Here is a 230,686-nt window from a genome sequence, read left to right on the forward strand (position 1 = left end):
TATAGAAAAAATCAGCAGCGTAAATTAACAAATTTTAGCGTTCAGAATGCGATTTTTTACTAAAGTTTACCCATAACGCTTTTTTTTCTAATAGATGGCTATAATATAAAGTACTGACTAAATATTTTTTAAATAACAGCGTATTAATGCGCTGGATTTCCTATTTTACTTATCGGTAAAACCCGCTTGAACCGAGGATCGCAATGGGAGACAAATTGCATCCTGAACCATAAAGCTGGATAATATTTCATCAAAGACAGCTCCGGAGGTCGCCATCCGTTCCCGTAAGAACGCATGTGAAGCAGGGAAGAGAAGTGGCGGTGGAGGTTTAAAGTGTTAACGCGTGATTTCTTAATGAAGGCGGATTGTACAACGGCGTTTGGCGCCATTGAGGAATCTCTGCTTTGGTCCGCTGAGCAGCGCGCAGCGTCGCTGGCGGCGACGCTGGCCTGTCGGCCCGATAACGGCCCGGTGTGGATTTTTGGCTACGGCTCCCTGATGTGGAACCCGGCGCTGAATTTTAGCGAGTCGGTCACCGGTACCCTGGTGGGCTGGCATCGTGCTTTCTGTTTGCGTCTGACGGCGGGGAGAGGTAGCGCCTGTCAGCCGGGTCGTATGCTGGCGCTGAAAGAGGGCGGTCGCACCACCGGTGTGGCCTACCGTCTGCCGGATGATGAAATTGAAAACGAGCTGTCGCTGCTGTGGAAGCGCGAGATGATCACCGGCTGCTATCTGCCCACCTGGTGCAAGCTGGCGCTGGACGATGGCCGGACGGTCAACGCGCTGGTGTTTATCATGGACCCGCGCCATCCGCTGTATGAGTCAGATACCAGCGTGCAGCTGATTGCCCCGCTGATTGCCCGCGCCAGCGGCCCATTAGGTACCAATGCGCAGTATCTCTTCTCATTGGAGCAGGAGCTACAAAAGCTGGGGATGCAGGATGACGGCCTGAATGAGTTGATTAACAACGTGCGGCATCTGGTGGGTGGGAATTAATCCGCCGGGCGTGGCATAAAGAAAAGCCCCGCAAGTGCGTGCTTTCGGGGCTGAATGCCGGATGACGCTTCGCTTATCCGGCCTACATGCTCTATATCAGGCGGCAACGTAGCTGATGGAGTGTTCAAGAGACTGGCTGTGGCTGTCGATCAGCACATTCCAGGTCCCGCTGTAAGGCACGGTCAGGTACGCTTTCTCTTCGTTTTGCACGCTTAAAATATCAGAACCGCAGCTGCTGGTGTTTTTCTGCGTGCTCATCAAATGAATATGGCAACGCTCAGAACAACGCACCACGACTGTATCCCCACCAAATAACGTCAAACTTGCTTTTACCATCGCCAAAATACCCCGCTGCAAATGAGTCTACGCACTCCCTACGCGTTAATCCTGCCTGTGATGTTGTTCACAAATCACTCATCGCATAACACCAAACCCTGACCACACCGATGCTGATTTTGATCAAAAAATGCCGTAACACTTCAACAAAAATGACAATATCCCTGAATGCATTCAGCTATCGTGACAAATCGGTGAGGAACGTCACAAAGGTGAAATAATATCCTTTAAATGGCCATGGTTTTAGCGGGCTGCGCTGATTGGGGCTTTGACGATGCTAAATCAGAAGGTCAGCACTTTGTCGGCCGCCAGCGTCCACTGGGCCAGCTCGACCAGCGTACCAATCTCCACGCCGTCAATCAGCGGCAGGGCGGTGATGCCGCGCCCGTCGGTGCAGGTCTTACACAATTTCACGGGAACACCCTGAGCGGTGAGAATTTCCAGCATCTGCTGAATGTTGTAGCCCTCGGCGGGTTTCTGCCCGCGCAGGCCCGCCGTCACGGCGTCAGACATCAGAAAAAGCTGAAGCTGCAGGTCATCCTGCTGTTCGCGCAGGGCAATAGCTAAACGCAGGCTGTTGAACAGCGACTCACTGCCGTAGGCAGCCCCATTGGCGATAATGACAATACGTTGCATCTGAACTCCTTTAAGGCACGGTTATTGCTAGACATCAGGATGGTAAGCAAATCCTCTAACGGGAGAGCGCATGATAAACCGTGAAGATGATACACCCGGCGCTATCGAGTGGTTTCGTTACGCGCGTCAGGTGCAGAAAACACAGCTCCAACAGCTGGCGCAGCAGGGGAAACTGGTCAGCCAGTTAAGCCACGTGGTGCACATGTTACAGTGTGAACGCGGGGCGTCCAACATCTGGTTATGTTCGCAGGGGCGATTATACGCCGCCGAGCGTCGTGCCAGCGCGGCACTGGTGGATGAACAGATTCGCCAACTGCTGGCCCATCTCCAGCCGCAGTATTTACCCTCTGCCAGCGGTTTATGCCAGCGCATCGCCCGCGCGGTCTGGTCGCTGGAGCAGGTGCCTTCGTTAAGAGAGAGCGTTGCCAGCCAGCAGGTCTCTGCCGAAACCGCATCCAGCCAGTTCAACCGCACTATCCGCCATTTGCTGAATATCATCCCACAGCTTAACGACAGTATTGATGACCCGACGCTCGCCGGGCGTCTGGTGGCGCTGTACAGCTTTATGCAGGGTAAAGAGTTGGTGGGACAGGAGCGCGCGCTAGGAGCGCAGGGTTTTGCGCAGGGCAGCTTTAGCAGCGAACTGCGCCAGCGGCTCGTGGATCGCATCGACGGTCAACAACCCTGTTTTGACAGTTTTTTATCGCTGGCGACCAGCCCGCTTAAGATGCTGTTTTATACCGAATGTCAGGCGAGCATCGCCATTGAACAGTTGCGACGCATTGCCTGCACTCGCCAGCCTCCGGCGGACGATGGTGCCAGCGCGCTGCGCTGGTTCCAGTTGCAAACCCAGCGTCTGGAGCAAATGCGCGGGCTTGAAGAAGCCTTGATTAGCGAACTGATGACGGCGGTGGATGACCTGCTGCTGGATGATGAAGAGCAACAGGCGCTGGACCCGGTGGGTGACGATCCGGCCAGCGATAACATGGTGCTGCATCTCGACCGCCAGCTTTTGCCGCTGGTACGCCAGCAGGCGCGGGAGCTGGAGCAACTCTCCAGTCAGTTAGCCTCGCTCAAGGATACGCTGGAGGAGCGTCGGCTGATTGATAAAGCCAAAAGCGTGCTGATGACCCACCGTCATATGAACGAAGAACAGGCCTGGCACTGTCTGCGCAAAATGGCGATGGATAAGAATCAGCGCATGGTGGAAATTGCCCGTGCGCTGCTGGCGGTAAAGGCGCTGTGGCAGAACGAACCGGCATCGCTGTTGCACAATGAACGGGCATGAATGCTTTGCGTCGGTGCAAAAATAGCGATTGAGTGCACATTTTTCCGCGGATTTAGCGCTGTAAAAGCTGGCATCTGAATTGCATTAGTTAAGTAAATAGTCGGTGGCGGGCCAATGGCGGCCTGCACACCGCGAGGATAAAGGCGTCCTGCAATGCGTAAGCATTGCCGGGCGCTTTTTTTTTTGCATTCGGGAGCGAGTATGGACGAAACGGTTTCACTATCACGGCGACGTTTGTTACAGGCGGGCGCGGTACTCGGCGGCGCTATGCTGCTGCCTGGCATGAGTCAGGCGGTCTGGGCGGCGGGCTCCGATAAACCGGAGCTACAGACGGTTAAGGTGGGCTTTATTCCGCTGACCGACTGCGCGCCGCTGGCGATTGCCTCACTGAAAGGCTTCGACAAAAAGTACGGCATTACGCTGGTACCGAGCAAAGAAGCGAGTTGGGCCGCGGTGCGCGACAAGCTGGTCAACGGCGAACTTGATGCGGCGCATGTGCTTTACGGCCTGCTGTACGGGCTTGAACTGGGCGTGGCGGCGAAACCACAGCCGATGGCTAACCTGATGACCCTTAACCGCAACGGTCAGGGGATCACGCTGTCGAGCGATTTGCAGGAAAAGGGCATCACCCACCTCGGCGCGCTGAAAAACCTGGTCGGTCAAAGCGCGCCGGGCACCTACACCTTCGCCCATACCTTCCCGACCGGCACCCATGCCATGTGGCTCTATTACTGGCTGGCGAGCGGCGGGATCAACCCGTTTGACGATGTACGCACGGTGGTGGTGCCGCCACCGCAGATGGTGATGAACATGCGCATCGGCAACATGGTGGGGTTCTGCGTTGGCGAGCCGTGGAACGCTCGCGCCATTAACGACCGTATCGGTTTCACCGCTGCCACCAGCCAGGATATCTGGCCGGAGCACCCGGAAAAAGTCCTCGGCACGCGCCGCGATTGGGTAGAGCAAAACCCGAATACCGCGCGCGCGCTGGTGGCCGCGCTGATGGATGCCGCCCGCTGGATTGACGCCTCTGACGATAACAAACGCGAAACCGCGCAGATCCTCTCTCACCGCGGTTGGCTCAACACCAAAGAACAGTACCTCACCGGGCGGATGCTCGGTGCTTATGACAACGGCATCGGCCGCCGCTGGCAGGATGCGCACCCGATGCGCTTCTTTGAGCAGGGGGAGGTGAGCTACCCGTGGCTTTCCGACGGCATGTGGTTCTTAACCCAGTTCCGCCGCTGGGGTCTGCTGAAGAGTGACCCGGACTATCTGGCGGTCGCTCAGCGTATTAACCGCATTGATGTCTGGAAAGAGGCGGCGCAGGCGGTTGGTGGCATTGCCATTCCGACCCAGACCCTGCGCAGCAGCACGTTAATCGACGGTTCTGTCTGGAACGGGGCTGACCCCGCTGCATACGCCCGCAGTTTTGCCATTCAACGTATAGGGGCATGAGATGAATACCAAAACGAAACCTATTGACGCGCCGACTCCGGCAGGAGAAGTGATTGCCATGCCGCCGGTGCAGGTTCGCCGTAGACCGCCTGCGCTGCGGCGCCATCTTCGTGAACTCGCAGAGCGCACTATTCCGGCGGCGCTGGGGCTGGGCCTGTTGGTGCTGCTCTGGCAGCTGGCTGCGGTGAACAGCAAAGGTTTTCCAACGCCGCTCAGTACCCTGGATTCGGCGATAACCCTCTTTTCTGACCCGTTCTACAACAACGGCCCCAATGACGTCGGCGTGGGCTGGAACGTGCTGGCCTCTTTACAGCGCGTGGCGGTGGGCTTTGGTCTCGCGGCGCTGGCGGGCATACCGCTTGGTTTCCTGATTGGTCGCTTTACCTTTGCTTCGCGGATGTTCACTCCGCTGATTGCGCTGCTGCGTCCGGTCAGCCCACTGGCCTGGCTGCCGATTGGCCTGCTGCTGTTCCAGAAAGCGGAACCGGCATCGAGTTGGACGATTTTCATCTGCTCCATCTGGCCGATGGTGATTAACACCGCCGAAGGGGTGCGTCGCATTCCGCAGGACTACCTCAACGTGGCGCGAGTGCTGAACCTCTCCGAGTGGACGGTGATGCGCAAAATCCTCTTCCCGGCGGTGTTGCCGTCGGTGCTTACCGGGGTTCGTTTATCGATTGGTATCGCCTGGCTGGTCATTGTGGCGGCCGAAATGCTCACCGGCGGGCTGGGTATCGGTTTTTGGATCTGGAACGAGTGGAACAACCTCAACGTCGAAAACATCCTTATCGCTATCGTCATTATCGGCGTAGTGGGGCTGCTGCTGGAGCAAGGGCTGATGCTGATTGCACGCCGTTTTAGCTGGCAAGAGAAATAGGAGCACATCATGAAACCATTAATTCAGGTGCAGGCCGTGAGCCAGCGTTTTCATACCGCCAGCGGCGAGTTTCTGGCCTTACAGAACGTCTCTTTTGATATTCACGAAGGGGAGACCGTCAGCCTGATTGGCCATTCGGGCTGCGGTAAATCGACGCTGCTCAACCTGATTGCCGGTATTACCCTGCCGACCGAAGGCGGGCTGCTGTGCGATAACCGCGAAATTGCCGGACCGGGGCCGGAGCGGGCGGTGGTGTTCCAGAACCACTCGCTGCTGCCGTGGCTCACCTGCTTTGACAACGTGGCGCTGGCGGTGGAACAGGTGTTTCGCCACACCATGAACAAAGCGGAGCGCCGGGAGTGGATTGCGCACAACCTCGAACGCGTCCAGATGGGCCACGCGATGCAAAAACGCCCCGGTGAAATTTCGGGCGGCATGAAGCAACGCGTCGGCATTGCGCGTGCGCTGGCGATGAAGCCAAAGGTTCTGCTGATGGATGAGCCGTTTGGCGCGCTGGATGCGTTGACCCGCGCCCATCTTCAGGACTCCGTAATGCAAATCCAGCAGTCGCTGAACACTACCATCGTGCTGATTACCCACGACGTTGATGAAGCGGTGCTGCTCTCTGATCGGGTCATGATGATGACCAACGGCCCGGCGGCTACGGTGGGCGAAGTGCTGGAGGTGAATCTACCGCGTCCGCGTAACCGCGTGCAGCTGGCGGATGACGGCCGTTATCACCACCTGCGCCAGCAGATCCTCCACTTCCTTTACGAAAAACAGCCGAAAGCGGCGTAAGGGGCTTCTATGCGGCGACTAGTGATGATTGGCAACGGGATGGCGGCGACCCGGCTGGCGGAAAAGCTGGTCACGAGCGCGCCGGGGGAATTTGCCATCACCCTTATCGGCGACGAGCCGCATCCGGCCTATAGCCGCATTCAGCTTTCTCCGGTGCTGGGTGGCGAAAAGGATTTTAACCAGACGCTGCTACAACCGGCGCAGTGGTATCTCGACCATCACATCACGCTGTGCCTCGGTGAAACGGTGCTGGCGGTTGACGTACAGGCGCGGCGTGTCACCACTACCCAGCGCGAGCTGGAATGGGATGAGCTGGTGTTTACCTGCGGCTCGCAGGCTTTTCTGCCGCCGCTGCCGGGTATTGACCTGCCGCACGTTTTTGCCTTCCGCACTCTCGCCGACGTGGAGGCGATTCTGGCCACGCCGGGCGATGCGGTGGTGATTGGCGGCGGAGTGCTCGGCGTGGAAGCTGCCGCCGCGTTGCGCTTAAGAGGTGACAATGTCACTTTGGTGCATCGCAGCGAACGACTGATGGAGCAGCAGTTAGACGAGATGGCGGGTGAACTGTTGGCCCTGCGATTAGCGGAGCGTGGCATCGGATGTGAACTGGGTGCGGGTATCGCACAGATTACCCCTGACGCGGTGGTGTTAAACAACGGACGTGCCATTGCAGCAACTCGCGTGGTGATGGCAACCGGTGTCCGTCCCAACATTGCGCTGGCGCAGCGGGCCGGTATTCCTTGCCAGCGCGGGATAGTTGTCAACCGCCAGCTTGAGACGGGCATTCCCGGCGTCAGCGCTATTGGGGAATGCTGTGAGATTGACGGACAAACCTTCGGCCTGGTGGCTCCCTGCATACAGCAGGCGGACATCCTGGCAGCAAGGCTCTGCGGCAGCCCGCAAGCAGATTTCCACTGGCAGGATCGCGGTACCCGTCTGAAGGTGACGGGGATTGACCTGTTCAGCGCCGGGCGGGTTCAGGCCATCGATGGAGATAGCCAGTGGTCCTCCTATGACCCGCAGACCGGGCACTATCGGCAGTTGTTGGTGGCAAACGGTCAGCTGGCCGGAGTCCTGCTGCTTGGCGACTGCACCAGCGCCGCCGCCTTTACCGATTTATTGCATACCGTCCAGCCCGCGCAGGCGAGCTGGATATTCGACCCCTTTACCACGCAGCCATCGGCTGCAGGAACGCAAACCATGACAAAACCAACATTAGCGGTCGTCGGGCACGGGATGGTCGGCCACCATTTTCTTGAGCAGTGTGTCAGCCACCAGTTGCATGAACAGTACCAGATTGTCGTGCTGGGCGAAGAGCGCTATGCCGCCTACGACCGGGTGCATTTATCCGAGTATTTTGCTGGCCGCAGCGCCGAGTCGCTTTCGATGGTAGAGGGCGATTTCTTTGCCGATTACGGCATCGAACTGCGGTTGTCGCAGGTGGTTACGGCCATTGATCGTGAGGTGAGAGTCGTTCGCAATGCCGAGGGCCATGAGCTGCATTGGGATAAGCTGGTGCTGGCTACCGGCTCGTATCCGTTCGTGCCGCCCATTCCCGGTAATTCGCTGCCGGGGTGTTTTGTCTACCGTACCCTGGACGGTCTTGATGCCATTGCCGCCAGCGCCAAAACGGCCAGCCGTGGCGTGGTGATCGGTGGTGGTCTGTTGGGGCTTGAGGCCGCTAACGCCCTGCGTCAGCTGGGGCTGGACACCCACGTGGTGGAGTTCGCGCCGAATCTGATGGCGGTGCAGTTGGATAACGGCGGTGCCGCTATGCTGCGGGAAAAAATCACCGAACTTGGCGTGAGCGTACACACCAGCAAAGCCACCACCGAGATTCGCCAGACGGAAGCAGGGCTTACGCTACAGTTTGCCGACGGTGAAAGTCTGACGACCGACATGGTGGTGTTCTCGGCGGGGATTCGCCCGCAGGACGCGCTGGCGCGCAGTAGCGGTATTGTCCTGGGCGAGCGCGGCGGTATTGCCATTGATAACCAGTGTCGTACCTCCGACGATGATATTTTCGCCATCGGCGAATGCGCGCTGTGGGATAACAAAATTTATGGTCTGGTGGCCCCTGGCTACCAGATGGCAAGAGTCGCCGCAGCGACGCTTGCGGGTGAAACGAGTGAATTCAGCGGGGCGGATATGAGCACCAAGCTCAAGCTGCTCGGCGTTGACGTTGCCTCGTTTGGCGATGCCCACGGGCGCACGCCGGGTAGCCAGAGCTATCAGTGGATCCACGGCCCGGAGCAAATCTATAAGAAGATTGTGGTCAGCGCTGACGGCAAAACGCTGCTCGGCGGCGTGCTGGTAGGCGATGCCAGCGACTACGCCACGCTGCTGCAAATGATGCTCAACGATATAGCGCTGCCGCCTCGCCCGGAATCCTTGATTTTACCGGCGCTGGAAGGCAGTACGCCGAAAGCGCTCGGCGTCGCGGCGCTGCCGGATAGCGCGCAAATCTGTTCCTGTCACAACGTCAGCAAAGGCGATATTTGCCAGGCGGTGAGCAATGGCGCCAGCGAAATGGGGGCGATAAAAAGCTGCACCAAAGCGGCGACCGGCTGCGGCGGCTGTAGCGCGCTGGTTAAACAGGTGATGGAGTATCAGCTGGCACAGCAGGGCGTGGAGGTGAAAAAGGACATCTGCGAACATTTCCCGTACTCACGCCAGGAGATTTATCACCTGGTGCGGGTCAACCGCATTCACACCTTTGAGCAACTGATTGCCCGCTATGGTCACGGCGACGGCTGCGAAATCTGTAAACCGCTGGTGGGGTCGGTGCTGGCATCCTGCTGGAATGAATATCTGCTTAAACCGGCGCATCTGCCGCTACAGGACACCAACGACCGCTATTTCGCCAATATCCAGAAAGACGGCACCTACTCCGTGGTGCCACGGATGCCTGCCGGAGAGGTGACGCCGGACGGGCTGATAGCCATCGGGCAGATAGCCAAACGCTACGCGCTGTATAGTAAAATCACCGGCGGCCAGCGTATTGACCTGTTTGGCGCGCGATTAGAGCAGCTGCCTGCTATCTGGCATGAGCTGGTGGAGGCCGGGTTTGAGACCGGTCATGCCTACGGCAAGTCGCTGCGCACGGTGAAATCCTGCGTCGGCTCGACCTGGTGTCGCTACGGAGTGCAGGATTCCACCGGGCTCGCGGTGATGCTGGAGCATCGTTACAAAGGGCTACGCGCGCCGCATAAAATTAAAATGGCGGTCTCCGGCTGTACCCGCGAGTGCGCTGAAGCGCAGGGCAAAGATGTAGGGGTGATTGCCACCGACAAGGGCTGGAACCTTTATTTATGCGGCAACGGCGGCATGAAACCGCGCCATGCGGATCTGTTTGCCAGCGACCTTGATGACGCGACGCTGCTGCGCACCATTGACCGATTCCTGATGTTTTACATCCGCACCGCCGACCGATTGCAGCGTACCAGCACCTGGATGGATAACCTGGAGGGCGGGCTGGACTATCTGCGTCGCGTGATCCTCGACGATGCTCTGGGTATCGGCGAAGAGCTGGAGCAGGAGATGGCCCGCGTTATCGACAGCTATCAGTGCGAATGGCAAACCACCCTGAACGACCCGCAGCGGTTGATGCTGTTCCGCTCCTTCGTCAACAGCGATACGCCGGATGAAGCGGTACAACGTGAATCCGTTCGCGGTCAGCCGCAGCGGGTTCCGGTCTCAACGAAGCCGGCAGCGGTAGGCCATGCTAAGCCGTGGCAGGCGATTTGCCTGCTGGAAGATATTCCCGCGCAGGCCGGGATTGGCGCTCGCCTGGGCGACATGCAGATAGCGCTGTTTCGTCTTAATGGTCACGTTTACGCGCTGGATAATCTGGAGCCCGGCAGTCAGGCCAACGTGTTGTCGCGAGGGCTGCTGGGGGATGCCAGCGGCGAGCCTATCGTTATCTCACCGCTTTATAAGCAGCGCATTCGTCTGCGTGACGGTCGCCATTCCGAGAGCGGTGAGCCGGTGGTACGCGCCTGGCCGGTGAAAATTGAAGGTGGCACCGTGTGGGTAAGCAACCAGGAACTGGTGATGCGCGCGGAGGCCTCATGACAGAGACCCGGACAACCTGTCCTTACTGCGGCGTTGGCTGCGGGGTAGTAGCAAGCGTGGTTGATGGCGCGGTGAGCGTTCGGGGTGATAGCGAGCATCCGGCAAACGTTGGCCGCCTGTGCGTGAAAGGGGCTGCATTGGGCGAAACGACCGGTCTGGAGGGGCGTCTGCTGCATCCGTTCGTTGACGGACAACAGGTGAACTGGGAGCGGGCGCTGGATGTTGCCGGTGAGCGGTTACGGGCGATTATCAACGAACACGGCCCGCAGGCGGTGGCGTTTTATGCCTCCGGGCAGTTGCTGACCGAGGATTATTACGCGGCCAATAAGCTGATGAAAGGATTTATCGGCGCGGCGAATATCGATACCAACTCGCGTCTCTGTATGTCGTCGGCGGTGACCGGCTATAAACGCGCGTGGGGTGCCGACGTGGTGCCGTGCAGCTATGAGGACGTAGAGCGCAGCGACCTGGTGGTGCTGGTGGGATCCAACGCCGCCTGGGCCCACCCGGTGCTCTATCAACGTCTGGTGCAGGCGAAGCAGCAAAACCCGCAGATGAAGGTGGTGGTTATTGATCCTCGACGCACCGCGACCTGCGATATTGCCGACCGCCATCTGGCGATTGCTCCCGGCACGGATGCCGGGTTATTTGTTGGGCTGCTGCGCGCCATCGCCGAGTGCGGCGCAAAGCTGGACGATTTTACCGATGCGCCCGCCGCGCTGGAGGCGGCACAGCCCTGGAACGTTGCGCGCGTGGCGGCGTTTTGCGGGCTGCCATTAGCTGAGGTTGCCGCGTTTTATCAGGACTTTATTGCCGCGCCCAGGGCCATCACGCTCTACACCATGGGAATTAACCAATCCTCCAGCGGCAGCGATAAATGCAATGCCATTATTAACGTCCACCTTGCCAGCGGTAAGTTCGGCCGCGAAGGCTGTGGCCCGTTTTCGCTGACCGGGCAGCCAAATGCCATGGGCGGCCGTGAAGTGGGCGGGTTGGCAACCATGCTGGCGGCGCATATGAATTTTGAGCCTGCCGACCTCGCCCGGGTAGCGCGATTCTGGGGTACCGAACGGCTGGCGCAAACGCCGGGGCTGATGGCGGTGGATCTCTTTGCCGCTATCGGGCGAGGTGAGGTGAAAGCGGTATGGATTATGGGGACTAACCCGGCGGTATCGCTGCCGGACAGCCATGCGGTGAGCCAGGCTCTGAAGCGCTGCGAGTTGGTGATCGTCTCTGAAATTTCGGCCCATACGGAAACTTCGCGTTATGCGCACATCCGTTTTCCGGCGCTGGGGTGGGGGGAGAAAAACGGTACCGTGACCAATTCAGAGCGCCGAATCTCGCGTCAGCGGGCTTTTTTGCCTGCTCCCGGTGAGGCTCGCGCGGACTGGTGGATTATCGCCCGCGTCGCCCAGCATCTGGGATATGGTGAGGCTTTTGCCTGGCAGCATCCGCACGAGGTCTTTAGTGAACATGCCGCGCTCTCTGGGTTTGAAAATGAAGGTCAGCGAGCGTTTGATATCAGCGGGCTTGCCGAATTAAGCCGTGAAGCGTGGGATAATCTTGCGCCGGTACGCTGGCCGGTTAGCCGCCACGTCCACACGTTGGATCTCAAGCGAGGCTGGCGTGCCGACGCACGTGTACGCATGGTACCCGTCTCGCCACGCGGGATGCAGGCTCAGACCCAGGCACTTTATCCACTTATTCTTAACAGCGGGCGTATCCGCGACCAGTGGCACACCATGACGCGCACCGGTAGTGTGCCAAAACTGATGCAGCATATTTCGCAGCCCATTGTCGAAGTGGCGCCGCAAGATGCCCAGCATTTCGGTCTACAACACGGTGGTCTCTCACGGATAAGCTCGCTGCACGGTGTGATGGTGGCAAAAGTCGTGGTGACCGATAGCCAGCGTCGCGGTTCGCTGTTTACGCCGATGCACTGGAACGACTGCTTTGCCCGCCAGGGGAAAGTCAACGGCCTGGTGGCACCGGTGGTGGACCCGCACTCCGGGCAGCCGGAAAGTAAACAAACGGCGGTGCGCATCGCCCCCTGGCAACCTGCATGGCAGGGCGAGCTCTATTCCCGTGATGAAGTACCGTTAGCGGGGCATGTGACCTGGTGGCGAAAAGCCGCAACCGGGCTGCACCATCTCACGCTCTGCAGCGATCGTCTTATTGAACAGGATATTCTGGCCTGGTGTCAGCAGCACGGCTGGCAGGTACAGGTGGCGAATGCTGGGGATCTCTGGCATTTGTTGGCGTGGCAGGGCGAGCAGTTGATGCTGGGGTTCTGGAGTAGCCATCGGCTGCCGGAAGTGGACGACTCGCTGGTGTGCAGGGCGTTTAGCGAAGCGCCGCAGACGCTTGTGGACCGTCATGCGCTGCTGAGCGGTCAGGATTTGGCACGACCGGCGGCAGGGAAAATTGTTTGCAGCTGTTTCAGCATTGGTGAAAAAAACATCCTTGACGCGATTGAAAAACAGGGTTGCCGCACGGCGGGCGAACTGGGTGAACGGCTGAAATGCGGCACCAACTGCGGCTCCTGCGTGCCAGAGCTTAAAGCATTGCTGGCAAGTACGACGATAAAAGTGACGGTTTTATAACCTTCAGGCAATTCCTGGAATAAGGGGCAAAGGCTGAACCCTCCCGGTAAAGGGGTTAAACTGATGAGCCTGGGGCTGGTTTTTTCCAGTCTGCTTTGAAGCTGGCTATGGGGTTGTGGTTTTGTCTTTGCGTTTTTACTCGTCATTTTTGGTGTTGCTGGTGTTGACCGTGGGCAGCGCGCGTGCGCGAACGTCGTTCGTCGAAGAGGCGGAGCACCCCTTCGATAATCCGGCTGATAGCCTGCCGGACCTCGCCATCACTCCGGATAATCACGATGCAGAGAAACATTTTGCCGAGATGGTGAAAGCCTTTGGCGAAGCCAGCATGACCGATAACGGCCTGGATACCGGCGAGCAGGCGCGGCTGTTTGCGCTGACGCAGTTGCAGGATAAGGTCAACGGTCAGATGAACCAGCAGTTGGAAAGCTGGCTATCTCCCTGGGGGAATACCAATATTCAGCTGCTGGTGGACGGCCAGGGGAAGATGACCGGCAGCCACGGCAGTTGGTTTGTGCCGCTGCAGGATAATATGCATTATCTCACCTGGAGCCAGTTTGGTCTGACCCAGCAGGACGATGGGCTGGTGGGGAATCTGGGGTTAGGGCAGCGTTGGGTCGCCGGGCAGTGGCTGCTTGGCTATAACACCTTTTATGACAGCCTGCTGGATGCCAACCTTAACCGCGGCGGGCTGGGCGCGGAGGCCTGGGGCGAAAACCTGCGCTTTTCTGCCAACTACTATTACCCACTGCACGATTGGCAGAATACGGGCACGACGCTGCAACAGCGTATGGCGCGCGGCTACGATCTGACGGCGCAGGCCTGGATACCCGCTTATAACCATATCAACACCAGCCTGAGCGTCGAGCAATACTTTGGCGACAGCGTTGACCTGTTCCGCAGCGGCACGGGCTACCGTAACCCGGTCGCGGTCTCCCTTGGCCTTAACTATACCCCGGTGCCGTTATTCACCTTCAGCGCCCAGCATAAGCAGGGAGAGAGTGGGGTAAACCAGAACAATCTCGGCATGAAGGTTAACTATCGTTTCGGCGTACCGTTGAAGAAGCAGCTTGCCGCCGACGAAGTGGCACAAACCCGTACGCTGCGTGGCAGCCGCTACGATGCGCCGGAGCGCAACAATTTGCCAGTGATGGAATTCCGCCAGCGTAAAAGCCTGAGCGTCTATCTGGCAACGCCGCCGTGGGATCTGACCGGGTACGAGACGGTTGAGCTTAAACTCCAGGTGCGGGATGAATACGGCGTGAAATCATTAAGCTGGCAAGGGGACACGGCGGCACTAAGCCTGACGCCGCCGGCATCCAATGCCAGCACCGATGGCTGGAGTATTATTATGCCGGCCTGGGATCCGACGGAGGGTGCCAGCAATACCTGGCATCTGTCGGTCATTGTGGAAGATAACAAAGGGCAGCGCGTCACCTCGAATGAGATAACGCTGGCGCTGACCGAACCTGTCGTCAGCTTTGCCCCGCAGGGCAATAGCTGGTTGGACATGGCGCCATAGCGGCAACGGTCAGAAAATACGTTCCTGGTGTACCCATACGGCGGCTTCGACGCGGGATTTCAGCTTCATTTTCTTCAGCATGTGCTTCACGTGAACCTTCACGGTGCTTTCCGTGATGTCCAGACGGCGGGCAATCATCTTGTTCGGCAGGCCCTGGGCGATCAGTTTGAGAATATCGCGCTCACGCGGGGTCAACTGGTTGATGTCGCGATCGGAAGTCGCGCGGTTGGCGCGCAGGCTGGCGGCCAGCACGGGCGTTAATGCTTCACTTAATACCATTTCACCGGCGGCAGCTTGTTGCAGGGCTTTCAGCAGATCTTCCGGTTCCATATCTTTCAGCAGATAGCCATCAGCACCGCGTTTGAGGGCCGTGACCACGTCTTCTTCATGGTTGGACACGCTGAACACCACCACGCGGCCAGACAGTGATTTCTCACGCAGCTTGTCGAGGGTTTCCAGACCGTTCATGCCAGGCATGTTGAGATCGAGCAGAATCAGATCGGGATCGAGGGTTTCTGCCAGTTCAATTCCTTGTTCACCATTGCTGGCTTCGCCTACAACCTGAATATCTGATGCCATACTGACCAGTTGTTTCACGCCGGTACGCAGCATAGGATGATCGTCAATTAACAGGATAGTAGCCCGTTCCTGATTACTCATGAGTATCTCCTTGGGGAGTAGAAAGCGATTGTTCGGGGACAAACGTAACCACGACTTCAGTGCCGCCGCTTTCACGACGACGAACCTGGCAATCGCCACGCAGGCTTTGTGCGCGGTCACGCATAATAATGAGGCCATAATGGTTGCTGCGTTCAGCGTGCAGCGGGACGCCGCAGCCGTTGTCGGCCACCACCAGTTTGACCTGGTTGTTTTGTTGGGTAACGCTGACTTTGACTTCTGTCGCCTGCGAGTGCTTAAGCGCGTTGCTTAAGGCTTCGCGGGCAATCTGCAGCAGGTGAATCGCCTGGTGCGATGGCACGCAGCGTGGCGGCAGTTGATAGTCGAGCTGCACCGGGAAGCCGAAATGGCTGCTGTACTCCTGGCAGCTGTCCTCCAGCGCCGGACGCAGGCCAGACTCGGTCAGCTTCAGACGGAAGGTGGTCAGCAGTTCGCGCAGCTGCGCCCACGAGGTGTTTAGCTCATTGCGCACCTGGCTTAGCAGTTCGCGACTTTCCGCAGACGACTGCTCTTTTTGCATCATTTGCAAACAACTGACCTGCATCTTCATGCAGGAGAGGGACTGGGCGATGGAATCGTGAAGTTCGCGGGCAATCGTTGAGCGCTCTTCCATCACGATCAATTGCTGCTGGCGCTCGAGCTGTTTATCCAGCGCCAGCGTTGAGGTGATTTGCTCGAGTAGGGTATCAACCAGCTGTTGCTGATCGTGGCTTAGCTCGCGGCCGTGCGGCAGGGTCGCCAGCAGGATGCCGTACTGGTTGCGCGGGTCGGTCAGCCGCCATTTCAGCGTGATGCCGTCATGCGGTGCGGTATCGACGTCGCGCGGGCAAAGATAACAGCCTCTGTCGTCGCACTCCCAGCCGGAGTGGCAGCTGAATTCCTGATGGTTATCTTCGTCTTCGGTATCGTAAACCCGGACTTCAATTTCCCGCAGCGGGGTCAGTTCCTGGAGGCCGTTCAGCACCGGAGAGATGCGTTCACACAGCGGCACGCTGGAATGCAGTCGGCGGTTAGCCTGCCACAGGAAAGAGAGGATCGCATTTTTCTGCTCCAGCCCGGCGGTTTTCTCCTGTACACGACGCTCCAGCGAGGCATAGCTCTCCGCTAGCTCGGCGGACATATTGTTCAGCGCCATGCCAAGGGTGGCCATTTCGTTGCGGCCACTGATTTGCGCGCGATGGGTAAAATCGCGATGGCTGATGGCTTCGGCCATGCGTAGCAACTGTCGCCACGGGTGCAGCAGCCGGGTGCGTAGCCAGAAGACGGTGAAGATAAGCAATACCGCCATGAAAAAGGCCATCAGTCGGTGCATCCATACCACGTGAGAGATGCGCTGTTCGGTGGTGTGATCGAAGACGGTGACCAGTTGGTCTATACGGTTCACAAAGCCGGTAAGATCGCTGGCGACTTCATCCGGATTGCTCGCCTGACTAATATCCGGTGCCAGATGCTTCAGCCAGTATTGCTGGAGTTCTTGAAGCTGCTTCACCTGGCCATCGCGTTCAGCGGCCAGCTGTAATTGCGGGCTGAAGACGGTTTTCTGCATCTCGTCAAACAGCACATCGTCGTCCTTATCCACCGGAATAGCGGCCAGCAGGCGATAGCTCTGCATACGCAGCGAACCGGCCTGGTTGATGGCATGGGCGCTACCCTGCACGCCGTTCACCAGGCGTGCGGAAATCATCATACTTGCCACGCCAATAAGGGTAGACAGCAGTACGATGAGGGCCAGTTGATTCACCAGCGTGAGTGGTGTAAAAAAACGTCTAAACATGGTGCGATAAGGCTCCTGACGGAAAACTCTCCGGCGAGTGGCGTTATTTTCGACTATCGCCTGGAGTATACCCATACCCCTAAAGAGTTACCCCTTTATTTCCATCATAGTTGAGGTGCTGAGGGTAGAGGAGTATGAGCGTAACAGCCACGTGAAATAACAGGTTTTTTTAACCATAAAAATCTACCCATAAAGGGTGATGATTTATTTTTAAGCAATATAATGCCAACTTTTCCTTTGATTTATATCAACTTACCGCGCGGTGTAAACCCTAATGTGGCAGGGGTTGATATTAATAATCAGAGGTGTCTATGAGTCACTCCACTGCCCCGGAAAGGGCAACCGGCGCTGTCATTACCGACTGGCGTCCGGAAGATCCGGCATTCTGGCAGGAACGCGGTCATCGCGTCGCTAGCCGGAACCTGTGGATTTCAGTTCCGTGCTTGCTGCTCGCATTCTGCGTCTGGATGTTGTTCAGTGCCGTTGCGGTCAATTTACCAAAAGTGGGCTTCCAGTTTACAACCGACCAGCTGTTCATGCTGACCGCGTTGCCTTCCGTTTCCGGCGCACTGCTGCGCGTACCGTATTCTTTCATGGTACCGCTGGTGGGTGGCCGTCGCTGGACCGCGTTCAGCACCGGGATCCTTATCATTCCTTGCTTATGGCTGGGCTTTGCCGTTCAGGACACCTCCACGCCGTTTAGCACCTTCATCATTATCTCTCTGCTGTGCGGCTTTGCGGGTGCAAACTTCGCGTCCAGTATGGCGAACATTAGCTTCTTCTTCCCGAAAGCGAAGCAGGGCGGTGCGCTCGGCCTCAACGGCGGCCTCGGCAATATGGGCGTGAGCGTTATGCAGCTGGTGGCTCCACTGGCGGTTTCTCTCTCTATCTTCGCGGTATTTGGTAGCCATGGCGTGACGCAGCCGGACGGCAGCGAGCTGTTTCTGGCAAACGCGGCGTGGATCTGGGTACCGTTCCTGGCCATCTTCACCGTAGCTGCCTGGTTTGGCATGAACGAACTGGCGACGTCGAAAGCGTCTTTGAAAGAGCAGTTGCCGGTGCTGAAACGTGGTCATCTGTGGATCATGAGCTTGCTGTATCTGGCCACCTTCGGTTCGTTTATCGGCTTCTCAGCCGGTTTTGCGATGCTGTCAAAAACCCAGTTCCCGGAAATTCAGATCCTGCATTACGCCTTCTTCGGTCCGTTTATCGGTGCGCTGGCGCGTTCTGCCGGTGGGGCGATTTCCGACCGTCTGGGCGGGACCCGCGTGACGCTGATTAACTTTATCCTGATGGCGGTATTCAGTGCGCTGCTGTTCATGACCCTGCCAGATAACGGCGTAGGCGGTAACTTCATCGCCTTCTACGGTGTCTTCCTGGCGCTGTTCCTGACCGCCGGTCTGGGGAGTGGTTCCACCTTCCAGATGATTTCCGTTATCTTCCGTAAGCTGACTATGGATCGCGTGAAAGCCGAAGGCGGTTCTGACGAGAAAGCGATGCGCGAAGCGGCAACCGATACGGCGGCAGCGTTGGGCTTTATCTCGGCGATCGGTGCTATCGGCGGCTTCTTTATTCCGAAAGCGTTCGGTACCTCTCTGGAATTAACCGGCTCACCGGCTGGCGCGATGAAAGTATTCCTCGTGTTTTATATTGTTTGCGTCGTGGTGACCTGGGCGGTATACGGCCGTAAAGCGAGAAAATAACGGATTACGTTATTTCTGAATAAGGGCGCGAGGTTTCGCGCCTTTATTTTTATCCCCACTTAGTTACAACATACTATTGGTGTTTTTCATTAGTCTGGCATCGTGCCCGGCAAGGATGAGGCCTCGCAAGAAAGGCTCTACCCCTTAATACCGCCGGGGCTTATTTTTACATCTTGAAATATGCGGTTTTCGTAAAAACCCCTTAATTTACAGATGGTTGAAAAATAAGAATGCGTACCACCTTGGTGGTATGTGCTATTTCTGTGGCATTTGTTAAGCAAAGCCACCTTGATCGTTATCAATTCCCTACACCTTTCAGCGCGTTAACTTCGCTGCAAATTCAGCAATGTCGATTTATCAGAGAGCCGACAGGCTCCAAACAGGAGAGACCCGATGAGTAAATTCCTGGACCGGTTTCGCTACTTTAAACAGAAGGGCGAAACATTTGCCGATGGGCACGGACAGATTCTAGATACCAACCGGGATTGGGAAGATGGATACCGCCAGCGCTGGCAGCATGACAAGGTTGTGCGTTCAACGCACGGCGTAAACTGCACCGGTTCCTGTAGCTGGAAAATTTATGTCAAAAACGGTCTGGTTACCTGGGAAACCCAGCAGACTGACTATCCGCGCACCCGTCCGGATCTGCCTAACCATGAACCTCGCGGCTGTCCGCGTGGGGCGAGCTATTCCTGGTACCTCTATAGCGCCAACCGTCTGAAATACCCGCTGATGCGTAAACGCCTGATGAAAATGTGGCGTGAAGCGAAAAAACTGCACAGCGATCCGGTTGATGCCTGGGCATCCATTATTGAAGATGCCGACAAAGCGAAAAGCTTCAAACAAGCACGTGGCCGCGGTGGCTTCGTTCGTTCCTCCTGGCAGGAAGTGAACGAACTGATTGCCGCGTCCAACGTTTACACCGTGAAAACCTACGGCCCAGACCGCGTGGCAGGCTTCTCACCAATTCCGGCGATGTCGATGGTCTCCTACGCCTCTGGTGCACGTTACCTTTCCCTGATTGGCGGTACCTGTCTGAGCTTCTACGATTGGTACTGTGACCTGCCGCCTGCTTCTCCGCAGACCTGGGGTGAGCAGACTGACGTTCCAGAATCCGCTGACTGGTATAACTCAAGCTACATTATCGCCTGGGGTTCAAACGTTCCGCAGACGCGTACCCCGGATGCTCACTTCTTCACCGAAGTCCGCTATAAAGGTACCAAAACCGTTGCTATCACGCCGGACTACGCTGAAATCGCTAAACTCTGCGACCTGTGGTTAGCACCGAAACAGGGTACCGATGCGGCCATGGCGCTTGCCATGGGTCACGTGATGCTGCGTGAATTCCACCTCGATAAGCCGAGCCAGTACTTCACCGATTACGTTCGCCGCTATACCGACATGCCAATGCTGGTAATGCTGGAAGAGCGTGACGGCTTCTACGCCGCGGGTCGTATGCTGCGCGCAGCGGATCTGGTTGATGGTCTGGGTCAGGAAGAGCATCCAGAATGGAAAACCGTCGCCTTTGATGAAAAAGGCGAGATGATCGCGCCAAACGGTTCTATCGGTTACCGCTGGGGCGATAAAGGTAAGTGGAACCTCGAACAGCGCGACGGCAAGACCGGCGAAGAGGTTGAGCTGCGCCTCAGCTTGCTGGGCAGCCATGACGATGTTGCACAGGTTGGCTTCCCGTACTTTGGCGGCGACGGCACCGAACACTTCGCCAGCGTAGAACTGGAAAATATTCTGCTGTACAAACTGCCGGTGAAACGCCTGCAGCTGGCAGACGGCAGCACCGCGCTGGTGACCACCGTTTATGACCTGACCATGGCTAACTACGGTCTGGAACGCGGTCTGAACGATGAAAACTGCGCAACCAGCTACGAAGATATTAAAGCGTACACCCCGGCGTGGGCTGAGAAAATCACCGGTGTATCCAGCGCGCAGATCGTCCGTATCGCGCGTGAGTTCGCCGATAACGCCGATAAGACGCATGGTCGTTCGATGATCATCGTCGGTGCCGGTCTGAACCACTGGTACCACCTCGATATGAACTATCGTGGTCTGATTAACATGCTGGTGTTCTGCGGCTGTGTCGGTCAGAGCGGCGGCGGCTGGGCGCACTACGTGGGCCAGGAAAAACTGCGTCCGCAGACCGGCTGGCAGCCGCTGGCGTTTGCCCTTGACTGGCAGCGTCCGGCTCGTCACATGAACAGTACGTCCTACTTCTATAACCACTCCAGCCAATGGCGCTATGAGTCGGTTACCGCGCAGGAACTGCTGTCACCGCTGGCGGATAAATCTCGCTATACCGGTCACCTGCTGGACTTCAACGTGCGTGCTGAACGCATGGGCTGGCTGCCGTCTGCTCCGCAGTTAGGCACTAACCCGCTGCGCATCGCCGATGAAGCGAAGAAAGCGGGCATGACGCCAGTGGACTACACCGTTAAAGCGTTGAAAGAAGGTTCTATCCGCTTTGCTGCGGAACAGCCGGAAAACGGTAAAAACCACCCGCGTAACCTGTTCATCTGGCGTTCGAACCTGCTGGGCTCTTCCGGTAAAGGTCACGAATACATGCTGAAGTACCTGTTGGGTACCGAGCACGGTATTCAGGGGATGGATCTCGGCAAGCAGGGCGGTGTGAAGCCGGAAGAAGTGGAATGGCAGGATAACGGCCTCGACGGCAAGCTGGATCTGGTGGTGACGCTGGACTTCCGTCTGTCGAGCACCTGTCTGTATTCCGACATCGTGCTGCCTACCGCGACCTGGTATGAAAAAGACGATATGAATACTTCGGATATGCATCCGTTTATTCACCCGCTGTCAGCCGCCGTTGATCCAGCCTGGGAATCAAAAAGCGACTGGGAAATCTACAAAGGCATCGCGAAGAAATTCTCCGAAGTCTGCGTGGGGCACCTTGGTAAAGAAACCGACGTGGTGACCCTGCCAATCCAGCACGACTCCGCTGCCGAACTGGCACAGCCTTTAGACGTGAAGGACTGGAAAAAAGGTGAATGCGACCTGATTCCTGGCAAAACCGCACCGCACATTATTCCAGTTGAGCGTGACTACCCGGCAACCTATGAACGCTTTACCTCCATCGGCCCATTGATGGAAAAAATCGGTAACGGCGGTAAAGGGATTGCCTGGAACACCCAGAGCGAAATGGACTTGCTGCGTAAGCTTAATTACACCAAGGCAGAGGGCCCGGCGAAAGGCCAGCCAATGCTGGATACGGCGATTGATGCTGCAGAGATGATCCTCACCCTGGCGCCGGAAACCAACGGTCAGGTCGCGGTGAAAGCCTGGGCGGCGCTCAGCGAGTTTACCGGTCGTGACCATACGCACCTGGCGCTCAACAAAGAAGACGAAAAAATTCGCTTCCGTGATATTCAGGCGCAGCCGCGCAAGATTATCTCCAGCCCAACCTGGTCCGGTCTGGAAGACGAACACGTCTCTTACAACGCTGGCTATACCAACGTTCACGAGCTGATTCCATGGCGTACGCTGTCTGGTCGTCAGTCGCTGTATCAGGATCACCAATGGATGCGTGACTTCGGTGAAAGCCTGCTGGTTTACCGTCCGCCTATCGACACCCGCTCGGTGAAAGAGGTGATGGGTAAGAAATCCAACGGTTACCCAGAGAAGGCGCTGAACTTCCTGACGCCGCACCAGAAATGGGGCATTCACTCTACCTACAGCGACAACCTGCTGATGCTGACCTTAGGTCGTGGCGGCCCGGTCGTGTGGATGAGTGAAGAAGATGCCAAAGAGATCGGTATTGAAGACAACGACTGGATTGAAGTCTTCAACAACAACGGTGCGCTGACCGCGCGTGCGGTAGTCAGCCAGCGTGTACCGGCCGGGATGACCATGATGTACCACGCGCAGGAACGTATCGTAAACCTGCCGGGTTCAGAAATTACCGGTCAGCGCGGCGGTATCCATAACTCGGTGACCCGCATTACGCCGAAACCGACCCATATGATCGGTGGCTATGCGCACCTGGCCTACGGCTTTAACTACTACGGTACCGTCGGTTCAAACCGTGATGAGTTCGTTGTGGTACGTAAGATGAAGAACATTAACTGGTTGGATGGCGAAGGCAATGACCAGGTACAGGAGAGCGTAAAATGAAAATTCGTTCACAAGTCGGCATGGTGCTGAATCTCGATAAATGCATCGGCTGTCATACCTGCTCAGTCACCTGTAAAAACGTCTGGACCAGCCGTGAAGGGACCGAGTACGCATGGTTCAACAACGTTGAAACCAAGCCGGGCACCGGTTTCCCGACCGACTGGGAAGATCAGGAGAAATACAAAGGCGGTTGGATCCGTAAAATCAACGGCAAGCTGGTGCCGCGCATGGGTAACAAAGCGCTGCTGTTGGGTAAAATCTTCGCTAACCCGCATCTTCCGGGTCTGGATGATTACTACGAACCGTTTGATTTTGACTACCAGACGCTGCACAACGCGCCGGCTGATAGCAAGGCGCAGCCGATTGCACGTCCACGCTCGCTGATTACCGGCAAGCGCATGGACAAAATCACCAAGGGTCCGAACTGGGAAGACGACCTCGGCGGTGAGTTCGAGAAGCTGTCGAAAGACAAAAACTTCGAGAACATGCAGAAGGCAATGTACGGCCAGTTCGAAAACACCTTCATGATGTATCTGCCGCGTCTGTGCGAGCACTGCCTGAATCCGGCGTGTGTCGCCACTTGCCCGAGCGGTGCAATTTACAAGCGTGAAGAAGATGGCATCGTACTGATCGATCAGGATAAGTGCCGCGGCTGGCGTATGTGCATCACCGGTTGCCCGTACAAAAAAATCTACTTCAACTGGAAGAGCGGCAAGTCTGAAAAATGCATCTTCTGCTATCCGCGTATTGAAGCGGGTCAGCCGACCGTGTGTTCAGAAACCTGCGTGGGCCGTATTCGTTACCTCGGCGTGCTGCTGTATGACGCGGATGCCATTGAAACGGCTGCAAGCACCGAGAACGAGAAAGACCTGTATCAGCGTCAGCTGGACGTGTTCCTCGATCCAAACGATCCGAAAGTGATCGAGCAGGCGCAGAAAGACGGTATCCCGCTGAGCGTGATTGATGCAGCACAGAAATCGCCGGTTTATAAAATGGCGATGGACTGGAAGCTGGCGCTGCCGCTGCACCCGGAATACCGCACGCTGCCAATGGTCTGGTACGTGCCACCGCTGTCACCAATTCAGTCCGCAGCCGATGCGGGTGAACTGGGCAGCAACGGCATCCTGCCGGACGTGGAAAGCCTGCGTATCCCGGTTCAGTACCTGGCAAACCTGCTGACCGCAGGTGACACCCAACCGGTACTGCTGGCGCTGAAACGTATGCTGGCGATGCGCCACTTCAAGCGTACCGAGACCGTTGACGGTGTGATTGATACCCGCGCGCTGGAAGAGGTCGGTCTGACCGAAGCGCAGGCGCAGGAAATGTACCGTTACCTGGCGATTGCCAACTACGAAGATCGTTTCGTGGTTCCAAGCAGTCACCGTGAACAAGCGCGCGACGCGTTCCCAGAGAAAAACGGTTGTGGCTTTAGCTTCGGCGATGGCTGCCACGGTTCGGACAGCAAGTTCAACCTGTTCAACAGCCGTCGTATTGATTCTGTGGATGTGAGCAGCAAAACGGAGCCACACGCATGATTGAACTCGTGGTGATTTCACGTCTCCTTGAGTACCCGGATGCTGCCTTATGGCAGCATCAAGGCGAACTCTTTGACGTTCTGTCTGAATCAGAAAAACTGGAAAAAGCGGATGCCCAGGCTCTGGGCGTTTTCCTGCGCGATTTAACCGCGCAGGATCTGCTGGATGCTCAGGCTGCCTACAGCGAGCTGTTTGACCGCGGTCGTGCGACGTCGCTGCTGCTGTTCGAACACGTGCATGGTGAATCCCGCGACCGCGGGCAGGCGATGGTCGATCTGCTGAATCAGTACGAGCAGCATGGCCTGGTTCTCGACAGCCGCGAGCTGCCGGACCACCTGCCGCTGTATCTGGAGTACCTGGCGCAGCTGCCAGAGAGCGAAGCGATTGGCGGCTTGCAGGACATCGCGCCGATTCTGGCGCTGCTCTGCGCGCGTCTGCAACAGCGTGAGAGTCGTTATGCGGTGCTGTTTGAGCAGTTGCTGAAGCTCGCGAACAACGCGGTTGATGAAGCCAAAGTGGCGGAAAAAATTGCCGACGAAGCCCGCGATGATACGCCTCAGGCGCTGGATGCGGTGTGGGAAGAAGAGCAGGTGAAATTCTTTGCCGACCAGGGCTGTGGTGACTCGGAAATTACTAACCACCAGCGTCGTTTTGCCGGTGCCGTGGCCCCGCAATATCTGAATATCTCTAACGGAGGACAGCAATAATGCACTTCCTGAATATGTTCTTCTTCGACATTTATCCGTACATTGCGGGTTCTGTCTTCCTGATTGGCAGCTGGCTACGTTACGACTACGGCCAGTACACCTGGCGCGCCGCGTCCAGCCAGATGCTGGATCGCAAAGGGATGAACCTCGCATCTAACCTGTTCCACCTTGGGATCCTGGGCGTGTTCGCCGGCCACTTCCTGGGCATGCTGACGCCACACTGGATGTATGAAGCATGGCTGCCGTTGGAAGTAAAACAGAAGATGGCGATGTTTGGCGGTGGCGCGGCTGGCTTGATGTGTCTGGTCGGCGGTGTTCTGTTACTTAAGCGCCGTCTGTTCAGCCCACGCGTACGTGCCACGACGACCGGTGCTGACATCCTGGTGCTGTCCGTTCTGGTTATCCAATGTGCGCTGGGTCTGCTGACGATTCCGTTCTCTGCGCAGCATATGGACGGTAGCGAGATGATGAAACTGGTTGGTTGGGCACAGTCCGTGGTGACCTTCCACGGCGGCGCTTCCGCACACTTGGACGGCGTGGCGTTTATCTACCGTATGCACCTGGTGCTGGGTATGACGCTGTTCCTGCTGTTCCCATTCTCGCGCCTGGTGCACATCTGGAGCGTGCCGGTCGAGTATTTGACCCGCAAGTATCAGATTGTTCGTGCGCGCCATTAATAGGGCGTAGTGATGTGCTAAACCCCGCTTAGGCGGGGTTTTTTGTTTGTGCGGCCTATTCCCCGGCGGCGTTGCGCTTGGCCGGGCTACACGAATATCGAAGCATTTGTAGCCCGGCCAAGCGCAGCGCCGCCGGGATGTATATGGCAGAGAGGCAAGATAGAGTCAGAGGAATAACAGAAATAACTAAGAGAGATTTGAATATTTAATCGAATGAGGTACTACCGAGAAGAGATGGTGGTGGGGGAAGGATTCGAACCTTCGAAGTCGATGACGGCAGATTTACAGTCTGCTCCCTTTGGCCGCTCGGGAACCCCACCACTGGGGTAATTCAAATTGTAGGTAAAGCTGAGAGATGGTGGTGGGGGAAGGATTCGAACCTTCGAAGTCGATGACGGCAGATTTACAGTCTGCTCCCTTTGGCCGCTCGGGAACCCCACCACGGGGTAATGCTTGGTTTTACTGGCCTGCTTCCTTCTTGGGAAGCGGGGCGCATCATATCAAATGACGCGCCGCTGTAAAGCATTCGTTTACCGAAAATGAACTGTTTGCGTACTTTTCATCCGTAACGGATTAAAGCTAATCAATTCATTTCTCAAGTGATTAAAGAATGATCGTCCGATTACCGTACACGAAGACGCGCTGAGCTAATACCTGATATAGCGCACGGCTCAGTACGTTTTTCTCTACGTCTCGACCGGCACGCATCATATCTTCCGCGGTATAGGTATGATCGACGTGAATCACGTCCTGCATGATGATTGGACCTTCGTCCAGATTATCGTTCACGTAGTGCGCCGTCGCACCCACAATCTTCACGCCGCGTTCATAGGCCTGGTGGTAAGGGCGCGCGCCGATAAATGCTGGCAGGAACGAATGGTGGATGTTGATAATCTTGTTCGGGAAACGAGAGACGAACTCAGGCGTCAGCACGCGCATATATTTCGCCAGCACCACGTAGTCCGGCTCGTGCGCTTCGATAGCGTCGGCCATTAACTTATCATGCTCCTCGCGCGCCAGCCCTTCGTGGCTAACCAGTTGGAAAGGAATGTCAAAACGTTCAACAAGGGTGCGCAACGTTTCATGGTTGCCGATGACGGCCGCGATTTCGACATCCAGTCCGCCATAGTTGGCCTTCATCAACAGATCGCCAAGGCAGTGGGCTTCTTTCGTTACCAGAATCACGATACGGCGACGGCCCGCAGGGTTTAATTCACGAACAGAACCTTCCGGCAGCGCGCTGTCTAAGTCTGCGAGCAGGGTAGAGTCGTTAAAGATCCCTTCCAGCTCCGTACGCATAAAGAAGCGTCCGGTGCGGTGATCGACGAACTCGTTGTTCTGCACGATGTTTAATTCGTGCTTGTAGCAGATGTTGGTGATGCGCGCGATAAGCCCTTTTTGGTCAGGGCAGATGGTGCGAAGAACTTTACGTTGTATGGAATGCATTGCCGGGTAAATCCTGTTGATGATGTTTGCGAAGCTGTTATTGGGTTTATTGCCCACAGCATTTTTTAAATTTTTTGCCAGAGCCGCATGGGCAGGGATCGTTTCTGCCAATGACCGGACGTGTGCCATCAATATAGTACCACTGACCGTTTTCTTTTAAGAATCGTGAACGCTCAATGATGGCACCATTCTTGTTATTTTCATGAAAACGGGCAACGAAGCTGACAAAACCTTCATCAGGCGTACGACCTGCTTCGGTGGCAAATACGGTAAGCCCAAGCCATTCGGTTCGGGAGAATCCGCTCTGGATATCGTCGCGGAAAGCCGCCGCCTGACACGAAGGGTGCCAGGTCTTTACTAGATAGTCGGCGTCTTGTTTAACGAAGGCGCTGTAACGTGAGCGCATAAGCAACGCTGGCTCAGGGGCGCATTCGCTACCGGACAGATAACGCTGGCAACATAAGCTATACTCGAGAGCGCTGCCGCAAGGACAAAGTTCAGACAAAGACAACTCCTGAATCGATAATTAACGGCGAATTAACGCCTGATAGCACTATGTTAACCGAGCGCTGGCTATGATGCCACGCTATCAGTAAGAGGATGTTCATCGGTCGCAATGAGAAAACTTAAAATTGGCCTGGCATTAGGCTCAGGAGCTGCGCGGGGCTGGTCGCATATTGGTGTCATTAAGGCGCTACAGGAAATGGGTATCGAGGTTGATATCGTTGCAGGATGCTCAATCGGCTCGTTGGTTGGTGCGGCGTATGCCAGCAACCGTCTGCCTGAACTGGAAAAGTGGGTCTGCTCATTCAGCTACTGGGATGTGCTTCGCCTGATGGATCTTTCGTGGCGGCGGGGTGGACTACTGCGTGGGGAACGCGTCTTTAATCATTATCGACAGATTATGCCTAATGAGGTGATTGAGCAGTGCGAGCGACGCTTTGCTGCCGTTGCTACGAACCTCAGTACCGGACGCGAAATTTGGTTTACCGAAGGCGATCTCCATATGGCGGTACGTGCGTCATGCAGCATTCCTGGGCTGATGGCGCCGGTATTACACAATGGCTATTGGCTTGTCGATGGTGCGGTAGTCAACCCGGTACCGGTATCGCTCACACGTGCGCTTGGTGCTGATATTGTTATTGCGGTTGATTTGCAGCATGACGCACATCTTATGCAGCAGGATCTTCTGTCTGTCAATCTTCAGCCTGATACGGAGATGAATGAATCGCCAGATGAGCTATCATGGCATGAGCGTCTTCGCGCCCGTTTAGGGCGAGTGGCCGCGCGTCGGTCGGTTGTTGCTCCGACGGCGATGGAGATCATGACAACCTCAATACAAGTCCTGGAAAACAGGCTGAAGCGAAACCGCATGGCCGGCGACCCGCCGGATATTATATTGCAGCCGTTCTGCCCCCAGATCTCAACTCTGGATTTCCATCGAGCCTCATCTGCGATAGCCGCGGGTCAACAAGCGGTTGAAAAAAAGACAGATGAGCTTTTGCCTTTAGTGCAGAGTTCAACTTAAGGCATTTTTTTCGACTACTTCAGCAAAATCTGAAAGGCGATTATCACAATAGCATGCCACTATTTACTTATCGTCGGGCAGGGGAGACATCATGACGCAGCCGTTGGCGGGAAAACAGATTTTAATAGTCGAAGACGAACCCGTTTTCCGCTCACTTATGGATTCATGGCTTTCGTCATTAGGCGCGAATACGCTGTTGGCGCAAGATGGCGTCGACGCCTTAGCGCAATTGGCGAACCAGAAACCCGACCTGATGATTTGCGACCTTGCCATGCCGCGCATGAACGGTCTCCAGTTGGTTGAGCACGTCCGTAATGCAGGACAGCAGATACCTATTCTGATTATCTCTGCCACTGAGAATATGGCTGATATCGCCAGGGCATTACGTCTTGGAGTACAGGATGTCTTATTAAAACCGGTTAAGGATCTTAATCGCTTGCGAGAGACTGTGCTCGCTTGCCTCTATCCCAATATGTTTAATTCGCGGGTTGAGGAAGAAGAGCGTCTGTTTGAAGATTGGGATGCCCTGGTTAACAATCCTGCCGCCGCTGCTAAACTCTTGCAGGAGTTACAGCCGCCGGTACAGCAAAATATTTCACACTGCCGTATAAATTATCGCCAATTAATGGCGGTGGATGCCCCTGGTTTGGTTCTGGATATTGCGCCATTGTCAGAACAGGACCTGGCGTTTTATTGTCTTGATGTTACTCGCGCCGGAGATAATGGCGTTTTGGCCGCGCTATTACTTCGCGTGCTTTTTAATGGCTTGTTGCAGGAACAGCTCTCGCATCAAGGGCAACGCCTACCTGAATTGGGGAGTTTGTTGAAACAGGTCAATCAGCTTTTGCGCCAGGCAAATCTTCCTGGGCAGTTCCCTCTATTGGTCGGTTATTACCATAGCGGATTAAAAAATCTGATCCTTGTGTCGGCTGGTTTGAATGGAACGTTAAATACCGGCGAGCATCAAATACAAATAAGCAATGGCGTCCCGTTAGGGACGTTAGGAACGGCTTATCTCAATCAAATAAGTCAACGTTGCACCTCATGGCAGTGCCAGATTTGGGGTGCCGGTGGCCGTTTGCGCTTAATGTTGTCTGCGGAATGAGCAAACGCATTTTTTTACAGGGATAGCTTTAACAGCTTATCTGCCATAGTGATACTATCTGCCAAATTGATGTGGATATACTCGTCATGTTTCAGCGTGCTGGTGCGTTAGCCAGGCTCATTATCTTTCGTTACAGCGATTAATCTGTACTTGAGTTTATGAGTGGCGTTCCCTCCTGTAGCTCTACGTCTTCGAGTATTTATCTTAATTCGAGGTCAACGCATCCTTTTCGGACCAGCCTCAGGTGGCTGTGATGATATACTCAATGCGTTATTAATTAACGAGCAAGTTCAAAGTTTGAACAGTTCAGGAGATTTGAATGGCTGCCCTAAATTCGAAAGTAAGAAAGGCTGTTATCCCGGTGGCGGGATTAGGTACAAGGATGCTGCCGGCTACCAAAGCAATTCCTAAAGAAATGCTGCCTTTGGTGGATAAGCCTTTAATTCAGTATGTTGTGAACGAGTGTATTGCAGCTGGTATCACTGAAATTGTACTGGTGACCCATTCTTCTAAGAATTCCATTGAAAACCACTTTGACACCAGTTTTGAGCTTGAAGCCATGCTGGAGAAGCGCGTAAAACGTCAACTTCTGGAAGAAGTGCAGTCTATCTGCCCTCCACATGTAACCATCATGCAGGTCCGTCAAGGGCTGGCAAAAGGTCTTGGGCATGCGGTTCTGTGCGCGCATCCGGTTGTAGGGGATGAACCTGTTGCTGTGATCCTGCCGGACGTTATTCTTGATGAATACGAGTCTGACTTAAGCCGCGAAAACCTCGCTGACATGATTGCACGTTTCGATGAAACGGGCGCAAGCCAGATCATGGTTGAACCGGTTGCAGACGTGACGGCATACGGTGTCGTGGACTGTAAGGGCGCCACCCTGAATCCTGGCGACAGCGTGCCGATGGTTGGGGTTGTCGAGAAACCAAAAGCGGACGTTGCGCCTTCTAACCTCGCTGTTGTGGGTCGTTATGTGCTGAGTTCTGAAATCTGGGCTCTGCTTGCCAAAACCCCTCCGGGTGCTGGCGACGAAATTCAGTTAACCGATGCCATTGATATGCTGATCGAGAAAGAAACCGTTGAAGCGTATCACATGAAAGGCAAAAGCCACGACTGCGGTAATAAACTCGGTTATATGCAGGCATTTGTCGAATACGGTATTCGTCACAATACGCTAGGTGAGGATTTTAAAACCTGGCTGCAAGAGACACTTGGCGTCGCGAAGTAATTTAACGAATGTTGCTAAAGTCGGGGAGACCCGGCTTTTTTTTATTTCTAAATAACACAAATGGATAAAAAATGAGCGTCAATGTGCCTGCTGGTTATCAGTTGTCACATTTTTCAGATATAAAAAATCCCGCCGAAGCGGGATTTTTTACGAAGCAGATGGATTAACCTTACAGCAGGAAATCATCCAGGGTTTTACCCTGCTCATCCATTGCTTTTTTGATAACAGCTGGAGTACGACCCTGGCCAGTCCAGGTTTTGGTTTCGCCGTTCTCATCAACATAGCTATATTTAGCAGGACGTGCAGCGCGTTTAGCTTTAGTGCCAACTTTAGCAGCAGCCATGCTATTCAGCAGTTCGTTCGGATCAATTCCGTCTGCAATCAGCATTTCACGGTATTGTTGCAGTTTACGAGTGCGTTCTTCGATCTCAGCGGCTGCTGCGTTTTCTTCTTCACGGCGCTCGTTAACAACAACTTCTAATTTTTCCAGCATTTCTTCAAGCGTTTCAAGGGTGCATTCTCTTGCCTGCGCACGAAGAGTACGGATGTTGTTCAAAATTTTAAGTGCTTCGCTCATTGTAGTAATCTCAAACTTATATTGTGGGGTGGTTTGTTGAGGTAATAATAGAGCGATAAAATCAGTTGTGCAATAGGGAAGAATGTAAGGAATTCAAAATAACGTGTTATTTGGTGCGATATTTAATATGTATAAGTTAAATTGCTGACGAGCTTCGACATCTTCACGGTGCTTATTGCTGGGGCGAAATCGCGATAACACGCGGGGTGTAGGTGTGTTTTTACACGCAAATATACTCCGTATGGATAAATATCAACCTTATGTATTAGCCTGCATGCATCGACCCAACGCACGACTTTATAAAATGATGCATGGCGGTATCCTTCCGTCCTCACGACCTCTCCGGGCTTTCTGCAGCTGATTGTCCTCATGGATATTCATCTATTTGACTGATAGCGACCGGTGATAAATTGTATACTTCCGGTTAGTAAGTTCATTGCAGCACAGTGACAATAACCGTGTGATGCTCAAGGGTGTACTGGTTTATGCCCATAGTTATGACGATGTTATTTTGCTGATGGTTACGTTTAATTTACAGATAACAATGGTGAGTACTTCGCTACACAAATTGTGGTCGATCACATTTTCAATGATGGACTCATTAATCTTTTCAACTATTAACCTTGCTAGCTATTTTTACTGCCGGGTTGGAGTACAGCAGCAGAGTAGGTGTCTGAAAAAAAACACTAACTAATTGAGTCTAATGATGATGTTACCGATGCATGTCACATAATTATGCAAGACGGTCGTTGAGGTATTGTTTAATATTGGACGCAGCGTGGTGTCCAGCTGTACGGTGTGTGCTTTCTTTATGTGTACGTATACATAGCGGTGGGATGACACAGGAAGCCTGGGGGTAAATATGTTACACTGCGCCCCGTTTAAAAAACGTATCGATTAGGACTCCTCAGCCAATGGCACAACTTTATTTCTACTACTCAGCAATGAATGCGGGGAAGTCGACGGCGCTTTTACAGTCGTCATACAATTACCAGGAACGGGGTATGCGAACCGTGGTTTATACCGCCGAAATAGACGACCGTTTCGGGGCAGGCAAAGTCAGCTCACGAATTGGTCTCTCTTCTCCAGCGAAGCTTTTTAATCAGGCGAGTAACCTGTTTGCTGAAATAAGCGCTGAGAACGCACGTGAACCGGTTAATTGCGTGCTAGTGGATGAATGCCAATTCCTGACGCGTGAGCAGGTCTACGCGCTGTCTGACGTGGTAGATAACCTCGATATTCCCGTATTATGCTACGGACTGAGAACGGATTTCCGGGGCGAACTGTTCGGGGGGAGCCAGTATCTGCTTGCGCTCTCCGATAAGCTGGTTGAGCTAAAAACGATTTGCTTCTGCGGCCGTAAGGCCAGCATGGTACTACGTCTCGATCAGGAGGGTAGACCTTATAACGAGGGCGAGCAGGTGGTGATTGGCGGTAACGAGAGATACGTCTCCGTGTGCCGTAAGCACTACAAAGAAGCGCTGGAAGAAGGCTCACTGGCCGTCATTCAGGATAAGCATCGTAAGACCTGTCGTTCTTGTTAATCCTCTCCTGATGCGTTTGCTGCCGTTTTAGTGACGGTGAGGGAACGCAGAACCTATTAATTTCAGCCAGCCAGGCATAAAAAAAGCCCCATCATGGATGGGGCTTGTTTTTTTATGCTTTCAGCAAGAAATCAGCGGATTATTTCTTCGCTTTTTTCTCAGCTTTAGCGGGTGCAGCTTCTTTCTTCTCTTCAACTGAACCTTCTACGAATTCACGACCGTAGTAAGTATCCAGCAGAATCTGTTTCAGTTCAGCAATCAGCGGGTAGCGTGGGTTAGCACCGGTACACTGGTCATCAAACGCATCTTCAGAGAGTTTGTCAACGTGTGCCAGGAAGTCGGCTTCCTGTACGCCTGCTTCACGGATTGATTTAGGAATACCCAGTTCAGCTTTGATCTCTTCCAGCCAGCCCAGCAGTTTTTCGATTTTCGCTGCGGTACGGTCGCCCGGTGCAGACAGACCCAGATGGTCAGCGATTTCAGCGTAACGACGACGCGCTTGTGGGCGGTCATACTGGCTGAAAGCAGTCTGTTTAGTTGGGTTGTCGTTCGCGTTATAACGAATAACGTTGCTGATCAGCAGGGCGTTCGCCAGACCGTGAGGAATGTGGAACTGAGAGCCCAGTTTGTGCGCCATTGAGTGACATACACCCAGGAAGGCGTTCGCAAACGCGATACCCGCGATGGTTGCTGCACTGTGTACGCGTTCACGTGCTACCGGGTTCTTAGAACCTTCATGGTAAGACGCTGGCAGGTTTTCTTTCAGCAGTTTCAGCGCCTGCAGAGCCTGACCGTCGGAGAACTCAGAAGCCAGTACGGAAACATAAGCTTCCAGGGCGTGAGTAACTGCATCCAGACCACCGAAAGCACACAGGGACTTCGGCATATCCATGACCAGGTTGGCGTCAACAATTGCCATGTCAGGAGTCAGCGCGTAGTCAGCCAGTGGGTATTTCTGGCCAGTTGCGTCGTCGGTTACAACCGCAAACGGAGTCACTTCAGAACCAGTACCGGAAGTGGTGGTGATCGCAACCATTTTTGCTTTCACGCCCATTTTCGGGAACTTGTAGATACGTTTACGGATATCCATAAAGCGCAGCGCCAGTTCTTCGAAGTGCGTTTCTGGGTGTTCGTACATGACCCACATGATTTTTGCTGCGTCCATCGGGGAACCGCCGCCCAGCGCGATGATCACGTCTGGTTTGAAGGAGTTAGCCAGCTCTGCACCTTTACGAACGATGGTCAGAGTCGGGTCAGCTTCAACTTCGAAGAACACGTCAGTTTCAACGCCAGCAGCTTTCAGTACAGAAGTGATCTGGTCTGCATAGCCGTTGTTGAACAGGAAGCGGTCGGTCACGATCAGCGCGCGTTTGTGGCCATCAGTAATCAGCTCATCTAACGCGATTGGCAGTGAGCCACGACGGAAGTAGATAGACTTCGGAAGTTTGTGCCACAACATGTTTTCAGCTCGCTTAGCAACGGTTTTCTTGTTGATCAGGTGCTTAGGACCAACGTTTTCAGAGATGGAGTTACCACCCCATGAACCACAACCCAGGGTCAGGGAAGGTGCGAGTTTGAAGTTGTAGAGGTCACCGATACCACCCTGGGAAGCAGGGGTGTTGATCAGGATACGCGCGGTTTTCATCATCTGACCGAAGTGAGCAACGCGTTCTGGCTGGTTGTCCTGGTCGGTGTACAGGCAAGAGGTATGACCGATACCGCCCATCGCAACCAGTTTTTCAGCTTTCTCAACGGCATCGTTGAAGTCTTTTGCACGATACATCGCCAGGGTTGGAGACAGTTTTTCGTGTGCAAACGGCTCGCTTTCGTCAACAACTTTCACTTCACCAATCAGGATCTTAGTGGTTGTTGGAACGGTGAAGCCTGCCAGTTCAGCAATTTTGTATGCTGGCTGACCAACGATAGCGGCGTTCAGCGCGCCATTTTTCAGGATAATGTCCTGAACGGCTTTCAGCTCTTTGCCCTGCAGCATGTAGCCGCCGTGGCTGGCAAAACGTTCGCGAACGGCATCGTAAACGGAGTCAACAACAACAACGGACTGCTCAGAAGCACAGATAACGCCGTTATCGAAGGTTTTAGACATCAGCACGGATGCAACAGCACGTTTGATATCAGCGGTTTCGTCGATAACAACAGGGGTGTTACCTGCGCCAACGCCGATTGCTGGTTTACCGGAGCTGTATGCTGCTTTAACCATGCCTGGACCACCGGTCGCGAGGATCAGGTTAATTTCAGGGTGATGCATCAGTGCGTTAGACAGTTCGACAGACGGTTGGTCAATCCAGCCGATCAGATCTTTTGGCGCGCCAGCAGCGATTGCCGCTTGCAGAACGATGTCTGCTGCTTTGTTGGTCGCATCTTTCGCACGTGGGTGTGGAGAGAAGATGATGGCGTTACGCGTCTTCAGGCTGATCAGCGATTTGAAGATAGCGGTAGAAGTTGGGTTAGTGGTTGGTACGATACCGCAGATGATGCCGATTGGTTCAGCGATGGTGATGGTACCGAAAGTGTCGTCTTCAGACAGAACACCACAGGTTTTTTCATCTTTATAGGCGTTGTAGATATATTCAGACGCGAAGTGGTTTTTGATCACTTTGTCTTCAACAATACCCATGCCAGATTCGGCAACGGCCATTTTTGCGAGAGGGATTCGAGCATCTGCAGCGGCCAGAGCGGCGGCGCGGAAGATTTTGTCAACTTGCTCTTGAGTGAAACTGGCATATTCACGCTGGGCTTTTTTTACGCGCTCTACAAGTGCGTTAAGTTCAGCGACATTAGTAACAGCCATAATGCTCTCCTGATAATGTTAAACTTTTTTAGTGAATCATCTGCTCGACAAGTCAGTATAGACAAATCGCCTGCAGCTGGCGAAAAAGTTAAGAAAACAAGGTGTTATCCACAACTGATTCACTGATTTACTAAAAGAGCTTTAATTTAGCCAAGGAGCTCACCGAGCTGGATACGCCGTTTTTTATCAGAGCGTCTCCCTTTCGGTGTAAGCAGATTACTCACTTCTGAGTACGATTTGCATGATCTAAATCAAGTTTAAGCCAAGCTGACACCTTTCAGCATGACCCTTTTAGCAAATTATTAATGCTGTTAATCAATCGTGAGTAGAGGTGGGTTTAACATTAGCATATTTTATACAACTCAGTAACACTCTGTTTTGTACCCGGTTTTATGGATAATTCAGATGAACCTAAGGCTTAAACAGGGTATTGTCAGCGCAAATTATGGTTTGCCGTTCGTCAAATACTAACTTTTAATGATGCTCTGGGGTTAACGTGATTCAAACGCTGTTTGATTTTCCTATCTTCTTTAAGTTCTTTATCGGCCTGTTTGCGCTGGTCAACCCGGTAGGGTTGATTCCCGTGTTCATCAGCCTGACAAGTAATCAGACGGCGATGGTACGCAACAAGACCAACCTGACGGCGAGTCTCTCTGTTGCCATTATCCTGCTAACTTCGCTTTTCCTTGGCGACGTTATTCTGCAACTGTTTGGAATTTCCATCGATTCTTTCCGTATAGCCGGTGGGATTCTGGTCGTCAGCATTGCGATGTCGATGATCAGCGGGAAACTGGGGGAGGATAAGCAGAATAAACAGGAGAAAACGGAAACCTCGGTACGAGAAAGCCTGGGCGTTGTGCCGCTGGCTCTGCCGCTGATGGCTGGCCCTGGGGCGATTAGCTCAACCATTGTGTGGGGGACGCGCTACCATTCCCTTCCTTATTTGTTAGGCTTCTCACTTTCTATTGTGCTTTTTGCTTATTGCTGTTGGGGCATTTTCCGTATTTCACCCGGGCTTGTGCGTATGCTGGGGCAGACGGGCATCAACGTTGTGACACGTATCATGGGGCTGCTACTGATGGCTCTGGGTATTGAGTTTATTGTGACGGGTATCAAATCTATCTTCCCAGGCTTGGTCGGTTAATTATTCTACGGCGGTAGTGACGCGCTAGCCGTCATTACCGCCGTGACTATCGGAAAAACATATTCTTCAACTTTTGTTACATGCCATACATAATTAATTTGAATGTTATGAAAAAATATTAAATATCAATAGGCTATAACTTCATTTTCTGCCTGCCATCTCGAACCATCATGTTATTTCTCTCACACCATACTCTGATACTTGCTGTTAGATAATTGAAATGATATTAGTAATTTCAGTTTCAATGCAGAGTTATGTGCTAAAAAATAAGCAACTGTTAATTTTTTGTACAAAAAACACGCAAGCGTTCAACGCGCGCAGTTCCAGGACTGTTTTTTTTATCTATCTATTTGAAAAATATTGAGTTCAGATAGATTGGTTTTGCGATTACGCTAACGACCATCGCGCAAAATGTTGAACAAAAGAGAATTGGTTAACAAATTTGCAAATTATATTGGCGGCAGTGGTAGGCATTTGGTACTTTCCGGCCAGGGTAATTTTCAAGATAAAGTTTTGTAAACGATAACTGTTTCTAGTTGTAAATAGTTATGAACAGAATAAGAAAGGCTTCCCGACAGGGGGGAGGCTTTTAATGAATCGACGTCAGGTTGCCAATAAGAGCAGCCGTAATAAAAAAGTCGGTGATAGCAGCAGTAAACGACCCGGCAGACGCAAAAATCTCCTGCGCTGTACGGGAACCCGAAAGGGGACTAAACAGGCTGGCGTGAGTCAGTAATAATAATGAACGGAGTATCAACACAATGTCCATCATCACAAAAAAAAGCCTGGTTGCGGCAGGCATTCTATCCGCACTGATCGCGGGAAGTGCTATGGCTGCAGATGTTCCTGCAGGCGTGCAGTTGGCAAGCAAGCAAACGCTCGTGCGTAACAGTGGCGCAGAACCACAGTCTCTCGACCCGAATAAAATTGAAGGGGTACCTGAGGCGAATATTAGTCGCGACCTGTTCGAAGGGTTGCTGAATACCTCTCCTAAAGACGGTCACCCGATTCCGGGCGTTGCAGAAAGCTGGGATAATAAAGACTTTAAAGTCTGGACATTCCACCTGCGTAAAGACGCTAAATGGTCTAACGGCCAACCGGTTACCGCACAAGATTTCGTATATAGCTGGCAGCGCCTGGTGGATCCGCAAACTGCTTCCCCCTATGCGAGCTATCCGCAGTACGGCCATATCGTGAACGTTGATGAGATCATCGACGGTAAAAAAGCGCCGAGTGAACTGGGCGTGAAAGCGCTGGATGACCACACGCTGGAAGTCACCTTGAGTGAACCAGTGCCTTACTTCTATAAATTGCTGGTTAACCCGGCCATGTCTCCGGTCTACAAGCCAGCCATTGAAAAATTCGGCGAAAAATGGACTCAGCCTGGTAATATCGTGACCAACGGTGCTTACACCCTGAAAGATTGGGTTGTTAACGAACGTATCGTGATGGCACGTAACCCGCAGTATTGGGACAACGCCAAAACCGTCGTTGACGAAGTTACCTGGCTGCCAACGTCTTCTGAAGTGACCTATGTGAACCGCTACCGTAGCGGTGAGCTGGATATGACCTATAACCAGCTGCCAATTGAACTGTTCCAGAAGCTGAAAAAAGAGATCCCGAACGAAGTTCACGTCGATCCGTATCTGTGTACTTATTACTACGAAATTAACAACCAGAAAGCACCATTTACCGACGCACGTGTTCGTACCGCGCTGAAGCTGGGTCTGGATCGCGATATTATCGCCAACAAAGTGAAAGGCCAGGGCGACCTGCCTGCATATGGCTACACTCCGCCGTATACCGATGGCGCGAAGCTGACCGAGCCAGAATGGTTCAAGTGGTCACAGGAAAAACGTAACGAAGAAGGTAAGAAACTGCTGGCTGAAGCAGGCTATACCGCTGACAAGCCGCTGACCTTCAACCTGTTGTACAACACCTCCGATCTGCACAAGAAACTGGCTATCGCAGCGGCTTCTCTGTGGCGTAAAAACCTCGGCGTAGAAGTGAAGCTGGTGAACCAGGAATGGAAAACCTTCCTTGATACCCGTCACCAGGGTACCTACGACGTTGCGCGTGCGGGCTGGTGTGCGGACTATAACGAACCCACTTCCTTCCTGAACACCATGCTGTCCGGCAGCTCCATGAACACGGCGCACTATAAGAGCGAAGCGTTCGATAAGATCATGGCTGAGTCCGTGAAAGCGTCTAATGAAGAACAGCGTACCGCCGCGTATGCGAAAGCTGAACAACAGCTGGATAAAGATACCGCGATCGTACCGGTCTATTACTATGTGAACGCCCGTCTGGTGAAACCATGGGTTGGCGGCTACACCGGTAAAGACCCGATGGATAACGTTTATACTAAAGATCTCTACGTTATCAAGCATTAATGGCAATACGTGGGGCGGGTGCTGGCTCGCCCCATCGTGTCTTATTTGAGAGCAGTGCAAAGGCACATGCCAGAAGGTACGGGCAATGTTAAAATTTATATTACGTCGCTGTCTGGAAGCGATTCCGACGCTATTTATTCTTATTACTATTTCCTTCTTTATGATGCGTCTCGCCCCGGGAAGTCCGTTTACGGGTGAACGTACGCTGCCGCCAGAAGTGATGGCGAATATCGAAGCGAAATACCATTTAAACGATCCAATTCTGGTTCAGTACGGTAATTACCTGAAGCAGCTTGCTCATGGTGATTTCGGTCCTTCCTTTAAATATAAAGATTATACGGTTAACGATCTGGTGGCGGTGAGCTTCCCGGTATCCGCGAAGTTGGGCGCCGCGGCGTTCCTGCTGGCCGTTATATTCGGTGTCACTGCCGGGGTTATTGCGGCCTTAAAACAGAACACCAAATGGGATTACGCGGTCATGGGGGTGGCAATGACCGGGGTGGTCATACCGAGCTTCGTTGTCGCGCCGCTGCTGGTGATGATATTTGCGATCACGCTGCATTGGCTGCCCGGTGGTGGCTGGAACGGCGGGGCGATTCAATTCATGATCCTGCCGATGGTGGCGCTCTCTCTGGCTTATATTGCCAGCATTGCGCGTATTACCCGCGGCTCGATGATTGAAGTTTTACACTCCAACTTCATCCGTACCGCACGGGCGAAAGGGTTGCCGATGCGTCGGATTATTTTCCGTCACGCGTTAAAACCTGCGCTGTTGCCGGTGCTTTCTTATATGGGGCCTGCCTTCGTCGGTATCATTACCGGTTCGATGGTCATTGAGACAATCTACGGTTTGCCGGGGATTGGACAGCTGTTCGTTAACGGGGCGCTTAACCGCGATTACTCCCTGGTGCTGAGTCTGACCATTCTGGTTGGAGCACTGACGATCCTGTTTAACGCGGTAGTAGACGTGCTCTACGCCGTAATTGACCCGAAAATCCGTTACTAAGGCTGGAGTTCGCCATGATGTTAAGTAAAAAAAGCAGCGAGGCGCTGGAAAACTTCAGTGAAAAGCTGGAAGTCGAAGGGCGTAGCCTGTGGCAGGATGCGCGTCGACGTTTCATGCATAACCGCGCCGCGGTAGCCAGCCTGGTTGTATTGGTTCTTATTGCGCTGTTCGTGACGCTGGCCCCGATGTTGTCGCAGTTCTCCTACTTCGACACCGACTGGGGCATGATGTCTAACGCACCGGAAATGGCCTCCGGGCACTACTTCGGTACCGACTCCTCCGGGCGTGACCTGCTGGTGCGCGTGGCCATCGGTGGACGTATTTCCCTAATGGTTGGGATCGCCGCCGCGCTGGTGGCTGTGATTGTGGGTACGCTCTATGGCTCACTGTCCGGCTATCTGGGCGGTAAAGTTGACTCAGTGATGATGCGCTTGCTGGAAATCCTCAACTCCTTCCCGTTCATGTTCTTCGTGATACTGCTGGTCACTTTCTTTGGGCAAAACATCCTGCTTATCTTCGTGGCTATCGGGATGGTGTCCTGGCTGGATATGGCGCGTATCGTGCGTGGTCAGACCCTAAGTCTGAAGCGTAAAGAGTTTATTGAAGCGGCGCAGGTTGGTGGTGTTTCTACGGTGAGCATTGTGGTTCGTCATATCGTGCCAAACGTACTGGGCGTGGTGGTGGTGTACGCCTCACTGCTGGTACCGAGCATGATTCTGTTTGAATCCTTCCTGAGCTTCCTCGGCCTGGGTACCCAGGAGCCGCTAAGTAGCTGGGGCGCACTGTTAAGCGATGGGGCGAACTCAATGGAAGTTTCGCCGTGGCTGCTGCTGTTCCCGGCTGGATTCCTGGTTGTGACCCTGTTCTGTTTTAACTTTATCGGCGATGGCCTGCGTGATGCCCTCGACCCGAAAGACCGTTAAGGAGAGTTGCCATGAGCACAATTGAAACGGCAACGGCATCTGAGCGGTTGCTTAACGTAAAAGATTTACGCGTGACTTTTAAAACGCCGGACGGTGACGTAACGGCCGTGAACGACCTCAACTTTAGCCTGCGTGCGGGCGAAACGCTGGGTATCGTTGGTGAGTCCGGTTCTGGTAAGTCGCAGACCGCGTTTGCGCTGATGGGGCTGTTAGCCAGTAACGGGCGTATTGGGGGGTCGGCGCTGTTTAACGGTAAAGAGATCCTTAACCTGCCTGAGCATCAGCTAAACAAGCTGCGTGCCGAGCAGATCTCGATGATTTTCCAGGACCCGATGACCTCGTTGAACCCGTATATGCGCGTCGACGAGCAGCTCATGGAAGTCCTGATGTTGCATAAAGGCATGGGCAAGGCTGAAGCGTTTGAAGAGTCGGTCAGAATGCTCGATGCGGTCAAAATGCCGGAAGCGCGTAAGCGCATGAAGATGTATCCGCACGAATTCTCCGGCGGGATGCGTCAGCGCGTGATGATCGCCATGGCGCTGCTGTGCCGGCCAAAACTGCTGATTGCTGATGAACCAACTACCGCGCTGGACGTGACCGTTCAGGCGCAAATTATGACCCTGTTGAATGAACTGAAGCGCGAGTTCAATACGGCGATTATCATGATCACCCACGATCTGGGCGTTGTGGCTGGGATCTGCGATAAGGTGCTGGTGATGTACGCCGGGCGAACCATGGAATATGGTAAAGCGCGCGATGTCTTCTATCATCCTGCACATCCTTATTCTATTGGTCTTCTGAATGCCGTACCACGTCTTGATGCTGAGGGTGAATCACTGTTAACCATCCCTGGTAACCCACCTAACTTACTGCGTTTGCCGACTGGTTGTCCATTCCAGCCTCGTTGTCCACATGCGATGGAAGCATGCAATAGCGCGCCACCGCTGGAAGAGTTTGCGCCGGGCCGTTTGCGTGCCTGCTTTAGAAACGTGGGGGAGCTGGTATGAGCGCCGTAACTGATGAAAGAAAAGTCCTGCTCGAAATTGCAGACTTAAAGGTTCACTTCGAGATTAAAGACGGGAAACAGTGGTTCTGGCAGCCACCAAAAACGCTGAAAGCGGTTGATGGCGTCACCCTGCGTTTGTACGAAGGTGAGACGCTGGGCGTGGTGGGGGAATCAGGTTGCGGTAAGTCGACGTTTGCTCGTGCCATTATTGGGCTGGTGAAGGCGACAGAAGGCAAAGTGGCCTGGCTTGGCAAAGATCTTCTGGGAATGAAACCGGATGAGTGGCGCGCCGTGCGCAGCGATATCCAGATGATTTTCCAGGACCCGCTGGCTTCGCTGAACCCGCGTATGACCATCGGTGAGATCATTGCCGAGCCGCTGCGCACGTATTATCCGAAGATGCCGCGCCAGGAAGTTCGCGACAAAGTGAAAGCCATGATGATGAAGGTTGGGCTGTTGCCAAACCTCGTCAACCGCTATCCGCATGAGTTTTCCGGTGGTCAGTGCCAGCGTATCGGTATTGCCCGTGCGCTGATTCTGGAACCAAAGCTGATTATCTGTGATGAACCCGTATCGGCGCTGGACGTTTCAATCCAGGCGCAGGTAGTGAACCTGCTCCAGCAGCTACAGCGCGAAATGGGGCTGTCGCTGATCTTCATCGCTCACGATCTGGCGGTGGTGAAGCACATTTCCGACCGTGTGCTGGTGATGTATCTGGGTCATGCGGTCGAGCTTGGCACCTACGATGAGGTGTACAACAATCCGCTTCACCCGTACACCAAAGCATTAATGTCAGCTGTCCCGGTTCCTGACCCGGATATGGAGAAGAACAAAACCATCCAGCTACTGGAAGGGGAGTTACCTTCGCCGATTAATCCACCATCAGGCTGTGTATTCCGTACGCGCTGTCCGCTGGCAGGGCCAGAATGTGCGAAAACGCGTCCACTTCTGGAAGGGAGTTTCCGCCACGCGGTTTCCTGTCTTAAAGTAGACCCGTTATAATCGTCAGGGCTGGCAAGTTGCCAGCCCTTTTTATTTTGACGAGGAGATAACGTGGCGGGTATTAGCGCTTTGCGCCATCGTCTTTATCATTTCTTATTCGATCAACGTACGCTTTCAGGCCGACGGTTTGAAGCCCTATGCGGTCTGTTTGCGTTATTAAGCGTTGTCGTTATTTTTATCGAATCAGGGATTGGCACAACCTACCATCTGACGTTTGATGAATGGCACACATTTGTCATGCTAGAAGTGGGGTTTACCTTGATGTTTACCCTGGAGTATTTCCTGCGCGTGCTTTGTTGGCCAAAACCGGCAAAATACGTTTTCAGTTTCTGGGGATTTATCGACCTTGCCACCATTTTACCGCTGTACGTCATATTATTATGGCCGCAGATAGGTGTGGAATACCTGTTCGCCTGGCGAGCAATGCGCGTGATCCGCGTATTACGTATTCTCAAATTACTGCGTCTGATGCCCGCATTAAATAGCCTGTGGGGCGCGATTGTTAACTCCCGACATCAGCTTATTCTGTTCTATGCCTTTATTGGCATTGTCATGGTTGTCGCGGGGGCGCTGATGTATGGTATCGAAGGGCCGGTTAACGGCTTTACCACCCTGAGCACATCGGTTTATTGGGCTATTGTGACGGTGACAACGGTGGGCTATGGGGACATCACGCCGCACACCGCGGCAGGGCGAATGGTGGCATCCGTCCTCATCCTGATAGGCTACTCGGTGATTGCTATCCCGACGGGGATTATCACTTCTCAGATGACCAATGAATTTCAAAAACGCCGTCATGAACGCGTTTGTCCGCACTGTAAGCAGCGTGACCACGACCCTAAGGCGCGTTACTGTAACGGCTGCGGTACCTCGCTTCCTCACGAATACGGGGCATAAAAAAGGGCAGCTTTACGCTGCCCTTTAATCAATATTGGACTTATTCGCGCCACAGAATATGGCAGAGCTTGTGATCCTTTTCGCGGCACAGCAGAATGCGCGCAAAAACATCATTCAGTTCGCCGCCATCGGTTTCCGCCAGACCAATGACCACTTCTGCGAAGAAGTCTGGATTCAGGTCGTAATCGACGTGTTCCTGCCAGTCTTCCGATGGGTCGAACAGCTCAGCGCCGCCGCGTTCTTCAAACTGCAGGTTGAACAGAATAACATCGGCGGGGTCGAGATTATCGACGGCCAGCTCGAGGAAAATGTCGTAAGCCTGCTCAAGCGTTTCGTCTTCAGTAAGACGATTATTTAAATCCATATCCATGATGGCTACCTGTTGAGTTCTATTGGGCACGTTTTACAGCAACGGGCTGAAGAAGTAAAACAGACGTTCGGCAATGCGGTGCCAGAAAGGACGTTTTACCCATAACCGCGCATCCAGTAAGCGGGAGCGGGAAATATAGTCGTCCTGAACAGAGGCTAAATCGGCGCCGAATCCGGCATCATCAATCACTAGCGTAATTTCGAAATTGAGCCACAGGCTGCGCATATCGAGGTTCACGGTACCGACCAGGCTTAGCTCGCCGTCAACCAGTACGCTCTTGGTGTGCAGCAGACCGCCTTCGAATTGATAAATCTTCACGCCTGCAGCCAGTAGTTCGGTAAAGAAGGCTCGGCTTGCCCAACCGACCAACACCGAATCGTTCTTACGCGGCAGGATGATGCTAACATCAACACCGCGCTGGGCGGCGGTACAGATGGCGTGCAGCAAATCTTCGCTCGGGACGAAATAAGGGGTGGTCATGATCAGGTACTCACGGGCGGAGTACGCCGCAGTCAGTAACGCCTGGTGAATCAAATCTTCCGGGAAACCAGGCCCCGAGGCGATGGTCTGAATAGTGTGTCCGCTGGCCTCTTCAAACGGCATAATATTGAGGTCTGGCGCGGGCGGTAATAGGCGTTTGCCGGTTTCTATCTCCCAGTCGCAGGAGTAAACAATACCCATGCCGGTGGCTATTGGGCCTTCCATGCGCGCCATCAGGTCTATCCACTGACCGACGCCGGAGTCTTGCTTGAAGAAGCGTGGGTCGACCATGTTCATACTGCCGGTGTAGGCAATATAGTTATCAATCATGATCATCTTGCGATGCTGTCGCAAATCCATGCGGCGCAGGAAAACACGCATCAGATTGACCTTCAGCGCTTCAACTACTTCGATGCCGGCATTTCGCATCATCGCAGCCCAGGGGCTACGGAAAAACGCGACGCTCCCGGCGGAATCTAACATCAGGCGGCAGTGAACGCCACGGCGTGCGGCAGCCATTAATGATTCGGCAACCTGGTCGGCCATTCCACCGGGCTGCCAGATGTAGAAGACCATTTCGATATTATGGCGAGCAAGCTGGATGTCACGAATGATTGCCTGCATAACATCGTCGGATTCGGTTAACAGCTGAAGCTGGTTTCCTTTCAGGCCGGCAATACCTTGACGACGTTCGCACAGCTTGAACAGCGAAGAGGCCACCTGGCTGTTGTCTTCGGCAAAGATATGATTGCAGGCTTTCAGGTCGCTGAGCCATTTTGCGGTTGATGGCCACATGGCACGCGCGCGTTCGGCGCGGCGCTTGCCGAGGTGGAGCTCCCCTAAAGAGAGGTAGGCGATAATACCGACCAGCGGCAGAATATAGATGATCAGCAGCCACGCCATTGCTGACGGAACGGCGCGACGCTTCATCAAAATGCGCAGCGTTACCCCGGCTATCAACAACCAATACCCCAGAATCGCCATCCAACTCACTACGGTGTAGACGGTTGTCATATTTCGAAAATCCTTTTGAATGCCAGTTGTTAAGAGTTTACGCATCCGAAGGCATCTGGCAAATAAAAACACCATGAGAAAGCGCTGGTCAGCCCTTAGCAAGGGGCTATAATGGGCCGTCTTTTTTTGAAAGAGCGTTAGAAATGAAGCGTAGTAGACCTGAAGTGGGACGCTGGCGGATGCTGAGACAAGCGAGCCGTCGTAAATCGCGTTGGCTGGAAGCTCAGTCTCGCCGCAACATGCGCATCCACTCCATCAGAAAAAGCCTTGTTGGTCGGCAGCGCAATTGCCTGCTGTTCGCCATCTACGATCTCTGATGATATAAAAAGGGCACCGTCAGGGTGCCCTCAGTTTTTTAGCAAGCTACAGCCCGCTTTTATTAAAATACTTTCTTATAAGGTTTTACTGAAACCTGCTGATAAACCCCTGCGGCAACGTATGGGTCATCCTGCGCCCATGCCTGAGCGGCTTCCAGTGATTCAAATTCAGCAATAACCGTTGAACCGCTAAAACCGGCCGCGCCTGGATCGTTGCTATCAACGGCTGGCATTGGGCCTGCGGTCAGCAGACGGCCTTCATCATGCAGAAGCTGCAGGCGAGCCAGATGAGCAGGGCGGACGGAAAGACGTTTTTCAAGAGAGTCGGCGATATCCTGAGCGTAGATGACGTAAAGCACGGGCGGAACTCCTGTTTAAATAATTTGCGGATTACGTTAAGGGAAAGCGCTAGCGACTGCAATGCAAAGTTTTGCCGGTGTGAAAAGTTGTGTTTGGACGGGGATTTTTTGGGCAGGAAGGGCAAAAAGTTGATCGAAGATAAGATGTCTTATTGAATATGATTGTCATTTGCATTTAAAATCGGGGTCTCATTTTTTAACTGTAACGATTATGACTGCAATGACCCTTGATTTACCTCGCCGCTTTCCGTGGCCGACGTTACTCTCTGTTGGCATTCACGGTGCCGTCGTGGCCGGTCTGCTTTATACCTCGGTACATCAGGTTATTGAACTGCCCGCACCCGCTCAGCCGATTACCATCACGATGGTGGCTCCCGCTGATTTAGAGCCCCCACAGGCAGTGGTTCAGCCACAGCCAATCGTTGAGCCTGAACCCGAGCCAGAACCGGAACCTATTCCTGAGGTGCCGCAGGCCCCGGTCGTTATTCATAAACCGAAACCTAAGCCAAAACCTAAACCGAAGCCGGTGAAAAAAGTTGAGCAGCCAAAACCGGAAATTAAACCGGTTGAACAGCGTCCGCTCTCCACGGTGAATAATGATGCGCCGCCAGCGCGCTCCGTTGCGAATAACCTGCCGGGCGCCAGTGCGCCATCGGTCAATGCGCCCACTGGCCCGCGCGCGCTTAATCGTCCGCAGCCAGGTTACCCTACGCGTGCTCAGGCTCTGCGTATCGAAGGTAAAGTTCGGGTGAAATTTGACGTAACCGCCGACGGGCGCGTCGAAAATGTGGAAATTCTTTCCGCTCAACCGTCAAATATGTTTGAACGCGATGTGAAAACGGCTATGCGCAAATGGCGCTATGAAACCGGTAAGCCGGGCACAGGGCTCATTATGAATATTGAGTTCCGCCTGAAAGGCGTGCAGATGAACTAAAAAAGCCCCGAAAGGGGCTTTTTTTATGCAGCGAGAACGTGGTCCAACGCTTTCTGCGCAGTGACAAAGTGCTGACCGCCGAAAAGAATGGCGCGGTTAATTAAGGTATAAAGCTGATAGACCGACTGCCGGTCAAGGAAATCTGCCGGAAGTGGGGACACGGACTGATAGCCATCGTAAATTTGCGGTGGTTGATCCGGGTGCAGCGGTAACATGGCCAGGTCGCATTCGCGATCTCCCCAATAACAGGCTGGGTCAAAAATATACGGCCCGTTTGGCCCCAGTGCGCAGTTGTTTGACCAAAGGTCGCCATGCAATAGAGAAGGCTGTGGCTGGTGGCCGCTCAGGCGCTGCTGGATATGGTTAACAATGGCGTCAATATCCCCGAACTCCATGCCTTTTTCAGCCGCAAGCTCAAGTTGCCAGCCAATACGCTGTTCGGCGAAAAAGTTGGACCAGCGCCGTTGCCAGGCATTGGGCTGTGGGGTGGTAGACAGATCGTTGTCGAAGTCGAGGCCAAACTGCGGCTGATCGCTCCATTCGTGCAAACGGGCAAGCTGCTGACCCAGTAAGAATGCATTATGCGCATCCAGCGGACGAGGAGGCAGGTACTCCATCACCAGGAAGCTGTAATCGCGGTCTGAACCGACGACAAACACTTCCGGAACGGACACGGTTTTACTACGGGAGAGCAGTTCAAGTTGATCGGCTTCCGCGGTGAAAATGGGTAATAGCTCTCGTTCATCGCATTTGACGAAAAAATCGCGACCTGTATAGCGTATATGCCATGCGGCATGGATCTCTCCGCCGGGCAGTTCAGTACGCTGATCGATTTCGCCACTTCCAAGTTGCTCGCCTAACAGACTACTGATCGCTTGCCACATGATGTCTCTCCCCATGTTTTCTGCCATATCATAAGGTTAGCGCATAAATGCCGGGTAAAAATACGAGCTATACCGCACAACGGGTAAAAAGAGTGTAGAAAGCAGGGACAAGGTCGTATGCCTTCTGCGACAGGTGCATGATGGCTCACCCGTGGCGATCGTGAGTTAAACCATCGTGATGCACGCCATTGTTAACAATGGAGTTTGGTTAGCATAGTTGATTACCGTGATTTCGCGACTCGTAGCATGTGCTACGAGCCCGATTCTTGAGCATTTAGTGCTGTTGCAGGTAGGCGTAAATCTTATGGGTATTTTCCTGCGAACACAGGCGCGTCCCCTGGTTAATCGTCGCTGCACTGCCTGCGGCAACGCCAAAGCGAACCATCTCTTCGAGGGACGCATTTTCAGCAAGCTTGAGGGTCATGGCGCCAACCATACTGTCGCCCGCACCAACGGTGCTCTGACTTTTGATGGGAGGCGGCACAACCTGAACGCAGTTTTGCTCGTCAATCGCCAGCGCCCCTTGCGCACCTAACGATACCACTACGCGCCGAGCCTTCCCGCTGCGGATGATTTCCAGCGCTGCATTGCGCACATCATCAGGTTGTACAAGTTCACGTTGGACCAACGCGCTGAGTTCTTTCTGATTCGGCTTAACCAGCTCAATCTGGCCTATCGCCAGTGCAGCGGTAAGGGCATCACCGGAGCTATCGATAACGCAACGTAGGCCATGATGTTGGGCGGCTTGAATGAGTGCAGTGAACTGCTCAAGGGAAACGCCAGGCGGCAGACTGCCGCTGATGACCAGTAGCGACCCAGGCGCAATTTGCAGAACCTTTTCCTGTAATTTCATCAGTTCATCACCGTTGAGCGTGGCTCCCGGCATCACAAAGCGGTATTGCTCGCCGTTAGCCGCAACGTGAACGTGAAGGTTCTGGCGAGTCCACTCGTGTGCTTCGATGCTTTCAACCGGTACGTTTTCAGCCTGAAGTAGGGCGACCAGGTGTTCACCTGTTGCGCCACCGGCGGGGAAAATAGCGGTCGCGCTGCCGCCCAGAAAGGTGATTGCGCGCGCAACGTTAATCCCACCGCCGCCAGGCTCGAAAACAGGGGCACTACAGCGGAGTTTCCCTTCTGGATAAATCTGTGGCGTTTGGGTGGCGCTGTCGAGTGAAGGGGCGAGCGTCAGCGTGTAGATCTTGACCATATCGATAACCTCCCTTTTTAAGCCAACAAGTGGCTTAGAACACAATTGCGTTTAAGTCTGGCACCGGATAGAGAATAAAGAAAGAATCAACGGACTGATTTTTATAGAAAAGCGTAAAGAAGCTGCGGCTTTTTTATTATAAATTAAAACGTGCTTTAAGAGGTCTCTTATTCAAAAAATGAAAGAAGAATAGATTGCTATGTTATACGTGCCTTTTTATAATTTGTTGCCTTTCTATGGACCACCCCGTCGTTGATCCTCGCGAAAGTTTCCGGGACGGAATTGTCTCCTATTTTGTTGTACGGACCCTTAATAAATGAAGCTTTTGAAGACAGTACCGGCAGCGGTTGTGCTGCTGGGGGGCGTGTTTGCGTCTGCATATGCAACCGCCAGTGATACCGTTTTTACTGTCATGGATGACCCGAGCACCGCCAAGAAGCCTTTTGAAGGCAACGTCAATGCGGGCTATCTCTCGCAGGCTGGTAATACCAAAAGTACTTCAGCGACCGCTGACTCCACGCTCACCTGGTACGGTGAATCGACGGCCTGGTCCCTTTGGGGTACCGCCAGCAACACGTCTGCAAACGATGAACGTTCTTCAGAGAAATACTCTGTAGGGGGTCGTAGTCGTTACAATATGACGCATGAAGATTACCTGTTTGGTCAGGCGAGCTGGCTGACCGACCGCTACAATGGTTACCATGAGCGTGATGTGTTTACCGCGGGTTATGGTCGTCAATTCCTGAATGGACCTATCCACAGCTTCCGTTTTGAATTCGGTCCTGGCGTTCGTTATGACGAATATACCGATGGCGATTCAGAAACTCGGCCGCTGGGTTATGCTTCCGCGACCTACGCGTGGCAGATGACTCAAACCGCGAAATTCACTCAGGGCGTATCCGTACTGGGCGCGGATGATACGACCGTCAACTCAGAAACCGCACTGAATGTCGCAATCAACGAACACTTTGGTTTGAAAGTGGCTTACAACGTGACCTGGAACTCTGAACCACCAGCAACGGCGCCGAATCATACCGATCGCCGTACCTCGCTAACGCTTGGTTATACGATGTAATAATTTACAGGCCGGAGAATTCCCGGCCTGTATTTTCAATTTATCGTTTTGTGTTATTATTTAAAGCAACCGCTGTTTTATTTTATTAAAAATACAAGTTCTTCATAATATCTCCACATTCGACCTTTCTGACATATATATTCAATAAATTTGACACGAATAGCTAAATATTTTGACTAGGCAAAAGTGTGATCTGGATCTAGACTATGTTCAAGGGCGGAATGATGCCTTAGCGTTCTAAAGTCTTAATCAAGTCAGAGAATAAACATTATGAAAAATATCAAAATCGCATCCGCAGCTATTCTGCTGTCAGCACTCTCTTTCGGCGTATTTGCTGCCGAACCAGTAGCTCAACCTGCCAGTTCTACGAACACCACTACCGCACAGCACATTGGTATCTCTAGCGCGCACGACGTTGAAGCGGGCTCTAATATGGCGCCTGGCTCTCAGTCTACCGGCCAGTCAATGGATGATGCTTTTAATGTACATACCCTGGTTGCTGGTGGTTGGTCCTAATATTTCTGTGCTGTAATAATCTGATTTTTGTTCAATTAGTTATAACGGCAGAGAAAACCGGGTAGAGTGGTACCGGTTTTTCTTGCTGCCATTTATTTCTAATTAAAATTCAGTCTTTGTATTATGAGTGTAAATCTGAATCGGGTTTAGTCGCACATATTGTCAATAAATCTGTGTTAACAGCATTTTCTGTATATATTCTAATGCGCTAGTCTGAATGTTAAAAATGGACTGAAAACTCCGCGCCATTAGCCTTTACACTTCCATCATTATCCCCAAATCATCGCCGCCCATCTAAGCAGTAGCATTGCGCCACAGATAGCGATCAGTACCAGCACCATTTTCCAATGTTTTTTTGCGAATCGATGAGTGGGCATGTTCTGTCCTTTTTCCTTTAAGATTTAATGTAGTGTATCAGAATTGTTGGTAAAGATAGCAGTGTGCGCCCCACAAGGTAATTGCGGCTTTTATCATGTCCTGATGATGTGTAAACTAACCCACGGTGTTATCAGCAGGCGGATGCAGGCGGAGCAGGGTACACAATGTGTACACACTCCTCATTTTTTGCAGAGTGAAGCAGAAATCAATCCATAACCTGTTGATAAATTTAATCATATAGTTTTGTATGTGCTCTTTCGTGTGGGGCACCACTGCAAATAAGGACATTAAATGCCTGTAATTACTCTTCCTGATGGCAGCCAACGCCATTACGACCACGCCGTAAGCCCAATGGATGTTGCTCTGGACATCGGTCCTGGCCTGGCAAAAGCCACCATCGCTGGGCGCGTGAACGGTGAACTGGTTGATGCTTCAGATCTGATTGAAAACGATGCCACGCTGTCTCTTATCACCGCAAAAGATGAAGATGGTCTGGAAATCATTCGTCACTCGTGTGCTCACCTGCTTGGTCATGCGATCAAACAGCTGTGGCCAAACACCAAAATGGCGATCGGCCCGGTGATTGACAACGGTTTCTATTATGACGTTGATCTTGACCATACGCTGACCCAGGAAGACATCGACGCGCTCGAAAAACGCATGCATGAGCTCGCCGAGAAAAACTATGATGTCATCAAGAAGAAAGTGAGCTGGCATGAAGCTCGTGAAACTTTCGTCAAACGTGGTGAAAACTATAAAGTTTCCATCCTTGATGAAAACATCGCGCATGATGACAAGCCTGGCTTGTATCATCACGAAGAATACGTCGACATGTGCCGTGGTCCGCACGTGCCGAATATGCGTTTCTGTCACTACTTCAAGCTGATGAAAACCGCCGGTGCATACTGGCGTGGCGACAGCAACAACAAGATGCTGCAGCGTATCTATGGTACTGCATGGACGGACAAAAAAGCCCTCAATGCCTACCTGCAGCGTCTGGAAGAAGCGTCAAAACGCGATCACCGTAAAATCGGTAAGCAGCTCGACCTGTATCATATGCAGGAAGAAGCGCCGGGGATGGTGTTCTGGCATAATGACGGCTGGACTATCTTCCGTGAACTGGAAACTTTTGTACGCTCCAAGCTGAAAGAGTACCAGTATCAGGAAGTGAAAGGCCCGTTCATGATGGACCGTGTGCTGTGGGAAAAAACCGGCCACTGGGACAACTACAAAGATGCAATGTTCACCACCTCTTCTGAGAACCGTGAGTACTGCATCAAGCCAATGAACTGCCCGGGGCACGTTCAGATCTTCAACCAGGGTCTGAAATCCTACCGTGACCTGCCGCTGCGTATGGCGGAGTTCGGTAGCTGCCACCGTAATGAACCGTCAGGTGCGCTGCATGGCTTAATGCGTGTACGCGGCTTCACTCAGGATGACGCCCATATCTTCTGTACGGAAGAGCAGGTGCGTGATGAAGTGAACGCATGCATTCGTTTAGTCTATGATATGTACAGCACTTTCGGTTTCGAAAAAATCGTGGTCAAACTTTCAACGCGTCCGGAAAAACGTATCGGTAGCGATGAAATGTGGGACCGTGCTGAAGCGGATCTGGCGGTTGCGCTGGAAGAAAACAACATCCCGTTTGAATATCAACTGGGTGAAGGCGCATTCTACGGTCCGAAAATTGAATTTACCCTGTATGACTGCCTCGATCGTGCATGGCAGTGCGGTACTGTACAGCTGGACTTCTCTCTGCCGTCTCGTCTGAGCGCCTCTTATGTAGGCGAGAACAACGAGCGTCAGGTACCGGTGATGATTCACCGCGCAATTTTGGGGTCTCTGGAGCGCTTCATTGGCATCCTGACCGAAGAGTTCGCTGGTTTCTTCCCAACATGGCTTGCCCCTGTGCAGGTTGTGGTGATGAATATCACTGATTCTCAGTCTGAATACGTTAACGAATTGACCCGTAAACTACAAAATGCAGGCATTCGTGTAAAAGCGGACTTGAGAAATGAGAAGATTGGCTTTAAAATCCGCGAGCACACTTTACGTCGTGTCCCTTATATGTTGGTCTGCGGTGACAAAGAGGTGGAAGCTGGCAAAGTTGCCGTTCGCACCCGCCGTGGTAAAGACCTGGGCAGCCTGGACGTAAGTGAAGTGATTGAGAAGCTGCAACAAGAGATTCGCAGCCGCAGTCTTCAACAACTGGAGGAATAAGGTATTAAAGGCGGAAAACGAGTTCAAACGGCACGTCCGAATCGTATCAATGGCGAGATTCGCGCCCTGGAAGTTCGCTTGACAGGTCTGGAAGGCGAAGCTTTGGGTATTGTGAGTCTGAGAGAAGCTATCGAAAAGGCTGAAGAGGCCGGAGTAGATTTAGTTGAAATCAGCCCTAACGCCGAACCGCCAGTTTGTCGTATTATGGACTACGGCAAGTTCCTTTATGAAAAAAGTAAGTCTTCTAAGGAACAGAAGAAGAAGCAAAAAGTTATCCAGGTTAAGGAAATTAAATTCCGTCCTGGGACAGATGATGGCGATTACCAGGTAAAACTCCGCAGCCTGGTTCGCTTTCTCGAAGATGGCGATAAGGCTAAGATCACACTGCGTTTCCGCGGTCGTGAAATGGCCCACCAGCAGATCGGTATGGAAGTGCTTACGCGCGTCCGTGACGATCTGAGTGAACTGGCAGTAGTCGAATCCTTCCCTACGAAGATCGAAGGCCGCCAGATGATCATGGTGCTCGCTCCTAAGAAGAAACAGTAAGGCCTTCAAGTAGCGATGTTGGTGAAGCCTTAGGGCTTCACTGAAATTGTTCGCCTATGTTTCGTTTATTAACAATGCGAAGTGGAAGTTATTAAGATGCCAAAGATTAAAACCGTACGCGGTGCTGCTAAGCGCTTCAAAAAAACCGGTGGTGGTGGATTTAAGCGTAAGCACGCAAACCTGCGTCATATTCTGACCAAAAAATCTACTAAACGTAAACGTCACCTGCGTCCAAAAGGCCTCGTGTCTAAAGGCGATCTGGGTCTGGTTATCGCGTGCCTGCCGTACGCATAAGCCGTTAACGTTTAATTTTTTTTACTAAGAATATAGATACAGGAGAGCTCACATGGCTCGCGTAAAACGTGGTGTAATTGCTCGTGCACGTCACAAAAAAATTCTGAAACAAGCTAAAGGCTACTACGGTGCGCGTTCTCGCGTATACCGCGTTGCCTTCCAGGCTGTTATCAAAGCTGGTCAGTACGCTTACCGTGACCGTCGTCAACGTAAACGTCAGTTCCGTCAGCTGTGGATTGCACGTATCAATGCAGCAGCACGTCAGAACGGTATTTCTTACAGCAAATTCATCAATGGCCTGAAAAAAGCCTCTGTTGAAATTGACCGTAAGATCCTGGCTGACATCGCAGTATTCGACAAAGTAGCGTTCACCGCTCTGGTCGAAAAAGCGAAAGCAGCACTGGCATAAGCCAGTTGGAAGAGGGAGCTAGTCTCCCTCTTTTCATTTTAACCGTATCAATGCATTGACATTTATCAGCGTAGACCTTTCAATAAAGACTCTACGGTTATTACCACATAAGGTAACGCAAGCATGAATGCTGCTATTTTCCGCTTCTTCTTTTACTTTAGCACCTGAACTCAGGAGGCTTGCGCGTGAAAGAAGAAACGAAAAATCAGCGCCAATAAGCCTCCGGATGGAGGCTTTTTTTGTATCTGAATTCGAGATTAAGTCCACCAAACCGGTGTCTGCACCGACATAATGAGGAAAACCATGTCACATCTCGCAGAGCTGGTTGCCAGTGCCAAGGCAGCCATTAACCAGGCTTCAGATGTTGCCGCGTTAGACAATGTCCGCGTCGAATATCTGGGTAAGAAAGGGCATCTGACCCTTCAGATGACCACACTGCGTGAACTGCCGCCAGAAGAGCGTCCAGCAGCGGGTGCCGTCATTAACGAAGCAAAAGAGCAGGTGCAGCAGGCACTGAACGCGCGTAAAGCTGACCTGGAAAACGCCGTGATGAATGCCCGTCTGGCCGCAGAGACCATCGATATCTCCCTACCGGGGCGTCGCATTGAAAACGGTGGTTTACACCCAGTTACCCGTACTATCGACCGTATTGAAAGTTTCTTCGGTGAGCTCGGCTTTACCGTAGCGACGGGTCCGGAAATCGAAGATGACTACCATAACTTCGATGCGCTGAATATCCCTGCGCACCACCCGGCACGCGCTGACCACGACACTTTCTGGTTTGATGCGACCCGTCTGCTGCGCACGCAGACTTCCGGCGTACAGATCCGCACCATGAAAGATCAGGAACCGCCAATCCGTATTATCGCGCCGGGCCGCGTATATCGTAACGACTACGATCAGACGCACACCCCAATGTTCCATCAGATGGAAGGCCTGATTGTTGATAAGAACATCAGCTTCACCAATCTGAAGGGCACGATTCACGACTTCCTGCGCAACTTCTTTGAGGAAGATTTGCAGATTCGTTTCCGTCCGTCCTACTTCCCGTTCACCGAACCGTCCGCAGAAGTGGATGTGATGGGTAAAAACGGCAAATGGCTGGAAGTTCTGGGCTGCGGGATGGTGCACCCGAACGTACTGCGCAACGTTGGTATCGATCCGGAAGTTTACTCCGGCTTCGCCTTCGGTATGGGTATGGAGCGTCTGACCATGCTGCGTTACGGCGTCACCGATTTGCGCGCATTCTTCGAAAACGATCTGCGTTTCCTCAAACAGTTTAAATAAGGGCAGGATAAAACAATGAAATTCAGTGAACTGTGGTTACGCGAATGGGTGAATCCAGCCATTGATAGCGAAGCGCTGTCTGGCCAAATCACCATGGCAGGCCTGGAAGTGGACGGCGTTGAAGCCGTTGCCGGTAGCTTCAACGGCGTGGTTGTCGGTGAAGTGGTTGAGTGCGGCCAGCACCCGAACGCAGATAAACTGCGCGTGACGAAAGTGAATGTAGGTGGTGAACGCCTGCTGGATATCGTCTGCGGTGCGCCAAACTGCCGTCAGGGCCTGAAGGTTGCCGTGGCGACTATCGGTGCGGTACTGCCTGGCGACTTCAAAATTAAAGCCGCTAAGCTACGCGGTGAACCGTCTGAAGGGATGCTGTGCTCTTTCTCCGAGCTGGGCATTTCCGACGACCATAGCGGCATTATCGAACTGCCAGCCGACGCGCCTCTGGGTACCGATATCCGTGAATACCTGAAGCTCGATGACAATACTATTGAAATCAGCGTGACCCCGAACCGCGCCGACTGCTTAGGCATTATCGGCGTTGCGCGCGATGTTGCCGTGCTGAACAAGCTGCCGCTGAACGAGCCGGAAATCAAAGCAGTTGCCGCGACCATTGCCGATGTTCTGCCAATTCAGGTTGATGCTGCCGATGCGTGCCCACGTTACCTCGGCCGTGTGGTCAAAGGTATCAACGTTAAAGCGCCAACTCCGCTGTGGATGAAAGAGAAACTGCGTCGTTGCGGTATTCGCTCCATCGATGCGGTCGTGGATATCACCAACTACGTCCTGCTCGAGCTGGGCCAGCCAATGCATGCGTTCGATAAAGATCGCATCGAAGGCGGCATCGTTGTACGCATGGCGAAAGAGGGTGAAACGCTGGTGCTGCTGGACGGTACCGAAGCTAAACTCAATGCCGACACTCTGGTCATCGCCGACCACAACAAAGCGCTGGCCATGGCCGGTATCTTTGGTGGTGAGCACTCTGGCGTGAACGATGAAACGCAAAACGTGCTGCTGGAATCCGCATTCTTCAGCCCGCTGTCTATTACCGGCCGTGCGCGCCGTCATGGCCTGCACACCGATGCGTCCCACCGTTACGAGCGTGGCGTTGACCCGGTTCTGCAGTACAAAGCTATCGAACGTGCGACTGCGCTGCTTCTCGATATCTGCGGTGGTGAAGCCGGTCCAATCATCGATGTAACGAATGAAGCAACGTTGCCGAAGCGTGCGACCATCACGCTTCGCCGCAGCAAGCTGGATCGCCTGATTGGTCATCATATTGCTGATGATCTGGTGACTGACATTCTGACCCGTCTGGGCTGCGAAGTGACCGTGGGTAACGATGAATGGCAGGCCGTTGCGCCAACCTGGCGCTTCGACATGGAAATTGAAGAAGATCTGATCGAAGAAGTCGCGCGCGTTTACGGCTATAACAGCATCCCGAACGAGCCGGTACAGGCTGGTCTGGTGATGGGCAGCCATAAAGAAGCTAACCTGTCGCTGAAGCGTGTGAAAACCATGCTTAACGATAAAGGCTATCAGGAAGTGATTACCTATAGCTTCGTTGATCCGAAAGTTCAGCAACTGGTTCACCCGGGTGAAGAAGCGCTGATTCTGCCAAACCCAATCTCCAGCGAAATGTCGGCAATGCGTCTGTCCCTGTGGACCGGCCTGCTGTCTACCGTGGTCTACAACCAGAACCGTCAACAGAACCGTGTACGTATTTTTGAAACCGGTCTGCGCTTTGTGCCGGACACTCAGGCTCCGCTGGGTATCCGTCAGGACGTGATGCTGGGTGGCGTTATCTGTGGCAACCGCTACGATGAACACTGGAACCTGGCAAAAGAGACCGTTGATTTCTATGATTTGAAAGGCGATCTGGAGTCCGTTCTCGATCTGACCGGTAAATTATCTGAAATTCAGTTCAAAGCAGAAGCGAACCCAGCCCTGCACCCGGGCCAGTCTGCGGCGATTTATCTGAAAGGTGAACGCGTTGGTTTCATTGGTGTTATTCACCCGGAACTGGAGCGTAAACTGGATCTGAACGGCCGTACTCTGGTGTTCGAACTGGAGTGGAACAAGCTCGCAGACCGCGTGGTTCCTCAGGCTCGCGACGTTTCACGCTTCCCGGCGAACCGCCGCGACATCGCGGTTGTGGTTGCTGAAAACGTGCCCGCAGCAGATATTTTAAACGAATGTAAGAAAGTTGGCGTAAATCAGGTAGTTGGCGTAAACTTATTTGACGTGTACCGTGGTAAGGGTGTTGCGGAAGGCTATAAAAGCCTTGCTATCAGCCTAATCCTACAAGATACCAGCCGTACACTCGAAGAAGAGGAGATTGCCGCTACCGTCGCCAAATGTGTAGAGGCATTAAAAGAGCGATTCCAGGCATCATTGAGGGATTGAACCTATGGCGCTTACAAAAGCTGAAATGTCAGAATATCTGTTTGATAAGCTTGGGCTTAGCAAGCGGGATGCCAAAGAACTGGTTGAGCTGTTTTTCGAAGAGATCCGTCGCGCTCTTGAAAACGGTGAGCAGGTAAAACTCTCCGGTTTTGGTAACTTTGATTTGCGTGACAAAAACCAACGCCCGGGACGTAACCCTAAAACGGGTGAAGATATTCCCATTACAGCCCGGCGTGTGGTGACCTTCAGACCAGGACAGAAGTTAAAAAGCCGGGTCGAAAACGCAACACCCAAAGAAGAGTAATCTGAACTAACTAAAAAGGCCGCGCATGCGGCCTTTTTCTTTTCCTGGTGGCGTAACCACCGTAAAATCTAACGCTTTTCCACGAGCTTACGGATAACTATGCTGGTCTATGCATCCCAACAGCAGCGGCTTCACCGCCGCTGGCTAATCGTGTTGTCGCTCATTCTCCTGCTGATGTTGGTTATTGGCCTGTGCGCGGGCGATCAATGGATTGCACCAGCTGAATGGTTTACGGCGAAAGGGCAGCTCTTTATCTGGCAAATCCGCTTACCGCGCACGCTGGCAGTGATGCTGGTGGGAGCGGCGTTAGCATTATCTGGCACCGTGATGCAGGCACTGTTCGAGAACCCTCTTGCTGAGCCCGGATTACTTGGCGTATCAAACGGTGCGGGTGTAGGACTTATTGCCGCCATCATGCTCGGGCAGGGGGTGTTACCTGCCTGGGGGCCGGGTCTGGCGGCCATTGTCGGTGCATTGACGATTACTGCCATTCTGATGCGTTTTGCTCGTCGTCATCTATCAACCAGCCGTTTGCTGCTGGCCGGGGTGGCGTTGGGTATTATCTGTAGTGCCTTGATGACCTGGGCTGTTTACTTCTCGACGTCGTTCGACCTGCGCCAGTTGATGTACTGGATGATGGGGGGCTTTGGCGGTGTGGACTGGCAGCAGCTTTGGCTAATGGGAGCGCTGGTGCCGGTGATGGTCTGGCTATGTCTGCAATCGCAGCCGCTAAACCTGCTGGCGCTGGGCGAAACGTCGGCCCGACAGCTCGGTGTGCCCATTGTGCTGTGGCGCAAACTGCTGGTGATGGCAACCGGCTGGCTGGTTGGGGTAAGCGTCGCGTTGGCGGGTGCTATCGGGTTTATCGGCCTGGTAGTGCCGCATATGTTACGTCTGTGTGGCCTGACCGATCATCGCGTCCTGCTGCCTGCTAGCGCGCTCGCCGGAGCCAGCACGCTTCTGTTTGCGGATATTGTGGCGCGTCTTGCATTATCGGCGGCTGAGCTGCCCATCGGTGTGGTCACCGCCACATTGGGAGCGCCGGTATTTATCTGGCTATTGCTGAAGTCGGGCAAATACTAAGGGAAAATGGCCGCAGGACAGCAGCACCTTGATGAAAAAGCCTTGGTGTCACACCTGCGTCTCTGGCTATTATGAAAGGCCGGGCGATAAGACCCCACACACGCTGAAAAGAGGATGCTATGCAAACCAATGTTCTGAACACCCCCGTCACTACCATCGATGGAGAAAAAACCACGTTGGAAGGCTATAAAGGCAAAGTGCTGCTGATCGTTAACGTGGCATCAAAATGCGGCCTGACGCCACAGTACGAGCAACTGGAAGCGCTTCAGGAGTCCTTACAGGGCGAGGGCTTTACCGTACTGGGCTTCCCATGCAATCAGTTCCTGGGCCAGGAACCGGGCAGCGAAGAAGAGATCAAAACCTTCTGCAGCACGACTTATGGCGTCACCTTCCCGCTGTTTAGCAAAGTGGAGGTGAACGGTGAGCAACGTCATCCGCTGTATAGCCTGCTGACGCGCGCAGCGCCAGATGCCATTTCACCAGAAGGCAGCGGTTTCTACGAGCGTATGGCGAGCAAAGGCCGCGCACCCGCGCATCCGGGCGATATCCTGTGGAACTTTGAGAAGTTCTTAATTGGTCGCGACGGTGAAGTGATTAATCGTTTTTCTCCTGATATGACCCCTGACGACCCGATCCTGACTGCCGCCATCAAGCAGGCCATCGCTCAGAAATGATGCCATTGATGCAGCTTCAGAATGTCGGTGAAGGTGTTCGACTCCAGAGCATTAGCGCCGTTGTAGAACGAGGCGAAATGGTACATCTGGTGGGACCAAACGGTGCCGGGAAAAGCACGCTACTGACCAGAATGGCCGGACTCAGCCGCGGGAAGGGCGATATCGTGTTCAACGGTCAATCGTTGGAAACCTGGCCTGCAGCGCAGTTGGCACGACATCGGGCCTATCTTTCACAGCACCAGGCACCGCCGTTCGCGATGCCGGTCTGGCAATTTCTGATGCTGCATCAATCCCAGACTCAAGATACTACAGTGTCCGTCCATGTGGCGGATGCGCTTGGGCTGAGTAATAAACTTAAACGAAACGTCAGCCAGCTTTCCGGTGGCGAGTGGCAGCGCGTCCGACTGGCTGCCGTTATTTTACAGATTCATCCCGCGGTTAACCCGAATGGACAGCTTTTGCTGCTGGATGAACCGATGAACAGCCTTGATGTTGCTCAGCAGGCTGCGCTGGATAAACTGTTGGTAGAACTCTGCGCTGCCGGGGTTGCCGTGGTGATGAGCAGTCACGATCTTAACTACACCCTGCGCCATGCAGGCCGCACCTGGTTGCTCTGTGAAGGCCGGATGATAGCTAGCGGTGGTACCGAATCCGTATTGCAGCCAGGCCATTTAGCGGCCGCTTATAATATGACCTTCCAGAAACTGGAAATAGCCGGTCACCAAATGCTCATTTATGAGAATGACGGCGAAAATTAATCCATACTCTTCTTGCTACTATCGGCATTGCTTGCTAGTCGATCGTGAATCGATATAATTTATGAGTGAATAAAAAAACAGAGGATGCGCTGGATATGCGTTTCTGGACTCTTTTTCTTGTGGCATTCATTTTAGCAGGGTGTAGCAGCCACCGGGCTCCGCCACCAAATCCCCGACTTTCGGATTCCATCGCCGTCATTGCCGGCCTTAATGACCAGCTACAGAATTGGCATGGAACACCTTATCGCTATGGCGGCATGACTCGCCGTGGCGTTGATTGTTCGGCGTTTGTGCTGATGACGTTCCGCGACAAGTTTGAAATGCAGTTGCCAAGGGAGACGCGGCAGCAGGCAAAAATTGGCACTGAGATAGATAAAGACGAGCTGCTTCCAGGCGATTTAGTCTTTTTCAAAACCGGCGCGGGAGAGAGCGGACTCCATGTCGGTATCTACGATACGGATAACCAGTTTATTCATGCTTCAACTAGTCAGGGCGTAACGCGTTCCTCTCTGGATAACGTCTACTGGCGAAAGAATTTCTGGCAAGCCAGACGAATTTAATCAGAAAGAAAAGGAGGCGAAATGCCTCCTTTTCTTTTAATCGGCGGTGAAAATTAAAATAAATAGCCTGCTATATTCTCGTTTTTGTTAGACAAGATCATAGAACTTAAGGTTGATTGTGTTATTCCGTGACTTTCGATTACAATCATTACGATCCAGTGACGGACCGATGAAATAAAAAGGAACCGATGAAAGGAATAGGCTCAGCATCCATTACCGTAGGTTTTTTGCTTTGTGACGTCAGGAACCCGGACATGACTTTTAGTGAAGGGCAGTCGCAATGATTGTAGCGCTGGATAATACATATAGTTCTCAGTTGTATTTTCTTCCCGCCCGAAATAGCGACGGGCTGCTTGTTGGCTTAAAAGTGGTGTGTCAGTTTAGCGGTCTTAATAACCACGTTCGAATTCCAACTAGCCTGGTGTTACCTCGCCTGACGCAACAACAAGAAATAACCTTGTTTCAAGAGAAACTGGCGCTATTGACCACCTGCCAGCTGTTTTTTATGCAGCATAATCTGACCGCGTGGATAATGATCCCGCCTGGTGTGGTCGATGCCTTACTGAATGATGAAGAACTCGCCGCCAGCGTGCAGCGTTTACCCTTTCTCGAGCTTGCCGTCAGTGAGCAGTTCCCTGGGTTAAATGATATTGATGAAAATCATCCGCTGAGTAAACTCAGCCACTATTTCCCGCTCGCGCTAAGCGATTTTGGTGCGGGTAATGCCTCTACCAGGGCGGTGTTTACCGGGTTATTTAAACGAATTGTGCTGGATAAAAGCTTTGTGCAGCGTCAGCTTAAATCCCTCTCGTTTGAACCTTTTATGCGCGCTATTGTGAGCCAGATTCAACCGTACTGTCAGGGGATCATGGTATCGGGGATTGATGATGAAACTATTCGTCAGCGCGTAATGCCTTATGGTTTTAACGGTATGCTCGGCAGTTTATGGCCAGTGGTGCCGGAATCATCTTTAATAACATTAGTGCAACAATAACCCTGCTGTTCCTCGGGTGTTTTACGTAGCGTAACCCAATACACTACGGACAGGAGGAACCATGAACCTGTCATTTAACACTCGCTGGCGCGATGAGCTGCCGGGATTTTACACTTCGCTACAGCCTACACCGCTGAGCAATGCTCGCGTTATCTGGCATAACGCACCGTTGGCGCAGAAATTAACCATCCCTGAATCATTATTTTCCCCACCACAAGGGGCAGGTGTGTGGGGCGGTGAAACGCTATTACCGGGCATGTCACCGCTGGCACAGGTCTACAGCGGACATCAGTTTGGGGCCTGGGCCGGTCAACTCGGTGACGGACGCGGTATTCTGCTTGGTGAGCAGCAGCTGGAAAATGGCAAAACGCTCGACTGGCACCTGAAAGGCGCGGGCCTGACGCCCTATTCGCGGATGGGGGATGGTCGCGCGGTTCTCCGTTCCACGATACGCGAAAGCCTGGCTTCTGAGGCGATGCACTATTTGGGGATCGCCGGCACTCGTGCGCTGGCTATCGTTACTAGCGATACGCCGGTCTACCGTGAGACGGTGGAATCTGGTGCCATGCTGATGCGCGTTGCTGAAAGCCATATTCGCTTCGGTCACTTTGAACATTTCTACTATCGCCGCGAAATGGAGAAGGTTCGCCAGCTTGCTGATTACGCTATTCGTCACCATTGGCCACATCTGCAGGATGAGCCCGACCGCTACGGTTTGTGGTTCAAAGATATGGTTTCCCGTACGGCAATAATGATTGCTCGCTGGCAAACGGTAGGGTTTGCCCACGGCGTGATGAACACCGATAACATGTCAATCCTGGGCTTGACGATGGATTACGGTCCCTTCGGTTTTCTGGATGATTATCAGCCGGAATATATCTGCAATCATACGGACACTCAGGGGCGTTATCGTTTCGATAATCAGCCAGCGGTAGGACTGTGGAATTTGCAGTGTCTGGCTCAGTCGCTGTCTACGCTTATTGATGTTGATACGCTCAACGCAGCGCTTGAGGGATATCAGCACACGCTATTCCGGGAATATGGCCAACGAATGCGCCAGAAGCTGGGGCTGTTTAGCGAGGAGAGCGGGGATAACGATCTGCTCAACGGCCTGTATGCGCTGATGGAGCGTGAGGGCAGTGACTACACGCGCACCTTCCGTCTGTTGAGCGATACTGAACAGCACAGCACGGCATCACCGTTGCGCGATGAGTTTATCGACAGAGCGGCGTTTGATGATTGGTTCACTCAGTATCGCTCCCGTTTGCAGCAAGAGCACATTGATGATGCCCCGCGACAGCAGGCGATGAAGCAGGCCAACCCCGCTCTGGTTTTGCGTAACTGGCTGGCACAGCGTGCAATTGAGCAGGCTGAAAAGGGCGACTATCAGGAGCTAGAGCGTCTTCATGAAGCGCTTCGTGACCCGTGGCGTGACCGTGAAGATGATTACAGCCGCCGTCCGCCTGATTGGGGTAAACGGCTGGAAGTGAGCTGCTCAAGCTAACCGCTATGCTGCGTTGCCGCTGGCCGCGCAGCTACTTAGTCAGAATAAGTTTTCCCGCCTGAGTCTGGCGGAGCAAATACTGTTGTTCACCGTGTTCAATGATGACACGACCTTCCTGACCTAACAGCGTATGGCTGTCGATCCGTCGATCGGAGGGGAGAGGACGAGGAGAGTTATCCTTTTGCGGTTCCACTGCTGCGCACGTATCCATTAGCGACATATTTCATAATGAAAATCAATGTAACAATGATAACTATTATCAGTAATCGCTATGTTAACCGCAAGCGTTATTTATCATTTTGTGTGGTAAGGATTTATAGCCCGCTGCGGTGCAGCGGGCAGAGCGTACTACAGGCGGGTTGCGACGGCTGCCGCCAGTTTTTCCAGCAGCAGTTCGGTATCTTCCCAGCTCAGACAAGGATCGGTGATCGACTGGCCGTAGGTTAATGGCTGGTCGGCAACGATTTTCTGTGTTCCTTCGCGCAGGAAACTTTCTGCCATGATCCCGGCAATCGCGGAAGAGCCGTTGCGGATCTGCTGACAGATGTCGTCACACACTTCCAACTGACGGCGGTGCTGTTTCTGACAGTTGCCGTGGCTGAAATCCACCACCAGATGTTCCGGCAGGTCGAACTCGTGCAGCGTATCGCAGGCCGCTGCAATATCATCAGCGTGGTAGTTCGGCTTTTTGCCGCCGCGCATGATGATATGGCCGTACGGGTTGCCGCTGGTCTGGTAAATGGTCATCTGGCCATTTTTGTCCGGTGACAGGAACATGTGGCTTGCGCGGGCGGCGCGGATCGCATCCACCGCAATCCGCGTATTACCGTCGGTACCATTTTTAAAGCCAACCGGGCAGGAGAGCGCAGAGGCCATCTCGCGGTGGATCTGGCTTTCCGTGGTACGTGCTCCGATAGCGCCCCAGCTAATGAGATCGGCGATAAACTGTCCGGTCACCATATCGAGAAATTCGGTCGCTGTCGGTACGCCAAGGGTGTTTACCTGCAGCAGCAGCTTACGTGCCTGCTCAATGCCGTGATTTACGCGGTAGCTGCCGTTGAGGTCTGGGTCAGAGATCAATCCTTTCCAGCCCACGACGGTGCGCGGTTTTTCAAAATAGGTGCGCATCACGATTTCGAGTTCGCCCTGGTGTTTTTCGCGCAGCTGCTGCAAACGGCGCGCGTAATCCATCGCGGCATCAAGGTCGTGAATAGAACAAGGGCCGACGATTGCCAGCAGGCGGCGGTCTTCACCGTTAAGAATTTTTTCAATGCGACGACGGGAAGCGGTAACGTGCGCCGCAACGTCTGGTGACACAGGGTGGCGCTGAGCAAGTTCAGCAGGCGTAATCAGGCTCTCAATGCGAGCGGTACGCAGTTCATCGGTCTTATTCATGGATATCTCAGAAATTTGTTGCTTCGCCAGTCAATATGCTGGGAAGTGATGCACATCACGATAAACCAATCCCCGCTAAATTCAAGGGTGGCGCGTAATGTGCGCTCAATCACACTGCTATGATAAACAAATTTGATGTAATGTACTAGTGTATTAGTACATTCTGCGGCTTAATCCCATTATATCCATGATTTTTGTGGCAATTTCCTCTACGGAGTAATTGGTGCTGTTCAGCCACGGGATCTGGTGCCTGCGGTACAGTGCCTCGACTTCGGCTACTTCCATACGGCACTGGCGCATTGAGGCGTAGCGGCTGTTCTCCCGGCGTTCTTCGCGGATGGCGGCCAGGCGTTCCGGGTTAATCGTCAGCCCAAACAGCTTGTGTTGCAGCGGTTTTAATGACGCGGGCAGAACGAGGTTATCCATATCATCGGCGATAAACGGATAGTTGGCGGCCCGAATACCAAACTGCATCGCCAGGTAAAGGCTCGTCGGGGTTTTTCCACAGCGTGATACGCCGAGCAGGATGACCTGCGCCTGATCGAGGTTACGCAGCGAGATACCGTCATCATGCGCCAGCGTATAATCGATGGCCGCAATGCGCGCGTCGTATTTGGTCAGATTACCCGGAGTTAAGCCGTGGGTGCGGTGGGCAATGGGCGTCGGGTCAAGCTTAAGCTCTTCCTGCAATGGGGCGACCAGCGCCTGGACGATGTCCTGGCAGAACCCTTCACATTGCAGAATAATGTCGCGAATTTCGGGGATAACGATGGAATAGAAGACCAATGGGCGGACGCCGGTTTGCTGATAGATAGCGTCAATTTGCTCCTTCACTGCCCTGGCGCGGCTTTCACTTTCGATAAACGGCAGAGTGATACTGTTTATCGCCACCGGGAACTGCGACATCACCGCGTGGCCGAGGACTTCTGCCGTAATGGCGGTACCGTCAGAAATATAAAATACCTGCCTGTCGACTGCGTTATCCATATTGCTTGACTCCCATTAATTGCCTGAAAGGGTAAATTAAATTTAAACACAACCCTGTGCTATTTGTCTTAAATTTAAAAATGAAACGGTATTTTTATTTTTAATGAAATGGTCGTTTCAATTTCCAAAAGATGCCAATAGACCGCTGGTTGCTGTGCCTTTTTAGTCGAATCAGTAGGTTATGAATAACCGGGAATCAATCCGAAAAAGTAAAAAAATAATTTGCTTACACGATTCACCGTTTTTTTCAGCCGTTTAAATATGCGAGGATAATTTAAGTAGTCAGTCGTTACTTATCACTGCTTCTTTAATCAAAAAAGGATTGTCTCGATGTCCAACAATGGCTCGTCACCGCTGGTGCTTTGGTACAACCAACTCGGCATGAATGATGTAGACAGAGTTGGAGGCAAAAATGCCTCCTTGGGTGAAATGATTACGAATCTGTCCGGAATGGGGGTTTCTGTCCCTAACGGATTTGCCACCACTGCCGATGCGTTTAATCAGTTTCTCGACCAGAGCGGTGTGAACCAGCAGATCTATCAACTGTTGGATAACACTGATATTGACGACGTTACCGCCCTGGCGAAAGCCGGCGCGCAGATCCGCCAGTGGATCATCGACACACCTTTCCAGAGCGAACTGGAACAGGCTATTCACGAAGCCTACAACCAACTGGCTGCCGATAACGCCAACGCCTCTTTCGCCGTGCGCTCCTCAGCCACCGCGGAAGATATGCCGGATGCATCCTTCGCCGGCCAGCAAGAAACTTTCCTCAACGTCCAGGGCTACGAAGCGGTGCTGGTGGCGGTGAAGCACGTATTTGCGTCGCTGTTCAATGATCGTGCCATCTCTTACCGCGTTCACCAGGGTTACGACCACCGCGGCGTTGCGCTGTCTGCGGGTGTCCAATTGATGGTGCGTTCTGACCTTGCGTCTTCCGGCGTGATGTTCTCCATTGATACCGAATCCGGCTTCGACCAGGTGGTATTCATCACCTCCGCGTGGGGCTTGGGTGAAATGGTCGTACAGGGCGCGGTTAACCCGGATGAGTTCTACGTACACAAGCCAACGCTTGCCGCAGGTCGCCCGGCGATTGTGCGCCGTACGATGGGATCGAAAAAGATCCGTATGGTCTACGCGCCAACGCAAGAGCATGGTAAACAGGTACGCATTGAAGATGTGCCGCAGCAGCAGACTGACATCTTCTCGCTGACCAACGATGAAGTGCAGGAGCTGGCGAAGCAAGCCGTGCAGATCGAAAAACACTACGGTCGTCCAATGGACATCGAGTGGGCGAAAGACGGTCACACCGGCAAACTGTTTATCGTTCAGGCGCGTCCGGAAACCGTGCGTTCGCGCGGACAGGTGATGGAGCGCTACACGCTGCACTCTCAGGGGCGTATTGTCTCTGAAGGCCGCGCTATCGGCCACCGTATTGGTGCAGGCCCGGTGAAGGTCATTCATGACATTAGCGAAATGAACCGTATCCAGCCAGGCGATGTGCTGGTGACCGACATGACCGACCCGGATTGGGAACCGATCATGAAAAAAGCGGCGGCGATTGTCACCAACCGTGGCGGCCGAACCTGTCACGCGGCGATCATCGCTCGTGAACTGGGGATTCCTGCGGTAGTGGGCTGCGGCGATGCTACCGAGCGCATGAAGGATGACGAGAAAGTCACCGTTTCCTGCGCTGAAGGCGACACCGGCTACGTTTACGCGGATCTGCTGGACTTCAGCGTGAAAAGCTCCAGCGTCGATACCATGCCGGACCTGCCGCTGAAGATTATGATGAACGTTGGCAATCCTGACCGCGCGTTCGACTTTGCCTGCCTGCCGAACGAGGGCGTCGGTCTTGCTCGCCTGGAGTTCATCATCAACCGTATGATTGGCGTGCACCCGCGTGCGCTGCTGGAGTTTGATGACCAGGAGCCTAAGCTGCAAAACGAAATCCGCGAGATGATGAAAGGCTTCGACTCGCCGAAAGAGTTTTACGTTGGTCGTCTGACCGAAGGGATCGCGACGCTGGGCGCAGCGTTCTATCCGAAACGCGTCATTGTCCGTCTCTCTGACTTCAAATCGAACGAATACGCCAACCTGGTGGGCGGCGAGCGTTACGAGCCGGAAGAAGAGAACCCAATGCTGGGCTTCCGCGGCGCTGGTCGCTACGTGTCCGATAGCTTCCGCGACTGCTTTGCGCTGGAGTGCGATGCGGTGAAACGCGTGCGTAACGACATGGGGCTGACTAACGTTGAGATCATGGTGCCGTTCGTGCGTACCGTGGAGCAGGCGAAAGCGGTGGTGGACGAACTGGCGCGCCAGGGGCTGAAACGCGGTGAGAACGGGCTCAAAATCATCATGATGTGCGAGATCCCGTCTAACGCCTTGCTGGCGGAGCAGTTCCTTGAGCACTTTGACGGTTTCTCTATTGGCTCAAACGACATGACGCAGCTGGCGCTGGGTCTTGACCGTGACTCTGGCGTTGTCTCTGCGCTGTTCGACGAACGTAACGACGCGGTAAAAGCACTGCTGTCGATGGCGATTCGCGCCGCGAAGAAGCAGGGTAAATACGTGGGTATTTGCGGTCAGGGTCCTTCTGACCACGAAGACTTTGCCGCCTGGCTGATGGAAGAGGGGATCGATAGCCTGTCGCTGAACCCAGACACCGTCGTCCAGACCTGGCTGAGCCTGGCCGAACTCAAAAAGTAGCGCCATCGTGAACTGAAATCCCGGGCATCGACCCGGGATTTTTTTGCCCATCGGGTTGCGGGGGATCACACTCCGGAAAGAAAACCAAAAATCATAAATCTGCTGGCAATTTCTACAATTGTTCCTCACGCATCACTTCTGAATACTGATTCGTAAATGTTAACACCATGTACTTACCCATCATCATTAGCCAATGATTTCGGGTACTTATCAGCGACTCAGGAGACCGGCTATGACCCCGATTTACAAAGACCCTCAGCGCCCGATTCAGGAACGTGTAGCAGACTTACTGGCCCGTATGACCCCTGAAGAAAAATATGCCCAGATGCACGCCTGGTGGTTGGTGCTATCGGAAGACGGCAATCACCGCGAAAGAACGGATATGAGCGATGAGTTTGCAGGGGTAAGCGAACAAACGTCGCTGCATGAACGTTTAAAACTCGGCGTCGGGCAGATTACCCGTCCGCTGGGTACCCATATTGTGGATGCGAAGACCGGCGTCCGGGCGGCAAACCGTCTGCAAAAAATGATGATGGAAGAGACGCGCCTGGGTATTCCCGCGTTGTTCCACGAAGAGTGCCTGGTCGGGCTTTTATGCAAAGATGCCACTCTGTTCCCGTCATCGCTGAATTATGGCTCAACCTGGGATGCGGAACTGGTCAAATGTGCCGCTCAGCAAATTGGTGAAGAAGCTCGTTCTACCGGCTGTAAGCAGGGGTTAGCGCCCGTGCTTGATGTTTCCCGCGACGTTCGCTGGGGACGGACAGAAGAGACCTTTGGTGAAGATCCATGGCTGGTAGGGGTCATGGCTTGCGCCTACGTTGAGGGACTGCAAGGTGAAAAGCGAGACGTGCTGGCGACGCTGAAACACTATGTGGGTCACTCATTCAGTGAGGGCGCGCGCAACCATGCACCGGTCCATCTGGGCTTCCGCGAATTGAATGACACGTTCCTGCTGCCGTTTGAAATGGCGGTGAAGCAGGCAAACGCGGGGTCGGTGATGCCCGCTTATCATGACATTGATAATCAACCGGGCCATAGCGACAGCTTCCTGCTGACCACGGTACTGCGTGAACAATGGGGCTTTGACGGCATTGTCGTCGCAGACTACGGCGGCGTGAGTCTGCTGCATCAGCATCACGGTGTGGCGGCAGATGCGGCAGAGTCAGCGGCGCTCGCCTTTAATGCCGGGCTGGATGTGGAGCTGCCAAAAGATGATTGCGCTCGCCATCTGGCGGAAGCTGTCGCTCGCGGACTTATTACGCCGGAAAAAATTGACGAGATTGTGGCGCGCACGCTCACCGAGAAATTCCGCCTCGGCCTGTTTGAACATCCGTATACCGATGAAACCGCTATTTCGCTGCAATCCGATGCTACTCGCCAGGTCGCGCGCGAGGTGGCTACCCGCTCGATGACGCTACTGGAAAATCGAAATGCGTTACCGCTTACCGGTAAGCCGCGCGTCGCCGTGGTGGGCCCAACGGCTGACGACCCGTTGGCGTTGCTGAGCGGCTACAGCTTCCCGGTGCATCTGATTATCAGCGATATGATGGAAAAAACATCACAGGTCACCACGCCGCTGGTGGCGCTACGCCATTATCTGGGTGATGACCTTGTTCGCTATGCAAAAGGTTGTCATATCATCGAACAGCGGATGGCTGGTGCGCCGGTATTCCCTGGGGATAGTTCGGGTAAACCGATGCAAGCGTCACCGGTCTCTCACAGTCTGAGTCTGATTCCAGAAGCCGTACGTGCAGCGCAAGACAGTGACGTGGTAGTCGCCTGTGTAGGCGACCTCGCTGGATTATTCCAAAGCGGCACGGTGGGTGAAGGTTCGGATACTGACAGCCTTAACCTGCCGGGCGTACAGCAACAGCTTTTGCAGGCGCTGGTGGATACCGGTAAGCCAGTCATTGTGGTCATGACCGGCGGGCGTCCGTATAACCTACAGGGATTAGAGTCGAAGGTGGCCGCCTTGATGCTAGCCTGGGCGCCGGGTCAGGAAGGGGGCTGGGCCATCGCTGATGTGTTGACCGGACGCGCCGAACCGCAAGGCCGTCTGGTAGTCAGCGTGCCAAAAAGCGCAGGGGCGATGCCGTTTTACTATAACCATAAGCTCAAAAGCGGCGGTACACCGTTCGCCTTCCACTTTGGGGCACGTTATCCGTTCGGTTACGGAAAAGGTTGGGGGGAGTTTAGTTTTGGCACCCCGCAGCTTCAGCAAAGCCAGGTGGCAATTGAGGGTGAAATTACGCTGCGTGTAACGGTGAAAAACAACGGTGAACGTAGCGGGAGTGAGGTCGTACAGCTCTACGTTCGCGATAAAGTGGCTTCGATGGTACGCCCACTTCAGGAGCTCAAGGCCTTCCAGCGGGTGACGTTATCGCCGAATGAGCAGGCGACACTGACCTTTACCATCCCTGTCGATATGCTCAACTTTACCCGCTACGATGGCCAACGCATTGTAGAACCCGGCGAGTTCGAACTGCAGATAGGTACGTCTTGTGCGCAGATTCATGGGCGTGCGTCGGTACAGGTTAAGGGTGATACCCGCGTGCTACCGCCTGACTGGCGGATGATGAGCCACTGCGAAGTGCGCTAAGGTGCTGCCATCCCGGACGAGGCTCGGTGAGCCGGTTCCGGGATGTGACCGTGCGGTAGGCAAAAAAAAGCCCAACGTGGGAGTTGGGCAAAGACTACACACAGCAATTCGTTGTTTCACTCAGGGGATAGATAAATCAAGGGGTTGATCTATTACCTTAGGACTCATACTAGGCCATGCGCCGTTTTTGCGTCGATCAGATTCCTCTCAATAGTTAAAGAAATGTGAATAATTTCCGTGGCATGTCGCAAAAAGCGAGGGGAAGAAGCTGAGCGAAGTGGAGTAATGGTGAGATTTGCTTAAGTAAAAGGCGGGTTGCCCCGCCTTTTTTAGCTTACTGTTTTGGATAGTTATTCTGCTCAAGCTCGGCCAGCTCTTCCAACACCTGGTCCGGGTCTCGTGAAGGTGGCGGAACTTCATGCAGCCAGGCATCAAACAGACGCCAGGAGACGGCGAGCAGCACCGGGCCGATGAACAGGCCAATCATGCCAAATGCAACCAGGCCGCCGATAACGCCGGAGAGGATCAGAATCATCGGCAGGTCTGCGCCCATACGAATCAGCATCGGGCGAATCACGTTATCCATCGTCCCAACCACGCAGCTCCATACCAGCAGAACCGTTCCCCAGGTGGTGTCACCCGTCCAGTAGAGCCAGATAATGCACGGCACTAACACAATCAAGGGCCCAAGCTGTACCAGGCAGGAGAAGATCATCACCACGGTCAGCAGCGTCGCGTACGGGACGCCAGAAATACCAAGGCCAATACCGCCGAGCACAGCCTGTACCAGCGCGGTCACGACCACGCCCAGCGCCACGGCACGAATTGCCTGTCCTGCCAACAGCACCGCCGCATCACCGCGTTTCGCCGCCAGACGGGTCGCGAAATAGCGCATACCAAACGCGACTTTTTCACCTTGCCAGTACAGCAGGGCGCTGAACAGCAACATCAAAGTACTGTGCATCAGAAAACGCCCAACGTGTGCGGCCTGCCCGACAAACCAGGTGGTCGTGGTGCCGATATACGGGCGAACCTTAGCCATCAGCGCGCTGCCGCCCATATCCAACAGGCTATGCCAGCCGCTATAAAGTTTGGCTCCAACGAAAGGAATGCTGTTGAGCCAGGCCAGATCGGGCAGGGTCAGCGTGCCGCTGGTAATGGCGTGCACCAGCGGCGTGGAGCCATCAACCAGGCTATTGACCAGCAACGCAATGGGGATAACGAACAGTAAAAAGAGCAGCAGCGTCATCACCAGCACAGCCAGCGAACGGCGACCGAAAAGCTTACGCTGGAACCAGAGCAGAACCGGCCAGGTGGCAATAACGATGGTGGATGCCCAGGCGAAGCCCAGAATAAACGGCTGAACTATCCATAAACAGGCGATGATCATCAGTGCCAAAAACAGCACGGATAGCAGTATTTGTGGAATATCACGAGGCCGAGGAATCGTGTTCATAAATGAGTTTTACCTTCAGTTGCTTGTCAGCGTGTTGACGCAGCGTAAATCCGTTCATCGATAATAATATCAATAAATTCCCGGCGCTGATTCTGCGACAAAATCTACCGGGCGTATAAGAAAAAAATGTGATAAAAGAATAACGGCACGACGCAAACGATTAATTACTCTCTACACATCATCTTTGCCGTTTGGCTGTTCGCGTAAACCGGCAAAATTTTGTGCGTACAACACAACATTCAGAAAGGGTCACAAGTAATGATCCCACAGATTTCCCAGGCACCGGGCGTAGTTCAGTTGGTGTTGAATTATTTGCAAGCACTGGAGCAACAAGGCTTTACCGGCGACACCGCCACCCGTTATGCCGACAGGCTGACGATGGCGACCGATAACAGTATCTACCAGCTTCTTCCCGATGCGGTGATCTTCCCTCGTTCCACCGCAGATGTCGCACTGCTGTCCCGTATAGCGGCAGAAGAGCGCTTCCAGTCTCTGATTTTCACCCCGCGCGGCGGTGGTACTGGCACCAACGGTCAGTCGCTGAATCAGGGCATCATTATTGACATGTCCCGCTACATGAACCGCATCATTGAGATCAACCCGGAAGAGGGTTGGGTGCGCGTTGAAGCGGGCGTGATTAAAGATCAGCTTAACCAATATTTAAAACCTTACGGTTATTTCTTCGCGCCGGAACTGTCGACCAGTAACCGCGCGACGTTAGGCGGGATGATTAATACCGATGCCTCCGGGCAAGGTTCGCTGGTGTACGGCAAAACATCTGACCATGTGCTGGGCGTTCGCGCCGTGCTGCTGGGCGGCGATATTCTTGATACGCAGCCGGTTCCCGTTGCGCTGGCTGAAACACTGGCGAAAGAGCAGTCGGCGGCAGGACGCATCTACCGAACCGTCTATGAACGCTGTCGGGAAAATCGTCAGCTGATTATCGATAAATTCCCGAAACTGAACCGCTTCCTTACGGGCTACGACCTGCGCCACGTCTTTAATGACGAGATGACCGAGTTTGATTTAACCCGCGTGTTGACGGGCTCCGAGGGGACGCTGGCCTTTATTACCGAAGCACGGCTGGATATTACGCCGCTGCCGAAGGTACGTCGTCTGGTGAATATCAAATACGACTCCTTTGATTCGGCGCTGCGTAACGCGCCGTTTATGGTTGAAGCGCGCGCGCTGTCGGTCGAAACCGTCGACTCTAAGGTCCTTAATCTGGCCAGGGAAGATATTGTCTGGCACTCGGTTAGTGAACTGATTACCGATGTTCCAGATAAAGAGATGCTGGGGCTGAATATCGTCGAGTTCGCGGGTGATGATGAAGCGCTGATTGAAGGTCAGGTTAGTGCGCTCTGCCAGCGACTGGACGAACTGATTGCTCAACATGAAGGCGGCGTTATCGGCTGGCAGTGTTGCAACGAACTCGATGGTATTGAGCGCATTTACGCGATGCGTAAAAAAGCGGTCGGGCTGCTCGGCAACGCTAAAGGGGCGGCTAAGCCTATCCCATTTGCCGAAGATACCTGTGTACCGCCGGAGCATCTGGCTGACTATATCGTTGAATTCCGCGCGCTGCTTGATAGCCACGGCCTGAGCTACGGGATGTTTGGTCACGTTGACGCGGGCGTATTGCATGTGCGTCCCGCGCTCGACATGTGCGACCCGCAGCAAGAGATCTTAATGAAGCGGATCTCTGATGATGTGGTGGCGCTGACCGCCAAATACGGCGGTCTGTTATGGGGAGAACATGGTAAAGGTTTCCGTGCGGAATACAGCCCGGCGTTCTTCGGTGAACAGCTTTATGGCGAACTTCGCAAAGTGAAAGCGGCGTTTGACCCAGACAACCGTTTGAACCCAGGGAAAATCTGCCCGCCTGAAGGTGTAGACGCGCCGATGATGAAGGTGGATGCGGTAAAACGCGGTACCTACGATCGTCAGATCCCCGTCACTGTTCGTTCATCCTGGCGTGGCGCGATGGAGTGTAACGGTAACGGTTTGTGCTTTAACTTCGACGCGAAAAGCCCGATGTGTCCGTCGATGAAAATCACCAACAACCGTATGCATTCACCAAAAGGTCGTGCGACGCTGGTGCGCGAATGGCTGCGCCTGCTGGCGGATCGCGGCGTTGACCCGCTCCTGCTGGAAAAAGAATTGCCGGAAAAACGCGCGAGTCTTCGCTCGATGATCGAACGGACGCGCAATAGCTGGCATGCCCGTAAAGGTGAGTACGACTTCTCACACGAAGTGAAAGAGGCGATGTCTGGCTGCCTGGCCTGTAAAGCCTGTTCAACGCAGTGCCCGATAAAAATCGACGTACCGGAATTCCGCTCCCGGTTCCTGCAGCTTTATCACACTCGCTATCTGCGTCCTGTGCGCGATCATCTGGTGGCAACAGTAGAAAGCTACGCGCCGCTAATGGCGCGTGCGCCGAAAACATTCAACTTCTTTATGAGTCAGCCGCTGGTCCGTAAGCTTTCTGAAAAGCATATTGGCATGGTGGATTTGCCGCTGCTTTCGGTACCTTCGTTGCAAAAACAGATGGTGACGCATCGCTCGGCAAACATGACGCTCGAGCAGTTAGAAGCACTGTCGCCTGAGCAAAAAGCGCTGACCGTGCTGGTGGTGCAGGATCCCTTCACCAGCTACTACGACGCGCAGGTAGTGACGGACTTTGTCCGCCTGGTTGATAAGCTCGGCTTCCAGCCGGTGCTGCTGCCGTTCTCGCCAAACGGTAAGGCACAGCACATTAAAGGCTTTGTGAGTCGCTTTACGAAAACGGCGCAAAAAACCGCTGATTATCTTAACCGTGTGGCCGAACTTGGCATGCCGATGGTGGGAGTCGACCCGGCCCTGGTGCTTTGCTATCGCGATGAATATAAACAGGTACTTGGCGATAAACGCGGTGATTTCAATGTGATGTTGGTACACGAATGGTTGCCACAGATACTGGAACGCAAAGCGCATACGCTGTCTTCTGGCGAACCCTGGTATCTGTTTGGTCACTGTACTGAGGTCACGGCATTGCCGACGGCACCGAAGCAGTGGGCCGCCATTTTTGCCCATTTTGGCGCGAAGCTCGAAAATGTTAGCGTGGGCTGCTGCGGCATGGCCGGAACCTACGGGCATGAAGTAAAAAATCACGCCAATTCACTGGGTATCTATGAGCTTTCATGGCACCAGGCTATGGAAACGTTGCCCCGTAACCGCTGTCTGGCAACGGGGTATTCGTGTCGCAGCCAGGTGAAGCGCGTCGAAGGAAGCGGCGTACGCCATCCATTGCAGGCATTACTGGAGATGATGGGATGATCTGGAAAAGACAAACTACGCTGGAAGCACTTAATGCGATGGGCGAAGGCAATATGGTCGGGCTACTGGATATCCAGTTTGACCATATCGACGACGATTCATTGGCGGCGACAATGCCGGTGGATCATCGCACGCACCAACCGTTTGGTCTGCTTCACGGTGGCGCATCGGTGGTGCTGGCGGAGACGTTAGGCTCGGTGGCGGGCTATCTGTGTACCGAAGGTGAAGACAGGGTGGTAGGGCTTGAAGTCAACGCCAACCATATTCGTTCCGCGCGTAGTGGTCGCGTTCGTGGCGTGTGCAAAGCGCTCCACGCAGGTCGTCGTCATCAGGTCTGGCAGATTGAAATCTTCGATGAGCAGGGGCGTTTATGCTGCTCATCGCGGTTAACGACTGCCGTCGTCTAAGAGATTTGCACGGCGCTATATCTGGCGCCGTGCAAACCCGCTATTCAGCCCATCCTAGGTATTATTGCGGCAGCGCATCTGGTGCAATGTTCATGTTCTTCAGAACCGGCCCCATGATATTGCCAAAGATAGGTGCTGCCACTGAGCCACCAAAGTGGGTGCCGGCGGTTGGGTTGTTCACCACGACCACCAGCGCCACCTCAGGATGACTGACAGGGGCAACCCCGGCGGTATAGTTCACGTAACCCCCATCGTATTTACCACTGTCACCCAGTTTTTCCGCGGTACCGGTTTTGGTCGCCAGCCGATATCCAGGCACTGCGGCTCTCACGCCGCTGCCGCCGGGAAGCACGTCACTTTCCATCATATGGACGACAGTTTTTACGATTCTAGGGTCGGCAACCTGCTGGCCCATCACCGGTGGCGTTACCTTAGTGATGGAAAGCGGGCGGTAGACGCCATATGAACCCATGGTGGCATATTCGCGGGCAATCTGTAGCGGTGTGACGCGCAGTCCATAGCCGAATGAGAAGGTGGCGCGTTCAATATCTGCCCACTGTTGGCGGTGGAGTGGGAAATAACCCACGCTTTCACCGCTCAGCCCCAGATCGGTCGGTTTCCCAAGTCCAAATGCCTGGTAGGTGTCAACCAGCGCCTGAGCTGGCATTGCCAGCGCGATGTGGGACACACCGATATCACTCGATTTCTGCAGGATGCCGGTCGGAGTCAGTTGCGGCCAGTGGCCAACGTCACGAATAAGGTGACCGTTCACGCTATACGGTGTGGTATTGAGTAGCGTATTAGGCTGAATAATATTCCTCTCCAGCCCTTCAATAATGACCAATGGCTTAACCGTAGAGCCAGGCTCAAAGCTGTCGTTGATAGCCACATCGCGCATTTGCGTTTGGGTGGCGTTATCAAAGTTATTGGGGTTGTAAGAAGGATAAGAGGCCATGGCGAGGATCTCGCCAGTATCAATCTTAACCAGCACGGCGGCACCGGAGTCGGCTTTATTCAGCAGTACGCCGTCGCGCAGTTTGCTGTACAGGGTGTACTGGTCGAATTTATCAATACTGAGCTGAACGGTCGGCGCTTGCTTCGGTGCATCGTAATTTAATACGCTGATAATGCCGCCATTGGCGTCCTTACGGTAAATTTCCTTACCGGGCTCACCTTGCAGAATATTGTCATAACCCTTTTCGACGCCGTTCAGCCCCGTATTATCCGCACCCACGATGCCAATTAACGGCGCGGAAGCTTCACCCATCGGGTAGAAGCGGCTGTCATCGTAAATTTCGCTGATACCTTTTATATGAAGGTCAGCCACATCTTTAGCGATACCGAGCTCAACTTTACGTCCGAGAAAAAGAAAATGACGGCGTGAGTTCTGATAAATTTTGCTCGCAATTTGATCCGGTGTGGTATTTAGCGCAGACGCAAGATACTGCCATTTTGGGTCGCGAAAATTAGGACTGGCCTCAACGATTTTCACCGGGTCCGCAACCACATCACGCGAAGGAACGCTCATTGCCAGTGCTTCGCCGTTGCGATCCACTAAGGTACCGCGGTTAGTTGGCAGCACGATGGTCCGCAACGAACGCTGATCGGCCTCGCGTGCCAGCATGGGATGATTAAGGAATTGCAGATCTGCCACTCGCACCAGTAAAACAGCAAGGCAAAACAGAATACCAATACAAAGTATTATGTAACGAGATGTAATAAATGAGTCTTTATTTTGCTTTTCTGTTGATTTGTTTTTCATTTGTAACATTAAACCACATGATTTTTATTTTTATTAATAAAATGCCGATGGCCGAAGCATAAATCATGACCACAGTTATACGATGTAAATATCCATTTTTCAGGCAAGCGTGGCAATCAGTTTACAGGTAATGTCATTGATAACAAGCCATTAAGTTAACATATTATTTCAAGGCTCAAGTCATATTATCTCGCGCCAGTTAAGGGATGATAGCGGTGATATTCCGAAGGATAGCGACACAAAAGTGCCCATAGGTGAATTTGTCATCACTTACGTTATGGGTATTTTGTCGTGTGCCATGCCGTTATCGGAATTATCCAGGCTGAATTGACTCATGCTGGCGAGGTTATCGCACTTTCTTTAAAAGATACCAAGGCGTCATTGCTGGATGATAAATCTGCAGGGGGCAAAGCGTGGGTAAAGGGTGAGTTGATAAACCAAGACGGCCGGATAAGCAGTTACTCAAAAGAATACAGAAATAAAAAAGGCCACATGGGTGGCCTTATGCTGTTATTTTTCACACAGTTCTACGTCGATACGATAACGTATTAGTTGAAGCCAAGACGGATCAAATCCAGTGGGCAATACACACCATCGCAGCCCTCAATTTCAACGCAGTCAGTACGGCGCAGTTGCTCAGCCGTTTTACCTTCACCGTGAATTGACCGGATAACGCCCGTCGCGCCATTGTTAGCAATCATGACGCGGCTGCCGATAGTGATAGCGTTACGGTTACGATCGTAGGTTTTCATCGTCTCCTCCTTTCACATTCAAGACGGGATATATTTGCGGTGTGAATTAATACCGCTATCGAACACGTCATGTTTTGAGCTTCGTCAAAAGAGAGGGTTATTCCGTTGTCGGAAATCCCTTGATTATCAAGGAGGCCGTTAAGATTTTCTGGAACCAATAAACCAGATGAGGAATCCTGCGGCGGCACCGGTACAGGCAGTGCTAAGGTAGAGGAAAGCGTGTTCGAGAAAATAGCGCTGAAGGGTCATCCGCCCAGTCCAGACATCCTCAGATGAATCACCAACGGCAAAGTCAATGAAGACCAGCACAAAGGTAAACATGAGCGCATAAGTCATCATCATGTAGCAAAGTGAGAAAAAATTGAATGAAGAATGGCTGCGCACGAGGGGAACCTAGGTTTGGTTTGAACAGGTAAGATAGCTTATTGTGTAACAGATGCCTAGATGTGAAATGCAGCGTTGAGACCGATGACGGGTAAAGACGAGAGTGAAATGTGTGAGTGGTGAAACCGGATGAGGATAGACGTCCGTTTGAACGATGACGTTTCCTCAACCGCTAGATTTGCTGTCCGCTACCCGCGCTTAGCCAAAAGTTGGATAAACCGCGCGTTCGTCTAATTTGATGCAATGTTTAAGACGCTCTTCTCCGCGATAGATATAACCGAATGAGTCGGTCGATACGCGATGAAGAAGAGTGTCGCCATTGGCGAAGGGGATGATTTCGACATCACCTACGTGCTTATGGCCCGCGCCGGTTTCAAAATGTCCTTCCCATGCTTCCTGTGTGTGTTCATAGACGTGCAGAATGACCTCGACGAACCCGCGTCCCTGGCAGTTCAACTTAAGAATGGTTGACGAGAAATTGAGGGCGTAGGCCTGAAAAGAGAAAAGGAACAAGAAAATCGCTAACTTCATAACATTCACTTTATTTATTAAAAACCAAGAAACGAGGGATTGTTACTGTTTTGGGTAAGGATAATCTTGCTGTCGATCAATGAGAGGCGTATCAACTACTATTTGCTGTTTAATTAATATGTTAGTCATATCTCAATGGTTGCAATATGTTCAGTGATGGTGTGTCTTTGCGCAGGAGCTTATCAGCTCGAAAGAGCGTTATCGCTAAACGAAATATTTCTATTGATTAAGTTTTCAGGTGTCTATGTTCACGATGATTTACCGCGCGTTGCTGAGTTGTCTACGCGATTAAAAAACGATCAGGAGACTCTTTGATGAGTAGTAGAAATGGATGCGAATAGATGAAGGGTTGAAAAAAACAGGTGTAAATAAACTGATGAATAAATGCACAGGATCAATAATCCCATGTATTATCCACATCACTAAAATTGATATACATCAATTTTAGTGAAAAAAATCGAAGGCCTCATATTTAATTCTAAGCCTTTCTTTGAGTACCCCATAAGCGGTATCCCCTATCATGAAATGGATTAATTATCTAAAAATATAAATTTTAACAAATTTAATGTCTTTGGTATTGCTTCTTTGTAGTGTTTTGTATTGATTGTTTTGCGTTTGAAAATGTAATTGTAACTCTTATTGCGCCTCGGTAATCTTGAAAACGAGAATATAACACACGGGGTGGCGGTGGATAATAATATTAAGCTTCTTGGATATAGAATTGATAATAGACTTTATTATTCCGTAGAAAACAAAACCTTGATTTCTTTAGATGGCAGTGAGAAAAGCATTCCACTCAGAACAACCAAAGCACGCTTGCTTGAATATTTATTGCTAAAATCAGGTAGTAAAATAATTACCGATCAGGAGTTGCTAATAAATATCTGGGACAAATATGGGTTGAGTTCTTCGAGTCAACGTCTGTGGTTGGTTATGAGAGAATTGAAAGTCATCCTGGGTGGGTTCAATGTGTCAGATGATCTGTTTATACGGGTAGAAAACAACGGCTATCTCGTTGATGTTGCATTTGTTCGTGAAGTTGTCGAATTTACGAGGAAGGTGAAGACCGGAGAACGTTAGGTTACATCAGGAAGATACTGGCAAATTTTAGCGCACTTTAATTGAGGATAATAAAATAAATCCAGCGTTCACCAGCACAAAAAGCAATCTAATAGTTGTGTACACGAATAACTATTGGCTTTACCAGGGGATAAAACTTTCTCTTAAAGACTTTGATGTATTCCACTATATAGATGAACGCATCGACTTTAATCAACAGAAAATGATATTTGTAGACGGCAATATTCTTCTTGAGGGTAAAAGTGATAACTTCATCTCTTTTATTTATTCGAACTGCATTGATCGGATAGTATGGCTGACAGGTCACGATACGGGAATGGTATATCCTCTTTGGGCTGCTGGTGACCGTGTTATCAATATAAATAAGAGTCGCGACTGCTTCTCACAGGTTTTGCGAGCTGCGGCGACAGAACTGTCGATGGAAGGTATTGCATACTACGTACGACTTTCACCAACAGAAGCCCTTATCCTTAACTATCTTGCTAAGGGCTTCTCTATCGCCCAAATCGCTTTTATGACGGACAAAGCGGCTAAAACAATCTATCAACACCGCGCGACGATACTGAAAAAACTGGGTTATAAAAATGCGGCTTTCATGCAATCTATATTTTTGAAGTTAGGCAAGTTGATGTGGACGAACAGAAGGCCACGGTTGGCAGACGTTTCTGCAGCATCATAGCCACCTACACCTGCAGGTAGGGCAAGCGTTCAGCATATAGATAGGACGTCGTTTTCGACCGGGTGGTAGGGCAGTAAAGAACATTTAGGATGTTGATTTTACTTTGTTTATTGGCATTTTCTTTGACCAAAAGGTATTGGAATTTTCGCCGGGGCGTAGTTGGGGCGCTAAAAGCCCCCTACATGTCCTGACAGTGTTTTTGCTAACCTGTTGATAATGCTCTAAGTGCTTGATTCACAGAAAGTCGAAAAACCGATTAAATAAATAGGCATTGGCTATACATCTTTAGCACATCTCGCCAACCCACCTATCATCCTCAATAAATCCATTATTTTTCAAAGCATTGTAAAAATAAATCTATCTCATTCGGCGTTTGTCGCAGGGTCTATGCTTATAAAAAGGCATTTATAAAGGGAAAACCGCGAATACCCCCACGCGGCGCGGGTTGAAGTGATAATCATTATCACTAACATAGCGTTATCCCTTTGTAGCTCCACTGATGAGGTAGACCTATGGATTTGCATTCAGGAACTTTCGATCCTAACGACGTCAGCTGGCGTGGTATTACGCTGACTCCGTCTGCGGCGGCGCATATCCGTGAGCTGGTAAAACAACAGCCCGGTATTCAGGGCGTTCGACTCGGAGTGAAGCAGACCGGCTGTGCGGGTTTCGGCTATGTGCTGGACGCGGTCAACGAGCCGGATAAAGACGATCTGCTGTTCGAAGCCGACGGCGCGAAGCTGTGGGTGCCTTTAAGCGCGATGCCGTTTATTGACGGCACGGAAGTGGATTACGTGCGGGAAGGCCTGAACCAGCTGTTTAAATATCATAACCCGAAGGCGCAGAACGAATGTGGCTGCGGCGAAAGCTTCGGGGTATAGGCGGTACATAATGACGCGCAATACTGATGCAAGTGACGATGTCCAGACCTGGGCCGGTGGCCCGCTGAACTATAAAGAAGGGTTTTTTACCCAACTACAGACCGACGAACTAGCAAAAGGCATCAACGAAGAGGTGGTGAGAGCCATCTCGGCCCGGCGCAATGAACCCGAGTGGATGCTCGAATTTCGCCTGAAGGCGTACCATGCCTGGACTCAGATGGAAGAGCCGCATTGGCTGAAAGCCCACTATCAATCGCTGAACTATCAGGACTACAGCTATTACTCCGCGCCGTCCTGCGGTAACTGCGATGATACCTGCGCTTCCGAGCCTGGTGCGCAGCAGCAAACCGGGGCCAGCAGCTTTCTGACCGATGAAGTTGAAGCGGCCTTCAACCAGCTCGGCGTTCCGGTACGCGAAGGCAAAGAGGTGGCGGTGGACGCCATTTTTGACTCTGTCTCGGTCGCCACTACCTATCGCGAAAAGCTAGGCGAGCAGGGGATCATATTCTGTTCCTTTGGCGAAGCGATCCACGATCATCCTGAGCTGGTCCGGCGCTACCTGGGTACGGTCGTGCCCGAAAACGATAACTTCTTCGCCGCGCTGAATGCGGCGGTGGCCTCGGACGGCACCTTTATCTACATCCCGAAAGGGGTGCGTTGCCCGATGGAGCTGTCGACCTATTTCCGCATCAACGCCGAAAAAACGGGTCAGTTTGAACGGACGATTTTGATTGCCGATGAAGGCAGCTACGTCAGCTATATCGAAGGCTGTTCCGCCCCGGTGCGCGACAGCTACCAGCTTCACGCGGCGGTTGTTGAGGTGATCATCCATAAAGATGCGGAGGTGAAATACTCCACCGTACAAAACTGGTTCCCTGGCGACAACAACAGCGGGGGGATCCTCAACTTCGTCACCAAGCGTGCGCTGTGTGAAGGGGAAAATAGCAAGATGTCGTGGACGCAGTCGGAAACCGGCTCGGCTATCACCTGGAAATACCCAAGCTGCATCCTGCGTGGTGATAACTCGGTTGGTGAGTTTTTCTCGGTGGCGTTGACCAGCGGTCATCAGCAGGCCGATACCGGCACCAAAATGATCCACATTGGTAAGAACACCCGTTCAACCATTATCTCGAAGGGGATCTCTGCCGGGCATAGCCAGAACAGCTATCGCGGGCTGGTGAAAATCATGCCGACGGCGACCAATGCGCGTAACTATACCCAGTGCGACTCTATGCTGATTGGGCCTGACTGCGGCGCGCATACCTTCCCGTACGTTGAGTGTCGCAACAACAGCGCGCAGCTAGAACATGAAGCCACAACCTCACGTATCGGGGAAGATCAGCTGTTTTACTGTTTGCAGCGAGGAATTAGCGAAGATGACGCTATCTCAATGATTGTGAACGGTTTCTGTAAAGATGTTTTCTCGGAGCTGCCGCTGGAATTCGCCGTGGAAGCGCAAAAATTGCTGGCTATCAGCCTTGAGCACAGCGTCGGTTAAGGATTAAGGGAAACGATATGTTGAATATCAAAGAATTAGCGGTCTCGGTTGACGATAAAGCGATTTTGCGCGGCGTTAACCTGAACGTGCGTCCGGGTGAGGTGCACGCCATTATGGGGCCGAACGGTTCGGGAAAAAGTACGCTCTCCGCGACGCTGGCTGGCCGTGAAGATTACACCGTCACCGGTGGTTCAGTCAGCTTTAAAGGAAATGACCTGCTGGCGCTGTCGCCGGAAGAACGCGCGGGAGAGGGCATTTTCATGGCCTTCCAGTATCCGGTTGAGATCCCGGGCGTCTGCAATCAGTTCTTCCTGCAAACCGCGCTGAACTCGGTCCGTGCGCACCGGGGCCAGGAGCCGCTCGATCGTTTTGATTTCCAGGATCTGATGGAAGAGAAAATCGATCTGTTGAAGATGCCTGCGGATCTCCTGACCCGCTCGGTCAACGTCGGTTTTTCCGGCGGGGAGAAAAAGCGTAACGATATTCTCCAGATGGCGGTGCTGGAGCCGGAACTCTGCATTCTCGATGAAACGGACTCCGGGCTGGATATCGATGCCCTGAAAATCGTCGCCGACGGGGTGAACTCACTGCGCGACGGCAAGCGGGCGTTTATCATCGTCACCCACTACCAGCGCATTCTGGATTACATCAAGCCTGACGTGGTGCACGTGCTCTATCAGGGGCGAATTGTGAAATCCGGCGACTTCCGTCTGGTGAAACAACTGGAGGAACAGGGCTATGGCTGGCTTAGCGAACAACAGTAGCGCGCTGCAACAGTGGCAGGCGCTGTTCCAGTCGCGGGGCGGCAACGTTTCACCTCAGGCGCAGCAGCACCTCCAGCAAGTACAAAAGCTGGGTTTGCCGACACGTAAGGATGAAGACTGGAAATACACCTCGTTGGATAAACTGCTTGCCAGCACTTTCGTTGCTCCGGCACTGCCCGCGCTGACCGCAGAAGAGCGTGATGCCCACGCGGTGGCGTTGGATGCTTACCGTCTGGTGTTTGTTGATGGGCAGTTCGATGCCCGTCTGAGCGACGATTTATCGGCGAGCGGATTTGAGGTAACGATCGATAACCAGCGTCAGTCGCTGCCGGAAGCGGTTCACGGCGAAGTCTTTCTCCACCTGACCGAAGGGCTGGCGACCAGCGTGACCCATATTCAGGTGGCGCGTAACCAACATCCGGCAAAACCGCTGCTGCTGCTGCATATTACTCGTGGACTTGATTCTGATGAGATGAACACCGTGCACTATCGCCATCACCTGCGGCTGGCGGAAGGGGCGCAGGCGACGGTGATTGAACAGTACGTTAGTCTGAATGCAGCGCGCCATTTTACCGGTGCAAGGTTGACCGCGGAGGTGGCGGACAATGCGCAGCTTCATCATTTTAAGCTAAACGTTGAAAACGCCCTGAGTTACCACTTTGCCCATAACGATCTTCGCCTGGGACGCGACGCCTCGGCCTTCAGCCACAGCTTCCTGCTGGGCGCGGCGGTCACGCGCCATCACACCAGCACGCAGCTAAACGGTGAAAACAGCACCCTTCGGGTGAACAGCCTATCGATGCCGGTGGGTAACGAGGTATGCGATACCCGCACCTGGCTTGAGCACAATCAGGGCTACTGCAACAGCCGTCAGCTGCATAAAACCATCGTTAACGATAAGGGCCGGGCGGTGTTTAACGGCGTGATTACCGTAGCACCGCACGCGATCAAAACCGACGGGCAGATGACCAACAACAACCTGCTGCTTGGCCGCCTGGCGGAAGTGGATACCAAACCGCAGCTGGAAATCTACGCCGATGACGTGAAGTGCAGCCACGGTGCCACCGTAGGCCGTATCGACGACGAACAGCTCTTTTACTTACGCTCACGCGGGGTCGCATTAGAGGAAGCGAAAAGAATCATCCTCTATGCGTTTGCCGCTGGGCTGACCGATGCCATTGCCCTTGAGCCGCTTAAGCAGTATGTGCTGACGCGTATTGGGCTGCGTCTGGCAGGAGGTAAACAATGACTTTTTCCGTACAACAGGTTCGTGGTGACTTTCCGGTGCTGGCTCGTGAGGTTCACGGTCAGCCGCTGGTTTATCTCGACTCGGCCGCCAGCGCGCAAAAACCGGAGCAGGTGATCAACGCCGAAGCCACCTTTTATCGTCACGGCTATGCCGCCGTTCACCGCGGGATCCACACGCTAAGCGCTGAAGCCACGCAGCGCATGGAAGACGTTCGTCAGAAAGTGGCGCACTTCCTCCATGCCGCCAGCGCCGAAGAGATTGTGTTTGTGCGCGGCACCACCGAAGCGATTAACCTGGTGGCGAATAGCTGGGGAAACAGTAACGTCAAAGCGGGTGACAATATCGTGATCACCGCTATGGAGCATCACGCCAATATCGTACCCTGGCAGATGCTCTGCGCGCGCAGCGGGGCGGAGCTGCGGGTTATCCCTCTTACCCCTGACGGTACGCTGCAGCTTGATGCCGTAGAGGCATTGTTTGACGAACGTACCCGGCTGCTGGCGGTCACGCAGGTCTCTAACGTATTGGGCACAGAGAATCCGCTGCCGGCCCTGATTACTCTGGCACATCGCCACGGTGCGAAGGTGCTGGTGGACGGGGCGCAGGCGGTGATGCATTTGCCGGTTGATGTGCAGACGCTTGACTGCGACTTCTATGTCTTCTCTGGTCATAAGCTTTATGGCCCGACCGGGATTGGCGCACTGTACGTCAAAGCCGAGATTCTTCAGGAAATGCCACCGTGGGAAGGGGGCGGTTCAATGATCGCTACCGTCAGCCTGAGCGAAGGTACTACCTGGACCAAAGCGCCCTGGCGCTTTGAAGCGGGTACGCCTAATACTGGCGGTATTATCGGGCTGGGCGCGGCGTTGGATTACGTGAACGGATTGGGGCTGACGGCGATTGATGAATATGAACAGACGCTGATGCGTTATGCGTTGGACGCGCTGGCCACCGTGCCTGATCTGCATCTTTACGGTCCCGCTGAGCGCCGTGGGGTGATAGCCTTTAACCTCGGCAAGCATCATGCTTATGACGTGGGCAGTTTTCTCGACAATTACGGCATCGCCGTGCGTACCGGACACCACTGTGCGATGCCGCTGATGGCGTTTTATCAGGTTCCCGCAATGTGCCGTGCCTCGCTAGCGATGTACAACACCGTAGAAGAGGTCGACAGACTGGTCGCAGGGTTACAGCGCATCAGGCGTTTACTGGGTTAACAGGGAGCAACAATGGCGGCTTTACCGGATAAAGACAAACTGCTGCGCAACTTCCAGCGCTGCGCAAACTGGGAAGAAAAGTACCTCTATATCATCGAACTGGGCCAGCGCCTGGCGCCGCTTAGCGCGGAACAGCACAGCCCGGAGCATATTATTCAGGGCTGTCAAAGCCAGGTGTGGATAGTAATGGGGCGTGATGAGCAGGGAAGAATCACGCTACAGGGCGATAGCGATGCCGCTATTGTTAAAGGCTTGATTGCCGTGGTATTTATCCTTTACGATGGAATGACTGCCGCCGACGTTCAGGCCTTCGATGTTCGCCCCTGGTTTGAACAGTTGGCGCTGGCGCAACACTTGACTCCCTCACGCTCCCAGGGGCTGGAAGCGATGATTCGGGCAATTCGTACGCAAGCAGCAAGTTTTAGCTAATATCAAATAGACAGCTTTCATTCTGTTACGAAAGGCGGGCCTGAGCCCGCCACGCTGGTGGTTCAGCTTTCTGGCACGTTGTCAGTGAATATGAATAAGGAATCCAGATATGAAGCGCGCGTCCCTCTTAGCACTCAGCATTTTAGGAGCCCTCAGCGCCATTTCTAGCGCCTGGGCCGTTGACTACCCATTACCCCCTGCCAACAGTCGTTTAATCGGCCAGAACCAAACCTACACCGTTCAGGACGGTGATAAGAATCTACAGGCCATCGCCCGACGCTTTGATACTGCGGCGATGCTGATCCTCGAAGCCAACAACACGATTGCACCAGTGCCAAGACCTGGAACCGTCGTGACTATCCCGTCGCAAATGCTGCTGCCGGATGTGCCGCGCGAAGGCATTGTGGTGAATCTCGCTGAACTGCGCCTCTATTACTTCCCGCCGGGAGAGCAGCAGGTACAGGTTTATCCTATTGGTATAGGTCTTCAGGGGCTGGAGACGCCGGAAATGACCACGCGAGTTGGGCAGAAAATTCCAAACCCAACCTGGACACCCACGGCGGGTATCCGTGCGCGTTCACTGGAGCGTGGCGTCACGCTGCCAGCAGTGGTTCCCGCAGGGCCCGGTAACCCGCTGGGGCTCTTTGCGCTGCGCCTGGCGTACGGCAACGGTGAATATCTTATTCACGGTACTAACGCGCCGGACAGCGTCGGACTGCGCGTCAGCTCGGGCTGTATACGCATGAACGCGCCAGATATCAAAGCGCTGTTTGCTCAGGTGCGCAGCGGAACGCCGGTCAGGGTTATCAACGAACCGGTTAAATATGCTGTAGAGCCGGATGGCTCTCGCTATCTGGAAGTGCATCGTCCACTGTCGCAGAACGAAGCACAGGACACGCAAACCATGAAGATGACGTTATCCCCTGGCTTTAAGCAATTCGTCCAGCAGGCGAGCGTGAGCGAAGATCAGGTGAAGAAAACGCTGTCGCGTCGTGCCGGTTATCCGGTGATTATCTCTACGGGGAAAGGAACGGCTTCTGCGGCTGAGCCGGTGCTGTCGGTGCAGAACAGTGCGCGAAATGAAACGGTTGGCACAGAAACGTCATCAGGGAAGGTGACGCAGTAGAGCGGGGCAAATCGCAGGCAAAAAAATGGCGCACAATGTGCGCCATTTTTATTACCAGAACTCTTACTTACGGTAAGAGTGAGCCTGGTTGTCCAGACGCTGGTTAGCACGAGCTGCGTCGTCTTTAGCAGCCTGAACGTCGGAACGCATTGCGTTCACGTCGTTGCTCAGCTGGTCAACTTTAGCGTTCAGAGTCTGAACGTCAGAAGACAGCTGATCGATTTTAGCATTGCTGGAGCAACCTGCCAGCAGAGTAGAACCCAGGATTACCGCGCCCAGTACCAGTTTAGTACGATTCATTATAAATACCCTCTAGATTGAGTTAATCTCCATGTAGCGTTACAAGTATTACACAAACTTTTTTATATTGAGAATATTTTTTTATGCGTTTTCCCTTATTTTTGATCGTTCGCTCAAAGAAGCATCGACTTTGGGGTTTTGCAGCGAAAAAGTGTGTGAAAACAGGGAACTTCCATCGGATTCATCTTAGATAATCCGAGTTTAAATAGTGACAGCCTATTTGATTTTTTATTGAGCCCAGTTATCTGAGTGTATAAAAAAAGCGCCCTGAGGGCGCTTTTTTAAGCAAACTATAATAAGTATGTAGATTATTACAGTACGTGTACGGACGCAGTGTTGGTGGTTCCGCTTGGAACCAGCGCGCCAGAAACCATGACAACAACGTCACCTTTCTGAGCCAAACCGCTTTCTACAGCGACTTCTTTACCCAGACGGTAGAAATCATCGGTAGAGCTGATTTCTTTGACAACCTGAGCGATAACGCCTTTGCTCAGCACCAGCTGACGCGCGGTCGTTTCGTTGGTGGTCAGTGCCAGAATGGTGGCATCTGGGAAGTATTTACGGATAGCACGTGCAGATTTACCGCCCTGGGTAGCAACAACGATCAGCGGTGCGTCCAGTTTTTCAGCAGTTTCAACGGCGCCACGGCACACTGCTTCAGTGATGCGCAGTTTACGGCTGTCGTTGTTGAAGTCCAGACGGCTGGTCATAACGCGGTCGGTACGTTCGCAGATGGTTGCCATGATAGTCACAGCTTCCAGCGGGTATTTACCTTTAGCGGATTCGCCGGACAGCATGACTGCATCGGTGCCGTCGAGGATGGCGTTCGCTACGTCGCCTGCTTCTGCGCGGGTAGGGCGTGGGTTTTTGATCATGGAATCCAGCATCTGAGTCGCAGTGATAACGACTTTACGTGCACGGATACATTTCTCGATGATCATTTTCTGCGCGAAGATAACTTCTTCTACAGGGATCTCAACGCCCATGTCGCCACGAGCAACCATGATGCCGTCAGAAGCTTCGAGGATTTCGTCGAAGTTGTTCAGGCCTTCCTGGTTTTCGATTTTGGAGATGATCTGGATGTTTTCGCCGCCGTGCGCCTTCAGGTGCTCGCGGATTTCAACAACGTCAGAACGTTTACGGATAAAGGAAGCCGCAACGAAGTCAACGCCTTGCTCGCAACCAAAGATCAGGTCTTGTTTGTCTTTCTCAGCCAGTGCTGGCAGTGCGATAGAAACGCCAGGCAGGTTAACGCCTTTGTTTTCACCCAGGTCACCGTTGTTCAGCACTTTACAGATAACCTTGTTACCTTCGATAGCGGTCACTTCCATACCGATCAGACCATCGTCTACCAGTACGGTGTTGCCCACGGTCAGATCAGTGGTGAAGCCTTCGTAGGTGACAGCAACGATTTCGTTGTTACCGATAACGGATTTGTCGGTGGTGAAAGTGAAAGTCTGACCAGCTTTCAGGGAAACGTCGTTACCGCCTTCCAGCTTGATGGTGCGGATTTCTGGGCCTTTGGTATCCAGCAGGATAGCGGCTTTCTTACCGGTTTTGCTCAGCACGTTGCGCAGGTTCTTGATGCGCTGACCGTGTTCAGCATAGTCGCCGTGGGAGAAGTTCAGACGCATTACGTTCATGCCAGCGTCAAGCATTTTGCCTAACATCTCTTCAGATTCGGTTTTCGGTCCGATGGTACAAACAATTTTGGTCTTTTTCATGACAGTCTTAGTCTTTAAGTTGAGATTGAGAAGGATTGGGATTTTGAATTCTCGCTCCATGCGCGCACGGCCACGGAGTTAAACCTGTATTACGAAAGTTGCGATGCCACGCCATAAGGATAGGTGACATAAAAAAAGCGTGCAGAGGAAAGTGTGCTAGAGGTTCAGCATAGTTAAATAGGCGATGTTTTAATCGTTTATTAATGCAGTCCAATGAGCTGAAACCATTCAAGAAAGAAACGCCGCAGATTATACGATGGAATGTTGCAAAAAGAAAATAAAAACGCCGTTTCAAAATCAAATTAGGCTAATTAACAAAATAAAAACGAATTATTTGTGAAAGCGTAACAGTAAAGATGCGCAACAACGTCGCCAGAGCCGTTGTTTGCGGTATCGTTGATTTGCTTTATCCGGCAATAGAATCAATAATGATTTGATTATTAATGGAAATTAGCGAGCGTAAATGATGGGAAATCAGGCAAAAGACGACGTTTTATACCAGGAAATGTGCCGCGTGGTGGGCAAAGTGGTGCTGGAAATGCGCGATTTAGGCCAGGAGCCGAAACATATCGTGATTGCTGGCGTCGTCCGTACCGCGCTGGCTAATAGCAAAATTCAGCGCTCCGAGCTGACGCGCGAAGCGATGGAAAAGGTGGTAACTGCGCTTTCAGGGCAGTAACAACGCGTAAAAAAATCATCATCAGGCGATGACGAAGCGCAGGATAGCTTTTACTGCCAGCTCGCTGTGGTGGGTAATGAGCGCTTCATCATCGATTTCCGGAAGTGGACCGTCCAGATAAAGGCTATTGAAGCTATAAAAGTTGGAAACCTGATAAAAGCTGAAGCTACTAATGAGACGGTGGACGTCACGGGCTTCAATTTCAGGCTGGAAAATGCCCTGCACCTGACCGCGATGAAGAATGTGCTCAAGCAGCGAAAGGGCGCTTTTGTTGAGTCGTTTCAGGTCGCCTGATGCCAGCAGCCATTTCCCGCGCTGCATGTTCTCCATACAGATAATCCGCATAAAATCTGCATGCTCGGCGTGGTAACGCACGCTCCACTTCACCAGTTGCACCAGTGCTTCGACCGGTGGTTGATTCTCCAGCCCTAACTGCTGCTCCGTTTCACGGATCCGCGAATAGACATATTGAAGAACCGCCTGGTACAGCTGCTCTTTGGTTTTAAAGTAGTAAACCACCATACGCTTGGTGGTTTGTGCTTCCCCGGCAATCTGTTCCATTCTGGCCCCCGCCAGCCCATGTTCAGCAAACACGGTAATTGCAGCGGTGAAGATACGGTTCTTGAGCGACTGGGCTTCATCTTGAGCAATGGCGGGCATAACAACTCCTGTTAACTTTTCCAAGGGAACAAAAAATACACACAATGATCACAATTTAGCAACCAAATCTGGCGTCTACGAACCAAATGATTCATATTCATCCCACCGTTACCGTAAAAGCCTGGTGAAACTATGTTGCGTTCAATTGCTACCGTGTCTATTTCTGGAACCCTGCCTGAAAAACTGAGCGCAATTGCAGCGGCAGGCTATCAGGGTGTTGAGATCTTCGAAAATGATTTGCTCTATTATACCGGTACGCCTGCGGATGTCCGTAGCATGGCCGACGATCTGGGGCTTAAAATCACTTTATTTCAGCCGTTTCGTGATTTTGAAGGCGGTACTCGCGCACAATTTGCGGCAAACCTCGAACGCGCTAAACGCAAGTTTGCGCTGATGCATGAACTGGGCTGCGACACGTTATTGCTGTGCAGTAACGTTCAGGCGGACTGTTCCGCTGATGTTGAACTCCAGATAGCCGATCTGCGCGCATTAGCGACGCTTGCTGAGCAGGAAAATATCCGCATTGGCTATGAAGCGTTAGCCTGGGGCACACACGTCAACCATTGGTATCAGGCGTGGGAAAGAGTAAAAGCGGTGGATAGCCCGGCGCTCGGTATTGTGCTCGATAGCTTCCATATTCTGTCGCTCGGTGACTCTCTCAGCCGCCTGCATGAAGTCCCGGTCGATAAAATTACCTTCCTGCAGCTGGCTGATGCGCCGCTGATGAAAATGGACGTCCTCGAATGGAGCCGCCATTTCCGCTGCTTCCCAGGCCAGGGCGAACTACCGCTGGTGGAGTTTACGCGTGAGCTTACTCGCTTAGGCTATCGCGGGCCGTGGTCGCTGGAGATCTTTAACGACGGTTTCCGTGCCTCGCCGAACGGCGCAACGGCCAAAGATGGCTATCGTTCTCTGCTATGGCTAGAAGAACAGACGCGCAACGCGCTTGACGATACCGACGCTGACTTGTTCCAGTCCGCCAATCTACCGACCTATCAAGGCACCGAGTTTATTGAATTTGCCGCAAGCCCTGCAGAAGCAAAAAAACTGAGCGCCATGCTCAGCGGCATGGGCTTTACGCTTGCGGGTATGCATCGTTCAAAACAGGTGGCGCTGTGGAGCAACGGCGGTGCGAGAGTGATAATCAACTATCAACCGCATAGCTGGGCGGATCATTTCTATCAGCGTCACGGCGTATCTCTGTGCGCAATGGCGCTACGGGTGAGCGCAAGCGCACCGATTGTGGCGCGAGCAAAAGCTTATGGTTACGCGACATGGCAAGGCGAGGTGGGGCCAAATGAGAGCGCTATTCCTGCGGTATGCGCGCCGGATGGCAGCCTTATCTATCTGGTTGAAGGACATCAGGATATTTACAGCCAGGACTTTAACCTGACCGGCGACGCGACCCAAGGGGCGTTGCTGGGGATTGATCATCTGGCATTAGGGATGGAAGCCGACAGTCGGGATAACTGGGTGATGTTCTGCCGGTCGGTATTAGGCTTTACCCTTGAACATGAACAGACGATGCCAGACCCCTACGGTCTGGTGCGCAGTCTGGCGGTGCAAAGCCCGCAAGGTAACATTCGCCTCGCGCTGAATATCTCGCAAAGCCGTGCCACGCAGATTGCTCGCTCCGTTGCCTGTTATCAGGGCGCAGGGCTTCAGCATGCCGCGTTTGCCTGCCATGACCTGCCGGGGCTACTGGACAAACAGCCGTTGGCGGACTCGCTCTCTTTGCCCGTACCGGCAAACTACTATGACGATCTGCTGGCGCGTTTTGGCGGCCCGGAGAAGGTTACCCTCATGCAGCGCCAGCAAATACTGTACGACCGCGATGCCGCGGGCGGCGAATTTTTACATCGCTACACCTGGCCCTTCAGCGAAGGACGCTTCTTTTTTGAATTAACCGAAAGACGCAACGGCTATACGCAGTATGGCGCGGTCAATGCTGCCGTTCGTCTCTCGGCTATGCAGTACCGCTAGCGCACTGGACTGAACCACCTGGTACGCTAACGTCACACGATAGACCATAAAAATAACATTCATCTGCACTCGACAACGACAGGTAAACACTATGAACTCACTTGGCCATAATCGCGTGGCTACCGCTGAGGCGGTTAACGCGGTCCCCCGTACCCGGCGGCGCATCGGCATTCTGGCGCTGCTGGCCGTCGGGACAATGATTAACTATCTTGACCGCACCGTGCTTGGCATTGCCGCACCGCAACTGACCCAAGAGCTGGGTATCGGCGCGGCGGTGATGGGGATTGTTTTCTCCGCCTTTGCCTGGACCTACGCGCTGGCGCAGATCCCCGGCGGCATGTTTCTCGACCGTTTTGGCAATAAGGTGACCTATTTTCTGGCGCTGGGCTTCTGGTCTCTGTTTACGCTGTTCCACGGGTTTGCCGTTGGGCTCAAGTCGTTGTTGTTGTGTCGTTTTGGTCTTGGGATCAGCGAAGCGCCGTGCTTCCCGGTCAATAGCCGCGTGGTGAGCGCCTGGTTCCCTCAACACGAGCGTGCCAAAGCGACGGCGGTCTATACCGTCGGGGAATATCTGGGCTTAGCGTGCTTCGCGCCGCTACTGTTCTGGATTATGGATGGCTTCGGCTGGCGTACGCTGTTTATCACCGTGGGGGTGGTAGGGATTGTGTTTGCGTTGATCTGGTGGCGCAACTACCGGGAACCGCATGAAGACGTGCGTCTGAGCGACCAGGAGCGCGACTATATTACTGCGGGCGGCGGCATGACGACCGGCGCGGAACAGCGCAAAGTGTTTAGCTGGCCGTTGGTGCGTCAACTGTTGCGCAAACGTCAGATTGTGGGGGCCAGCATCGGTCAGTTTGCGGGTAATACCGTGCTGGTCTTCTTCCTTACCTGGTTCCCGACCTATCTGGCGACGGAACGACACATGCCGTGGATTAAGGTGGGCTTCTTCGCCATCATGCCATTCCTGGCCGCTGCGGGCGGTGTTATGTTCGGCGGTTGGGTATCTGACAAGCTGCTCAAAGCGACCGGAAGCGCCAACCTCGGGCGTAAGCTGCCGATTATTGCTGGCCTGTTAATGGCAAGCTGCATTATCAGCGCTAACTGGCTGACCAGCGATACGGCGGTCATCATGGTGATGTCCTTCGCCTTCTTCGGGCAGGGAATGGTGGGGCTGGGCTGGACTCTGATCTCCGATATGGCGCCAAAAGGGCTGGGCGGTTTGACCGGCGGTTTGTTCAACTTCTGCGCTAATCTGGCGGGGATCCTCACGCCGCTGGTGATTGGTTTTATCGTCGCCGCATTCGGTAGCTTCTTCTACGCGTTGATTTACATCGGCGGGGCGGCGCTTCTCGGCGTGGTGGCTTATCTATTTATTCTCGGCGACGTGAAGCGTATCGAGCTGGATCTGCCGGAGCAGGAGAGTCGTCATGCAAATTAGTGGGCATACGCGGTTAATTGCTCATCTGGGGTACCCGACCGAAAGTTTTAAAGCACCGATGATCTACAACCCCTGGTTTGAGAATCAGGGCGTCGATGTCAAAGTGGTTCCGATGGGCGTAAAGCCAGAAGACTATGCGGCGCTCATCCCAACGCTCTTTTCACTGACAAATATAGCTGGCGCGCTGGTGACAATGCCGCATAAGGTTGCCACCTGTGCGCTGGTCGACCGCCTGAGTCCCACCGCAGAAATTGCAGGCGCGTGCAACGCTATTCGGCGGGAAGCCGATGGCACGCTGACCGGTGATATGTTCGATGGTGATGGTTTTGTTCGCGGGATTCAACGTAAAGGATTTCGCACGACCGGTGCGCGTGCGCTGGTGACGGGCTGCGGCGGCGTGGGGTCGGCAATTGCCGCCTCGCTTGCCGCGGCGGGTGTCAATGCTCTGACGCTTTATGATACGCGCGAAAGCACGGCCAGGGCGCTGGCACATCGCCTTCAGGTACATTATCCGCAGCTTAAGCTGACGGTGATGTCCTGCGACCCACAGGGTCACGATTTGGTCGTGAATGCCACGCCGCTTGGCATGTCTCCCGGCGACCCGTTGCCGATGGACATGGACCGAATTGCTCCCGGTACCTTTGTTGGCGAAGTAGTGATGAAGCAGGAGTACACGCCGTTTCTACAGGCCGCTATCGCGCGGGGATGCCCGGTACAGCGCGGCACTGACATGCTGTTTGAAATGATCCCGGCCTATCTGGATTTCTTCCATCTACCGGTAGCCACGCCGGAGCAGCTTCAGCAGCTGGCGCAAATTCGTTACTAAAGCGCTGGTCAGTAGCGTAATAGCCCGGGTAACATAACGGTTATGTTATCCGGACTTTTGCGTATCCTATATGAACTCCACGCTCACGCTGCTGGCGGCAGGCAGCCTTCGCCGCGCCTTTATTCCTCTCCAGTCACAGTTCATGGCCAAAACCGGGACCCCGGTTGAGATTGTTTTTGGCCCGGCGGGGCTGCTGCGCGAGCGCATAGAGAAGGGCGAGGCGTGCTCGCTATTCGCTTCCGCTAACCACCACCATCCTAAAGCTCTGTGCGATGCGGGATTGGCGCATGGCCTGCGGATTTTCGCGCGTAACCGTTTAATTTTGACGGTCAGACACTCCCCGCAAACGGCGGCTAAAACCTGGCTAGAGCTGTTAAGCGACAGTACGCTGCGTCTGGGCACGTCGACGCCGCTTTGCGACCCTTCAGGCGACTATACCTGGCAACTGTTTGAGCAACTTGAAGCCGGTTTTCCCGGCCTTGGCGAATCCCTCAAGGAGCGTGCGATGCCACTGGTTGGCGGACGCGATTCGCTGACGGTACCTGCGGGCGAAATGGCAAGCAGCTGGCTGATTCGTGAAGGGAAGGCGGACCTGTTTATCGGCTATGCACATTACGCCACGGCGATGGGTGAGCAGGAAGATGTGCGCAGCGTGGCCATCCCGGAACCGTGGAATATTCGCTGTGACTATTACATGGCGATGTTAGAGGAAAGCCCGGCCGCGCAGCAGTTCTACCAGTTTATCCTCGCAGAAGAGGGGCAGCGCTGCCTGCGTGATGCGGGCTTTATGTTGGCTAGCGACGAAGGCTAAACAGCGGCGTGACGACGGCGGCTGGATAATCTTCAAGCTGCAGCTTACGTACCGTAACGCCATACGCGCGCTGCAGGTTGGCTTCTGAAACCACCTCTGCGGTAGGGCCCGCCAGCCATTGACTATCGGGCAACAGCAGCAGCGTATGGCTGGCGACCTGTAGCGCATGAGTTGGGTCGTGGGTGGTAAACATCACCGTGCGTGACTGCACGTGTGCCAGGTCGCTGATAAGCTGCAGTACCGTTTGTTGGTTGCCCAGATCCAGCGCTGAACAAGGCTCGTCTAATAAAATATTCTGACTGGCGCTGACCAGCGCGCGAGCAATCATCACCAGCTGCTGTTGGCCACCTGACAGGTTGCTGAACAGCGCATCGGCAAGCGTGGTGATATTCAGCAGCGCTAGCGCCGCCATCACCTGCTGTTCATCTTCCTCCTGCGGTTGCGCGAAGAGGGCGATATGCCGGGCACGGCTCATCAACACCACTTCGCGTACTCGCCAGGCAAAAGCCGGGCGAAAGGACTGCGGCACAATCCCCACGCCACCCGTGACGGTGATATCGCCTCCGAGCGTTGGCAACACGCCGGTGATAGTATCCAGCAGCGTACTTTTCCCACGGCCGTTAGCGCCTAAAATGGCCCAGATATCACCCGGCTCACAGTGCAGGCTGAGCGGCGCAAACAGCGGCGTTTTATGCCCATATTCCAACCGGGAAAGCGAAAGCGTTGGGGTCATTTGAGCAGTCCTTTTCGGCTGGCGCGTACCAGCATCACGGTAAAGAGCGGTGCGCCGACCAGTGCGGTGATGATCCCAATCGGAATTTCAGCGGCGGTGAGCGTGCGCGCCAGATCGTCAACCAGAATCATAAAGCTCGCTCCCATCCAGAACGCACAGGGCAGCAGGCGACAATGATCGGCGCCCGACAGCATCCTGGCCAGATGTGGAATGACTAAACCCACCCAGGCAATGCTGCCGCTCACCGCGACCTGAGCGGCAACCAGCAGCGCACAGCATAGCAGTACGCCGCGACGAAGCGCGGTTACACGCACGCCGAGCGCGCGCGCATCTTTGTCATCAAGCGACAGCAGGTTAATGCGCCAGCGCAGCTTGTAGAGCACCAGTGCCGCCACGGCGACGGGAATGACGAGCAGCAGCACTTTGGTCCAATTGGCGGTGGCAAAACTGCCAAGCAGCCAGAAAACGATATTGGGCAACACCTCTTCGGTATCGGCCATGTATTGCATCAGGCTGACCAGCGCCGCGAAGAATCCGCTGAGAATGATCCCGGCGAGGATAAGCACCAGCGTGCTTTCTCTCCCCTGAAGCGCGGCAAGCAGATAGACCAGCGTTAGGGCGAGGAGGCCGAAGAAGAAGGTGGAACCCATCATCATCGGCATGCTGAAACCGAGCAGAATCGCCAGCGTGCCGCCAAAAGCGGAACCGGAAGTGACGCCAATAATGTGCGGGTCGACCAGGGGGTTCTGAAACACGCCCTGCAGGGTCGCGCCGCACAGGCCGAGCGCACCGCCGGCCAACAGGGCCATTAGTATGCGCGGCAGGCGGACGGACCAGACAATCTGATGCGCAATATCGGCGTCATGATGCGGATGCGCAAGCTGATTAAGCACATCGCCAATCGACAGACCGTACTGTCCAAAGCAGAGGGAAACGACGGCAACCACCAGGGTGAGCAACATTAGCCCACCCTGTACCGTTTTAGGGTGACTACTGATGTGCATTGGCCTGCCAATTAGTGCGGTAGAAACGTTGATAGTAGTCCTGTGCCTGTGCGTCGACATCAACGTTTTTATAGCGTTCTGGATAGAGTTTTTTCGCCATCCACAACTCGCCAATCGCCAGCGCTTCCGGCATCGGGTAGCCCCATGCTTTGGCGTATTCCGGCATCAACCAGACGCGATGGTTTTTGACGGCATCAATTCCTTGCCACTGTGGGTCAGTGGTAATCTGTTTCACCACTTCCGGGTAGCGGTCCTGGACGAAGATAACCTGCGGGTTCCACTGCAGCACTTGCTCCAGTGACACCTGGCGTGCGCCTTTTACCGTTGCCGCGGCAACGTTCATCGCCCCCGCATGCTCCATCATCAGACCGGTATATTTACCCGAACCGTAGGTGTTCAGATCCGGATTTGCCATGTAGACGCGAACTTTTTCCTGCTGTGGAATAGCGGCAACCGGAGCGTTAAATTTCGCGCGAGCGTTAAAGGTGTAATCGATGAGTTTGCTGGCGTCGGCCTCGCGATTAACCACTTCACCAATCAGGCGGATACCCTGTTTCAACCCTTCGTTATAGGCGTGTTCTTCATCCGCCATCGTCGGGTTCATCTTGTTCTTTTCACCGGCAGCGTCTTCACGCAGCGACACCGCTACCACCGGAATACCAGCATTGGTAATCTGCTGGATCATCGCTTCCGGCGCATAGTTCGCGACAAAGACCACCTGCGGATGCAGCGCGAGCAGACTTTCGATGTTGACCTGCGTCAGATCGCCCGGCATTGGCAGCTTTTCAATTCCGGGCATAAAGCGCGCAAATTCAGGGCCTAACTGCTTTTTCCAACTGCTGAGTACGCCGACAATATCGTCAGCGGCATTTAACTGGACCAGCAGATTCAGCGTCTGGTGCTGCAAAACCACGACGCGGTTCACGGTATCCGGAAGGGTAACCTGACGACCCAGTTGATCGGTGATGGTACGGTCGGCCATCGCCGGGTTTGCGGCCATCAGGCTCGCGCAAGCCAGCGTCAGCCCGAGCAGGAAGCGTTGTAATGTAGACATGAGTCACTCATTATGAAGGAGGGGATAAACGGTGTGTATTTGATTATATAACGTATAGAAATGCAAACCGTCTGAGAAAATTACCCCTAAATATCTGCGGATAACGCCGAACATAACAAGCCCTTAACGAAAAGAGCCACCAGCTTTTACTCCGGTGGCCCGGTTCGGGCGCATATTGCCATTGCAGCGACACATGACGCCCACTTCAGGTTAGATATTGCAGAAATGACAGACTAACGCGACCACAATCGGCCCGATAATCGAAGTCACAACCGCAATCACTAACGCTTCCCTGAACGTCATATAACCGCCTGTGTTGCAATGGCAACCGTACGCGGCTATTCTCAACTTGTCGAAGGTCAAGTTAGCCCCCGTTATGTTGCCAGGTTTACCAAGCAACGTGCGGGGGTTTTCTCTTTCCAGCAACAATCGCCACCGGGGATCAAGCCCCCGCAACATTGCGCCTCTCCCGAGATTCGGGATTACCGCAATCCTATAGCAGCCCGTAAGGGGTCGCAATCAAGGAGTACTGTTTGCCTATCCAGTTATCCTGTTTTAGGAATTCTGCTCGATCTCGCGATAGACAGCTTCGGTAAGTCACAATTCGCCATAAATCCTTCATCCTCTATCCTTTCTTTTTTGCTTAACTGTCTATTCCTTACCTACGTATTGAGACGCGCCTATGCATCGTCGTCATTTTCTGTTGGGTTTTGCCGCCACGCTGTTCTCGGCGCGATATGGTTCAACGCTTGCCTACGCCACGTCATATCAACAGCAGACGATCCCGCTATGGCCCGCGATTCCCCCTGGCGGCGGCGGTCCCGTGGGGAAAATGCACGTGAGTGCGAAAGGGGCGCAAAGCCAGATAGCGGTTCCGTCGCTCACCGTACTGACGCCGTCATCGCCTAACGGCCGTGGCGTGCTGATTGCGCCAGGAGGCGGTTATCAGCGAATTGAGATGGCGATGGAAGGCTGGCCCGCCGCTCTGTGGCTGGTAAACCGCGGTTATACCGCGTACCTGCTGAGCTATCGCTTGCCCGGTGAAGGCTGGAATGATGGCAATCTGGTCGCGCTGCAGGACGCGCAACGGGCGCTGCGGATCGTGGCACAGCGCGAAAGGCGGGTAAGCGCTCTGGGCTTTTCAGCCGGTGGGCATCTGCTTGGCATGGCGGCGACGCGACCAGACTACCAAAGCTATCCCGCGGTAGACGCACTGGATAAGCATCCCGCAACCATGGACGGTGCGGCGCTCATTTACCCCATCATCACGCTTGAAAAACCGTACACTCATACTGCGACGCATAAAATTCTGCTCGGAAGAGAGGCTTCACAGGCGGCCAACGCTGCGTGGTCAGTTCAGCGCTATGTTACGCCAGAAACACCGCCGATGTTCCTGGTGCAGGCTGAAGACGATCCGGTGTCTGACCCTCACAATACGCTAATCATGCAAGCGGCCTGCCTGCACGATCAGGTGCCGGTCACGATGTTCCGTTATCCAACCGGTGGACATGGTTTTGCGATGGGGAAGCCGGGAACCGCAACCGTTGAATGGCCTGGGCACTATGCATCCTGGTTACGAGCCCTGAGCTAAAGATGTTCGTAGACGATGTCTTCTTCCGACATCCGCTCTTCAATTTGTCGCGTGACGCGCAGTAGCGCGGCCAGGTGTTTTTCCGCTGCCTGTTCTATGGTCATGGCTTTCGCAATATAAACCAGATTCAGGCAACCAATCACTCTCTCCTGGCTGCGCACGGGAACGGCGATAGAGGCAATTTTTTGCTCCATTTGCCAGCCCTGGAAATTTTCGCCATAGCCGTTCTTGCGCGTCCGCTCAAGAATGGCATGCAGCTTTTCTGGTTCACGCGCCAGTTGGTATTCCGCTTCGGGACGTGCCGCCAGCATCTCAACAATCGGCTGCCGCTCCTGTTCGGGAGAGAACGCCAGCCAGGTCAGACCCGAAGCCGTCAAGAGTAGCGGTAAACGGCGGCCGACCATGGCTCGGTGAAAAGAGAGGCGGCTAAAACGGTGGGTCGTTTCGCGAACGACCATAGCATCAACGTCGAGAGTGGTTAAATCCGTCGGCCAAATGACCTCGCGCAATAATTCTCCAAGCAGCGGTGTTGCCAGCGCAGAAATCCAATGTTCGTCACGAAATCCCTCACTTAACTGCCTGACGTTGATGGTCAGGCGGAAACTATCATCTGACAGACTTCGCCTGACATAACCTTCTTCCTGAAGCGTCTCCAGCAGCCTTCTGACGGTGGTGCGATGCAGGCCGCTAAACTCAGCGAGCGCCGCGATTGACGCGCCTCCGTCGAATTTATTTAACAAATTTAGTAACAATAGCCCGCGCGTTAACCCCCGCACCGTTTTGTAATCAGTTGCATCGCTATTTTTCATTTTATCCGCTTTTTCTATATCTAAAACAACGGTGTGCACCCGGTGCACATTTCGGCTTGTTTTGATTGTAGCCCAGTTTGTCGGACATATACTCCGCTCATTACAAAAATAATTTCACATTAAATTAACAGGCAACGCGGAGTGAGATCGTTCTGCATTGCCTGGTTCGAGCCGTGAGGTATTTAAGATGACAACGTCAAATCCGGATATTCAACCTGCTGTTCAGCACCGTGTTCAGGTCGCTATCGCTGGCGCGGGCCCAGTGGGACTGATGCTGGCGAACTATCTGGGGCAGATGGGCATTGACGTGCTGGTGGTCGAGAAGCTGGATAAATTAATTGATTATCCGCGTGCCATTGGTATCGACGATGAAGCGCTGCGCACCATGCAGTCGGTTGGCCTGGTCGACAAAGTGCTGCCACACACAACCCCCTGGCACGCGATGCGTTTCCTGACCCCGAAAGGCCGCTGCTTTGCTGATATTCAACCGATGACCGACGAGTTCGGATGGTCTCGCCGCAACGCCTTTATCCAGCCGCAGGTGGATGAGGTGATGTACCAGGGGTTAAGCCGTTTCCCGAACGTCCGCTGTCTGTTTTCCCGTGAGCTAGAGGCCTTCAATCAAAATAGTGACACTGTCACGATTAATCTGAAGGGGCCGGACGGGGAACGTGAAACGGTACAGGCTGACTGGCTGGTGGCATGTGACGGCGGGGCGAGCGTCATTCGCCGTACCCTGAATGTGCCGTTCGAAGGCAAAACCGCGCCTAATCAGTGGATTGTTATTGATATTGCCAACGATCCGCTGGCAACCCCGCATATCTATTTATGCTGCGACCCGGTGCGCCCGTATGTCTCAGCGGCATTACCGCACGGCGTTCGTCGCTTTGAATTTATGGTGATGCCAGGCGAAACCGAAGCTCAATTGAGCGAGCCGGACAATATGCGTCGTCTTCTGAGCCAGGTACTGCCAGACCCTGACAACGTTGAACTTATCCGCCAGCGTGTTTATACCCATAACGCGCGCATTGCCGAACGTTTCCGCATTGATCGTGTACTGCTGGCGGGCGATGCCGCGCATATCATGCCGGTCTGGCAAGGCCAGGGCTACAACAGCGGCATGCGCGACGCTTTCAACCTGGCATGGAAGCTGGCGATGGTCGTGAAGGGCAAAGCCGGTGATTCATTACTCGATACCTATCAGCAGGAACGCCGCGACCATGCCAAAGCGATGATCGATCTCTCCGTCACCGCCGGTAACGTGCTGGCTCCCGCCAAACGCTGGCATGGCACGGTCCGTGATGGTCTCTCCTGGTTACTCAACTATATCCCGCCGGTGAAACGCTACTTCCTGGAAATGCGCTTTAAACCGATGCCGCAGTACCGCGAAGGCGCGCTGTTGATGAACGGTACGGCGAAACGGTCCCCGGTCGGCAAAATGTTTATACAGCCCAAAGTGACCCGTGAAAACGGCGAAGTAGTGCTGCTGGATGATGTGATTGGCGCGAAGTTTGCTGTGATTGCCTGGGGCTGTAACCCGCTGTGGGGCATGAGCGAGAGTCAAATTGCGCAGTGGCGCGCGCTGGGCACCTGCTTTATTCAGGTCGTGCCGGACGTCCAGATTCGTACGCCGCAGGACAATGTTGACGGCGTCATCCGCCTTGGCGATACCCAGAACCGCCTCAAAACCTGGTTTGCCGCCGAGGATGCCTCGATTGCTGTGGTGCGCCCGGACCGTTTCGTCGCCGCTCTCGCTATCCCGCAAACCTTGAGCAAAACCCTGAACAAGCTTGCTGACGTGATGGCGTTAACGAGTGCAGCTTCCGATCTTAACGTTGAAAAGGTGGCCTGAGATGAATGCTTATCTCCACTGTCTCTCCCACACGCCGCTGGTGGGCTATGTCGACCCGGCGCAGGAGGTGCTGGATGAAGTGAACGGCGTCATCGCCGAGGCCCGCGCGCGCATTGCCGCGTTTGCCCCTGAACTGGTGGTGTTGTACGCCCCTGACCACTACAACGGCTTTTTCTACGACGTGATGCCACCGTTCTGTTTAGGCATTGGTGCGACGTCCATCGGGGATTTCTCCAGCGCTGCTGGGGTACTACCGGTACCGACTGAACTCGCGGAAGCCTGCGCGCACTCGGTCATGAAAAGCGGCATCGATCTGGCCGTTTCCTACTGCATGCAGGTGGATCACGGCTTTGCTCAACCGCTGGAGCTGCTGTTGGGTGGGCTCGATAACGTCCCGGTATTACCGGTGTTTATCAACGGCGTCGCGACGCCGCTGCCGGGGTTCCAGCGCACCCGCATGCTGGGTGAAGCTATGGGCCGTTTTCTGTCCACCCTCAACAAACGCGTGCTGATTTTAGGCTCCGGCGGTTTATCGCATCAGCCGCCGGTGCCGGAACTGGCGAAAGTGGACGCGCATATGCGCGATCGCCTGCTGGGCAGCGGTAAGCAACTCCCGCCTGAAGAGCGCGAACTGCGCCAGCGTCGAGTGATTGAAGCGGCCGAACGCTTTGTCGAAGACCAGAAAACGCTGCACCCGCTGAACCCTATCTGGGACAACCAGTTTATGACGTTACTGGAACAGGGCCGCCTGGCCGAGCTGGACGCTATCAGCAACGAAGAACTTTCCGCCATCGCCGGGAAATCGACCCACGAAGTCAAAACCTGGGCCGCCGCGTTCGCCACGCTTTCCGCGATGGGTAAATACCGCAGCGAAGGCCGCTATTACCGCCCGATCCCTGAGTGGATCGCCGGCTTTGGCTCCCTGAGCGCCACGACAACGAATTGATTAAGCAGGAGAGAATAATGACCTATCAACCACAAACCGAAGCGGCAACCAGCCGTTATCTCAACGTTGAAGAAGCCGGGCAGATGCTGCGTATCCACTATAACGACTGCGGGCAGGGCGATGAAACGGTTGTGCTGCTGCACGGCTCCGGCCCAGGTGCGACCGGCTGGGCGAACTTCAGCCGCAATATCGACCCGTTAGTGGAGGCGGGCTACCGCGTACTGCTGCTTGACTGCCCGGGCTGGGGGAAAAGCGATTCGATCGTCAATACCGGTTCTCGCTCTGATTTGAACGCCCGCATTCTGAAAAGCGTAGTCGATCAGTTAGATATTCAGAAAGTCCACCTGTTGGGTAACTCAATGGGCGGCCACTCGGCGGTGGCGTTCACCCTGACCTGGCCTGAACGGGTGGGCAAACTGGTGCTGATGGGCGGCGGTACCGGCGGTATGAGCCTGTTTACCCCAATGCCAACCGAAGGGATCAAACTGCTGAACGGCCTGTACCGCGAGCCCAATATCGACAACCTCAAAAAGATGATGAGCATTTTCGTTTATGACACCAGCGACCTGACCGAAGCGCTATTTGAAGCACGCCTCAACAATATGCTGTCGCGCCGCGATCACCTTGAGAACTTTGTTAAAAGCCTGGAAGCGAATCCGAAGCAGTTCCCTGATTTTGGTCCACGTCTGGGCGAAATTAAAGCGCAGACGCTGGTGGTCTGGGGCCGCAACGACCGTTTTGTGCCGATGGATGCGGGTCTGCGACTGCTCTCGGGTATTAACGGCTCTGAGCTGCATATCTACCGTGACTGCGGTCATTGGGCGCAGTGGGAACATGCCGACGCGTTCAACCAACTGGTGCTGAATTTCCTCGACCGCGCGTAAGGAGCCGAAATGTCGAATTACTCTCTGGAAACGCTGGCGCAGAACCTGCGCGAGGCGGAGAAAAATGGTCAGGCGATTGAGCCGTTGCGCGAGGTTATCGGCCTTGATAACGCCGAGGCGGCGTATGCCATCCAGCGCATTAACGTTGAGCACGCTGTGGCTCAGGGGCGCCGCGTTGTCGGTCGCAAAGTGGGATTAACCCACCCAAAAGTGCGGCAGCAGTTGGGCGTCGACCAGCCGGACTTCGGCACGCTGTTTGCCGACATGTGCTATGGCGATAACGAAACCATTCCGTTCTCCCGCGTCCTGCAGCCGAAAATTGAGGCCGAGATTGCGCTGGTACTGAACCGCGACTTACCGCATGCCGACACCACGTTTGATGAACTGTACAGCGCGATTGAGTGGGTGGTTCCGGCGCTGGAAGTGGTGGGAAGTCGCGTACGCGATTGGTCGATTAAGTTTGTTGATACCGTGGCCGACAACGCCTCCTGCGGCGTGTACGTGGTCGGCGGCCCGGCGCAGCGCCCGGCGGCGTTGGATCTCAAGAACTGCGCCATGAAAATGACCCGTAACCATGAAGAGGTCTCCAGCGGCCGCGGCAGTGAATGCTTAGGACATCCGCTGAACGCCGCAGTCTGGCTGGCACGCAAAATGGCGAGCCTGGGCGAGCCCTTACGGGCGGGCGATATTGTGTTAACCGGTGCGCTGGGGCCGATGGTTGCCATCAATCCTGGCGACCGTTTTGACGCGGTTATCGAAGGTATCGGTTCAGTATCTGCGACGTTTTCAGCGCTAGAAGGAAGTCAGTCATGAGTAAATGTAAAGTCGCCATCATCGGTTCAGGCAATATCGGCACCGACCTGATGATAAAAATTCTTCGTCACGGTAAACATCTGGAAATGTCGGTGATGGTGGGGATTGACCCGAATTCCGATGGTCTGGCCCGCGCCAAACGCCTCGGCGTTGCCACCACTCACGAAGGGGTGAAAGGGCTGATGGCGATGCAAGAGTTTGCCGATATCGACATCGTCTTTGATGCCACCAGTGCGAGCGCGCATGTGAAAAATGACGCGGCGCTGCGTGCGGCGAAGCCCGACATCCGTCTGATTGACCTGACGCCAGCGGCCATTGGCCCGTACTGTGTGCCGGTGGTAAACCTCGACAAAAACCTGACCCAGGGCAACGTCAACATGGTGACCTGCGGCGGGCAGGCCACGATTCCGATGGTGGCCGCCGTTTCTCGCGTGGCAAAAGTGCACTACGCGGAGATTATCGCCTCTATCTCCAGTAAATCTGCTGGCCCCGGCACGCGCGCCAACATTGATGAATTCACCGAAACCACCTCGCAGGCGATTGAAGTAGTGGGCGGTGCGGCGAAAGGCAAAGCCATTATTATTCTGAACCCGGCCGAGCCGCCGGTGATGATGCGCGACACGGTATACGTGCTGAGCGAAGCGGCTTCACAAACCGAGATTGAAGTATCAATTGAAGAGATGGCCGCAGCGGTACAGGCGTATGTGCCGGGCTATCGCCTGAAGCAAAAAGTCCAGTTTGAAGTCATTCCGCAGGATAAACCGGTCAATATTCCGGGCGTCGGTCAGTTCTCCGGCCTGAAAACGGCCGTTTATCTGGAAGTGGAGGGGGCGGCGCACTACCTGCCAGCCTATGCTGGCAACCTCGACATTATGACTTCCGCGGCGATGTCGACCGCAGAAAAAATGGCCCAAACGCGGGTGAACGTGGCAGGAGAAGTCGCATGAACGGTAAAAAACTCTATATCTCTGATGTGACTTTACGTGACGGAATGCACGCGATCCGCCATCAGTATTCCCTTGATAACGTCCGCCAGATTGCCAAAGCGCTGGACGACGCCCGGGTGGATTCCATTGAAGTGGCGCACGGCGACGGCCTGCAAGGCTCCAGCTTTAACTACGGTTTTGGCGCGCACAGCGACGTGGAATGGATTGCGGCAGCGGCGGAAGTTGTGCAGCACGCCAAAATCGCCACGCTGTTGATTCCGGGCATCGGAACGCTGCATGACCTGAAAAACGCCTACCAGGCCGGTGCGCGCGTCGTGCGCGTGGCCACACATTGTACGGAAGCGGATGTTTCCGCACAGCACATTGCCTATGCCCGTGAGCTGGGGATGGACACCGTTGGCTTTCTGATGATGAGCCACATGACCACGCCGGAAAACCTCGCGAAGCAGGCGAAGCTGATGGAAGGCTACGGCGCAACCTGCATCTATGTGGTGGACTCGGGTGGTGCGATGAACATGAATGATATCCGTGACCGCTTCCGCGCACTGAAAGCGGTGCTGAACCCAGACACCCAGACCGGGATGCACGCGCACCACAACCTGAGTCTGGGCGTTGCCAACTCACTGGTGGCGGTGGAAGAGGGCTGCGATCGCATCGATGCCAGTCTGGCCGGAATGGGGGCGGGTGCCGGTAACGCCCCGCTGGAGGTCTTTATCGCCGCCGCAGACAAACAGGGCTGGAACCACGGCACCGACCTGTACTCGCTGATGGCTGCGGCAGACGAACTGGTGCGTCCGCTACAGGACCGTCCAGTACGCGTCGATCGTGAAACGCTGGCGCTGGGCTATGCGGGTGTCTACTCCAGCTTCCTGCGCCACAGTGAAGTTGCCGCCGCGCGTTATGGTCTCAGCGCGGTCGATATTCTGGTTGAACTCGGCAAACGCCGCATGGTGGGCGGTCAGGAAGATATGATCGTTGACGTGGCGTTGGATCTGAAAGCCAAAGCATAAGCCTGATAACGATCCGGTCGGCAATGTACCGCCCGGACAACTGGCAAAGGAAAATAATGCGGCCGACCAGGTATCGGCCGCCTTTTCATCTGCACTCTACAAGAAGGTCGCACTATGTCGAATGTCACCAACGTGTCCTCCGTACCGAAAAACTCCCGCCTGATGTTAACCGTCGGGCTTTGCTTTTTAGTTGCCCTGATGGAAGGGCTGGATTTACAGGCCGCGGGCATTGCGGCAGTAGGTATCGCCCAGGCGTTTGGCCTGGATAAAATGCAGATGGGCTGGATTTTCAGCGCCGGAATCCTTGGGCTCTTGCCCGGCGCGCTTGGCGGTGGAATGCTGGCCGACCGTTATGGTCGCAAAAAAGTCCTGCTTGGTTCGATGGTGCTGTTTGGCCTGTTTTCAATTGTGACCGCGCTGGCATGGGATTTTCACTCGCTGGTATTTGCTCGTTTGATGACGGGTGCAGGGCTTGGTGCGGCGCTGCCAAACCTGATTGCCCTAACGTCTGAAGCCGCTGGCCCCCGTTTTCGCGGTACGGCGGTGAGCCTGATGTACTGCGGCGTACCGATTGGTGCGGCAATGGCCGCGGCGATGGGGTTTAGCGGCCTGACGCAAGCCTGGCAGACCATTTTTTGGGTCGGCGGCGTGGTGCCTTTGCTGTTGGTTCCGCTATTAATGTCCCGTTTGCCGGAGTCGCAGGCGTTCAGCAGCCAGCAGCAGAAATCACCCGCACCGCTGCGGGCTATCTTTGCTACCGGTACCTCTTCCGCCACGCTGCTCTTATGGCTGTGCTATTTCTTTACGATGCTGGTGGTCTACATGTTGATCAACTGGCTGCCCATGCTATTGGTCGATCAGGGCTTTAGCCGTCCACAGGCTTCTGGCGTCATGTTTGCGCTGCAAATCGGCGCCGCTTTGGGCACCCTGATGTTGGGGGCGCTGATGGACAAACTCAGCCCTCTCAAAATGTCATTGCTGATTTATTGCGGCATGCTGGCGTCGTTGATTTCATTGGGGGCCGCGAGCTCTTTCAGCGCCATGATTGCCGCCGGATTCGTTGCCGGAATGTTCGCGACCGGCGGGCAGAGCGTGCTGTATGCGCTGGCACCATTGTTCTATCGCACCGAAATCCGCGCCACCGGTGTCGGTACTGCCGTTGCGGTAGGGCGTCTGGGGGCGATGAGCGGACCGCTGCTGGCGGGTAAAATGCTCGCGTTGGGTACGGGCACCGTCGGTGTCATGGCCGCTTCCGCGCCGGGTATTGTGCTGGCGGGCGTGGCGGTGTTCTGGCTGATGAACCGGCATCAGCGCCGAGAGTCGGTAGCGCGGTAAACGGCATTTTTTTGCGTTTATGGCATAAAAAGCACAGTCATACCGGGAAAACCGTTCCTATACTGTCGGTCACATTCATCATGATGATACAGGCAGGACGTTATGACCCGTTACACTACGTTTTCCCTTGGTTCTCAATTTGTGAATCGCCTCGGTTACGGGGCGATGCAGCTGGCGGGGCCAGGCGTATTTGGTCCACCGAAAGACCGACATGCCGCCATCTCCGTGTTACGCGAAGCGCTGGCGCTCGGCGTCAACCATATCGACACCAGCGACTTCTACGGCCCACACGTCACTAACCAGATTATTCGTGAAGCGCTGCATCCTTATGCCGACGATCTGGTGATCGTGACCAAAATTGGGGCCCGTCGTGATGATAAAGGCGGCTGGCTGCCGGCGTTTTCCGCCGAGGAATTAAAGCAAGCGGTGCACGATAACCTGCGCAACCTCGGGCTTGATGCGCTGGATGTGGTGAATATGCGTGTGATGATTGGCGACGGTCATGCTCCGTGTGAAGGCTCTATTGAAGCCAGCGTTAGCGTACTCGCCGAGCTGCAACAGCAGGGGCTTATCAAGCATATTGGGGTCAGTAACGTTACGCCAACGCAGGTGGCCGAGGCACGCAAAATCGCCAATATTGTCTGCGTGCAAAATGAGTACAACATTGCCCACCGCCGCGATGATGAACTGATTGATACGCTGGCGCGCGACGGTATCGCCTATGTGCCTTACTTCCCGCTGGGCGGTTTCTCACCGCTGCAATCTTCCGCGCTGAATGAGGTCGCCAGTTCGCTGAACGCCACGCCGATGCAGGTGGCGCTGGCCTGGCTGCTGCACCGTTCGCCCAATATTCTGCTGATCCCCGGTACTTCTTCAGTCACGCATCTGCAGGAGAATATGGCTGCGGGTCAGTTGACCTTACCTGAGGATGCGCTGGCGACGCTCGACGGCATTGCGGCTCGCGCATAACGGGAGGCTTAATGAGCGACAAACGTTCCGCCCAGTGCCACTGCGGTGCGGTGGCTTTCACCGTTGTGCTTAGCGATGGACTCAATACCGCCCGCCGCTGCAACTGCTCCTACTGCCGTATGCGCGGTGCGGTTGCGGTTTCTGCGCCGTTGTCCGGCATCGAGATTCTACGCGGGCGGGATAAATTGACGGAGTATCGCTTTAATACTGGCGAAGCCGTTCATTTTTTCTGTTCGGTGTGCGGGATTTATACCTTCCATCAGCGGCGCTCGAATCCTCAGCAATACGGGATTAACGTTGCCTGTCTCGAGGGCGTTTCGCCGTTTGATTTTGCCTGCGTGGAAGTTCATGACGGTATTCACCATCCGAAAGATGGCGGCGGTGGCATAGCGGGATATTTACGCTTCGACAAAAAGTAGCCCAGACGAGGCGGTACGGCGACTCTGGGGGGCTCGGAGCCAGTCCCGGCGGCGCTGCGCTTGGCCGGGCTACAAAAAACAAAAACCCTGCTTATGAGCAGGGTTTTTGTATTGCTGAGGGCGATTACGCTACCAGGCTGTCGATCGCGGCTTTTGCATCAGAGGTCGCTTTGGTGGCCACTTCTGGACCGTAAGCGATACCTTCGGCGAAGACCACGTTCACGTCGGTGATCCCGATGAAGCCCAGGAACACGTTCAGGTATGGGGTGATAAGGTCAGTTGGGCTATCTTTATGGATGCCGCCGCGGCTGCTCAGGACGATAGCGCGTTTACCGGTGACCAGACCTTCTGGACCTTTTTCGGTGTAACGGAAGGTTACGCCAGCGCGGGCAATCAGGTCGAAGTAGTTTTTCAGCTGCGTTGGGATGTTGAAGTTATACATCGGCGCGGCGATAACAATGACGTCGTGGGCTTGCAGTTCAGCAATCAGCTCGTCAGAGAGCTTCAGCGCTTCCTGCTGACGTGGGGTCAGTGGGGAATCGCTTGGGCGCAGCGCGCCGACCAGTTCGCCATCCAGCACCGGGATTGGATTGGCAGCCAGATCGCGGACGGTGATTTCGTCAGCGGAGTGCTTTTCACGCCACTGTTCAACAAAATAGTCGGACAGCTGACCTGATTGAGAGTAGCCTGCCAGGATGCTGGATTTCAGAACTAATACTTTGCTCATAGGTAATTCCTTATATTTGATTGACGGGCGATGCCCTGTTGCTTGCTGACACTTTATTCACAATCCTGCCACAGAGATAGCGCAATATATCGAATCCTATATTCAGTTTTTTTGAACAAGGCTCGAAATGCGCAAGTGTGGTATGCTATGACGATTCTTTATGAGAGCTTTTCCCGGCAGTGCGCTGCCCAATAAGACTATGACAGAACAACAAAAAATCACCTTTGCGATGCTCAGTCAGCGCCTTGACGCGCTGACTCTGCGGGATAAACAGCGCTTTGCCCGCCGATTACACGGCGTTAAGAAGGTTAAAAATCCTGAAGCACAACAGGCCATTTACCAGGAGATGGCGCAGGAAATTGAACAGGCAGCCGGTAAGGTTGTGCTGCGTGAAGCGGCGCGTCCGGTGATTGAGTACCCGGAAAACCTGCCGGTTAGCCAGAAGAAACAAGACATCCTCAACGCCGTGCGTGACCACCAGGTGGTGATCGTCGCCGGGGAAACCGGGTCGGGTAAAACCACCCAGTTGCCGAAAATCTGCATGGAATTGGGGCGCGGCATAAAAGGGCTGATTGGCCATACCCAGCCGCGTCGTCTGGCGGCGCGCACCGTGGCTAACCGTATTGCTGAAGAGCTGAAAACCGAGCCGGGCGGCTGCATTGGCTACAAGGTTCGCTTTAGCGATCACGTCAGCGACAACACCATGGTCAAGTTGATGACCGACGGTATTCTGCTGGCGGAAATCCAGCAGGACCGCCTGCTGATGCAGTACGACACCATCATTATCGATGAAGCGCACGAACGTAGCCTCAACATCGACTTCCTGCTCGGCTACCTGAAAGAACTGCTGCCGCGTCGCCCGGATCTCAAGGTGATCATCACCTCGGCGACCATCGACCCGGAACGTTTCTCGCGCCACTTTAATAATGCGCCGATTATCGAAGTGTCCGGCCGCACCTATCCGGTTGATGTGCGTTACCGTCCGATTGTTGAAGATGCGGACGACACCGAGCGTGACCAGCTACAGGCGATTTTCGATGCCGTCGATGAATTGGGGCAGGAAGGGCCGGGCGATATCTTAATCTTTATGAGCGGTGAGCGAGAAATCCGCGATACCGCCGATGCGCTAAGCAAACGCGACCTGCGCCATACCGAGATCCTGCCGCTCTACGCCCGCTTATCGAACAGCGAGCAGAACCGCGTCTTCCAGTCGCACAGCGGACGGCGCATCGTGCTCGCCACCAACGTGGCAGAAACCTCGCTGACGGTACCGGGCATCAAGTATGTGATTGACCCAGGCACGGCGCGTATCAGCCGCTATAGCTATCGCACCAAAGTGCAGCGTCTGCCGATCGAGCCGGTTTCTCAGGCTTCCGCGAACCAGCGTAAAGGCCGCTGTGGTCGCGTATCGGAAGGTATCTGTATTCGTCTGTATTCCGAAGATGACTTCCTGTCGCGCCCGGAGTTTACCGACCCGGAAATCCTGCGTACCAACCTGGCGTCCGTTATTCTGCAAATGACCGCGCTGGGTTTGGGCGACATCGCCGCGTTCCCATTCGTCGAAGCGCCGGATAAACGCAATATTCAGGACGGCGTGCGCCTGCTCGAAGAGCTGGGCGCTATCACCACCGATGAACAGGCAACGGCCTACAAGCTGACGCCACAGGGCCGCCAGCTCAGCCAGTTGCCGGTCGACCCGCGTCTGGCGCGCATGGTGCTGGAAGCGCAGAAACACGGCTGCGTGCGTGAAGCAATGATTATCACGTCGGCGCTCTCTATCCAGGACCCGCGTGAACGTCCGATGGACAAACAGCAGGCGTCCGATGAAAAGCATCGCCGCTTCCACGACAAAGAGTCAGATTTTATGGCCTTTGTGAACCTATGGAACTACCTCGGCGAGCAGCAAAAAGCGCTATCGTCAAACCAGTTCCGCCGCCAGTGCAAGCTCGATTTCCTTAACTACCTACGCGTGCGTGAGTGGCAGGACATCTACACCCAGCTTCGCCAGGTGGTGAAAGAACTGGGTATTCCGGTAAACAGCGAACCGGCGGAGTACCGTGAAATTCATATTTCACTGCTGACCGGTCTGCTGTCGCACATCGGGATGAAAGATACCGACAAGCAGGAATTTACCGGTGCGCGTAACGCGCGCTTCTCCATCTTCCCGGGCTCAGGGCTGTTTAAGAAGCCGCCTAAATGGACGATGGTTGCCGAACTGGTCGAAACCAGCCGCCTGTGGGGGCGCATTGCCGCGCGTATCGACCCGGAATGGGTAGAGCCGGTGGCGCAGCATCTGATCAAACGTTCCTACAGTGAACCGCACTGGGAACGGGCGCAGGGCGCGGTGATGGCGACCGAGAAAGTCACCGTCTACGGCCTGCCCATTGTGGCCGCGCGTAAGGTTAACTACAGCCAGATTGACCCGGCGCTGTGCCGCGAGCTGTTTATCCGCCACGCGCTGGTGGAAGGCGACTGGCAGACGCGTCACGCCTTCTTCCGCGACAACCTCAAGCTGCGCGCTGAAATTGAAGAGCTGGAAAATAAATCACGTCGCCGTGATATCCTGGTGGATGACGAGACGATGTTTGAGTTCTACGACCAGCGCATCAGCCACGAAGTGATTTCCGCGCGCCATTTTGATAAGTGGTGGAAGCAGGCGAGCCGTGAAACGCCGGATCTGCTCAATTTCGAAAAGAGCATGCTGATTAAAGAAGGGGCGGAGCAGGTCAGCAAGCTGGACTACCCGAACTTCTGGCATCAGGGCAACCTGAAGCTGCGTCTTACCTATCAGTTCGAGCCGGGAGCCGATGCCGATGGCGTAACGGTGCACATTCCGCTGCCGCTGTTAAACCAGGTGGAAGAGGCCGGTTTTGAGTGGCAGATCCCGGGGCTGCGCCGTGAGCTGATTATCGCGCTGATTAAATCGCTGCCGAAACCGGTGCGCCGTAACTTTGTGCCTGCGCCGAACTACGCCGAAGCCTTCTTAGGCCGCGCCACGCCGCTGGAACTGCCTCTGCTGGATTCGCTGGAGCGTGAACTGCGGCGGATGACCGGCGTTACCGTCGACCGAGAAGCCTGGCAGTGGGATCAGGTGCCCGATCACCTGAAAATCAGCTTCCGCGTGGTGGACGATAAAAACAAGAAGCTTCAGGAAGGACGCTCACTTCAGGCGTTGAAAGATATGCTGAAGGGAAAAGTACAGGAGACGCTATCGGCGGTCGCCGACGACGGTATCGAGCAAAACGGGCTGCATATCTGGAGCTTTGGTGACCTTCCGGATCGCTATGAGCAGAAGCGCGGCAATTACAAGGTGAAAGCCTGGCCGGCGCTGGTGGACGAGCGTGACAGCGTGGCCATCAAGCTGTTTGATAACCAACTGGAACAGCAGCAGGCAATGTGGCGCGGCTTGCGCCGTCTACTGTTGCTGAATATTCCGTCGCCGATTAAGTATCTGCACGAGAAGCTGCCGAACAAGGCAAAACTGGGGCTCTACTTCAACCCGTATGGCAAGGTGCTTGACCTGATTGACGACTGTATCTCCTGCGGCGTGGACAAGCTGATCGACGAGGCGGGCGGGCCGGTGTGGAGCGAAGCGGGCTTCGCTGCGCTGCACGAAAAGGTGCGCGCTAATCTCAATGAAACGGTGGTGGAGATTGCCAAACAGGTTGAGCAAATTCTGACGGCGGTGTTTAACATCAACAAACGTCTGAAAGGCCGCGTGGACATGACCATGGCGCTGGGGCTGTCGGACATTAAGGCGCAGATGAACGGCCTGGTATACCGTGGCTTCGTTACCGGCAACGGTTTCCGTCGCTTGGGCGATACGCTGCGTTATTTGCAGGCGATTGAAAAACGTCTGGAAAAAATGGCCGTTGACCCGCACCGCGACCGCGCGCAGATGCTGAAAGTGGATAGCGTCCAGCAGGCCTGGCAACAGTGGTTGAACAAGCTGCCACCATCGCGTCGTGAAGATGATGATGTGAAGGAAATCCGCTGGATGATTGAAGAGCTGCGCGTGAGCTTCTTTGCTCAACAGTTGGGTACGCCGTATCCGATTTCGGATAAACGTATCCTGCAAGCGATGGAGCAGATTGTCGCCTGATCCCGGCGGCAAATTAGCTGTAGCCCGGGCGAGGCGTATGCCGACCCCGGGGCTTCACCGAGGCTTACGCGTTCACCCACGCCAACGTAAACCCATCCCACCCCTTAATCCCGACCGTTTGCAGCGCCGTGACCGTCAGGCGCGGGTCGTTATGCATCATCTCAATAAACCGGCGCACGCCCTGCACGCGGGCGTCGGTGCTGTTGGGGTTGGTCACCTCACCATCGCGCACCACGTTATCGCCGATAATCAGCGTGCCGGGGCGAGAATATTTCAACGCCCATTGCAGGTAATAAGGGTTATTCGGCTTATCCGCATCGATAAAAATCACGTCAAACGGCGCGGCATCTTCAAGCGTCGCCAGTGAATCCAGCGCCGGGCCTTCGCGCAGCGTCACCACCTTATCAAGCCCGGCGAGGGTGATATTCTCCCGCGCCACGCGGGCGTGCAGCGGGTCAGCTTCGAGGGTGATTAACCGCCCGCCCGGGGGCAGTTCGCGTGCCATCCAGATGGTGCTGTACGCGCCGAGCGTTCCTATTTCCAGAACTGACTTCGCGCCCACCATGCGCATAAACAGCGCCAGCAGTTGCCCTTGATTGGCCGCCACATCGTGCGCGGGTAGTCCGTTTCGCTGGTTGTTTTCCAGCACGAGAGACAGCACGGTATCGCCGGGAATCAGGTTCTCTATCAAATAATTATCAACATCTGACCACTGTTTTTGCATTGTGACACCCCTTAGGATTTGTCAGCCTGACAGCGAAGACCAGCCGCCTCCGAGCGACCGGTAAAGATCGATTTGCGCCAGTAGCAGATTGTTTTTCACCTGCACCACGCTGATTTGTGTTGAGAACAAGGTACGCTGCGCGTCCAGCACATCAAGATAGGAAGAGTAACCGTTGTTATAGCGGTTCTGCGCAATACGCAGCGTCTCTTGCGCCACCTCTTCTTGTCCCTGGAGTTCGCTGAGCTGCTCGCCATAGCGGGTGATGGCATCGAGGCTATCGTTGACCTCTTTAAACGCGCTGCGCACCGTTTTTTCATAGCTGTACAGCGCCTGGTTGCGCTGCGCCATCGACACGTCCACCTGGGCATTCAGCGCCTGATGGTTGAGCAGTGGTGCCAGAATGCTGCCGCCGATGCTCCAGAGCCGCAGCGGGTTATCGAGCAGGTCTGGCAGGGTTCGGTCTTGTAAACTGCCTGTTGCCGTCAGGTTTATCGATGGTAGCAGTTGTGCTTTTGAGGATGCCAGACTGGCATCGGCGGCGAGCAGCTGGCGCTGGGCCTGGGTAATATCGGGACGGCGATTGAGCAGCGTAGAAGGCAGCTGCGACGGTAGCGAAAGCGGAGTCAGTTTATCAAACGCGTTGCGTTTAACGTCGCCAGGATTATTGCCAAGCAGCACGCTCAGCGCGTTCTCCTGCTGGGTGATTTGATGGCGCAGCAGCGGCACCTGAGCGCGGGTTGCGCGCAGTTCAGAATCGGCCTGCATCAGCTCAAGGCGGGAGGTGTAACCCGTTTCAAACTGTCTTTTCGCAAGCGTAAACGCCGCTTCCCGGGATTTCAGCGTCTGCTCCGTAACCTGTAGCTGTTCGTCGAGCGACAGCAGGGTGATATAGCCGACGGACACCGAAGTGGCGACCGTTAAATCTGCGGCGGCGGCGGCCGCTTTTTGTGCTTCCAGGCTTGCTTTGGCGGCCTCGGCGGCGCTGCGATTTGCCCCCCAGAGATCAACATCGTAACTCGCGGTCAGTCCGCCTTTATAGACCGTGCTGTGAATGGGCAAGCCCGTTGCGGCCGACTGTGAGCGAGCGCGAGTACCGCTCAGCCCGGCATCAAGGGTAGGGAACAGGCTGCTGTCGGCGGCGTAGGCGCGCGCCTGATATTCGTTTACCCGCTCGCGCGCAATCAGCACGTCGCTGTTGTAGCGCAGCGCCTGGTCAACGTACTGATTCAGCGCGCTGTCGTGAAAGTTGCGCCACCATACGCCCTCAACCGGTCTCGTTGGGCCAATGTCGGCGCGCCAGGCAGCAGGAATGGTCAGCGTAGACTCGGCACGCTGCACGTCGGCGGACTGACAGCCAACCAGCGCGAGGGCCAGCGCAAGGGCGACGGGGCGGATCATGGCTTCGCCTCCGCGCGGGTATCTATGGTGACCTGTACCGACATCCCCGGACGCAGTCGCTGCAGGTTTTTCTGTCCTTCATCCACGGCAATGCGTACCGGAATACGCTGGGCGATTTTAACGAAGTTGCCGGTGGCGTTATCCGGCGATATCGCGCTGAATTCCACGCCGGTTGCCGGTGAAATGCTCTGTACGGTGCCGCTGAATTTTTCGCTGTTCAGCGCATCAACGGTAAAGGTCGCGGGTTGACCAATTCGCACCGTGGCAAGCTGGGTCTCTTTCAGGTTGGCGATAACCCAATGCTGCGGTGGCACCAGCGGCGTTAAGTGCGTTCCGGCGGTGACATATGCGCCAAGCCGCACGGCGATTTGCCCAAGCTGGCCATCGGTGGGGGCGATAATGCGCGTGTTTTGCAGATCGATTTCCGCCAGCTCCAGCGAGGCTTTAGCGTTCGCCACGTCGGCTTCCAGCGAATCCCGGTTGACGATGGTGGTTTGCAGATCCTGCTTCGACATCTCCAGCGTCGCCTTCGCCTGCTCGATATCCGCGGTGCCCTGGGCGGCGCTGGCACGCGCCGAGTCACGTTCGCGAATCGACAGCGAACCGTCGGCCGTCAGATCCTGCACGCGTTTTAAATCCGCCTGCGATTTCAGATTTTGTGCGCGGGCGTTTTGCAGCGCCGCTTCATTACGCGCAATCACCGCTTCGGCGCTTTTACGCTGTTGAAGATTATTGCGTAGCGCCGCTTCCTTCATCGCCAACTGCGCCTGCGCCTGATGCACGCGCTGCTTATAGATGCGGTCATCAATCTGGAACAGCACCTGTCCCTTTTTGACCTGGTTAAAGTCCTGCACGTTAACGCCGGTCACGTAGCCGTTGACCTGCGGGCTGATAAAAGTGGTCAGGCCGCGCACGTAGGCGTTATCGGTAAACTGACTGTGGCGGGTAAACGGCGGTAGCTGCCAGGCGTACAGGACAACCAGTACGCCGACGAGACCGATGGCTGCGGCGGTAAAAATGGATACCACGCGGATATTGTTTCGGGTATTGGCCTGTTGCTTGGCCGCATCCTGCTGACTCATAACGATTCCAGATCTCTCTTGTTGTTATTTGCTGCCCGTCGCACGTTTCAGCGCGATGTGGGCGGTAATACGCAGTCTTAATAATCGCCAGAACACCCATAGCAGCGTGGCGGCAGAAATGGCTGCCGTCAGCAGATAAGTATCATTGTAGGCGAGAATATTGGCCTCCAGCGTGGAGAGGTTTTGCAGTACGGCGCTGGCCTGAACGTTCAATAGCGCGCTGTCGCCTAGCTGGCTTTGATACTGCTGGGCGTAAAGCTGTAGCCGCTCGTTAATGACCGGATTGAGGGTGGTTATCTGGTCGGCAAGCTGGCTTGAGTGAAACTTCTCTCGCCAGGTCTGAAAGGTGCCGAGGATAGCCGAACCGAGCAGGCCGCCAATGTTCTGGCTCATGCCAAACAGCACCAGAAGCTCACCAGATTACGCTGGTCGGCAATAACGCCGCCGATGCCTGCCAACATGGCGGGCGCGAGGAAAAAGGCACTGCCGAAGCCGAGCAGGAACTGGCTGAACATCAGTTGGTCAGGGCGCGTCAGGCTGGTGGACTGGCTGTCCAGCAGCGAGGCTATCATGATGAGCGTCAGTGCCGTGGCGGTGGGCCAGTAAAGTCGCCGCGGGTTGAGCGTCAGGCAACTGGCGATAATCCCGCAGGTAATACCTGCAAAAATCGACCACGCCAGCGTCGTCATCTGCTCGTTTTGCAGCCCCACGTACTGAAGCCAGCCGATAACGCCGGTATTCTGCTCCGCCAGCACGATACGGATAAGCACCATAATCAGCCCCAGGCGCAGAATACTGCCGCTGGAGAGCCACCGAGTGTTTAATAGCGGGTTAGTACGGTTATGTTCAAAGATGATGGCAGAGACAATCAGCACAATCGCCGTGGCGAGCGACCAGCCAATCCACGGCGCTTCAAACCACCATTCGAGACGCCCCAGGGACAGCACTGCGCATATCAGCGCCATACCGGGGGCCAGTAAAATAAAGGTGATGAAATCTTTCTTCTCGAACACCTTTTTACGGTCGCTCGGCGGTAGCTTAAGGGCAATAACGCAGGCGAGCGACACCAGCGCCAGGCCTAATTCAAAGAAGTAGAGTCCACGCCATTCGTCAATTTGTAACAGTTCGGTCGAGAACAGCCTTGCGATGGGAATAGCCAGCGACGAGCCGGTTATCCCAATGGTCAGCGCTTTCAGGCGGTGCTTAGCAGGCCAGGCCTGCACCTGATAATAGATCCCGAGCGAACTTAAGGCCGCCGCCACCATACCGTGGGCGGCGCGCACCATCAGCGCCGAGCTGAGGTCGTTGACGAACAGGTGAAAGAAGGTCACCAGCACATACAGCACCAGAAAGCCTTCGGTAAACGCCCGCAGACCAAACTGCTGGCGAAATTTCACCAGCAGCAGGTTAATGGAAACGTTAGTCATGACGTAAACAGCAGGCAGCCAGGCGATTTCCGTCGACCAGGCGGCAAATGAACCCTGAAGGTTTTGCAGATTCGCGGTGACGACCGCATTGCCCAACGCACCGGTGAGACAAACCAGCAGGCCGACGATGCCGTAGGCGACACGTTTTGGTGCGCTGTGAATCGGCGTTGATGGAGAGCCGAGGATCGCCGGTTTTTCGTGGGGCGCCCAGTCGTGCGGGGCGTAGGGGTCGCGACGCGGTGGAGCCATTATTTTTTCTCCACTTCGTGCAGCAACCGGGTGAGCACCCGCTGGGTAATCTCTTGTTCTTCTGGAGTAATCACCGTCAGAATCTCTTCACGCAGTTCATCCGCCACGGCTTTTACCTGGTGATAAAGCTCAAGGCCTTTTGGCGTCGCGACCAGCAGCCGCTTACGTTTATCACGCTCGGTGAGGACTCGCTCGACCAGCCCAGCCTCTACCAGACGGTTAATAAGCGGCACCACGGTGGCGCTTTCTACTCCCAACTCCTGAGCAAGTTCAGACTGCGACAGTGGCTGTTCGTTGCGCGCAATGCTGGCCACGGCGACCCATGTGGCCTGGCTCATACCGAGATCTTTCAGCCGACGGTTTACCGCCAGCCGCCAGTGATGGGCGGTGAGATAGAGGAGATGAGAAAAACTAAGCTGACGGTTATCCATAGGCGATGTATTCATGATCATTAGAGCTCTAATGATTCTACGTTCGCCGAAAACCATAATTCAAGTGAATATGAAAAATAAATGTTATCGGAAGGTGACTATTTGTTTGCTATGGGATGGGGGTGTAGGCCGGATAAGGCGGAGCCGCCATCCGGCACTAGGCTCAATGCTGCCCGATGGCGCTTCGCTTATCGGGCCTACAGATTAAATCTGACTGGTCTGCGCGTTCACCGACGCGGCTGCATTTTTACGACGGCTGGCAAAGAAAATCGCCGTCAGAGAAATCGCCACCGTCGTTGCCAGATACCAGGCCACCGGAACCCAATCGCCGTTGTATTTTGCCAGCAGACCGGTTGCAATCAGCGGCGCGGTACCGCCTGCCAGTGCAGCGCCAATCTGATAGCCCAGCGTGATGCCGGTGTAGCGTACGTTGGCGCTAAAGATTTCCGAGCACAGCGTTCCCAGCACGGCGGTAATCGGTGACCATAAAATCCCGAAAGTGATAACCGTTGCGAGGGTGATCCCCCAGGTGGTGCCGGTGTTGAGCAGCAGGAACCACGGCACGATGAACAGACCCAGCAGCACGACGCTAATGGCGTACATTCGCTGACGACCAATTTTATCCGAGAGCAGGCCCATCAGCGGGATCATCACCGTTGACACCAGCGCACCAAGCGTGACGGCTTCCAGCACCTGCGACTTCTGATAGGTCAGGGTTGTGGTGGCGTAACTCACCACGAAGGTGGAGAAGATATAGAACGGTGCGGTTTCCACCACCTTCAGGCCAGCGGCGATAATCACTTCACGCCAGTGATGGGTCAGGGTTTCGCGCAGCGGCGCTTTAGCCACTTTACCGGAGGATTTCACCTTCTTAAATTCCGGCGTTTCATCGATATCTTTACGGATCCACAGGCCAATCAGCACCAGCGCCGCGCTCATCAGGAACGGAATGCGCCAGCCCCAGGAGAGGAACTGCTCTTCGCTGAACAGCGTCATCAGCGAGACGATAAAAGTGGCCATCAGCATCCCAATCGTCACGCCCGCCTGTGGGATACTGCCGAAGAAGCCTTTACGCTTTTCCGGCGCGTATTCATAGGCCAGCAGCAGCGCGCCACCCCATTCACCGCCGATGCCAATCCCCTGAATAATACGCATCAGAATGAGTAGAATCGGTGCCCAGATACCAATCATGTCGTAGGTCGGCAGCAGACCAATCATCACTGTTGCACTTCCCATCAGCGACAGGGTTAACACCAGCGTCTTTTTACGACCGATGCGGTCGCCAATGTGAGCGAAAATAACGCCGCCAATCGGACGAATAAAGAACGTGAGCGAGAAGGAAAGGTAGGAGAGAATCAGGCCGATGACCGGGTCAACCATCGGGAAAAAGATCTTATTAAACACCAGTGCGGCGGCCGTTCCGTATAAAAAATAGTCAAACCATTCAATGGAACTGCCGGTTAGGCTAGCAATCAGGACCCTCTTATTCTTTTTCAGGATCGTGGTGCTACTTTCTTGTATTGTCATGAAGAATAACTCCCGCCACATTGGGTTAAAATCAGGTATCACCTTTTTTATGGAATGGTGCAACCTGGATTGTGAAAAAGGTTGTGTGTTTGTTAAGCAACTTAGATATGGGCGTTATCTTTGGCAAGCGCATCATTGAAATTTGTGAATAAAAACGAGCATCATTTTTGTTTTAACTGACTATTTATCCTAATTATAACGGTAGTAAATTCTGGATTGTGTTATAGAAATAGCGTTTTATTCAGGTGCAACCGCGCTGTTTTTAGATGTTTCTGGTTATTTCATAATTGTTACAAAATGGTGTGATTAACGTGAGGCCGTGCCCGCCAATTTGCACGAATGAGGAGAGTAGAGAGGACCATGAACGTGTCATATTTACCGCAGGAAACGCTGATGGCGGCCAACTTACTGGGCCGCTGGCTGGCGCAAAATGATTTTGACAGCTCGCCAAAGGCTGAGGAAACGCAGTGGGTGGTGATGGCCGGAAATGCGGTGATGCCCACTATCGATGCCGTTTGTCGGTTGGTCAGTGAAAACGGCGGTTCGCTGTTAATCAGCGGTGGTATTGGTCATTCGACCAACTTTCTCTATGAGGCGATGGCACAGCACCCGCGCTATCAAAGCATCGAAACGAACGGGGAGGCGGAGGCGACGCTGCTGGCGGAAATTGCGCACCGCTTCTGGCAGATCGCGCGAGACCGCATTGTGGTGGAAGACCAGTCGACGAACTGCGGTGAGAACGCCTGGTTTACCCGTCGGGTAATGGAAGCGCGTGGCATCCACGCCCCCAGGGTGACGGTGGTGCAGGACCCAACCATGCAGCGCCGCACTATGGCAACCTTTGCCCGCGTCTGGCAAGAGGTGGAAAACGCGCCGCGATGGTTAAGCTACCCGGGCTACGTACCGGAACTGATCAACACAGAGGAAGGCGTTGGTTATCGCCAGCCTGAGGCGGGGCTATGGCCGGTGGCGCGCTATTTATCGCTGCTGCTCGGTGAAATTCCACGCCTTCGCGATGATGCGCAGGGTTATGGACCACGCGGTAAGGATTTCATTGCTCACGTCGATATTCCTGCTGAAGTAGAGGCCGCCTGGGCACAGCTCAGCGCTGACCCGCTACTTCAACAGGTATTAGCCAGTCGTACGCTGGGATAATAGCGACCGACCGCCGAAGCGGTCGGATTAACGAAAACTCCATTGCACGGTAATAACAAAAATCGACGGTAAAATAATGCCGCTTTCGATGCCGAAATAGTCGGTGAAGTTATATTGCAACCCGTGGTAGATATACGGCGAGAAGCCCACACCAGTGATTTTTTTCGCCGTATGATAGGTGCCGGAATCCCCACAGTGGCTGAAGGCATCAAAAAAGAATTCGCCCGTATAGGCGTAAACGCCTTTAAACGTCCAACCCTCGGTGGGGCCACTGCCTTTCAACCAGTCACGGCGTACGCCTATCGAAAAACAGCGGTCATCAAAGCTGTTTTTCATCGTCCCGACCAGCAGGCTATATTTCGAATCCTCAGAAAATTTACGTTCGACGGAGAAGTAGTTGTTGTCGAATTCTTCAGTATATTGCCCGTGGTTACCCGTCAGGTGGTAGACAAACGAACCGGTATTAACGGAGTAGAGATTAATCTCATCAGCAAAGCTGAAAGTGGCCGGCAACAGGGCCGACGTAAATGCCAGAACGCCTGGGATTTTATGCATGATTGAACTCGGTAAAACCGAAATAAGAAGACAATATATTCAATGATAGTGCTTGTGCGATAAACCGTAGTTCAATCAGCACCGGGGATGAGAAAAAATTAGCGAACTATCTTTTCGTGTTGCTTCACAGAAACGGACATGACCAGTTGGAAAAGTTGCCAAAGTGTATATGTATTTAACAATATCTTTACTTGTTAACTACCTAACGCAGACAGGAGCAGGACATGACGTCACCCGTGCAACATCCGATGTATATTGATGGTCAGTTCGTCAGCTGGCAGGGCGATAGCTGGATTGATGTGATTAACCCGTCGACCGAAGAGTGCCTTTCCCGAATTCCTGATGGTGATGCCGAGCATGCGAAGCGGGCGATTGATGCCGCCGAGCGCGCGCAGCCAGCATGGGAGGCGCTGCCTGCTATCGAACGCGCTGGATGGTTGCGTAAAATTGCTGCCGGTATACGCGCGCGCGCGGCAGAAATCAGCCAGATGATTGTGGCTGAGGGTGGCAAAATTCAACAGCTGGCGGAAGTCGAGGTAGGGTTTACCGCGGACTACATCGAATACATGGCGGAATGGGCGCGCCGTTATGAAGGGGAAATACTGCAAAGCGACCGTCCTGGTGAGAACATCTTTGTTTTTAAACGTGCGCTGGGGGTTACCACCGGTATTCTACCGTGGAACTTCCCATTCTTTCTGATAGCGCGCAAGCTCGCGCCTGCGCTTATCACCGGTAACACCATCGTGATTAAGCCGAGTGAGTTTACGCCGAATAACGCTATCGCTTTTGCTGAAATCGTTCACGAGATTGGCTTGCCTAAAGGGGTCTTCAACCTGGTGCTGGGGCGTGGTGAAACCGTCGGTCAGGAGCTGGCGGGCAACCCGAAAGTGGCCATGGTCAGCATGACCGGCAGCGTCGGGGCGGGCGAGAAAATTATGGCCGCCGCGGCGAAAAATATCACCAAAGTCTGCCTTGAACTTGGCGGTAAAGCACCGGCGATTGTGCTGGACGACGCCGACCTTGAGCTGGCGGTTAAAGCGATTGTCGACTCCCGCGTCATCAACACCGGACAGGTCTGTAACTGCGCTGAGCGCGTATACGTGCAGAAAGGTATCTACGACCGCTTTGTCAATAAATTAGGTGAAGCGATGAAAGGGGTGGCATTCGGCGACCCGGCAAAACGCAACGATATTGCGATGGGGCCGCTGATTAATGCTGCCGCGTTGGAGCGCGTTGAGCAAAAAGTCGCGAAAGCCGTTTCTCAGGGGGCGCGAGTGGTACTTGGTGGCAAAGCCGTCGATGGCGCGGGCTATTTCTATCCGCCGACGCTGCTGCTGGACGTTCGTCAGGAGATGAGCATAATGCACGAAGAGACCTTTGGTCCGGTGCTGCCGGTGGTGATGTTCGATACGCTGGATGACGCTTTGAAGATGGCCAACGACAGCGATTATGGACTGACATCTTCTGTTTATACCCGGGATCTCAACCAGGCGATGAAAGCCGTACGCGGCCTGAAGTTTGGTGAAACCTATATTAACCGCGAAAACTTTGAAGCGATGCAGGGCTTCCATGCTGGCTGGCGTAAGTCCGGCATCGGCGGCGCTGACGGTAAACATGGGTTGAATGAGTATCTGCAAACCCAGATGGTCTATTTGCAAACTCAGGGTTAAGCGCTAATCCCCAGCGTACGGGTTTGTAGGCCTGATAAGCGCAGCGCCATCAGGCGATTCAGGCGCTGATTGCCAGATGGCGTCATTGCCTTATCCTGCCTACAAGACCCGTAGCCCGGCAGAGCTTCGCGACGCCGAGAACTCACCGAGCCACGATCTTTTTCTCATGCTCCAGCAACCAGCGCTTACGGGCCACACCGCCGCCATAACCGGTCATGCTGCCGTCTTTGCCGATCACCCGATGGCAGGGAATGACGATAGCAATGCGGTTAGCACCGTTAGCGGCCGCCACGGCGCGAGCGGCAGTGGGTTTATTGAGGGTTTCCGCCAGCGCCTGATAATGGGTGCTTTCCCCGCAGGGAATCTCGGCTAGCGCCTGCCAGACACGGCGCTGGAACTCACTGCCTGGCGTATCCAGCGCCAGCGTAAACCTCAGACGTTTGCCGGCGAAATACTCGGCAATCTCGTTTTCTGCCTGGCGGATATGCCCGTTTTGACCGGCAATAATGCGGGCATTCAGCAGGCGCTGGAGGTCGCTAAATTCGGTCTCGAGCATCCGGCGGTCAACAAACTCCAACAGACACACCCCGCGCTCGCTGGCGCAAACGAACATCGGCCCAATCGGCGTGGTAAAACGGTGAATGAGCAGCGTTTGCTGCGCCATCGTGGGCGAATGGCCGGTGAGTTTTTTGTAGGTGTAGCCGAAGCCGCTAAGCGACTCGTAGCCGCTATCAAAGGCGACATCCGTGGCGCTACGGCCACCCTTGAGCTCCTGCAATGCGACGTCAACTCGCTGCATACGCTGGAAAGCCTGAAAGGTAATGCCATGATGCTGTAAGAACCAGCGACGCACGCGCTCCGGGCTGATGTTGCTGTCACGCAGTCTGGCATCGCTGATGCGTACTTTAGGCGTCTGACGAACCAACGCCAACGCCTGTTCAATATAATCAGGCGCGCTACAGGCGTTTTCCGTTGGCCGACAGACTTTGCAGGGACGATAGCCTGCGTCCAGCGCCGATTTAAAATCACGGTAAAACTCGACGTTTTCACGTTTGGGCTTGCGCGCCCGGCAAACCGCAATACAGAACACACCGGTGGTTTTCACCCCGACGTAAAAGACGCCGGTGTACTCCGGCGCGCGCGCCAGCAGCGCCTGGTACCAGGTATCGCATTGGGCGCTATCGGTGACTTTCATCGTCAAAGACTCCTGCAAAGGACCGCTGATGGCGAAGCGATAACAGTAGACGGTTTAGTTGAGTTTGTAATGCACTATGTACGGCATTGCCCATGGAAATTCGACGCACGCCAAGTTCCGAAAGCGTCGCGAAATCAGCAAGACCGGGAACCGCCATCACGTTCAGCGGCAGCGCGGTTTGCCTGACTAACGCCGCAATATCCTCGGGATGGTGAACGCAGGGGACAAACAGACCATCAGCGCCATGGCTGGCATACAACGATGCTCGTGACAGTGTCACGCTTAACGCCTCTGGCATACCGAGTAAAAAGGGGTCGGTACGCGCGTTGAGAAAGAGCGAAACGCGGTGGGTCGCCAATCCCTCCCGAATGGCTTGCAGGCGCTTTGCAAAATGTTCAGCATCAAGGAGTTCGCGGCGGCCGTCGCGTACGTGGCTGTCTTCCAGATTGATTCCCGCTACGCCAAGCGCAGAGAGTTGCAGCACATTATCCACGATATCGCCCACGGATTCGGCATAGCCAGATTCAATATCAACGCTCAGTGGCAGCGTCGTCGCGGCACGGATGCGGCCCACAATATAGCGCAGCTCCGCAAACGACATCCCTTCGCCGTCAGGGTATCCTAACATGTCGGCAATGGCGGCGCTGGAGGTTCCCAGCGCCTGATAACCGGCACGCTGTGCGGCCAGGGCGCTCGGGACATCCCAGACATTCGCGATGAGCAGTGGGGCACTTTGATGGTGCAGTTGAGTGAAGTTCATGTGATTCTCCGGTTGTGTGTGCAATCGGAGTGTGTCGCAGAGCGCAAAAGGGCAGCAACCGAAAATCAGACGACCATTTTTTGCGTGGAAACGGCGGGGGCGTGATGCCGCCCGCCGGCGTGTTTACATTTTGGCGAATTTTTCCAGTACGCGAATCAACTGGGTCACAAAGCCATATTCGTTATCGTACCAGGAGACCGTTTTGACAAGCTGCAGGCCGCCCGCTTCGGTCACTTCAGTTTGGGTCGCATCGAAGACGGAGCCGAAATGCGTGCCGATAATATCGGAAGAGACAATTTCCTCTTCGGTATAGCCAAATGACTCATTGTTGTGCGCGGCGTTCTTCATCACCTGGTTCACTTCATCTACGGTGACTTTTTTACTGAGAATCGAGACCAGCTCGGTCACTGACCCTGTTTTCGTTGGCACGCGCTGAGCGTGGCCCTTCAGCTTGCCGCTTAGCGCCGGGATCACCAGACCAATCGCTTTTGCCGCCCCGGTGGTGTGCGGAATGATATTCTCCGCCGCGGCGCGAGACGCGCGCAGGTCTTTGCCTCGTGGACCATCAACCAGTGACTGCGTGCCGGTATAGGCATGGATGGTGGTCATGGTGCCTACTTCAATGCCGAACGCGTCGTGGAGGGCTTTAGCCATTGGCGCCAGACAGTTGGTGGTGCAGGACGCAACGGAGATAATCTTATCGCTGGCGTTCAGCGTATCGTCGTTGACGTTAAAGACCAGCGTTTTCATATCGCCAGCAGGCGCGGAGACCAGCACTTTTTTTGCCCCGGCATCAATATGCGCCTGCGATTTTTCCGTCGAGGTATAGAAGCCTGTACATTCGACAATCAGCTCTGCACCCTGGGCGGTCCACGGAATATTTTTCGCCTCTTTTTCAGCGTAAACGGTAATGGTTTTACCATTCACAATCAGCGCATTATCGTTGTAATCAACGCTCCACGGGAACGGGCCGTAGTTGGAGTCATGCTTCAATAAGTAGGCCAGAACTTTGGGGGAGGTCAGATCGTTAATTGCGACCACTTCATGACTGCTGGAAACTTCCAGTAAACGGCGTAGAACCAGACGACCAATACGCCCAAACCCGTTAATGCCAATTTTACTCATGGTACTCTCCTGTCAGTGATGGGTATCAGCCCAATACGCGTACGTCAGATTGACTCAATTAATAAGTGTGGATTATGTATTTCATCTGTCCAGGCTTAGTTCAGCGAGCCGGGAAGGGCAACGTTGTCGCGAAAATTTAATTTGTATCGATTTGAAAAAGTTAATGAAATTTTAATGAATCGCGGCTATTTTGCTTTTTTATGTTACTTCTCAGAGTATTTTGGCGATGAACGATAAATATTCCCGCTTACAAATTGCCATCCACTGGCTGGTATTTTTGCTGGTGGTGGTAGCCTATGCGGCGATGGAACTGCGCGGATTTTTCCCCCGTAGCGACCGCCCGGTCATCAACATGATCCATGTCTCCTGCGGGATCAGCGTGCTGGTACTGATGGTGGCGCGTCTCCTCATTCGCCTGAAGCGCCCGGCGCCGCCTATTGTGCCGAAGCCAAAGCCGATGATGACCGGGATGGCGCATCTGGGACACCTGGCAATCTATCTGCTGTTTATTGCACTGCCGCTGATTGGTCTGGTGATGATGTACAACCGCGGTAATCCGTGGCTGGCGTTTGGCCTCACCATGCCGCATGCCGCTGAGGGGAATTTTGACCTTGTGGATACGCTGAAACACTATCATGTGTTCCTCGCAAACCTCGGCTACTGGCTGATTGGCCTGCACGCGCTTGCGGCGCTGGCGCACCACTATATCTGGAAGGACAACACGCTGCTGCGCATGATGCCACGCAAGCGTTAACCTGCTTTCAACTCCCTGTTCTCTGCGCTACCATAAGTCATATATTTGACGTATGAATGGAGAGAACAGGGTGTTCGCAGATTTTGGTGTGCTTAATTACTGGACCTATTTGCTCGGGGCCATCTTTATTATTCTGGTGCCGGGGCCAAATACCTTCTTCGTACTGAAGACCGGCGTGTCGCACGGTATCCGCAAAGGATATATGGCGGCGCTTGCGGTCTTTATTGGCGATGCCGTTCTAATGTCTCTCTCGTTTGCGGGCGTCGCCACGCTGATTAAAACCACGCCGGTGCTGTTTAATATTGTGCGCTATCTTGGAGCGATTTATCTGCTCTATCTCGGCGGCAAGATGCTTTACAGCACGCTTAAGCGTAAAAATGCCGAACATGACGAAGCCGCGGAGCCGGGCCACGCCATCTTTAAGCGTGCGTTAACGTTGAGCCTGACCAACCCGAAAGCGATTTTGTTCTACGTCTCGTTCTTCGTGCAGTTTATTGATGTCCACGCGAAAACCCCCGGCCTGGCGTTCTTTATTCTGGCGCTGACGCTGGAACTGGTGAGCTTTACCTACCTGAGCTTCCTTATCGTCTCCGGCTCGCTGGTGACGCGCTATGTGAAAACGCGTAAAAAGCTGGCAAAAATTGGCAACAGCCTGATTGGCCTGGTGTTTGTTGGCTTTGCGGCTCGCCTGGCGACCCTCCAGTCCTGATAGTTCTCCTGGCCCGATATTCTTATCGGGCCAGTCTGTTTTTACTCCCATCCAAATTGCTATAACGGCATAGGCCTGTCCTACGGTCACCTCATAAACGTCTAAACTAAGAGCTCAGGGGGGAGTAAACCCGTTTGGGGCTGTCTATGCGCTTGAGCAAGTAAAAATTTAAAACATTTATTTTACATCAAAGCAATGAACTTGATAGTATACCCCCCTATACTATCGGAGGGCCTATGCCGCATTCACTCGAAGACAAAAAACGGGCTTTAAGCCGGGTACGTCGTATCAAAGGGCAGGTTGAAGCCCTGGAGCGCGCGCTGGAATCGGGTGACTCCTGCCTGACCATTTTGCAGCAGATTGCCTCTATCCGTGGGGCCTCTAACGGCCTGATGGGTGAAATGGTTGAGATGCACCTTAAAGATGAACTGGTGAGCGGCGAAACCACGCCGGATCAGCGCGCGGTGCGCATGGCTGAGGTAGGTCTCCTGCTTCGATCCTATTTAAAATAATCCCCTAATGGAAAAGACAGTTATGAAATCACGTGCTGCAGTTGCGTTTGGCCCTGGTCAGCCGCTGAAAATTGTTGAAATTGACGTGGCGCCGCCGAAAAAGGGCGAAGTGCTGGTCAAAATCACCCATACCGGCGTTTGCCATACCGATGCGTTCACGCTGTCTGGTGATGATCCGGAAGGCGTATTCCCGGCGGTGCTTGGCCATGAAGGCGGCGGTGTGGTGGTTGAAGTCGGTGAAGGCGTTACCAGCCTTAAGCCTGGCGACCATGTGATCCCGCTTTATACCGCCGAATGCGGCGAGTGTAAGTTCTGTAAATCGGGCAAAACCAACCTCTGTCAGGCCGTACGTGCCACTCAGGGTAAAGGCCTGATGCCGGACGGCACCACCCGTTTTTCCTATAACGGTGAACCGATTTATCACTACATGGGCACCAGTACCTTCAGTGAGTACACCGTCTGTGCAGAAATTTCACTGGCGAAGGTGAACCCACAGGCACCGCTGGATAAAGTCTGCCTGCTGGGCTGCGGTGTCACTACCGGGATCGGCGCGGTCCATAACACGGCGAAAGTGAAAGAAGGCGACACCGTGGCCGTCTTCGGGCTCGGCGGCATTGGTTTAGCGGTTATTCAGGGGGCGGTGCAGGCGAAGGCCGGACGCATTCTGGCGGTGGATACCAACCCGGAAAAATTCACCTTAGCGCGTGAAATGGGTGCCACCGACTTTATCAACCCGAAAGACTACGATAAACCGATTCAGGATGTGATCGTTGAACTGACCGACGGTGGCGTCGACTTCAGCTTTGAATGTATTGGCAACGTTAACGTCATGCGTTCGGCGCTGGAATGCTGCCACAAAGGCTGGGGCGAAAGCATCATCATCGGCGTGGCCGGTGCGGGTCAGGAAATTAAAACCCGTCCGTTCCAGCTGGTGACAGGCCGCGTATGGCGCGGTTCGGCGTTCGGCGGCGTGAAGGGCCGTACCCAACTGCCTGGGATGGTGGAAGAGGCGATGTCGGGCAAAATCCAGCTCGATCCGTTTATCACCCACCGCCTGCCGTTAGACCAGATCAACGAAGCGTTTGATCTGATGCACGAAGGGAAATCTATCCGTACCGTGATTCATTTCGGCGATAAATAATCCCCCCTCAACCAGCGGGATCTTCCCGCTGGTTTTCTGAAGTGTGACCCGCCTTACGTTTTGCACCTTTCCTGATAAGAATTCAGCGTCTATGGCCGATGACTCTATTACTTACCTCAAGTACAAGAGAGTTACTCATGGAAAAAAAATCCGCGCAGCCGAATCGCTCGCAAAAGGTCAGCTTTCTACATCATATTCGCCTTGTGCCGTTCTTCGGCTTTGTGCTGGGCGGTATTCTGGTGCTGTTTGCCTTGAGTTCAGGGCTGGCAGGCTATTTCATGTGGAAAGCCGATAACGACCAGCGCGATGTGACGCAGGAGTTGCAGGTCCGCGTTGGGCTTTCTGACAGCGCCAACTACCTGCGTGAAGCCCGTATTATGATGATTCATGCCGGGGCGGACAGCCGTATCGCCGAGATGGAGAGCATGAAGAAGAACCTGGCAGCGGCAGAAAACAGAATTAAACGCTCTCAGGACGGGTTCAAACTCTACACCAATCGCAGCGTGAAAACGGCGGCCGATGAAGCGCTGGATGCCGAAATGAATCAGCGCTATAGCGCCTATTTAGACGGCATGACGCCGATGCTGAAATATGCAAAAAACGGCATGTTTGAAGCCATCATCAACTATGAAAGCGAACAGGCTCGCGCGCTCGACGATGCCTATAACGACGTGCGCTTGAAGGTCATTGATATTCGTACCGCACGAGCTAACCAGCTTGCGGCATTAGCGCATGACCGTACCCGACTGGGCGGGTTGTTTATGGTCGGTGCTTTTATTCTTGCCGTAGTGATGACCATTATTACCTTTACCACCCTCCGTAGCGTGGTGATCCTGCCGCTGCAGCGAGCGGGCGCACGTATTGCCCAGATTGCGAGCGGCAATCTAACCATGGCAGATGAACCCGTAGGACGCAGTGAAATTGGTCAGCTCAACGGCAACCTGCAAAAAATGCAGCATGCGCTGGTGCAGACTGTGGGTACCGTGCGTCAGGGCGCGGAAGAGATCTATCGCGGAACCAGCGAAATTTCCGTTGGTAATACCGATCTCTCTTCGCGTACCGAACAGCAGGCGGCGGCCATTGAACAGACGGCGGCCAGCATGGAACAGCTCGCGGCGACGGTGAAACAGAACGCCGAGAATGCACACCATGCCAGCAAGCTGGCGGAAGATGCTTCCGGCAAGGCCTCCCGCGGCGGGCAACTGGTATCGGGTGTGGTATCGACGATGGGCAGTATCTCGACCAGCTCGAAGAAAATCTCGGAAATCACCTCGGTGATTAACAGCATTGCATTCCAGACTAATATTCTGGCGCTGAACGCCGCAGTAGAAGCGGCGCGTGCGGGCGAGCAGGGGCGCGGGTTTGCGGTGGTCGCCAGTGAAGTTCGCACGCTGGCAAGCCGCAGCGCCCAGGCCGCAAAAGAGATTGAAGGGCTTATCAGCGAATCGGTAACGTTAATTGAACGTGGGTCTGATGAAGTGGTGCGCGCGGGGACCACGATGACCGATATTGTTGATGCGGTGAAACGCGTGACCGACATTATGCTGGAGATTGCAGCGGCTTCTGATGAGCAGAATCGCGGGATTCAGCAGGTGAGCCAGGCGGTGACCGAAATGGATAACGTCACCCAGCAGAACGCCTCGCTGGTGGAAGAAGCCTCTGCGGCGGCGACGTCACTGGAAGAGCAGGCGGCGCGCTTAACCGAAGCGGTCGGCACTTTCCGCTTACAGGCAAGTGAACGTATTGAAACGGTCAAAACCACAGCAAAAGCGGCGTTTAACCCGGCTCGTCCGACTGCGGCAACCGCCGGTGCGGATAACTGGGAAACGTTTTAAGCGAAGGTCTATCAATAAAAAAGCCTCGTCACCATAAAGGTGGCGAGGCAGTGTAGGCCTGATAAGCGCAGCGCCATCAGGCACAATACGCGCACGATAGTTCGACTATCAGTGGCTATCCGGCAGCGCGTAGGCAATGATGTAATCACCGCGATCCGGCGACTGACGTGCGCCACCTGCGTTAATCACGATGTACTGTTTGCCAGTCTTCGGCGAAACGTAAGTCATTGGGCCTGACTGGCTGCCGACCGGCAGACGGTCTTTCCAGATCTCTTTCCCGGTTGCGGTATCAAACGCGCGCAGGTAGAAATCCTGAGTGCCAGCGAAGAACAGCAGACCAGACTGGGTAGACAGAGAAGCGCCCAGGGTTGGCATACCGATAGGGATTGGCATGTGCATGCGGATCCCCAGCGGACCGGTGTCTTCAACGGTACCTACCGGCACCTGCCAGACGATCTTACCGGACTTCAGATCCACGGCGGACATCGTGCCAAACGGTGGCTTCTGGCACGGAATACCCAGCGGAGACAGGAAACGCTCGCGCATTGCGCCATACGGCGTACCGTCCATCGGTACAATACCCATCTCGATGCCGCTGGCATTTTTCGCCACATTGGCGCGCGGCACCATGTAGTTTGCCAGACCCAGACGCATATCGTTGACGAACATCAGGCTGTTGTTTGGGTCAACGGATACGCTGCCCCAGTTCATCCCACCCAGTGAGCCAGGATACTGCAGGGAACGGTCTTCGCCTGGCGGGGTGAAGATACCCTGATGACGCATCTCTTTAAACTGGATGCGGCACAGCAGCAGGTCAACCGGCGTGGCGCCCCACATATCGGATTCTTTCAACTGCTCGTTGCCGATCATCGGCATGCCGACGGAGTAAGGCTGAGTCGGAGAGTAGCGCTCGCCAGGAACGTTGCCCGCCGGAACCGGACGTTCTTCGACTTTGGCTACCGGCTCGCCGGTTTCACGGTTGAGCATAAAGATCATGCCCTGTTTACTGGTTTGTACCAGCACCGGCGTGGTGCCGCCTTTACCATCTGGCAGGTCATACAGCAGCGGCTGAGAAGGCAGGTCGAAGTCCCACAGGTCGTGGTGGGTTGTCTGATAGTGCCAGCGTACTTTACCGGTGGTAGCGTCAACCGCCACGATAGAGGAGCTGTATTTATCGTCGAGCGCGGTACGTTCACCGGCCCAGAAGTCTGGGGTGGCGTTACCGGTTGGCAGGTAAATCAGGTTCAGCTTCGCGTCGTAAGACATGGCGGACCAGACGTTCGGCGTACCGCGCGTGTAGGTCATGCCTTCTGGTGGCAAACCGGTCAGGTTCGGGTTGCCCGGATCCCATGCCCAGGCAAGTTTGCCGGTATGGACATCATATGCGCGAACTACGCCCGGCGGTTCACCGGTAGAGAAGTTATCGGCAACGCGACCGCCGACCACCACCACGTTACCCGCCACTAATGGCGTAGAGGTCTGCTGGTAGTAACCCGGTTTGATATCGCCCATACCGACGCTCAGATCAACCACACCGTGGTCGCCAAAGTCGTCGCACACTTTGCCGTTATCGGCATTGATGGCAATCAGGCGGGCATCCGTGGTAGGCAGGAACAGACGACGCGGGCAGGCGGCGGGTTGCGTTGCCGTGGCTGGCGTGGTCAGGGCCTGGGTGTCTTCAAAATAACCGAGACCACGGCAGCGCTGCCAGTTTGGCGCGGTGGCTTTGGAATCGTAACGCCATTTCTCTTTGCCTGAATCGACATCCAGCGCCAGCACTTTGCTGTACGGCGTACAGACGAACAGCGTGTCGCCAATCTGCAGCGGTGTGTTCTGATCTTCGGCACCGGAGCCGTTGCTCTGTGGAATATCACCGGTATGAGCAACCCATGCGACCTGCAGCTTATCGATATTCTGCTTGTTGATCTGATCTAACGCGGCAAAACGGTCGCCGTGGGTGGTGTTACCCCAATGCTCCCAGTTTTTCTGCGCTTCGCCTGGTGCGACCGGTTTAACCGGTACCGGTTCCGTCGCGGAGACCAGCGTTTGCGGCTTGAACATGCCGCCAACGCTCACCAGCAGGATAACGGCGATAATCCCGGCGAGGATAAATGCCGGGCCTTTTTTCGCAGGCTGCGCGTGGGACATAAACGGCCATACCAGCGCACAAAGAAAGGCCAGTACGCCAAAGGTAAACAGGCGCGAGAAGAGCGGCCAGAAATCCCAGCCCGCATCGCTGATAGACCAGACGATCGCCACAATAAACGCCAGCGCGTACAGCACAATCCCGGCACGACGTTGACGCGCGATCAGAATGGCGCTGACCACCATCACGATACCCATCAGCGTAAAGAACCAGGTGCCACCAACGCTGGCGAGCTTAGCCCCCAGCGCGCCGATAGCCAGGCCGACGATCAACATCAGCGCGATAAGAAGCCACTGCAGAATTCGTGGGAATCCTCGTGGCACGTTGCCAGTTGCCATACCGTTCTCCTTAAAACAGCAAAATGTGCACAGTTGAACCATGTGGTGTGTTTTGTGCTGTGCTTTTGTTTTGAATGAAATGCTAGCGTGCTTCTAAATGAAGTATTTGGTTTGCCAATGCAATAACGAATGAACCATTTGGTTAAATTATAGGTATGATAGATCTGTTAAATTGCATTGCGCAATTGTTAATAAATAATTTCGCATTAATTGCGTAGAGCAATAGTAAAAGGGTGCGGAAAAACGAAGGAACTTAGCCCGCCAGGCGACGGGCCCGGGTGATTTTTCAGGAAGGCATTGACTTGCGAACTGCGCTCAATAGCGTCTGCGCGCCGGAAGAAAGCGGGGTATCCACTCGCGTCAGGATACCAATGGGTTCACCCTGACCCTGCGTCGCAATCGGCAGGGCGGTCAGCACGCCGCGGCGCAAATCGTCCTTCACCGCGCCGGAAGGGACGAACCAGATATAGTTGAAATCGACCGTCAACTGGCGGGAGAGCGACGCGGAAAGCGTCTCAATGCAGCCTGCGGGCATTTTGCAGCCCTGGCTTTGGAGCAGCGTTTCCGCATTCTGGCGGGGAACGGTACCCTTCGGTGAAACCACTACCGGCCACTCCAGCACGCGGCTCAGAGTGATATTTTCATGCAGCAGCGGGTGGTCGGGACGGACGACCAGCTTCAATGATTCCAGGAACAACAGCTCATAGTTCAACCCGGTCATCAGTTCCGGGTCGGACATGCGACCAATGCCCAGATCGATATCACCGGACTTCAGCGCCGCCAGCAGCATCGTATTGTTCATGGTGGCGACCTGAAGCGTCACGTCTTTTTGCTGCTGATGAAATTGTCCGATAACGGCAGGGAGCACGCCGAGCGCTGCGGTGGGCAGGGCACCGATGCGCACAACATCATTGTTAACACCTTCTTTACGTGTCAGCGCCTGACCCGCGGTATTTAGCGCATCAAGCACCTTCACGGCATGGGTTAAAAATTGTTCACCCACGAGGGTGAGTTGAGCCCCCAGACGGCCACGTTCGAAGAGACGTGTACCGGTTAGCTGTTCAAGTTCATTGAGCGTCTTGGAGAGCGCTGGCTGGCTTAAATTAAGGGTTTCAGCCGCTCGCCCCAAAGTTCCTTGCTGGGCGACGGCTACGAATGTGTGCAGATGGCGCAGGCGAATGCGCTGACTAAAGAGTGCGTTTTTTTCCATAAGCGATGTTAAAAACAGAGCGGCATGAGTGACAAGTAATGTTGTTTAAATTTGATAACTTGCTAGCAAATTATTATTAACATTTGTGCGGTTTAACAGACAAGCGATTTGTTGGATTAGAGACGTTCCCGGCGTCGCTGCGCTCGGCCGGGCTACTTTGCGATAGGTAACCCGGCAGTACAAATGCGACGCCGGGTCAAAGCGCACTAACCTTACAGATCAAAAAACACCGTTTCGTTTTCGCCCTGCAAATAAATATCGAACCGATACACCGTCTCATTGCCGCGCGTCTCTTTATGCGCAATCAGCGTCTTGCGACGCACTTCCCACTCAATCAGGTTCAGCACAGGATCTTTGCTGTTTGCCTCTTGCTCGTCTGGGAAGTACATCCGCGTATTCAGACCGATGTTGATCCCGCGCGCCACGATCCACAGATTGACGTGCGGTGCCATCATGCGCCCATCGCGGCCGACCGCTTGTCCCGGCTTAACGGTATCAAAACGCCAGACGCCGCTATCGAAGTTGGAGCAGGCGCGACCCCAGCCGCGAAAATCTTCATCCAGCGTTTTTTCGTGCTGTTGGTCCGCGACATGGTTATAGCGCCCGGCGGCGTTGGCTTGCCATATTTCAATCAGCACATCGCGCACCGGTGTGCCGGAGCCGTCGAACACGCGCCCCTCGATGGCAATATGCTCTCCGGGCGTGTGGCTGTTGGTCAGGGTTGAACCAAAATTCTTCTCAAAAATATGGAAGCCTGCGGCATCCGGCGCTAGGCCAATATGCACATAAGGGCCGGCGGTTTGTGACGCCGTTTCCGGTAAATAGTCTTTCATCGTGCAGCCCCCTGAGTACGATTTTCAAACAACGTGGCGCGCTGGCCGCGCAGCACCAGATCGAAACGATAGGCCAGACAGTCGAGCGGTACGGCAGCATGGGTATCCAGCTCGGCGATAAGCGTACGTACGGCATCATCGTTATTGATGGTTTTGACGATAGGGCACTGCTTGATAAGCGGATCACCCTCAAAATACATCTGGGTGATCAGGCGCTGGGCGAAGGCTTCGCCAAAAATAGAGAAGTGAATATGCGAAGGACGCCAGTCGCTCACCTGGTTACGCCACGGATATGGGCCGGGCTTGATGGTGCGGAAGAAGTAATAGCCATTTTCATCAGTGAGAACGCGCCCACAGCCGCCAAAGTTGGGGTCAATCGGAGCCAGATACTGGTCCTTCTTATGGCGATATCGGCCCCCGGCGTTGGCCTGCCACACTTCAACCAGCGTATTTTTCAGCGGGCGGCCGAAGCCATCGCGCACGTAGCCATGAACGATGATGCGTTCGCCAATAGGCAAACCGTCTTTGGCGTAGTTGAGGATAAGATCGTTATCCAGCGGGCCGAGATCCTGCTGGGAGAAGACCGGGCCGGTGATTTCTGACAGCGAATTTTGCAGCGAGATAAGGGCATTGCGCGGCGAGCGCAGCACGCTGGTTTTATAGCCCGGCGCGTGGGCTGGGGGATGATTGTTGTAATCCCGGTGAATCACTTCTTGCGGTGACCATTTTGTGCTCATAGGTGGCTCCGTGTAGGGTATTTTATTATTGCCACAGACAGTGTGTGTAAATGTTTTGTTAATTTAAAGTGAATTTAAGGTATATTTTTAATAACCCTGGGTTATGTAATCAGAACCATTCACTCAATAAGTTCAGTCAGTTGCCGCGATCACAGTTTGTAAATTCTTACCGCATAGCGTCATGGCCTTTCCTACACTGCAAATATATTCACAGGAGGCAAGGCATCATGGCGCACACCCTTTCGGCGGATGATATTCGTGAGGAATTTTCACAAGCAATGTCGGCAATGTATCAGCAAGAAGTTCCGCAATATGGAACCCTGCTGGCATTAGTGGCTGACGTAAACCTGGCCGTGCTGGAAAATAACACGCGTCTGTATGAACAGCTGGCCAATGCGGATGAGCTCGCGCGACTTAATGTTGAACGTCACGGCGCGATCCGAGTGGGTACGGCAGAAGAACTTGCCACGCTGTGCCGGATGTTCGCCATAATGGGAATGGAGCCGGTGGGCTATTACGATCTGTCGGTGGCGAACGTTCCGGTACACTCGACCGCCTTTCGGCCGGTGGACGATGCGGCGTTACAGCGTAATCCGTTTCGTATTTTTACCTCTTTATTACGTCTTGAGCTTATCGACGACCCGAATCTGCGCCAGAAAGCGGCAAAGATCTTAGCCGAGCGCGATATCTTCACGCCGCGCTGCCGGGCGCTGATGAATCTGCATGATGAGCAGGGCGGATTCACCGCTCAGCAGGCGCAGGAGTTCGTGCGGGAAGCGCTGGAAACCTTCCGCTGGCATCGGCATACCACCGTTGACCAGGAGACCTATCAGGCGCTGAACCAACAGCATCGCTTGATTGCCGATGTGGTCTGTTTCCCCGGCTGCCACATTAACCATCTCACGCCGCGGACGCTGGATATCGATCGCGTGCAGGAACTGATGTCCGATTACGGTATTGAGCCCAAAGCAGTAATTGAAGGGCCGCCGCGCCGGGCGGTGCCGTTACTACTCCGCCAGACCAGCTTTAAAGCGCTGGAAGAGCCTGTGCAGTTTGCCGGGGAGTCGAACGGCACGCACACCGCGCGCTTTGGCGAAATTGAACAGCGTGGGGTGGCGTTAACGCCTAAGGGCCGTGCGCTGTATGACAAACTGCTCAGCGAGGCGGGGGTTGGCAAAGATAACCTGACTCATCAGCAGCATCTGCAAGAGGTATTCAAAGCGTTCCCGGATAGCGAGTTCTTACTGCGCCAGCAGGGGCTTGCCTGGTTCCGCTATCGCCTAACGCCGACAGGTGACGCCCACCGCCAGGCGATTCACCCAGGCGATGATCCTCAGCCGTTTATCGAACGCGGCTGGATTATCGCCCAGCCCATCACCTATGAAGATTTTCTGCCGGTGAGCGCCGCCGGGATTTTCCAGTCGAACCTGGGCGGTGACGCGCAAACACGCACGCAGGGCAATGCTAGTCGCGATGCCTTTGAAACGGCGCTTGGCCGACAGGTACTGGACGAATTCAGTTTGTATGAGGAGGCTTCTCTACGCAGTAAACGGCGTTGCGGTCTGCTCTGAAACGGGTACTCTGCACAGGAGTGAAGAGAAAAAGGATGAGAATCAATGCAGAGTGCCGCAATTCAGGTGGAAACCAGACAAGGGACGTTAACGGGCGTAGTCGAAGGTGATACCCATCTGTGGTGCGGTATTCCTTACGCGGCACCGCCGGTGGGCCCGCTCCGTTGGCGTGCGCCACAGCCGGTGACGCCCTGGCAGGGCGTGCGTCAGGCGAATGCCTTTTCCGCTGCCAGTTGGCAGAGCGCGGAGTACTGCCAGGAACTTGGCGGCGGTGACCCCGGCCGCTTTTCTGAAGACTGCCTCTACCTTAACGTCTGGTCCCCCGCTAAACGTCAGAGGCCGCTGCCGGTGATGGTCTGGCTGCACGGCGGTGGTTTTACCATTGGTGCAGGCGCGCTACCGCCTTACGACGGTAAAGCGCTGGCTCGACGCGACGTGATTGTCGTTACGCTCAACTATCGTTTGGGCCACCTCGGCTTCTTTGCCCATCCGGCTCTTGACGGGGAAGACGGCGAACGGCTCTACAATTTTGGTCTGATGGACCAGGTTGCCGCGCTACGTTGGGTGCAGGAAAACATTGAAGCCTTCGGCGGCGATCGTGACAACGTCACGTTATTCGGTGAGTCGGCAGGCGCGCGCAGCGTGCTGTCGTTGATGACCTCCCCGAAAGCCGTGGGGCTGTTCCATAAAGCTATCATTCAAAGCGGCTATACCTTGCCCGACCAACCGCGCGACGTGGCGCTAGCGCGCGGTGAGCGACTGGCCGAACATTTCAATCTGCCGAATGCGTCAGCACAAGATCTGCGTGATATTCCCGCCGAGGCATTCTGGCCGCTGACCGCACCCCATAATATTGGCCCCGCGCCCATCGTCGGCGACTCCGTGCTGCCGCAGCCGATGCTCGACGTTTTCTTCGCCGGGAAACAGCACGTCATGCCGGTGATAGTGGGTTCCAACAGTGATGAAGCTAGCGTGATGGCGGTATTTGGCGTGGACCTGGCGGGCGAAATTCAGAAACTTCGCCGCGAGCGCCGTCTGGGGCTGGGACTTATCAAGCTGCTCTATCCGGGGGTGAAAGGTGATGAAGAGCTGGGCCGTCAGGTCTGCCGGGATATGGCGTTCACGACCCTGGGCTATGTGGTGATGCAGGCGCAACAGCGAGTGAATCAACCCTGCTGGCGTTACTGGTTTGATTACGTCGCCGAAGCCGAACACGACACCTATTATCACGGCGCGTGGCACGGCAATGAGGTGCCCTATGTCTTCGACACGCTGGGGCAAATCATGCCCTCGCGCGAGTACGCTACGCCGCGCGATCTCAAGGTGGCGTCTCAGGTGGCGGACTACTGGGTCAGCTTCGCCCGTGATGCCAACGCGCGCCATACCGTGCTGCCGGGACCGGTGCGCTGGCCCGCCTGCATGCGCGGTCGCGACCGGCTTTTGCGCATTGGCTTACGCAAGCACGCCGGGTTCCACGTGGAAAATCGCTTTATGCGCGCGCGGCTGGCGCTGTTCAAACGCGTCATGAAGCATCATGTGAGTCTGGATTGACAGATTTTGTTGCGCTAGCAATTGGATTATCAATCAATTTTGTCTAGAGTGGGCGGCAATAACGCCGTTTTTATTTTGCAGCATTCCGACTTTAAAAGGACGCTTTGCCAGGCATGAACCGCAGACACTTTCTTAAATCTTCAATGGCTGTTGCCGCCGTGTGCGGAACTTCCGGTTTCGCATCGCTATTCTCCCAGGCCGCGATGGCAGAGGACTCCGGCATTGCCGACGGCCAGACGCGTCGCTTTGATTTCGGCGTACTGCAATCTATGGCGCACGATCTCTCCCGCCAGCCGTGGAGCGGCGCGCCGCGCCCGCTGCCGGATACCCTGGCTAACCTGACGCCGCAGGCCTACAACAGCATTCAGTATGACGCTGAACATTCGCTGTGGAACAACGTCAAAGAGCGCCAGCTGGACGTGCAGTTTTTCCATGTCGGGATGGGCTTCCGCCGTCGCGTACGGATGTTCTCGCTGGACCCGTCAAGTCATCAGGCGCGTGAAATTCACTTCCGCCCGGAACTGTTCCAGTACAACAATGCTGGCGTAGACACCAAACAGCTGGAAGGGCAGACCGACCTCGGTTTCGCCGGTTTCCGCGTGTTTAAAGCGCCGGAACTGGCGCGCCGCGATATCGTGGCGTTCCTTGGGGCGAGCTACTTCCGTGCGGTAGACAGCACCTATCAGTACGGCCTGTCCGCGCGCGGCCTGGCGATTGATACCTATACCGACTCGCTGGAAGAGTTCCCGGACTTCACCTCTTTCTGGTTTGAAACCGCGAAGCCGGGCGATACCTCCTTTACCGTGTACGCGCTGCTGGATAGCGCCAGCGTCACCGGAGCGTACAAATTCGTCGTGCACTGCGAAAAAGCACAGGTGATCATGGATGTGGAGAACCATATCTATGCGCGTAAAGACATCAAGCAGCTCGGCATTGCGCCAATGACCAGTATGTTCAGCTGCGGCAACAACGAGCGCCGGGTCTGCGACACCATCCACCCGCAAATCCACGACTCCGATCGTCTGGCGATGTGGCTTGGCAACGGTGAATGGGTGTGTCGTCCGCTGAACAACCCGCAGAAGCTACAGTTCAACGCCTACCAGGACAAAAACCCGAAAGGCTTCGGGCTGCTGCAGCTCGACCGCGATTTCACCCACTATCAGGACGTCATGGGTTGGTACAATAAACGTCCAAGCCTGTGGGTGGAGCCGCGTAATCAGTGGGGTAAAGGGGCCGTCAGCCTGATGGAAATCCCTACCACCGGCGAAACGCTCGATAACATCGTCTGCTTCTGGCAGCCGGAAAAACCGATGAAGGCGGGCGATACGCTGAACTTCAGCTACCGCTTATACTGGAGCGCAATGCCGCCGGTACGTTCCCCGCTGGCGCGCGTGCTGGCTACCCGCACCGGTATGGGAAGCTTCCCGGAAGGCTGGGCACCGGGCGAGCATTACCCGGAAAAATGGTCCCGTCGCTTCGCTATCGATTTTGTTGGTGGCGACCTCAAAGCCGCTGCACCGAAAGGGATCGAACCGGTCATTACGCTCTCCAGCGGGGAGGCTAAGCAGATTGAGATCCTCTACGTTGAACCGTTCGACGGCTATCGCATTCTCTTCGACTGGTATCCAACCTCTGATTCCACCGACCCGGTAGATATGCGCCTGTTCCTGCGCTGTCGTGGCGATGCCATCAGTGAAACCTGGCTGTATCAGTACTTCCCGCCAGCGCCGGATAAACGTCAGTATGTTGATGACCGCGTAATGAAATAATTTGCCTGTCATCGTGTAGGCCGGATAAGGCATAGCCGCCATCCGGCACTCTGCGCCGTTATGCCTGATGACGCTGCGCTTATCAGGCCTACTCGACTTCCGCCAATTGAGGCACCAGAATGACTACCGCTGAAATTATCACCGTCAATGACACCGTTACCCTTCATGCGGTGAATGAAAGCCACGTTACCGGTCTCTTTGAACTGGTGATGCGTAATAAAGTCTGGCTACAGCAAACGCTGAATTGGCCGCAGTTCGTCAACAGTGAACAGGATTCTCGCCAGAACGTGCAGGGTAATATGATGCTGCACCAGCGCGGTATCGCCAAAATGTTCCTGATTTTTGTCGATGATACGATGGCTGGCGTCCTGTCTTTTAACCAGATTGAACCCTCAAACAAAACGGGTTATATCGGCTATTGGCTGGATGAAGACGCGCAGGGGAAAGGGATTTTGTCGGCGTCACTACAGGCGTTTGTTCGCTACTATGCCGAACGCGGCGAGATTCGCCGCTTCGTCATTAAGTGCCGGGTCGATAACCTGCGCAGCAATCAAGTCGCGCTGCGCAATGGCTTTGCGCTGGAAGGGTGCTTGCGCCAGGCCGAGTTTCTCAACGGTGTTTATTACGACCAGAACATTTATGCCCTGATTGTTGACGACGCGGCGCTATAGCGCGCCAAACAGCGGGGTGCGGGTAATATGCTGCGCCCCGGTCAGTGCTTTACGCCCGCGCAGATGGATCGCCTCTCCAGGCAAAGCCTCCACCACCACGCTATCGGTGATATCAATGTGATACTCGATCAGCACATCGCCAATCACCCGCGCATCGCCCTGAATAAGCACGTGATCGTCGAGTAATATCGGCCCGCCCTGTAAGCGCGCGTTGCCGCCAACCATCACGTGGTGCTTCAGCACGCAATTACCTTCTACTACCGCATGTTCAGCCACCTGCGAGCTGTAACGAATCGTTGGGATCTCATCTTCGCCGCGCCCGGCGATAATGCGCGCATTGCCGTAAACTTTAGCGCAGTCGCACACCCAAATGTTGTTCTCCTCATTCCCATCCAGACGAGCGCTATCGAAGATTTCTGCACGGTGTTCAACAAAGGCATGAATCAGCATGGCTTTGCCGAAGATTTGCGCCTGATGCACTACCCGGCAGTGGCGAAGCTGCGCGGCGTCGTAGATTTGCAGGAGTTGCTCGCTATCGGCGGTTAACCCTCTGGCCCCGACAATTTGCGACTGTTCCGCAATGTAGGCATAGCCGAACAGATGGCAGTGGCCATGAACCTGGGAATCATGTACGGCCGCATCGCCGTTGACTCTAGCGTAATGGCTGATGCGGCTGGCTTGCACCCATGCGTTACCGCCAACTTCTGCCTGATGGCTAATTTCGCAGGGTTGCGTAATTCTGGCGTTTTCGGTGACCCGGGCCCCGGCGTACACCAGGCTGTTTTGATCGTAGATCCAGCATTCACCATCGTGGCTGAGCGACAGCTCGTTTTCTACCCAGCCTCCGAGGCTGCCAGCGCTGACATCGGCAAAATCCTGTAGGGCAATAATCTGGCGTACCACCACGCTCTCTCTGGCGCCGGGTTCGCCAATTTGAACGCTGCGCGTTTCATCGCTGAGACGGTATTTTTTCATGATGGCCTCACAGGTATGCAGATAGAGTAAATGTAGCAAACCATTGTGAATCGCGAGCGAACCGGTGTATAACCCACAGTTAAACGAATAGTATTATTTAATACAAAGTGTATTGAGGTGATGAAATGAGTGAACAAAAGCTCCCTGATTACGGCGACGTAGTGGCCGCGGCAGAACGCATTGCGGGCTACGCGAACCGAACACCGGTGATGACCTCACGGACGGTTAATGAGGCGTTTGGTGCTGAAGTCTTTTTCAAATGTGAGAACTTTCAGCGTATGGGGGCGTTCAAATTTCGCGGAGCGATGAATGCGCTGCTGCAGTTTACGCCTGCCCAGCGTACGGCAGGGGTCGTAGCGTTTTCATCCGGCAACCACGCGCAGGCAATTGCCCTGTCGGCGAAGTTGCTAGGCATTCCGGCCACCATCGTGATGCCGCTGGATGCTCCTGCGGTTAAGGTGACCGCGACGAAGGGCTATGGCGCTAAGGTTGTCACTTACGATCGCTATACCGAAGACCGAGAGCAAATTGGCCGTGACCTGGCGCAAAAATACGGCCTGACGCTGATCCCGCCGTATGACCATCCACACGTGATTGCCGGTCAGGGGACAGCGGCTAAAGAGCTGATTGAAGAAGTCGGCCCACTGGATGCGCTGTTTGTCTGCCTTGGCGGCGGTGGGCTGCTTTCGGGTTCTGCGCTGGCGGCTCGTCATTTGTCGCCGGAATGCGCCATTTACGGCGTTGAGCCAGAGGCGGGGAATGACGGTCAGCAATCGTTTCGCAGCGGAAAGATTGTTCATATCGACACCCCTAAAACCATCGCCGACGGCGCACAGACCCAGCATCTTGGGGCGATCACCTTCCCGTTAATTCAGCAGAATGTTGATGACATTCTGACGGCCAGCGATGATGAACTGATCGCGGCGATGACCTTCTTCGCTGAGCGCATGAAAATGGTGGTTGAGCCAACCGGGTGCCTGGGATTTGCCGCCGCGCGGGCGCGAAAAGCTGCGTTACAAGGTAAGAAGGTGGGCATTATCGTCAGCGGTGGCAATGTGGATATCAGCCGCTATGCCGCTTTGCTGGCGGGCTAGCATCGAGTCGCCTGTCCTGACAGGCGGCATCATCTTATGGAAGACAAGGCGCAACCGATGGCAAATCATGATGACCACTCCCTGCTAAAGCAGATTGAGACCATTGCAAAAGGGCTCAGCGACACCTTTGCGCCGTTTTGTGAAGTGGTGGTGCATGACCTGACGCACCCGGAACACTCGATACTGGCGATCCACAATAATTTATCCGGTCGTAAGGTGGGCGAACCCACGACGGAAATGGGGCTTGCGCGTATCTCCTCACCGGACTTCCCGGCGCTGGTTGCCAACTACGCGAATCAGTTTGCTGATGGTCGCCCGGTGAAAAGCACCTCTATTGGTATTAAAGATACCTCGGGACAGTACGTTGCGGCGCTGTGCCTGAACGTCGACATGACGCTGTTTCGCGGAATGCAAAGCGCATTGGCGCAGTTTACCTCGGTGGAGAACGCCCCGGTAGAAGAGCATCTTGAGCCGTCGGGGCTTGAGACCATCCGCCTGCGGATTGACCGTTTCGCCGCGAAGCGGGCCACGACCGCACGCGCGCTGAGCCCTGATGACCGAAAATCGGTGATTCAGGCGCTGCGAGCGGAAGGATTGCTTGAGCTACGTAAGTCGATGGAGACAGTGGCGCAGCATCTGGGAATATCCCGAGCCACGGCTTATCTCTATGCGCGGCAGAAGTGAAATATGAGCGGGGATTTCACGGACTGAAGTTCGTCTATACTTCCTTTTCGCGCTAGCGCGGCATAAAAGAATCATTTAAAATGCAACTTAACTAAATTTGATTAATTAAACTAAATGCATAATAACGATAATGAAGCACGGGTCCTTAATCTGCCCGTAGGCTACTTTGGGATGGTACTGGGCACCATTGGTATGGGCTTTGCCTGGCGTTATGCCAGCACGATTATGCCGGTGAGTCATTATATTGGCGATGCGCTGGTGGTACTTGCCATCATGATGTGGAGCTTGCTGACGCTGGCTTTTCTGACGCGTGCGGTGCGCTTTCCGTACAGCATCTGGCAGGAGATGAATCATCCCATTGCCAGCAGCTTTGTCAGCCTGTTTCCGGCCACCACCATGCTGGTGTCGATTGGCGTAACGCCGTGGGTAAGACCGCTGGCGCTGGCATTGTTTTGTATCGGGGTGACGTTGCAGCTCGGTTACGCCGCCTGGCAAACCGCCGGACTGTGGCGAGGGGAGCATCCTGCGGATGCGACAACCCCGGGGCTCTATCTCCCTACTGTGGCTAACAACTTTATTAGCGCAATGGCCTGCGGCGCGCTGGGCTTTAACGATGCCGGGCTGGTGTTTCTTGGTGCCGGGGTTATCTCGTGGATTACTCTTGAGCCAGCCATCGTCCAGCGTTTACGCAGCGGCGGCGTGCTCTCCGTACCGCTACGTACCTCACTTGGCATTCAATTGGCTCCGGCGCTGGTGGCCTGTAATGCGTGGCTGAGCATCAACGGCGGTCATGCGGATGTGTTCGCCAAAATGCTGTTCGGCTACGGGCTATTGCAGCTATTGTTTATGCTGCGCCTGATGCCCTGGTATCTGCGCCAGGCGTTTAACGCCTCGTTCTGGAGCTTCTCGTTCGGTATTTCCGCACTGGCCTCCACCGGGCTGCATCTTGGGCACGCCAGCGGTTCTGGTTTTTTCCATAACCTGGCGCTGCCGCTGTTTATATTCACCAATATCGTGATCGGCCTGCTGCTGATTAAAACGCTGCTATTGCTGCTTCAGGGTAAACTTTTGACCCGTGTTGCGCGGTCAACACTGATGAAACCGAAGGATGAACAATGACAACTCGTGACGAAAACTACTTCACCGAAAAATATGGCCTGACCCGCACCCATTCCGATGTGCTTCACGCGGCGTCGCTGATTAAACCAGGTAAAACGTTAGATCTTGGCTGTGGCAACGGGCGTAACAGCCTCTATCTGGCAGCGAACGGCTATGACGTCACGGCGTGGGACAAGAATCCGATGAGCATTCAGAATCTGCTCTCGATTCGTGAGTCTGAAGGGCTGGAAAATCTACAGGCGGCGGTGAAGGACCTGAATACGCTGACCTTTGACGGTGAGTACGATTTTATTCTATCGACGGTGGTGATGATGTTCCTTGATGCGAACACCATTCCGCGCTTGATCCCGAATATGCAGCGCTGCACCAAACCGGGCGGCTACAACCTGATCGTTGCCGCGATGGATACCGATGATTTCCCTTGCACGGTCGGTTTCCCGTTTGCGTTTAAAGCCGGTGAGCTGAAAAACTATTATGAAGGGTGGGATTTGCTGAAATATAACGAGGATGTCGGCGAACTTCATCGTACCGACGAAAACGGCAATCGTATTAAATTACGCTTCGCTACGATGCTGGCACGTAAGAATTCATAATTAATATTTATATAACGGGCGCAAGCCCGTTATGCTGTGAATGTTATTTTTGAATAATGCGAGCACTCTCTATTTTTGCCGCGACAAACTCCTGATTCATTTGCTATAACTTACTGGCATTTGTGCATTTATCAGGGATTATTCTCATGCGTACTCAAGCGTTTTTCAAAGCGGCGGCCCTCGTGGGCGTTCTGGCATTAGCAGGCTGTGCATCAAAGACCACAACTCCTCAGCAATACTCAGGATTTTTAAAAGACTATTCTGGCCTGAAGGAAGCAACAACGGCGTCAGGAAAAACGGAACTGCGTTGGATCTCTCCGGACTACAACCCGGCTAACTACGCGAACGTCGTCTACAACCCGGTAACGTATTATCCGGTACCGAAGCCGACGACCCAGGTTGGGCAGAAAGCGCTGACCGACATTCTGAACTACACCAACACCGAACTGAAAAAAGCCATCAGCGAGCGTAAGCCGCTGGCAACCACCGCTGGCCCACATAGCCTGATCTTCCGCGGCGCGATTACCGCCGTTGACTCCAGCAAAGAAGGCCTGCAGTTCTATGAAGTGATTCCAATCGCGATGGTGGTTGCGGGTACTGAAGCCGCCACTGGCCACCGCACTATGAATACCAACCTCTACTTTGAAGGTGAGCTGATTGATGCGGCGACCAACAAGCCGGTCATTAAAGTGGTGCGTAAAGGCGAAGGTAAAGACCTGTCTAACTCCAACGCTCAGCTGACGCTGGATACGTTGAAACAGGTGATTGATGATATGGCGATTGATGCGGTTAAATTCGATCCATCGCAGAAATAATTTTACTTTGGCGTGATGAATAATAGAGGGCGACACTCAGGTGCCGCCCTTATTTTATTTATTCAGATTTTTGCTTCTTTTAAAAGCGCGGCAATCACCGCATCTTGCTCCGAATAATTTCCCTCACCGAAGAAGGTATATCGTAACTGACCTCGCGCGTCGAAAAGATAGTGCGCTGGCCAGTATTGATTCCCAAAAGCGCTCCAGATTTGGTAATTATTGTCGGTGACGACGGGATAGGTGATGTGCCATTTTTTTACCGCGTCTTGCACCGCGTTGACGTTTTTCTCATGTGGATATTCCGGCGTATGTACGCCAATGACCTCCAGACCCTGCGGCCGATATTTTTCCGCCCACTCACGCACGTGTGGCAACGTGTGCTGGCAGTTAATACAGTCGAAGGTCCAGAAATCTATCAGTACCACTTTGCCTTTGAGCGACTCGCTGGAGAGAGGGGGGCTGTTGATCCAACCGGTACCGCCGTCCAGCGGCGGCAGGGCGCTATCGGCGACCGGCTGAAGCTTCACCGGGGTGACAGGAAGCCAACTGACCAGATGCTGCTCAAGCTGCGCCGAGAGACCCGTCGCGCCTTGCAGTACGCTGGTGGTGCCGGATGCAATCAGCACCACCGACGCCAGCATCGTCATTCCGGCCAACTGTTTCAGGCGCTCGATCACGGCTGTCCTGTTGCGTAACCAATGCAGCACGCGCTGCCCGCCAAGCCAAAGCAGCCCCAGCATGGCGGCACAGCCGCTCCCGTAGGCGGCGAGGAGCACGCCGCTGGAGGCGCTACTGCCCTGAACAACGCCAAGACTCAGGATAGCGCCCAGCACCGGGCCTGCACATGGCGCCCATAAAAGTCCGGTTGCAATGCCTGCCAACAATGCAGCCATCACGCCGCGACGGCTCAGACTTTTGTCGTTTACCCGGTTTCCTAATCGCACCGCCGGAGCCATCAGGCGCTGGGCGATGCGCGGGGATATAAGCGATAGCGCCACCGTGCCAAGAAAGACGAGCGCCAACCAGCGGCCTGCCTGCGCCACGTGTACGACCCAGGCGCTGGCAACCGTCACCAGCAGCGACAGTACGGTAAACATCACAACCATACCCGCGAGCATAGCGAAAAGATGTCGCTTCTGGCCTTTCACGCTGGCAAACAGGAAGGGGATCACCGGCAGCGTGCAGGGGCTTAGCAGCGTTAACATCCCGCCGAGAAACGCGATGATAATAGCCATCAGACACCTCCTCGTACGTTACGAACACGAGCCGGTTGGTCGGCGGTTTGTACGGCATTCGTGGGGATGCTGCTGCCTGTGAGTGCCGTGCGTAGCGTCTGGCTATCGGCGGCGGCGCAGGCAGCCGCCTGTAAGGTGGTGGCAGCAAAGCCGAAGAAAAACTGTCTGAACCGGGTCATAAATCACCTCATCTTAACGATGCCTGGCTGGCAGGCGATGAGATGATTTAATCGTACCGGTGTCGTGGGAATGTGTCGGCAAAAGGCCGTTTTGTCTGCTTACATGTCGTTGGATGGCGCAGATACATGAAGATACAAAGGCAGCTGCAGTTTCGCCGACAGGCCACCCTGCGGACGGTTGCTGAGGCTGAGCTTACCCTGTAAACGTACCGCCAGCTGCGAGGCAATAGCAAGCCCCAGCCCGGTGCCGCCGGTGTGGCGGTTGCGCGAAGACTCCAGCCGGTAAAACGGTTGCAGCACGGCGTCCAGTTCATGGTCTGGTATACCGGGCCCGTTGTCCGCAATATCAATGATCAGCCAATGGTCATCGACCTGCTGAAGCGTTAATTGCGCTGATTCGCCGTACTTCAGCGCGTTATCGACGAGATTCGTGACCACGCGCCGTAGCGCCTGAGGGAAGGTGGTGAGCGCCATCGGCGTGCCCGGAGAGCGGTACGTTACCGGATGCCCGGTATCGGTATAGTCGCATACCAGGGTGTCGAGAAACGCGTTAAGGTCGAGGCGCTGGCTTGGCTCCTGAACGCTTTCGGTGCTGCGCGCATAAGCAATGCCTTCGCGCACCAGACGCGTCATGGCATCCAGATCCTGCATTAGCTTGTCCTGTAACGCCGGTTCCTGCGCCATCTCGACTCTCAATTTCATGCGCGTGATTGGCGTTTGCAGGTCGTGAGAGATGGCGGCAAGAATGTGCGTGCGCTCTTTGAGATAGTGCTGGATCCGCGCCTGCATGGCGTTAAAGGCTCGTGCCGTCTGTTGTACCTCCAGAGGGCCGTGCTCGTTCATCGGTTGCGGACTGTCGGAGGCGGGCTCGAGGGTCTCTACCGCGCGGGTAAACTGCCCCAGTGGGCGAACAACCTGGCGTACGGCAAGCCAGGCGAAAATCAGCAGTAGCAGGGGTTGCGCTACCAGTACGATGGGGAGCCAGCGGGCAAGCGCCGGAAGCTGCGGATGCATATCAATTGTTAATGGGCTGCCATCACTGAGGCGTAGGTGAGCCTGAATATGCTCACGCGGGCCGGGGAGGTGGCTTACCGTCAGTGAATACTTATTTCCCAGCGCATTGTTAAGCGTCTCGACAATGCCGCGCGTTCGCCAGCCGGTGGGTGCCGGCCCCGATTCACCTGCCGTAGTCAGGTACTGATAGTTGCCGCGCGCCAGATGGGGAAGCCAGGCTTGACGTTCGCTTGCGGGCAGGCGGTCGAGGATGGCGACGCTGGTGGCAACATCGTTCTCCAGGGTATTGAGCATCACGCTGCGCGCGCTGCTCATTCGCTCGTACAGCAGCAGCGACAGCGTCAGACTATTGGCCAGCAGCAGGCCGCCAAGCACGATCAACACCAGCCGATAAAGCAAAGATTGCGGCCATAGCCTCATTCGTGGTGTTCCCTAATTTCCACCGGCATTGCCAGCACATAGCCTTCACTGCGCACGGTTTTGATATACGCCGGTTCGCGAGCGTCATCGTTCAGGCGCTGGCGCAGGCGGCTGACCAGAAGATCGATTGAGCGTTCGAACAGCTCTGCGTCGCGCCCCTGGGTCAGGCTGAGCAACTGGTCGCGGCTTAACACCCGTTGCGGATGATCGACAAACACCCGCAGCAGACGGTACTCCGCGCCGCTTAACGCCACCACCAGTCCGCTATTGTCTATCAGGTGTCTGGCGGTGGTATCGATCTGCCAATCGCCGAAGGCAATCAGACGCCCGGTTTCGCTAATCTGCAAATTGGGCGGCAGGGCACGATAGCGGCGAAGAATCGCTTTAATACGCGCCAGCAGTTCGCGGGCGACAAACGGCTTCACCAGATAATCGTCCGCGCCCATCTCCAGCCCCAGAATGCGGTCTGCATCATCACCGCGGGCGGTGAGCATCAGCACCGGCACGTTCTGGCGATCGTTACGTAGCTGGCGGCACAGCGTCAGCCCGTCGTCGCCGGGCATCATGATATCCAGCACCACTAAATCCACCTGATTACCGCCCATATAGGCGCGCATCGCCTTGCCGTTGCTGGCCCCTGTTGCCCGGTAGCCTGATTTAATCAGGTAGTCGACGACCAGTTCACGGATGTCGTGGTCGTCGTCCACCACCAGGATATTGTCGATATGTTCCATGCATTCTCCACAAAGGGCTAAGGGGCCACGGTGACGCTACAGCTTATCGGCATCGATGACCGCGGTCGTAAAATCAGTTGGATCTTCTTGCGGCGGGTTATGACCGACATGGGCACCAAAAGTACGGTGCTCATACTTGCCGGTAAAGTGCGACGCATAGGTTTTTGGGTCCGGGTGTGGTGCGCCGTTGTTACCGCCTTCAATGGTGATGGTCGGTACGGTAATGGGCGGCAGCGTCGCCAGCTTCTGCTCATATTTATCGTATTTTGCTTCGCCTTTTTCCAGCCCCTGACGCCAGCGATAGTTATTTATCGTTATCGCCACGTGGTCCGGGTTATCCAGCGATTTGGCGCTGGTATTGAAGGTCTCATCGCTGAATTTCCAGTCCGGTGAGGCCTGCTGCCAGATAAGTCTGGCGAAGTCGTGGGTGTTTTTGGCGTAGCCCGCCTGGCCGCGCGGTGTGGCGAAATAAAACTGATACCACCACTGGAGTTCCGCTTTCGGCGGCAGCGGCTGCTCGCCGATTTTCTGGCTGCTGATGAGATAGCCGCTCACGGAAACCAGTGATTTCACGCGTTCCGGCCACAGTGCCGCAACAATATCAGCCGTGCGTGCGCCCCAGTCGTATCCCGCGAAATCCGCCTGTTTAATGTTCAGTGCGTCCATCAGCGCCACAATATCGGCCGCCATCGCGGAAGGTTGGCCGTTACGCGGGGTGCTGGCAGAGAGAAATCGGGTGGTGCCGTAGCCGCGAAGATGGGGAACAATCACGCGAAAGCCTTTGCTGGCGAGCGCGGGTGCGACTTCAGCATAGCTGTTGATGTCGTACGGCCAGCCGTGTAGCAAAATGACCGGCTGTCCGTCGCGGGGGCCAATATCGACGTAGCCGACGTCGAGCACGCCAGCGTGAATCTGATGGACCGTTTTAAAATCGTTGGCGTAGTCGGTTGCTGCCAGCGCGGGAATCGCGGAGGCCATCAACACAGAGGCCAGACACAGACGGTGAAAGCGGGATACGTTAGAGGCTGAAGCGTTCATGAATTTCTCCTGGACAGAGGCTTGATATCATCAAATCAAAAACGATAGCGAACGAAGTATAGGTGGCTATCGCGACCAGATAATAAAAACAATCTGAAGTGTCGAGGATGTGTGGGAATTCTTGAATTTTGCCAGCCACTGTATCCGGGAAGGGGCCGGATACAGTGTGATACAAACTGCGATATTGTAGCCCGGCCGAGCAAAGCGACGCCGGGATCACGCCCGACTTAAAAACGGCACGCGCCACATCTCTGGCTTGGCAAACATCACCAGGTTCCCCAGCAGAATCAGCACCAGTCCGAGAACCGCGTTCGCGTGCCACTGATAGCCTTCGTACATCGTCGACAGCGTCAGCGCGACCAGCGGGAACAGCAGCGTGCTGTAAGCGGCATTGCTGGCACCGATACGCCCGACCAGGGTGAAATAGACGCCAAAGGCAATCACCGAACCGAAAATCGCCAGATAGAACAGCGCGCCCATGTAGCTCACCGTCCACTGCGGCGTGAAATCATCGCCGCGCAGTAGGGCGATAACGCCAACGATTATCGTACCGTACAGCATTGCCCAGGTATTGGTGGTCAGCGTTTCCAGCCCACGCCGCTGGTGGCGCAGGCTCAGCATGTTGCCCAGCGAGAAGCCGTAGGTGCCGAGCGCGCTGAGTAAAATCCCGGCCAGCAGCGTGCTGCTCATGCCGACTGCGCGCAGGTCATCCCAGAAGAGGGTGATAATGCCGCACAGCCCTAGCAGGGCGGCCAGATAAAAGCGCTTTGGCGGCGTCTGGCGGAAGAAGATAAAGCTGTTGATGGCGTTAAACAGCACCGCCATGGAGAAAATCACCGACTCCAGCCCGGTATTAATCCACTTTGCCGCCGTGTAGAAGCACAGAAAGTTGAAGCCGAAAACGCAGCAGCCTTGCAGAATGCAGAACAGGTGGTCGCGTAGCGCCAGCGGACGTAAACGACGCAGGCACAGCAAAATGGTCATCATGGTGACGCTGGCAATGGCGAAGCGCCAGAAAATCGAAACGGCCTCAGGCACCGGGCCCTGTTGTAAAAAGATGGCAATCCAGGTGGTTCCCCAGATAACAACGACCAGGGCATAGAGCAGCGCGTTCATAGTTCCTCGCATCAATAACAATAAAAAAACCAGTGTGACGCGATGCACATCCCGGCGCTTGCAGAAGGCTGCGGGTGACTTGCATATTCTTGCGGTTTTTTTGCAAGCGGGTCGCGCAGAACGCTAGATTCTGCGGCCGACAGCCCCTAGACTGGCACTATCGTTAATCGTGATAGATATGTTAATGGCATACGCAACCTTTGAGAGATTACAGAGTCAGAACGCACAGCTGCGGGAAACCGTTGCGCTTAACTCTGGGATCCAACTGGCGGCCTGGTATAACAAATGCGATAACCTGACGGTTAAGAGCGATCATCACACGCTTAGTCTGTACGTAGCAGATGGCTACGAGAGCTATCAGAAAACGCCGCACGGCTGGAAGAATGGCGGGGGGCCAGACCGTTTCTGCCTGATGCCGAAAGACTCGGAATCAACGTGGGATATCCGCGGCGATCTATCATTTGTGCATCTCTATTGCACCGATGAGCATTTGCGTAAGGTGGGCGAGCAGGTGTGGGATCGCAGCCCAGCGACCTTAACGCTCGACGAACACATTTTTGGCGACGACCCGAAAATAACGCTACTGTACCGCCAGTTCCTCCTGGGCTATGACTGGCAGCAGCCCGCTAACCAGCTTGCTTTGAGCAGTGCCAGCACCCTGTTGCTGACGCATCTCATCCAGCATCACGCCAACGTACAGTGGCGACTACCTACGGTAACCGGCGGGCTGGCTCCGGTGGTACTGCGTAATACGCTCGACTATATCGACGCCCATCTCTCTTCAGCGCTGACTCTTGCCGACCTCGCCGCGCAGGCGACCCTAAGCGAATACCATTTTGCGCGCATGTTCCGTCAGAGCGTAGGCCTGGCACCGCATCAGTACGTGATGCAGCGCCGGATGGATCGCGCGCAGCAGATGGTGCGCTACACCACGCAATCCCTGACCGATATTGCCCTGTGCTGTGGGTTTAGCTCCGCCAGCCATTTCAGCAATCGCTTTAAAGCGGTGAATGGCATGACGCCGTCACAACTACGCGCGGGTCTTGCGGGATAACAGCGCGAAGCTGATGCCGCCAATCACTAACCCCCAGAACGCCGACCCCACGCCCGCCAGCGTTATCCCGCTGGCGGTGACCAGAAAGGTGACCATGGCTGCGTCGCGTTCTCTATCGTTATTCAATGCCTGAAACAGGCTTCCTCCCAGCGTACCGAGCAGCGCCAGTCCTGCCAGCATCTGGATCCACACCGTCGGTAGCGCTGACATCAGCGCGGTAATGGAGCCGCCAAAGACCCCGGCAATCAGATAGAAAACCCCCGCGGCGGCGGCCGCCTGCCAACGTTTGAGCGGATCGGGGTGAGCATCCGGGCTCTGACAGATGGCGGCGGTAATGGCGGCGATGCAGACGGAGTACACCCCGAACGGTGCCAGCAAAAGGCCAAATGCGCCGCTGACCACAATCAGCGGCGAAATCGGAACGTGATATCCAGAGGCCTGAAGCGTGGCAAGCCCTGGCGCATTTTGCGACGCCATCGTCACGAGGAAAAAGGGAATACCGATGCTCAACAGTTGGGTTAGGGAAAAGTGTGGGGTAATAAACTGCGGGACGACCACGGCCAGACTCAAGGAATGAGTGACAATGTCACCTTTTAAAGCCGCCATCACGATACCCACCGCCAGCGCCGCGACAACCGCGTAGCGCGGCGCAAGGGCTTTAAACAGCAGCCAACCTACCAGCATGCTGCCGCACAGCACCAGCTGTCCCTGCAATGTGGCAAATGCCTGCAGACCGAAACGCAGCAAAATACCGGCCAGCATGGCCGCCGCCAGCGAATGCGGAATCAGCTTCATCAAGCGGGCAAACCAACCGGTCAGGCCGCAGATAACAATCAACGCGTTGGCAAAAATGAAAACGCCTACCGCGTCGTTGAGCGTCGCCCCCTGTAAACCACCCACCAGAAGCGCCGCGCCGGGCGTTGACCAGGCGGTTAAAATCGGCACTTTTCGCCACAGGGTCAGCGCGAGCGTGCTGATGCCCATCGCCAGACCGAGAGCGGTCATCCAGCCAGATATTTGCATTGATGTTGCGCCCGCCGCTGCGGCGGCCTGCCAGATGATTGCTGCAGAGCTGGCATAGCCGACCAGCACGGCAATAAAACCGGCCAGCACGGTGGGGAAAGGAACGAAAGCGGTTCGCATAAAAGCCTCTTGTGCGTTATAACATCCAATTAATGTAGCATTGTGCGCTATAGCGCACAACAGTCGGTTATGATTTGCTAAAACGTCGCAGGCAGCGTGGGGTATACTTCGGCGATGGAAGAAAATGGAGGTGGAATGAATATTGCGCAACACCTGGCAGCGACGCTCAAATCCTTACGTCAGCAGCGTGGCTGGAGCCTATCTAAACTCGCGGAAGAGACGGGGGTCTCGAAGGCGATGCTGGGGCAAATCGAACGCAACGAATCCAGCCCAACAGTCGCAACGCTGTGGAAAATTGCGACCGGCCTGAACGTGCCGTTCTCGGTGTTTATCACGCCTGAAGTGCCGGGCGCAGAACAGTCGTTCGACCCGCAGCAGCAGGCGATGGTCGTCACGCCGGTATTTCCCTGGGATCCGGTACTTTTCTTTGACCACTTTTCTATTACCCTGGCGCCGGGAGCGTTAAGCGAATCGACCCCGCATGAAAAAGGGGTGATTGAGCATGTGGTGGTAATTAGCGGCCAGCTTGATATGTGCATTGAGGGCGAATGGCGCACGCTGTACGCCGGAGAAGGGCTGCGGTTTGCCGGGGATCTGGCGCATGCGTATCGCAACAGCGGCGAGCAGGTCGCGCATTTCCACTCTATTATTCATTATCCCAAAGAAAACGCCGCAGGCAGGCCTGCGGCAAATCATGACAATGAACCATAACGTGGCCGTTACGAGGAAAGTCCGGAATACGGAAATGACTCTAACTGACTGATGTCGAAAGCAGAAATACCCATTTCGGCAATAGGTTACTGAAATTTTGCTAACCGTGGCGCACAAGCGCTGGAAACTGTTTTCGTCCGCCGCGGCTTCTGGCTACAATAGCCGCCATTTTGTGACCCGACTGGATAACCTCGACCGTATGCGCCAGCAGAATGCCCTTCTTGAACTCCTTAGCCCGGCTCGCGACACTGCAATTGCTCGCGAAGCGATTCTTCATGGTGCCGATGCCGTGTATATCGGCGGCCCAGGCTTTGGCGCACGCCACAACGCCAGCAACAGCCTGCAGGATATTGCCGCGCTGGTGCCGTTTGCCCATCGCTACGGTGCTAAAATCTTTATTACGCTCAACACTATTTTGCATGATGATGAGCTTGAACCCGCGCAGAAGTTGATTACCAGCCTGTACGACGCTGGCGTTGATGCGCTGATTGTGCAGGATATGGGCATTATGCAGCTCGACCTGCCGCCCATTGAACTGCATGCCAGCACCCAGTGCGATATTCGCACCGTTGAGAAAGCGAAATTCCTGTCTGACGTTGGGTTCAGCCAGATAGTGCTGGCGCGCGAGCTGAATTTGCAGCAGATCAAAGCCATTCACGACGTGACCGACGCGACCATCGAGTTCTTTATTCACGGCGCGCTGTGCGTGGCGTATTCCGGCCAGTGCAACATTTCACACGCTCAGACCGGGCGCAGCGCCAACCGCGGCGACTGCTCACAGGCTTGTCGTCTGCCGTATACCCTGAAAGACGATCAGGGGCGGGTGGTCGCGTTTGAAAAACACCTGCTGTCGATGAAAGATAACGATCAGACCGCCAACCTCGGCGCGTTGATTGACGCGGGCGTGCGTTCCTTCAAGATTGAAGGGCGCTATAAAGACATGAGCTACGTGAAGAATATCACCGCGCACTATCGCCAGATGCTCGATACGATTATTGAAGAACGCGGCGATTTGGGCCGTGCTTCTGCCGGTCGCACTGAGCATTTCTTCGTGCCATCAACGGACAAAACCTTCCATCGCGGCAGCACCGACTATTTCGTTAACCAGCGTCAGATGAATATTGGTGCGTTTGACTCACCGAAATTTGTCGGTCTGCCGGTCGGGGAAGTGCTGAAGGTCAATAAAGAGACCCTCGACGTAGAAGTGAGCGAGCCCTTGGCTAATGGCGATGGGTTGAACGTGTTGATTAAGCGTGAAGTGGTGGGCTTTCGTGCCAACACGGTAGTGAAAATCGGCGAAAATCGCTATCGCGTGTGGCCGAATGAGATGCCAGCTGACCTCTATAAAGTACGTCCGCATCAGGTGCTTAACCGCAACCTGGACCACAACTGGCAGCAGGCGCTGCTGAAAACGTCCAGCGAGCGCCGTATTGCGGTGGATATCGAGCTTTCCGGCTGGCAGGAACAGCTGGTGCTGACGATGACCAGCGAAGACGGCGTTAGCATCACGAATACCTTAGACGGTGAGTTTGCTGCCGCCAATAACGCTGATAAAGCGCTGAGCCAGCTTCAGGACGGGATTGCGAAACTGGGTCAGACCATTTATTACCCGCGCGGCGTTGAGGTGATGTTGCCGGAAGCGCTGTTTGTGCCAAACAGTATGCTGAACCAGCTGCGCCGCGAGACCGTGGAAATGCTCGACAACGCGCGTCTGGCGGCTTACGTGCGCGGTAGCCGTAAAGCGGTGGCGAACCCGGCGCCGGTCTACCCGGAAAGTCATCTGAATTTCCTGGCCAACGTTTACAACCATAAAGCGCGCGAGTTTTATCATCGCTATGGCGTGCAGCTAATTGACGCGGCCTATGAGGCGCACGAAGAGAAGGGTGACGTGCCGGTGATGATCACCAAACACTGCCTGCGCTTTGCGTTCAATCTGTGCCCGAAACAGGCGAAAGGCTCTATCAAGAGCTGGAAGGCGACGCCGATGCAGCTGGTTAACGGTGATGAAGTGCTGACGCTGAAGTTTGATTGCCGTCCGTGCGAAATGCACGTGATTGGCAAAATCAAAAATCACATTCTGAAGATGCCGCTGCCAGGGAGCGTAGTGGCGTCGGTGAGCCCGGATGATTTGCTGAAAACGCTGCCGCGTCGTAAATAGTGGGGAAGCAACAATGCTAAAAAAAGGCCGGAAATTCCGGCCTTTTTTATTTAGTCATGCTGCCCGTCTTTTGGTGGCAGTTTGTTGTCGCCGTCGTGTTTTGGCGGCTGGCCTTTGCCATCATGCTGCGGGCCTTTATTGTCGTGCGGCGGCTGGCCTTTGCCATCGTGCTGTTGGCCTTTTTGGTCGCGCGGGGGCTGACCTTTGCCGTCGTGCTGCTGACCTTTGCCATCGTGCTGAGGGCCTTTGTTGTCATGCGGCGGCTGACCATTATGCTGCTGTTCTACAGGTGGTTTTTTTGGTGGTTCCTGATGATCAGCTGCGAAAGCGGTTGAACACAGACCCATAGCCAGGATTGCAGACAGTGCAATAATTTGTTTCATCATGTACTCCATACATTGCTTTTGTGTAATGGCCTTAGTTGACCAATAAAAAATGGAGGAAATGTGAAGGCCCCGGCCAATTAAGAATAGTCCGGGGATTTAAAGCTGATACTGCCATTTCATTGTTATATCAAGACTTAAAACCGGCAGCCGTCATCAGTACACGAAATAGACTGCCTACCACTGCCAGCGTCAGAACGCTGCCACCCCACAGCGCCACCAGCCAGAAAATGCGTGAAGCCCAGCGACTTTTCATCAATGATAGCCCTCGTTTTGCGGGACCTTTCCGCGAAACACGTAGTAGCTCCAGAAGGTGTATACCAGAATGATCGGGATGATAAAGAGGGCGCCAATCAGCATAAATTCCTGGCTTTGTGCCGGTGCGGCGGCCTGCCACAGGGTTATGGACGGCGGAATGATAGCCGGCCAGATGCTGATGCCAAGCCCGCTAAAACCGAGGAAAACCAGGATCAGCGTCAGAATAAAAGGCTGAGCATGGCTCTCTGTTCGCGCCAGATGCCACCATAGCAGCGCGCTGGCCATAAGAACCAGCGCCGGTACCGGCAGCAAATAGTAGAGGTTCGGCAGGCTGAACCAGCGTTGGGCGATAGCGGTATGCTGAAGTGGGGTCCAAAGGCTGATGATGGCAATGACGGCCAGCAATGCCAGCAGCAGACCGCGAGCATTCCGCTTCATGCTGCGCTGCAACGTTGCTTCGCTCTTCATCACAAGCCATGTCGCGCCAAGTAGCGCATATGCGATGGTAAGCCCCACGCCGCAGAAGAGCGTAAACGGCGTCAGCCAATCGAAAGCACCGCCGCTATAAGCGCGCCCCGTTACCTCAAAACCGTTTATCACGGCGCCGACGACAACGCCCTGGCAGAACGTCGCCAGAATTGAGCCGCCCATAAAGGCGTTATCCCAGAACGGACGGTGTGACGGCGTAGCATTGAAGCGAAACTCAAAGGCAACGCCACGGAAAATCAAGCCAACCAGCATCAGCGAAAGTGGGATGGTCAATGCGTCAATAATGACGGCATAGGCCAGCGGAAACGCGCCGAACAGCCCCGCGCCGCCGAGCACCAGCCAGGTTTCGTTGCCGTCCCAGACCGGAGCCACGCTGTTAACCATCACGTCGCGCTCCTGCGCATTGTGGGTAAAGGGAAAGAGGATTCCGATACCCAAATCAAAGCCGTCCATAACGATGTACATCAGGGTGGCAAAAACAATAATCACGAACCAGATAATGGACAGGTCGATGCTCATGCTTGTTCCTCCTGGGATGAGTGGGGATCTATGGCGGCGGAAAGCGGGCGCGCAGCCGTTCCTTGAGGGGGATGGTCAAACGGCTGCGGGCCTTTGCGGATAAGGCGTACCATATAGCTGTAGCCCACGCCAAAGACCGAGCTGTACACCACAAAGAAGGTTAACAGGCTGATACTCATATGCAGGTTGCCGTGTGCCGATACGGCATCTGCCGTGCGTTGCAGGCCGTAGACCACCCATGGCTGACGTCCTACTTCGGTGGTGACCCAACCGGCGAGGATGGCAATCAGGCCGGAAGGGCCCATCAGCAGCGCAAACCACAGGAACGGGCGTGAGGTGTACAGTGTCTGTCGTTTGCGTAACCACAGCGCCGCCACGCCAAGCAACAGCATCAGCATTCCGAGCCCCGCCATAATACGGAACGACCAAAAGACAATGGTTGAGTTCGGGCGATCTTCCTTCGCGAACTCCTTCAGCGCTGGCACCTGCTTATCCAGGCTATGCGTGAGGATCAGGCTCCCCAGCAGTGGAATTTCCAGCCCGTAGCGTGTGCGTTCCTGTTCCATATCCGGCCAGCCAAACAGCAATAGCGGAGTTGGCTCGCCCGGCGGGTTTTCCCAGTGGCCTTCAATAGCGGCAATTTTGGCCGGCTGATGCTTTAAGGTGTTGAGCCCGTGCATGTCGCCCACCATTGCCTGAATAGGGGCAACAATCAAAGTCATCCACAGCGCCATGGAAAACATCGTGCGCACCGCAGGCGTCTGGTTGCCGCGCAGCAGGTGCCAGGCCGCTGATGCCCCGACAAACAGCGCGCTGCTCAGAAATGCGGCAATGGACATATGCAGGAGCCGGTAAGGGAAAGAGGGATTAAACACCACGGCAAACCAGTCTACGGGCACGACCTGACCATTAACGATTTCATAGCCTTGTGGCGTCTGCATCCAGCTGTTGGAGGCGAGGATCCAGAAGGTGGAGATAATCGTGCCCAGCGCCACCATGCAGGTGGCGAAGAAGTGCAGCCCCGGCCCGACGCGGTTCCAGCCGAAAAGCATGACGCCAAGAAAACCGGCTTCAAGGAAAAATGCGGTTAACACTTCATAGGTCAGCAGCGGGCCGGTTATGCTCCCCGCGAACTGGGAAAAACCACTCCAGTTAGTCCCGAACTGATAGGCCATCACTAGCCCGGATACGACCCCCATACCGAAATTGACGGCGAAGATCTTAGACCAGAACTGGTACAGCGAACGCCAGACCGGGTTACGGGTTTTCAGCCATAGTCCTTCAAGCACAGCCAGATAACTGGCGAGGCCGATGGTGATGGCAGGGAAAATAATGTGAAATGAAACGGTAAAGGCAAACTGAATTCGCGCGAGGTGAAACGCATCAAGACCGAACATGCAAACTCCGTGGAGAAGAAGACTCGGCGTGATTTTAGGGCGTGTTGGCGCAGGGGGGCAGAGACAGTCCGTGGGTATTAAATGATAACAGTTCTAACTTTTCATTCACTTTTTAGCGGCTGTTATCGCCGCTTCTGCTTATGCGTTAACCCCGGGTAAACCGGGAGGCGAGTTTTTTGGTTTTCGGGTAAAGGCACACCATCCCGCTGCCCAGTGCCACGATAAACAGCAATGGGTTTATCAAATCCAGCGCTTCAGAGTGTAATTCCCCGGAAGCGACGACGGAGGAAAAGCACAGCGCCGCCGAATAACCCAATAGCTCAATACTTGTCATTTTCATGTAAAAAGAGATCCGCCTGCATGATGAGAATCATGACTACCGTGTTGCAAAATGAAGGTTTGCGATATTGATAAATAGGGATTGGCCTGGCGTGATGAAATAACCGAGCTCTATTTCGCAAGGCGCACATCATGCCGTGTTTATATTTTTTTTCACGTCAATAAGTGCCCATTTTTACAGGATTTGCTTAAACGGTAAGCAGGCTCGCTTAATATTTGATATTTTTCGCCTTTTAGCGCAGGTGAACGGTTCAACGCGCCCACTGGGGGCGCGTTAAATGAGAGCATCAACTCTCGGTTTCTGGTTTGGCAATTAAATCTTCAACCTGATTCGTGTCGTGGCTAACCCATGAATTATCGGCACCTTCACCAGGTGCAGACCCCGCATTATCAGCATAATCTAGCGGTAACTTCGGTTTCTGTAAGGTAATACGTAAAAATTAATGGTGAGTAGTGCGTATTCACAAAATATGAAGTCGCGGACGAATCGCTATCAACCCATATCAGTTACAAAAAAATGCATATTTATTAACGCTGATATAAAATGGTTGCAATGTCAGATTCACCGGGAACCTCCATGAAAAAGTACCAGCGCCTCGCCGAGCAGATGACGGAGCAGATAGCTCTTGGGGTATGGCTTCCTGGCGACAAACTGCCGTCGCTCCGTGAACAGGTGGTTAACAGCGGTATGAGTTTTATGACCGTCAGCCACGCGTATCAGCTACTGGAAAGCCAGGGCCGTATCGTTGCGCGCCCGCAATCTGGCTACTATGTCGCGCCGCGTGCTGCTGCACCGCGCGCGGCAGCGCCACCGGCGCAGGTGATGCCGGATAACGTCGTCGACATCAATACCTATATCTTTGAAGTGTTGCAGGCCAGTCGTAATGCCTCAGTGCTACCGTTCGCGTCGGCATTTCCGGACCCGAAACTGTTTCCACTGCCTCAGCTAAACCGTTCGTTAGCGCAGGTCAGCAAAACCGCGACGGCGATGAGCGTGATTGAAAACCTGCCGCCGGGTAACGATGAGCTGCGTCACGCGATTGCGCGGCGCTATGCCCTACAGGGCATGACCATTTCGCCCGATGAGATTGTCATCACCGCCGGTGCACTGGAGGCGCTCAATCTGAGTCTGCAAGCCGTCACCGAACCCGGTGATTGGGTTATCGTCGAGAACCCTTGTTTTTACGGCGCACTTCAGGCGCTGGAACGACTGCGGCTTAAAGCCTTATCGGTGGCCACCGATGTGAAAGAGGGTATCGATCTGGATGCGCTGGTGCAGGCGCTGCAAACCTATCCTGTAAAGGCCTGCTGGCTGATGACCAATAGCCAGAATCCGCTGGGTTTCACCTTAACGCCGGAGAAAAAGGCGCGTCTGATTGAGATCCTGAGTGAACATAACGTCACGCTGATTGAAGATGATGTGTACAGCGAACTCTATTTTGGCCGCGACAAACCGCTTCCCGCCAAAGCGTGGGATAAAAGCGATATGACGCTGCACTGTAGCTCTTTCTCAAAATGCCTGGTGCCTGGGTTTCGCATTGGCTGGGTGGCGGCGGGCAAACACGCGCGGCGCATCCAGCACTTACAGCTTATGAGCACACTGTCGACCAGTTCGCCTATGCAGCTGGCGCTGGTGGATTATCTGGCAACCAAGAGATACGACGCGCACCTGCGGCGTCTGCGTCGCCAGCTTGCCGAGCGTAAACAGCAGGCTTGGCAGGCCCTGATGCGCGCGCTGCCGCCGGAAGTGCATATTCATCATAACGACAGCGGCTATTTTCTGTGGCTGGAACTTCCCGCCGGGCTGGATGCCGGGGCGCTCAGTGCAAAAGCGCTAGAGCACGATATCAGCATCGCGCCAGGCAAAATGTTCTCGACGACCGATAACTGGGCGTCATTCTTCCGTTTTAATACCGCCTGGGGGTGGGGAGAAAGAGAAGAGCGTGCGGTAGAAACGCTGGGTCAGCTTATTCGTGAAATGTTGAATTAATCTCGTCATATTCTCTTCCAGGACGACATTCTCGCCCTGATAAAGACCGGCCATAGGAAATACGCATAGATCTCCTGGCCGGTAACTCCTTGTCTATAATCCAGATTATCAATGTCCTTTTGCCATTTTTGCGGAATGCGTCCTTGGTCACAACCTGTGCAAATTTATATCGGCTGCACAGGTGTGCTGCATTGTGATGTCTATTTTTATTAAGGGAGATATTTTTAACGGCACGGCTGCCGCTCAAATTCATTGTGACAGGAGTAAAAACTTTATGAGCAAGAAATTTGCCCGCAGCAGCCTGTGCGCGCTGGTGATGACCGTCGCTACCGCGAATGCCGCCGAACCCCCAACGTCGCTTGGAAAAGCAGAAGGGCGCCTGGATATTATCGCCTGGCCGGGGTATATCGAGCGGGGTCAAACCGATAAACAATATGATTGGGTGACCCAGTTTGAAAAAGAGACCGGCTGTCAGGTTAACGTTAAAACGGCGGCAACCTCTGACGAAATGGTCAGTCTGATGGCGAAAGGAGGTTATGACCTGGTGACGGCCTCCGGCGATGCCTCGCTGCGTTTGATCATGGGTAAACGCGTGCAGCCGATTAACACGGCGCTGATTGAAAACTGGAAATCCCTCGACCCGCGCCTGGAAAAAGGTGCCTGGTTTAACGTTGACGGTAAAGTCTATGGCACGCCCTATCAGTGGGGGCCAAACCTGCTGATGTACAACACCAAAACCTTCCCGACGCCACCAGACTCCTGGAACGTCGTCTTCGTTAAACAAAATCTGCCGGACGGTAAAACTAATCAGGGGCGCGTGCAGGCCTACGATGGCCCTATCTACATTGCCGATGCTGCGCTGTTTGTCAAAGCTACGCAGCCGCAACTGGGTATCAGCGACCCATATCAGCTTACCGAAGCACAATATCAGGCGGTATTGAAGGTGCTGCGTGACCAGCATGAGTTGATTCACCGCTACTGGCACGATACCACCGTGCAGATGAGCGACTTTAAAAACGAAGGCGTGGTGGCCTCCAGCGCCTGGCCGTATCAGGCTAACGGCCTTAAAGGCGAAGGTCAGCCGATTGCTACCGTGTTCCCGAAAGAAGGGGTGACCGGTTGGGCGGATACCACCATGCTGCACGCTGAAGCAAAACATCCGGTCTGCGCCTACAAGTGGATGAACTGGTCGTTAACGCCAAAAGTGCAGGGCGACGTCGCGGCCTGGTTTGGCTCGCTGCCGGTGGTTGCTGAAGGCTGTAAGGCCAGTACCTTACTGGGCGATAAAGGCTGTGAAACCAACGGCTACAGCTTCTTCGACAAAATTGCCTTCTGGAAAACGCCGATCGCTGAGGGCGGCAAATACGTGCCTTATAGCCGCTGGACGCAGGACTATATCGCCATTATGGGCGGCCGCTAATCATCCAGGAGTCCCACATGACGTATGCAGTAGAATTTCATGACGTCTCGCGGCTTTATGGTGACGTGCGCGCGGTGGATGGTGTCAGCATCGCCATCCATGATGGGGAGTTCTTTTCTATGCTGGGGCCATCCGGCTCCGGCAAAACCACCTGTCTGCGGCTGATTGCCGGGTTTGAGCAGCTCTCTGGTGGCGCTATCTCTATTTTTGGCAAGCACGCCAGCGAACTGCCGCCCTGGGAGCGGGATGTCAACACCGTTTTCCAGGACTACGCGCTGTTTCCGCACATGTCGGTGCTGGATAACGTCGCCTATGGTCTGATGGTGAAGGGCGTCGGAAAAAAAGAACGTCAGGCAAAAGCGGTGCAGGCGCTGGAAAAGGTCGCGTTGGGCTTTGTGGCAGGACGCAAGCCGTCGCAGCTTTCCGGCGGTCAGCGTCAGCGCGTGGCGATTGCCCGAGCGTTGGTGAACGAGCCGCGCGTGCTGCTGCTTGATGAACCGCTGGGCGCGCTGGATCTCAAGCTTCGCGAGCAGATGCAGTTTGAGCTGAAAAAGCTCCAGCAGGATCTCGGCATCACGTTTATCTTCGTCACCCACGACCAGGGCGAGGCGCTGTCGATGTCTGACCGGGTGGCGGTGTTCAATAACGGTCAAATTGAACAGGTAGATACGCCGCGCGCACTGTACCTGCGACCGCGAACGCCGTTTGTAGCGAGCTTTGTCGGGACCTCTAACGTTTTCGCCCCTGCCGTGGCGGAGAAGCTCTGCGGGATTGCGGGAAGCTGGGCGCTGCGGCCTGAACATATTCGTCTGAACGAAAGCGGAGAAGTGCAGGTGCAGGGACGCGTGCAGGCCGTGCAGTATCAAGGTGCGGCAACGCGCTATGAACTGCTGCTGGAAAGCGGCGAGAAGCTACTGGTCAGCCAGGCCAATTTCTCTGCAGGACTCAATGCCGATGGCCCTACCGTGGGGCACCAGGTGCAGGCTTCATGGGCGCGGGATGCGATGGTGGCGCTGGATGGAGGGAGGTAGATGGAGATGAGCATGACGCCGGTTCCTCCCGTTCACCGCCAGGGGCGTTTATCGAGCCTGTTCTGGCGCAGGCCGACGCTCGGGCTGTTTCTGCTGCTGCTCGGCCCGCTGATGTGGTTTGGGATAGTCTACTTCGGTTCGTTGTTGACTCTGCTCTGGCAGGGGTTCTACACCTTCGACGATTTCACCATGTCCGTCACGCCAACGCTGACGCTGGCAAACCTCTATGCGCTGTTTAACCCGGCCAACTACGACATCATCGTGCGTACGCTGGTGATGGCGCTTTCGGTCACCGTCGCCAGCGCATTGCTTGCCTTTCCGATGGCGTGGTACATGGCCCGTTACACCCACGGGAAGAAAAAAGCTTTTTTCTACGTGGCGGTGATGTTGCCGATGTGGGCGAGCTATATCGTCAAAGCCTACGCCTGGACGCTGTTGCTGGCGAAGGATGGGGTGGCACAGTGGTTTCTTAACCATCTGGGGCTGGAGGCGCTGCTGGCGGCGGTGCTGACAATACCGGGCGTGGGCGGTAATACGCTCTCGACTTCCGGATTGGGCCGCTTCCTGGTGTTCGTCTATATCTGGCTGCCGTTTATGATTTTGCCGGTGCAGGCGGCGCTGGAGCGGATACCTGGTTCCTTGCTTCAGGCCTCCGCTGACCTCGGCGCGCGTCCGCGCCAGACCTTCCGTCACGTGGTGCTGCCGATGGCCATTCCCGGCATTGCCGCAGGTTCAATTTTCACCTTCTCGCTGACCCTTGGCGATTTTATCGTGCCGCAGCTGGTGGGGCCACCGGGGTATTTTATTGGCAACATGGTCTATTCCCAGCAGGGGGCTATTGGCAATATGCCGATGGCTGCCGCCTTTACGCTGGTCCCTATTGTTCTTATTGCCCTCTATCTGGCGTTCGTGAAGCGTCTGGGAGCGTTCGATGCACTCTGAAAGGGCACCGCTGTTCCTTAAAATTGCCGCCTGGGGCGGCGTTATCTTCCTGCATTTCCCGCTGGCGATTATCGCCATTTACGCGTTTAACACCGAAGACGCTGCGTTCAGCTTTCCGCCGAAAGGCCTGACGCTGCACTGGTTCAGCGAGGCGGCTTCTCGTGGCGATATTTTTGATGCCGTGACACTGTCACTTAAAATTGCGTCGCTGTCGACGGCTATCGCACTGGTACTTGGCACGCTTGCTGCAGCAGCGCTATGGCGACGTGATTTCTTTGGCAAAAGCGCCGTGTCACTGCTACTGCTGTTGCCCATCGCGCTACCGGGCATTGTGACCGGGCTGGCGCTGTTGACGGCGTTTAAGGCCGTTAATCTTGAGCCGGGTTTGCTGACCATTGTTATCGGTCATGCAACGTTCTGCGTAGTGGTGGTGTTTAACAACGTCATTGCCCGTTTTCGCCGTACTTCGTGGAGCCTTGTGGAAGCGTCTATGGATTTAGGGGCCGACGGGTGGCAAACCTTCCGTCACGTGGTGCTGCCGAATTTAGGCTCGGCGCTGCTGGCTGGCGGTATGCTGGCGTTCGCGCTGTCGTTTGATGAAATTATCGTCACCACCTTCACCGCCGGACACGAGCGAACGCTGCCGCTGTGGTTGCTTAACCAACTGGGGCGTCCTCGAGACGTGCCGGTGACTAACGTGGTGGCACTGATGGTCATGCTGTTAACGATGATACCGATTTTAGGGGCGTGGTGGCTGACTCGCGAAGACGACTCTGCCGCTAGCGGTGGTACGACATTTAAATAAAACAGGATCATACTATGCAACATAAGTTACTGATTAATGGTGAACTGGTCGCAGGTGAAGGGGAGTCCCAGCCGGTCTATAACCCTGCGACGGGTGAGATCCTGCTGAACATCGCGGAAGCGTCCGCCGCACAGGTTGACGCCGCCGTGACGGCCGCCGACCGGGCGTTTGTGCAGTGGGGGCAAACCACGCCAAAGCACCGTGCGGAATGCTTGCTCAAGCTAGCCGATGTTATTGAAGAACACGCCGCTACCTTTGCCCGGCTGGAATCGCTCAACTGCGGTAAGCCGCTGCACTGCGTCACGAATGATGAAATCCCGGCGGTGGTGGACGTGTTCCGCTTCTTCGCGGGGGCCGCCCGCTGTCTGAACGGGTTGGCGGCGGGTGAATATCTTGAAGGCCATACATCGATGATTCGCCGCGATCCGGTGGGCGTGGTCGCGTCAATTGCGCCCTGGAACTATCCGCTCATGATGGCGGCCTGGAAGCTGGCTCCTGCGCTTGCCGCAGGGAACTGCGTGGTGATTAAGCCCTCAGAAATTACCCCGCTTACCGCCTTAACCCTGGCTGAATTGGCGAAAGATATCTTCCCTGCGGGAGTGCTGAACGTGCTGTTCGGCCGAGGGAAAACGGTTGGTGACCCGCTGACGGGTCATGCCAAAGTTCGTATGGTGTCGCTAACCGGCTCGATTGCTACCGGGGAACATATTATTGCCCATACTGCGCCATCGATTAAACGCACGCATATGGAGCTTGGCGGTAAGGCGCCGGTGATCGTTTTTGACGATGCCGATATTGACGCCGTGGTAGAAGGGGTCAGAACCTTTGGTTTCTACAATGCCGGGCAGGACTGTACCGCAGCGTGCCGGATCTATGCGCAGAAGGGCATCTATGAACGGCTGGTGGAAAAATTAGGGGCTGCCATCGCGAGTCTGAAATCAGGCAACCCGGAAGATGAGTCGACCGAACTGGGGCCATTGAGCTCCCAGGCGCATCTTACCCGAGTAAGCGAGGCAGTTGCCCGAGCCAAAGCGCAGCCGCATATCAAAGTCGTCACCGGGGGAGAAAAAGCCGCCCGTGCAGGATATTACTTCCAGCCGACACTGCTTGCGGGGGCAAAACAGGAAGACGATATCGTGCAGCGCGAGGTTTTCGGCCCTGTTGTCAGCGTGACCATGTTCGACAACGAAGAGCAGGTGCTTGGTTGGGCTAATGACTCCCAATATGGGTTGGCTTCATCCGTCTGGACGCAAGATGTTGGGCGGGCGCATCGCCTGAGCGCACGGTTACAGTATGGCTGCACCTGGGTTAACACCCACTTTATGTTGGTCAGTGAAATGCCGCACGGCGGGCAGAAACTCTCAGGTTACGGCAAGGATATGTCCATTTATGGCCTTGAGGATTACACCGTGGTTCGCCATGTGATGATAAAGCACTGAGTGAGTGGTCAAGGGATGTCATACCGCGTTATGGTGTTGCATCCCTTATAACCTGTCATCGGTTTGGCTTAGGAGGATGTGTGAATCAGGATTTCCAGGATATCAAAAATGAGTTTGATAAATGGGGGCCCGAGGCGGGTGAAAGTGTCGCGCAGCGGATGTATGAGGCACTGGCAACAAGGTTGGCTCCTTTTTTCTTTAACCAGGAAAGCATCAATAAAAGAAGGTTAATCATCAAACTTGAAGAGGGAGAAAAAGAGGTCGGTACCCAAACCCGGTATGATTGGCTGGAAGCTTTTAATCGGTTGAAACCAGAGGGTCGCTAAGGCGGCCTTTTTCTTATTCAGTGTTTATCTAAACACGGTGCGGTCTACAGGGGCGTTTATCGGTGAGCTTGATGACGATTTACTCCCTTGTCGGTAGGCGTGACGCTTGCCCATACTCCTCCCTGGTTTTGACATACCCAATGCAACGTGCGAGGATCCGCGCCGTTGTAGAACCAGGTATAGTCAGAAAGATGAAGAAAAGTATCGTTTGTAGCGCTGTAGTGATTGCTGCGGTGATGGGGATTGGGACTTATTATTCGGTTAGTCGTGTTGCGACCTGTGAAGGACAAAACCGAGTCAGTGCGGCCTGCATTGCGCAGTCCTGGGATATGGAAAAGGTGAACGTCATTCCGCAATACGATCCCAACCACTACGTTAGTGACCCGACGGCAGACAGCATCTTTGCTGCCAGCGTGCCAAAACGCTAACCGGACGGTGTGTCACAGAATTAAAACCCAGCGCGGCGTAATGTAGTGCTGGGTTTTCTCTTTTTAGCAGTCAATTCGGCTGGAGCCGAATTCCAGGATCAAAAAACATTTCAGCGATAAGTGGCGAAAAACTTGATGTACGTCAAAAAACGTAGCATATTGCGCCGCTTTAACGATCAATGACAAGGATTCAATTGGTGACGCTATATCAGCATATGCTCATCTTTTACGCCGTTATGGCGCTTATCTGTGCCGGTATTACCTGGTTTCTGACCCGTGAGACAACGTCAATCCGCCTGATTGCCACCGTGCTGATTGGCGCAACGTGGCCGTTTAGTTTCCCCGTTGCGCTGATGCTGTCGCTGTTCTGACGGTTATTTGCTTAAATCACTCAGCAGGATGGCAATGCTTTTCCCGCCTTCGGTCTGCTCAAGGGCAATTTTAACGATAATGGTCAGCGGGACGGAGAGCAGCATGCCAACCGGACCAAGCAGCCAGCCCCAGAAGATCAACGATAAAAAGACCACTAATGTCGATAGACCCAGGCCGCGCCCCATGATGCGGGGTTCAAGAATGTTGCCAAACACAAGGTTAATGACCAGATACCCCGCAAGGACGACAAGCGCGTCGTAAAAGCCGGTGAACACCAGTACCTGAAGGATAGGGGGAATGGCCGCCAGCACCGAACCAATGTTCGGAATGTAGTTGAGCGCAAAGGCCAGCAGCCCCCAGATAAAGGCAAAGCGTACCCCCAGTAGTTCCAGCATTCCCCATACGACAAGCCCCGTCACTACGCTGATGGCCGTTTTCAGCACCAGATAATGCGAGACGCTATCCAGCGCGCGCTGAATCGCCGCCATGCCTTCAGTAGGCTTTGCCATGATTTGCTGTAGTTTGGCAGGCAACTGCGGGACTTCCAGCAGCATAAACACCACCGTTAGCAGCAGTAAAAAGATAGAGGACATGGCGTTCGAAAGCTGGCTCAGAAAACGAGAAACCAGCGTCATGGCGGCATTGGGGTCAATGTATTTAATCAGTTCGTCCGGGCTGACGCTGATACCAAAACGCTGAAACCACGGCTCGAGATTATAAATAGGCACCGCCAGTGAGGAACGATACTGTGGCAACGTGCGCGTGAGCTCATTGAGCGATGTACCAAGCGTGGCAAGCAGCAGAACGGCGGCAAGAATAATCACCCCAATCAACAGCGAAATGCCCAATACCCGCGGTACTCGCCAGCGCACCATCAGTTGAACCAGAGGGTTGAGTATCACGGCGATAAACAGCGCCAGGACGAACGGGACGATGATATCGGCGGCAAAGCGAATACCGGTGAGAATGATGACCAGCATGCCCAGCATGATGACTATCTTTAATCCATTAAGCGTGATGATCGGCCTGGACATGTTGAGCTAACTCCTGCGAATATCTATGCAGAATATGATAGTTGCGAATCTACTGATAATAAATGCATTTATATCAAATAACATCAGTAAAGATTTGCAAACATTTTGAAATATTTAGATGTTTGTGTTAGATATTAACTGTGTTTAACTACTGAGGACAATTTTAATCCGCAATGATGAGAAGCAATACCGCGGATAATTGTAATTTTATGGACAATATGTTCAGGACGTTCAGCCTTACCAAACCTTCTGTTTTTCCTTCCTATTCTGCCTTCTATGGTGAGCAGCACTGGCGCAACGCGCTTTAGTACCCTTCTTCGTTTGAGCTAAATTTTAATCATTTTATTTCAGTTTGCGCCTTGCCGCGAGCTGCACGGATTATATTCTCATGCAGGAGAAGGACTATGTTTTACTGGATTTTATTAGCCTTGGCCATTGTTGCTGAAATTACTGGTACGCTTTCTATGAAATGGGCGAGCGTATCTGACGGAAACACTGGCTTTATTTTGATGCTTGTGATGATCGCCTTGTCATATATTTTTCTTTCGTTTGCGGTTAAAAAAATCGCACTGGGTGTTGCCTATGCGCTGTGGGAAGGCATCGGCATTGTATTGATTACCCTGTTCAGCGTAATGCTGTTTGACGAGAGCCTGACGGTGATGAAAGCGGCGGGTCTGGCAACGTTGATTGCCGGTATCGTACTGATTAAGTCCGGTACGCGTAAAGCCACCGCGGTAAACAAGTCTTTGAATAAAGAGGTGAATCATGCATAAGTTTGAAATGATTCACGGCGTATGGCTGGCAGGCTCCATTGTTCTGGAAATTGTCGCTAATATTTTCCTCAAGTTTTCTGACGGCTTCCGCCGCAAAGGATACGGCATCCTTTCCCTTGTCGCCGTACTGGCTGCGTTCAGCGCGCTGTCGCAGGCGGTGAAGGGAATTGATCTCTCCGTTGCCTACGCCATCTGGGGCGGATTCGGTGTGGCCGCGACGCTGGCGGCGGGGTGGATCCTCTTCGGCCAACGGCTGAATAAAAAAGGCTGGGTTGGTTTAGCTTTACTGTTGGTGGGTATGGTTATCATTAAGCTCGCCTGATGTGATCGCTGCCTGAGAAATCGGGCAGCGAAATCCTTCGTCTGTATTACGCTTGTAACAAAGGGTTAGCGTATTTGATGCGAGGGGCAACCATGTTCGATCCGTCACGCTGGCGTAATATAGCCACAGCCAGAACGCTTTTTGTGATTATCTTTTTTGCAGGCATCGGCCTGATTTTTTCTATTATTTCGCTTCTATACCTCTCGCAAAGCCTGATCACCAGCAAAACCAACGATATTGATGCCCGTCGCTCGGCGCTATCCGTCGATGGCGCGATCCAAACGTCTATTAACCGCGTGCTCTCATTAGTGATTGATAACGCCATCTGGGATGATGCCGTCCGTGAAGTGTATGCGCCCAGGCTCGACACCACCTGGCTTTACAACACCTGGGGCGCTGGCTTCAAAATTAACAATCTTTATGACGGTACCTTTGTGCTGGACGAGAACTATCGCGTCTTGTGGGGATCGTTTCGTAGCTCGCCGTTCAGCGAGCGCGATCTCTCGTTTTTTGGCAGTGGTTTAAAGGCGCTGATCGAGCAGAATCAGGACGCCTTGCTGCGAGGAAAAAATAACGTTGCCGGAATAACCCATACACGTGAAGGCGTTGCCTTTATTGGCATTGGCCTGATCCGCCCAATGGTAGGTCGCCTGAATGTATACGATGCCACCCGTCGTTATCTGGTCATCACCCGGCACGTCAACCCGGCGCTGTTAAATACCCTTGGCAACACCTTCCAGATTGAGAACCTGACGCTCACTACTTCGCCACAAAACAGGTACAACATACCGCTGCGCACCTCCAGCGGTGAAGTGGTTGGCTGGCTTAACTGGCAGCTAAGGCAGCCCGGCGTTGAGGCGGCGCAGGCGGCCTCGCCGGAGATTCGAAAAATTGTCCTGCTGGCGTCGGGGCTTATCCTGCTATTTATCCTGGTGAGCAGCCTGGGATTGTGGAAGCTAGCCCGCGGCGAGCGGCAGGCGCGTGAAATCGCGTTGACCGATTGGCTGAGCCATTTGCCAAACCGCCGGGCGCTAATTGAGCAGCTTGAGCATATTAGTCGCCGGGGAGACCGGGATATCAAGACGGTGGTCTTTATCGATCTTGATGGTTTTAAAGATGTTAATGACATCTATGGCCATGATATCGGTGATATTTTAATTATACGCATTGCCGATATGCTACAAACGCTCGTCCCTCATGGCGGCATGCTGGCGCGTATGGGCGGCGACGAATTTGCCATGACAGTGGGCGGTGCGCACTCTGAAGCCAGCGCTTCGGCGTTTGCTGGCAGCGTGCTGGATTATCTCAGCACGCCAATTCGTATCGGCGAACGAACGCTGCATATCAGCGCCAGCCTGGGGATTGCTAGCGGTACGTTACAGGATAAAACCAGTTCCGAGCTGTTCCGCCAGGCCGATATTGCCATGTATCACTCCAAAATAACCGGGAAAGGGCGGATCACGCATTATGACGCGGAGCTCAGCAGCGCCCGCGAATACCAGCTTTCTCTGGAGAACGATATTCGCCATGGGCTCGAGCACGATGAATTCGAAGTCTGGTATCAGCCTATTGTCTGTGCCCGCTCGCAGGCGATGGTAGGGGTAGAAGCGCTGGTACGCTGGCCGCGACGGCCAAAGGGCGAACTGATGCCCGATGCCTTTATTGCGATTGCGGAAACCAGCGGGCTTATCTATTCCCTTGGCCAGTTTGTACTGGCGCGCGCCTGCCGTGACTTGTTGAATCATAATGATTTAAAACTGTCGGTGAATATTTCCCCCGCACAGTTCCGCGACCCGGAGTTTGAGAACAAAGTATCCAGCGTACTGAAATCGTCCGGTTTCCCACCGTCGCGACTACAGCTTGAGGTGACGGAAACCTATGTTCTGGAAAAACCCGAGCGGGCAAGGGCGGCGATTTCCGCGCTCAAAGCATTGGGTACCGCCGTGGCACTGGATGACTTTGGCACGGGGTATTCCAGTATTGGCTACCTGCGACGTTTTAACTTCGACACGATTAAAATCGACAAATCTTTGGCGGGGCTGGTGGGTGATGACGATCAGGCGGCGGCGCTGGTGGGAGGAACTATCCGAATTGCCAGCGCGTTGGGGATGACGGTGATTGCGGAAGGCGTGGAGACCGAAAAACAGATGAAACTGCTACGGCTTGCCGGCTGCGACCAGCTTCAGGGATTCTACTTCAGTGAGCCGATGCCGCTCTCATCGCTGCTGGCGTTGCGTCACCAGCAGCGTCTGAGTTAGTTTCCGGCAGCTAACGCCTCAAGCTTATCGCGAAAACCGGTCACCGAGATGGCGCGGTTATCGGCACGCTGGCGATCTTTTGCCGCCGGAGCAGAGCTTTGCACGGCAATAACCTGCCAACCGGCGTCCGTTTTCAACAGCAACGGGGAACCGCTATCGCCCGGCAGCGTGTCGCACTGATGGGAAAGTACCGAGGTTTGTGCCCACCCCGTGACCGTACAATCTTCATGGCTGTACAGCGAATCCAGATGGTCGAGCGGATAACCTGACTGCGTCACTTTACGCCCCGTCGCTTTCAGTGCGGCGGTGAGATCATCTTTATTCCCGGCGAATACCGGTAGCGGCGTGATGCCTGAAGGCGGGTTACGCAGCACAATAATGCCAAAATCCCACGGCGCCGCGGAAGCCGGAACAATCCAGCCGTCGCCATCCGCCTTGAGACGTTTTCCTAAAGAGGGGTCAACGCGACCTTCAATATCGTGAATCTCGTAGCGCCAGGTGCCTTTCTGCGACACAAAACGCAGCGCCACGGCTTTGTCCAACTTGCCGCGCGGTGGTTCAAGCAGGCAGTGCCCGGCGGTGAGCGCCAGGTGAGGAGAAATTAACGTCGCGGTACACAGATTGCCGCTAGCGGTTTCCAGCTGGCCAATGGCGTCCCACGGTGCCTGAGCAGGATGGGTGACCAGGGTACGATCGTCATGACCGAAGAACAGCGTTTTAATATCTTTAGCACTGATGCCAATATCATCGTCATCAGCGTGAGAAATTAAGGGTAGGACGGATAACGTTCCCAGTAAACAACACACAAAGGCTGTACGCATATCACTCTCTGATGGGGCAATTATGATTATAAAAAATAAACCCAATGAGACTACTATAGACGGGAGAAGCAAAAAGTGGGAGTAAAATCAGCGAACTACGCTCAGTAAAAGAAAAACTGGGTTGCGATCAGTGCGCAGACGATAAGTAATGCCAGGATGAGCTCGAAACGATAGCGCCGCAACATGATTGCTCTCCAGGGAAAAAATCGGCGCTAAGTAAGCGCCGATACGGTAGTTGATTAACTCAGGTGGCCACCAGGATTTAGCATTGCTGCAAGTCTCCCGGCGCCACCTGTATCGGCGTATTGCTACGCGGATACGTTATCAAGAATGATTATGCAGCTGGCTGAGCGGCTGGTTTAGCAGCAGTGTGTTTAGCTTTTTTGTGGTGCTTTTTAGCAGCCTGAGCTTTCTGCGCTACAGCTGGTTTAGCAGCGGCTTTTTTGTGTTTTTTAGCAGCCTGAGCTTTCTGAGCTGCAGCTGGTTTGGTTGCTGCTTTGTGGTGCTTTTTAGCAGCCTGAGCTTTCTGTTCTACAGCTGGTTTAGCAGCGGCTTTTTTGTGTTTCTTAGCGGCCTGAGCTTTCTGCTCTGCAGCTGGTTTAGCAGCTTCTTTCTTGTGTTTTTTGTGGTGAGTGGCTTTCGCTGGAGCCGCATGAGTAGCGGTTGCAGATGCAGCCGGAGCCGGAGTTGCAGTTGCGTCAGCAGCAAAAGCAGCGGAAGACAGACCCATAGCAGCGGCAACAACCAGAGCTAATACTTTTTTCATTCTGATACCCTCGAATTGGTTTTTTCATTCAACCCCACTGCGGGGCCGTTGAAATAACTATATCGATGAGCGAGCTGTCTTTCCGTGAGTGATTGGTATCGGCTTGTAACGTAATGTACGAGATTTGTTGTACATCCGTAACGGGGCGGATTTTGACCGCCCCTCAAGGCGTTAGCCAGTACAGGTAGTCTGTTTTGCGCGCTGAGAAAGGTACACACGCAGGATAAGGACAAAGGCCCAGGCGACGACAATGGCGGCAATCAAATAGATGCTGCCTAAGCCCTGGTAGCCAGCAATCCAGCCCGCAATGGGCCCGGTAAGGCCCAGCGCCAGATCCAGAAAGGCTGAATAAGTACCCAGCGCGGTGCCCTGGTTCTGTTCTTCCACCTGTTTTACCGCCTCAACACCCAGCGCTGGGAAGACAAGAGAGAAGCCCGACCCGGTCAGAAACGCGCCAACGCCCGCAACCCACGCATTTGGGGCAAACCAGATAATCAGCAGCCCCAGACATTCGACCACATAACAGATAAGCGAGACGCGGATCCCGCCAAAGCGGGTGATAGTATTGCCCAGTACCAGGCGAATACAGATAAAACCGATGCTAAATAGGGACAGCGTGAACGCCGCGCCCGCCCAGCCGTGGGAGGAGAAGTAGAGGGTGATGAAGGTCGCTATCACCCCAAAACCGACCGTCCCCAGCCCCAGGCCCAGACCGTATGGCCAGATCTTGCGCGCCACCACGTGGAAGGGCGCTCTGACACCGGCGCTGACGCTGACGTCGGCGCGGGTGCGAGCAAACAGCAGGCCAATGACCGCAATAATCACAATCAGCGCCGCAAAACCACTAATACCGAACCAGCCGTTTAGCACAACCCCTAACGGCGCGCCTGCCGCCATCGCCACATAGGTAGCAACGCCGTTCCACGAGATAACCCGTGAGGTGTGAATCGCGCCGACGGTTTTAATCCCCCACAGCGTAGAGCCCGTGGAGGTGAAGCTCTCGCCCACGCCGAGGAAGATGCGCCCAACCAGCAGTAGCGCCACCGCCAGTATCGGGCTGGCATGCGCTGCTGCCGCGCCAAGGGTAAACAAACCGCTCATCAGGCAACAGATGATCCCCAGACTGACGACCTTTTTGGGCCCCCAGATATCGGTGTAGCGCCCGGCGTGCGGCCGACTAAGTAGGGTAGAAATATACTGCAGGCTGATGACCGCCCCCGCAACCAGCGTACTGTAGCCGAGATCGTAGTGAATAAAGCCCGGCAATACTGCGAGCGGTAAGCCAATGGAAAGGTAGCAAATACAGGTGAAGACAACTATTGAGATAATACGTAGGTTGAGTTGGGTATTGCTGGCACGGGTCGTCATAGCGCTACATTGGTAAGACAAAAGTGAGGGTATTATAGGAATTGCCAGCTAGTATGGCGAGATGGCAACGCATTTTATGTCAATAGTATAAGTATTAGTTATCAGTATCGTAGGCCGTATAAGAGGAGCGCCGCCGGGGATTTCCCGGAGTCGGCGTTGTCTCATCCGGGCTATGTGATGCTTTATGTTAATGCAGGCGTTTATGCAGAGTGACGCCAACCAGCAGCGCGCAAACCAACAGCAGTGCGATAAACCCGCCAACCCCGTTCCAGCCGTACTTGTGCCAGAACACGCCGCCGAGCGTACCGGCGATACTAGAACCGAGATAGTAACTGAACAGATACAGTGAAGATGCCTGTCCTCTGGCGCGGCGCGCGCGCGGGCCAATCCAACTGCTGGCAACCGAGTGGGCGGCAAAGAATCCGGCGGAGAAGAGCAACATGCCGGGGAAAATCACCCACAGCGGGGAAAATAGCGTCAGCAGCAGGCCGACCAGCATCACCCCGGTAAAGAAGATCATCACCGGGCCGCGACCGTAGCGCGTGGTCATCATTCCCGCTTTTGGTGAACTCCAGGTGCCGGTCAAATAGGCGACCGAGAGCAAACCCACCACCGCCTGGTTGAGCGACCACGGTGACAGCATCAGTCGATAGCCGATGTAGTTAAAGAGAGTGACGAACGCGCCCATCAGCAGAAAACCCTCGACAAACAGCAGCGGCAGACCACGGTCGCGCCAGTGCAGATGCAGGTTTATCAGCAGCGTTTTCGGTTTTAATGAGCTCGGACGGAAGTGGCGAGATTCCGGCAAAATGCGCCAGAACATAATGGCTGAGGCCAGCGCAAAGGCGCTAATGACCGCCAGGGCGACGCGCCAGCCAAAGAAGTCGGTAAATACCCCGGTCAACAGACGTCCGCTCATCCCGCCTATTGAGTTCCCGCTGATGTACAGCCCCATTGAAAACGCCACAAAGCTCGGATGAATTTCTTCGCTGAGATAGGTCATGCCAACCGCCGCCACGCCGCTAAGCGACAGGCCTATCAGCGCGCGCATAACCAAAATGCCGTGCCAACTGGTCATCATCGTCGAGAGCAGAGAGCAGCAGGATGCGAGCAGCAGCGCCGTCACCATCACTTTTTTACGCCCAATGGCATCGGACAGCGGGCCAGTAAACAGTAGACCAATGGCTAGCATTGCCGTTGAAATAGAAAGCGAAATACTGCTGCCTGCTGGGGAAATCCCGAACTCGTGCGACAGCACCGGCAGAATGGGCTGTACGCAGTACAGCAGAGCGAAGGTTGCCAGTCCCGCGGAGAAAAGCGCCAACGTTACGCGAATAAACGGTGGAGTTCCTCGGCGAATAAAGGTGTTTGTTTGAAGTGGGGTATCAACGCGGACATCGATGGCAGGCGTATCGTCTGCGGTGGTTGTGCGGCTCACGGGAAATCCTTGCGTAAAACAATGGGTAATATCGACTCAGGTCACATAATTAGAGTAGGAAAATGTAAATATTCTGTCTAATATATTAATAATCTCAATTGATATCTTTAAAATATGAATATTGAACTGCGCCATTTACGCTATTTTGTTGCCGTTGCCGAAGAGTTGCATTTCGGGCGCGCGGCGGCGCGGCTTAATATTTCCCAGCCGCCATTAAGTCAACAAATTCAAATCCTTGAGCAGCAGGTGGGCGCACGACTGTTTGCCCGTACCAACCGCAGCGTTAGCCTGACGGAGGCGGGGCGACAGTTTCTCGCCGATAGTCGGCAGATTCTGTTACAGGTCAGTGAAGCCGCCGCGCGGGCCAACCGCCTGCATAACGGCGAAACCGGTGAGTTGCATATTGGCTTCACTTCCTCTGCACCGTTTATTAAAGCGGTCTCAGACACACTCTCCACCTTTCGTCAGCGTTACCCGGACGTTCACATCCAGACGCGGGAAACCAACACCCGCGAGCAGATCTCACCGCTTACCGAAGGGGCACTTGAGTTAGGGCTGATGCGCAACACGTTGCTGCCCGACACCCTCGACTGGCAGGTGATCCTGCGTGAACCGCTGCTGGCGATGATCCACCGCGACCATCCGCTTGCCGATAAGCCGGAAGTCAGCCTGGTGGAGTTGGGCAAAGAACCGTTTGTCTTTTTTGACCCTCACGTTGGTACCGGTCTTTATGACGATATTCTTGGCCTGATGCGTCGTTACGATGCGGTGCCAACGATTACCCAGGAAGTTGGGGAGGCGATGACGATTATTGGCCTGGTGGCCTCCGGTTTGGGCGTATCGATTTTGCCAGCGTCTTTTCGGCGGGTTCAGCTTTATGAAATGCGCTGGGTTCCGATTGCGGAAGAGGATGCAGTCTCGGAAATGTGGCTGGTGTGGTCAAAACACCATGAGCTTAGCCAGGCAGCAGAGCGCTTCAAACAACACCTATTAAACGCGGCCAAGGTGAGCGTTTCGTTGCCAAAAGTGTGAAAAATTGTGCAGTAAATCACAAGGCTAAGTAAAAATTTGACGCAGGGCGTTCAAGTACTTCACCATAGCCCAAAGTGTTTATTTCGAAGCGCGAAAATAAGGGAGTCTTACGGTGGTAGCGGACAGTCAGCCAGGGCATATCGATCAAATCAAGCAGACCAATGCAGGGGCGGTATATCGCCTTATTGATCAGCTCGGCCCGGTTTCGCGTATCGACCTTTCCAGACTTGCGCAACTGGCTCCGGCCAGTATCACCAAAATTGTTCGTGAACTGCTGGAAGCCCACCTCGTTCAGGAAACGGAGATTCAGGAAGCGGGTAGCCGTGGTCGTCCAGCCGTAGGGCTTATGGTCGAAACGGAAGCCTGGCACTATCTGTCCGTGCGCATCAGCCGAGGCGTTATCCATCTGGCGCTGCGTGACCTCAGCAGTAAGCTGGTGGTGGAAGAGCAGCTTGAACTGGCGCTGGAAGATGAGTCCCCATTCCTGAACCGCGTCGTGACCCATATTGACCAATTCTTTATTCGCCATCAGAACCTGCTGGAACGTCTGACCGCGATTGCCATTACGCTACCGGGAATTATCGACACCGAAAACGGCATTATCCATCGTATGCCGTTTTATGATGTCACCGATGTTCCGCTGGGCGGAACTCTTGAGGCGCATACCGGCGTGCCGGTGTATATTCAGCATGATATCAGCGCCTGGACCATGGCCGAGGCGCTGTTTGGCGCATCGCGCGGCGCACGCGATGTCATTCAGGTGGTTATCGACCACAACGTCGGCGCAGGTGTTATCACCGATGGCCGTTTGCTGCACGCGGGCAGTAGCAGCCTGGTGGAAATTGGCCATACCCAGGTCGACCCATATGGTAAGCGTTGCTACTGCGGTAACCACGGGTGTCTTGAGACGATCGCTAGCGTGGAAAGCGTGATGGAGCTGACTCAGGTCCGCATGCAGCAGTCGATGAGTTCAATGCTGCACCAGAAGCCGCTCACCGTGGAGTGGCTGTGTCAGGCCGCGATGCAGGGTGATTTACTGGCAAAGGATATCATTAGCAGCATTGGAACCAACGTCGGGCGAATCCTCGCCATTATGGTTAACCTCTTCAATCCACAGAAAATTTTGATTGGCTCGCCGTTTAATCAGGCCGCCGACATCCTCTTCCCGGCGATTGGCGATTGTATTCGCCAGCAGTCGCTGCCTGCCTACAGCAAACATATTGCGGTAGAGCAAACACAGTTTTCTAACCGCGGCACCATGGCTGGGGCGGCTCTGGTAAAAGATGCCCTATATAATGGAACATTGCTGATAAGACTGTTACAGGGTTAACAATTTTTAGCAGTTTTGCAAAAAATTGCGCTATCTCAATCTGACCCATTCGCACATCACGTAAACTTTCACTCCATTGAATTATTCATTGCCATGATATTTACGTGGCGTAGCAGTGGGGTTAGTTTGTGATGCTTAATCGTTTCTTTATTACTGGAACTGATACTTCTGTCGGCAAGACGGTGGTTTCTCGTGCGCTTTTGCAGGCGCTCGCCGCCAGCGGGAAACGGGTGGCAGGATACAAACCCGTTGCCAAAGGCAGCAAGGAAACTGCAGAAGGGCTGCGCAATAAAGATGCGCTGGTTCTGCAAGCCGTTTCATCGCTGGACTTACCTTATGATGCTATCAACCCGATTGCGCTGAGCGAAGAAGAGAGCAGCGTCGCCCACAGTTGCCCAATCAACTACACCTTATTGTCTGACGGCCTGGCCAATCTGAGCCAGCAGGTCGATAACGTGGTGGTTGAGGGTACCGGCGGCTGGCGCAGCCTGATGAATGACCTGCGCCCGCTCTCCGAATGGGTGGTGCAGGAACAGCTGCCGGTGCTGATGGTGGTCGGCATTCAGGAAGGCTGCATTAACCATGCGCTGCTGACCGCTCAGGCCATCGCCAACGACGGCCTGCCGCTGATTGGCTGGGTGGCGAATCGTATCAACCCAGGCCTGGCGCACTATGCGGAAATTATCGACGTGCTCAGCAAAAAGCTGCCGGCACCGCTGATTGGCGAACTGCCGTATCTGCCGCGCCCGGAACAGCGTGAGCTGAGTCAGTACGTCGACCTAGCGATGCTCCGCAACGTGCTGACGGTAGATAGAATCCTGGCGTAAGGTTCTCGACAGTACAGACGCCAGCACGCAGGCAATCAGTAAACCGGGCAGCAGCGTATACTGCCCGGTCATTTCGCAAATCATCAACGTTGACATAATTGGCGCATGCGTCGTCGCTGCCAGTAACGTTGCCATTCCCGTCACGCCAAGCAATATCGCCATCGCCTCGTTCCCAGGGAACACCAGCGCCCACGTATTAGCGAACAGAATACCGACCGCCAGGCCAATAAACAGCGTTGGAGTAAACACACCGCCCGGTGCGCCAGAGCCGCTGCTGGCAAGAATGGCGAGCAGCTTACACAGGAAAATCCCGGCAATAATGGCAAAACTCGGCGGGCTTAACAGAAACCCTTGCACCACGCTGTAGCCATTGCCCCACACCGCGGGCGTTAATAGCGAAAGCAAACCAACGACCAATCCCCCCAGCGCAAGCTGCCAGGGGGGCGAAAGTTTGAGCTTAAGGAAAACACGATGGCTCATGTCCATCAGCCAGATAAGCAGCGGCCCGCCTAAACCGCAGACGAGCCCGGTAGCGAGCATTAAGCCGTAATGCGCCGCGTTAAGAGCCGGTAAATTGCCGGTAGTGTAGAGTAGCTCCGCGCCACCGTTCATCAACTGCGTGCTGAGCAGCGCGACCACCGCGGCGATGACGACCGGGCCAAGCGAGGCCAGCATTAAGGTGCCAAAAAGAATTTCGGCGATAAACAGGCTACCTGCCAATGGGGCATGATAGGCGCTTGCCATCCCCGCAGCTGCGCCGCAGGCAATCCAGAGCTTCCATTCATCCTTTGGCGTAAAACGCTGGGCAAAGAAAGAGGCGGCAAGGGCGGCTAAGAGGATCATCGCGCCTTCGCGACCAATAGCGCTACCGCTGACGACCACTAATAACGAGGCGGTGGATTTGATAAGGCTTGAGCTGGTATCAAACTTGCCTTCATCGCTTTCCAGCGCCTCCATATAGTCCGTCGGCGCATGGGGACGTTGTTGCGTATGACGTTGCCAGGCCCACAATAACGTCCCGGCGGCGAGCCCGCCAAGCGCCGGGGTGATAAGCCGTCGCCACCATACGAGACCGCCAGCGGCGTTGACCAGACTGCCGCTGTCATTACTGAGAAACAGCCACTCCCCCAGATACATGGCGTGACGAAATAGCGCCACCGCCAGCGACGCGAGGACGCCAATCACGGTGGCAATAAGCAGGCGACGGAACATCGCCTTAATATCGGGGTAATGGTGAAGACGCTGCATCGTGAGCTGAGGGCTTAGCGATAAAGTTTTTTGTCAGCGACGGGGATCAGCAGCGTGCTTTGCCATTGTGCCAGCGTCTGCTGCGCAAGCTGTCCCAGTGCGATGAAGAATGGATGGTTCGCTTTTTCAATAAATTCGGCGAGGAATCGAGCAGCCCATGGCAGCAGATGCCATGCCAGCAGCTGATTGCAGGCCTCTTCGCGGCCATTTTCAACAAGCCAGGCGGCGAGCATGAGCAAGGTCCCAAAGTGATCTTCTGGTTCGTTTTGCTGCACATCGAACGCAATCTGGTTTTCACGCATCCATTGGCGCAGTGCCAGCGTGGAGTCGCCAAACAGAACGCTTTCGCGGTCTAACCAAACGGAACCCCACGGCGGAGACGGTAGCGCATCCGGGCCGATAAACAGGCGCTGCCAGGCCTCTGCCAGAGATTCTTCCGCGTGAGAAGCAAATCCAGCGGAGAGGGTATTGGCGTGCGGAACTTCGTACGGCCACTGTGTCACCCACTCACCGTCGGTAAAGGCTGTTACCAGCGGTTCGGCAAGCGTGCTGTTCGGCGCGAAATAGAACAAAGCACCCAGTACACGGGCAGAGAACGCTAAAGCGTTGTTGTGCTGAACGTCATTCATTACTGCATATCCTTAAAAGGGTGCGGGATTGCTCCCGCACCGATGAATTACCCGGCAATTGCCATGCCGACGGTCATATGCAGGCCATAGAACAGCCCACGACCGATAAGTTCGCCTGCCAGCATCAGTACCAGACCAAGCGCCAGACCCGCAGCCCGCGGCGGAACGCGACGCAGTAACGGGCAGAGCCAGCAGCCTAAACCTGCCGCTAACAGTACAAAGCGCCACACCTGTAAGGTGCCCCAGTCCGGCAGCAGCGCGTTCGCCTGCTGAACGGAACTGTGAATAAAGCCCAGATCAGCGGTTTGCATCACGACGACGGCGATGCTGAGCAAATAGCCCAGTACGCTGACCGAGGCAAAGAATTTCCCGTTGAACGGTACCTTTGACATTTTAAGCAGCAGGGCTGCAAACAGAGGCCCGGTGAGCAGCACGGTCAGGAAGAACGATGCCGTCGTGTAACCATTATACCAGGTTGGCACGGTATCTATCTGATAAACGCGTGTCATCGCCCAGACAAATACCAGTCCGAGCACCATGCTGACCAGCAGCCAAAAACGCCCAAGCGCGGCGGGCATTTTACCCATCACCGACAGTAACCACCAGAAGCCCCCTACGGCGAAGAAAACGGAACCGCTGGCTATCTCGTTACTGAGCGCAGAACTTCCCACGCGATTAAGCGAGTTGAACGCGCGCAGCGGTGAGCCGAGGTGCAGCACAGAGGCAAAAAAAGCGATGCCCATCACCACCCACAGGAAAAACATATTAAGCGCAATGCGACGTTGATCTGCGGGTTCATGGCGCGCCGCCAGCCAGCCTAAGCCGGTGACGATGGTGGCTCCCGCAACGCACTGCCCCAGCACCGTAAAGAGTACCAACGGCCATTCATGCCATCCACTTCCCATCTTACACCTCCTTCGGATTGGCCAGATAGCCAGTGGTATCGCCGCACGGACGTGCATTGGCGTTGGGTTTAATCACAATGCTTGGCTTAGTGAAGTGTGCGGACGGCAGTGGTGCCACCGCCGCCAGCGTACCGTGCTTCTGACGCAGCTCTTCGATTGGGCCAAAGTCCAGCGCGCGCAGCGGGCAGGATTCCACGCAAATCGGTTTCTTACCTTCCGCCACACGCTCGTGGCAGCCGTCGCATTTGGTCATGTGACCTTTGGCTTCGTTGTACTGCGGCGCACCGTACGGGCAGGCCATGTGACAGTAGCGACAGCCGATACAGACCTCTTCGTTGACGACCACAAAACCGTCTTCACGTTTGTGCATCGCGCCGCTTGGGCACACCTTGGTACAGGCCGGGTCTTCGCAATGGTTACAGGCGATGGACAGGTAGTAAGCAAAGACGTTCTGGTTCCAGACGCCGTTGTCCTCCTGCCAGTCGCCGCCTGCGTATTCATAAATACGACGGAAACTGACGTCCGGGGTTAAGTTTTTGTAATCTTTACACGCCAGCTCGCAGGTTTTACAACCGGTGCAGCGGGCCGAGTCGATGAAAAATCCGTATTGGGTGCTCATGGTCTAGTCCTTATACCTTCTCGATCTCAACCAGGTTGGTGTGCTGTGGATTGCCTTTCGCCAGTGGAGAAGGGCGATGCGTCGTCAGCGTATTGATGCAGGAACCGTGATCGATTCGGTCTCCGTTCATCTCGGCATCGTGCCAGGCACCCTGGCCCATTGCGGACACGCCCGGCATAATGCGCGGCGTGACTTTTGCCGGAATACGCAGTTCACCACGGCTGTTGAATACGCGCACCATGTCACCGTTGCGGATCCCACGTTTTTGCGCATCCAGCGGGTTTAACCAGACTTCCTGGCGGCAAGCGGCTTTCAGCACATCAACGTTGCCGTAGCTGGAGTGCGTTCGCGCTTTATAGTGGAAGCCGAACAGCTGTAGCGGGAAAGTACCGCGCAGTGGATCGTCCCAACCTTCGAAGGTTGAGGCGTAAACCGGCAGTGGGCTGATGGTTTCGTCTTTCTCAAGCTGCCATTTCGCGGCAATGTCGGCCAGACGACTGGAGTAGATTTCGATTTTTCCCGACGGTGTTTTTAACGGATTTGCCTCCGGGTCTTTGCGGAAAGCCTGGTAGGCGACAAAGTGCCCGTTCGGATCTTTACGCTTGTAGATGCCCATCTTTTTGAGTTCATCATAGGTCGGCAAATCCGCGTCTTTGGCGCGCATTTTGGCGTACAGATACTGCAACCACTGCTCCTGCGAACGTCCTTCGGTGAATTTCTGGTAGACATCGTCCCCAAGACGTTTCGCCACTTCGCTTAAGATCCAGTAGATGGGCTTGCGCTCAAATTTTGGCGCTGTGGCTGGCTGGATAAAGATCAGGTAGCCCATATTCCCGGCGTAATCGTTCGGGATAATGTCTTCCTGTTCGACGGTCATTAAATCGGGCAGCAGGATGTCGGCGTATTTCGCCGAGGCGGTCATGAAGTTTTCAATCACCACGATCATTTCGCATTTGCTGTCGTCCTGCAAAATCTCGTGGGTTTTATTGATATCCGAATGCTGATTAATGATGGTGTTGCCCGCATAGTTCCAGAAGAACTTGATGGGCACATCCAGCTTATCTTTGCCGCGCACGCCGTCACGGGTGGCGGTCATCTCGGTACCGTGGTCGATAGCATCGGTCCAGGTGAAGCAGGAAATCGCCGTTTTGACCGGGTTTTCCAGTACCGGGAAGCGTTCGATGGTTATCGTGTAAGTGGATTCACGCGCGCCGCTGTTACCGCCGTTGATGCCAACGTTGCCGGTCAGAATGGGCAGCATGGCAATCGCACGGGCAGAAAGCTCGCCGTTTGCTTGGCGCTGTGGCCCCCAGCCCTGGCAAATATAAGCCGGCTTAGTGCTGCCGATTTCACGCGCTAACTTGATGATTCTATCGGCTGGAATACCGGTAATGTGCGATGCCCACTGCGGGGTTTTCGCCACGCCGTCATCGCCCTGACCAAGAATATAGGCCTTATAGTGTCCGTTGGCCGGTGCGCCTTCTGGTAAGGTTTTCTCGTCGTAACCGACGCAGTATTTATCGAGGAACGGCTGATCGACCAGGTTTTCGTCAATCAACACCCAGGCAATACCGGCAACCAGCGCGGCATCGGTACCAGGACGGATAGGTATCCACTCATCCTCCCGGCCAGCGGCGGTATCGGTATAGCGGGGATCGATAACGATCATGCGCGCATTTGAGCGTTCGCGAGCTTGTTCAAGATAATAGGTAATGCCGCCGCCGCTCATGCGGGTTTCTGCCGGATTGTTGCCGAACATCACCACCAGTTTGCTGTTTTCGATATCGGAGGTGCTGTTGCCGTCGTTGGTGCCGTAGGTGTACGGCATGGCGCAGGCAATCTGGGCGGTACTGTAGGTGCCGTACTGATTAAGCGAACCGCCGTAGCAGTTCATCAGACGCATCACCGCGGAACCGGATGGTGAGGACCGAGTGATATTGCCGCCAACGATGCCGGAAGAGTAGTTAATGTAGACGGATTCGTTGCCGTAATCTTTCACCACGCGTTTGAGGTTGCTGGCGATGGTGTCCAGCGCCTCATCCCAGCTAATGCGCTCGAATTTGCCTTCGCCACGCTTGCCTACACGCTTCATGGGATAGTTCAGGCGGTCAGGGTGGTTGATTCGACGGCGAATGGAGCGCCCGCGCAGCCAGGCGCGTACCTGGTGATCGCCATAAACGTCGTGGCCGGTATTGTCGGTTTCTACCCAGTAGACTTCATTGTCTTTGACGTGCAGACGCAACGCGCAGCGGCTACCGCAGTTGACGGAGCATGCGCCCCAAACCACTTTATCTTCCGGCTGATTAGCCTGCTGTACTGCAGCGGCCGTGGCGCGCAAGGAGAAGGGGAGCGAGAGGCTACCCGCCGCGAAGGCTAATGAGCCGATAGCCGATGATTTAATTAGGGTGCGTCGGCTCAGCCCCCCTGGCTTTTCCTGATTTGACATCACTCACTCCATTATTTTTGTTTAATGATTTCAACGAGAAATTAAAAACCTGCTAATGATGGAAAGAGGATACCTGGTTAGTGGTATACAAGTATTAACCCTGGTCAAAATACACTGTTGCACTAACGGGGTATTTGCATGTCGGCGTTTGCCAGTTGCGAGGGGCGTGTGCATAATTGTTTTACAACATAAAAACAGTTTTATTGCGGTTAACCGTTTATTGTTAATCGAATTTCTTACCGCTAATCCGCTACTTATGGAAGTCATCTATGCAGGATATTGCTTCTTCTGTTATTCCGATGCCCGCGATTGAGACGGTCACGGTTCCCTACAAAGGGTTAAATTTTTTACGCCCCGAAATTTTGCTTGACTTCATCAGCGTGACGGAGGTAAAAGTCCTCGCTGTTACGCCAGTGGCAGTTTTGTATTCCACGGTAGGGGTGTTGCAATCCGCTGCATTGCGCAGGATACCTGTACTGGTTTCCGGGCGCGTGGTCTATCCGGTCAGTTCGCAGGCGCTGCCTTGTTTGCATTCAAAATTGACCATTAACACCACTGCACAAAAGCTGCGTTTTCAGGGAGACCTGGATGCGTTATCCGATGATCAAACGCTGCGCGATGGCGTACTGGTTGGCATTGCGCTGGAGTTTATTGTCGAGAAGAAAGGCTAGAAAGCACCGCCTCCTGCTGGAGGCGGTAGCACATTACTGGGCGTTATCGGTGCGGGTGTAGAGAATTTTAAAGGTGTCGTTAGCACAGTGGCCGACGACCTGGGCCCCAGCTTTATCAGCCTGATCGTTGGGCACGATATCAAGGGTAAAGGCGCTTTCGGCTACGCCGTTCTGGATGATTTTCTGCTGAATGTCGCTCCTGACACGCTCACAGGAGTCAGGTACGGCGGCAAGCGCAGGCATAGCGCCTGCGAGCAGTAATGCCAGTAACCAACGTGATGATTGCATGATTAGCTCCTTTTCATGAGATTCGCAGGGAAGTATAGCATCGGCAGTGTAAGCGACTGTCTTTGACGATAACTTTCTGATTTGTCTTAAGCTTACGTTTTTCATCCCCTGAAAGGGCACTTAGATTTTAAGTGCAGCAACGATCGTGCCTTCCATTTTCTCTGGGGTGGTGAAAGGGGCAAAACGCTTGAGCGGCTTGCCATCGCGGCCCACCAAAAACTTGGTGAAGTTCCACTTGATACGCCCACCCAGTATGCCGGGTAACTCGTCCTTCAGGTAACGAAATACCGGGTGCGCGCCGGCGCCGTTGACCTCAACTTTTTCAAACATCGGAAAGCTCACACCGTAATTGATGTGACAGGTTTGCGCTATGTCATCAGCACTACCGGGTTCCTGTTTGCCAAACTGGTTGCAGGGAAACCCCAGTATCACAAGACCCTGAGACGCGTATTTCTTGTAGAGCGCTTCAAGACCTGCATACTGAGGCGTGAAACCACACTGGCTGGCGGTATTGACGACCAGAACCAGTTTGCCAGCATAGTCGGACATTGAGATGAGCTCACCGCGTAGGCTGGTGGCCTCTAGATGATGAAACGTGGTCATGTTGGAATACTCTGTTTGCCATGTTTGATTTCTGCAGCGATATACGGCTGAGGTTTGCTAAAAAGATACCCTTGTGCGAAATCACAGCCGAGTGCCTGAAGGCTTTCGAGTTGTTCCTGCGTTTCTACACCCTCTGCAATGGCCTTCATGTTGAGGGACTTCGCCACGCCAGTGATGAGCTTGATGATATTCAGCGCGTCTTCTTGTGTCGCTAACGAATTCACAAAGGATTTGTCGATTTTGATTTTATCAAAGGCCAGCCTGCTCAATCGAGAAAGGGAAGAATAGCCGGTACCGAAATCATCGATAGATATCTTCACACCCAGCGCTCTGAGCTTGTTAAGCGCATTCATCGGCGTATTGCTCTCTGTGAAAAGAGAGGATTCCGTCACTTCCAGTTCAAGGCGGTCAGCTGGAAGCCCCGTCTCTTTTAATATCGACACCACAATTCCGGCAAATCCTTTAGTGCTAAGCTGGACAGGGGAGACGTTGACGGAAATTTTAGCCGGAACGGCCCAGGAAGCGGCTTCCCGACAGGCCATTTCAAGCACCGATTTTCCCATCTCGTTAATCATGCCTGTTTTTTCCGCAACCGGAATAAAGCTATCCGGCGACAGTAGACCTTTTGTAGGGTGAATCCACCGAATCAGCGCTTCATAGCTGTAAATCTCGCGGCTGAACGAATCAACGATCGGCTGATAATAGACCACGAATTCTTTATTCATTAATGCCATGGCCATATCATGCTCAAGCTTTCTGCTTTCTGCTTTCTTGCAGCTTATCTAACATTCGCTGGCGGAAAACTTTTATTTTCCCTGGACCTTCATTTTTGGCTTCATAAAGCGCCAGGTCAGCATATTTGTAGAGATAATCGGAGCGGCGCTCGGTTTGCGAAATAACGATACCAATGCAGGTGGTGATATTGATAATCGTGTTATAAATCGTGTAGGGTTGGTTGAGCGACTCGCCTATTTTTTGCGCTTGTGAAACGGCGCTACTCTCAGTCAGATCGCTCGAAAGAAACGCAAACTCATCGCCACCCAAGCGATAGAGCGTATCTGAAGGCATATTCAGCGATATCAACCGCTGGGAAATCTGGCGCAGCAGCATATCGCCAGCATCATGCCCATAGGTGTCATTAACCTCTTTGAATCGGTCTAAATCAAACAACATGACCGCCACGGTAGTATTATTTTGTTTTGCAGTTTTGATCGTTTTATTTAAATTCCACCAAAAAAACTGACGGTTGTTCATTTCGGTCAAAGGATCATGGAAAACATCATATTCCAGTTTTGCATTTTGGCTTTGCAGTTTTTCTTTCGATCTCTGGAGTTCTTCAGCCAGGCTTTTAACCTGTAGATGCGCCTTCAGAATGTTTCTGTTCTGAAAGAAGATCATCATACCCAGTATGGCACTCAGTATTATCAGTAATACAGCGGTTGCCGAATATATGTAGTACAGGGTTTGAATTTTGAGGTTGGCTTCATTAACAGAGTTAACGTCCTTGTCCAACGCGCCGGATGAGAGACGACTGAGAGGCACATCGAGCGTATGCATTACCTTAAGGTATGACTTAAGATCAGAACGGTTCATTTTCTCAAGCTGAACGTCGAGATCGTCCAGTACTTTTTCAAGCCTTAAAGCCAGTTCATGATGGGCTTTACTGCTGTCTATATAATGGCCTAAATCGCCTTCTTTCATTAAATCGCTCTGGCTGAGCATAATGTCCAGACGCAGACGCACACCATCAATCGGCATGGTATCGTCCAGCGTGTAAAGACCGAGCCACGATTCCAACCGGTAATATTCGGATACCACCTGCGCAGCAGACCAGGAGTTAGCGTAGTGGGTCAGCTTTTGTAACTCTTGTTGTCTTTCATGCACAAGGAAAGACACATACCCTGTTGATATGAAAAGAGAAAATATGATGGCAGCCAGTATTCTGTTCATGATGTTCGCCAGAACTCCTACTCGATACTCATTCTGCTGACTTGCCAGGCCGATCTAGAATAATAAACCTGATTATTCAGTTCAGGTAAGCTGTCATAGGGGTAAACAATAAATAGAGGGCCTTTATCACGGACGCGCATATATTCTCCGTTGATTTTTAAGGCAAGCATGACATTGTATTTTTTGAAGTCACTAAGCGGGATAACGGTAGTGTAGTCATTGAGCGCAGTGACCTTAACTACAGAGCCTTTTGCGCCGACGTAATCCATGAGTTTTTGCAGGGAGATGCCCGTAAACGTCGTACGTCCATTATACCAGGGAGAGGTGGTCTGAAAACTCATCATGCCCAGTTTCTCAAGGCTGGCGGTGTCAAAAACGGCTTTTCCGTCAGCATTGGTATTTGCAATATTACCGGTCAGTGTTAAAAGCACTTTACCCTCGGGCTTGGGAAGCGTTCCAGCCCAGATCTGGGTGGAGATCACAACGCTCAATAACATAACAATTAACCGCATTTTAACCTTACCTATCGACTGGATGTTAAGGAATTATAATTTAGTTAACATACTATTTATATAAGCTAACCGGCTATTATTGATATGACAAATACTTGGCGTTGGTTAATTGATTTAAATCAATGAGATAACTAAAGCTAATGGTCTAATTTTTGAGTAAAAACGGTCAGTGAAATAATTAAAACGCGTTGTTTTTATTGTGTCTGTATGAAAAACAAACCAAGGATAAGCGTGGTGTAAATAAAGGCATACAAACATAAAGGTCTATTAGTTTGAGCTGTCATAGGGAACGCTGATTGGCGGAAATGAACGCTGTACTGCGCTTCCTATTTCGGCTTTGGACGTGACGTGGGCAGGGGGGGTGAGCGAGAAGCATACGTTGGAACATTTATTAAATAATCTCAACTGTAGACTTTTCTAGCCCTTAATGTTCTGAGTAGCAAATCATACAAACTATCCACAGCAGAAGACCCCTGAGAAGCGCGGCTTCTGAACAATGATACTTCCATAGGCTCAAGGGGCCCCAAAAGATGTTCACTGCCAAGCACCTGCAGATGAGGTGGAACGCTGCATTGTGTCAAAACGGCAACAGCCAGGCCACTTTCAACTGCTGTAATCTGTCCTGACAGACTTGAGCTGTTATATACCACTTTATATCTCCGCCCCTGAAGTGCTAATGCATTGATAGCACTACGTTTAGCAAGACTTGTGCTTTCATAAACTGCAATAGGTAATGGGTCGCGCCTCCAGACTTCAAACTGCGGAGACCCCACCCACACCATCGGTTCATAAAATAATAACGAGCCCTGGCCAGGATGTTCCCGGGAGACCAGCGCCAGGTCGAGGTCGCCACTCTCGACGCGAGGAATTAATGACGTCGATTGTTCGCAGCTAAGTTCAATTTCGACTGACCCAAAGTTAGGAGCGAATCTCTTTAGAGCCGGAGTCAGGTATTTTGCCGCATAGTCATCAGGAACTCCCAGACGAATGCGTCCTGTTAACTCTTTGCCGTGGAATGCAGCCTGGGTTTCAGAATGAAGATCGAGCATCCTTCTGGCATACCCCAACAGTTTCTGACCCTCAGGTGTGAGTTGATTCTGACGTGGACCACGAAGTAGAAGCTGACATCCTAATGCCGTTTCGAGCTTTTTGAGCTGCATGCTGACAGCAGACTGTGAACGATGAACTTCCGGTGCTGCAGCCGAAAGTGACCCCGCATCTATCACTGCAACAAAGCATTTAAGCCAGTCTATCTGTAGATCCTGATAATACATTTGCGACCTTTATCATTCGATAATCAAATAGCAATATACATTATTATGCGTTTTTCTTGTTTATACTACATTGGCATAGTGCCTTCCTGTTGGCTTTTATTTTCAGGAAATCACGATGTCTCAGGCAACGCGCAGCATCCCAAATTTATCTCGACTAAATCGACCACTGATATGGTCTGGTTTTCAACAACTTATCCCGGTTTCTCTCTTTGTCTCCATTTTTGGCGCCGCTTTTGGCTTGGCCGCAGCACAAGCGGGTGTGGGGCATCTGACGGCAACGGCGATGAGTCTGTTGGTCTTCGCCGGCTATGCACAATTCGCCGCGTTAGACCTTTGGGGGACTCAAATCCCTTTATTCACCCTTATGGCAACAGTGTTTGCCATTAACGCCAGACATCTGTTGATGGGAGCAACCCTATACCCGTGGTTGTGGCCTTTATCACCAGCAAAACGCTACGGGATAATGATGGTTGCCTCAGATGCTAACTGGGCTATGTCCATTCAGGCATTCAATAGGGGAAAACCTGGGCTGGGCTTACTCTTTGGCGGTGGACTCGCGCTATGGCTTTTTTGGGTTATTGGTACGGTGGCGGGGCTGTATTTTGGTAGCGCCGTCCAGGACCCTAAAAGTTATGGTCTTGATATGGTGATGGGGTGCTTTCTGCTCTCTATGGTGTTTGAAGGCGAAAGAAATCTCAGAATGGTTGCTATCTGGATTGTCGCGGCAGCGTCATCGCTGATGGCTTATCAATGGTTACCGGAAAATAGCCATGTGATCGTTGGCGCGCTCGCCGGTGGCATAGCTGGAGTGCTGATGAGGAAGAAAAAATGACTATTGAAACGACGGGTATGGGCCCACTGATGATTGTTATTGTGATGGCTCTGGTTACGCTTGCAACCCGATGGGGCGGTGTTTATGTTATGTCATTCATTTCATTTAACAACAAAATCAAAGCTTTTATTCAGGGAATGTCAGGTTCCGTGCTTGTGGCCATTTTAGCTCCCGTTGCATTAACAGGCGACAAAGGTTCGCAGATGGCACTGCTGACCACCGCGATGATGATGTTGGTTTTTAGCAGACCGTTGCTCGCTATTACTTTTGGCATTGTTGTCTCAGCACTGGTCAGATATTTTTAATGGAAATGAGTTAGTCCTCTGATGCGTTTGGCGAAAAACATGAATATAAAACCTCGTACGATTGTCCTGGTTCCGGGTTATATGCTTGATGAAAATCTGTGGAGCCGATTTGAAACGTATTTGCCGCCGCATTTTAAGGTCCATTATGCTTCCCTCAATGGCGGGCAAACCATACGTGATATAGCCAGGCATATGAGTACTTATCTGCCCGGAAAATTTACTTTGATAGGTTTTTCGCTAGGCGGGTACATTGCCAGACAGTTTGCTGCGGATTTTCCGGAACGCGTGGAGTCTTTGGTACTGATTGCCAGTTCGTTACGGGAAGATACGCCGCGACAGGTGGAGTCGAAGCGGCAAAGCATCCAGTCATTGTCTTCCAGAACGTTTAAGGGGTTGAGCAACCATGCTATTGCTCGCTCACTACACCCTCGAAATGCGTCAAATCTGGATATGATATCGAATATTCAACAAATGGGATGCCGTCTTGGATTTGAAGCCTTCGTTACGCAATCCAGCTTGCTAAGGCAAGATATTCCTGCCGCGACGCTATGCTGCCGAACGCTGGTCATTGCGAGCAATGACGATGTAATACGCTCAATGACTGAGGCAAAGGAACTGGTCGATACCATTCCTCATGCGTCGTTAAGGATTATCACTGGGAGTGGTCATATGGTTCCACTGGAGCAGCCTCAGGCGCTGGCAAATAGGGTGTCTGCATGGCTCGAGGATATTTAAATTGAGCGCATTTTAATTTTTTCATCAGAGAGCCAGAGCCAAAGACTTCAATAAATATAGATTATTTCGGTAAGTTTTTATCTAATTATTATAACAATGCTATAAGATAAAGAAATCTGCCATAACGACAGATTTCTTTAAATGAAAATTAGAGATTCGCAACGTTATGATATACTTTCTGTACATCATCGTCAGCTTCAAGGCCATCAACAAGACCTTCAAAGATTTCTAAATCTTCTGGTGAAAGTTCAATTTCTGATTGCGCAATTAATTCTAATTCTGTTGTTGAGAACTCGGTAATGCCAGCAGCTTTTAGCGCTGCAATGCCTTTATGAAGGTCTGTGGCTTCAGTATAAACAACGATGTTGCCTTCTTCTTCGGTGACATCGCGAACATCAACTTCAGCATCAAGCATGATTTCAAAAATACGGTCAGGGTCTGTGCCTTTAAAAACAATCACCCCAGTGTTATCAAACATATAGCTGACAGAACCAGCTGCTCCGATATTGCCGCCTTTTTTATTGAAAATGTTGCGGACGTTAGCAATCGTACGGTTAACGTTCGAGGTCAGCGTTTCAGCAATAATCATGGAGCCGCTTGGACCAAAGCCTTCATAACGCCCAGGTACGAAGGTCTCATCTCCGCCACCTTTGGCTTTATCAATAGCTTTATCAATAACGTGCTTAGGGACTTGAGCTTGTTTTGCTCGTTCAATAACGAACTTTAAAGCTGAGTTCGATTCTGGGTCTGGTTCACCTTGCTTAGCCGCAGCATAGATTTCTACGCCGAATTTTGCATAAACATTAGACGTTGCCCCGTCTTTAGCCGTTTTTTTAGCAACAATATTGGCCCATTTACGTCCCACTGGAATGCTCTCCTCGAAAATTTATTTACATTTTTGACAGGGTATTAACCTGTATATTCTTCTTTGATATTATATCATAACAAGTAAAATCTCGTCTATGAGAAAAGAAAATACATCCATTTTACGAGATGTTATTTTAATTTAATTAAGGGTTCACATAGTGGCTGATTTATTTAATTATTTTGGTCTGTTTTTCTTTTTTAATTATTAATGACTAGATTGTAGTGGCAACAATATATACTCAAGATAAACGGAAGCGGGGGCTATGAATACCTCTGTGTTCCACGCTACAGCGTTACCTTTTACCGCGAACGGTCTACACCATACTTCCTTACATTACAATTTCTATGCTACTTTCATTTCTTTTTCAGAAATAAAATGATGACGACGAGCCTTCAGTTTAACTTCTCTACGCGGCCATTGGTTCCTTTTGCCCATGATTACCCTCACGGTGCGACGGAACCCTGGCATCGTCATGATTGCGCGCAGTTGCTGCACACGCTGAGTGGTGTCGTAAGGGTCGAAACGGAGCAGGGATACTGGATTGTCCCGCCTAGTCGGGGTGTATGGTTGCCAGCAGGGACGTATCATTGCCTTAAGATAACAGGCAACGTTGCCGCCAGAACCTTGTTTATCGATCCTTTTGCCCGGGCTGACTTACCTTCAGTTTGCCAGGTTGTTCAGATTTCAGATTTGCTGCGAGAATTGATTATTAATTCGTTGTCGTTGCCCACACATTACGCAGCCGGAACCCGTGAAGAAAGAATCTATGAACTGATTCTGGATGAGATCCGCGTAATGAACGTGCTGCCGTTTAATCTTCCTGAACCAAAAACACCCGCACTACAGACGCTGTGTCAGCAGATTCAGAACGAACCCGGTAAATCCTGGACCGCCGCGATGGCCGCGGCCCAGCTCAACGTGAGTGAGAGAACGTTGTTACGGCATTTCCAAAGACAAACGGGGCTGTCATTCAGCGAGTGGGTGCGGCGCGCAAAATTGATGATTGCCCTCAATTATCTTGCCCAGGGGCAATCGGTTTTACGCGTGGCGCTGGAACTCGGGTATGAAAGCCACAGCGCATTTAGTGCCATGTTCCGTCGTATTCTGGGGGCTTCCCCAAGTGATTACTTTCAGTAGCGTGGATAAAGTGACACGGCATTCAGCAATGCCTGCAATGACGCTCGGGCGACGTCGTTGTTGATGCACACACCCCAGCGGCTTTCACCATCGGCAAACGTACAGTAAATATAGGCCGCAGACCGACTCTCGTTATGTCTGCCGAGCGTATGCTCATGATAGTCTTCAATCGTGAAGGCCAATTTACACTGCGATTTCAGTGCATCGGCGGCAGCTGAAAGCAACCCATTACCTTTTCCCTTTAACGCTATGGTGCCATCTGCTGTTTGAATTCGCGCACGAAGCGACGTTCCGCCGTCCTCCAGGCTTTCACTCTGGTATTCCAGCAATTGCCACTCGGCTGTTTGAAAGCGAATATAAAGCTTACGGAATAAGTGCCAGATATCCGCCAGCGTCATTTCGCGACCATCGCTATCCGTCTGTCTTTGCACATGGTGGCTAAAGTCCTGCTGCAGACGGCGCGGGAGTTTGAGACCGTGATTTTGCTCTAATATCCATGCCGCACCGCTTTTCCCTGACTGGCTGTTAACGCGAATCACTGCTTCGTAGCTGCAGCCAATATCGTTTGGGTCGACGGGAAGGTAAGGCATTTCCCAGCGCTCACTAGCGGATTGTCCCCGTGCGGTGAATCCCTTTTTGATAGCGTCCTGGTGCGAACCAGAAAAGGCAGTAAAGGCGAGTTTACCGGCATAAGGATGACGCGGATGGACAGGCAACTGGTTACATTGCTCGACCACTTCGACGACGTGTTTCATATCGCTAAAATCAAGTTTCGGCGATATTCCCTGACTGTAGAGGTTCATTGCGAGCGTAACCAGACACACGTTTCCCGTGCGCTCACCGTTGCCAAACAGACACCCCTCTACGCGGTCTGCGCCTGCGAGTATGGCCAACTCCGCGCTGGCGACACCGCTTCCGCGGTCATTATGCGGGTGCACGCTGATACAAACTGCATTGCGTCGTGAAAAATGGCGGCAAAAATACTCTATCTGATCGGCGTACACATTCGGGGTATTCACTTCAACGGTCGCAGGCAGATTAATGATCATTTGCCTTTCAGGGGAGGGTTCCCAGACATCAGCGACCGCTTCACAAATTTGCAGGGCAAAATCAGGCTCGGTAAAACAAAATGTTTCCGGGGAATATTCATAGCGCCATCGGGTCTGTGGGTTAGCTTCACACAGTGCGCGAATTTTTTGCGTTGCGCTTGCAGCCAACTGGATGATTTCTTCTTTGCTCTGGCGGAACACCAGTTCACGGAAAAGGGGCGCAGTAGCGTTATACAGGTGCACTGTCGCGCTCTCCGCGCCATCAAGCGCTGCGAAGGTGCGTTCAATCAGATCGGTACGCGCCTGGGTGAGCACCTGAATTGTGACATCTTTTGGTATCAGGTTGTCTTCAATCAGTTGGCGAACAAACTGGAAATCGGTCTCTGACGCGGCAGGAAAGGCCACTTCAATCTCCTTAAAACCACATCTGATCAACAGCTCCCAGAAACGTAATTTTCGTGCTGAATCCATCGGTTCCGCCAACGCCTGATTACCGTCGCGCAGGTCGGTGGAAAGCCAGCGTGGGGCCTGAGTTAGCTGTTTATTCGGCCACTGGCGGTCAGGCAGCGAGATGGGAATATGGGGGGAATATTTTTGCGATGGTTCTTGTAACATGGCGACTCTCCTTTGCGTTCGACTTCCTTTATCCTGCTCAATCAACAGGCGGATTACCGACGCAAAGGTGACAACCTATGTAGCGAAACCGTCAGGTTACAGGTAGACCAAACTAAACTACGCTTAGTTTCTGCTCAAAGCCTTCGTGTAAGCATCACGGTTCTATTCCCCTTTAAAGTAATGGGGAACATCCTGGTAACGGCTATGCTACGATATTGATTAATATAGCCATACTATAAATACATTCATGCCAGAACACCGGGGCTCATAGCCAGAAAGCGTGCCCATGAGCGAACGTGCGGGTTAAGGTACGAATTGTTATTAACGTGCTAATAGAACTGGAAAAATTTCTAGAACAGGATTGTGACGTGAAGAAACTGATCTTACTGGCCTGCGTGATGACCGTACTCGCCGGCTGTGATAACAATAATCCCCCTGCGGCATTCACCCCAGAAATGGCAAGTTTTTCTAATGAGTTTGATTTTGACCCGCTGCGCGGCCCGGTTAAGGATTTCAGCCAGACGTTGCTCAATGAGAAAGGTGAGGTGGCGAAACGCGTGAGCGCGCAGCTGTCACAGGAAGGGTGTTTCGACCTGCTTGAATTTCATGATATTGAGCAGGATACCGGCGCGCTGCTGGTCCTGAATGCTAACTATTACCTTGATGGTGTCACCCATGAAAAGCGTGTCCTTCTTCAGGGGAAGTGCCAGCTGTCTGAGTTTCCGTCGGCGGGCGTCAAATGGGAGACCGATGACAATGGCTTCGTGGTGAAAGCGCTCGGTAAGGACGGCGAGGTGGACTACCATTACGATAGTGAAGGTTATCCGCTGGGCAAGGTGTCAACGCAAAAAGGTATCACGCTGTCGGTTATCTCAACGCCGTCGCAGGACGCCCGTAAAAAGCTCAACTACACCGCGGTGAGCCTGCTCAATAAGAAGCCGGCGGGAAACGTAACCCAGAGCTGCGACTATGACCGACATGACAACCCTGTGAGCTGCGATCTGACCATCGTTGACCAGAGTGTGACCCCATCGGTCACTGAACATTACACGATTAAGAACACCATTCAGTATTATTAAGCTAATGATATTGAATAGAAAAGGGCGCTAAATAGCGCCCTTTTTAATATTATCTGATGACTCGTCCGGTTGAGCGGTCAAGGCAGCGTAGGGTATTTGGCTCCCAGTACGCGTTCACGTTGGTGCTTTTCAGGCAGTTGTCACGGGCATCAAAAGCAACATCTGCTTTATCCCACTCTTTTTCAGCGCGTTTGTTAACTTTCTGACGCAGCTGACGGGTGTCGTTCCATTGCTCTTTATCCATCGCCGCGTTCTGGCGACTCTGTGCGCTATCGCCAGATTCAATAACCAGTTTGTTGGTTTCAGCAGAAGCAGAGGCGGTGTACACAAAGGCACCCAGCGTCAGCATAGCCGTCAGGCACAGGCGTTTGCTAAGTGTAATTTTCATCGATGAGTTCCTTTAACGTAGTGAAAACGATAACTCCTTAAGCCAGTCTACTACAACTCTCACCACCGGCATACCCGTGAAAATAGCGTGGTCGAATGTGCTTGATATTTGAGTATGATAGGCCATTCGTATGTTGATGATGAATAACGATGTTAAAGACTTCTCTACTCTTTTTTGCCACCGCGCTGTGCGAAATTATTGGCTGTTATCTCCCGTGGCTTTGGTTGAAGCGGGGAGCGACGCCTTTGCTGCTGGTCCCTGCGGGGCTTGCGCTGGCGATGTTTGTCTGGCTTTTAACGCTGCATCCCGCTGCCAGCGGCCGCGTGTATGCGGCCTACGGTGGCGTTTATATCTTCACCGCGCTGCTGTGGTTGCGGGTTGTCGAAGGTGAAAAACTCACCGTGTACGACTGGCTCGGCGCCGTGGTCGCGCTGTGCGGAATGTTGATTATTGTCGCCGGTTGGGGACGTAGCTAATATGCGGCCTGAGAGGGCCGCACTGCCTCATTTCTCTTCGTATTTTCCCATCATTTCTCTCGCAACCCACCGCTGAATTTTTGTGATCTTCACTGGTAATTTTCGATTTTTATACTTGTATGGTAGTAGACTGAGGCGTAAGTTCGCCTCACTAACCGATGAGATGTGAATTTAAGGATTGAAGATGAAAATTGTGGGTGCTGAGGTTTTTGTAACCTGTCCTGGACGTAACTTCGTCACGCTGAAAATTACCACCGATAGCGGCTTGGTTGGCTACGGTGACGCAACGCTAAATGGTCGCGAACTGCCCGTTGCCTCCTACCTGAAGGATCATCTGTGCCCGCAGCTGGTGGGGCGCGATGCGCACCGCATTGAAGACATCTGGCAGTTCTTCTACAAAGGCGCCTACTGGCGTCGCGGCCCGGTGACCATGTCCGCTATCTCGGCGGTTGATATGGCGCTGTGGGACATTAAAGCCAAAGCCGCCAATATGCCGCTATACCAGTTGCTGGGTGGCGCATCCCGCGAAGGCGTGATGGTTTACTGCCACACGACCGGTCGTACCATTGATGAAGTGCTGGAAGATTACGCGCGTCATAAAGAGATGGGATTCAAAGCCATTCGCGTGCAGTGCGGCGTACCGGGGATGAAAACCACCTACGGGATGTCCAAAGGTAAAGGTCTGGCCTACGAACCCGCTACCAAAGGGCAGTGGCCGGAAGAGCAGCTGTGGTCGACCGAGAAATACCTCGACTTCACGCCGAAACTTTTTGATGCCGTACGTAGCGAGTTCGGTTTTGACGAACACCTGCTGCACGATATGCACCATCGCCTGACCCCAATTGAAGCGGCCCGTTTTGGTAAGAGCATCGAAGATTACCGCCTGTTCTGGATGGAAGACCCAACGCCGGCCGAGAACCAGGAGTGCTTCCGTCTGATTCGCCAGCACACCGTTACTCCGATTGCGGTTGGCGAAGTGTTCAACAGCATCTGGGATTGTAAACAGCTGATTGAAGAACAGCTGATTGACTATATCCGCACCACCATTACCCATGCGGGCGGCATCACCGGTATGCGCCGTATTGCCGACTTTGCCTCACTCTATCAGGTACGCACCGGTTCTCATGGACCATCGGATCTCTCTCCAGTTTGCATGGCGGCTGCGCTGCACTTTGACCTGTGGGTACCAAACTTCGGCGTGCAGGAATATATGGGGTATTCCGAGCAGATGCTGGAAGTCTTCCCGCATAGCTGGACCTTCGATAACGGTTATATGCACCCTGGCGACAAACCAGGATTGGGCATCGAGTTTGATGAAAAACTGGCAGCAAAATATCCGTATGAACCTGCCTACCTGCCGGTAGCACGACTGGAAGATGGCACGCTGTGGAACTGGTAATAAGGAATCCAGAATGAAAAGCATAGTGATTAAAGAGCCAAATGCGCTCGTGATTGAAGAACGGGAACGGGCGGAGCCCGGAATCGGCGAAGTGCGCGTAAAAGTAAAATTGGCGGGTATCTGCGGTTCCGATAGCCATATTTACCGCGGCCACAACCCGTTTGCCCGTTACCCACGCGTTATCGGGCATGAATTCTTCGGCGTGATTGATGCGGTTGGCGAAGGTGTCACCGATAAGGAAATCGGCCAGCGCGTATGTATCGACCCGGTCATTAGCTGTGGTCATTGCTATCCGTGCTCGGCGGGGAAACCTAACGTATGTACTTCTCTGGTGGTGCTCGGTGTCCATCGTGATGGTGGCTTTAGCGAATATGCGGTGGTACCGGCAAAAAATGCCTGGTTGGTCGCCGACAATATTGCCGACCACCATGCGGTGATGGTTGAGCCTTTTACCATCGCGGCGAACGTTACCGGACAGGTTAAGCCAACGGAAGCTGACGTGGCATTAATTTATGGCGCAGGCCCGATGGGATTGACGACCCTGCAGGCGCTCAAAGGCGTCTATCACGTTAAACAAGCGATCGTCGTCGATAGAATAAATGAACGATTGGCGATGGCAGAGCGTTGCGGTGCTGACTGGGTTATCAACAATGGTGATAAACCGCTTGCGGATTGGCTGGAAGAAAAGGGGATCAAACCGACGCTTATTGTCGATGCCGCTTGTCATCCAACGATTCTGCAGGAGGCCATTACGCTGGCTTCTCCGGCGGCGCGTATTGTGCTGATGGGCTTCTCAAGCGACCCATCGACAATTACCCAGCAGGGCATTACCGGTAAAGAGCTGTCCATTTTCTCCTCACGCCTGAATGCGAATAAATTCCCAGTGGTACTGGAATGGCTGGAAAAAGGGTTAATTGAACCTGATAAATTAATAACGCATTACTTCGATTATCACCATGTAATTGATGCAATCGAACTGTTTGAGAAAGACCAAAAATCTTGCTGTAAGGTCCTGCTTACGTTCGATAAATAAAATTAAATAATGCGATTGAGCTGTTCGCATCTTACCTGGATATGACTGCAATGACGCAATTAACACATGAAAGAACGACATCTGATTTAGTGAGAGCCGCTGTTTCTGGTTGGCTTGGAACTGCATTGGAGTTTATGGATTTTCAACTCTATTCCTTAGGTGCGGCATTAGTTTTTCATGAGATATTTTTCCCAGAACAGTCTGCGGCAATGGCATTAATTCTGGCGATGGGGACCTACGGCGCGGGATATATTGCGCGCATTATTGGTGCCGTTATTTTCGGCAAGATGGGAGACCGCGTAGGACGTAAAAAGGTGTTATTTATTACCATCACCATGATGGGAATATGTACTACCTTGATTGGCGTGTTACCCACCTATGCACAGATTGGCATTTTTGCTCCTGTACTGCTGGTGACATTACGCGTCATTCAGGGGCTGGGTGCCGGTGCTGAAATTTCAGGTGCGGGGACGATGCTGGCGGAATATGCCCCCAAAGGCAAACGTGGGTTAATTTCGTCATTAGTCGCGATGGGTACAAACTGCGGAACGCTGAGCGCGACCGCTATCTGGGCCGTGATGTTCTTCTTGCTCGATCGTGAAGCGCTGGTGGCGTGGGGCTGGCGCGTGCCTTTCCTGGCAAGCGTTGTGGTGATGATCTTTGCTATCTGGCTGCGTCTGAATCTGAAAGAGAGCCCGGTATTTGAGAAAGTCAGCGAAGGGGACGCTTTGGTTAGCCACTCTCCGGCGAGTGATAACACCATTGGCGCTATGCTTCGCAGTAAATCTTTCTGGCTGGCCACTGGACTTCGATTTGGTCAGGCGGGGAACTCAGGGTTAATTCAGACCTTTCTTGCGGGATATCTTGTACAGACACTGCTGTTTGATAAAAAGATCCCAACAGATGCGCTAATGATTAGCTCCATTATCGGCTTCCTGACGATTCCACTGCTCGGTTGGTTGTCGGATAAATATGGTCGCCGGCTGCCTTACATCTTACTGAGCATTTCAGCCATTATTCTTGCGTACCCTATGCTGGCTATTATCGTGGATAAAACCTACAGCGCTAGCGTGATTATGCTGTCAATTATCATTATCCATAATTTCGCGGTGCTGGGGCTGTTTGCATTGGAAAATATTACGATGGCAGAAATGTTTGGCTCTCGTAATCGTTTTACTCGCATGGCTATCTCGAAAGAGGCGGGTGGTCTGGTGGCTGTTGGTTTTGGACCGGTGCTTGCAGGTATTTTCTGCAACATGACGGGTTCCTGGTATCCGATTGTTATCATGCTGGTTTGCTATTCGCTGATTGGCCTTATTTCTGCATTGATGATGCCGGAAGTTTGCGACCGCGACCTTAGCCTTGCCGCAGATGCAGCCGATATGCAGTCTGCAGAAGAGAAAAAAACCAACCAACAATATGCTTAAAACACTGCCCATCGCTTTAGGGTGATGGGCTGTTAATTATAAAAATGACATCCTCAACCCATACACATTAGGTTAATAAAATATTATGAGCTTTATTAACGATCGATTCATGATCGAGAGTGACGTTGGTGCTCGGTTATATAAAGATGTAGCCACTCAATTGCCGATTATCGACTATCACTGTCACCTTGATGCAAAAGAGATCTACGAAAACAAGAACTTCGATAATATCACCCAGCTATGGCTGGCCGGAGACCATTATAAATGGCGCGCAATGCGTGCTAACGGTATTTCAGAGCATTATATTACCGGGGCGGCAACGGCGGAGGAGAAATTTAAAGCCTGGGCGGAAACCGTAGAAGCTGCTTTCGGTAATCCGCTGTATCACTGGACCCATCTGGAACTGAATAAATATTTCGGCTGCAATGACATGTTGAGCAGCGAAAACTGGCAGCAGGTAATGCAGCATTGTAATCAACAAATTACAACCGATGACTTTAAACCGCGCCGCCTGATTGAACGTTCGAACGTGGCCGTGATTTGCACCACCGACGCACCGTTGGACTCGCTGGAATATCATCGCCTGCTCAAGCAGGATGCCACCTTCAAAACACAGGTGCTGCCAACGTTCCGCCCGGATGACCTTTTTATCGAAGACGCGCAGGCATTTTCTCAGTTTGCCGACAAACTCGCGCAGATAACGGGAACGGAGACTCACGCTTTTGGCGACTTCTCGGCGGCATTGGCTAAGAGAATCGATCATTTCCACGAAACAGGGTGCCGCATCTCGGATCATGGCCCTGTCACCATCGAGTATCAGCCAGCGGATGCCGCCTGCATCGACGCCTTGTTCAGCAAGAAGCGTCACGGCGAATCGCTGAGCCTTCATGAGACCGCGCAGCTCAATAGCGCTCTGTTTGTCATGTTGGCCCGCGAATACAAAAAGCGCGGCTGGGCGATGCAAATTCACTTTGGCGCCATCCGCAGTAATAACACTCAGATGTTGCGCAAGCTGGGGATCAATACCGGCTTTGACTCTGTTGCCGATCAAACTCATCTGGCCGCGGGATTAAACCGCCTGCTGGACGCCATGGCGCGGAATAACGGTCTGCCAAAGACCATTCTTTATAACCTGAATGCCAGCTACAACGACGTGGTTGCGACCACTATTGCCAACTTCCAGTCGGGTGAAGACGGCGTGAAATCCCCAATGCAATTTGGTTCTGGCTGGTGGTTTAACGATACCCGTCGTGGCATGGAAAATCAGCTCAATAGCCTGGCTGACCAGGGATTATTAATGCACTTTGTCGGCATGCTGACGGATTCCCGTAGCCTGGTGTCCTACACCCGCCATGATTATTTCCGCCGTATTCTTTGCAACTTAATTGGTGGTTGGGTTGACCGCGGCGAGGTTCCTGATAATGAGAGGATCTTAACGCGGATGATTAAAAATATTTGTCACGATAACGCCGTTAATTATTTCCGATTCTAACGTCCTTCCTTACATGAGGGTAGAACATGTCTCGTACTAATAGAAAAATAACAATCCCTGTCAGTATCGGCTATGGCTTAACAGATATTATGGGCGGCGGTGCGTTTACCGTTATCGGCGCCTGGCTTTTATTCTTTTACACGACATTTGTAGGTTTATCGCCGGTTGAAGCGGCCTCCATTGTCGCGATTGCCCGTATTGTCGATGCGGTCGTCAGTCTGTTTATGGGGAGCTTTACTGACCACTTTTATAAAAACCCGCTCGGTAAGCGTTTTGGTCGTCGGCGTTTCTTCTTGTTGATCGGCGCGCCGTTGATGCTGGTTTATATTCTGTTATGGGTTACCGGAATGAGCTTCTGGTTCTACCTGGCAGTATACCTGGCCTTTGAAATCATTGCGGCCGTTGTGTTGATCCCGTGGGAGACGCTGCCGTCTGAAATGACCAAGGATTTTAACTCACGTACCAAGCTCTCTACCTGCCGTATGTTCCTGTCGGCATCCGGGACCTTCCTCGCCACCTTTATTCCGGGTTTATTAATCAGCCATTTTGGCGAACACGATCCGCATGCCTACTTTATTAACGGTGTGGTCTTCGCGGTGCTGTTCATGTTCTGCGTGTTCATTTCCTGGAAAGTGACCTGGGAGCGCGAGTTAACGCCAGAGATGCTGGCCGAACTGGAACGCGATCGCCAACCGCGCTCATTCATCGAGAAAATCGCAGCCGTTGGCAACCTGTTTAAAGAGTATTTTTCCACGCTGAAGGTTCGTGCTTTCAGGAAACATCTGGCTATCTATCTGTTCTCGTTTACGGCGAAAGATGTCTATAACACGGTATTTGTCTTCTTCTGCGTGTACTGCCTGAATGTGTCGCCATCGCTGTCCGGGACGCTGCTGTCGATGAGTATTGTCGGTCTGCCGGTAACGCTGTTGGCCGGGGTGGCCATCATTAAATTTGGTCCATCGCGTCTGTACGTTTTCGCTTATACCCTGATGATGCTGTGCCTGGTCGGACTGTTTATGGTTTACCAGTTCCCGACCGAAAATAAAATCACCATTCTGGTCGTGCTGGCGGCATTGTATCAGGTCGGCCGCTGCGTTCTGGAGTTCACGCCGTGGAACGTATTCCCGTTCATCCCGGATATTGATGAGATGATCACGCGCCAGCGTCGTGAAGGCCTGTTTGCCGCGGTAATGACGTTCTCTCGTAAAACCACGGTAGCCATCGCAACCTTTATCGTGGGTGTGATGCTGCAAGAAGGGGGCTTTGTGAAGGGAAGCCAGGTACAGCCAGAAAGCGCGGTGAATACGATTGCGATGCTGCTGTTCATTGGAACGGCGGGTCTGTTGCTGATTGCGCTGTGGCAGGCCGTGACTTTCCGGCTCAATAAACGTACGCACAAAATCTTTGTTGATGAGGTTGAGCGTCTGAAAGCGAAAGGTTCGAAACACGATGTGACCCCAGAAACGCGCCGCATTGTAGAGGACCTGACCGGGTATTCTTATGCCGATTTGTGGAACGAACCGCAGCAAGCGGGCAGCAAGCTGAGCCGCCCTGCACAGGTAAACTAACGTCCTGCCGTGACAGCATGGGTAAGAAGCGATGACTTTTGCCTATGCTGTCACACAACTTAAAAATCATGTCATACCAATCGCCAATATATTAACGCAAATCAAAATCTCCTCAGATGAACTCGTTAATCTAGTATGGCAATCAACATTCTCTACAGCGAGTCAAAAAGATGCAGAATAAGCTATTAACCGCTAAGGCAACTCTCCCAACTTACGATCGCAGCAAACTGGTGCCGCGCATTGTACACCTCGGTTTTGGTGCATTTCACCGTGCCCATCAGGCTGTCTATGCCGATATTCTGGCCGCAGAACACGGCAGCGATTGGGGTTATACCGAAGTTAACCTGATCGGCGGTGAGCAGCAGATTGCCGACCTGAATCATCAGGACAATTTATACACCGTGGCAGAAATGTCCGCGGATGCATGGACTGCCCGCGTGGTGGGCGTCGTCAAAGAAGCGCTGCACGCCCAGGTCGATGGTCTGGAAACCGTGCTGGCAAAAATGTGTGAACCGCAGGTCGCGATTGTCTCCCTGACCATCACCGAAAAAGGCTATTGCCATTCTCCGGCTACCGGCCAACTGATGCTCGATCACCCATTTATTGTGGCTGACCTGCAAAACCCGCATCAGCCGAAATCCGCTCCTGGCGTGATTGTTGAAGCGCTGGCGCGTCGTAAAGCTGCTGGCTTGCCGGCGTTCAGCGTGATGTCCTGTGACAATATGCCAGAGAACGGTCACGTGATGCGTAACGTTGTCTGCGCCTATGCGCGCGCTGTCGATGCGGGTCTGGCCGACTGGATTGAGTCACACGTAACGTTCCCGTCGACCATGGTTGACCGTATTGTGCCCGCCGTCACCCCAGAAACGCTGGACAAAATTGAACAGCTGACCGGTGTTCGCGATCCGGCTGGCGTGGCATGTGAACCGTTCCGTCAGTGGGTTATCGAAGATAACTTCGTGGCTGGCCGTCCGGCGTGGGAAAAGGCGGGTGCGGAGCTGGTCAGCGATGTGATTCCGTTCGAAGAGATGAAGCTACGCATGCTGAACGGAAGCCACTCCTTCCTGGCATATCTGGGCTATCTGGCGGGCTACCAGCATATCAACGACTGCATGGGTGACGAAAATTACCGTCGCGCGGCGCATGACCTGATGCTGAAAGAGCAGGCGCCAACGCTGAAAGTGCAGAACGTCGATCTGGCGCGCTATGCTGACCTGCTAATCGAACGCTATACCAACCCGGCACTGCGCCACCGTACCTGGCAAATTGCGATGGACGGTAGCCAGAAACTGCCTCAGCGTATGCTGGATTCTGTGCGTTGGCATCTGGCGGATAACAGCAGCTTCGCGCTGTTGGCGCTGGGCGTGGCTGGCTGGATGCGCTACGTCGGCGGCGTCGATGAGCAAGGTAACGCTATCGAAGTGTGCGATCCACTGCTGCCGGTGATTCAGGCGGCGGTACAGCAGAGCGAAGAAGGTGAATCTCGCGTGAAAGCGCTGCTGGCAATCGAAGCTATCTTCGGCAAAGACCTGCCGCAGGAAGGGCAGTTTGTGGAGCTGGTGACGAGCGCCTATCTGTCGCTGCTGAACAAGGGCGCAAAAGCGACCGTCGCTGCTGCCGCTCAGTAAACGCTTTTCGTGCCGCCGTTCTGGCGGCACGCTTTCCTTCTATTCTTCTGACATTGCCTCTCATCGTTATTTCCCCTGCGGATTATGTGTCATCGCTTTATACCCTCATTAGCGGTCGTTTTGTGAGCGTGATAGCTTTTTTTATTCATTCATACTTGTATGGTAGTTTCTGTAATGATGTTATCCTGATGACTTATTGGACTGGAGATTAAACCATGACAAAAATTTCATTTAGTGAAATGAAGCGTACGGTTAAACAAGCATTTCTCAATGCTGGGCTAAGTGAGAAGCAGGCAGATATTTGTGCCCAGATTCATACTGAAACCAGCTGTGATGGAATTTTCTCTCATGGACTTAATCGCGTAGCGCGGTTTGTTGATTACGTTAATAAAGGCTGGGTCGATATTCAGGCGGAGCCTGAATTAATTAAATCGCTGGCTTCCATGGAAATATATGATGGCTGTCGAGGTATTGGCATTACCAACGCGTTATTTGCCACTGAACGGGCTATGGCGTTAGCGAAAGAATATGGCGTAGGCATTGTTGGTATGCGCAATACTACCCACTGGATGCGGGGGGGAACGTACGGCTGGAAAGCTGCCCAGCAAGGATATGCGGCAATGTGCTGGACGAATACGGAATCCTGTATGCCTGCCTGGGGAGCAAAAAATACTCGTCTGGGAAATAATCCCTTTGTCATGGCGGTGCCTACCGAGGAGGGAGCGCTGGTCCTGGATATGGCCATGTCGCAATATGCCTACGGCAAACTTCAAGTCACGCGGCTGAAAGGTGAAAAGCTGCCATTCCCCGGTGGTTACGATAAAGAGGGGAATTTGACGGATGAGCCGGGGCCAATCGAAGAGTCGATGCGTATTCTGCCGACCGGCTACTGGAAAGGTTCGGGTATGGCGATTCTGCTTGATGCGATGGCGGCATTTCTGACGGCCGGCTCCCCAACCAACGAGATTGACAAGGTTCAGGAGGGCAGCTGCACCGGGGCAAGTCAGGTCTATATGGTCTTTGACCCGACACATTTCGGCGGTGCGGAATGGAGTGAAACGATGGCCAAAAGCGTGGCTGATTACGTGAAAACCTCAACACCGGCGGAAGGTTGTCACGAAGTGTTCTATCCTGGGGAAATGGAAATGCGTAACCGCGCCAACTTTATGCGTTCCGGTATTCCCGTTGATGATGGCGTATGGGCAGAGGTTCAGCAGCTAGCGGAGCGAAATTAGCGGGAAACGGTTGTGAGCGGTAGGCCGGATAAGCGAAGCGCCATCCGGCAATGTGCGCGAGGTCTGCCGGATGGCGCTTCGCTTATCCGGCCTACAAAAAAATAGCAGGATGACGCTTCTTTATGTTCCTTTAAATAATTTGAAATAATGGACGGTTATTTTCACATTGGAACTATCATTTTGGTGAATTAATGCTATCGACATAGTCATAAATATGTCATGGTTATAGCGAAATAATAATGGAACCTCTGGAATAAGGAGCTCGGGCTATGTACAAAAAAATTCTTATGCCTGTAGATATTTTTGAAATGGATTTAAGCGATAAAGCGATTCGTCATGCCGTTTATCTGGCGGGCGAAGCGGGTGAGATTACGTTATTAAATGTATTGCCAAACAGCAATCGTTCTATTTTACGCGGCTTCGCAGCGGATATTAAAAAGTTTGAAGAGTTTATGCAGGCGGAATCCGTCAAAAAGATGAAAAACCTGCAGCGGCTCTTTGATATGCCCGCAGAGCGTCTGCACACCGACGTGCGCTTTGGCAATATCCGTGATGAAGTGATTGCGTTAAGCAAAACCGGTGAGTACGACGCTATCGTCATTGGTTCTCGTCAGCGCGGTATTTCGACGCATCTGCTCGGTTCGAACGCCGAATCTATTCTGCGCTACGCGAATATCCCAACCATGGTGATCCGATAAAAATAAGGCCTTCATTATTGAAGGCCTTGTTCCATTAATCTTCACTAAACCAATCGCTGTTTTCCTGGCGAATCAACAATACGGATTCCCCAATCTCCTGAAGATGCTGAGTCATCGCTTTATCCACTCTTGCGACATCACGTTTTTCCAGCGCATCAAAGATTTCATGATGCTGCTTTAATAGCATTTCCGGAGAGGATACATGGTCGAGGCTCATATAACGCACGCGGTCGATGGCGGCTTTAATATTTTCGATGGTGTCCCAGGCTAGCTGACAATCGGCAATATTTGACAGCAACTGGTGAAATTCGTCGTCGAGAAGGAAGAAATCATTTAATTGCTGACGGTCGATGGCAATGCGCTGTTGATGCAGATTCTGCTCAAGCTGGTAGCTTTGCGCATCGGTAATCATGGTGGCGGCCCGGCGCGCGACGGCACACTCGATGGCCTGGCGAACAAAACAACCGTTACGAACCTGAGACAGTGAAATCTTGTTCACATAACTGCCGCGCTGCGGGCGAATCTGAATCAGACCGTTTTCAGCGAGTTTAATAAACGCTTCGCGTACCGGCTGGCGGGAAACGTCAAACCGCAACGAGACCTCTTTTTCTGAAAGCGGGGTGCCTGGCGGAATAAGGCAGTGCACGATATCGCGACGCAGAATGCGATAAATTTGTTGGTTAACAGGTTGTGTTGGGTTCAGTTGGGTTTCGGCGGCCATTGAGTCGTTCTTATCAGCTGATTAAGCTGTTATTTTACGCTTTTTTTGCCGCCGAGCCCATACCCGACCGGTGGTCGGGTTGCGTTAAAATGCTAACTTTGGCGATGAACGCTCAGGCCTGCGTAAGTCTGGCTGACCGGCATCATCTCAACGGTGTTGATGTTGACGTGTTTTGGCAGCGTCGCTACCCACCATACCGCTTCCGTCACGTCTTCTGGTGTCAGCGCGTTGGCATTTTCGTAGGTTTTACCGGCTTTGCTGTCATCGCCTTTAAAGCGGACGTTGGAGAATTCGGTTCCCCCGACAAGGCCCGGCTCAATATCGGTCACGCGAACGGCTGTACCATGTAGATCGGTTCGCAGGTTCAGGCTGAACTGACGCACAAAGGCTTTCGTGGCGCCATAAACGTTACCGCCCGCATAAGGCCAGCTACCCGCGGTGGAACCAATATTAATCACGTGCCCACGATTGCGCTCGACCATACCTGGCAGCACGGCACGCGTCATATACACCAGACCTTTGTTGTTGGTGTCGATCATGTCTTCCCAGTCTTCAACGCTTGCGCGGTGCGCCGGCTCCAGACCCAGCGCCAGCCCGGCGTTGTTGACCAGAATATCGATATCGCGCCATTCTGCAGGCAGGTTAGCAATGGTTTCTTCAATGGCCGCGCGGTTACGCACGTCCAACTGCACGGTCAGGACGCTATCGCCTAATTCATCTTTGAGCGCTTTTAAACGTTCATTGCGGCGACCTGTGGCAATCACTTTGTGTCCGTTGGCAATAAAACGGCGCGTAATGCTTTCGCCAAAACCCGCCGTTGCTCCGGTTACCAGTACGATCATCTCTCTGTTCCTTCAACGCGTTAGTGTGCTATCTACGATAGCAGAACACGCAGTTTTCAATCATCTGTTTTGTAATGAGATTTTTTCTTTCAGCAAAACCCCAGCAAAATCTGCCACTTTGCCAGCCTGGTCTTCGGCATGAGACGATTAAGCCGCTATATCCTATACTCTCTATAGCGACGTTCGCCGGAGGTTCAACATGTACACTCCAATTGTTGCAATCATGTTCGTCTTACTGGTTACACAGGCGCTTGTTGAGATTGGCGTGCTGAAACCCTGAACGACGACAGCGTCTGCTGAGCCCATGGTTTCACGGGAAACGGCCGATGCGCATAGAAGGTAAATGGCCTTCAATCAACACCATTCCTGCGGATAGCGTTCTGCCAGCCTGTCTATTTCTTGAATTTCCTCAATACGCTATTGTCACTATAGGGAAAAACAGTCGTTTTTTCGGGTAAAACCATTGCGGTCTATCAGGGGCTTGTTACTCTGAAGCCTGTTATTTTCAGGAGCACAAGATGTCGGCCATGAATCCATTTTTTGCCAGCAGTACGTTACCTTACCAGGCACCGCAGTTCGATGCGATTAACGACAGCCACTATCGCCCAGCTTTTGATGAAGCGCTCAAGCGCAAGCGTCAGGAGATCGCCGACATTGCCAATAACCCCGCGGCAGCCACCTTCGATAACACATTTGTGGCGCTTGAAAAGAGCGGTGAGATGCTCTCACGCGTGAACGCGGTCTTCTTTGCGATGGCGGCCTCGCATAGCAACGATGAAATACAGCGTCTTGATGAAGCTTTTTCGGCAGAGCTTGCTGGGTTGGCTAACGACATCTACCTGAATGATGCCCTGTTTGCGCGTATTGAAAGTGTGTGGCAGCAGCGTGATTCTCTCGGCCTGGATGCGGAGTCTCTGCGTCTGGTAGAGGTGGTTTATCAACGCTTTATTCAGGCCGGGGCCAAACTTGGCCCGGTGGAAAAAGCAGAGCTGAAAACCCTCAACACGGAAGCAGCAACCCTAAGTAGCCAGTTCCACCAGTGTCTGCTTGGCGCGGCGAAAAATGGCGGCCTGGTGGTAGAAAGCGCAGACGAGCTGCTGGGGTTTAGCGATGATGAAATCGCGGCGGCGGCGAGTGCCGCTGAAGACCGCGGGTTAACCGGGCGTTGGCTTATTCCACTGGTCAATACCACTCAGCAACCTGCGCTGGCAGCGTTGCAGCGACGCGATACGCGTGAAAAATTGTTTAAAGCGGCCTGGGCGCGTAATCAGCAGGGGGACAACAATGACACCCGCGAAAAACTGCTGAAACTGGTGGCCCTCCGTGCGCGCCAGGCGGCACTGCTGGGTTATGAGGACTATGCCAGCTGGAGCATGGCTGATCAAATGGCGAAAACGCCAAAAGCGGCGTTTGATTTTATGCGTGAGATTGCGCCAGCGGCACGAGCGCGCGCGGAAAGCGAACTTGCTGATATTCAGGCCCTTATCGATAGCAAATCTGCCTCATTTGAGGCGCAAGCGTGGGACTGGTTGTTCTATTCAGAGCAGGTTCGTCGGGATAAATACGCTATCGACGAAGCCCAGATTAAACCCTGGTTTGCCCTTGAGCGCGTCCTGATTGACGGTGTTTTCTGGTCCGCAAGCCAGTTGTTCGGTATTCAATTTATCGAACGCTTTGACCTGCCGGTATATCACCCGGATGTCCGCGTCTGGGAGATTTTCGACGCCAATGGCGAGGGGATGGCGCTGTTTTACGGCGACTTCTTCGCCCGAGATAGCAAAAGCGGCGGGGCGTGGATGGACAATTTTGTACCGCAGTCCACTCTGCTGGGAACGCGTCCGGTTATCTATAACGTTTGCAACTATCAGAAGCCCGCCGCCGGTAAAAGCGCGCTGATCTCCTGGGACGATGTGATCACGCTGTTCCATGAATTTGGCCATGCGCTGCATGGGCTGTTTGCCAATCAACGTTATGCCACGCTCTCTGGCACCAGCACGCCACGTGATTTTGTTGAGTTTCCTTCGCAAATCAACGAACACTGGGCGAGTCATCCTGACGTCTTTGCTCACTATGCCCGTCACTATGAAACCGGCGAGCCAATGCCAGAGGCGCTGCGTCAGAGTCTGTTCCGAGCCTCAAACTTTAATAAAGGCTACGATATGACAGAATTGTTGAGTGCGGCGCTGCTGGATATGAACTGGCATAGCCTTAACGTCAATGCGCTACCGCAAAATGTTGAACAGTTTGAAGCTGAGGCTTTAATTAAAGAGAAATTGGATCTTGCCGCAGTGCCGCCACGCTATCGCAGCAGCTATTTCTCGCATATTTTCGGCGGTGGTTATGCCGCGGGATACTATGCCTATTTATGGACGCAGATGCTGGCAGATGACGGTTACCAATGGTTTGTCGAGCACGGCGGATTGAATCGTGAAAATGGTCAGCGTTTCCGTGAAGCTATTTTGTCCCGCGGAAACAGTAGCGATTTAGAAACGCTTTATCGTGATTGGCGTGGCCACGATCCGCTTATTGCGGCGATGCTGAAAAACCGTGGCTTAAGTGAATAAACGTCGCTGCTAAATCAATACCTGGCACCGAGCCTGGTGCCAGGCATCATAAAATAGATATAAAAAAAACCCGCACACAGGTCTGGCGGGTCAAGTACGTCAAAATAGAGCATTCTTGCTATCATTCCTGGAGGAAGGACAACGGCGCTATTTTTACGAAATGTTAACAGTTACACAACCTGACATATTCGGTAGGGTGAAAAGGTAAAATGATTATTGTAATGGGGCGAGCACTCTTTACAAATACGTGAGGTTGTTGACGAAACTCACCATTCGGCTTGCTATTATCGCTGTGTAAATCGTTGAGTTAATGGATTTAATTTCGATATTCAGCCCGGAGGCAACCATGAAAACATCCCCGCTCAAAACGCGTCGCGAGTCTATCTGGTCGAATCGACCTGAACATCAGGACCTGCAGGAATCCCGCTCTGGCAGACCATGGGCAGGCCGTCAGGCGAGCTGCCGGAGTAAAAAAGCGTGGAAGCAATCAGGGCTGAATAATGTACTTGTCGTTTAGCATTAGTTGAATAAAGCGGTGCTAAAGTTATGCCCAGCAACGGTTATCTAATCAGGAAGAGCGGATGACTGTAGAAACAAAAAATCTATCCATGCAAGCATTTATACCGCCAGTATGACTGGCGGTTTTTTTTGGCCGTTAATCATTCCATCTTCCGCTAAAATAGGCAGTCAGGAAACCGGAAAGCAGAATGAGCCCATTCCAACCAGAAACACTTGCATATTATCCAGCATGATGACCTCCTCTTTAACGATTCTCATCACGAGCACCTACAAGCCTACTGATTTAAACTTAGACTAACGCCACCGTTTGTTAATTAATTATTTGTTGCAGTAAATTTTTTTCTGTATGCCAGCGGGCTTGTTGCAAAATGTTGCTGAAAACGAAAACGCAGATTTTTCGCATTGCCGAAGCCACTGAGTTCCGCCACTTTTTCGACGCTATCACGACTGTTGGTCAGACGGTACTGGGCATGCTGCAGCCGCTCGTCCAGCAGCCAGCGGGCAGGGGTTTTTCCTGTGGCATCCTGAAAGCGCCGCAGAAATGTCCGCTCACTCATGCCCACACGCTTCGCGAGCGAACTTACGCTATGGCTTTCCGCCAGATGCTGATAAAGATAATCAAATAGCATCCCGAGACGCAGGCTTTCACGATCCCTCGCGACCGGTTGTTTTATCTGCTGCTTCTGTGCGCCGTCACGATGCGGCTGAATCACCAGCCGCCGCGCTACCTGATTCGCTGCCTCAAGGCCATAGTCCAACCGCACAACGTGCAGGCAGAGATCGATGCCTGCCGCGCTGCCCGCAGAGGTCAGCACGTTTCCGGCGGCGATATACAGCACATCCTCAACGACATCGATGGCCGGATAGCGCGTCTGAAGCTGTTCAACGTAGCGCCAGTGGGTAGTGGCGCGTCTGCCATCAAGCAGACCGGCTGCTGCCAGGACAAAAACGCCGGAGCAGATAGAAAGCACCCGACAGCCTCGCTCGTGGGCTTGCCTGAGTGCCAGGCAGAGTGTTGATGGGACCTCGGCATCCATTCCACGCCAGCCGGGAACGACAATGGTGTCAGCTTTCTCCAGTAGGCTTAAATCGCCGTCAGACATCACCCGTACGCCGCCCGTTGCCCGCAGCTCACCGTTATCAACGGCGGCCACGGAAAAGCGGTACCAGTCATCGCCCATTTCAGGTCTCGGTAAGCCAAAAATTTCTACCGCCACGCCAAATTCAAAGGTGCACAGCCCGTCATAGGCAAGTACAACCACCAACGGGGCGCAGTTTGTCATTTTCTGGCTGTTTTCTGTCATCTCTACGGGCGGTTGTTGCATGGGGTGCCTGTTTATACTCATTCGGTCGTTGCCATAGTGGTAACACAGAACCGGAGAATAAACGATGAGTTACGTGACTGAGTATCCTGCCGCCAACCCCGCTGACGCCCTGGCGCATTTCCGCCAGCGGCTGAGCTTTGAGACCGACTGCGCGGATGTCCATGCGGCAATGCAGCAACATGACGTTGATTTCGTGTTGCTGCACGTTGTCGGAAGTACAGAAGCGTTCGAACGTCGTCACATTCCCGGAGCCATTCACCTACGTCACGCGGATATTACCGCTGAGCGTATGCAGGCCTGGCCTGAGGATACGCTGTTTGTGGCCTACTGCGCGGGGCCGCACTGCAACGGTGCCGATCAGGCTGCGTGGAAACTGGCCGCGCTTGGGCGCGCGGTGAAAATTATGATTGGCGGCATCACCGGTTGGCAGGATGAAGGATTTGCCTTTCAATCGGGATCATGAACATTTTAAATTTCTCCTGACGGATTTTCACTCCTTCCCTCGAACGTTGTGGTAAATATTCGTCAAAGTTCATGATTTATGCCCCGGAAGAATAGGCATGTTGATATCCGTGGCTAAATACTGAGTGATTCGTTGTTGGGTATTTAGTTGTATTAAATATCCTCCAGAAAATAGAGCTTGAATAAGCACGCATAATCAATTCGCCGTACCAGTGTTCTGTAGAATCATGTTTTTAAAGGAACAGTAGGTGAGTTTATGACTCTGAAAGGGACATTTATTATTAGTGGCGCTGATTATTCTCCGCTTTCTATTTATGGAGTGGGTACGTTTATGGCATTTTCCGGTAATGGCATATACAGGAATAAGGGGGCATGTGCGACGATTTCGGGAAATGGGCCAATTCCTGCGGGTAAATACTGGATTGTTGACCGTCCGGAAGGCGGTGTGAAATCAAGAGTAAATGCGGGTGTCAGGGACATGTATAATCATTTTGCGAGTGGTGCTACGTTCAAGCATTCGGAGTGGTTTGCGTTGTGGCGAGATGATTGGAATATCGATGACTACATGTGGATAGAAAGCGTTAAACGGGGTAATTTCCGCTTGCACCCTGGCGTGCTCTCGGATGGATGCATCACGTTGGCGCATGATTCAGACTTTGCCTTGCTCCGAGATGCGTTGCTAAGAACGACGAAGGTAGACGTCCCCTGTATGAAAAAACTGAAATCTTACGGGACGATAGAGGTGGTTGCCAATGGCACGACATGCCCTTAGCTTATTCATTAAAATAGCATTATTTATTGTCATTATGGTTGCTGTTATGAAGTGGGTTCCTTATGAAGGGCTGGTTGATTCAATCATGAAACGGTTCGATTACCAGAGCGCTGATAAGGTTACGCACTTTATTTTAGGGGAGCCGGACGCAGAGGTTTGGGAATCACTATCAGAATACTTCAGCGTACTAATAAATACGCTAATTAGTGTTCCTGTTCTGAGCGTGATTACCACTGTTTATATAGGGATCGTGAACGAAACTCATTATGTGAACCTTCTTGTAGTGTGTGTGTCATTAGCATTCCGCAGATTCGCAAAAATATTCGGGTTTACTTTTCTGTTTTGGAGTTTGTTCCGCGTGCTGCCATATGAATCGCTATTTTCTAATAGGATGTATTCAGGATTCGAACTGGTATCAATCGTGATATCTCACTTGCTCTTGACTATTACCTGTTATTGGTTAATCACAAACAAAATCACTTTTAAAAGGAATTAATAATATGCCTATTCCAGCTTACATGTGGCTTAAAGACGATGGCGGTGCTGACATAAAAGGTTCTGTAGATGTACAGAATCGCGAGGGTAGCATCGAAGTCATCGGATTCAGTCACGGACTAAATCTGCCGGTCGATAGTGTTAACGGCACTATAACAGGTAAGCGCAGCCACTCGCCGATGCTGATTGAGAAAGAGTTCGATTCCTCATCTCCTTATCTCTACAAAGCGGTAGCGACTGGACAGAAGCTGAAAAGCGCCGAAATACGTTGGTACCGTATTAATGATGCAGGGCAAGAAGAGTGTTATTTCATCATGACAATCGAGGGTGTGAAGGTTACCGGTGTGAATCCAGGTATGCCAAACGCTAAGATGGCCGGGAATGCGCAGATTAATCACATGGAAGCGGTGTCGCTGATGTATGAGCGTATCACCTGGAAATACTGTGACGGGAATGTGCAGTACACGGACGATTGGAATATTCGCACATGAAAATACCTGTATTAATTATGATTGGCGGTATCACCGGTTGGCAGGATGAAGGATTTGTCTTTCAATCGGGATCATGAAAATTTTTCAATAGTCATGAAGATTTCTCGTTTGCCTGAATGACGGCCAAATGACACTATCTGGACATATAGCCATCCAGAAGTCTAAATGGTTCAAATAATAAATTATCACTCAGGGCAACGAGTTTGCCTGATGGAGTAAGGAGATCGCATGACACATCAACACGCCCCTTATCGCGCCGACATCGTTGGCAGTTTTTTACGCCCTCTGGCGATTAAAGAAGCCCGCCAGCAGTTAGCCAACGGCGAAATCAACGCGCAGCAGCTTCGTGCCGTAGAGGATGCCGAGATTCGGCGCGTGGTGCAGCATCAGTGCGACTGCGGTCTGCATGTGGTCACCGACGGTGAATTCCGTCGCGCCTGGTGGCACTTTGATTTCTTTGATGGACTACAGGGCGTAGAGCGTTACGACTCCGATAAGGGCATTCAGTTCAACGGGGTACAAACGCGTGCCCACGGCATTCGTGTGACCGGTAAGCTGGGCTTTGGCGAGCACCCAATGCTCGAAGATTTTCGCTTCCTGAAGAGCATCAGCGGTGATGCCACGCCAAAAATGACTATCCCAAGCCCGAGCGTGCTGCATTTCCGCGGTGGTCGTAAAGATATCGATGCCAACGTATACCCGGATCTGGCCGATTACTTTAACGATCTGGCTGACACCTGGCGCGACGCTATCCGCGCATTTTATGACGCAGGCTGTCGCTATCTGCAGTTGGATGACACCGTCTGGGCGTACCTGTGCTCTGACGACCAGCGCCGTCAGGTACGTGAACGCGGTGACGACCCGGATAAGCTGGCGGCTATCTATGGCGACGTGCTGAATCGCGCGCTGGAAGGAAAACCGGATGACCTGATCGTTGGTCTGCACGTGTGTCGCGGTAACTTCCGCTCTACCTGGATTTCCGAAGGCGGCTACGAGCCGGTGGCGGAGATTCTGTTTGGTCGCGTGAATGTTGATGCGTTCTTCCTTGAGTATGACAACGACCGTTCCGGTGATTTTGCGCCGCTGCGCTTTATTCGTCCTGGGCATCAGAAAGCCGTGCTGGGGCTTATCACCACCAAAAACGGTGAACTGGAAAACCCACAGGGTGTGAAAGCGCGCGTAGAAGAAGCATCACAGTATGTCGCGCTGGATCAAATTTGCCTGAGCCCGCAGTGTGGATTTGCCTCGACGGAAGAGGGGAACAGCCTGAGCGAGCAGCAGCAGTGGGATAAAGTGCGTCTTGTGACCGGGATTGCGGCTGATATCTGGTAATTTCTGTGCATCCCGGCGGCGCTTCGCTTGGCCGGGATGCACAACGGGTAGCCCGGGCGAGGCGGAACACTGACCCCGCGAAAGCCTTCACGCAACGCTAACCGTCGCTCCCCAGGAACTGGCCTTAATGCCGCGAATAATCAGCCACCACGCCAGCACGATAACCACCATCATAATAGGGAACAGCGCGTAAGGCGCGAAATGCGTCAGTATCTGCCCGGTCAACAGCGGGTTCAGCGCTGCACCAAGCCAGCCCAGCGCCTGCGCGGAGAAATAGCTGGCCTTCATGCCCGGTGGGGCAATGTTATCAATCAGCATATATTCACCCGGCGCGTAAATAACCTCGCCCAGCGTAAAGACCGCCGCTGCCAGCCCCCAGAACAGCAGGTTGCTTCCCGATATCATAAAACCGGCCAGACCCAGCACATAACACAGGGTGCCGAAGGTCATTAGCGGTTTCAGGTTGCTGGCCGTTAGGCGGCGACCGATGGCGTACTGCAACGTCACCACCACCGCAGCGTTAACCGGCAGGATCACCGCCACCACTTTCTCGGCAAAAGTGCTATCGCCAAACGTCAGTACGTACTGAGACATACAGGTGGCGAATGAGCCGCCAACGAACGAGGCCAGCAGGCCGGAAAGGGTAAACCACAGCAGGGCCCGGTCGTGCAACAGCACGGACGGCGACCAGGCCACCGGCGTCTCCGTCATTTCAGCGGAATTGACGTGCGCCACGTAGCGCTGGATAAACAATAGCGGGAACGCAGCGCAAATCGCCGCCAGCCAGAACGGCAGGTTAATGCTGTGCATCACCAACAGCGTGCCAATCGGCGGGCCAATGGTCCAGCCAATATTGAGGAAGGTGTAGTTAAGCGAAAAGATGCGCGCTTTGGTCGTTGCCGTCAGCGTATCGGAGAAATACGCCTTCAGAACGGTTGAGAAAACCGAGTACGAGCAGTTGATTAGTGAGAAAAAGAACACCACCAGCGGCACGTTGTGTACCAACGGGATCGCGACAAAACCGGCGATAAAAAATGTCACGGCTATCAGCATATAGCGCTTCTTATCGAACTTGTCCGCCAGAATGCCGAAGCCAAGGCTGAAGATGACGCCGACTACCAGGGCGATGGACAGCGCATAGCCGATAGCGTCTACCTTCATTGCGTACTGCCGCGTGAGGTAAATAGTCATAAACGGCAGCGTTGCACCGCGCCCGATGGTTAATAGTAACGACGAGGCCAGCAGCGCAATCGTGGATCGTCTGGTTGTTGGTTTCATTTTCCTGCCCGAGAGATGTGGTTGTGTTTTTTTTGTTATCTCTTTCACAAATATCACGCCATAAGAAGCTTGTATAGATAAGTCCGTGTCGGGAAGTGCGATCGCAGCCTGCCAGAAATAATGATCTATTCCTGGGCTGAATTTTTCGTTACTTTGAATGTGTTTACATAAATTTAAAAAACGGTGGAGCGTGTATGACGCGTAAAGATGGGCTTCTAGCACTGCTGGTAGTGGTGGTATGGGGACTGAATTTTGTGGTTATCAAAGTTGGGCTGCATGGCATGCCGCCGCTGCTGCTGGCGGGACTTCGCTTCCTGTTTGTCGCCTTTCCTGCGCTGTTCTTTGTGCCGCGCCCCCGTGTACCGCTGCCGTTGTTGCTGGGCTATGCGCTGACCATCAGCTTTGGCCAGTTTGCCTTCTTGTTCTGCGCCATTAACTTCGGCATGCCAGCCGGATTAGCGTCACTGGTCCTCCAGGCGCAGGCCTTCTTTACCATCATTCTTGGGGCGTTTGTCTTCGGTGAACGCTTGCAGCGTAAGCAACTGGTGGGGATCTCGCTGGCCGTGTTTGGCGTGCTGGTGCTGATTGAGACCAGTATGACCGGGCAGCACGTGCAGCTATTGGGCTTTATGCTGACGCTAGGCGCCGCGCTTTGTTGGGCGTGCGGCAATATCTTCAACAAAAAGATTATGCTACACCCGTCGAAAACCGGCGTGATGTCGCTGGTGGTATGGAGCGCGCTGATTCCGATAGGGCCGTTTATGCTGAGCTCATGGGTGTTCGAAGGCCCACACCTGATGGCGCAAAGCCTCATTCATATTAATCTCACCACCGTGCTGTCGCTGGCCTACCTCTCTTTTGTTGCGAGTATCATTGGCTATGGGATATGGGGCTCACTGCTGGGGCGTTATGAAACCTGGCGCGTGGCACCGCTGTCGTTGCTGGTACCGGTGGTTGGGCTGGCTAGTGCAGCGCTGCTGCTGGATGAGACGCTGACGGCCATGCAGTTGGTGGGCGCACTGCTGATTATGGCCGGGCTGTTGATTAACGTCTTTGGTCTGAAGATCCCGGGGTTTCGCCGAGCGGTGAAGGGATAGGGCAATAAAAAAGCCCCGCCGGAGCGGGGCAACAGCGTTTAGCGATTGTTATCGTTGTAATACGGTACGCCCAGTTCATCTGATTTATCGCTACCGGCGGCCATATGATTAAAATCAAACGGCGACTGGTTGCTGGCAGAAGGCATCAGCATGGTTTGATGGGCGTTATTTTGTGCCGGTAGTTGTTCCGCATAGCTTACGCTTGCGGCCATCGTCAGGGTGACGAGAGCAACGGCAGCGAACAGTTTCATTCTTTCCTCGATACGTCTTATTGCAGGCGATTAGCAGACACAGTGATTAATAGGGAACAGGTAGCGAGAGTCTTCACGCATATTCGTTACGCGATACTTGTGCGGTGGCACATCAAAGTAGTTTTTAAACGTTCGCGTCAGCGTCTGCTGCGATTCAAAACCGTAACGTTCGGCCAGATAGAGAATGGGCTCATTGCCTTCTTTTAACTTCTGGGCGATTTCCGTCAGCTTACGGGTGCGAATGTACTGACCTAATGAATGACCGGTCTCTTTTTTGAACATCCGCTGCAGGTGCCATTTTGAGTAACCAGAACGCTCTGACACTTTTTCCAGTGACAGCGGTGATTCCAGGTTATCCTCGATCCAGTCCAAAATGCTATGAATAGTAATAGCGTCAGTGTTACGTCTGGACATCGTCTTACCTCTTCTTCTGTTTACGGCAATATTTTTTTAAGGAGAAGTTCGAGCGTCGCAACTTCATTTGCCGTTAAGTTTTTTGTTAATTCCTGGTGCAGGTTTTGCCCAACGAGCTGGTGGCATTGTTCACAAATAGTGGCGCCTTCTGGCGTCAGTTGAATCAATACACCCCGCTTGTCGTTTGGATTAGGTAACCGGGCTATCCAGCCCCGACACAGCAAACGATCAAGCATGCGAGTGAGCGCGCCCAGATCCACCGACAGGGTCTTTTTCAACTCCACGGGGGTGATACTGCCTTTGCAGCGAATAGAGCAAAGCACTCTGAACTGCGAAGCGGTAATGTCTTCTGGCGATAAATGCTCGTTGAGTAAGCGATCTTTTTTCTGGTTAACCATGTGAATCAGATGCCCAAGTGGAATCATTTCATTGAAGAGATCGCTTGTGCTGTTCACAGTGGTTGCCCTGGCAAGTACTTTAGTTGCGGTGGATATTATTTCTCATGCAACCATAAGTCAACTGAATGAATGGAGCGATGCCACGAATTGCTAAAACGGTTCAGACAGCCATAAATAGGATATCCTGTACTTAGCCTTCCCGAAGCCAGATATGCTGCGCTGGTGGGGAATGGCCTTGTGTACAGCATGTATTTTTTCGTCAAACAGACAGGATTTTGAGACGTTTATGAAGGAACTTATTCAGGCAATTGGGCTTGGGCTGGTGGTATTACTGCCGCTGGCAAACCCTTTAACGACCGTAGCGCTGTTCCTCGGGCTCTCGGGTAATATGAACAGCGCAGAGCGCAACCGGCAGTCGCTGATGGCCTCGGTGTACGTCTTCGCCATTATGATGGTGGCCTATTATGCGGGCCAGGTGGTGATGAATACATTCGGGATATCAATACCTGGGCTGCGCATCGCCGGGGGCTTGATTGTCGCCTTTATTGGTTTCCGCATGCTGTTCCCGCAGCAGAAGGCGCATGACTCGCCGGAGGCGCGCAGCAAATCAGAAGAGCTGGAGGATGAGCCGACCGCGAATATTGCATTTGTGCCGCTCGCCATGCCAAGCACCGCAGGCCCAGGAACGATTGCCATGATCATCAGTTCCGCCTCGACGGTAAAACATGGCGCCAACTTCCCGGATTGGGTGATTCTGGTAGCACCGCCGATTATCTTTGCGCTGGTGGGGGTCATTCTGTGGGGATGTTTACGCAGTTCAGGGGCGATTATGCGTCTGGTCGGGAAAGGGGGCATTGAAGCCATTTCCCGTCTGATGGGCTTCCTGCTGGTGTGTATGGGCGTGCAGTTTATTATTAACGGTGTGCTGGAGATTATTACGACGTATCACGCGTAAGGTTTCCCCGGCCGGGCTACGTTCAGCGTTGTAGCCCGGCCGAGCGCATCAATGCTGATGCGCTTGTTCCTCTAACGATGCCGCAGGCCAGCGGCGGAAAATCACTACCGACCAGATAAGCGCCGCGAGCGCCGGTACGGCGCCCACATAGCCAATCGACGACATCGACAAATGGGTACTGATCTGGCTTCCAAGCAGCGCACCTGCGCCAATCCCAAGATTAAAAATCCCGGAAAATAGCGACATCGCCACGTCGGTAGCATCCGGTGCCAGCGCCAGCACTTTCACCTGCATACCGAGACCGATAACCATAATGGCGATGCCCCAGAAGATGCTTAACACTGCCAGGTGCGCCGCATCCTGCGCCGCGGGAAGCAACAACAGCAGACAGGCAAGCAGCAAGCCGATTGCGCTGCTGATTAACCCCGATGCGTGCTGATTGCCCAGTTTGCCAAAAATCACGCTGCCAATAATCCCCGCACCGCCGAGCACCAGCAGCAGAATGGTCGCAAAGTTGCCGCTCAACCCGGCGACGGTCTGCACAAACGGTTCAATATAGCTGTAGGCGGTATAATGCGCGG

Annotated in this window: 214 protein-coding genes, 2 tRNA genes, 1 other RNA gene, 2 pseudogenes and 1 other annotated feature (1 of these 220 only partly in view); of the genes and pseudogenes, 129 read left to right on the forward strand and 90 right to left on the reverse strand. The window is 53.6% G+C overall.

What is annotated here, in order from left to right; genetic code table 11:
* Window positions 1-333: 333 nt before the first annotated feature.
* Entirely contained in the window at window positions 334-996 is a 663-nt protein-coding gene (locus MY052_RS10335; RefSeq protein ID WP_202217801.1) for a gamma-glutamylcyclotransferase, read from the forward strand.
* A 96-nt stretch (window positions 997-1,092) separates the two neighbouring features.
* Here the strand turns inward: MY052_RS10335 and MY052_RS10340 are convergent, their stop codons facing one another.
* Complete coding sequence (locus tag MY052_RS10340; RefSeq protein WP_123652480.1) at window positions 1,093-1,338, reverse strand: DUF1883 domain-containing protein; 246 nt, start codon at window positions 1,336-1,338, stop codon at window positions 1,093-1,095.
* A 276-nt stretch (window positions 1,339-1,614) separates the two neighbouring features.
* Window positions 1,615-1,968, reverse strand: coding sequence for a DsrE/DsrF/TusD sulfur relay family protein (locus MY052_RS10345; RefSeq protein WP_035891545.1), 354 nt, complete (start codon window positions 1,966-1,968; stop codon window positions 1,615-1,617).
* A 70-nt stretch (window positions 1,969-2,038) separates the two neighbouring features.
* Here MY052_RS10345 and nasR point away from each other — a divergent pair, with 70 nt between their 5' ends.
* The 7 genes from nasR (at window position 2,039) to MY052_RS10380 (ending at window position 14,585) form a co-directional block, all read left to right on the forward strand.
* Window positions 2,039-3,256, forward strand: a complete 1,218-nt coding sequence (gene nasR / locus MY052_RS10350) for a nitrate regulatory protein (protein WP_248538752.1) — start codon at window positions 2,039-2,041, stop codon at window positions 3,254-3,256.
* A 201-nt stretch (window positions 3,257-3,457) separates the two neighbouring features.
* Window positions 3,458-4,714, forward strand: a complete 1,257-nt coding sequence (locus MY052_RS10355) for a CmpA/NrtA family ABC transporter substrate-binding protein (protein ID WP_248538753.1) — start codon at window positions 3,458-3,460, stop codon at window positions 4,712-4,714.
* A 1-nt stretch (window position 4,715) separates the two neighbouring features.
* Complete coding sequence (gene ntrB, locus MY052_RS10360; protein ID WP_202217803.1) at window positions 4,716-5,591, forward strand: nitrate ABC transporter permease; 876 nt, start codon at window positions 4,716-4,718, stop codon at window positions 5,589-5,591.
* A 9-nt stretch (window positions 5,592-5,600) separates the two neighbouring features.
* Window positions 5,601-6,389, forward strand: a complete 789-nt coding sequence (locus MY052_RS10365; protein WP_123652476.1) for an ABC transporter ATP-binding protein — start codon at window positions 5,601-5,603, stop codon at window positions 6,387-6,389.
* Window positions 6,390-6,398: 9 nt separating this feature from the next.
* The gene (gene nirB, locus MY052_RS10370) at window positions 6,399-10,463 is read left to right on the forward strand and encodes a nitrite reductase large subunit NirB (protein ID WP_248538754.1); all 4,065 of its coding nucleotides are present in this window, start codon (window positions 6,399-6,401) and stop codon (window positions 10,461-10,463) included.
* Window positions 10,460-13,066: a nitrate reductase gene (locus MY052_RS10375; RefSeq protein ID WP_248538755.1), complete on the forward strand. Its 2,607-nt coding sequence runs from the start codon at window positions 10,460-10,462 to the stop codon at window positions 13,064-13,066. Before nirB ends, MY052_RS10375 begins: the two co-directional genes overlap by 4 nt.
* A gap of 115 nt (window positions 13,067-13,181) precedes the next feature.
* Complete coding sequence (locus MY052_RS10380; RefSeq protein WP_248538756.1) at window positions 13,182-14,585, forward strand: YchO/YchP family invasin; 1,404 nt, start codon at window positions 13,182-13,184, stop codon at window positions 14,583-14,585.
* Window positions 14,586-14,594: 9 nt separating this feature from the next.
* Here the strand turns inward: MY052_RS10380 and narL are convergent, their stop codons facing one another.
* Both narL and narX read right to left on the reverse strand, forming a co-directional pair.
* The gene (gene narL, locus MY052_RS10385) at window positions 14,595-15,245 is read right to left on the reverse strand and encodes a two-component system response regulator NarL (protein WP_035895589.1); all 651 of its coding nucleotides are present in this window, start codon (window positions 15,243-15,245) and stop codon (window positions 14,595-14,597) included.
* Window positions 15,238-17,037 carry a nitrate/nitrite two-component system sensor histidine kinase NarX gene (gene narX / locus MY052_RS10390; protein ID WP_202217808.1) on the reverse strand — a complete coding sequence of 600 codons (1,800 nt, stop codon included), beginning with the start codon at window positions 17,035-17,037 and terminating at the stop codon, window positions 15,238-15,240. Before narX ends, narL begins: the two co-directional genes overlap by 8 nt.
* Before the next feature lie 311 nt (window positions 17,038-17,348).
* On the opposite strand from narX, the gene MY052_RS10395 reads away from it, so the two are divergent.
* The 5 genes from MY052_RS10395 to narI all read left to right on the forward strand — a co-directional run bounded on the left by MY052_RS10395 (window position 17,349) and on the right by narI (window position 25,796).
* Window positions 17,349-18,740, forward strand: coding sequence for a NarK family nitrate/nitrite MFS transporter (locus MY052_RS10395; protein WP_202217809.1), 1,392 nt, complete (start codon window positions 17,349-17,351; stop codon window positions 18,738-18,740).
* 393 nt (window positions 18,741-19,133) lie between these two features.
* Complete coding sequence (locus tag MY052_RS10400) at window positions 19,134-22,877, forward strand: nitrate reductase subunit alpha (RefSeq protein WP_248538757.1); 3,744 nt, start codon at window positions 19,134-19,136, stop codon at window positions 22,875-22,877.
* Window positions 22,874-24,412 (forward strand): nitrate reductase subunit beta, encoded by a 1,539-nt coding sequence (gene narH / locus MY052_RS10405; RefSeq protein WP_035895582.1) that lies wholly within the window; start codon window positions 22,874-22,876, stop codon window positions 24,410-24,412. Before MY052_RS10400 ends, narH begins: the two co-directional genes overlap by 4 nt.
* Complete coding sequence (gene narJ, locus MY052_RS10410) at window positions 24,409-25,119, forward strand: nitrate reductase molybdenum cofactor assembly chaperone (protein ID WP_248538758.1); 711 nt, start codon at window positions 24,409-24,411, stop codon at window positions 25,117-25,119. The genes narH and narJ overlap by 4 nt, the downstream gene beginning before the upstream one ends.
* Window positions 25,119-25,796 (forward strand): respiratory nitrate reductase subunit gamma, encoded by a 678-nt coding sequence (gene narI / locus MY052_RS10415; RefSeq protein WP_035895580.1) that lies wholly within the window; start codon window positions 25,119-25,121, stop codon window positions 25,794-25,796. The genes narJ and narI overlap by 1 nt, the downstream gene beginning before the upstream one ends.
* A 235-nt stretch (window positions 25,797-26,031) precedes the next feature.
* Here narI and MY052_RS10420 read toward each other — a convergent pair.
* The 4 genes from MY052_RS10420 to MY052_RS10435 all read right to left on the reverse strand — a co-directional run bounded on the left by MY052_RS10420 (window position 26,032) and on the right by MY052_RS10435 (window position 27,747).
* Window positions 26,032-26,116: transfer RNA gene (locus MY052_RS10420), tRNA-Tyr, on the reverse strand.
* Between the two features lie 36 nt (window positions 26,117-26,152).
* Window positions 26,153-26,237, reverse strand: a tRNA-Tyr gene (locus MY052_RS10425).
* 162 nt (window positions 26,238-26,399) lie between these two features.
* Window positions 26,400-27,242 (reverse strand): formyltetrahydrofolate deformylase, encoded by an 843-nt coding sequence (gene purU / locus MY052_RS10430; protein WP_035896037.1) that lies wholly within the window; start codon window positions 27,240-27,242, stop codon window positions 26,400-26,402.
* A gap of 46 nt (window positions 27,243-27,288) precedes the next feature.
* A complete protein-coding gene (locus MY052_RS10435; protein WP_123652466.1) occupies window positions 27,289-27,747 on the reverse strand; it encodes a YchJ family protein in 459 nt (152 codons plus the stop codon).
* 111 nt (window positions 27,748-27,858) lie between these two features.
* Here MY052_RS10435 and rssA point away from each other — a divergent pair, with 111 nt between their 5' ends.
* The 3 genes from rssA (at window position 27,859) to galU (ending at window position 31,103) form a co-directional block, all read left to right on the forward strand.
* The gene (gene rssA / locus MY052_RS10440) at window positions 27,859-28,770 is read left to right on the forward strand and encodes a patatin-like phospholipase RssA (RefSeq protein WP_115074083.1); all 912 of its coding nucleotides are present in this window, start codon (window positions 27,859-27,861) and stop codon (window positions 28,768-28,770) included.
* A 91-nt stretch (window positions 28,771-28,861) separates the two neighbouring features.
* Window positions 28,862-29,875, forward strand: coding sequence for a two-component system response regulator RssB (gene rssB / locus MY052_RS10445; protein WP_035896041.1), 1,014 nt, complete (start codon window positions 28,862-28,864; stop codon window positions 29,873-29,875).
* Window positions 29,876-30,194: 319 nt separating this feature from the next.
* Window positions 30,195-31,103 carry a UTP--glucose-1-phosphate uridylyltransferase GalU gene (gene galU / locus MY052_RS10450; protein ID WP_035896043.1) on the forward strand — a complete coding sequence of 303 codons (909 nt, stop codon included), beginning with the start codon at window positions 30,195-30,197 and terminating at the stop codon, window positions 31,101-31,103.
* A gap of 169 nt (window positions 31,104-31,272) precedes the next feature.
* Here the strand turns inward: galU and hns are convergent, their stop codons facing one another.
* Entirely contained in the window at window positions 31,273-31,680 is a 408-nt protein-coding gene (gene hns / locus MY052_RS10455) for a histone-like nucleoid-structuring protein H-NS (RefSeq protein ID WP_035896045.1), read from the reverse strand.
* Window positions 31,681-32,594: 914 nt separating this feature from the next.
* Between hns and tdk the strand changes: the two genes are divergently transcribed.
* Window positions 32,595-33,224, forward strand: a complete 630-nt coding sequence (tdk, locus tag MY052_RS10460) for a thymidine kinase (RefSeq protein WP_248538759.1) — start codon at window positions 32,595-32,597, stop codon at window positions 33,222-33,224.
* A gap of 139 nt (window positions 33,225-33,363) precedes the next feature.
* Here tdk and adhE read toward each other — a convergent pair whose 3' ends face one another.
* On the reverse strand, window positions 33,364-36,033 hold the full coding sequence (adhE, locus tag MY052_RS10465) for a bifunctional acetaldehyde-CoA/alcohol dehydrogenase (RefSeq protein ID WP_248538760.1): 2,670 nt from the start codon (window positions 36,031-36,033) through the stop codon (window positions 33,364-33,366).
* 496 nt (window positions 36,034-36,529) lie between these two features.
* Between adhE and MY052_RS10470 the strand changes: the two genes are divergently transcribed.
* Complete coding sequence (locus tag MY052_RS10470) at window positions 36,530-37,177, forward strand: YchE family NAAT transporter (protein ID WP_035896051.1); 648 nt, start codon at window positions 36,530-36,532, stop codon at window positions 37,175-37,177.
* 589 nt (window positions 37,178-37,766) lie between these two features.
* Here the strand turns inward: MY052_RS10470 and MY052_RS10475 are convergent.
* Window positions 37,767-37,979: a hypothetical protein gene (locus MY052_RS10475; protein WP_185064541.1), complete on the reverse strand. Its 213-nt coding sequence runs from the start codon at window positions 37,977-37,979 to the stop codon at window positions 37,767-37,769.
* Here MY052_RS10475 and oppA point away from each other — a divergent pair.
* From oppA to MY052_RS10505, 6 genes are all read left to right on the forward strand, one after another.
* Window positions 37,939-39,570 (forward strand): oligopeptide ABC transporter substrate-binding protein OppA, encoded by a 1,632-nt coding sequence (gene oppA / locus MY052_RS10480; RefSeq protein WP_035896054.1) that lies wholly within the window; start codon window positions 37,939-37,941, stop codon window positions 39,568-39,570. The genes MY052_RS10475 and oppA overlap by 41 nt on opposite strands.
* A gap of 85 nt (window positions 39,571-39,655) precedes the next feature.
* Window positions 39,656-40,576, forward strand: coding sequence for an oligopeptide ABC transporter permease OppB (gene oppB / locus MY052_RS10485; protein WP_035896056.1), 921 nt, complete (start codon window positions 39,656-39,658; stop codon window positions 40,574-40,576).
* A gap of 14 nt (window positions 40,577-40,590) precedes the next feature.
* Window positions 40,591-41,499, forward strand: a complete 909-nt coding sequence (gene oppC, locus MY052_RS10490; RefSeq protein ID WP_248538761.1) for an oligopeptide ABC transporter permease OppC — start codon at window positions 40,591-40,593, stop codon at window positions 41,497-41,499.
* Between the two features lie 11 nt (window positions 41,500-41,510).
* Window positions 41,511-42,506, forward strand: a complete 996-nt coding sequence (oppD, locus tag MY052_RS10495; protein ID WP_202217817.1) for an ABC transporter ATP-binding protein — start codon at window positions 41,511-41,513, stop codon at window positions 42,504-42,506.
* On the forward strand, window positions 42,503-43,507 hold the full coding sequence (gene oppF / locus MY052_RS10500) for a murein tripeptide/oligopeptide ABC transporter ATP binding protein OppF (RefSeq protein ID WP_248538762.1): 1,005 nt from the start codon (window positions 42,503-42,505) through the stop codon (window positions 43,505-43,507). The genes oppD and oppF overlap by 4 nt, the downstream gene beginning before the upstream one ends.
* A gap of 51 nt (window positions 43,508-43,558) precedes the next feature.
* Window positions 43,559-44,404 carry an ion transporter gene (locus tag MY052_RS10505; protein WP_035896064.1) on the forward strand — a complete coding sequence of 282 codons (846 nt, stop codon included), beginning with the start codon at window positions 43,559-43,561 and terminating at the stop codon, window positions 44,402-44,404.
* Window positions 44,405-44,444: 40 nt separating this feature from the next.
* Here MY052_RS10505 and MY052_RS10510 read toward each other — a convergent pair whose 3' ends face one another.
* Window positions 44,445-44,774: an HI1450 family dsDNA-mimic protein gene (locus tag MY052_RS10510; protein WP_035896066.1), complete on the reverse strand. Its 330-nt coding sequence runs from the start codon at window positions 44,772-44,774 to the stop codon at window positions 44,445-44,447.
* A gap of 33 nt (window positions 44,775-44,807) precedes the next feature.
* Window positions 44,808-46,268: a cardiolipin synthase gene (cls, locus tag MY052_RS10515; protein ID WP_115074087.1), complete on the reverse strand. Its 1,461-nt coding sequence runs from the start codon at window positions 46,266-46,268 to the stop codon at window positions 44,808-44,810.
* A 143-nt stretch (window positions 46,269-46,411) separates the two neighbouring features.
* Between cls and MY052_RS10520 the strand changes: the two genes are divergently transcribed.
* On the forward strand, window positions 46,412-46,585 hold the full coding sequence (locus MY052_RS10520; RefSeq protein WP_147281530.1) for a YciY family protein: 174 nt from the start codon (window positions 46,412-46,414) through the stop codon (window positions 46,583-46,585).
* 62 nt (window positions 46,586-46,647) lie between these two features.
* On the opposite strand, the gene MY052_RS10525 is transcribed toward MY052_RS10520, so the two are convergent.
* A complete protein-coding gene (locus tag MY052_RS10525) occupies window positions 46,648-46,944 on the reverse strand; it encodes a YciI family protein (protein ID WP_035896284.1) in 297 nt (98 codons plus the stop codon).
* Window positions 46,945-47,164: 220 nt separating this feature from the next.
* On the opposite strand from MY052_RS10525, the gene tonB reads away from it, so the two are divergent.
* Complete coding sequence (tonB, locus tag MY052_RS10530) at window positions 47,165-47,878, forward strand: TonB system transport protein TonB (RefSeq protein WP_035896283.1); 714 nt, start codon at window positions 47,165-47,167, stop codon at window positions 47,876-47,878.
* A gap of 23 nt (window positions 47,879-47,901) precedes the next feature.
* Here the strand turns inward: tonB and MY052_RS10535 are convergent, their stop codons facing one another.
* Both MY052_RS10535 and pfkB read right to left on the reverse strand, forming a co-directional pair.
* Window positions 47,902-48,762, reverse strand: a complete 861-nt coding sequence (locus tag MY052_RS10535; RefSeq protein ID WP_202217856.1) for a fructosamine kinase family protein — start codon at window positions 48,760-48,762, stop codon at window positions 47,902-47,904.
* 274 nt (window positions 48,763-49,036) lie between these two features.
* Window positions 49,037-49,969 (reverse strand): 6-phosphofructokinase II, encoded by a 933-nt coding sequence (gene pfkB, locus MY052_RS10540; RefSeq protein WP_035896281.1) that lies wholly within the window; start codon window positions 49,967-49,969, stop codon window positions 49,037-49,039.
* A gap of 316 nt (window positions 49,970-50,285) precedes the next feature.
* On the opposite strand from pfkB, the gene MY052_RS10545 reads away from it, so the two are divergent.
* On the forward strand, window positions 50,286-51,044 hold the full coding sequence (locus tag MY052_RS10545) for a DUF481 domain-containing protein (protein WP_248538763.1): 759 nt from the start codon (window positions 50,286-50,288) through the stop codon (window positions 51,042-51,044).
* 270 nt (window positions 51,045-51,314) lie between these two features.
* Window positions 51,315-51,560: a YdgH/BhsA/McbA family protein gene (locus MY052_RS10550; RefSeq protein ID WP_035896279.1), complete on the forward strand. Its 246-nt coding sequence runs from the start codon at window positions 51,315-51,317 to the stop codon at window positions 51,558-51,560.
* A gap of 269 nt (window positions 51,561-51,829) precedes the next feature.
* Here MY052_RS10550 and yniD read toward each other — a convergent pair whose 3' ends face one another.
* Window positions 51,830-51,937, reverse strand: coding sequence for a small membrane protein YniD (yniD, locus tag MY052_RS10555; protein ID WP_100249959.1), 108 nt, complete (start codon window positions 51,935-51,937; stop codon window positions 51,830-51,832).
* 292 nt (window positions 51,938-52,229) lie between these two features.
* Here yniD and thrS point away from each other — a divergent pair, with 292 nt between their 5' ends.
* From thrS to selO, 14 genes are all read left to right on the forward strand, one after another.
* Window positions 52,230-54,158, forward strand: a complete 1,929-nt coding sequence (thrS, locus tag MY052_RS10560; protein WP_035896278.1) for a threonine--tRNA ligase — start codon at window positions 52,230-52,232, stop codon at window positions 54,156-54,158.
* 3 nt (window positions 54,159-54,161) lie between these two features.
* Window positions 54,162-54,704, forward strand: a complete 543-nt coding sequence (infC, locus tag MY052_RS10565; RefSeq protein WP_071828920.1) for a translation initiation factor IF-3 — start codon at window positions 54,162-54,164, stop codon at window positions 54,702-54,704.
* A 96-nt stretch (window positions 54,705-54,800) separates the two neighbouring features.
* Window positions 54,801-54,998 carry a 50S ribosomal protein L35 gene (rpmI, locus tag MY052_RS10570; RefSeq protein WP_003030583.1) on the forward strand — a complete coding sequence of 66 codons (198 nt, stop codon included), beginning with the start codon at window positions 54,801-54,803 and terminating at the stop codon, window positions 54,996-54,998.
* Window positions 54,999-55,050: 52 nt separating this feature from the next.
* On the forward strand, window positions 55,051-55,407 hold the full coding sequence (rplT, locus tag MY052_RS10575) for a 50S ribosomal protein L20 (RefSeq protein ID WP_000124850.1): 357 nt from the start codon (window positions 55,051-55,053) through the stop codon (window positions 55,405-55,407).
* A gap of 118 nt (window positions 55,408-55,525) precedes the next feature.
* Window positions 55,526-55,650: a sequence feature (Phe leader region), on the forward strand.
* The gene (gene pheM, locus MY052_RS10580; protein ID WP_001386830.1) at window positions 55,531-55,575 is read left to right on the forward strand and encodes a pheST operon leader peptide PheM; all 45 of its coding nucleotides are present in this window, start codon (window positions 55,531-55,533) and stop codon (window positions 55,573-55,575) included. Its footprint overlaps the feature before it by 45 nt.
* A gap of 60 nt (window positions 55,651-55,710) precedes the next feature.
* Entirely contained in the window at window positions 55,711-56,694 is a 984-nt protein-coding gene (gene pheS, locus MY052_RS10585) for a phenylalanine--tRNA ligase subunit alpha (protein ID WP_248538764.1), read from the forward strand.
* Between the two features lie 15 nt (window positions 56,695-56,709).
* On the forward strand, window positions 56,710-59,097 hold the full coding sequence (gene pheT / locus MY052_RS10590; protein ID WP_248538765.1) for a phenylalanine--tRNA ligase subunit beta: 2,388 nt from the start codon (window positions 56,710-56,712) through the stop codon (window positions 59,095-59,097).
* Window positions 59,098-59,101: 4 nt separating this feature from the next.
* Complete coding sequence (gene ihfA, locus MY052_RS10595) at window positions 59,102-59,401, forward strand: integration host factor subunit alpha (protein WP_003030571.1); 300 nt, start codon at window positions 59,102-59,104, stop codon at window positions 59,399-59,401.
* Between the two features lie 99 nt (window positions 59,402-59,500).
* Window positions 59,501-60,484, forward strand: a complete 984-nt coding sequence (gene btuC, locus MY052_RS10600; protein WP_248538766.1) for a vitamin B12 ABC transporter permease BtuC — start codon at window positions 59,501-59,503, stop codon at window positions 60,482-60,484.
* 119 nt (window positions 60,485-60,603) lie between these two features.
* Window positions 60,604-61,158 (forward strand): glutathione peroxidase, encoded by a 555-nt coding sequence (locus MY052_RS10605; RefSeq protein WP_248538767.1) that lies wholly within the window; start codon window positions 60,604-60,606, stop codon window positions 61,156-61,158.
* Window positions 61,155-61,916 (forward strand): vitamin B12 ABC transporter ATP-binding protein BtuD, encoded by a 762-nt coding sequence (gene btuD, locus MY052_RS10610; protein WP_035896273.1) that lies wholly within the window; start codon window positions 61,155-61,157, stop codon window positions 61,914-61,916. The genes MY052_RS10605 and btuD overlap by 4 nt, the downstream gene beginning before the upstream one ends.
* Before the next feature lie 95 nt (window positions 61,917-62,011).
* Window positions 62,012-62,476: an NlpC/P60 family protein gene (locus MY052_RS10615; RefSeq protein WP_035896272.1), complete on the forward strand. Its 465-nt coding sequence runs from the start codon at window positions 62,012-62,014 to the stop codon at window positions 62,474-62,476.
* A gap of 280 nt (window positions 62,477-62,756) precedes the next feature.
* Window positions 62,757-63,470: an EAL domain-containing protein gene (locus tag MY052_RS10620; protein ID WP_202217875.1), complete on the forward strand. Its 714-nt coding sequence runs from the start codon at window positions 62,757-62,759 to the stop codon at window positions 63,468-63,470.
* Between the two features lie 61 nt (window positions 63,471-63,531).
* Window positions 63,532-64,974 carry a protein adenylyltransferase SelO gene (gene selO, locus MY052_RS10625; RefSeq protein ID WP_248538768.1) on the forward strand — a complete coding sequence of 481 codons (1,443 nt, stop codon included), beginning with the start codon at window positions 63,532-63,534 and terminating at the stop codon, window positions 64,972-64,974.
* 31 nt (window positions 64,975-65,005) lie between these two features.
* Here the strand turns inward: selO and hemP are convergent, their stop codons facing one another.
* From hemP to ppsR, 3 genes are all read right to left on the reverse strand, one after another.
* Window positions 65,006-65,185, reverse strand: a complete 180-nt coding sequence (gene hemP / locus MY052_RS10630) for a hemin uptake protein HemP (protein WP_081918571.1) — start codon at window positions 65,183-65,185, stop codon at window positions 65,006-65,008.
* 137 nt (window positions 65,186-65,322) lie between these two features.
* Window positions 65,323-66,369 (reverse strand): 3-deoxy-7-phosphoheptulonate synthase AroH, encoded by a 1,047-nt coding sequence (gene aroH, locus MY052_RS10635; RefSeq protein ID WP_035896134.1) that lies wholly within the window; start codon window positions 66,367-66,369, stop codon window positions 65,323-65,325.
* Window positions 66,370-66,522: 153 nt separating this feature from the next.
* The gene (gene ppsR / locus MY052_RS10640) at window positions 66,523-67,356 is read right to left on the reverse strand and encodes a posphoenolpyruvate synthetase regulatory kinase/phosphorylase PpsR (RefSeq protein ID WP_035896136.1); all 834 of its coding nucleotides are present in this window, start codon (window positions 67,354-67,356) and stop codon (window positions 66,523-66,525) included.
* A gap of 330 nt (window positions 67,357-67,686) precedes the next feature.
* Between ppsR and ppsA the strand changes: the two genes are divergently transcribed.
* Both ppsA and MY052_RS10650 read left to right on the forward strand, forming a co-directional pair.
* The gene (ppsA, locus tag MY052_RS10645) at window positions 67,687-70,065 is read left to right on the forward strand and encodes a phosphoenolpyruvate synthase (RefSeq protein WP_035896137.1); all 2,379 of its coding nucleotides are present in this window, start codon (window positions 67,687-67,689) and stop codon (window positions 70,063-70,065) included.
* Window positions 70,066-70,297: 232 nt separating this feature from the next.
* On the forward strand, window positions 70,298-72,667 hold the full coding sequence (locus MY052_RS10650) for a glycoside hydrolase family 3 N-terminal domain-containing protein (protein WP_248538769.1): 2,370 nt from the start codon (window positions 70,298-70,300) through the stop codon (window positions 72,665-72,667).
* A 59-nt stretch (window positions 72,668-72,726) separates the two neighbouring features.
* Here the strand turns inward: MY052_RS10650 and rprA are convergent.
* Both rprA and ydiK read right to left on the reverse strand, forming a co-directional pair.
* Window positions 72,727-72,826: antisense sRNA RprA (rprA, locus tag MY052_RS10655), an RNA gene on the reverse strand.
* 175 nt (window positions 72,827-73,001) lie between these two features.
* Window positions 73,002-74,123 carry an AI-2E family transporter YdiK gene (gene ydiK, locus MY052_RS10660; RefSeq protein ID WP_035896140.1) on the reverse strand — a complete coding sequence of 374 codons (1,122 nt, stop codon included), beginning with the start codon at window positions 74,121-74,123 and terminating at the stop codon, window positions 73,002-73,004.
* 258 nt (window positions 74,124-74,381) lie between these two features.
* On the opposite strand from ydiK, the gene ydiJ reads away from it, so the two are divergent.
* Together ydiJ and menI are read left to right on the forward strand one after the other, a co-directional pair.
* Complete coding sequence (ydiJ, locus tag MY052_RS10665) at window positions 74,382-77,438, forward strand: D-2-hydroxyglutarate dehydrogenase YdiJ (protein ID WP_035896142.1); 3,057 nt, start codon at window positions 74,382-74,384, stop codon at window positions 77,436-77,438.
* Window positions 77,435-77,845 carry a 1,4-dihydroxy-2-naphthoyl-CoA hydrolase gene (gene menI, locus MY052_RS10670; protein WP_248538770.1) on the forward strand — a complete coding sequence of 137 codons (411 nt, stop codon included), beginning with the start codon at window positions 77,435-77,437 and terminating at the stop codon, window positions 77,843-77,845. The genes ydiJ and menI overlap by 4 nt, the downstream gene beginning before the upstream one ends.
* Window positions 77,846-77,906: 61 nt before the next feature.
* On the opposite strand, the gene MY052_RS10675 is transcribed toward menI, so the two are convergent.
* From MY052_RS10675 to MY052_RS10690, 4 genes are all read right to left on the reverse strand, one after another.
* Window positions 77,907-79,616, reverse strand: coding sequence for a penicillin-binding transpeptidase domain-containing protein (locus tag MY052_RS10675; protein ID WP_115074097.1), 1,710 nt, complete (start codon window positions 79,614-79,616; stop codon window positions 77,907-77,909).
* Between the two features lie 539 nt (window positions 79,617-80,155).
* Window positions 80,156-80,359 (reverse strand): putative selenium delivery protein YdfZ, encoded by a 204-nt coding sequence (gene ydfZ, locus MY052_RS10680; protein ID WP_202217881.1) that lies wholly within the window; start codon window positions 80,357-80,359, stop codon window positions 80,156-80,158.
* 138 nt (window positions 80,360-80,497) lie between these two features.
* The gene (locus MY052_RS10685; RefSeq protein WP_248538771.1) at window positions 80,498-80,743 is read right to left on the reverse strand and encodes a hypothetical protein; all 246 of its coding nucleotides are present in this window, start codon (window positions 80,741-80,743) and stop codon (window positions 80,498-80,500) included.
* Window positions 80,744-80,941: 198 nt separating this feature from the next.
* Entirely contained in the window at window positions 80,942-81,274 is a 333-nt protein-coding gene (locus MY052_RS10690) for a hypothetical protein (RefSeq protein ID WP_248538772.1), read from the reverse strand.
* 687 nt (window positions 81,275-81,961) lie between these two features.
* Between MY052_RS10690 and MY052_RS10695 the strand changes: the two genes are divergently transcribed.
* The 9 genes from MY052_RS10695 (at window position 81,962) to ldtE (ending at window position 90,197) form a co-directional block, all read left to right on the forward strand.
* Window positions 81,962-82,354, forward strand: a complete 393-nt coding sequence (locus tag MY052_RS10695; protein WP_248538773.1) for a hypothetical protein — start codon at window positions 81,962-81,964, stop codon at window positions 82,352-82,354.
* Between the two features lie 97 nt (window positions 82,355-82,451).
* Entirely contained in the window at window positions 82,452-83,033 is a 582-nt protein-coding gene (locus MY052_RS10700; protein ID WP_248538774.1) for a helix-turn-helix transcriptional regulator, read from the forward strand.
* A gap of 512 nt (window positions 83,034-83,545) precedes the next feature.
* Window positions 83,546-83,914: a Fe-S cluster assembly scaffold SufA gene (sufA, locus tag MY052_RS10705; protein WP_035897146.1), complete on the forward strand. Its 369-nt coding sequence runs from the start codon at window positions 83,546-83,548 to the stop codon at window positions 83,912-83,914.
* Window positions 83,915-83,924: 10 nt separating this feature from the next.
* A complete protein-coding gene (sufB, locus tag MY052_RS10710) occupies window positions 83,925-85,412 on the forward strand; it encodes a Fe-S cluster assembly protein SufB (RefSeq protein ID WP_248538775.1) in 1,488 nt (495 codons plus the stop codon).
* Window positions 85,413-85,429: 17 nt separating this feature from the next.
* The gene (gene sufC / locus MY052_RS10715) at window positions 85,430-86,176 is read left to right on the forward strand and encodes a Fe-S cluster assembly ATPase SufC (RefSeq protein WP_248538776.1); all 747 of its coding nucleotides are present in this window, start codon (window positions 85,430-85,432) and stop codon (window positions 86,174-86,176) included.
* Window positions 86,151-87,425: a Fe-S cluster assembly protein SufD gene (gene sufD / locus MY052_RS10720; protein ID WP_248538777.1), complete on the forward strand. Its 1,275-nt coding sequence runs from the start codon at window positions 86,151-86,153 to the stop codon at window positions 87,423-87,425. The genes sufC and sufD overlap by 26 nt, the downstream gene beginning before the upstream one ends.
* Complete coding sequence (gene sufS / locus MY052_RS10725) at window positions 87,422-88,642, forward strand: cysteine desulfurase SufS (protein ID WP_248538778.1); 1,221 nt, start codon at window positions 87,422-87,424, stop codon at window positions 88,640-88,642. Before sufD ends, sufS begins: the two co-directional genes overlap by 4 nt.
* 12 nt (window positions 88,643-88,654) lie before the next feature.
* Window positions 88,655-89,071: a cysteine desulfuration protein SufE gene (gene sufE / locus MY052_RS10730; protein ID WP_123652118.1), complete on the forward strand. Its 417-nt coding sequence runs from the start codon at window positions 88,655-88,657 to the stop codon at window positions 89,069-89,071.
* Window positions 89,072-89,180: 109 nt separating this feature from the next.
* On the forward strand, window positions 89,181-90,197 hold the full coding sequence (gene ldtE, locus MY052_RS10735; RefSeq protein ID WP_035897131.1) for a L,D-transpeptidase LdtE: 1,017 nt from the start codon (window positions 89,181-89,183) through the stop codon (window positions 90,195-90,197).
* 63 nt (window positions 90,198-90,260) lie between these two features.
* Here the strand turns inward: ldtE and MY052_RS10740 are convergent, their stop codons facing one another.
* From MY052_RS10740 to ynhH, 3 genes are all read right to left on the reverse strand, one after another.
* Window positions 90,261-90,497: a major outer membrane lipoprotein gene (locus MY052_RS10740; protein WP_002908860.1), complete on the reverse strand. Its 237-nt coding sequence runs from the start codon at window positions 90,495-90,497 to the stop codon at window positions 90,261-90,263.
* Between the two features lie 311 nt (window positions 90,498-90,808).
* Entirely contained in the window at window positions 90,809-92,221 is a 1,413-nt protein-coding gene (pykF, locus tag MY052_RS10745) for a pyruvate kinase PykF (protein ID WP_035896815.1), read from the reverse strand.
* 7 nt (window positions 92,222-92,228) lie between these two features.
* A complete protein-coding gene (gene ynhH / locus MY052_RS24295) occupies window positions 92,229-92,522 on the reverse strand; it encodes a protein YnhH (protein WP_420828634.1) in 294 nt (97 codons plus the stop codon).
* A 165-nt stretch (window positions 92,523-92,687) separates the two neighbouring features.
* Here ynhH and fumD point away from each other — a divergent pair, with 165 nt between their 5' ends.
* The gene (gene fumD, locus MY052_RS10750; protein WP_035896833.1) at window positions 92,688-92,900 is read left to right on the forward strand and encodes a fumarate hydratase FumD; all 213 of its coding nucleotides are present in this window, start codon (window positions 92,688-92,690) and stop codon (window positions 92,898-92,900) included.
* A gap of 21 nt (window positions 92,901-92,921) precedes the next feature.
* On the opposite strand, the gene MY052_RS10755 is transcribed toward fumD, so the two are convergent.
* Window positions 92,922-93,560 (reverse strand): TetR/AcrR family transcriptional regulator, encoded by a 639-nt coding sequence (locus tag MY052_RS10755; RefSeq protein WP_035896817.1) that lies wholly within the window; start codon window positions 93,558-93,560, stop codon window positions 92,922-92,924.
* A 132-nt stretch (window positions 93,561-93,692) separates the two neighbouring features.
* Between MY052_RS10755 and MY052_RS10760 the strand changes: the two genes are divergently transcribed.
* From MY052_RS10760 to MY052_RS10775, 4 genes are all read left to right on the forward strand, one after another.
* On the forward strand, window positions 93,693-95,543 hold the full coding sequence (locus MY052_RS10760) for a bifunctional sugar phosphate isomerase/epimerase/4-hydroxyphenylpyruvate dioxygenase family protein (protein WP_248538779.1): 1,851 nt from the start codon (window positions 93,693-93,695) through the stop codon (window positions 95,541-95,543).
* A gap of 91 nt (window positions 95,544-95,634) precedes the next feature.
* Window positions 95,635-96,984 carry an MFS transporter gene (locus MY052_RS10765; protein WP_248538780.1) on the forward strand — a complete coding sequence of 450 codons (1,350 nt, stop codon included), beginning with the start codon at window positions 95,635-95,637 and terminating at the stop codon, window positions 96,982-96,984.
* Window positions 96,974-97,810, forward strand: a complete 837-nt coding sequence (locus tag MY052_RS10770) for a shikimate dehydrogenase family protein (protein WP_248538781.1) — start codon at window positions 96,974-96,976, stop codon at window positions 97,808-97,810. The genes MY052_RS10765 and MY052_RS10770 overlap by 11 nt, the downstream gene beginning before the upstream one ends.
* A gap of 70 nt (window positions 97,811-97,880) precedes the next feature.
* Window positions 97,881-98,621, forward strand: coding sequence for a substrate-binding domain-containing protein (locus tag MY052_RS10775; protein WP_248538782.1), 741 nt, complete (start codon window positions 97,881-97,883; stop codon window positions 98,619-98,621).
* Here the strand turns inward: MY052_RS10775 and MY052_RS10780 are convergent.
* Genes MY052_RS10780 through MY052_RS10790 form a run of 3 tightly spaced genes read right to left on the reverse strand, consistent with a single transcriptional unit; the run spans window position 98,605 to window position 101,412 of the window.
* A complete protein-coding gene (locus MY052_RS10780; RefSeq protein WP_248538783.1) occupies window positions 98,605-99,354 on the reverse strand; it encodes an ABC transporter ATP-binding protein in 750 nt (249 codons plus the stop codon). The genes MY052_RS10775 and MY052_RS10780 overlap by 17 nt on opposite strands.
* Window positions 99,351-100,358, reverse strand: a complete 1,008-nt coding sequence (locus MY052_RS10785) for a FecCD family ABC transporter permease (RefSeq protein WP_248538784.1) — start codon at window positions 100,356-100,358, stop codon at window positions 99,351-99,353. Before MY052_RS10785 ends, MY052_RS10780 begins: the two co-directional genes overlap by 4 nt.
* Entirely contained in the window at window positions 100,345-101,412 is a 1,068-nt protein-coding gene (locus tag MY052_RS10790; protein ID WP_035896831.1) for an ABC transporter substrate-binding protein, read from the reverse strand. Before MY052_RS10790 ends, MY052_RS10785 begins: the two co-directional genes overlap by 14 nt.
* Before the next feature lie 682 nt (window positions 101,413-102,094).
* Here MY052_RS10790 and MY052_RS10795 point away from each other — a divergent pair.
* Entirely contained in the window at window positions 102,095-103,003 is a 909-nt protein-coding gene (locus tag MY052_RS10795) for an alpha/beta hydrolase (protein WP_248538785.1), read from the forward strand.
* Here MY052_RS10795 and MY052_RS10800 read toward each other — a convergent pair.
* Complete coding sequence (locus MY052_RS10800; RefSeq protein ID WP_248538928.1) at window positions 103,000-103,812, reverse strand: DNA-binding transcriptional regulator; 813 nt, start codon at window positions 103,810-103,812, stop codon at window positions 103,000-103,002. The genes MY052_RS10795 and MY052_RS10800 overlap by 4 nt on opposite strands.
* Window positions 103,813-103,999: 187 nt before the next feature.
* Here MY052_RS10800 and MY052_RS10805 point away from each other — a divergent pair, with 187 nt between their 5' ends.
* From MY052_RS10805 to MY052_RS10845, 9 genes are all read left to right on the forward strand, one after another.
* Entirely contained in the window at window positions 104,000-105,664 is a 1,665-nt protein-coding gene (locus MY052_RS10805) for a bifunctional 3-(3-hydroxy-phenyl)propionate/3-hydroxycinnamic acid hydroxylase (RefSeq protein ID WP_248538786.1), read from the forward strand.
* 1 nt (window position 105,665) lies between these two features.
* Entirely contained in the window at window positions 105,666-106,610 is a 945-nt protein-coding gene (gene mhpB / locus MY052_RS10810; RefSeq protein ID WP_248538787.1) for a 2,3-dihydroxyphenylpropionate/2,3-dihydroxicinnamic acid 1,2-dioxygenase, read from the forward strand.
* Between the two features lie 17 nt (window positions 106,611-106,627).
* Window positions 106,628-107,494, forward strand: coding sequence for a 2-hydroxy-6-oxonona-2,4-dienedioate hydrolase (gene mhpC, locus MY052_RS10815; RefSeq protein WP_248538788.1), 867 nt, complete (start codon window positions 106,628-106,630; stop codon window positions 107,492-107,494).
* Window positions 107,495-107,503: 9 nt separating this feature from the next.
* A complete protein-coding gene (mhpD, locus tag MY052_RS10820) occupies window positions 107,504-108,307 on the forward strand; it encodes a 2-keto-4-pentenoate hydratase (RefSeq protein ID WP_248538789.1) in 804 nt (267 codons plus the stop codon).
* The gene (gene mhpF / locus MY052_RS10825; RefSeq protein WP_248538790.1) at window positions 108,304-109,254 is read left to right on the forward strand and encodes an acetaldehyde dehydrogenase; all 951 of its coding nucleotides are present in this window, start codon (window positions 108,304-108,306) and stop codon (window positions 109,252-109,254) included. The genes mhpD and mhpF overlap by 4 nt, the downstream gene beginning before the upstream one ends.
* Window positions 109,251-110,264, forward strand: coding sequence for a 4-hydroxy-2-oxovalerate aldolase (gene mhpE, locus MY052_RS10830; protein ID WP_035893165.1), 1,014 nt, complete (start codon window positions 109,251-109,253; stop codon window positions 110,262-110,264). Before mhpF ends, mhpE begins: the two co-directional genes overlap by 4 nt.
* A 114-nt stretch (window positions 110,265-110,378) precedes the next feature.
* The gene (mhpT, locus tag MY052_RS10835; protein ID WP_248538791.1) at window positions 110,379-111,599 is read left to right on the forward strand and encodes a 3-(3-hydroxy-phenyl)propionate transporter MhpT; all 1,221 of its coding nucleotides are present in this window, start codon (window positions 110,379-110,381) and stop codon (window positions 111,597-111,599) included.
* Window positions 111,600-111,701: 102 nt separating this feature from the next.
* Window positions 111,702-112,568, forward strand: coding sequence for an aldo/keto reductase family oxidoreductase (locus tag MY052_RS10840; protein ID WP_035893168.1), 867 nt, complete (start codon window positions 111,702-111,704; stop codon window positions 112,566-112,568).
* An 11-nt stretch (window positions 112,569-112,579) separates the two neighbouring features.
* Window positions 112,580-112,987: a GFA family protein gene (locus MY052_RS10845; protein WP_248538792.1), complete on the forward strand. Its 408-nt coding sequence runs from the start codon at window positions 112,580-112,582 to the stop codon at window positions 112,985-112,987.
* Window positions 112,988-113,111: 124 nt separating this feature from the next.
* Here MY052_RS10845 and azoR read toward each other — a convergent pair whose 3' ends face one another.
* On the reverse strand, window positions 113,112-113,714 hold the full coding sequence (gene azoR, locus MY052_RS10850; protein ID WP_035893172.1) for an FMN-dependent NADH-azoreductase: 603 nt from the start codon (window positions 113,712-113,714) through the stop codon (window positions 113,112-113,114).
* Between the two features lie 199 nt (window positions 113,715-113,913).
* Here azoR and hrpA point away from each other — a divergent pair, with 199 nt between their 5' ends.
* Window positions 113,914-117,816 (forward strand): ATP-dependent RNA helicase HrpA, encoded by a 3,903-nt coding sequence (gene hrpA / locus MY052_RS10855; protein WP_248538793.1) that lies wholly within the window; start codon window positions 113,914-113,916, stop codon window positions 117,814-117,816.
* A gap of 64 nt (window positions 117,817-117,880) precedes the next feature.
* Here the strand turns inward: hrpA and MY052_RS10860 are convergent, their stop codons facing one another.
* From MY052_RS10860 to MY052_RS10885, 6 genes and pseudogenes are all read right to left on the reverse strand, one after another.
* Window positions 117,881-118,540, reverse strand: a complete 660-nt coding sequence (locus MY052_RS10860) for an O-methyltransferase (RefSeq protein ID WP_035893175.1) — start codon at window positions 118,538-118,540, stop codon at window positions 117,881-117,883.
* A 21-nt stretch (window positions 118,541-118,561) separates the two neighbouring features.
* Entirely contained in the window at window positions 118,562-119,938 is a 1,377-nt protein-coding gene (locus MY052_RS10865; protein ID WP_248538794.1) for an efflux transporter outer membrane subunit, read from the reverse strand.
* A complete protein-coding gene (locus tag MY052_RS10870; RefSeq protein WP_035893177.1) occupies window positions 119,935-121,020 on the reverse strand; it encodes an HlyD family secretion protein in 1,086 nt (361 codons plus the stop codon). Before MY052_RS10870 ends, MY052_RS10865 begins: the two co-directional genes overlap by 4 nt.
* Window positions 121,021-121,044: 24 nt before the next feature.
* Window positions 121,045-122,696, reverse strand: a pseudogene (locus MY052_RS10875) (MFS transporter).
* Window positions 122,696-123,127, reverse strand: coding sequence for a MarR family winged helix-turn-helix transcriptional regulator (locus tag MY052_RS10880; protein ID WP_035893180.1), 432 nt, complete (start codon window positions 123,125-123,127; stop codon window positions 122,696-122,698). The pseudogene MY052_RS10875 and the gene MY052_RS10880 overlap by 1 nt, the downstream one beginning before the upstream one ends.
* A gap of 204 nt (window positions 123,128-123,331) precedes the next feature.
* Window positions 123,332-124,654, reverse strand: a complete 1,323-nt coding sequence (locus MY052_RS10885) for an MFS transporter (RefSeq protein WP_123652142.1) — start codon at window positions 124,652-124,654, stop codon at window positions 123,332-123,334.
* A 360-nt stretch (window positions 124,655-125,014) separates the two neighbouring features.
* Between MY052_RS10885 and MY052_RS10890 the strand changes: the two genes are divergently transcribed.
* Window positions 125,015-125,809: a YdcF family protein gene (locus MY052_RS10890; protein WP_248538795.1), complete on the forward strand. Its 795-nt coding sequence runs from the start codon at window positions 125,015-125,017 to the stop codon at window positions 125,807-125,809.
* A 27-nt stretch (window positions 125,810-125,836) separates the two neighbouring features.
* Here MY052_RS10890 and MY052_RS10895 read toward each other — a convergent pair whose 3' ends face one another.
* Window positions 125,837-126,364 carry a hypothetical protein gene (locus MY052_RS10895; RefSeq protein WP_051910734.1) on the reverse strand — a complete coding sequence of 176 codons (528 nt, stop codon included), beginning with the start codon at window positions 126,362-126,364 and terminating at the stop codon, window positions 125,837-125,839.
* Window positions 126,365-126,588: 224 nt separating this feature from the next.
* Between MY052_RS10895 and aldA the strand changes: the two genes are divergently transcribed.
* On the forward strand, window positions 126,589-128,034 hold the full coding sequence (gene aldA / locus MY052_RS10900; RefSeq protein ID WP_123652144.1) for an aldehyde dehydrogenase: 1,446 nt from the start codon (window positions 126,589-126,591) through the stop codon (window positions 128,032-128,034).
* A 142-nt stretch (window positions 128,035-128,176) separates the two neighbouring features.
* Here aldA and MY052_RS10905 read toward each other — a convergent pair whose 3' ends face one another.
* The 3 genes from MY052_RS10905 to gap all read right to left on the reverse strand — a co-directional run bounded on the left by MY052_RS10905 (window position 128,177) and on the right by gap (window position 131,114).
* The gene (locus MY052_RS10905) at window positions 128,177-129,229 is read right to left on the reverse strand and encodes a bifunctional transcriptional activator/DNA repair enzyme AdaA (RefSeq protein WP_248538796.1); all 1,053 of its coding nucleotides are present in this window, start codon (window positions 129,227-129,229) and stop codon (window positions 128,177-128,179) included.
* Entirely contained in the window at window positions 129,213-129,989 is a 777-nt protein-coding gene (locus tag MY052_RS10910) for an isocitrate lyase/PEP mutase family protein (RefSeq protein WP_202217916.1), read from the reverse strand. Before MY052_RS10910 ends, MY052_RS10905 begins: the two co-directional genes overlap by 17 nt.
* A gap of 123 nt (window positions 129,990-130,112) precedes the next feature.
* Entirely contained in the window at window positions 130,113-131,114 is a 1,002-nt protein-coding gene (gene gap / locus MY052_RS10915; RefSeq protein WP_248538797.1) for a type I glyceraldehyde-3-phosphate dehydrogenase, read from the reverse strand.
* Between the two features lie 226 nt (window positions 131,115-131,340).
* Here gap and cybB point away from each other — a divergent pair, with 226 nt between their 5' ends.
* The 5 genes from cybB to MY052_RS10940 all read left to right on the forward strand — a co-directional run bounded on the left by cybB (window position 131,341) and on the right by MY052_RS10940 (window position 136,065).
* The gene (gene cybB, locus MY052_RS10920) at window positions 131,341-131,868 is read left to right on the forward strand and encodes a cytochrome b561 (protein WP_123652148.1); all 528 of its coding nucleotides are present in this window, start codon (window positions 131,341-131,343) and stop codon (window positions 131,866-131,868) included.
* A gap of 70 nt (window positions 131,869-131,938) precedes the next feature.
* On the forward strand, window positions 131,939-132,577 hold the full coding sequence (gene leuE / locus MY052_RS10925; protein WP_202217918.1) for a leucine efflux protein LeuE: 639 nt from the start codon (window positions 131,939-131,941) through the stop codon (window positions 132,575-132,577).
* A gap of 236 nt (window positions 132,578-132,813) precedes the next feature.
* Window positions 132,814-133,089 carry a metal/formaldehyde-sensitive transcriptional repressor gene (locus MY052_RS10930; RefSeq protein WP_035893201.1) on the forward strand — a complete coding sequence of 92 codons (276 nt, stop codon included), beginning with the start codon at window positions 132,814-132,816 and terminating at the stop codon, window positions 133,087-133,089.
* Window positions 133,090-133,111: 22 nt separating this feature from the next.
* Window positions 133,112-134,230 carry an S-(hydroxymethyl)glutathione dehydrogenase/class III alcohol dehydrogenase gene (locus MY052_RS10935; protein ID WP_035893203.1) on the forward strand — a complete coding sequence of 373 codons (1,119 nt, stop codon included), beginning with the start codon at window positions 133,112-133,114 and terminating at the stop codon, window positions 134,228-134,230.
* 137 nt (window positions 134,231-134,367) lie between these two features.
* Entirely contained in the window at window positions 134,368-136,065 is a 1,698-nt protein-coding gene (locus tag MY052_RS10940; protein WP_248538798.1) for a methyl-accepting chemotaxis protein, read from the forward strand.
* 108 nt (window positions 136,066-136,173) lie between these two features.
* Here MY052_RS10940 and MY052_RS10945 read toward each other — a convergent pair whose 3' ends face one another.
* From MY052_RS10945 to pcaH, 4 genes are all read right to left on the reverse strand, one after another.
* Window positions 136,174-138,549: a glucose/quinate/shikimate family membrane-bound PQQ-dependent dehydrogenase gene (locus MY052_RS10945; RefSeq protein ID WP_202217920.1), complete on the reverse strand. Its 2,376-nt coding sequence runs from the start codon at window positions 138,547-138,549 to the stop codon at window positions 136,174-136,176.
* Window positions 138,550-138,835: 286 nt separating this feature from the next.
* Window positions 138,836-139,759, reverse strand: coding sequence for a LysR substrate-binding domain-containing protein (locus MY052_RS10950; RefSeq protein ID WP_202217921.1), 924 nt, complete (start codon window positions 139,757-139,759; stop codon window positions 138,836-138,838).
* Between the two features lie 212 nt (window positions 139,760-139,971).
* Complete coding sequence (gene pcaG / locus MY052_RS10955; RefSeq protein ID WP_035893209.1) at window positions 139,972-140,592, reverse strand: protocatechuate 3,4-dioxygenase subunit alpha; 621 nt, start codon at window positions 140,590-140,592, stop codon at window positions 139,972-139,974.
* Window positions 140,589-141,329 (reverse strand): protocatechuate 3,4-dioxygenase subunit beta, encoded by a 741-nt coding sequence (gene pcaH / locus MY052_RS10960; RefSeq protein ID WP_035893211.1) that lies wholly within the window; start codon window positions 141,327-141,329, stop codon window positions 140,589-140,591. The genes pcaG and pcaH overlap by 4 nt, the downstream gene beginning before the upstream one ends.
* A gap of 227 nt (window positions 141,330-141,556) precedes the next feature.
* Here pcaH and hglS point away from each other — a divergent pair, with 227 nt between their 5' ends.
* The 4 genes from hglS (at window position 141,557) to rimL (ending at window position 146,891) form a co-directional block, all read left to right on the forward strand.
* Complete coding sequence (gene hglS / locus MY052_RS10965; RefSeq protein WP_202217922.1) at window positions 141,557-142,900, forward strand: 2-oxoadipate dioxygenase/decarboxylase HglS; 1,344 nt, start codon at window positions 141,557-141,559, stop codon at window positions 142,898-142,900.
* A 45-nt stretch (window positions 142,901-142,945) separates the two neighbouring features.
* Window positions 142,946-144,451, forward strand: a complete 1,506-nt coding sequence (locus MY052_RS10970) for a carboxylesterase/lipase family protein (RefSeq protein WP_248538799.1) — start codon at window positions 142,946-142,948, stop codon at window positions 144,449-144,451.
* A 113-nt stretch (window positions 144,452-144,564) separates the two neighbouring features.
* Window positions 144,565-146,220, forward strand: coding sequence for a glucan biosynthesis protein D (locus tag MY052_RS10975; RefSeq protein WP_035893216.1), 1,656 nt, complete (start codon window positions 144,565-144,567; stop codon window positions 146,218-146,220).
* A 119-nt stretch (window positions 146,221-146,339) separates the two neighbouring features.
* Window positions 146,340-146,891, forward strand: coding sequence for a 50S ribosomal protein L7/L12-serine acetyltransferase (gene rimL / locus MY052_RS10980; RefSeq protein WP_202217924.1), 552 nt, complete (start codon window positions 146,340-146,342; stop codon window positions 146,889-146,891).
* On the opposite strand, the gene ydcK is transcribed toward rimL, so the two are convergent.
* Window positions 146,886-147,866: a YdcK family protein gene (ydcK, locus tag MY052_RS10985; RefSeq protein ID WP_035893219.1), complete on the reverse strand. Its 981-nt coding sequence runs from the start codon at window positions 147,864-147,866 to the stop codon at window positions 146,886-146,888. The two genes, rimL and ydcK, sit on opposite strands and share 6 nt — an antisense overlap.
* Before the next feature lie 125 nt (window positions 147,867-147,991).
* Here ydcK and MY052_RS10990 point away from each other — a divergent pair, with 125 nt between their 5' ends.
* From MY052_RS10990 to MY052_RS11010, 5 genes are all read left to right on the forward strand, one after another.
* On the forward strand, window positions 147,992-148,960 hold the full coding sequence (locus tag MY052_RS10990; RefSeq protein WP_248538800.1) for a threo-3-hydroxy-L-aspartate ammonia-lyase: 969 nt from the start codon (window positions 147,992-147,994) through the stop codon (window positions 148,958-148,960).
* A gap of 57 nt (window positions 148,961-149,017) precedes the next feature.
* Window positions 149,018-149,644, forward strand: a complete 627-nt coding sequence (locus MY052_RS10995; RefSeq protein WP_035893232.1) for a helix-turn-helix transcriptional regulator — start codon at window positions 149,018-149,020, stop codon at window positions 149,642-149,644.
* A 114-nt stretch (window positions 149,645-149,758) separates the two neighbouring features.
* Complete coding sequence (gene tehA, locus MY052_RS11000; protein WP_248538801.1) at window positions 149,759-150,763, forward strand: dicarboxylate transporter/tellurite-resistance protein TehA; 1,005 nt, start codon at window positions 149,759-149,761, stop codon at window positions 150,761-150,763.
* Complete coding sequence (gene tehB / locus MY052_RS11005; RefSeq protein ID WP_035893225.1) at window positions 150,760-151,356, forward strand: tellurite resistance methyltransferase TehB; 597 nt, start codon at window positions 150,760-150,762, stop codon at window positions 151,354-151,356. The genes tehA and tehB overlap by 4 nt, the downstream gene beginning before the upstream one ends.
* 146 nt (window positions 151,357-151,502) lie before the next feature.
* A complete protein-coding gene (locus MY052_RS11010) occupies window positions 151,503-152,171 on the forward strand; it encodes a DUF3313 domain-containing protein (protein WP_115074110.1) in 669 nt (222 codons plus the stop codon).
* Window positions 152,172-152,233: 62 nt separating this feature from the next.
* Here MY052_RS11010 and MY052_RS11015 read toward each other — a convergent pair whose 3' ends face one another.
* From MY052_RS11015 to MY052_RS11040, 6 genes are all read right to left on the reverse strand, one after another.
* Window positions 152,234-153,406 (reverse strand): cytochrome c biogenesis protein DipZ, encoded by a 1,173-nt coding sequence (locus tag MY052_RS11015; protein ID WP_248538802.1) that lies wholly within the window; start codon window positions 153,404-153,406, stop codon window positions 152,234-152,236.
* Window positions 153,406-153,585, reverse strand: coding sequence for a hypothetical protein (locus MY052_RS11020; protein ID WP_248538803.1), 180 nt, complete (start codon window positions 153,583-153,585; stop codon window positions 153,406-153,408). Before MY052_RS11020 ends, MY052_RS11015 begins: the two co-directional genes overlap by 1 nt.
* Window positions 153,586-153,684: 99 nt before the next feature.
* Window positions 153,685-155,019 (reverse strand): ATP-binding protein, encoded by a 1,335-nt coding sequence (locus MY052_RS11025; protein ID WP_248538804.1) that lies wholly within the window; start codon window positions 155,017-155,019, stop codon window positions 153,685-153,687.
* Window positions 155,016-155,753 carry a response regulator gene (locus MY052_RS11030; protein WP_248538805.1) on the reverse strand — a complete coding sequence of 246 codons (738 nt, stop codon included), beginning with the start codon at window positions 155,751-155,753 and terminating at the stop codon, window positions 155,016-155,018. The genes MY052_RS11025 and MY052_RS11030 overlap by 4 nt, the downstream gene beginning before the upstream one ends.
* A 36-nt stretch (window positions 155,754-155,789) precedes the next feature.
* Entirely contained in the window at window positions 155,790-156,731 is a 942-nt protein-coding gene (locus MY052_RS11035) for an alpha/beta fold hydrolase (protein ID WP_123652171.1), read from the reverse strand.
* Window positions 156,732-157,007: 276 nt separating this feature from the next.
* Complete coding sequence (locus MY052_RS11040; protein ID WP_035897251.1) at window positions 157,008-157,907, reverse strand: DMT family transporter; 900 nt, start codon at window positions 157,905-157,907, stop codon at window positions 157,008-157,010.
* A gap of 184 nt (window positions 157,908-158,091) precedes the next feature.
* On the opposite strand from MY052_RS11040, the gene MY052_RS11045 reads away from it, so the two are divergent.
* Window positions 158,092-158,961 carry an AraC family transcriptional regulator gene (locus MY052_RS11045; protein WP_248538806.1) on the forward strand — a complete coding sequence of 290 codons (870 nt, stop codon included), beginning with the start codon at window positions 158,092-158,094 and terminating at the stop codon, window positions 158,959-158,961.
* Here the strand turns inward: MY052_RS11045 and MY052_RS11050 are convergent.
* Window positions 158,938-160,104 carry a benzoate/H(+) symporter BenE family transporter gene (locus tag MY052_RS11050; RefSeq protein ID WP_248538807.1) on the reverse strand — a complete coding sequence of 389 codons (1,167 nt, stop codon included), beginning with the start codon at window positions 160,102-160,104 and terminating at the stop codon, window positions 158,938-158,940. The genes MY052_RS11045 and MY052_RS11050 overlap by 24 nt on opposite strands.
* 135 nt (window positions 160,105-160,239) lie before the next feature.
* Here MY052_RS11050 and MY052_RS11055 point away from each other — a divergent pair, with 135 nt between their 5' ends.
* Together MY052_RS11055 and MY052_RS11060 are read left to right on the forward strand one after the other, a co-directional pair.
* Entirely contained in the window at window positions 160,240-160,815 is a 576-nt protein-coding gene (locus MY052_RS11055) for a helix-turn-helix domain-containing protein (protein WP_248538808.1), read from the forward strand.
* 199 nt (window positions 160,816-161,014) lie between these two features.
* Window positions 161,015-162,973 (forward strand): peptidase U32 family protein, encoded by a 1,959-nt coding sequence (locus MY052_RS11060; RefSeq protein WP_248538929.1) that lies wholly within the window; start codon window positions 161,015-161,017, stop codon window positions 162,971-162,973.
* Window positions 162,974-163,023: 50 nt separating this feature from the next.
* Here the strand turns inward: MY052_RS11060 and MY052_RS11065 are convergent, their stop codons facing one another.
* The 5 genes from MY052_RS11065 to MY052_RS11085 form a co-directional block, all read right to left on the reverse strand.
* Complete coding sequence (locus tag MY052_RS11065; RefSeq protein WP_248538809.1) at window positions 163,024-163,356, reverse strand: hypothetical protein; 333 nt, start codon at window positions 163,354-163,356, stop codon at window positions 163,024-163,026.
* Between the two features lie 130 nt (window positions 163,357-163,486).
* Window positions 163,487-163,612, reverse strand: coding sequence for a DUF2474 domain-containing protein (locus MY052_RS11070; RefSeq protein ID WP_181814566.1), 126 nt, complete (start codon window positions 163,610-163,612; stop codon window positions 163,487-163,489).
* Window positions 163,612-164,622 (reverse strand): cytochrome d ubiquinol oxidase subunit II, encoded by a 1,011-nt coding sequence (cydB, locus tag MY052_RS11075; protein WP_248538810.1) that lies wholly within the window; start codon window positions 164,620-164,622, stop codon window positions 163,612-163,614. The genes MY052_RS11070 and cydB overlap by 1 nt, the downstream gene beginning before the upstream one ends.
* Window positions 164,619-166,019, reverse strand: coding sequence for a cytochrome ubiquinol oxidase subunit I (locus MY052_RS11080; RefSeq protein WP_035896620.1), 1,401 nt, complete (start codon window positions 166,017-166,019; stop codon window positions 164,619-164,621). Before MY052_RS11080 ends, cydB begins: the two co-directional genes overlap by 4 nt.
* 145 nt (window positions 166,020-166,164) lie before the next feature.
* Complete coding sequence (locus tag MY052_RS11085; RefSeq protein WP_035896622.1) at window positions 166,165-166,359, reverse strand: hypothetical protein; 195 nt, start codon at window positions 166,357-166,359, stop codon at window positions 166,165-166,167.
* A gap of 576 nt (window positions 166,360-166,935) precedes the next feature.
* Here MY052_RS11085 and MY052_RS11090 point away from each other — a divergent pair.
* From MY052_RS11090 to MY052_RS11130, 9 genes are all read left to right on the forward strand, one after another.
* Window positions 166,936-168,348 carry an aminotransferase-like domain-containing protein gene (locus MY052_RS11090; RefSeq protein WP_248538811.1) on the forward strand — a complete coding sequence of 471 codons (1,413 nt, stop codon included), beginning with the start codon at window positions 166,936-166,938 and terminating at the stop codon, window positions 168,346-168,348.
* Between the two features lie 274 nt (window positions 168,349-168,622).
* Complete coding sequence (ydcS, locus tag MY052_RS11095) at window positions 168,623-169,768, forward strand: putative ABC transporter substrate-binding protein YdcS (protein ID WP_035896624.1); 1,146 nt, start codon at window positions 168,623-168,625, stop codon at window positions 169,766-169,768.
* 17 nt (window positions 169,769-169,785) lie between these two features.
* Window positions 169,786-170,799 (forward strand): ABC transporter ATP-binding protein, encoded by a 1,014-nt coding sequence (locus MY052_RS11100; RefSeq protein WP_248538812.1) that lies wholly within the window; start codon window positions 169,786-169,788, stop codon window positions 170,797-170,799.
* Window positions 170,800-170,811: 12 nt separating this feature from the next.
* Window positions 170,812-171,741, forward strand: a complete 930-nt coding sequence (locus MY052_RS11105) for an ABC transporter permease (protein ID WP_369708434.1) — start codon at window positions 170,812-170,814, stop codon at window positions 171,739-171,741.
* The gene (locus MY052_RS11110) at window positions 171,731-172,546 is read left to right on the forward strand and encodes an ABC transporter permease (RefSeq protein WP_035896627.1); all 816 of its coding nucleotides are present in this window, start codon (window positions 171,731-171,733) and stop codon (window positions 172,544-172,546) included. The genes MY052_RS11105 and MY052_RS11110 overlap by 11 nt, the downstream gene beginning before the upstream one ends.
* A 14-nt stretch (window positions 172,547-172,560) precedes the next feature.
* A complete protein-coding gene (gene patD, locus MY052_RS11115) occupies window positions 172,561-173,985 on the forward strand; it encodes an aminobutyraldehyde dehydrogenase (protein WP_202217934.1) in 1,425 nt (474 codons plus the stop codon).
* An 80-nt stretch (window positions 173,986-174,065) separates the two neighbouring features.
* On the forward strand, window positions 174,066-174,311 hold the full coding sequence (locus MY052_RS11120) for a hypothetical protein (RefSeq protein ID WP_051910813.1): 246 nt from the start codon (window positions 174,066-174,068) through the stop codon (window positions 174,309-174,311).
* Window positions 174,312-174,502: 191 nt separating this feature from the next.
* Window positions 174,503-174,739 (forward strand): hypothetical protein, encoded by a 237-nt coding sequence (locus MY052_RS11125; RefSeq protein ID WP_248538813.1) that lies wholly within the window; start codon window positions 174,503-174,505, stop codon window positions 174,737-174,739.
* Window positions 174,740-174,936: 197 nt separating this feature from the next.
* Window positions 174,937-175,110, forward strand: a complete 174-nt coding sequence (locus tag MY052_RS11130) for a GhoT/OrtT family toxin (RefSeq protein WP_072011442.1) — start codon at window positions 174,937-174,939, stop codon at window positions 175,108-175,110.
* A gap of 3 nt (window positions 175,111-175,113) precedes the next feature.
* Here MY052_RS11130 and MY052_RS11135 read toward each other — a convergent pair whose 3' ends face one another.
* Complete coding sequence (locus tag MY052_RS11135) at window positions 175,114-176,145, reverse strand: AI-2E family transporter (protein WP_035896632.1); 1,032 nt, start codon at window positions 176,143-176,145, stop codon at window positions 175,114-175,116.
* Between the two features lie 173 nt (window positions 176,146-176,318).
* Here MY052_RS11135 and MY052_RS24370 point away from each other — a divergent pair, with 173 nt between their 5' ends.
* From MY052_RS24370 to MY052_RS11150, 4 genes are all read left to right on the forward strand, one after another.
* Window positions 176,319-176,453: a protein YdgV gene (locus tag MY052_RS24370; protein ID WP_462476127.1), complete on the forward strand. Its 135-nt coding sequence runs from the start codon at window positions 176,319-176,321 to the stop codon at window positions 176,451-176,453.
* A gap of 96 nt (window positions 176,454-176,549) precedes the next feature.
* The gene (gene mdtJ / locus MY052_RS11140; protein WP_035894512.1) at window positions 176,550-176,918 is read left to right on the forward strand and encodes a multidrug/spermidine efflux SMR transporter subunit MdtJ; all 369 of its coding nucleotides are present in this window, start codon (window positions 176,550-176,552) and stop codon (window positions 176,916-176,918) included.
* Complete coding sequence (mdtI, locus tag MY052_RS11145) at window positions 176,911-177,240, forward strand: multidrug/spermidine efflux SMR transporter subunit MdtI (protein ID WP_035894513.1); 330 nt, start codon at window positions 176,911-176,913, stop codon at window positions 177,238-177,240. The genes mdtJ and mdtI overlap by 8 nt, the downstream gene beginning before the upstream one ends.
* A gap of 92 nt (window positions 177,241-177,332) precedes the next feature.
* On the forward strand, window positions 177,333-179,498 hold the full coding sequence (locus MY052_RS11150; RefSeq protein WP_248538814.1) for a putative bifunctional diguanylate cyclase/phosphodiesterase: 2,166 nt from the start codon (window positions 177,333-177,335) through the stop codon (window positions 179,496-179,498).
* Here MY052_RS11150 and MY052_RS11155 read toward each other — a convergent pair.
* The 5 genes from MY052_RS11155 to MY052_RS11170 form a co-directional block, all read right to left on the reverse strand.
* The gene (locus MY052_RS11155) at window positions 179,495-180,319 is read right to left on the reverse strand and encodes a trypsin-like serine peptidase (protein WP_035894516.1); all 825 of its coding nucleotides are present in this window, start codon (window positions 180,317-180,319) and stop codon (window positions 179,495-179,497) included. The genes MY052_RS11150 and MY052_RS11155 overlap by 4 nt on opposite strands.
* Before the next feature lie 101 nt (window positions 180,320-180,420).
* Complete coding sequence (gene ydgU, locus MY052_RS24375; protein WP_455648420.1) at window positions 180,421-180,504, reverse strand: small membrane protein YdgU; 84 nt, start codon at window positions 180,502-180,504, stop codon at window positions 180,421-180,423.
* A gap of 149 nt (window positions 180,505-180,653) precedes the next feature.
* Window positions 180,654-181,085, reverse strand: a complete 432-nt coding sequence (asr, locus tag MY052_RS11160) for an acid resistance repetitive basic protein Asr (RefSeq protein WP_123651937.1) — start codon at window positions 181,083-181,085, stop codon at window positions 180,654-180,656.
* Between the two features lie 171 nt (window positions 181,086-181,256).
* On the reverse strand, window positions 181,257-182,453 hold the full coding sequence (locus tag MY052_RS11165; RefSeq protein ID WP_123651938.1) for an MFS transporter: 1,197 nt from the start codon (window positions 182,451-182,453) through the stop codon (window positions 181,257-181,259).
* Between the two features lie 187 nt (window positions 182,454-182,640).
* Window positions 182,641-183,891 carry an MFS transporter gene (locus tag MY052_RS11170; protein WP_248538815.1) on the reverse strand — a complete coding sequence of 417 codons (1,251 nt, stop codon included), beginning with the start codon at window positions 183,889-183,891 and terminating at the stop codon, window positions 182,641-182,643.
* A gap of 114 nt (window positions 183,892-184,005) precedes the next feature.
* Between MY052_RS11170 and MY052_RS11175 the strand changes: the two genes are divergently transcribed.
* The 3 genes from MY052_RS11175 to bioD all read left to right on the forward strand — a co-directional run bounded on the left by MY052_RS11175 (window position 184,006) and on the right by bioD (window position 187,080).
* Window positions 184,006-184,923 (forward strand): LysR family transcriptional regulator, encoded by a 918-nt coding sequence (locus tag MY052_RS11175; protein WP_248538816.1) that lies wholly within the window; start codon window positions 184,006-184,008, stop codon window positions 184,921-184,923.
* A 112-nt stretch (window positions 184,924-185,035) separates the two neighbouring features.
* On the forward strand, window positions 185,036-186,253 hold the full coding sequence (gene mlc, locus MY052_RS11180; protein ID WP_035894522.1) for a sugar metabolism global transcriptional regulator Mlc: 1,218 nt from the start codon (window positions 185,036-185,038) through the stop codon (window positions 186,251-186,253).
* A 131-nt stretch (window positions 186,254-186,384) separates the two neighbouring features.
* Complete coding sequence (gene bioD / locus MY052_RS11185; RefSeq protein ID WP_035894523.1) at window positions 186,385-187,080, forward strand: dethiobiotin synthase; 696 nt, start codon at window positions 186,385-186,387, stop codon at window positions 187,078-187,080.
* On the opposite strand, the gene clcB is transcribed toward bioD, so the two are convergent.
* From clcB to ynfE, 5 genes are read right to left on the reverse strand one after another with little or no spacing between them, the layout of a single operon-like run.
* Window positions 187,033-188,328 carry a voltage-gated ClC-type chloride channel ClcB gene (gene clcB, locus MY052_RS11190; protein ID WP_035894524.1) on the reverse strand — a complete coding sequence of 432 codons (1,296 nt, stop codon included), beginning with the start codon at window positions 188,326-188,328 and terminating at the stop codon, window positions 187,033-187,035. The two genes, bioD and clcB, sit on opposite strands and share 48 nt — an antisense overlap.
* A gap of 14 nt (window positions 188,329-188,342) precedes the next feature.
* On the reverse strand, window positions 188,343-188,957 hold the full coding sequence (dmsD, locus tag MY052_RS11195; protein WP_248538817.1) for a Tat proofreading chaperone DmsD: 615 nt from the start codon (window positions 188,955-188,957) through the stop codon (window positions 188,343-188,345).
* A 47-nt stretch (window positions 188,958-189,004) separates the two neighbouring features.
* On the reverse strand, window positions 189,005-189,862 hold the full coding sequence (locus MY052_RS11200) for a dimethyl sulfoxide reductase anchor subunit family protein (RefSeq protein ID WP_248538818.1): 858 nt from the start codon (window positions 189,860-189,862) through the stop codon (window positions 189,005-189,007).
* Window position 189,863: 1 nt separating this feature from the next.
* Entirely contained in the window at window positions 189,864-190,481 is a 618-nt protein-coding gene (locus tag MY052_RS11205) for a DMSO/selenate family reductase complex B subunit (RefSeq protein WP_248538819.1), read from the reverse strand.
* A 10-nt stretch (window positions 190,482-190,491) separates the two neighbouring features.
* Complete coding sequence (gene ynfE / locus MY052_RS11210) at window positions 190,492-192,927, reverse strand: selenate/tellurate reductase subunit YnfE (RefSeq protein WP_248538820.1); 2,436 nt, start codon at window positions 192,925-192,927, stop codon at window positions 190,492-190,494.
* 269 nt (window positions 192,928-193,196) lie between these two features.
* Between ynfE and MY052_RS11215 the strand changes: the two genes are divergently transcribed.
* Window positions 193,197-193,598, forward strand: a complete 402-nt coding sequence (locus MY052_RS11215; RefSeq protein WP_248538821.1) for a dTDP-glucose pyrophosphorylase — start codon at window positions 193,197-193,199, stop codon at window positions 193,596-193,598.
* Between the two features lie 33 nt (window positions 193,599-193,631).
* Here MY052_RS11215 and MY052_RS11220 read toward each other — a convergent pair whose 3' ends face one another.
* The 5 genes and pseudogenes from MY052_RS11220 to MY052_RS11240 form a co-directional block, all read right to left on the reverse strand.
* Window positions 193,632-193,886, reverse strand: coding sequence for a DUF1161 domain-containing protein (locus MY052_RS11220; RefSeq protein ID WP_035894532.1), 255 nt, complete (start codon window positions 193,884-193,886; stop codon window positions 193,632-193,634).
* 120 nt (window positions 193,887-194,006) lie between these two features.
* Entirely contained in the window at window positions 194,007-194,489 is a 483-nt protein-coding gene (locus MY052_RS11225; protein WP_248538822.1) for a glutathione peroxidase, read from the reverse strand.
* Window positions 194,486-196,439, reverse strand: a pseudogene (locus MY052_RS11230) (putative bifunctional diguanylate cyclase/phosphodiesterase). Before MY052_RS11230 ends, MY052_RS11225 begins: the two are co-directional and overlap by 4 nt.
* Window positions 196,440-196,456: 17 nt before the next feature.
* On the reverse strand, window positions 196,457-196,951 hold the full coding sequence (locus MY052_RS11235; protein WP_248538823.1) for a putative pterin-binding protein: 495 nt from the start codon (window positions 196,949-196,951) through the stop codon (window positions 196,457-196,459).
* A gap of 401 nt (window positions 196,952-197,352) precedes the next feature.
* Window positions 197,353-198,225 carry a LysR family transcriptional regulator gene (locus MY052_RS11240; RefSeq protein WP_123651948.1) on the reverse strand — a complete coding sequence of 291 codons (873 nt, stop codon included), beginning with the start codon at window positions 198,223-198,225 and terminating at the stop codon, window positions 197,353-197,355.
* A 115-nt stretch (window positions 198,226-198,340) separates the two neighbouring features.
* Between MY052_RS11240 and MY052_RS11245 the strand changes: the two genes are divergently transcribed.
* The 3 genes from MY052_RS11245 to MY052_RS11255 are packed head-to-tail and all read left to right on the forward strand — an operon-like array spanning window position 198,341 to window position 200,097.
* Window positions 198,341-199,057, forward strand: a complete 717-nt coding sequence (locus tag MY052_RS11245) for an AzlC family ABC transporter permease (protein WP_248538824.1) — start codon at window positions 198,341-198,343, stop codon at window positions 199,055-199,057.
* Window positions 199,054-199,362: an AzlD family protein gene (locus MY052_RS11250; protein ID WP_115074122.1), complete on the forward strand. Its 309-nt coding sequence runs from the start codon at window positions 199,054-199,056 to the stop codon at window positions 199,360-199,362. Before MY052_RS11245 ends, MY052_RS11250 begins: the two co-directional genes overlap by 4 nt.
* A gap of 39 nt (window positions 199,363-199,401) precedes the next feature.
* On the forward strand, window positions 199,402-200,097 hold the full coding sequence (locus tag MY052_RS11255) for an alpha/beta fold hydrolase (protein ID WP_338033455.1): 696 nt from the start codon (window positions 199,402-199,404) through the stop codon (window positions 200,095-200,097).
* A gap of 148 nt (window positions 200,098-200,245) precedes the next feature.
* Here the strand turns inward: MY052_RS11255 and MY052_RS11260 are convergent, their stop codons facing one another.
* Window positions 200,246-200,962: a YebC/PmpR family DNA-binding transcriptional regulator gene (locus MY052_RS11260; protein ID WP_035894539.1), complete on the reverse strand. Its 717-nt coding sequence runs from the start codon at window positions 200,960-200,962 to the stop codon at window positions 200,246-200,248.
* A gap of 381 nt (window positions 200,963-201,343) precedes the next feature.
* Here MY052_RS11260 and MY052_RS11265 point away from each other — a divergent pair, with 381 nt between their 5' ends.
* On the forward strand, window positions 201,344-202,102 hold the full coding sequence (locus tag MY052_RS11265; RefSeq protein WP_248538930.1) for an AraC family transcriptional regulator: 759 nt from the start codon (window positions 201,344-201,346) through the stop codon (window positions 202,100-202,102).
* Here MY052_RS11265 and leuA read toward each other — a convergent pair.
* Entirely contained in the window at window positions 202,096-203,766 is a 1,671-nt protein-coding gene (gene leuA, locus MY052_RS11270) for a 2-isopropylmalate synthase (RefSeq protein WP_248538931.1), read from the reverse strand. The two genes, MY052_RS11265 and leuA, sit on opposite strands and share 7 nt — an antisense overlap.
* 368 nt (window positions 203,767-204,134) lie before the next feature.
* Between leuA and MY052_RS11275 the strand changes: the two genes are divergently transcribed.
* A complete protein-coding gene (locus tag MY052_RS11275) occupies window positions 204,135-204,845 on the forward strand; it encodes a YnfC family lipoprotein (protein WP_123651952.1) in 711 nt (236 codons plus the stop codon).
* 49 nt (window positions 204,846-204,894) lie between these two features.
* Here MY052_RS11275 and MY052_RS11280 read toward each other — a convergent pair whose 3' ends face one another.
* Window positions 204,895-205,233, reverse strand: coding sequence for a DUF1283 family protein (locus tag MY052_RS11280; protein ID WP_035894544.1), 339 nt, complete (start codon window positions 205,231-205,233; stop codon window positions 204,895-204,897).
* Window positions 205,234-205,382: 149 nt separating this feature from the next.
* Here MY052_RS11280 and MY052_RS11285 point away from each other — a divergent pair, with 149 nt between their 5' ends.
* The 9 genes from MY052_RS11285 (at window position 205,383) to MY052_RS11325 (ending at window position 216,189) form a co-directional block, all read left to right on the forward strand.
* The gene (locus MY052_RS11285) at window positions 205,383-205,709 is read left to right on the forward strand and encodes a YnfA family protein (RefSeq protein WP_035894545.1); all 327 of its coding nucleotides are present in this window, start codon (window positions 205,383-205,385) and stop codon (window positions 205,707-205,709) included.
* Between the two features lie 184 nt (window positions 205,710-205,893).
* A complete protein-coding gene (rspA, locus tag MY052_RS11290; RefSeq protein WP_035894546.1) occupies window positions 205,894-207,108 on the forward strand; it encodes a starvation-sensing protein RspA in 1,215 nt (404 codons plus the stop codon).
* A 13-nt stretch (window positions 207,109-207,121) separates the two neighbouring features.
* Window positions 207,122-208,141, forward strand: a complete 1,020-nt coding sequence (locus MY052_RS11295; protein ID WP_248538826.1) for a Zn-dependent oxidoreductase — start codon at window positions 207,122-207,124, stop codon at window positions 208,139-208,141.
* 50 nt (window positions 208,142-208,191) lie between these two features.
* Window positions 208,192-209,568, forward strand: coding sequence for an MFS transporter (locus tag MY052_RS11300; RefSeq protein ID WP_248538827.1), 1,377 nt, complete (start codon window positions 208,192-208,194; stop codon window positions 209,566-209,568).
* A gap of 85 nt (window positions 209,569-209,653) precedes the next feature.
* A complete protein-coding gene (uxaC, locus tag MY052_RS11305; RefSeq protein WP_248538828.1) occupies window positions 209,654-211,060 on the forward strand; it encodes a glucuronate isomerase in 1,407 nt (468 codons plus the stop codon).
* A gap of 26 nt (window positions 211,061-211,086) precedes the next feature.
* Window positions 211,087-212,628, forward strand: a complete 1,542-nt coding sequence (locus MY052_RS11310; protein WP_248538829.1) for an MFS transporter — start codon at window positions 211,087-211,089, stop codon at window positions 212,626-212,628.
* A 170-nt stretch (window positions 212,629-212,798) separates the two neighbouring features.
* On the forward strand, window positions 212,799-214,256 hold the full coding sequence (locus MY052_RS11315) for a mannitol dehydrogenase family protein (protein ID WP_248538830.1): 1,458 nt from the start codon (window positions 212,799-212,801) through the stop codon (window positions 214,254-214,256).
* A gap of 215 nt (window positions 214,257-214,471) precedes the next feature.
* Window positions 214,472-215,491, forward strand: a complete 1,020-nt coding sequence (gene yiaK, locus MY052_RS11320) for a 3-dehydro-L-gulonate 2-dehydrogenase (RefSeq protein ID WP_248538831.1) — start codon at window positions 214,472-214,474, stop codon at window positions 215,489-215,491.
* 269 nt (window positions 215,492-215,760) lie between these two features.
* Window positions 215,761-216,189, forward strand: coding sequence for a universal stress protein (locus MY052_RS11325; RefSeq protein WP_035897121.1), 429 nt, complete (start codon window positions 215,761-215,763; stop codon window positions 216,187-216,189).
* Between the two features lie 34 nt (window positions 216,190-216,223).
* On the opposite strand, the gene MY052_RS11330 is transcribed toward MY052_RS11325, so the two are convergent.
* Together MY052_RS11330 and ydfG are read right to left on the reverse strand one after the other, a co-directional pair.
* Window positions 216,224-216,910, reverse strand: a complete 687-nt coding sequence (locus tag MY052_RS11330; protein ID WP_035897123.1) for a GntR family transcriptional regulator — start codon at window positions 216,908-216,910, stop codon at window positions 216,224-216,226.
* A gap of 92 nt (window positions 216,911-217,002) precedes the next feature.
* A complete protein-coding gene (gene ydfG, locus MY052_RS11335) occupies window positions 217,003-217,752 on the reverse strand; it encodes a bifunctional NADP-dependent 3-hydroxy acid dehydrogenase/3-hydroxypropionate dehydrogenase YdfG (RefSeq protein ID WP_035897125.1) in 750 nt (249 codons plus the stop codon).
* A 518-nt stretch (window positions 217,753-218,270) separates the two neighbouring features.
* Between ydfG and dcp the strand changes: the two genes are divergently transcribed.
* Window positions 218,271-220,316, forward strand: a complete 2,046-nt coding sequence (dcp, locus tag MY052_RS11340; RefSeq protein ID WP_248538832.1) for a peptidyl-dipeptidase Dcp — start codon at window positions 218,271-218,273, stop codon at window positions 220,314-220,316.
* 346 nt (window positions 220,317-220,662) lie between these two features.
* Entirely contained in the window at window positions 220,663-220,833 is a 171-nt protein-coding gene (locus tag MY052_RS11345) for a hypothetical protein (protein ID WP_185064505.1), read from the forward strand.
* A gap of 138 nt (window positions 220,834-220,971) precedes the next feature.
* Here the strand turns inward: MY052_RS11345 and MY052_RS24300 are convergent, their stop codons facing one another.
* On the reverse strand, window positions 220,972-221,025 hold the full coding sequence (locus tag MY052_RS24300) for a hypothetical protein (protein WP_420828642.1): 54 nt from the start codon (window positions 221,023-221,025) through the stop codon (window positions 220,972-220,974).
* 124 nt (window positions 221,026-221,149) lie between these two features.
* Window positions 221,150-222,139, reverse strand: coding sequence for a transcriptional regulator FtrA (gene ftrA, locus MY052_RS11355; RefSeq protein ID WP_248538932.1), 990 nt, complete (start codon window positions 222,137-222,139; stop codon window positions 221,150-221,152).
* Window positions 222,140-222,224: 85 nt separating this feature from the next.
* Here ftrA and MY052_RS11360 point away from each other — a divergent pair, with 85 nt between their 5' ends.
* The 4 genes from MY052_RS11360 (at window position 222,225) to MY052_RS11375 (ending at window position 225,712) form a co-directional block, all read left to right on the forward strand.
* A complete protein-coding gene (locus MY052_RS11360; protein ID WP_248538833.1) occupies window positions 222,225-222,623 on the forward strand; it encodes a rhodanese-like domain-containing protein in 399 nt (132 codons plus the stop codon).
* A gap of 255 nt (window positions 222,624-222,878) precedes the next feature.
* The gene (locus MY052_RS11365; protein WP_035895750.1) at window positions 222,879-223,394 is read left to right on the forward strand and encodes a DUF2778 domain-containing protein; all 516 of its coding nucleotides are present in this window, start codon (window positions 222,879-222,881) and stop codon (window positions 223,392-223,394) included.
* Between the two features lie 500 nt (window positions 223,395-223,894).
* Window positions 223,895-224,380: an Hcp family type VI secretion system effector gene (locus MY052_RS11370; RefSeq protein ID WP_035895746.1), complete on the forward strand. Its 486-nt coding sequence runs from the start codon at window positions 223,895-223,897 to the stop codon at window positions 224,378-224,380.
* A 228-nt stretch (window positions 224,381-224,608) separates the two neighbouring features.
* Complete coding sequence (locus tag MY052_RS11375; RefSeq protein ID WP_248538834.1) at window positions 224,609-225,712, forward strand: cobalamin-independent methionine synthase II family protein; 1,104 nt, start codon at window positions 224,609-224,611, stop codon at window positions 225,710-225,712.
* A gap of 87 nt (window positions 225,713-225,799) precedes the next feature.
* Here the strand turns inward: MY052_RS11375 and ydeE are convergent, their stop codons facing one another.
* Window positions 225,800-226,990 carry an efflux MFS transporter YdeE gene (gene ydeE / locus MY052_RS11380; protein ID WP_248538835.1) on the reverse strand — a complete coding sequence of 397 codons (1,191 nt, stop codon included), beginning with the start codon at window positions 226,988-226,990 and terminating at the stop codon, window positions 225,800-225,802.
* A gap of 194 nt (window positions 226,991-227,184) precedes the next feature.
* Between ydeE and eamA the strand changes: the two genes are divergently transcribed.
* Complete coding sequence (eamA, locus tag MY052_RS11385; protein ID WP_123651965.1) at window positions 227,185-228,087, forward strand: O-acetylserine/cysteine exporter; 903 nt, start codon at window positions 227,185-227,187, stop codon at window positions 228,085-228,087.
* Between the two features lie 38 nt (window positions 228,088-228,125).
* On the opposite strand, the gene marB is transcribed toward eamA, so the two are convergent.
* The 3 genes from marB to marR are packed head-to-tail and all read right to left on the reverse strand — an operon-like array spanning window position 228,126 to window position 229,207.
* Window positions 228,126-228,338, reverse strand: coding sequence for a multiple antibiotic resistance protein MarB (gene marB / locus MY052_RS11390; RefSeq protein ID WP_035895739.1), 213 nt, complete (start codon window positions 228,336-228,338; stop codon window positions 228,126-228,128).
* Between the two features lie 30 nt (window positions 228,339-228,368).
* Window positions 228,369-228,752, reverse strand: coding sequence for an MDR efflux pump AcrAB transcriptional activator MarA (gene marA, locus MY052_RS11395; RefSeq protein ID WP_035895737.1), 384 nt, complete (start codon window positions 228,750-228,752; stop codon window positions 228,369-228,371).
* Between the two features lie 20 nt (window positions 228,753-228,772).
* Window positions 228,773-229,207, reverse strand: a complete 435-nt coding sequence (gene marR, locus MY052_RS11400) for a multiple antibiotic resistance transcriptional regulator MarR (protein ID WP_035895735.1) — start codon at window positions 229,205-229,207, stop codon at window positions 228,773-228,775.
* Between the two features lie 229 nt (window positions 229,208-229,436).
* Here marR and MY052_RS11405 point away from each other — a divergent pair, with 229 nt between their 5' ends.
* Window positions 229,437-230,105, forward strand: coding sequence for a MarC family NAAT transporter (locus tag MY052_RS11405; protein ID WP_035895733.1), 669 nt, complete (start codon window positions 229,437-229,439; stop codon window positions 230,103-230,105).
* Window positions 230,106-230,153: 48 nt separating this feature from the next.
* On the opposite strand, the gene MY052_RS11410 is transcribed toward MY052_RS11405, so the two are convergent.
* On the reverse strand, window positions 230,154-230,686 hold the end of the coding sequence (locus tag MY052_RS11410) for a sugar transporter (protein WP_248538836.1). 667 nt of this gene lie beyond the right edge of the window; the window shows 533 of its 1,200 coding nt (coding positions 668-1,200); its start codon lies off the right edge, out of view; its stop codon occupies window positions 230,154-230,156.

The organism is Kluyvera ascorbata (assembly GCF_023195735.1).
GTDB lineage: Bacteria > Pseudomonadota > Gammaproteobacteria > Enterobacterales > Enterobacteriaceae > Kluyvera > Kluyvera ascorbata.

Excerpts from the sequence above, each read along its gene's own strand:
- MY052_RS10345 (WP_035891545.1), bottom strand. The coding sequence starts at position 1,968 with ATGCAACGTATTGTCATTATCGCCAATGGGGCTGCCTACGGCAGTGAG.
- nasR (WP_248538752.1), top strand. The coding sequence starts at position 2,039 with ATGATAAACCGTGAAGATGATACACCCGGCGCTATCGAGTGGTTTCGT.
- MY052_RS10355 (WP_248538753.1), top strand. The coding sequence starts at position 3,458 with ATGGACGAAACGGTTTCACTATCACGGCGACGTTTGTTACAGGCGGGC.
- ntrB (WP_202217803.1), top strand. The coding sequence starts at position 4,716 with ATGAATACCAAAACGAAACCTATTGACGCGCCGACTCCGGCAGGAGAA.
- MY052_RS10365 (WP_123652476.1), top strand. The coding sequence starts at position 5,601 with ATGAAACCATTAATTCAGGTGCAGGCCGTGAGCCAGCGTTTTCATACC.
- nirB (WP_248538754.1), top strand. The coding sequence starts at position 6,399 with ATGCGGCGACTAGTGATGATTGGCAACGGGATGGCGGCGACCCGGCTG.
- MY052_RS10375 (WP_248538755.1), top strand. The coding sequence starts at position 10,460 with ATGACAGAGACCCGGACAACCTGTCCTTACTGCGGCGTTGGCTGCGGG.
- narL (WP_035895589.1), bottom strand. The coding sequence starts at position 15,245 with ATGAGTAATCAGGAACGGGCTACTATCCTGTTAATTGACGATCATCCT.
- narX (WP_202217808.1), bottom strand. The coding sequence starts at position 17,037 with ATGTTTAGACGTTTTTTTACACCACTCACGCTGGTGAATCAACTGGCC.
- MY052_RS10395 (WP_202217809.1), top strand. The coding sequence starts at position 17,349 with ATGAGTCACTCCACTGCCCCGGAAAGGGCAACCGGCGCTGTCATTACC.
- MY052_RS10400 (WP_248538757.1), top strand. The coding sequence starts at position 19,134 with ATGAGTAAATTCCTGGACCGGTTTCGCTACTTTAAACAGAAGGGCGAA.
- narH (WP_035895582.1), top strand. The coding sequence starts at position 22,874 with ATGAAAATTCGTTCACAAGTCGGCATGGTGCTGAATCTCGATAAATGC.
- narJ (WP_248538758.1), top strand. The coding sequence starts at position 24,409 with ATGATTGAACTCGTGGTGATTTCACGTCTCCTTGAGTACCCGGATGCT.
- narI (WP_035895580.1), top strand. The coding sequence starts at position 25,119 with ATGCACTTCCTGAATATGTTCTTCTTCGACATTTATCCGTACATTGCG.
- purU (WP_035896037.1), bottom strand. The coding sequence starts at position 27,242 with ATGCATTCCATACAACGTAAAGTTCTTCGCACCATCTGCCCTGACCAA.
- rssA (WP_115074083.1), top strand. The coding sequence starts at position 27,859 with ATGAGAAAACTTAAAATTGGCCTGGCATTAGGCTCAGGAGCTGCGCGG.
- rssB (WP_035896041.1), top strand. The coding sequence starts at position 28,862 with ATGACGCAGCCGTTGGCGGGAAAACAGATTTTAATAGTCGAAGACGAA.
- galU (WP_035896043.1), top strand. The coding sequence starts at position 30,195 with ATGGCTGCCCTAAATTCGAAAGTAAGAAAGGCTGTTATCCCGGTGGCG.
- hns (WP_035896045.1), bottom strand. The coding sequence starts at position 31,680 with ATGAGCGAAGCACTTAAAATTTTGAACAACATCCGTACTCTTCGTGCG.
- tdk (WP_248538759.1), top strand. The coding sequence starts at position 32,595 with ATGGCACAACTTTATTTCTACTACTCAGCAATGAATGCGGGGAAGTCG.
- adhE (WP_248538760.1), bottom strand. The coding sequence starts at position 36,033 with ATGGCTGTTACTAATGTCGCTGAACTTAACGCACTTGTAGAGCGCGTA.
- oppA (WP_035896054.1), top strand. The coding sequence starts at position 37,939 with ATGTCCATCATCACAAAAAAAAGCCTGGTTGCGGCAGGCATTCTATCC.
- MY052_RS10475 (WP_185064541.1), bottom strand. The coding sequence starts at position 37,979 with ATGCCTGCCGCAACCAGGCTTTTTTTTGTGATGATGGACATTGTGTTG.
- oppB (WP_035896056.1), top strand. The coding sequence starts at position 39,656 with ATGTTAAAATTTATATTACGTCGCTGTCTGGAAGCGATTCCGACGCTA.
- oppC (WP_248538761.1), top strand. The coding sequence starts at position 40,591 with ATGATGTTAAGTAAAAAAAGCAGCGAGGCGCTGGAAAACTTCAGTGAA.
- oppD (WP_202217817.1), top strand. The coding sequence starts at position 41,511 with ATGAGCACAATTGAAACGGCAACGGCATCTGAGCGGTTGCTTAACGTA.
- oppF (WP_248538762.1), top strand. The coding sequence starts at position 42,503 with ATGAGCGCCGTAACTGATGAAAGAAAAGTCCTGCTCGAAATTGCAGAC.
- MY052_RS10510 (WP_035896066.1), bottom strand. The coding sequence starts at position 44,774 with ATGGATATGGATTTAAATAATCGTCTTACTGAAGACGAAACGCTTGAG.
- cls (WP_115074087.1), bottom strand. The coding sequence starts at position 46,268 with ATGACAACCGTCTACACCGTAGTGAGTTGGATGGCGATTCTGGGGTAT.
- MY052_RS10520 (WP_147281530.1), top strand. The coding sequence starts at position 46,412 with ATGAAGCGTAGTAGACCTGAAGTGGGACGCTGGCGGATGCTGAGACAA.
- tonB (WP_035896283.1), top strand. The coding sequence starts at position 47,165 with ATGACCCTTGATTTACCTCGCCGCTTTCCGTGGCCGACGTTACTCTCT.
- MY052_RS10535 (WP_202217856.1), bottom strand. The coding sequence starts at position 48,762 with ATGTGGCAAGCGATCAGTAGTCTGTTAGGCGAGCAACTTGGAAGTGGC.
- pfkB (WP_035896281.1), bottom strand. The coding sequence starts at position 49,969 with ATGGTCAAGATCTACACGCTGACGCTCGCCCCTTCACTCGACAGCGCC.
- MY052_RS10545 (WP_248538763.1), top strand. The coding sequence starts at position 50,286 with ATGAAGCTTTTGAAGACAGTACCGGCAGCGGTTGTGCTGCTGGGGGGC.
- MY052_RS10550 (WP_035896279.1), top strand. The coding sequence starts at position 51,315 with ATGAAAAATATCAAAATCGCATCCGCAGCTATTCTGCTGTCAGCACTC.
- yniD (WP_100249959.1), bottom strand. The coding sequence starts at position 51,937 with ATGCCCACTCATCGATTCGCAAAAAAACATTGGAAAATGGTGCTGGTA.
- thrS (WP_035896278.1), top strand. The coding sequence starts at position 52,230 with ATGCCTGTAATTACTCTTCCTGATGGCAGCCAACGCCATTACGACCAC.
- rpmI (WP_003030583.1), top strand. The coding sequence starts at position 54,801 with ATGCCAAAGATTAAAACCGTACGCGGTGCTGCTAAGCGCTTCAAAAAA.
- rplT (WP_000124850.1), top strand. The coding sequence starts at position 55,051 with ATGGCTCGCGTAAAACGTGGTGTAATTGCTCGTGCACGTCACAAAAAA.
- pheS (WP_248538764.1), top strand. The coding sequence starts at position 55,711 with ATGTCACATCTCGCAGAGCTGGTTGCCAGTGCCAAGGCAGCCATTAAC.
- pheT (WP_248538765.1), top strand. The coding sequence starts at position 56,710 with ATGAAATTCAGTGAACTGTGGTTACGCGAATGGGTGAATCCAGCCATT.
- ihfA (WP_003030571.1), top strand. The coding sequence starts at position 59,102 with ATGGCGCTTACAAAAGCTGAAATGTCAGAATATCTGTTTGATAAGCTT.
- btuC (WP_248538766.1), top strand. The coding sequence starts at position 59,501 with ATGCTGGTCTATGCATCCCAACAGCAGCGGCTTCACCGCCGCTGGCTA.
- MY052_RS10605 (WP_248538767.1), top strand. The coding sequence starts at position 60,604 with ATGCAAACCAATGTTCTGAACACCCCCGTCACTACCATCGATGGAGAA.
- btuD (WP_035896273.1), top strand. The coding sequence starts at position 61,155 with ATGATGCCATTGATGCAGCTTCAGAATGTCGGTGAAGGTGTTCGACTC.
- MY052_RS10615 (WP_035896272.1), top strand. The coding sequence starts at position 62,012 with ATGCGTTTCTGGACTCTTTTTCTTGTGGCATTCATTTTAGCAGGGTGT.
- MY052_RS10620 (WP_202217875.1), top strand. The coding sequence starts at position 62,757 with ATGATTGTAGCGCTGGATAATACATATAGTTCTCAGTTGTATTTTCTT.
- selO (WP_248538768.1), top strand. The coding sequence starts at position 63,532 with ATGAACCTGTCATTTAACACTCGCTGGCGCGATGAGCTGCCGGGATTT.
- hemP (WP_081918571.1), bottom strand. The coding sequence starts at position 65,185 with ATGGATACGTGCGCAGCAGTGGAACCGCAAAAGGATAACTCTCCTCGT.
- aroH (WP_035896134.1), bottom strand. The coding sequence starts at position 66,369 with ATGAATAAGACCGATGAACTGCGTACCGCTCGCATTGAGAGCCTGATT.
- ppsR (WP_035896136.1), bottom strand. The coding sequence starts at position 67,356 with ATGGATAACGCAGTCGACAGGCAGGTATTTTATATTTCTGACGGTACC.
- ppsA (WP_035896137.1), top strand. The coding sequence starts at position 67,687 with ATGTCCAACAATGGCTCGTCACCGCTGGTGCTTTGGTACAACCAACTC.
- MY052_RS10650 (WP_248538769.1), top strand. The coding sequence starts at position 70,298 with ATGACCCCGATTTACAAAGACCCTCAGCGCCCGATTCAGGAACGTGTA.
- ydiK (WP_035896140.1), bottom strand. The coding sequence starts at position 74,123 with ATGAACACGATTCCTCGGCCTCGTGATATTCCACAAATACTGCTATCC.
- ydiJ (WP_035896142.1), top strand. The coding sequence starts at position 74,382 with ATGATCCCACAGATTTCCCAGGCACCGGGCGTAGTTCAGTTGGTGTTG.
- menI (WP_248538770.1), top strand. The coding sequence starts at position 77,435 with ATGATCTGGAAAAGACAAACTACGCTGGAAGCACTTAATGCGATGGGC.
- MY052_RS10675 (WP_115074097.1), bottom strand. The coding sequence starts at position 79,616 with ATGTTACAAATGAAAAACAAATCAACAGAAAAGCAAAATAAAGACTCA.
- ydfZ (WP_202217881.1), bottom strand. The coding sequence starts at position 80,359 with ATGAAAACCTACGATCGTAACCGTAACGCTATCACTATCGGCAGCCGC.
- MY052_RS10690 (WP_248538772.1), bottom strand. The coding sequence starts at position 81,274 with ATGAAGTTAGCGATTTTCTTGTTCCTTTTCTCTTTTCAGGCCTACGCC.
- sufA (WP_035897146.1), top strand. The coding sequence starts at position 83,546 with ATGGATTTGCATTCAGGAACTTTCGATCCTAACGACGTCAGCTGGCGT.
- sufB (WP_248538775.1), top strand. The coding sequence starts at position 83,925 with ATGACGCGCAATACTGATGCAAGTGACGATGTCCAGACCTGGGCCGGT.
- sufC (WP_248538776.1), top strand. The coding sequence starts at position 85,430 with ATGTTGAATATCAAAGAATTAGCGGTCTCGGTTGACGATAAAGCGATT.
- sufD (WP_248538777.1), top strand. The coding sequence starts at position 86,151 with ATGGCTGGCTTAGCGAACAACAGTAGCGCGCTGCAACAGTGGCAGGCG.
- sufS (WP_248538778.1), top strand. The coding sequence starts at position 87,422 with ATGACTTTTTCCGTACAACAGGTTCGTGGTGACTTTCCGGTGCTGGCT.
- sufE (WP_123652118.1), top strand. The coding sequence starts at position 88,655 with ATGGCGGCTTTACCGGATAAAGACAAACTGCTGCGCAACTTCCAGCGC.
- ldtE (WP_035897131.1), top strand. The coding sequence starts at position 89,181 with ATGAAGCGCGCGTCCCTCTTAGCACTCAGCATTTTAGGAGCCCTCAGC.
- MY052_RS10740 (WP_002908860.1), bottom strand. The coding sequence starts at position 90,497 with ATGAATCGTACTAAACTGGTACTGGGCGCGGTAATCCTGGGTTCTACT.
- pykF (WP_035896815.1), bottom strand. The coding sequence starts at position 92,221 with ATGAAAAAGACCAAAATTGTTTGTACCATCGGACCGAAAACCGAATCT.
- fumD (WP_035896833.1), top strand. The coding sequence starts at position 92,688 with ATGGGAAATCAGGCAAAAGACGACGTTTTATACCAGGAAATGTGCCGC.
- MY052_RS10755 (WP_035896817.1), bottom strand. The coding sequence starts at position 93,560 with ATGCCCGCCATTGCTCAAGATGAAGCCCAGTCGCTCAAGAACCGTATC.
- MY052_RS10760 (WP_248538779.1), top strand. The coding sequence starts at position 93,693 with ATGTTGCGTTCAATTGCTACCGTGTCTATTTCTGGAACCCTGCCTGAA.
- MY052_RS10765 (WP_248538780.1), top strand. The coding sequence starts at position 95,635 with ATGAACTCACTTGGCCATAATCGCGTGGCTACCGCTGAGGCGGTTAAC.
- MY052_RS10770 (WP_248538781.1), top strand. The coding sequence starts at position 96,974 with ATGCAAATTAGTGGGCATACGCGGTTAATTGCTCATCTGGGGTACCCG.
- MY052_RS10775 (WP_248538782.1), top strand. The coding sequence starts at position 97,881 with ATGAACTCCACGCTCACGCTGCTGGCGGCAGGCAGCCTTCGCCGCGCC.
- MY052_RS10780 (WP_248538783.1), bottom strand. The coding sequence starts at position 99,354 with ATGACCCCAACGCTTTCGCTTTCCCGGTTGGAATATGGGCATAAAACG.
- MY052_RS10785 (WP_248538784.1), bottom strand. The coding sequence starts at position 100,358 with ATGCACATCAGTAGTCACCCTAAAACGGTACAGGGTGGGCTAATGTTG.
- MY052_RS10790 (WP_035896831.1), bottom strand. The coding sequence starts at position 101,412 with ATGTCTACATTACAACGCTTCCTGCTCGGGCTGACGCTGGCTTGCGCG.
- MY052_RS10795 (WP_248538785.1), top strand. The coding sequence starts at position 102,095 with ATGCATCGTCGTCATTTTCTGTTGGGTTTTGCCGCCACGCTGTTCTCG.
- MY052_RS10800 (WP_248538928.1), bottom strand. The coding sequence starts at position 103,812 with ATGAAAAATAGCGATGCAACTGATTACAAAACGGTGCGGGGGTTAACG.
- MY052_RS10805 (WP_248538786.1), top strand. The coding sequence starts at position 104,000 with ATGACAACGTCAAATCCGGATATTCAACCTGCTGTTCAGCACCGTGTT.
- mhpB (WP_248538787.1), top strand. The coding sequence starts at position 105,666 with ATGAATGCTTATCTCCACTGTCTCTCCCACACGCCGCTGGTGGGCTAT.
- mhpC (WP_248538788.1), top strand. The coding sequence starts at position 106,628 with ATGACCTATCAACCACAAACCGAAGCGGCAACCAGCCGTTATCTCAAC.
- mhpD (WP_248538789.1), top strand. The coding sequence starts at position 107,504 with ATGTCGAATTACTCTCTGGAAACGCTGGCGCAGAACCTGCGCGAGGCG.
- mhpF (WP_248538790.1), top strand. The coding sequence starts at position 108,304 with ATGAGTAAATGTAAAGTCGCCATCATCGGTTCAGGCAATATCGGCACC.
- mhpE (WP_035893165.1), top strand. The coding sequence starts at position 109,251 with ATGAACGGTAAAAAACTCTATATCTCTGATGTGACTTTACGTGACGGA.
- mhpT (WP_248538791.1), top strand. The coding sequence starts at position 110,379 with ATGTCGAATGTCACCAACGTGTCCTCCGTACCGAAAAACTCCCGCCTG.
- MY052_RS10840 (WP_035893168.1), top strand. The coding sequence starts at position 111,702 with ATGACCCGTTACACTACGTTTTCCCTTGGTTCTCAATTTGTGAATCGC.
- MY052_RS10845 (WP_248538792.1), top strand. The coding sequence starts at position 112,580 with ATGAGCGACAAACGTTCCGCCCAGTGCCACTGCGGTGCGGTGGCTTTC.
- azoR (WP_035893172.1), bottom strand. The coding sequence starts at position 113,714 with ATGAGCAAAGTATTAGTTCTGAAATCCAGCATCCTGGCAGGCTACTCT.
- hrpA (WP_248538793.1), top strand. The coding sequence starts at position 113,914 with ATGACAGAACAACAAAAAATCACCTTTGCGATGCTCAGTCAGCGCCTT.
- MY052_RS10860 (WP_035893175.1), bottom strand. The coding sequence starts at position 118,540 with ATGCAAAAACAGTGGTCAGATGTTGATAATTATTTGATAGAGAACCTG.
- MY052_RS10865 (WP_248538794.1), bottom strand. The coding sequence starts at position 119,938 with ATGATCCGCCCCGTCGCCCTTGCGCTGGCCCTCGCGCTGGTTGGCTGT.
- MY052_RS10870 (WP_035893177.1), bottom strand. The coding sequence starts at position 121,020 with ATGAGTCAGCAGGATGCGGCCAAGCAACAGGCCAATACCCGAAACAAT.
- MY052_RS10880 (WP_035893180.1), bottom strand. The coding sequence starts at position 123,127 with ATGGATAACCGTCAGCTTAGTTTTTCTCATCTCCTCTATCTCACCGCC.
- MY052_RS10885 (WP_123652142.1), bottom strand. The coding sequence starts at position 124,654 with ATGACAATACAAGAAAGTAGCACCACGATCCTGAAAAAGAATAAGAGG.
- MY052_RS10890 (WP_248538795.1), top strand. The coding sequence starts at position 125,015 with ATGAACGTGTCATATTTACCGCAGGAAACGCTGATGGCGGCCAACTTA.
- MY052_RS10895 (WP_051910734.1), bottom strand. The coding sequence starts at position 126,364 with ATGCATAAAATCCCAGGCGTTCTGGCATTTACGTCGGCCCTGTTGCCG.
- aldA (WP_123652144.1), top strand. The coding sequence starts at position 126,589 with ATGACGTCACCCGTGCAACATCCGATGTATATTGATGGTCAGTTCGTC.
- MY052_RS10905 (WP_248538796.1), bottom strand. The coding sequence starts at position 129,229 with ATGAAAGTCACCGATAGCGCCCAATGCGATACCTGGTACCAGGCGCTG.
- MY052_RS10910 (WP_202217916.1), bottom strand. The coding sequence starts at position 129,989 with ATGAACTTCACTCAACTGCACCATCAAAGTGCCCCACTGCTCATCGCG.
- gap (WP_248538797.1), bottom strand. The coding sequence starts at position 131,114 with ATGAGTAAAATTGGCATTAACGGGTTTGGGCGTATTGGTCGTCTGGTT.
- cybB (WP_123652148.1), top strand. The coding sequence starts at position 131,341 with ATGAACGATAAATATTCCCGCTTACAAATTGCCATCCACTGGCTGGTA.
- MY052_RS10930 (WP_035893201.1), top strand. The coding sequence starts at position 132,814 with ATGCCGCATTCACTCGAAGACAAAAAACGGGCTTTAAGCCGGGTACGT.
- MY052_RS10935 (WP_035893203.1), top strand. The coding sequence starts at position 133,112 with ATGAAATCACGTGCTGCAGTTGCGTTTGGCCCTGGTCAGCCGCTGAAA.
- MY052_RS10940 (WP_248538798.1), top strand. The coding sequence starts at position 134,368 with ATGGAAAAAAAATCCGCGCAGCCGAATCGCTCGCAAAAGGTCAGCTTT.
- MY052_RS10945 (WP_202217920.1), bottom strand. The coding sequence starts at position 138,549 with ATGGCAACTGGCAACGTGCCACGAGGATTCCCACGAATTCTGCAGTGG.
- MY052_RS10950 (WP_202217921.1), bottom strand. The coding sequence starts at position 139,759 with ATGGAAAAAAACGCACTCTTTAGTCAGCGCATTCGCCTGCGCCATCTG.
- pcaG (WP_035893209.1), bottom strand. The coding sequence starts at position 140,592 with ATGAAAGACTATTTACCGGAAACGGCGTCACAAACCGCCGGCCCTTAT.
- pcaH (WP_035893211.1), bottom strand. The coding sequence starts at position 141,329 with ATGAGCACAAAATGGTCACCGCAAGAAGTGATTCACCGGGATTACAAC.
- hglS (WP_202217922.1), top strand. The coding sequence starts at position 141,557 with ATGGCGCACACCCTTTCGGCGGATGATATTCGTGAGGAATTTTCACAA.
- MY052_RS10970 (WP_248538799.1), top strand. The coding sequence starts at position 142,946 with ATGCAGAGTGCCGCAATTCAGGTGGAAACCAGACAAGGGACGTTAACG.
- MY052_RS10975 (WP_035893216.1), top strand. The coding sequence starts at position 144,565 with ATGAACCGCAGACACTTTCTTAAATCTTCAATGGCTGTTGCCGCCGTG.
- rimL (WP_202217924.1), top strand. The coding sequence starts at position 146,340 with ATGACTACCGCTGAAATTATCACCGTCAATGACACCGTTACCCTTCAT.
- ydcK (WP_035893219.1), bottom strand. The coding sequence starts at position 147,866 with ATGAAAAAATACCGTCTCAGCGATGAAACGCGCAGCGTTCAAATTGGC.
- MY052_RS10990 (WP_248538800.1), top strand. The coding sequence starts at position 147,992 with ATGAGTGAACAAAAGCTCCCTGATTACGGCGACGTAGTGGCCGCGGCA.
- MY052_RS10995 (WP_035893232.1), top strand. The coding sequence starts at position 149,018 with ATGGCAAATCATGATGACCACTCCCTGCTAAAGCAGATTGAGACCATT.
- tehA (WP_248538801.1), top strand. The coding sequence starts at position 149,759 with ATGCATAATAACGATAATGAAGCACGGGTCCTTAATCTGCCCGTAGGC.
- tehB (WP_035893225.1), top strand. The coding sequence starts at position 150,760 with ATGACAACTCGTGACGAAAACTACTTCACCGAAAAATATGGCCTGACC.
- MY052_RS11010 (WP_115074110.1), top strand. The coding sequence starts at position 151,503 with ATGCGTACTCAAGCGTTTTTCAAAGCGGCGGCCCTCGTGGGCGTTCTG.
- MY052_RS11015 (WP_248538802.1), bottom strand. The coding sequence starts at position 153,406 with ATGGCTATTATCATCGCGTTTCTCGGCGGGATGTTAACGCTGCTAAGC.
- MY052_RS11020 (WP_248538803.1), bottom strand. The coding sequence starts at position 153,585 with ATGACCCGGTTCAGACAGTTTTTCTTCGGCTTTGCTGCCACCACCTTA.
- MY052_RS11025 (WP_248538804.1), bottom strand. The coding sequence starts at position 155,019 with ATGAGGCTATGGCCGCAATCTTTGCTTTATCGGCTGGTGTTGATCGTG.
- MY052_RS11030 (WP_248538805.1), bottom strand. The coding sequence starts at position 155,753 with ATGGAACATATCGACAATATCCTGGTGGTGGACGACGACCACGACATC.
- MY052_RS11035 (WP_123652171.1), bottom strand. The coding sequence starts at position 156,731 with ATGGCCTCCGCGATTCCCGCGCTGGCAGCAACCGACTACGCCAACGAT.
- MY052_RS11040 (WP_035897251.1), bottom strand. The coding sequence starts at position 157,907 with ATGAACGCGCTGCTCTATGCCCTGGTCGTTGTTATCTGGGGAACCACC.
- MY052_RS11045 (WP_248538806.1), top strand. The coding sequence starts at position 158,092 with ATGGCATACGCAACCTTTGAGAGATTACAGAGTCAGAACGCACAGCTG.
- MY052_RS11050 (WP_248538807.1), bottom strand. The coding sequence starts at position 160,104 with ATGCGAACCGCTTTCGTTCCTTTCCCCACCGTGCTGGCCGGTTTTATT.
- MY052_RS11055 (WP_248538808.1), top strand. The coding sequence starts at position 160,240 with ATGAATATTGCGCAACACCTGGCAGCGACGCTCAAATCCTTACGTCAG.
- MY052_RS11060 (WP_248538929.1), top strand. The coding sequence starts at position 161,015 with ATGCGCCAGCAGAATGCCCTTCTTGAACTCCTTAGCCCGGCTCGCGAC.
- MY052_RS11065 (WP_248538809.1), bottom strand. The coding sequence starts at position 163,356 with ATGAAACAAATTATTGCACTGTCTGCAATCCTGGCTATGGGTCTGTGT.
- MY052_RS11070 (WP_181814566.1), bottom strand. The coding sequence starts at position 163,612 with ATGAAAAGTCGCTGGGCTTCACGCATTTTCTGGCTGGTGGCGCTGTGG.
- cydB (WP_248538810.1), bottom strand. The coding sequence starts at position 164,622 with ATGAGCATCGACCTGTCCATTATCTGGTTCGTGATTATTGTTTTTGCC.
- MY052_RS11080 (WP_035896620.1), bottom strand. The coding sequence starts at position 166,019 with ATGTTCGGTCTTGATGCGTTTCACCTCGCGCGAATTCAGTTTGCCTTT.
- MY052_RS11085 (WP_035896622.1), bottom strand. The coding sequence starts at position 166,359 with ATGAAAATGACAAGTATTGAGCTATTGGGTTATTCGGCGGCGCTGTGC.
- MY052_RS11090 (WP_248538811.1), top strand. The coding sequence starts at position 166,936 with ATGAAAAAGTACCAGCGCCTCGCCGAGCAGATGACGGAGCAGATAGCT.
- ydcS (WP_035896624.1), top strand. The coding sequence starts at position 168,623 with ATGAGCAAGAAATTTGCCCGCAGCAGCCTGTGCGCGCTGGTGATGACC.
- MY052_RS11100 (WP_248538812.1), top strand. The coding sequence starts at position 169,786 with ATGACGTATGCAGTAGAATTTCATGACGTCTCGCGGCTTTATGGTGAC.
- MY052_RS11105 (WP_369708434.1), top strand. The coding sequence starts at position 170,812 with ATGACGCCGGTTCCTCCCGTTCACCGCCAGGGGCGTTTATCGAGCCTG.
- MY052_RS11110 (WP_035896627.1), top strand. The coding sequence starts at position 171,731 with ATGCACTCTGAAAGGGCACCGCTGTTCCTTAAAATTGCCGCCTGGGGC.
- patD (WP_202217934.1), top strand. The coding sequence starts at position 172,561 with ATGCAACATAAGTTACTGATTAATGGTGAACTGGTCGCAGGTGAAGGG.
- MY052_RS11125 (WP_248538813.1), top strand. The coding sequence starts at position 174,503 with ATGAAGAAAAGTATCGTTTGTAGCGCTGTAGTGATTGCTGCGGTGATG.
- MY052_RS11135 (WP_035896632.1), bottom strand. The coding sequence starts at position 176,145 with ATGTCCAGGCCGATCATCACGCTTAATGGATTAAAGATAGTCATCATG.
- MY052_RS24370 (WP_462476127.1), top strand. The coding sequence starts at position 176,319 with ATGATGAGAAGCAATACCGCGGATAATTGTAATTTTATGGACAATATG.
- mdtJ (WP_035894512.1), top strand. The coding sequence starts at position 176,550 with ATGTTTTACTGGATTTTATTAGCCTTGGCCATTGTTGCTGAAATTACT.
- mdtI (WP_035894513.1), top strand. The coding sequence starts at position 176,911 with ATGCATAAGTTTGAAATGATTCACGGCGTATGGCTGGCAGGCTCCATT.
- MY052_RS11150 (WP_248538814.1), top strand. The coding sequence starts at position 177,333 with ATGTTCGATCCGTCACGCTGGCGTAATATAGCCACAGCCAGAACGCTT.
- MY052_RS11155 (WP_035894516.1), bottom strand. The coding sequence starts at position 180,319 with ATGCGTACAGCCTTTGTGTGTTGTTTACTGGGAACGTTATCCGTCCTA.
- ydgU (WP_455648420.1), bottom strand. The coding sequence starts at position 180,504 with ATGTTGCGGCGCTATCGTTTCGAGCTCATCCTGGCATTACTTATCGTC.
- asr (WP_123651937.1), bottom strand. The coding sequence starts at position 181,085 with ATGAAAAAAGTATTAGCTCTGGTTGTTGCCGCTGCTATGGGTCTGTCT.
- MY052_RS11165 (WP_123651938.1), bottom strand. The coding sequence starts at position 182,453 with ATGACGACCCGTGCCAGCAATACCCAACTCAACCTACGTATTATCTCA.
- MY052_RS11175 (WP_248538816.1), top strand. The coding sequence starts at position 184,006 with ATGAATATTGAACTGCGCCATTTACGCTATTTTGTTGCCGTTGCCGAA.
- bioD (WP_035894523.1), top strand. The coding sequence starts at position 186,385 with ATGCTTAATCGTTTCTTTATTACTGGAACTGATACTTCTGTCGGCAAG.
- clcB (WP_035894524.1), bottom strand. The coding sequence starts at position 188,328 with ATGCAGCGTCTTCACCATTACCCCGATATTAAGGCGATGTTCCGTCGC.
- dmsD (WP_248538817.1), bottom strand. The coding sequence starts at position 188,957 with ATGAATGACGTTCAGCACAACAACGCTTTAGCGTTCTCTGCCCGTGTA.
- MY052_RS11200 (WP_248538818.1), bottom strand. The coding sequence starts at position 189,862 with ATGGGAAGTGGATGGCATGAATGGCCGTTGGTACTCTTTACGGTGCTG.
- MY052_RS11205 (WP_248538819.1), bottom strand. The coding sequence starts at position 190,481 with ATGAGCACCCAATACGGATTTTTCATCGACTCGGCCCGCTGCACCGGT.
- ynfE (WP_248538820.1), bottom strand. The coding sequence starts at position 192,927 with ATGTCAAATCAGGAAAAGCCAGGGGGGCTGAGCCGACGCACCCTAATT.
- MY052_RS11215 (WP_248538821.1), top strand. The coding sequence starts at position 193,197 with ATGCAGGATATTGCTTCTTCTGTTATTCCGATGCCCGCGATTGAGACG.
- MY052_RS11220 (WP_035894532.1), bottom strand. The coding sequence starts at position 193,886 with ATGCAATCATCACGTTGGTTACTGGCATTACTGCTCGCAGGCGCTATG.
- MY052_RS11225 (WP_248538822.1), bottom strand. The coding sequence starts at position 194,489 with ATGACCACGTTTCATCATCTAGAGGCCACCAGCCTACGCGGTGAGCTC.
- MY052_RS11235 (WP_248538823.1), bottom strand. The coding sequence starts at position 196,951 with ATGCGGTTAATTGTTATGTTATTGAGCGTTGTGATCTCCACCCAGATC.
- MY052_RS11240 (WP_123651948.1), bottom strand. The coding sequence starts at position 198,225 with ATGTATTATCAGGATCTACAGATAGACTGGCTTAAATGCTTTGTTGCA.
- MY052_RS11245 (WP_248538824.1), top strand. The coding sequence starts at position 198,341 with ATGTCTCAGGCAACGCGCAGCATCCCAAATTTATCTCGACTAAATCGA.
- MY052_RS11250 (WP_115074122.1), top strand. The coding sequence starts at position 199,054 with ATGACTATTGAAACGACGGGTATGGGCCCACTGATGATTGTTATTGTG.
- MY052_RS11255 (WP_338033455.1), top strand. The coding sequence starts at position 199,402 with ATGAATATAAAACCTCGTACGATTGTCCTGGTTCCGGGTTATATGCTT.
- MY052_RS11265 (WP_248538930.1), top strand. The coding sequence starts at position 201,344 with ATGACGACGAGCCTTCAGTTTAACTTCTCTACGCGGCCATTGGTTCCT.
- leuA (WP_248538931.1), bottom strand. The coding sequence starts at position 203,766 with ATGTTACAAGAACCATCGCAAAAATATTCCCCCCATATTCCCATCTCG.
- MY052_RS11280 (WP_035894544.1), bottom strand. The coding sequence starts at position 205,233 with ATGAAAATTACACTTAGCAAACGCCTGTGCCTGACGGCTATGCTGACG.
- MY052_RS11285 (WP_035894545.1), top strand. The coding sequence starts at position 205,383 with ATGTTAAAGACTTCTCTACTCTTTTTTGCCACCGCGCTGTGCGAAATT.
- rspA (WP_035894546.1), top strand. The coding sequence starts at position 205,894 with ATGAAAATTGTGGGTGCTGAGGTTTTTGTAACCTGTCCTGGACGTAAC.
- MY052_RS11295 (WP_248538826.1), top strand. The coding sequence starts at position 207,122 with ATGAAAAGCATAGTGATTAAAGAGCCAAATGCGCTCGTGATTGAAGAA.
- MY052_RS11300 (WP_248538827.1), top strand. The coding sequence starts at position 208,192 with ATGACGCAATTAACACATGAAAGAACGACATCTGATTTAGTGAGAGCC.
- uxaC (WP_248538828.1), top strand. The coding sequence starts at position 209,654 with ATGAGCTTTATTAACGATCGATTCATGATCGAGAGTGACGTTGGTGCT.
- MY052_RS11310 (WP_248538829.1), top strand. The coding sequence starts at position 211,087 with ATGTCTCGTACTAATAGAAAAATAACAATCCCTGTCAGTATCGGCTAT.
- MY052_RS11315 (WP_248538830.1), top strand. The coding sequence starts at position 212,799 with ATGCAGAATAAGCTATTAACCGCTAAGGCAACTCTCCCAACTTACGAT.
- yiaK (WP_248538831.1), top strand. The coding sequence starts at position 214,472 with ATGACAAAAATTTCATTTAGTGAAATGAAGCGTACGGTTAAACAAGCA.
- MY052_RS11325 (WP_035897121.1), top strand. The coding sequence starts at position 215,761 with ATGTACAAAAAAATTCTTATGCCTGTAGATATTTTTGAAATGGATTTA.
- MY052_RS11330 (WP_035897123.1), bottom strand. The coding sequence starts at position 216,910 with ATGGCCGCCGAAACCCAACTGAACCCAACACAACCTGTTAACCAACAA.
- ydfG (WP_035897125.1), bottom strand. The coding sequence starts at position 217,752 with ATGATCGTACTGGTAACCGGAGCAACGGCGGGTTTTGGCGAAAGCATT.
- dcp (WP_248538832.1), top strand. The coding sequence starts at position 218,271 with ATGTCGGCCATGAATCCATTTTTTGCCAGCAGTACGTTACCTTACCAG.
- MY052_RS11345 (WP_185064505.1), top strand. The coding sequence starts at position 220,663 with ATGAAAACATCCCCGCTCAAAACGCGTCGCGAGTCTATCTGGTCGAAT.
- ftrA (WP_248538932.1), bottom strand. The coding sequence starts at position 222,139 with ATGACAGAAAACAGCCAGAAAATGACAAACTGCGCCCCGTTGGTGGTT.
- MY052_RS11360 (WP_248538833.1), top strand. The coding sequence starts at position 222,225 with ATGAGTTACGTGACTGAGTATCCTGCCGCCAACCCCGCTGACGCCCTG.
- MY052_RS11365 (WP_035895750.1), top strand. The coding sequence starts at position 222,879 with ATGACTCTGAAAGGGACATTTATTATTAGTGGCGCTGATTATTCTCCG.
- MY052_RS11370 (WP_035895746.1), top strand. The coding sequence starts at position 223,895 with ATGCCTATTCCAGCTTACATGTGGCTTAAAGACGATGGCGGTGCTGAC.
- MY052_RS11375 (WP_248538834.1), top strand. The coding sequence starts at position 224,609 with ATGACACATCAACACGCCCCTTATCGCGCCGACATCGTTGGCAGTTTT.
- ydeE (WP_248538835.1), bottom strand. The coding sequence starts at position 226,990 with ATGAAACCAACAACCAGACGATCCACGATTGCGCTGCTGGCCTCGTCG.
- eamA (WP_123651965.1), top strand. The coding sequence starts at position 227,185 with ATGACGCGTAAAGATGGGCTTCTAGCACTGCTGGTAGTGGTGGTATGG.
- marB (WP_035895739.1), bottom strand. The coding sequence starts at position 228,338 with ATGAAACTGTTCGCTGCCGTTGCTCTCGTCACCCTGACGATGGCCGCA.
- marA (WP_035895737.1), bottom strand. The coding sequence starts at position 228,752 with ATGTCCAGACGTAACACTGACGCTATTACTATTCATAGCATTTTGGAC.
- MY052_RS11405 (WP_035895733.1), top strand. The coding sequence starts at position 229,437 with ATGAAGGAACTTATTCAGGCAATTGGGCTTGGGCTGGTGGTATTACTG.